This window comes from Arthrobacter sorbitolis, from assembly GCF_054510995.1.
Map to the genome: position 1 here is coordinate 388,692 of NZ_JBTNDM010000002.1, position 223,938 is coordinate 612,629.

Annotated in this window: 218 protein-coding genes and 4 tRNA genes (2 of these 222 running past the window's edge); 135 read left to right on the top strand and 87 right to left on the bottom strand. The window is 69.7% G+C overall.

The genetic code is table 11. The features are described from left to right. The 5 genes in view from ACX80K_RS06470 to ACX80K_RS06490 are tightly spaced (at most 3 nt apart) and all read left to right on the top strand, a layout consistent with a single transcriptional unit that may run on beyond the window. Positions 1–1,093, top strand: the 3' portion of a protein-coding gene (locus ACX80K_RS06470; protein WP_459271045.1) for an ABC transporter substrate-binding protein. Its footprint begins 200 nt before the window's first position; only the last 1,093 of its 1,293 coding nucleotides appear in the window; the start codon falls outside the window, past its left edge; it ends in the stop codon at positions 1,091–1,093. Positions 1,094–1,096: 3 nt separating this feature from the next. After that, positions 1,097–2,086 (top strand): carbohydrate ABC transporter permease, encoded by a 990-nt coding sequence (locus ACX80K_RS06475; protein WP_459271046.1) that lies wholly within the window; start codon positions 1,097–1,099, stop codon positions 2,084–2,086. After that, the gene (locus ACX80K_RS06480; RefSeq protein ID WP_459271047.1) at positions 2,083–2,997 is read left to right on the top strand and encodes a carbohydrate ABC transporter permease; all 915 of its coding nucleotides are present in this window, start codon (positions 2,083–2,085) and stop codon (positions 2,995–2,997) included. Before ACX80K_RS06475 ends, ACX80K_RS06480 begins: the two co-directional genes overlap by 4 nt. Then, entirely contained in the window at positions 2,994–4,460 is a 1,467-nt protein-coding gene (locus ACX80K_RS06485; RefSeq protein WP_459271048.1) for a GH1 family beta-glucosidase, read from the top strand. The genes ACX80K_RS06480 and ACX80K_RS06485 overlap by 4 nt, the downstream gene beginning before the upstream one ends. Further along, entirely contained in the window at positions 4,460–5,539 is a 1,080-nt protein-coding gene (locus ACX80K_RS06490) for a LacI family DNA-binding transcriptional regulator (RefSeq protein ID WP_459271049.1), read from the top strand. The genes ACX80K_RS06485 and ACX80K_RS06490 overlap by 1 nt, the downstream gene beginning before the upstream one ends. On the opposite strand, the gene ACX80K_RS06495 is transcribed toward ACX80K_RS06490, so the two are convergent. Next, complete coding sequence (locus ACX80K_RS06495) at positions 5,470–7,674, bottom strand: S9 family peptidase (protein WP_459271050.1); 2,205 nt, start codon at positions 7,672–7,674, stop codon at positions 5,470–5,472. The genes ACX80K_RS06490 and ACX80K_RS06495 overlap by 70 nt on opposite strands. A 173-nt stretch (positions 7,675–7,847) precedes the next feature. Here ACX80K_RS06495 and ACX80K_RS06500 point away from each other — a divergent pair, with 173 nt between their 5' ends. From ACX80K_RS06500 to paaZ, 4 genes are read left to right on the top strand one after another with little or no spacing between them, the layout of a single operon-like run. Continuing rightward, positions 7,848–9,056, top strand: coding sequence for a thiolase family protein (locus ACX80K_RS06500; protein WP_459271051.1), 1,209 nt, complete (start codon positions 7,848–7,850; stop codon positions 9,054–9,056). Continuing rightward, the gene (locus ACX80K_RS06505; protein ID WP_459271052.1) at positions 9,056–9,802 is read left to right on the top strand and encodes an enoyl-CoA hydratase/isomerase family protein; all 747 of its coding nucleotides are present in this window, start codon (positions 9,056–9,058) and stop codon (positions 9,800–9,802) included. The genes ACX80K_RS06500 and ACX80K_RS06505 overlap by 1 nt, the downstream gene beginning before the upstream one ends. Further along, positions 9,799–10,779, top strand: a complete 981-nt coding sequence (locus ACX80K_RS06510; RefSeq protein ID WP_459271053.1) for a 3-hydroxyacyl-CoA dehydrogenase family protein — start codon at positions 9,799–9,801, stop codon at positions 10,777–10,779. The genes ACX80K_RS06505 and ACX80K_RS06510 overlap by 4 nt, the downstream gene beginning before the upstream one ends. A 43-nt stretch (positions 10,780–10,822) precedes the next feature. Continuing rightward, on the top strand, positions 10,823–12,910 hold the full coding sequence (paaZ, locus tag ACX80K_RS06515) for a phenylacetic acid degradation bifunctional protein PaaZ (protein WP_459271054.1): 2,088 nt from the start codon (positions 10,823–10,825) through the stop codon (positions 12,908–12,910). Between the two features lie 176 nt (positions 12,911–13,086). On the opposite strand, the gene ACX80K_RS06520 is transcribed toward paaZ, so the two are convergent. Together ACX80K_RS06520 and ACX80K_RS06525 are read right to left on the bottom strand one after the other, a co-directional pair. After that, positions 13,087–13,947, bottom strand: coding sequence for a type IV toxin-antitoxin system AbiEi family antitoxin domain-containing protein (locus tag ACX80K_RS06520; RefSeq protein ID WP_459271055.1), 861 nt, complete (start codon positions 13,945–13,947; stop codon positions 13,087–13,089). Positions 13,948–14,154: 207 nt separating this feature from the next. After that, positions 14,155–14,766 carry a TetR family transcriptional regulator gene (locus tag ACX80K_RS06525; RefSeq protein ID WP_459271056.1) on the bottom strand — a complete coding sequence of 204 codons (612 nt, stop codon included), beginning with the start codon at positions 14,764–14,766 and terminating at the stop codon, positions 14,155–14,157. 120 nt (positions 14,767–14,886) lie between these two features. Between ACX80K_RS06525 and paaA the strand changes: the two genes are divergently transcribed. From paaA to ACX80K_RS06555, 6 genes are read left to right on the top strand one after another with little or no spacing between them, the layout of a single operon-like run. Next, positions 14,887–15,873: a 1,2-phenylacetyl-CoA epoxidase subunit PaaA gene (gene paaA, locus ACX80K_RS06530; RefSeq protein ID WP_459271057.1), complete on the top strand. Its 987-nt coding sequence runs from the start codon at positions 14,887–14,889 to the stop codon at positions 15,871–15,873. Continuing rightward, positions 15,874–16,221: a 1,2-phenylacetyl-CoA epoxidase subunit PaaB gene (gene paaB / locus ACX80K_RS06535; RefSeq protein ID WP_459271058.1), complete on the top strand. Its 348-nt coding sequence runs from the start codon at positions 15,874–15,876 to the stop codon at positions 16,219–16,221. After that, the gene (gene paaC, locus ACX80K_RS06540; protein WP_459271059.1) at positions 16,218–17,042 is read left to right on the top strand and encodes a 1,2-phenylacetyl-CoA epoxidase subunit PaaC; all 825 of its coding nucleotides are present in this window, start codon (positions 16,218–16,220) and stop codon (positions 17,040–17,042) included. Before paaB ends, paaC begins: the two co-directional genes overlap by 4 nt. Further along, the gene (gene paaD / locus ACX80K_RS06545; protein WP_459271380.1) at positions 17,042–17,548 is read left to right on the top strand and encodes a 1,2-phenylacetyl-CoA epoxidase subunit PaaD; all 507 of its coding nucleotides are present in this window, start codon (positions 17,042–17,044) and stop codon (positions 17,546–17,548) included. The genes paaC and paaD overlap by 1 nt, the downstream gene beginning before the upstream one ends. Further along, on the top strand, positions 17,548–18,678 hold the full coding sequence (paaE, locus tag ACX80K_RS06550; protein ID WP_459271060.1) for a 1,2-phenylacetyl-CoA epoxidase subunit PaaE: 1,131 nt from the start codon (positions 17,548–17,550) through the stop codon (positions 18,676–18,678). Before paaD ends, paaE begins: the two co-directional genes overlap by 1 nt. Positions 18,679–18,737: 59 nt before the next feature. After that, a complete protein-coding gene (locus ACX80K_RS06555; RefSeq protein WP_459271381.1) occupies positions 18,738–19,517 on the top strand; it encodes an enoyl-CoA hydratase/isomerase family protein in 780 nt (259 codons plus the stop codon). 140 nt (positions 19,518–19,657) lie between these two features. On the opposite strand, the gene ACX80K_RS06560 is transcribed toward ACX80K_RS06555, so the two are convergent. Beyond that, on the bottom strand, positions 19,658–20,101 hold the full coding sequence (locus ACX80K_RS06560; protein WP_104180707.1) for an Lrp/AsnC family transcriptional regulator: 444 nt from the start codon (positions 20,099–20,101) through the stop codon (positions 19,658–19,660). A gap of 241 nt (positions 20,102–20,342) precedes the next feature. Between ACX80K_RS06560 and pdhA the strand changes: the two genes are divergently transcribed. From pdhA to ACX80K_RS06575, 3 genes are read left to right on the top strand one after another with little or no spacing between them, the layout of a single operon-like run. Further along, positions 20,343–21,503: a pyruvate dehydrogenase (acetyl-transferring) E1 component subunit alpha gene (gene pdhA / locus ACX80K_RS06565; RefSeq protein WP_459271382.1), complete on the top strand. Its 1,161-nt coding sequence runs from the start codon at positions 20,343–20,345 to the stop codon at positions 21,501–21,503. Beyond that, positions 21,500–22,576: an alpha-ketoacid dehydrogenase subunit beta gene (locus ACX80K_RS06570; RefSeq protein WP_459271061.1), complete on the top strand. Its 1,077-nt coding sequence runs from the start codon at positions 21,500–21,502 to the stop codon at positions 22,574–22,576. The genes pdhA and ACX80K_RS06570 overlap by 4 nt, the downstream gene beginning before the upstream one ends. Next, positions 22,573–24,207 carry a dihydrolipoamide acetyltransferase family protein gene (locus ACX80K_RS06575; RefSeq protein WP_459271062.1) on the top strand — a complete coding sequence of 545 codons (1,635 nt, stop codon included), beginning with the start codon at positions 22,573–22,575 and terminating at the stop codon, positions 24,205–24,207. Before ACX80K_RS06570 ends, ACX80K_RS06575 begins: the two co-directional genes overlap by 4 nt. A gap of 41 nt (positions 24,208–24,248) precedes the next feature. Here ACX80K_RS06575 and ACX80K_RS06580 read toward each other — a convergent pair whose 3' ends face one another. From ACX80K_RS06580 to ACX80K_RS06590, 3 genes are read right to left on the bottom strand one after another with little or no spacing between them, the layout of a single operon-like run. Next, a complete protein-coding gene (locus tag ACX80K_RS06580) occupies positions 24,249–25,082 on the bottom strand; it encodes an EamA family transporter (protein ID WP_459271383.1) in 834 nt (277 codons plus the stop codon). A 50-nt stretch (positions 25,083–25,132) separates the two neighbouring features. Further along, positions 25,133–25,885, bottom strand: a complete 753-nt coding sequence (locus tag ACX80K_RS06585; protein ID WP_459271063.1) for a B3/B4 domain-containing protein — start codon at positions 25,883–25,885, stop codon at positions 25,133–25,135. Further along, positions 25,878–26,483, bottom strand: a complete 606-nt coding sequence (locus ACX80K_RS06590) for a helix-turn-helix domain-containing protein (RefSeq protein ID WP_459271064.1) — start codon at positions 26,481–26,483, stop codon at positions 25,878–25,880. Before ACX80K_RS06590 ends, ACX80K_RS06585 begins: the two co-directional genes overlap by 8 nt. Positions 26,484–26,654: 171 nt before the next feature. Here ACX80K_RS06590 and ACX80K_RS06595 point away from each other — a divergent pair, with 171 nt between their 5' ends. The 3 genes from ACX80K_RS06595 (at position 26,655) to ACX80K_RS06605 (ending at position 31,021) form a co-directional block, all read left to right on the top strand. Continuing rightward, on the top strand, positions 26,655–27,137 hold the full coding sequence (locus ACX80K_RS06595) for a hypothetical protein (protein WP_459271065.1): 483 nt from the start codon (positions 26,655–26,657) through the stop codon (positions 27,135–27,137). 292 nt (positions 27,138–27,429) lie between these two features. Further along, a complete protein-coding gene (locus ACX80K_RS06600; RefSeq protein ID WP_459271066.1) occupies positions 27,430–28,200 on the top strand; it encodes a CHRD domain-containing protein in 771 nt (256 codons plus the stop codon). Positions 28,201–28,495: 295 nt separating this feature from the next. Continuing rightward, positions 28,496–31,021 (top strand): excinuclease ABC subunit UvrA, encoded by a 2,526-nt coding sequence (locus tag ACX80K_RS06605; RefSeq protein ID WP_459271384.1) that lies wholly within the window; start codon positions 28,496–28,498, stop codon positions 31,019–31,021. 303 nt (positions 31,022–31,324) lie between these two features. Here the strand turns inward: ACX80K_RS06605 and yczR are convergent, their stop codons facing one another. Further along, a complete protein-coding gene (gene yczR, locus ACX80K_RS06610; RefSeq protein ID WP_459271067.1) occupies positions 31,325–32,734 on the bottom strand; it encodes a MocR-like transcription factor YczR in 1,410 nt (469 codons plus the stop codon). 61 nt (positions 32,735–32,795) lie between these two features. Here yczR and yczE point away from each other — a divergent pair, with 61 nt between their 5' ends. Continuing rightward, entirely contained in the window at positions 32,796–33,413 is a 618-nt protein-coding gene (yczE, locus tag ACX80K_RS06615; RefSeq protein WP_459271068.1) for a membrane protein YczE, read from the top strand. A gap of 174 nt (positions 33,414–33,587) precedes the next feature. Then, a complete protein-coding gene (locus ACX80K_RS06620; RefSeq protein ID WP_459271069.1) occupies positions 33,588–34,448 on the top strand; it encodes an MBL fold metallo-hydrolase in 861 nt (286 codons plus the stop codon). Between the two features lie 102 nt (positions 34,449–34,550). Here the strand turns inward: ACX80K_RS06620 and ACX80K_RS06625 are convergent, their stop codons facing one another. Continuing rightward, on the bottom strand, positions 34,551–35,834 hold the full coding sequence (locus tag ACX80K_RS06625; RefSeq protein WP_459271070.1) for an FAD-binding protein: 1,284 nt from the start codon (positions 35,832–35,834) through the stop codon (positions 34,551–34,553). A 142-nt stretch (positions 35,835–35,976) separates the two neighbouring features. Here ACX80K_RS06625 and ACX80K_RS06630 point away from each other — a divergent pair, with 142 nt between their 5' ends. The 3 genes from ACX80K_RS06630 to ACX80K_RS06640 all read left to right on the top strand — a co-directional run bounded on the left by ACX80K_RS06630 (position 35,977) and on the right by ACX80K_RS06640 (position 39,639). Then, positions 35,977–36,993 (top strand): LacI family DNA-binding transcriptional regulator, encoded by a 1,017-nt coding sequence (locus ACX80K_RS06630; RefSeq protein ID WP_459271071.1) that lies wholly within the window; start codon positions 35,977–35,979, stop codon positions 36,991–36,993. Positions 36,994–37,213: 220 nt separating this feature from the next. Next, positions 37,214–38,725 (top strand): arabinosylfuranosidase ArfA, encoded by a 1,512-nt coding sequence (gene arfA / locus ACX80K_RS06635; protein ID WP_459271072.1) that lies wholly within the window; start codon positions 37,214–37,216, stop codon positions 38,723–38,725. Then, the gene (locus tag ACX80K_RS06640) at positions 38,722–39,639 is read left to right on the top strand and encodes an aldose 1-epimerase family protein (RefSeq protein WP_459271073.1); all 918 of its coding nucleotides are present in this window, start codon (positions 38,722–38,724) and stop codon (positions 39,637–39,639) included. The genes arfA and ACX80K_RS06640 overlap by 4 nt, the downstream gene beginning before the upstream one ends. A 194-nt stretch (positions 39,640–39,833) precedes the next feature. On the opposite strand, the gene ACX80K_RS06645 is transcribed toward ACX80K_RS06640, so the two are convergent. After that, entirely contained in the window at positions 39,834–40,436 is a 603-nt protein-coding gene (locus ACX80K_RS06645; protein ID WP_459271074.1) for a nucleoside/nucleotide kinase family protein, read from the bottom strand. A gap of 135 nt (positions 40,437–40,571) precedes the next feature. Between ACX80K_RS06645 and ACX80K_RS06650 the strand changes: the two genes are divergently transcribed. Continuing rightward, positions 40,572–41,015 (top strand): anthrone oxygenase family protein, encoded by a 444-nt coding sequence (locus ACX80K_RS06650; RefSeq protein WP_459271075.1) that lies wholly within the window; start codon positions 40,572–40,574, stop codon positions 41,013–41,015. Positions 41,016–41,101: 86 nt separating this feature from the next. Here the strand turns inward: ACX80K_RS06650 and ACX80K_RS06655 are convergent, their stop codons facing one another. The 3 genes from ACX80K_RS06655 to ACX80K_RS06665 form a co-directional block, all read right to left on the bottom strand. Next, positions 41,102–42,088, bottom strand: a complete 987-nt coding sequence (locus ACX80K_RS06655) for an NAD-dependent epimerase/dehydratase family protein (RefSeq protein WP_459271076.1) — start codon at positions 42,086–42,088, stop codon at positions 41,102–41,104. A gap of 31 nt (positions 42,089–42,119) precedes the next feature. Beyond that, positions 42,120–42,437 carry a hypothetical protein gene (locus ACX80K_RS06660; RefSeq protein ID WP_459271077.1) on the bottom strand — a complete coding sequence of 106 codons (318 nt, stop codon included), beginning with the start codon at positions 42,435–42,437 and terminating at the stop codon, positions 42,120–42,122. Positions 42,438–42,600: 163 nt separating this feature from the next. Then, positions 42,601–43,137 carry a GNAT family N-acetyltransferase gene (locus ACX80K_RS06665; protein WP_459271078.1) on the bottom strand — a complete coding sequence of 179 codons (537 nt, stop codon included), beginning with the start codon at positions 43,135–43,137 and terminating at the stop codon, positions 42,601–42,603. Between the two features lie 145 nt (positions 43,138–43,282). Between ACX80K_RS06665 and ACX80K_RS06670 the strand changes: the two genes are divergently transcribed. Genes ACX80K_RS06670 through crcB form a run of 4 tightly spaced genes read left to right on the top strand, consistent with a single transcriptional unit; the run spans position 43,283 to position 45,311 of the window. Continuing rightward, complete coding sequence (locus tag ACX80K_RS06670) at positions 43,283–43,690, top strand: DUF1801 domain-containing protein (RefSeq protein ID WP_459271079.1); 408 nt, start codon at positions 43,283–43,285, stop codon at positions 43,688–43,690. After that, positions 43,687–44,433 (top strand): dienelactone hydrolase family protein, encoded by a 747-nt coding sequence (locus tag ACX80K_RS06675; protein WP_459271080.1) that lies wholly within the window; start codon positions 43,687–43,689, stop codon positions 44,431–44,433. The genes ACX80K_RS06670 and ACX80K_RS06675 overlap by 4 nt, the downstream gene beginning before the upstream one ends. A 27-nt stretch (positions 44,434–44,460) precedes the next feature. Further along, positions 44,461–44,931, top strand: coding sequence for a fluoride efflux transporter FluC (locus ACX80K_RS06680; RefSeq protein WP_459271081.1), 471 nt, complete (start codon positions 44,461–44,463; stop codon positions 44,929–44,931). Further along, a complete protein-coding gene (gene crcB / locus ACX80K_RS06685; protein ID WP_459271082.1) occupies positions 44,928–45,311 on the top strand; it encodes a fluoride efflux transporter CrcB in 384 nt (127 codons plus the stop codon). The genes ACX80K_RS06680 and crcB overlap by 4 nt, the downstream gene beginning before the upstream one ends. A gap of 82 nt (positions 45,312–45,393) precedes the next feature. Here the strand turns inward: crcB and ACX80K_RS06690 are convergent, their stop codons facing one another. From ACX80K_RS06690 to ACX80K_RS06705, 4 genes are all read right to left on the bottom strand, one after another. Continuing rightward, positions 45,394–47,127, bottom strand: a complete 1,734-nt coding sequence (locus ACX80K_RS06690; RefSeq protein WP_459271083.1) for an HNH endonuclease — start codon at positions 47,125–47,127, stop codon at positions 45,394–45,396. 143 nt (positions 47,128–47,270) lie between these two features. Then, entirely contained in the window at positions 47,271–47,555 is a 285-nt protein-coding gene (locus tag ACX80K_RS06695; protein WP_459271084.1) for a DUF6510 family protein, read from the bottom strand. A gap of 12 nt (positions 47,556–47,567) precedes the next feature. Then, positions 47,568–48,284: an FAD-binding oxidoreductase gene (locus tag ACX80K_RS06700; protein ID WP_459271085.1), complete on the bottom strand. Its 717-nt coding sequence runs from the start codon at positions 48,282–48,284 to the stop codon at positions 47,568–47,570. Beyond that, a complete protein-coding gene (locus tag ACX80K_RS06705; protein ID WP_459271086.1) occupies positions 48,281–48,874 on the bottom strand; it encodes a sulfite oxidase-like oxidoreductase in 594 nt (197 codons plus the stop codon). The genes ACX80K_RS06700 and ACX80K_RS06705 overlap by 4 nt, the downstream gene beginning before the upstream one ends. A gap of 117 nt (positions 48,875–48,991) precedes the next feature. On the opposite strand from ACX80K_RS06705, the gene ACX80K_RS06710 reads away from it, so the two are divergent. After that, positions 48,992–50,224, top strand: a complete 1,233-nt coding sequence (locus ACX80K_RS06710; RefSeq protein WP_459271087.1) for an MFS transporter — start codon at positions 48,992–48,994, stop codon at positions 50,222–50,224. A gap of 110 nt (positions 50,225–50,334) precedes the next feature. Here ACX80K_RS06710 and ACX80K_RS06715 read toward each other — a convergent pair whose 3' ends face one another. The 3 genes from ACX80K_RS06715 to ACX80K_RS06725 all read right to left on the bottom strand — a co-directional run bounded on the left by ACX80K_RS06715 (position 50,335) and on the right by ACX80K_RS06725 (position 53,111). Next, on the bottom strand, positions 50,335–50,928 hold the full coding sequence (locus tag ACX80K_RS06715) for a hypothetical protein (protein ID WP_459271088.1): 594 nt from the start codon (positions 50,926–50,928) through the stop codon (positions 50,335–50,337). Between the two features lie 9 nt (positions 50,929–50,937). Continuing rightward, complete coding sequence (locus ACX80K_RS06720) at positions 50,938–52,086, bottom strand: zinc-dependent alcohol dehydrogenase (protein WP_459271089.1); 1,149 nt, start codon at positions 52,084–52,086, stop codon at positions 50,938–50,940. 107 nt (positions 52,087–52,193) lie between these two features. Continuing rightward, complete coding sequence (locus ACX80K_RS06725; RefSeq protein WP_459271090.1) at positions 52,194–53,111, bottom strand: phosphatase PAP2 family protein; 918 nt, start codon at positions 53,109–53,111, stop codon at positions 52,194–52,196. 115 nt (positions 53,112–53,226) lie between these two features. Here ACX80K_RS06725 and ACX80K_RS06730 point away from each other — a divergent pair, with 115 nt between their 5' ends. The 3 genes from ACX80K_RS06730 (at position 53,227) to menD (ending at position 58,550) form a co-directional block, all read left to right on the top strand. Then, positions 53,227–54,264, top strand: coding sequence for an o-succinylbenzoate synthase (locus ACX80K_RS06730; RefSeq protein WP_459271091.1), 1,038 nt, complete (start codon positions 53,227–53,229; stop codon positions 54,262–54,264). A gap of 137 nt (positions 54,265–54,401) precedes the next feature. Continuing rightward, complete coding sequence (locus ACX80K_RS06735; RefSeq protein WP_459271092.1) at positions 54,402–56,522, top strand: PhoX family protein; 2,121 nt, start codon at positions 54,402–54,404, stop codon at positions 56,520–56,522. A gap of 234 nt (positions 56,523–56,756) precedes the next feature. After that, positions 56,757–58,550: a 2-succinyl-5-enolpyruvyl-6-hydroxy-3-cyclohexene-1-carboxylic-acid synthase gene (menD, locus tag ACX80K_RS06740; protein ID WP_459271093.1), complete on the top strand. Its 1,794-nt coding sequence runs from the start codon at positions 56,757–56,759 to the stop codon at positions 58,548–58,550. 7 nt (positions 58,551–58,557) lie between these two features. On the opposite strand, the gene ACX80K_RS06745 is transcribed toward menD, so the two are convergent. From ACX80K_RS06745 to ACX80K_RS06760, 4 genes are all read right to left on the bottom strand, one after another. Then, complete coding sequence (locus tag ACX80K_RS06745; protein ID WP_459271094.1) at positions 58,558–59,322, bottom strand: amino acid ABC transporter ATP-binding protein; 765 nt, start codon at positions 59,320–59,322, stop codon at positions 58,558–58,560. Positions 59,323–59,327: 5 nt separating this feature from the next. Continuing rightward, on the bottom strand, positions 59,328–60,113 hold the full coding sequence (locus tag ACX80K_RS06750) for an amino acid ABC transporter permease (RefSeq protein ID WP_104180742.1): 786 nt from the start codon (positions 60,111–60,113) through the stop codon (positions 59,328–59,330). Between the two features lie 79 nt (positions 60,114–60,192). Continuing rightward, a complete protein-coding gene (locus ACX80K_RS06755; RefSeq protein WP_459271095.1) occupies positions 60,193–60,960 on the bottom strand; it encodes a transporter substrate-binding domain-containing protein in 768 nt (255 codons plus the stop codon). 136 nt (positions 60,961–61,096) lie between these two features. Beyond that, a complete protein-coding gene (locus ACX80K_RS06760; RefSeq protein WP_459271096.1) occupies positions 61,097–62,434 on the bottom strand; it encodes an isochorismate synthase in 1,338 nt (445 codons plus the stop codon). A gap of 283 nt (positions 62,435–62,717) precedes the next feature. Between ACX80K_RS06760 and ACX80K_RS06765 the strand changes: the two genes are divergently transcribed. The 3 genes from ACX80K_RS06765 to ACX80K_RS06775 are packed head-to-tail and all read left to right on the top strand — an operon-like array spanning position 62,718 to position 65,897. Beyond that, complete coding sequence (locus ACX80K_RS06765; RefSeq protein ID WP_459271097.1) at positions 62,718–63,479, top strand: demethylmenaquinone methyltransferase; 762 nt, start codon at positions 62,718–62,720, stop codon at positions 63,477–63,479. After that, positions 63,480–64,796, top strand: a complete 1,317-nt coding sequence (locus ACX80K_RS06770) for a geranylgeranyl reductase family protein (RefSeq protein WP_459271098.1) — start codon at positions 63,480–63,482, stop codon at positions 64,794–64,796. 9 nt (positions 64,797–64,805) lie between these two features. Then, on the top strand, positions 64,806–65,897 hold the full coding sequence (locus ACX80K_RS06775; RefSeq protein ID WP_459271099.1) for a polyprenyl synthetase family protein: 1,092 nt from the start codon (positions 64,806–64,808) through the stop codon (positions 65,895–65,897). A gap of 132 nt (positions 65,898–66,029) precedes the next feature. Here ACX80K_RS06775 and ACX80K_RS06780 read toward each other — a convergent pair whose 3' ends face one another. The 3 genes from ACX80K_RS06780 to ACX80K_RS06790 form a co-directional block, all read right to left on the bottom strand. After that, positions 66,030–66,506: an HIT family protein gene (locus ACX80K_RS06780; protein ID WP_459271100.1), complete on the bottom strand. Its 477-nt coding sequence runs from the start codon at positions 66,504–66,506 to the stop codon at positions 66,030–66,032. After that, positions 66,506–66,940: a hypothetical protein gene (locus ACX80K_RS06785; RefSeq protein WP_459271101.1), complete on the bottom strand. Its 435-nt coding sequence runs from the start codon at positions 66,938–66,940 to the stop codon at positions 66,506–66,508. Before ACX80K_RS06785 ends, ACX80K_RS06780 begins: the two co-directional genes overlap by 1 nt. A 63-nt stretch (positions 66,941–67,003) precedes the next feature. After that, positions 67,004–67,639: a trimeric intracellular cation channel family protein gene (locus tag ACX80K_RS06790; protein ID WP_459271102.1), complete on the bottom strand. Its 636-nt coding sequence runs from the start codon at positions 67,637–67,639 to the stop codon at positions 67,004–67,006. 125 nt (positions 67,640–67,764) lie between these two features. On the opposite strand from ACX80K_RS06790, the gene ACX80K_RS06795 reads away from it, so the two are divergent. Continuing rightward, positions 67,765–68,733 carry an alpha/beta hydrolase gene (locus ACX80K_RS06795; RefSeq protein ID WP_459271103.1) on the top strand — a complete coding sequence of 323 codons (969 nt, stop codon included), beginning with the start codon at positions 67,765–67,767 and terminating at the stop codon, positions 68,731–68,733. A 57-nt stretch (positions 68,734–68,790) separates the two neighbouring features. Here the strand turns inward: ACX80K_RS06795 and ACX80K_RS06800 are convergent, their stop codons facing one another. The 3 genes from ACX80K_RS06800 to ACX80K_RS06810 are packed head-to-tail and all read right to left on the bottom strand — an operon-like array spanning position 68,791 to position 70,732. Further along, the gene (locus tag ACX80K_RS06800; RefSeq protein ID WP_459271104.1) at positions 68,791–69,246 is read right to left on the bottom strand and encodes an ATP-binding protein; all 456 of its coding nucleotides are present in this window, start codon (positions 69,244–69,246) and stop codon (positions 68,791–68,793) included. After that, complete coding sequence (locus ACX80K_RS06805) at positions 69,239–69,571, bottom strand: STAS domain-containing protein (RefSeq protein ID WP_459271105.1); 333 nt, start codon at positions 69,569–69,571, stop codon at positions 69,239–69,241. Before ACX80K_RS06805 ends, ACX80K_RS06800 begins: the two co-directional genes overlap by 8 nt. Positions 69,572–69,631: 60 nt before the next feature. Then, positions 69,632–70,732, bottom strand: coding sequence for a SpoIIE family protein phosphatase (locus tag ACX80K_RS06810; protein WP_459271106.1), 1,101 nt, complete (start codon positions 70,730–70,732; stop codon positions 69,632–69,634). Between the two features lie 225 nt (positions 70,733–70,957). On the opposite strand from ACX80K_RS06810, the gene ACX80K_RS06815 reads away from it, so the two are divergent. Continuing rightward, a complete protein-coding gene (locus ACX80K_RS06815) occupies positions 70,958–72,637 on the top strand; it encodes a sensor histidine kinase (protein ID WP_459271107.1) in 1,680 nt (559 codons plus the stop codon). A 29-nt stretch (positions 72,638–72,666) separates the two neighbouring features. On the opposite strand, the gene ACX80K_RS06820 is transcribed toward ACX80K_RS06815, so the two are convergent. Next, entirely contained in the window at positions 72,667–73,911 is a 1,245-nt protein-coding gene (locus tag ACX80K_RS06820) for an ATP-binding protein (RefSeq protein ID WP_459271108.1), read from the bottom strand. 134 nt (positions 73,912–74,045) lie between these two features. Beyond that, positions 74,046–75,545, bottom strand: a complete 1,500-nt coding sequence (locus ACX80K_RS06825) for a PucR family transcriptional regulator (protein ID WP_459271109.1) — start codon at positions 75,543–75,545, stop codon at positions 74,046–74,048. A gap of 167 nt (positions 75,546–75,712) precedes the next feature. Here ACX80K_RS06825 and ACX80K_RS06830 point away from each other — a divergent pair, with 167 nt between their 5' ends. Together ACX80K_RS06830 and gabT are read left to right on the top strand one after the other, a co-directional pair. Next, positions 75,713–77,149, top strand: a complete 1,437-nt coding sequence (locus ACX80K_RS06830) for an aminobutyraldehyde dehydrogenase (RefSeq protein ID WP_459271110.1) — start codon at positions 75,713–75,715, stop codon at positions 77,147–77,149. Between the two features lie 25 nt (positions 77,150–77,174). Then, positions 77,175–78,560, top strand: coding sequence for a 4-aminobutyrate--2-oxoglutarate transaminase (gabT, locus tag ACX80K_RS06835; RefSeq protein WP_459271111.1), 1,386 nt, complete (start codon positions 77,175–77,177; stop codon positions 78,558–78,560). A gap of 81 nt (positions 78,561–78,641) precedes the next feature. Here gabT and ACX80K_RS06840 read toward each other — a convergent pair whose 3' ends face one another. After that, positions 78,642–79,244, bottom strand: a complete 603-nt coding sequence (locus tag ACX80K_RS06840) for a GNAT family N-acetyltransferase (RefSeq protein ID WP_459271112.1) — start codon at positions 79,242–79,244, stop codon at positions 78,642–78,644. Positions 79,245–79,476: 232 nt separating this feature from the next. After that, positions 79,477–80,145 (bottom strand): TetR/AcrR family transcriptional regulator, encoded by a 669-nt coding sequence (locus tag ACX80K_RS06845; protein ID WP_459271113.1) that lies wholly within the window; start codon positions 80,143–80,145, stop codon positions 79,477–79,479. 135 nt (positions 80,146–80,280) lie between these two features. Between ACX80K_RS06845 and ACX80K_RS06850 the strand changes: the two genes are divergently transcribed. From ACX80K_RS06850 to ACX80K_RS06875, 6 genes are all read left to right on the top strand, one after another. After that, positions 80,281–81,690: a flavin monoamine oxidase family protein gene (locus ACX80K_RS06850; protein ID WP_459271114.1), complete on the top strand. Its 1,410-nt coding sequence runs from the start codon at positions 80,281–80,283 to the stop codon at positions 81,688–81,690. Further along, positions 81,690–82,583 carry a universal stress protein gene (locus ACX80K_RS06855; protein WP_459271115.1) on the top strand — a complete coding sequence of 298 codons (894 nt, stop codon included), beginning with the start codon at positions 81,690–81,692 and terminating at the stop codon, positions 82,581–82,583. The genes ACX80K_RS06850 and ACX80K_RS06855 overlap by 1 nt, the downstream gene beginning before the upstream one ends. Next, a complete protein-coding gene (locus tag ACX80K_RS06860; RefSeq protein WP_459271116.1) occupies positions 82,580–84,100 on the top strand; it encodes an APC family permease in 1,521 nt (506 codons plus the stop codon). Before ACX80K_RS06855 ends, ACX80K_RS06860 begins: the two co-directional genes overlap by 4 nt. Positions 84,101–84,179: 79 nt before the next feature. After that, positions 84,180–84,716 carry a MarR family winged helix-turn-helix transcriptional regulator gene (locus tag ACX80K_RS06865; protein ID WP_459271117.1) on the top strand — a complete coding sequence of 179 codons (537 nt, stop codon included), beginning with the start codon at positions 84,180–84,182 and terminating at the stop codon, positions 84,714–84,716. Between the two features lie 52 nt (positions 84,717–84,768). Beyond that, positions 84,769–86,331: an APC family permease gene (locus ACX80K_RS06870; protein ID WP_459271118.1), complete on the top strand. Its 1,563-nt coding sequence runs from the start codon at positions 84,769–84,771 to the stop codon at positions 86,329–86,331. After that, positions 86,331–87,551, top strand: a complete 1,221-nt coding sequence (locus ACX80K_RS06875) for a saccharopine dehydrogenase family protein (RefSeq protein ID WP_459271119.1) — start codon at positions 86,331–86,333, stop codon at positions 87,549–87,551. Before ACX80K_RS06870 ends, ACX80K_RS06875 begins: the two co-directional genes overlap by 1 nt. 86 nt (positions 87,552–87,637) lie before the next feature. Here the strand turns inward: ACX80K_RS06875 and rarD are convergent, their stop codons facing one another. Continuing rightward, the gene (rarD, locus tag ACX80K_RS06880) at positions 87,638–88,600 is read right to left on the bottom strand and encodes an EamA family transporter RarD (protein WP_459271120.1); all 963 of its coding nucleotides are present in this window, start codon (positions 88,598–88,600) and stop codon (positions 87,638–87,640) included. 195 nt (positions 88,601–88,795) lie between these two features. Between rarD and ACX80K_RS06885 the strand changes: the two genes are divergently transcribed. From ACX80K_RS06885 to ACX80K_RS06905, 5 genes are all read left to right on the top strand, one after another. Then, positions 88,796–90,217 carry an FAD-dependent oxidoreductase gene (locus tag ACX80K_RS06885; protein ID WP_459271121.1) on the top strand — a complete coding sequence of 474 codons (1,422 nt, stop codon included), beginning with the start codon at positions 88,796–88,798 and terminating at the stop codon, positions 90,215–90,217. Between the two features lie 63 nt (positions 90,218–90,280). Further along, a complete protein-coding gene (locus ACX80K_RS06890; RefSeq protein WP_459271122.1) occupies positions 90,281–91,633 on the top strand; it encodes a GAF domain-containing protein in 1,353 nt (450 codons plus the stop codon). A 202-nt stretch (positions 91,634–91,835) separates the two neighbouring features. Next, complete coding sequence (locus ACX80K_RS06895; RefSeq protein ID WP_459271123.1) at positions 91,836–93,635, top strand: M23 family metallopeptidase; 1,800 nt, start codon at positions 91,836–91,838, stop codon at positions 93,633–93,635. A 180-nt stretch (positions 93,636–93,815) separates the two neighbouring features. Then, the gene (gene exaC / locus ACX80K_RS06900) at positions 93,816–95,339 is read left to right on the top strand and encodes an acetaldehyde dehydrogenase ExaC (RefSeq protein WP_459271124.1); all 1,524 of its coding nucleotides are present in this window, start codon (positions 93,816–93,818) and stop codon (positions 95,337–95,339) included. 8 nt (positions 95,340–95,347) lie between these two features. Continuing rightward, the gene (locus ACX80K_RS06905; RefSeq protein WP_459271125.1) at positions 95,348–95,782 is read left to right on the top strand and encodes a DUF779 domain-containing protein; all 435 of its coding nucleotides are present in this window, start codon (positions 95,348–95,350) and stop codon (positions 95,780–95,782) included. Between the two features lie 43 nt (positions 95,783–95,825). Here ACX80K_RS06905 and ACX80K_RS06910 read toward each other — a convergent pair whose 3' ends face one another. Both ACX80K_RS06910 and ACX80K_RS06915 read right to left on the bottom strand, forming a co-directional pair. Next, positions 95,826–96,161: an ArsR/SmtB family transcription factor gene (locus ACX80K_RS06910; RefSeq protein ID WP_459271385.1), complete on the bottom strand. Its 336-nt coding sequence runs from the start codon at positions 96,159–96,161 to the stop codon at positions 95,826–95,828. Between the two features lie 2 nt (positions 96,162–96,163). Continuing rightward, positions 96,164–97,078, bottom strand: coding sequence for a cation diffusion facilitator family transporter (locus ACX80K_RS06915; protein ID WP_459271126.1), 915 nt, complete (start codon positions 97,076–97,078; stop codon positions 96,164–96,166). A 128-nt stretch (positions 97,079–97,206) separates the two neighbouring features. On the opposite strand from ACX80K_RS06915, the gene ACX80K_RS06920 reads away from it, so the two are divergent. Then, entirely contained in the window at positions 97,207–97,950 is a 744-nt protein-coding gene (locus ACX80K_RS06920; protein WP_459271127.1) for a GAF and ANTAR domain-containing protein, read from the top strand. A gap of 36 nt (positions 97,951–97,986) precedes the next feature. Here ACX80K_RS06920 and ACX80K_RS06925 read toward each other — a convergent pair whose 3' ends face one another. Next, positions 97,987–98,961 (bottom strand): aldo/keto reductase, encoded by a 975-nt coding sequence (locus ACX80K_RS06925; protein WP_459271128.1) that lies wholly within the window; start codon positions 98,959–98,961, stop codon positions 97,987–97,989. A 121-nt stretch (positions 98,962–99,082) separates the two neighbouring features. On the opposite strand from ACX80K_RS06925, the gene ACX80K_RS06930 reads away from it, so the two are divergent. Both ACX80K_RS06930 and ACX80K_RS06935 read left to right on the top strand, forming a co-directional pair. Then, on the top strand, positions 99,083–99,745 hold the full coding sequence (locus tag ACX80K_RS06930) for a TetR/AcrR family transcriptional regulator (protein WP_459271129.1): 663 nt from the start codon (positions 99,083–99,085) through the stop codon (positions 99,743–99,745). A gap of 35 nt (positions 99,746–99,780) precedes the next feature. After that, positions 99,781–102,345 (top strand): MMPL family transporter, encoded by a 2,565-nt coding sequence (locus ACX80K_RS06935; protein WP_459271130.1) that lies wholly within the window; start codon positions 99,781–99,783, stop codon positions 102,343–102,345. A 12-nt stretch (positions 102,346–102,357) separates the two neighbouring features. Here ACX80K_RS06935 and ACX80K_RS06940 read toward each other — a convergent pair whose 3' ends face one another. Both ACX80K_RS06940 and ACX80K_RS06945 read right to left on the bottom strand, forming a co-directional pair. Continuing rightward, the gene (locus ACX80K_RS06940) at positions 102,358–102,894 is read right to left on the bottom strand and encodes an NUDIX domain-containing protein (protein WP_459271131.1); all 537 of its coding nucleotides are present in this window, start codon (positions 102,892–102,894) and stop codon (positions 102,358–102,360) included. Between the two features lie 60 nt (positions 102,895–102,954). Then, a complete protein-coding gene (locus ACX80K_RS06945; RefSeq protein WP_459271132.1) occupies positions 102,955–103,593 on the bottom strand; it encodes a YitT family protein in 639 nt (212 codons plus the stop codon). 187 nt (positions 103,594–103,780) lie between these two features. On the opposite strand from ACX80K_RS06945, the gene ACX80K_RS06950 reads away from it, so the two are divergent. The 4 genes from ACX80K_RS06950 to ACX80K_RS06965 all read left to right on the top strand — a co-directional run bounded on the left by ACX80K_RS06950 (position 103,781) and on the right by ACX80K_RS06965 (position 107,561). Beyond that, positions 103,781–104,422, top strand: coding sequence for an ABC transporter permease (locus ACX80K_RS06950; protein ID WP_459271133.1), 642 nt, complete (start codon positions 103,781–103,783; stop codon positions 104,420–104,422). Further along, a complete protein-coding gene (locus ACX80K_RS06955; protein WP_459271134.1) occupies positions 104,415–105,719 on the top strand; it encodes an ATP-binding cassette domain-containing protein in 1,305 nt (434 codons plus the stop codon). The genes ACX80K_RS06950 and ACX80K_RS06955 overlap by 8 nt, the downstream gene beginning before the upstream one ends. A gap of 64 nt (positions 105,720–105,783) precedes the next feature. After that, on the top strand, positions 105,784–106,551 hold the full coding sequence (locus ACX80K_RS06960; RefSeq protein ID WP_459271386.1) for an ABC transporter permease: 768 nt from the start codon (positions 105,784–105,786) through the stop codon (positions 106,549–106,551). After that, on the top strand, positions 106,548–107,561 hold the full coding sequence (locus ACX80K_RS06965) for a glycine betaine ABC transporter substrate-binding protein (protein WP_459271135.1): 1,014 nt from the start codon (positions 106,548–106,550) through the stop codon (positions 107,559–107,561). Before ACX80K_RS06960 ends, ACX80K_RS06965 begins: the two co-directional genes overlap by 4 nt. On the opposite strand, the gene ACX80K_RS06970 is transcribed toward ACX80K_RS06965, so the two are convergent. The 5 genes from ACX80K_RS06970 to ACX80K_RS06990 all read right to left on the bottom strand — a co-directional run bounded on the left by ACX80K_RS06970 (position 107,548) and on the right by ACX80K_RS06990 (position 112,034). Then, positions 107,548–108,003, bottom strand: coding sequence for a hypothetical protein (locus tag ACX80K_RS06970; RefSeq protein WP_459271136.1), 456 nt, complete (start codon positions 108,001–108,003; stop codon positions 107,548–107,550). The genes ACX80K_RS06965 and ACX80K_RS06970 overlap by 14 nt on opposite strands. Positions 108,004–108,010: 7 nt before the next feature. Continuing rightward, entirely contained in the window at positions 108,011–109,021 is a 1,011-nt protein-coding gene (locus ACX80K_RS06975; protein WP_459271137.1) for an adenosine deaminase, read from the bottom strand. Positions 109,022–109,114: 93 nt separating this feature from the next. Continuing rightward, entirely contained in the window at positions 109,115–109,861 is a 747-nt protein-coding gene (locus ACX80K_RS06980) for an ANTAR domain-containing protein (RefSeq protein WP_459271138.1), read from the bottom strand. A gap of 189 nt (positions 109,862–110,050) precedes the next feature. Continuing rightward, a complete protein-coding gene (locus ACX80K_RS06985; protein ID WP_459271139.1) occupies positions 110,051–111,538 on the bottom strand; it encodes a catalase in 1,488 nt (495 codons plus the stop codon). Between the two features lie 7 nt (positions 111,539–111,545). Then, positions 111,546–112,034 (bottom strand): Fur family transcriptional regulator, encoded by a 489-nt coding sequence (locus ACX80K_RS06990; protein ID WP_459271140.1) that lies wholly within the window; start codon positions 112,032–112,034, stop codon positions 111,546–111,548. Positions 112,035–112,126: 92 nt separating this feature from the next. Here ACX80K_RS06990 and ACX80K_RS06995 point away from each other — a divergent pair, with 92 nt between their 5' ends. From ACX80K_RS06995 to htpX, 4 genes are all read left to right on the top strand, one after another. Beyond that, positions 112,127–112,831 carry an esterase/lipase family protein gene (locus ACX80K_RS06995; protein ID WP_459271141.1) on the top strand — a complete coding sequence of 235 codons (705 nt, stop codon included), beginning with the start codon at positions 112,127–112,129 and terminating at the stop codon, positions 112,829–112,831. A 224-nt stretch (positions 112,832–113,055) separates the two neighbouring features. Beyond that, positions 113,056–113,601: a hypothetical protein gene (locus ACX80K_RS07000; RefSeq protein ID WP_459271142.1), complete on the top strand. Its 546-nt coding sequence runs from the start codon at positions 113,056–113,058 to the stop codon at positions 113,599–113,601. Between the two features lie 50 nt (positions 113,602–113,651). Continuing rightward, positions 113,652–114,938 (top strand): MFS transporter, encoded by a 1,287-nt coding sequence (locus tag ACX80K_RS07005; protein ID WP_459271143.1) that lies wholly within the window; start codon positions 113,652–113,654, stop codon positions 114,936–114,938. Positions 114,939–115,086: 148 nt separating this feature from the next. Continuing rightward, positions 115,087–115,965, top strand: a complete 879-nt coding sequence (gene htpX / locus ACX80K_RS07010; RefSeq protein WP_459271144.1) for a zinc metalloprotease HtpX — start codon at positions 115,087–115,089, stop codon at positions 115,963–115,965. 71 nt (positions 115,966–116,036) lie between these two features. Here the strand turns inward: htpX and ACX80K_RS07015 are convergent, their stop codons facing one another. Beyond that, a complete protein-coding gene (locus tag ACX80K_RS07015; RefSeq protein WP_459271145.1) occupies positions 116,037–116,525 on the bottom strand; it encodes a YajQ family cyclic di-GMP-binding protein in 489 nt (162 codons plus the stop codon). A 162-nt stretch (positions 116,526–116,687) separates the two neighbouring features. On the opposite strand from ACX80K_RS07015, the gene ACX80K_RS07020 reads away from it, so the two are divergent. Both ACX80K_RS07020 and ACX80K_RS07025 read left to right on the top strand, forming a co-directional pair. Then, positions 116,688–117,065: a hypothetical protein gene (locus tag ACX80K_RS07020; RefSeq protein ID WP_459271146.1), complete on the top strand. Its 378-nt coding sequence runs from the start codon at positions 116,688–116,690 to the stop codon at positions 117,063–117,065. An 87-nt stretch (positions 117,066–117,152) separates the two neighbouring features. Further along, positions 117,153–117,234 (top strand) — tRNA-Tyr (locus tag ACX80K_RS07025). Between the two features lie 42 nt (positions 117,235–117,276). On the opposite strand, the gene ACX80K_RS07030 is transcribed toward ACX80K_RS07025, so the two are convergent. The 5 genes from ACX80K_RS07030 to ACX80K_RS07050 all read right to left on the bottom strand — a co-directional run bounded on the left by ACX80K_RS07030 (position 117,277) and on the right by ACX80K_RS07050 (position 124,782). Then, entirely contained in the window at positions 117,277–118,479 is a 1,203-nt protein-coding gene (locus tag ACX80K_RS07030; RefSeq protein ID WP_459271147.1) for an ROK family transcriptional regulator, read from the bottom strand. Positions 118,480–118,562: 83 nt separating this feature from the next. Then, positions 118,563–121,589: an alpha-mannosidase gene (locus tag ACX80K_RS07035; protein ID WP_459271148.1), complete on the bottom strand. Its 3,027-nt coding sequence runs from the start codon at positions 121,587–121,589 to the stop codon at positions 118,563–118,565. A gap of 36 nt (positions 121,590–121,625) precedes the next feature. Beyond that, positions 121,626–122,468, bottom strand: a complete 843-nt coding sequence (locus ACX80K_RS07040) for a carbohydrate ABC transporter permease (RefSeq protein WP_459271149.1) — start codon at positions 122,466–122,468, stop codon at positions 121,626–121,628. Then, the gene (locus ACX80K_RS07045) at positions 122,465–123,418 is read right to left on the bottom strand and encodes a carbohydrate ABC transporter permease (protein ID WP_459271150.1); all 954 of its coding nucleotides are present in this window, start codon (positions 123,416–123,418) and stop codon (positions 122,465–122,467) included. The genes ACX80K_RS07040 and ACX80K_RS07045 overlap by 4 nt, the downstream gene beginning before the upstream one ends. Then, on the bottom strand, positions 123,415–124,782 hold the full coding sequence (locus ACX80K_RS07050; protein ID WP_459271151.1) for an extracellular solute-binding protein: 1,368 nt from the start codon (positions 124,780–124,782) through the stop codon (positions 123,415–123,417). The genes ACX80K_RS07045 and ACX80K_RS07050 overlap by 4 nt, the downstream gene beginning before the upstream one ends. Positions 124,783–125,078: 296 nt before the next feature. On the opposite strand from ACX80K_RS07050, the gene ACX80K_RS07055 reads away from it, so the two are divergent. Further along, positions 125,079–126,044 carry an acyltransferase family protein gene (locus ACX80K_RS07055; protein ID WP_459271387.1) on the top strand — a complete coding sequence of 322 codons (966 nt, stop codon included), beginning with the start codon at positions 125,079–125,081 and terminating at the stop codon, positions 126,042–126,044. Between the two features lie 21 nt (positions 126,045–126,065). On the opposite strand, the gene ACX80K_RS07060 is transcribed toward ACX80K_RS07055, so the two are convergent. Continuing rightward, positions 126,066–126,512: a DUF6314 family protein gene (locus ACX80K_RS07060; RefSeq protein ID WP_459271152.1), complete on the bottom strand. Its 447-nt coding sequence runs from the start codon at positions 126,510–126,512 to the stop codon at positions 126,066–126,068. Positions 126,513–126,601: 89 nt separating this feature from the next. Between ACX80K_RS07060 and ACX80K_RS07065 the strand changes: the two genes are divergently transcribed. Then, a complete protein-coding gene (locus ACX80K_RS07065) occupies positions 126,602–127,042 on the top strand; it encodes a MarR family winged helix-turn-helix transcriptional regulator (RefSeq protein ID WP_459271153.1) in 441 nt (146 codons plus the stop codon). A 106-nt stretch (positions 127,043–127,148) separates the two neighbouring features. Here the strand turns inward: ACX80K_RS07065 and ACX80K_RS07070 are convergent, their stop codons facing one another. Further along, positions 127,149–127,583, bottom strand: a complete 435-nt coding sequence (locus ACX80K_RS07070) for a DUF1810 domain-containing protein (protein ID WP_459271154.1) — start codon at positions 127,581–127,583, stop codon at positions 127,149–127,151. 86 nt (positions 127,584–127,669) lie between these two features. Between ACX80K_RS07070 and trxA the strand changes: the two genes are divergently transcribed. Next, positions 127,670–128,062, top strand: coding sequence for a thioredoxin (gene trxA, locus ACX80K_RS07075; protein WP_459271155.1), 393 nt, complete (start codon positions 127,670–127,672; stop codon positions 128,060–128,062). A 101-nt stretch (positions 128,063–128,163) separates the two neighbouring features. On the opposite strand, the gene ACX80K_RS07080 is transcribed toward trxA, so the two are convergent. Together ACX80K_RS07080 and ACX80K_RS07085 are read right to left on the bottom strand one after the other, a co-directional pair. Next, positions 128,164–128,454, bottom strand: a complete 291-nt coding sequence (locus ACX80K_RS07080; RefSeq protein WP_459271156.1) for a putative quinol monooxygenase — start codon at positions 128,452–128,454, stop codon at positions 128,164–128,166. A gap of 86 nt (positions 128,455–128,540) precedes the next feature. Next, entirely contained in the window at positions 128,541–129,515 is a 975-nt protein-coding gene (locus tag ACX80K_RS07085; RefSeq protein ID WP_459271157.1) for a DNA-3-methyladenine glycosylase family protein, read from the bottom strand. Between the two features lie 126 nt (positions 129,516–129,641). Between ACX80K_RS07085 and ACX80K_RS07090 the strand changes: the two genes are divergently transcribed. After that, a complete protein-coding gene (locus ACX80K_RS07090; protein ID WP_459271158.1) occupies positions 129,642–130,940 on the top strand; it encodes a CapA family protein in 1,299 nt (432 codons plus the stop codon). Here ACX80K_RS07090 and ACX80K_RS07095 read toward each other — a convergent pair. Next, the gene (locus ACX80K_RS07095; RefSeq protein ID WP_459271159.1) at positions 130,937–132,019 is read right to left on the bottom strand and encodes a tartrate dehydrogenase; all 1,083 of its coding nucleotides are present in this window, start codon (positions 132,017–132,019) and stop codon (positions 130,937–130,939) included. The two genes, ACX80K_RS07090 and ACX80K_RS07095, sit on opposite strands and share 4 nt — an antisense overlap. Before the next feature lie 40 nt (positions 132,020–132,059). Next, positions 132,060–133,223: an SLC13 family permease gene (locus ACX80K_RS07100; RefSeq protein ID WP_459271160.1), complete on the bottom strand. Its 1,164-nt coding sequence runs from the start codon at positions 133,221–133,223 to the stop codon at positions 132,060–132,062. 203 nt (positions 133,224–133,426) lie between these two features. On the opposite strand from ACX80K_RS07100, the gene ACX80K_RS07105 reads away from it, so the two are divergent. Further along, positions 133,427–134,803, top strand: a complete 1,377-nt coding sequence (locus ACX80K_RS07105; protein ID WP_459271161.1) for a cystathionine beta-synthase — start codon at positions 133,427–133,429, stop codon at positions 134,801–134,803. A 24-nt stretch (positions 134,804–134,827) separates the two neighbouring features. Next, entirely contained in the window at positions 134,828–135,988 is a 1,161-nt protein-coding gene (locus ACX80K_RS07110; RefSeq protein WP_459271162.1) for a cystathionine gamma-synthase, read from the top strand. Between the two features lie 294 nt (positions 135,989–136,282). On the opposite strand, the gene ACX80K_RS07115 is transcribed toward ACX80K_RS07110, so the two are convergent. From ACX80K_RS07115 to ACX80K_RS07125, 3 genes are all read right to left on the bottom strand, one after another. Next, positions 136,283–137,818: an LTA synthase family protein gene (locus ACX80K_RS07115; protein WP_459271163.1), complete on the bottom strand. Its 1,536-nt coding sequence runs from the start codon at positions 137,816–137,818 to the stop codon at positions 136,283–136,285. Between the two features lie 292 nt (positions 137,819–138,110). Then, positions 138,111–138,536, bottom strand: a complete 426-nt coding sequence (locus ACX80K_RS07120) for a hypothetical protein (protein WP_459271164.1) — start codon at positions 138,534–138,536, stop codon at positions 138,111–138,113. Positions 138,537–138,548: 12 nt separating this feature from the next. Continuing rightward, complete coding sequence (locus tag ACX80K_RS07125; protein ID WP_459271165.1) at positions 138,549–139,754, bottom strand: amidohydrolase; 1,206 nt, start codon at positions 139,752–139,754, stop codon at positions 138,549–138,551. A 145-nt stretch (positions 139,755–139,899) separates the two neighbouring features. Here ACX80K_RS07125 and ACX80K_RS07130 point away from each other — a divergent pair, with 145 nt between their 5' ends. From ACX80K_RS07130 to ACX80K_RS07160, 7 genes are all read left to right on the top strand, one after another. Further along, positions 139,900–141,255 carry a glycosyltransferase 87 family protein gene (locus ACX80K_RS07130; RefSeq protein ID WP_459271166.1) on the top strand — a complete coding sequence of 452 codons (1,356 nt, stop codon included), beginning with the start codon at positions 139,900–139,902 and terminating at the stop codon, positions 141,253–141,255. Positions 141,256–141,260: 5 nt separating this feature from the next. Next, complete coding sequence (locus tag ACX80K_RS07135) at positions 141,261–142,850, top strand: sensor histidine kinase (RefSeq protein WP_459271167.1); 1,590 nt, start codon at positions 141,261–141,263, stop codon at positions 142,848–142,850. Further along, on the top strand, positions 142,847–143,521 hold the full coding sequence (locus ACX80K_RS07140) for a response regulator (RefSeq protein ID WP_459271168.1): 675 nt from the start codon (positions 142,847–142,849) through the stop codon (positions 143,519–143,521). The genes ACX80K_RS07135 and ACX80K_RS07140 overlap by 4 nt, the downstream gene beginning before the upstream one ends. Positions 143,522–143,566: 45 nt before the next feature. Then, positions 143,567–144,220 carry an MOSC domain-containing protein gene (locus ACX80K_RS07145; protein WP_459271169.1) on the top strand — a complete coding sequence of 218 codons (654 nt, stop codon included), beginning with the start codon at positions 143,567–143,569 and terminating at the stop codon, positions 144,218–144,220. Between the two features lie 343 nt (positions 144,221–144,563). Further along, on the top strand, positions 144,564–146,468 hold the full coding sequence (locus tag ACX80K_RS07150; protein WP_459271388.1) for a DEAD/DEAH box helicase: 1,905 nt from the start codon (positions 144,564–144,566) through the stop codon (positions 146,466–146,468). A 126-nt stretch (positions 146,469–146,594) separates the two neighbouring features. Next, positions 146,595–146,666: transfer RNA gene (locus tag ACX80K_RS07155), tRNA-Thr, on the top strand. A gap of 54 nt (positions 146,667–146,720) precedes the next feature. Further along, positions 146,721–146,794, top strand: a tRNA-Met gene (locus tag ACX80K_RS07160). Positions 146,795–146,980: 186 nt separating this feature from the next. On the opposite strand, the gene ACX80K_RS07165 is transcribed toward ACX80K_RS07160, so the two are convergent. The 5 genes from ACX80K_RS07165 to ACX80K_RS07185 form a co-directional block, all read right to left on the bottom strand. Further along, the gene (locus ACX80K_RS07165; RefSeq protein WP_459271170.1) at positions 146,981–147,151 is read right to left on the bottom strand and encodes a hypothetical protein; all 171 of its coding nucleotides are present in this window, start codon (positions 147,149–147,151) and stop codon (positions 146,981–146,983) included. Continuing rightward, entirely contained in the window at positions 147,148–147,612 is a 465-nt protein-coding gene (locus ACX80K_RS07170) for a hypothetical protein (RefSeq protein ID WP_459271171.1), read from the bottom strand. The genes ACX80K_RS07165 and ACX80K_RS07170 overlap by 4 nt, the downstream gene beginning before the upstream one ends. Positions 147,613–147,671: 59 nt before the next feature. Further along, positions 147,672–148,841, bottom strand: coding sequence for an RtcB family protein (locus tag ACX80K_RS07175; protein WP_459271172.1), 1,170 nt, complete (start codon positions 148,839–148,841; stop codon positions 147,672–147,674). 72 nt (positions 148,842–148,913) lie between these two features. Continuing rightward, entirely contained in the window at positions 148,914–149,543 is a 630-nt protein-coding gene (locus ACX80K_RS07180; protein ID WP_459271173.1) for a class I SAM-dependent methyltransferase, read from the bottom strand. Then, entirely contained in the window at positions 149,533–150,630 is a 1,098-nt protein-coding gene (locus tag ACX80K_RS07185) for an NAD(P)/FAD-dependent oxidoreductase (RefSeq protein WP_459271174.1), read from the bottom strand. The genes ACX80K_RS07180 and ACX80K_RS07185 overlap by 11 nt, the downstream gene beginning before the upstream one ends. Positions 150,631–150,721: 91 nt before the next feature. On the opposite strand from ACX80K_RS07185, the gene ACX80K_RS07190 reads away from it, so the two are divergent. The 8 genes from ACX80K_RS07190 (at position 150,722) to ACX80K_RS07225 (ending at position 156,566) form a co-directional block, all read left to right on the top strand. Further along, positions 150,722–151,303 (top strand): helix-turn-helix domain-containing protein, encoded by a 582-nt coding sequence (locus tag ACX80K_RS07190; RefSeq protein WP_459271175.1) that lies wholly within the window; start codon positions 150,722–150,724, stop codon positions 151,301–151,303. A 109-nt stretch (positions 151,304–151,412) separates the two neighbouring features. Then, positions 151,413–151,979, top strand: a complete 567-nt coding sequence (locus ACX80K_RS07195; RefSeq protein WP_459271176.1) for a type 1 glutamine amidotransferase domain-containing protein — start codon at positions 151,413–151,415, stop codon at positions 151,977–151,979. A gap of 106 nt (positions 151,980–152,085) precedes the next feature. Beyond that, complete coding sequence (locus ACX80K_RS07200; protein WP_459271177.1) at positions 152,086–153,135, top strand: ATP-dependent DNA ligase; 1,050 nt, start codon at positions 152,086–152,088, stop codon at positions 153,133–153,135. Between the two features lie 132 nt (positions 153,136–153,267). Continuing rightward, on the top strand, positions 153,268–154,236 hold the full coding sequence (locus ACX80K_RS07205) for a DUF2797 domain-containing protein (protein WP_459271178.1): 969 nt from the start codon (positions 153,268–153,270) through the stop codon (positions 154,234–154,236). 34 nt (positions 154,237–154,270) lie between these two features. Then, the gene (locus ACX80K_RS07210) at positions 154,271–154,501 is read left to right on the top strand and encodes a hypothetical protein (RefSeq protein ID WP_459271179.1); all 231 of its coding nucleotides are present in this window, start codon (positions 154,271–154,273) and stop codon (positions 154,499–154,501) included. 84 nt (positions 154,502–154,585) lie between these two features. Next, a complete protein-coding gene (locus ACX80K_RS07215) occupies positions 154,586–155,035 on the top strand; it encodes an FAS1-like dehydratase domain-containing protein (protein ID WP_459271180.1) in 450 nt (149 codons plus the stop codon). A gap of 2 nt (positions 155,036–155,037) precedes the next feature. Continuing rightward, positions 155,038–155,478, top strand: a complete 441-nt coding sequence (locus ACX80K_RS07220; RefSeq protein WP_459271181.1) for a MaoC family dehydratase — start codon at positions 155,038–155,040, stop codon at positions 155,476–155,478. Beyond that, positions 155,475–156,566: a UDP-N-acetylmuramate dehydrogenase gene (locus ACX80K_RS07225; protein ID WP_459271182.1), complete on the top strand. Its 1,092-nt coding sequence runs from the start codon at positions 155,475–155,477 to the stop codon at positions 156,564–156,566. Before ACX80K_RS07220 ends, ACX80K_RS07225 begins: the two co-directional genes overlap by 4 nt. Before the next feature lie 168 nt (positions 156,567–156,734). Here ACX80K_RS07225 and ACX80K_RS07230 read toward each other — a convergent pair whose 3' ends face one another. The 4 genes from ACX80K_RS07230 to ACX80K_RS07245 all read right to left on the bottom strand — a co-directional run bounded on the left by ACX80K_RS07230 (position 156,735) and on the right by ACX80K_RS07245 (position 160,043). Beyond that, positions 156,735–157,163 carry a hypothetical protein gene (locus ACX80K_RS07230; protein WP_459271183.1) on the bottom strand — a complete coding sequence of 143 codons (429 nt, stop codon included), beginning with the start codon at positions 157,161–157,163 and terminating at the stop codon, positions 156,735–156,737. Positions 157,164–157,463: 300 nt separating this feature from the next. Further along, positions 157,464–157,910 (bottom strand): DUF6194 family protein, encoded by a 447-nt coding sequence (locus tag ACX80K_RS07235; protein ID WP_459271184.1) that lies wholly within the window; start codon positions 157,908–157,910, stop codon positions 157,464–157,466. An 86-nt stretch (positions 157,911–157,996) separates the two neighbouring features. Beyond that, positions 157,997–159,136 carry an aspartate-semialdehyde dehydrogenase gene (asd, locus tag ACX80K_RS07240; protein WP_459271185.1) on the bottom strand — a complete coding sequence of 380 codons (1,140 nt, stop codon included), beginning with the start codon at positions 159,134–159,136 and terminating at the stop codon, positions 157,997–157,999. Between the two features lie 202 nt (positions 159,137–159,338). Further along, entirely contained in the window at positions 159,339–160,043 is a 705-nt protein-coding gene (locus tag ACX80K_RS07245) for a TMEM175 family protein (RefSeq protein WP_459271186.1), read from the bottom strand. A gap of 106 nt (positions 160,044–160,149) precedes the next feature. Here ACX80K_RS07245 and ACX80K_RS07250 point away from each other — a divergent pair, with 106 nt between their 5' ends. Beyond that, on the top strand, positions 160,150–160,941 hold the full coding sequence (locus ACX80K_RS07250) for an LssY C-terminal domain-containing protein (protein WP_459271187.1): 792 nt from the start codon (positions 160,150–160,152) through the stop codon (positions 160,939–160,941). A gap of 136 nt (positions 160,942–161,077) precedes the next feature. On the opposite strand, the gene ACX80K_RS07255 is transcribed toward ACX80K_RS07250, so the two are convergent. Together ACX80K_RS07255 and ACX80K_RS07260 are read right to left on the bottom strand one after the other, a co-directional pair. Beyond that, positions 161,078–161,671: a dihydrofolate reductase gene (locus ACX80K_RS07255; RefSeq protein WP_459271188.1), complete on the bottom strand. Its 594-nt coding sequence runs from the start codon at positions 161,669–161,671 to the stop codon at positions 161,078–161,080. Continuing rightward, positions 161,668–162,447 (bottom strand): thymidylate synthase, encoded by a 780-nt coding sequence (locus ACX80K_RS07260; RefSeq protein WP_459271389.1) that lies wholly within the window; start codon positions 162,445–162,447, stop codon positions 161,668–161,670. Before ACX80K_RS07260 ends, ACX80K_RS07255 begins: the two co-directional genes overlap by 4 nt. A gap of 176 nt (positions 162,448–162,623) precedes the next feature. On the opposite strand from ACX80K_RS07260, the gene ACX80K_RS07265 reads away from it, so the two are divergent. Together ACX80K_RS07265 and ACX80K_RS07270 are read left to right on the top strand one after the other, a co-directional pair. Then, the gene (locus ACX80K_RS07265; RefSeq protein ID WP_459271189.1) at positions 162,624–166,544 is read left to right on the top strand and encodes a Pls/PosA family non-ribosomal peptide synthetase; all 3,921 of its coding nucleotides are present in this window, start codon (positions 162,624–162,626) and stop codon (positions 166,542–166,544) included. Beyond that, positions 166,541–167,950, top strand: coding sequence for a M1 family metallopeptidase (locus ACX80K_RS07270; protein ID WP_459271190.1), 1,410 nt, complete (start codon positions 166,541–166,543; stop codon positions 167,948–167,950). The genes ACX80K_RS07265 and ACX80K_RS07270 overlap by 4 nt, the downstream gene beginning before the upstream one ends. A 7-nt stretch (positions 167,951–167,957) precedes the next feature. Here ACX80K_RS07270 and ACX80K_RS07275 read toward each other — a convergent pair whose 3' ends face one another. The 6 genes from ACX80K_RS07275 to ACX80K_RS07300 all read right to left on the bottom strand — a co-directional run bounded on the left by ACX80K_RS07275 (position 167,958) and on the right by ACX80K_RS07300 (position 174,397). Further along, positions 167,958–168,842 carry a 4'-phosphopantetheinyl transferase family protein gene (locus ACX80K_RS07275; RefSeq protein WP_459271191.1) on the bottom strand — a complete coding sequence of 295 codons (885 nt, stop codon included), beginning with the start codon at positions 168,840–168,842 and terminating at the stop codon, positions 167,958–167,960. A gap of 60 nt (positions 168,843–168,902) precedes the next feature. Continuing rightward, positions 168,903–169,142, bottom strand: coding sequence for a hypothetical protein (locus ACX80K_RS07280; RefSeq protein ID WP_459271192.1), 240 nt, complete (start codon positions 169,140–169,142; stop codon positions 168,903–168,905). 132 nt (positions 169,143–169,274) lie between these two features. After that, positions 169,275–170,234 carry an NUDIX hydrolase gene (locus tag ACX80K_RS07285; protein ID WP_459271193.1) on the bottom strand — a complete coding sequence of 320 codons (960 nt, stop codon included), beginning with the start codon at positions 170,232–170,234 and terminating at the stop codon, positions 169,275–169,277. Further along, entirely contained in the window at positions 170,234–172,453 is a 2,220-nt protein-coding gene (locus ACX80K_RS07290; RefSeq protein ID WP_459271194.1) for an RNA degradosome polyphosphate kinase, read from the bottom strand. Before ACX80K_RS07290 ends, ACX80K_RS07285 begins: the two co-directional genes overlap by 1 nt. Positions 172,454–172,540: 87 nt before the next feature. Then, entirely contained in the window at positions 172,541–173,494 is a 954-nt protein-coding gene (mshD, locus tag ACX80K_RS07295; RefSeq protein WP_459271195.1) for a mycothiol synthase, read from the bottom strand. A gap of 195 nt (positions 173,495–173,689) precedes the next feature. After that, entirely contained in the window at positions 173,690–174,397 is a 708-nt protein-coding gene (locus ACX80K_RS07300) for a winged helix-turn-helix transcriptional regulator (protein ID WP_104180833.1), read from the bottom strand. 197 nt (positions 174,398–174,594) lie between these two features. On the opposite strand from ACX80K_RS07300, the gene ACX80K_RS07305 reads away from it, so the two are divergent. The 4 genes from ACX80K_RS07305 to ACX80K_RS07320 all read left to right on the top strand — a co-directional run bounded on the left by ACX80K_RS07305 (position 174,595) and on the right by ACX80K_RS07320 (position 177,719). Then, positions 174,595–175,332 (top strand): hypothetical protein, encoded by a 738-nt coding sequence (locus ACX80K_RS07305; protein ID WP_459271196.1) that lies wholly within the window; start codon positions 174,595–174,597, stop codon positions 175,330–175,332. Between the two features lie 198 nt (positions 175,333–175,530). Beyond that, complete coding sequence (locus tag ACX80K_RS07310) at positions 175,531–176,130, top strand: heme-binding beta-barrel domain-containing protein (RefSeq protein ID WP_459271197.1); 600 nt, start codon at positions 175,531–175,533, stop codon at positions 176,128–176,130. A gap of 63 nt (positions 176,131–176,193) precedes the next feature. Continuing rightward, entirely contained in the window at positions 176,194–177,282 is a 1,089-nt protein-coding gene (gene ygfZ / locus ACX80K_RS07315) for a CAF17-like 4Fe-4S cluster assembly/insertion protein YgfZ (protein WP_459271198.1), read from the top strand. After that, positions 177,279–177,719, top strand: a complete 441-nt coding sequence (locus ACX80K_RS07320) for an ankyrin repeat domain-containing protein (protein WP_459271199.1) — start codon at positions 177,279–177,281, stop codon at positions 177,717–177,719. The genes ygfZ and ACX80K_RS07320 overlap by 4 nt, the downstream gene beginning before the upstream one ends. A gap of 51 nt (positions 177,720–177,770) precedes the next feature. Here ACX80K_RS07320 and ACX80K_RS07325 read toward each other — a convergent pair whose 3' ends face one another. Continuing rightward, positions 177,771–178,493: a GNAT family N-acetyltransferase gene (locus ACX80K_RS07325; RefSeq protein ID WP_459271200.1), complete on the bottom strand. Its 723-nt coding sequence runs from the start codon at positions 178,491–178,493 to the stop codon at positions 177,771–177,773. A gap of 3 nt (positions 178,494–178,496) precedes the next feature. Then, positions 178,497–179,522, bottom strand: coding sequence for a 6-phosphofructokinase (locus ACX80K_RS07330; protein WP_459271201.1), 1,026 nt, complete (start codon positions 179,520–179,522; stop codon positions 178,497–178,499). A 226-nt stretch (positions 179,523–179,748) separates the two neighbouring features. Between ACX80K_RS07330 and ACX80K_RS07335 the strand changes: the two genes are divergently transcribed. Then, a complete protein-coding gene (locus ACX80K_RS07335) occupies positions 179,749–180,615 on the top strand; it encodes a UbiA family prenyltransferase (protein WP_459271202.1) in 867 nt (288 codons plus the stop codon). Then, entirely contained in the window at positions 180,612–182,060 is a 1,449-nt protein-coding gene (locus tag ACX80K_RS07340; protein WP_459271203.1) for a phytoene desaturase family protein, read from the top strand. Before ACX80K_RS07335 ends, ACX80K_RS07340 begins: the two co-directional genes overlap by 4 nt. A 15-nt stretch (positions 182,061–182,075) precedes the next feature. Here the strand turns inward: ACX80K_RS07340 and ACX80K_RS07345 are convergent, their stop codons facing one another. The 4 genes from ACX80K_RS07345 to ACX80K_RS07360 all read right to left on the bottom strand — a co-directional run bounded on the left by ACX80K_RS07345 (position 182,076) and on the right by ACX80K_RS07360 (position 185,353). Next, positions 182,076–182,882, bottom strand: coding sequence for a carotenoid biosynthesis protein (locus ACX80K_RS07345; RefSeq protein WP_459271204.1), 807 nt, complete (start codon positions 182,880–182,882; stop codon positions 182,076–182,078). An 81-nt stretch (positions 182,883–182,963) separates the two neighbouring features. After that, a complete protein-coding gene (locus ACX80K_RS07350; RefSeq protein ID WP_459271205.1) occupies positions 182,964–183,203 on the bottom strand; it encodes a PspC domain-containing protein in 240 nt (79 codons plus the stop codon). 39 nt (positions 183,204–183,242) lie between these two features. Continuing rightward, a complete protein-coding gene (locus tag ACX80K_RS07355) occupies positions 183,243–183,488 on the bottom strand; it encodes a hypothetical protein (protein ID WP_459271206.1) in 246 nt (81 codons plus the stop codon). Continuing rightward, a complete protein-coding gene (locus tag ACX80K_RS07360; RefSeq protein WP_459271207.1) occupies positions 183,485–185,353 on the bottom strand; it encodes a PspC domain-containing protein in 1,869 nt (622 codons plus the stop codon). The genes ACX80K_RS07355 and ACX80K_RS07360 overlap by 4 nt, the downstream gene beginning before the upstream one ends. 124 nt (positions 185,354–185,477) lie before the next feature. On the opposite strand from ACX80K_RS07360, the gene ACX80K_RS07365 reads away from it, so the two are divergent. Both ACX80K_RS07365 and ACX80K_RS07370 read left to right on the top strand, forming a co-directional pair. After that, on the top strand, positions 185,478–186,896 hold the full coding sequence (locus ACX80K_RS07365; RefSeq protein ID WP_459271208.1) for an ATP-binding protein: 1,419 nt from the start codon (positions 185,478–185,480) through the stop codon (positions 186,894–186,896). 96 nt (positions 186,897–186,992) lie between these two features. Then, positions 186,993–187,673 carry a LuxR C-terminal-related transcriptional regulator gene (locus tag ACX80K_RS07370; protein ID WP_459271209.1) on the top strand — a complete coding sequence of 227 codons (681 nt, stop codon included), beginning with the start codon at positions 186,993–186,995 and terminating at the stop codon, positions 187,671–187,673. A gap of 18 nt (positions 187,674–187,691) precedes the next feature. Here ACX80K_RS07370 and ACX80K_RS07375 read toward each other — a convergent pair whose 3' ends face one another. Next, positions 187,692–188,927: a pyridoxal phosphate-dependent aminotransferase gene (locus ACX80K_RS07375; protein WP_459271210.1), complete on the bottom strand. Its 1,236-nt coding sequence runs from the start codon at positions 188,925–188,927 to the stop codon at positions 187,692–187,694. A 267-nt stretch (positions 188,928–189,194) separates the two neighbouring features. On the opposite strand from ACX80K_RS07375, the gene ACX80K_RS07380 reads away from it, so the two are divergent. The 8 genes from ACX80K_RS07380 (at position 189,195) to rplL (ending at position 194,641) form a co-directional block, all read left to right on the top strand. Further along, positions 189,195–189,267 (top strand) — tRNA-Trp (locus ACX80K_RS07380). Between the two features lie 153 nt (positions 189,268–189,420). Further along, on the top strand, positions 189,421–189,678 hold the full coding sequence (secE, locus tag ACX80K_RS07385; RefSeq protein WP_258062482.1) for a preprotein translocase subunit SecE: 258 nt from the start codon (positions 189,421–189,423) through the stop codon (positions 189,676–189,678). 92 nt (positions 189,679–189,770) lie between these two features. Beyond that, entirely contained in the window at positions 189,771–190,706 is a 936-nt protein-coding gene (gene nusG, locus ACX80K_RS07390; RefSeq protein WP_459271211.1) for a transcription termination/antitermination protein NusG, read from the top strand. A gap of 121 nt (positions 190,707–190,827) precedes the next feature. Continuing rightward, on the top strand, positions 190,828–191,259 hold the full coding sequence (gene rplK / locus ACX80K_RS07395) for a 50S ribosomal protein L11 (RefSeq protein WP_087030133.1): 432 nt from the start codon (positions 190,828–190,830) through the stop codon (positions 191,257–191,259). A gap of 147 nt (positions 191,260–191,406) precedes the next feature. Beyond that, positions 191,407–192,111, top strand: coding sequence for a 50S ribosomal protein L1 (gene rplA / locus ACX80K_RS07400; RefSeq protein WP_459271212.1), 705 nt, complete (start codon positions 191,407–191,409; stop codon positions 192,109–192,111). 103 nt (positions 192,112–192,214) lie between these two features. Next, entirely contained in the window at positions 192,215–193,318 is a 1,104-nt protein-coding gene (locus ACX80K_RS07405; protein WP_459271213.1) for a GNAT family N-acetyltransferase, read from the top strand. Between the two features lie 288 nt (positions 193,319–193,606). Continuing rightward, complete coding sequence (rplJ, locus tag ACX80K_RS07410; RefSeq protein WP_104180851.1) at positions 193,607–194,206, top strand: 50S ribosomal protein L10; 600 nt, start codon at positions 193,607–193,609, stop codon at positions 194,204–194,206. Positions 194,207–194,263: 57 nt separating this feature from the next. Beyond that, positions 194,264–194,641, top strand: coding sequence for a 50S ribosomal protein L7/L12 (gene rplL, locus ACX80K_RS07415; RefSeq protein ID WP_459271214.1), 378 nt, complete (start codon positions 194,264–194,266; stop codon positions 194,639–194,641). Between the two features lie 106 nt (positions 194,642–194,747). Here rplL and ACX80K_RS07420 read toward each other — a convergent pair whose 3' ends face one another. Beyond that, positions 194,748–195,947, bottom strand: coding sequence for an acetyl-CoA C-acetyltransferase (locus ACX80K_RS07420; protein WP_459271215.1), 1,200 nt, complete (start codon positions 195,945–195,947; stop codon positions 194,748–194,750). Between the two features lie 127 nt (positions 195,948–196,074). After that, positions 196,075–196,668, bottom strand: coding sequence for an isopentenyl-diphosphate Delta-isomerase (gene idi, locus ACX80K_RS07425; protein ID WP_459271216.1), 594 nt, complete (start codon positions 196,666–196,668; stop codon positions 196,075–196,077). A gap of 114 nt (positions 196,669–196,782) precedes the next feature. On the opposite strand from idi, the gene ACX80K_RS07430 reads away from it, so the two are divergent. From ACX80K_RS07430 to tuf, 9 genes are all read left to right on the top strand, one after another. After that, complete coding sequence (locus ACX80K_RS07430) at positions 196,783–197,850, top strand: polyprenyl synthetase family protein (protein ID WP_459271217.1); 1,068 nt, start codon at positions 196,783–196,785, stop codon at positions 197,848–197,850. Further along, positions 197,851–198,750 carry a phytoene/squalene synthase family protein gene (locus ACX80K_RS07435; protein WP_459271218.1) on the top strand — a complete coding sequence of 300 codons (900 nt, stop codon included), beginning with the start codon at positions 197,851–197,853 and terminating at the stop codon, positions 198,748–198,750. After that, on the top strand, positions 198,747–200,369 hold the full coding sequence (gene crtI, locus ACX80K_RS07440) for a phytoene desaturase family protein (protein ID WP_459271219.1): 1,623 nt from the start codon (positions 198,747–198,749) through the stop codon (positions 200,367–200,369). The genes ACX80K_RS07435 and crtI overlap by 4 nt, the downstream gene beginning before the upstream one ends. Positions 200,370–200,794: 425 nt before the next feature. Beyond that, on the top strand, positions 200,795–204,304 hold the full coding sequence (rpoB, locus tag ACX80K_RS07445) for a DNA-directed RNA polymerase subunit beta (protein WP_104179317.1): 3,510 nt from the start codon (positions 200,795–200,797) through the stop codon (positions 204,302–204,304). A 174-nt stretch (positions 204,305–204,478) separates the two neighbouring features. Further along, entirely contained in the window at positions 204,479–208,372 is a 3,894-nt protein-coding gene (locus ACX80K_RS07450) for a DNA-directed RNA polymerase subunit beta' (RefSeq protein WP_104179316.1), read from the top strand. A 403-nt stretch (positions 208,373–208,775) separates the two neighbouring features. Then, on the top strand, positions 208,776–209,150 hold the full coding sequence (rpsL, locus tag ACX80K_RS07455) for a 30S ribosomal protein S12 (protein WP_043440593.1): 375 nt from the start codon (positions 208,776–208,778) through the stop codon (positions 209,148–209,150). A gap of 1 nt (position 209,151) precedes the next feature. Next, complete coding sequence (gene rpsG / locus ACX80K_RS07460; RefSeq protein ID WP_043440595.1) at positions 209,152–209,622, top strand: 30S ribosomal protein S7; 471 nt, start codon at positions 209,152–209,154, stop codon at positions 209,620–209,622. An 87-nt stretch (positions 209,623–209,709) separates the two neighbouring features. Continuing rightward, a complete protein-coding gene (gene fusA, locus ACX80K_RS07465; RefSeq protein WP_459271220.1) occupies positions 209,710–211,824 on the top strand; it encodes an elongation factor G in 2,115 nt (704 codons plus the stop codon). Between the two features lie 201 nt (positions 211,825–212,025). Next, entirely contained in the window at positions 212,026–213,216 is a 1,191-nt protein-coding gene (gene tuf / locus ACX80K_RS07470; protein WP_104179314.1) for an elongation factor Tu, read from the top strand. Positions 213,217–213,316: 100 nt separating this feature from the next. Here the strand turns inward: tuf and ACX80K_RS07475 are convergent, their stop codons facing one another. Beyond that, positions 213,317–213,700, bottom strand: a complete 384-nt coding sequence (locus ACX80K_RS07475) for a VOC family protein (protein ID WP_459271221.1) — start codon at positions 213,698–213,700, stop codon at positions 213,317–213,319. A gap of 474 nt (positions 213,701–214,174) precedes the next feature. Between ACX80K_RS07475 and rpsJ the strand changes: the two genes are divergently transcribed. The 20 genes from rpsJ to rplO form a co-directional block, all read left to right on the top strand. Then, the gene (gene rpsJ / locus ACX80K_RS07480) at positions 214,175–214,483 is read left to right on the top strand and encodes a 30S ribosomal protein S10 (RefSeq protein ID WP_026531952.1); all 309 of its coding nucleotides are present in this window, start codon (positions 214,175–214,177) and stop codon (positions 214,481–214,483) included. Between the two features lie 16 nt (positions 214,484–214,499). Then, the gene (gene rplC / locus ACX80K_RS07485) at positions 214,500–215,156 is read left to right on the top strand and encodes a 50S ribosomal protein L3 (RefSeq protein ID WP_459271222.1); all 657 of its coding nucleotides are present in this window, start codon (positions 214,500–214,502) and stop codon (positions 215,154–215,156) included. A gap of 4 nt (positions 215,157–215,160) precedes the next feature. Further along, a complete protein-coding gene (gene rplD / locus ACX80K_RS07490) occupies positions 215,161–215,784 on the top strand; it encodes a 50S ribosomal protein L4 (protein WP_459271223.1) in 624 nt (207 codons plus the stop codon). Beyond that, positions 215,781–216,086: a 50S ribosomal protein L23 gene (gene rplW / locus ACX80K_RS07495; RefSeq protein ID WP_104179310.1), complete on the top strand. Its 306-nt coding sequence runs from the start codon at positions 215,781–215,783 to the stop codon at positions 216,084–216,086. The genes rplD and rplW overlap by 4 nt, the downstream gene beginning before the upstream one ends. Positions 216,087–216,117: 31 nt before the next feature. Beyond that, a complete protein-coding gene (rplB, locus tag ACX80K_RS07500) occupies positions 216,118–216,957 on the top strand; it encodes a 50S ribosomal protein L2 (protein ID WP_104121367.1) in 840 nt (279 codons plus the stop codon). Positions 216,958–216,969: 12 nt separating this feature from the next. Beyond that, positions 216,970–217,251 carry a 30S ribosomal protein S19 gene (gene rpsS / locus ACX80K_RS07505; RefSeq protein ID WP_026549122.1) on the top strand — a complete coding sequence of 94 codons (282 nt, stop codon included), beginning with the start codon at positions 216,970–216,972 and terminating at the stop codon, positions 217,249–217,251. A 30-nt stretch (positions 217,252–217,281) separates the two neighbouring features. After that, positions 217,282–217,647, top strand: coding sequence for a 50S ribosomal protein L22 (gene rplV / locus ACX80K_RS07510; RefSeq protein ID WP_104050957.1), 366 nt, complete (start codon positions 217,282–217,284; stop codon positions 217,645–217,647). Beyond that, positions 217,648–218,493 (top strand): 30S ribosomal protein S3, encoded by an 846-nt coding sequence (gene rpsC / locus ACX80K_RS07515; protein WP_087076893.1) that lies wholly within the window; start codon positions 217,648–217,650, stop codon positions 218,491–218,493. It begins immediately after the preceding gene. Further along, positions 218,494–218,910: a 50S ribosomal protein L16 gene (gene rplP, locus ACX80K_RS07520; protein WP_049829176.1), complete on the top strand. Its 417-nt coding sequence runs from the start codon at positions 218,494–218,496 to the stop codon at positions 218,908–218,910. 2 nt (positions 218,911–218,912) lie between these two features. Then, positions 218,913–219,254, top strand: coding sequence for a 50S ribosomal protein L29 (gene rpmC, locus ACX80K_RS07525; protein ID WP_104118809.1), 342 nt, complete (start codon positions 218,913–218,915; stop codon positions 219,252–219,254). Next, positions 219,251–219,562 carry a 30S ribosomal protein S17 gene (gene rpsQ, locus ACX80K_RS07530; RefSeq protein WP_459271224.1) on the top strand — a complete coding sequence of 104 codons (312 nt, stop codon included), beginning with the start codon at positions 219,251–219,253 and terminating at the stop codon, positions 219,560–219,562. The genes rpmC and rpsQ overlap by 4 nt, the downstream gene beginning before the upstream one ends. A 346-nt stretch (positions 219,563–219,908) precedes the next feature. Continuing rightward, positions 219,909–220,277, top strand: a complete 369-nt coding sequence (gene rplN, locus ACX80K_RS07535) for a 50S ribosomal protein L14 (protein WP_049829173.1) — start codon at positions 219,909–219,911, stop codon at positions 220,275–220,277. A 3-nt stretch (positions 220,278–220,280) separates the two neighbouring features. Then, the gene (gene rplX, locus ACX80K_RS07540; RefSeq protein WP_104179307.1) at positions 220,281–220,655 is read left to right on the top strand and encodes a 50S ribosomal protein L24; all 375 of its coding nucleotides are present in this window, start codon (positions 220,281–220,283) and stop codon (positions 220,653–220,655) included. Then, complete coding sequence (gene rplE, locus ACX80K_RS07545; protein WP_104179306.1) at positions 220,655–221,230, top strand: 50S ribosomal protein L5; 576 nt, start codon at positions 220,655–220,657, stop codon at positions 221,228–221,230. The genes rplX and rplE overlap by 1 nt, the downstream gene beginning before the upstream one ends. Before the next feature lie 87 nt (positions 221,231–221,317). Then, a complete protein-coding gene (rpsH, locus tag ACX80K_RS07550) occupies positions 221,318–221,716 on the top strand; it encodes a 30S ribosomal protein S8 (protein WP_043440638.1) in 399 nt (132 codons plus the stop codon). A gap of 18 nt (positions 221,717–221,734) precedes the next feature. Beyond that, a complete protein-coding gene (rplF, locus tag ACX80K_RS07555; protein WP_104179305.1) occupies positions 221,735–222,271 on the top strand; it encodes a 50S ribosomal protein L6 in 537 nt (178 codons plus the stop codon). Positions 222,272–222,273: 2 nt separating this feature from the next. After that, positions 222,274–222,657, top strand: coding sequence for a 50S ribosomal protein L18 (gene rplR, locus ACX80K_RS07560; protein WP_104179304.1), 384 nt, complete (start codon positions 222,274–222,276; stop codon positions 222,655–222,657). A gap of 29 nt (positions 222,658–222,686) precedes the next feature. Next, a complete protein-coding gene (gene rpsE, locus ACX80K_RS07565; RefSeq protein WP_459271225.1) occupies positions 222,687–223,388 on the top strand; it encodes a 30S ribosomal protein S5 in 702 nt (233 codons plus the stop codon). Continuing rightward, positions 223,388–223,606 carry a 50S ribosomal protein L30 gene (gene rpmD, locus ACX80K_RS07570; protein WP_104050948.1) on the top strand — a complete coding sequence of 73 codons (219 nt, stop codon included), beginning with the start codon at positions 223,388–223,390 and terminating at the stop codon, positions 223,604–223,606. The genes rpsE and rpmD overlap by 1 nt, the downstream gene beginning before the upstream one ends. After that, positions 223,606–223,938 carry the 5' portion of a 50S ribosomal protein L15 gene (rplO, locus tag ACX80K_RS07575; RefSeq protein WP_459271226.1) on the top strand. It continues 165 nt past the right edge of the window, so only the first 333 of its 498 coding nucleotides appear in the window; the start codon lies at positions 223,606–223,608; its stop codon lies off the right edge, out of view. The genes rpmD and rplO overlap by 1 nt, the downstream gene beginning before the upstream one ends.

A 223,938-nucleotide genomic window follows, 5' to 3' on the forward strand; every position in this document is an offset into this window, starting at 1 on the left:
CAACGTCACCATCGAGCACAAGAAGGCCGCCACCTCGAACGAGGCCCGTGACAACCTCACCACGAGGCTCGCCGCCGGTTCCGGTCTCTCGGACATCGAAGGCATCGAGATGGACTGGCTGCCCGAGCTGCTCGAGTACTCCGACCAGTTCGCGGACCTCAGCGACCCCGCTGTCGACGGCCGCTGGCTCGACTGGAAGACCGCTGCCGCCACCACCGAGGACGGACAGCTCATCGGGTACGGAACCGATGCCGGCCCCCAGGCCGTGTGCTACCGCGCCGACCTGTTCGAGAAGGCCGGGCTCCCCAGCGACCGTGAGTCGGTCGCGACGATGCTCGACGGCTCCTGGCAGGACTACTTCGAGGCCGGCAAGGAGTTCGTCGCGGCGAGCGACGGCGTGGCCTGGTTCGACTCCGCCGGAGCCACCTACCAGGGCATGATCAACCAGGTCGAGAACGCCTACGAGGACAGCGACGGCACGGTCATCGCGACCGAGAACACCGAGGTCAAGGACATCTACGAGCAGGTGCTGCAGGCATCCGTCGAGGACGGACTCTCCGCGCACCTCACGCAGTGGGAGGACGACTGGGTGGCCAGCTTCCAGTCCGAGGCGTTCGCGACCAAGCTCTGCCCCGGGTGGATGCTCGGTGTCATCGAGGGCAACGCCGAGGGTGTCGAGGGCTGGGACATCGCCGATGTCTTCCCCGGCGGCGGCGGCAACTGGGGCGGTTCGTACCTGACCATCCCCACCCAGGGCGCCAACCAGGCGGAGGCCAAGAAGCTCGCCGAGTGGCTGACGGCTCCGGAGCAGCAGATCAAGGCGTTCGAGTCGAAGGGCACCTTCCCCAGCCAGGTCGACGCACTGAAGAGCGAGACGCTCCTGAGCCAGTCCAACGCGTTCTTCAACGACGCCCCGACCGGTGAGATCCTCGCCAACCGCGCCAACGCGATCGACGTCCGGCCGTTCAAGGGTCCCAAGTACTTCCCCATCAACGACGCCATGCAGCAGGCCCTGACCCGCGTCGACGTCGACAAGACCGACGACCCCGCCTCCTCCTGGGAGAAGTTCGTCACCGCTGTAGGCGCTCTGTAGCCCATGGCCGTCACGGACCGGGTCCAATCCCCACTCCCCGACACGAAGCAGCGAGCCTTCCGCGACAGGAGCGTGAAGCGGCTGGCCTTCTCCCAGAAGGTATCGAAGTGGGACGTCAAGCTGTCCCCGTATCTCTACATCTCGCCGTTCTTCCTGCTCTTCGCGGTCACGGGCCTGTTCCCCCTGCTGTACACGGCATGGGTCTCGCTCCACAGCTGGAACCTCATCGGCGGCCAGGGCGAGTTCACAGGGCTCGAGAACTACGAGTTCGTCCTCGCGCAGCCGTTCTTCTGGAACGCGGTAGGCAATACGTTCAGCATCTTCCTCCTCTCGTCCATCCCGCAGGTCGTCCTCGCCATCGCCATCGCGGCGGTGCTCGATGCGAACCTCCGGGCCAGGACGTTCTGGAGGATGGGCGTCCTCGTACCGTTCGTGGTGGCCCCCGTGGCCGTCGGGTTGATCTTCAACAACCTCTTCGCTGACCAGGCAGGCCTGTTCAACGAGCTGTTGACGGGAATGGGACTGGACCCGGTCCGCTGGCACTCCGACCCGCTCGCGAGCCATACGGCGATCGCCACCATGGTGAACTTCCGCTGGACGGGGTACAACGCCCTGATCTTCCTGGCCGCCATGCAGGCCGTCCCCAGGGACGTCTACGAGGCGGCGACCATCGACGGTGCAGGCCGGCTCCGCCAGTTCTTCTCGGTGACCGTCCCGATGCTCCGCCCCACCATCATCTTCGTGGTGATCACCGCGACGATCGGGGGCCTCCAGATCTTCGACGAGGCTCGCGTGTTCGACCAGGCGGGACTCGGCGGCGCCGACCGCCAGTGGCAGACGCTCACCATGTACATCTGGGAGCTCGGCTGGGGGCAGCGCAACTTCGGCCGGGCCTCGGCCGTCGCCTGGCTGCTGTTCCTGATCATCGTGATCATCGCCCTGGCCAACTTCCTCATCACCCGCCGTATCGCCACCCAGGGAGGCCGACGATGAGCTCCATCCCCATGATCGAACAGACCGCGGGCAGGGGGGCGGCACGGGCGGCCCAGCGGGGCATCGGCTCCAGGCGCCGCGGTGCGCCCGGCGGCACCATGCGCCGGCCCGGGTTCCTGACCTACGGGTTCCTCGCGGCGGTCCTCCTCGGTTCCGTGTTCCCGCTCTGGTGGTCCTTCCTGGTGGGGAGCCACGACAGCTCCGTCATCAGCAAGGGCGTGCCCCTCGTACCGGGCGGCAACTTCCTGGCCAACGCGGCCGGCGTCCTGGACACCATTCCGTTCTGGAAGGCGCTGGGCAACAGCTTCATCGTCTCCACCGTCACGGCGCTGTCCGTGGTCCTGTTCTCGACCCTCGCCGGGTTCGCCTTCGCCAAGCTCCGCTTCCGGGGCAGCAAGGGCCTCCTGGTGTTCGTCATCGCCACCATGGCCGTCCCCACCCAGCTGGGTGTCGTGCCACTGTTCATCGTCATGTCGAAACTGGGCTGGACCGGCTCGCTGTGGGCCGTGATCGTGCCCGGCGTCGTCACGGCCTTCGGGGTGTTCTGGATGACGCAGTACCTGCGGGACGCGCTGCCGGACGAACTCATCGAGGCCGTCCGCATCGACGGTGCCTCGATGATCCAGGCCTTCTGGCACGTCGGCCTCCCGGCCGCACGGCCTGCCGCGGCGATGCTCGCGCTCTTCACCTTCGTCGCGACGTGGACCAACTTCTTCTGGCCGTTCATCGTGCTGGACCCGTCCAACCCCACCCTCCCGGTGGCGCTGCAGCTCCTCCAGGCCGCGCACTTCGTCGACTATTCGATCGTGCTCGCCGGAGCCGTGCTCTCCACCATCCCCCTGCTGCTACTCTTCGCGGTGGCGGGACGTCAACTCGTATCAGGAATCATGCAAGGAGCAGTCAAAGGATGAGCAGTACCGAGATCACCTTTCCCGAGGGCTTCCTCTGGGGCGCGGCCACGGCGGCGTACCAGATCGAGGGCGGGGCGCAGGAGGGCGGCAGGGGACCGTCCATCTGGGACACGTTCTCCCGGGTCCCGGGAGCGGTGGCGGACGCCCACAACGGCGACGTGGCGTGCGACCACTACCACCGCTCGGCGGAGGACGTGGCGCTCATGAAGAGCCTCAACCTGCAGGCCTACCGCTTCTCGACGTCGTGGTCCCGCTGCATGGCCGACGGGATCACGCCCAACACGGAGGGCATCCGCTTCTACTCGAGGCTCGTGGACCAGCTCATCGAGGCCGGGATCAAGCCGTGGCTCACCCTGTACCACTGGGACCTGCCGCAGGCCCTCGAGGACGCCGGCGGCTGGACCAACCGGGACACCGCCTACCGCTTCGCCGAGTATGCCGCGGTGATGCACGAGGCCCTGGGTGACCGCGTCCGGATCTGGACCACCCTCAACGAGCCCTGGTGTGCGGCGTTCCTCGGCTATGCGGCCGGCGTGCACGCGCCGGGACGGCAGGAGCCGACGGCGGCCCTCGCCGCGGCACACCACCTCCTGCTCGGGCACGGGCTCGCGACGCAGGAGCTGCGCCGCCGGGACGCGGACGCGACCCTCGGCATCACGCTCAACCTCACCGTCCCGGATCCCCTGGATCCCACCAGCGAGGAGGACCGCGACGCCGCCCGCCGCATCGACGGCCAGTTCAACCGCATCTTCCTCGACCCGGTGCTGCGGGGCGCGTACCCGGAGGACGTCCTCCGGGACGTCGAGCACCTCGGGCTGTCCGGGTACATCCGCGAGGGTGACCTCGACATCATCGGCACACCGATCGACGTGCTGGGCGTGAACTACTACCACGGCGAGGCCGTCACGAAGACGCCGTCGGGGGAGTCGGCGCCGCAGGAAGGCCACGCACCGCTCGAGCGCCCCGTCTCCTCGCCCTATGTGGCCGCGCACGGTGTCCGCTCCGTGCCGCGCGGCCTGCCCGTGACCGCCATGGACTGGGAGGTGCAGCCCGACGGCCTCCGCCGCCTGCTCAACCGGCTGCAGGACGAGTACACCGGACCAGCCGGCATCCCGATCTACATCACGGAGAACGGCGCCGCCTACGACGACGTCCCCGACGCCTCCGGCTTCGTGGACGACCAGGACCGGCTCGGCTTCTTCGACGTCCACGTACGGGCCATGAAGGACGCGATCGACGACGGCGTGGACCTCCGCGGCTACCTCGCCTGGTCGCTCATGGACAACTTCGAGTGGGCGTGGGGCTACCACCAGCGTTTCGGCCTGGTGCACGTGGACTACGACACCCAGGAACGCACACCGAAGGCGAGCGCCCTCTGGTACGCGCGGCTGGCCGCCTCCAACACCGTGCCGGCCGCCTCGTCGGCTGACGCCCTGAGGGCGGGTGTCGTATTGTCGGGGTGATGAAGACGTCCCCACCCCGGCCGCTGCGTCAGGCGCCAGTCCGCTCGAGCCCCACCCTCGAGGACCTCGCCGTGGCCGCCGGGGTGTCGCGCTCCACCGCCTCCCGTGCCATCAACGGAGGTGACCGCGTCAGCCCGGAGGCCCAGGCGGCGGTCGACCGGGCCGTCATCGCCCTCGGGTACATCCCCAACCGGGCGGCGCGCAGCCTCGTGACCCGCCGGACGTCCTCGATCGCGCTGGTCATCCCCGAGCCGGACGTGCGAGTCATGATGGATCCCTTCTTCGCCGTCGTCATCACCGGCATCACGGAGGCCCTCCGGGAGACCGACGTGCAGCTGGTGCTGCTGATGTCCAGGACCGACGACGACTCGTCCCGCACCCTGCGCTACCTGCGCGGCGGGCACGTGGACGGGGCGATCGTGGTCTCGCACCACAAGGCCGACTCCTGGGCCAGGTCGCTCGCCGAGACCGGCCTCCCCACCATCTTCATCGGACGCCCGTGGGACACGACCTTCGACGTGACGTATGTGGACACCGACAACGTCGGGGGCGGGCGCCTGGCCGCGCAGCACCTCGCCGGCATCGGCCGGCGCCGCCTCGCGACGGTCGCCGGCCCCGCCGACATGACCGCCGCCGTCGACCGCCTGCGCGGCTGGAAGGCGGGCCTCGCCGAAGCCGGGCTGCCCGAGGGTCCCGTGGTCCACGCCGACTTCACCACCGACGGGGCAGCTGCCGCAGCGCGCCGGCTGCTCGCCGAGGACCCCGACATCGACGGCATCTTCGCGGCGTCGGACCTCATGGCGCTGGGCGTGCTGGAGGCTCTCCACGCAGCCGGCAGAACGGTGCCCGGCGACGTCGCGCTCATGGGCTACGACAACCACGCCGTCGCCGAGACGGCGGCGACGCCGCTCACCACGATCACGCAGCCCATGGTCGAGATGGCCGTGAAGGCGGGGACGATGCTCCTCGAGGAGATCGAGGCCCCGGGCTCGCACCCGGAGCCCGTCATCTACTCCACGGAGCTGGTGGAGCGTGCGAGCACCTCCGTGGCACCCACGGCGTCCGCGGCGAACGCGTAGTCCCAGGCGACGTCGCGCCAGCGGGAGTAGCGTCCGCTCGCACCACCGTGGCCGCCGTCCATCTCAGTCTTGAGGATGATCGGCTCCGTCCCCGTGGCCGTCTCGCGCAGCCGGGCGACCCACTTCGCGGGTTCCACGTACAGCACGCGCGTGTCGTTGTAGCTCGTGACGGCGGCGATCCGCGGGTACGCGACGGGCCGCACGTTCTCGTAGGGGGTGTACTCCTTCATGTAGCGGTACACCGCGGGGTCGGTGATCGGGTTGCCCCACTCCTCCCACTCGAGCGCCGAGAGCGGCAGGTCCGGGTCGAGGATCGTGGTCAGGGCGTCCACGAAGGGCACCTGTGCCACGATCGCCCGGTACTTCTCCGGCGCCAGGTTCGCGACGGCACCCATGAGCAGGCCGCCGGCGGACCCGCCCATCGCGGCGATCCGCGCCGGGTCCACCCAGCCCGAATCGCCGAGGTACGTCGTGGCGTCGACGAAGTCGGTGAAGGTGTTCTTCTTGGCGAGCTTCTTGCCCTGCTCGTACCAGCTGCGGCCCATCTCGCCGCCGCCGCGGATGTGCGCGGTGACGAAGACGATGCCGCGGTCCAGCAGGGAGAGCCGGGCGATCGAGAACCCCGGGTCCATGCTGACCTCGTAGCTGCCGTAGGCATAGACGACGGCAGGGTTGGTGCCGTCCTGGGCCAGGTCCGCCCGGCGGACCACGGACAGCGGGATCAGCGTCCCGTCGGCGGCCGGAGCCCACTGGCGCTCGGCGACGTACTCGGCAGGGTCGTACCCGCCACGCACCTCGGTCTCCTTGCGCAGCTCGAGCGTCCCCTCCTCGAGCACGTAGTCGTAGACCCGCGGCGGCGTGAGGTACGAGGTGTAGGACAGCCGGATGATGGGCGAGTCGAACTCGGCGTTGGCGAGGTTGCTCGTGAAGAGCTTCTCGTCGAAGTCGGGTTCGGCGGGCAACCCCTGGTCGGCCGTACCGAGACCGGCCAGGGGGAGGACCTGGACGCGTTCGATGGTGTCCTTGCGGACGGAGAGCACCAGGTGCGTGCGCGTCACGGCGATGCCGTTGATGCGGACGGCGTCGTCGTGCGGGACGACCGTCGTCCACTCCTGCTCCGCGAGGGGCCGGGAGAACTGGTCCGCCGCCACGAGGCTCACCATGGAATTCTTCGCGTCGCGGTCGTGGGTCAGGAGGTAGTGCGGTGCACCGTCGACGCGAACGGGCTCGGCGTCGTACAGGATGCGTTCGTCCCGGGAGATCAGCAGGGTCAGCCCGGCCTCGGGGTGCTCGAGGTCGAGGACGCGGTACTCGCTGTACTCGGAGCAGCCGATGCTGATGAGGAGTTGTGTGCGGTCGGCCGAGAGCTCGAAGCCCGTCCACATGGCGACGTCGTCCTCCTGGTAGACCAGGACGTCGTCGGCCACGGGCGTGCCGAGGGTGTGCGACCGCACCTGGTAGGGGCGCCACGAATCGTCGACGACGGTGTAGTAGACGCGGCTCCCGTCCGGGGAGAAGGACAGCCCGTAGAAGACGTCGGGGATCTCGTCCGGGAGGAGCTCGCCCGTCACGAGGTCCTTGATGCGCAGCGTGAAGCGTTCGTCGCCGGCGTTGTCCTCGCAGTACGCCAGCAGCGTGCCGTCCTCGGTGACGGACAAGCCGCCGAGGGAGAAGAACGGCTTCCCCTCGGCGAGTTCGTTGCCGTCGAGCATGACCTGCTCGCCCGGCACGGGCTGCCCGGGGACCACCTCGGGCGGCGTCCAGTCGCGAGCGAGGTCGCCCGTGTCCTCAGCGGCCACGCGGCACTGGATGCCGTACTGCTTGCCCTCCTCGGTCCGCGAGTAGTACCACCAGCCCTTCTTGCGGGCGGGGACGGAGAGGTCGGTCTCCTGGGTACGGTCCTTGATCTCGGTGAAGATGGCCTCGCGCAGCGGTTCCTGGTGCCGGGTCACGGCCTCCGTGTACTCGTTCTCGCGTTCGAGGTACCCGATCAGCTCGGGGTCCTCCTTCTCGCGCATCCACTCGTAGGAATCGACGAAGGTGTCGCCGTGATGGGTGCGCTCGGAGGGCACCTTCTTGGCGGGAGCGGGTACAGGGACAGGTACAGGAGAAGCGTCGACGGTCATGGCTCCCATCTTGCCACTGCCACTTCGGGCGCCCGCGGCCGGGGCACGGGCGCGATCGTGCGGCCGCGTCCCGGTTGACCGTGCTGGACGGGCATGCAATTCTGGAGCGGGCCTTTACAGAACGAACGTTCGGTAATTGGCCCGGGCAATGCCCAGGACCTGAGACGACGAGGGAGACGATCATGGCCGAGGCTTTCCTGGTGGGCGGTGTCCGCACACCGGTGGGCCGGTACGGCGGAGCGCTGTCGGGCGTGCGGCCGGACGACCTCGCGGCGCTCGTGCTCGACGCCGTCGTCCAGCGGGCGGGCGTCGACCCGGCGACCGTCGACGAGGTGATCCTCGGCAACGCGAACGGAGCCGGTGAGGAGAACCGGAACGTCGCACGCCTCGCCGCACTGCTCGCAGGCTTCCCAGACAGCGTCCCCGGTATCACCGTCAACCGGCTGTGCGCCTCCGGACTCTCCGCCATCATCATGGCCTCGCACATGGTGAAGGCGGGCGCCGCCGACCTCGTCGTCGCCGGCGGGGTCGAGTCCATGAGCCGTGCGCCCTGGGTCATGGAGAAGCCGGACCGGGCCTTCGCCAAGCCGGGAGCCGTGCTCGACACGTCGATCGGCTGGCGCTTCACCAATCCGAAGCTCGCCGCTCGCGATAAGGCGACCTACTCCATGCCCGAGACGGCCGAGGAGCTCGCCGCACTCGACCGCATCACGCGCGACGACGCCGACGCCTTCGCGCTCCGCTCCCACCGTCGCGCGCTCGAGGCCATCGAGGCCGGCCGTTTCGCCGACGAGATCGTGCCAGTGCAGGTCAACCGCGGCAGGACGTCGTCGTCCGTGGACACCGACGAGGGCCCCCGCGCCGACACCACCCTCGACGTCCTCGCGGGACTCCGCCCCGTCGTCCGGCCGGACGGGATCGTCACGGCCGGCAACTCGAGTTCGCTCAACGACGGCGCGTCCGCCGTGATCGTCGCCTCCGAGGCCGCGATCGCACGGTACGGCCTGACCCCGCGCGCCCGCATCCTCGACGGCGCTTCGGCGGGCGTCCCGCCGGAGATCATGGGCATCGGCCCCGTCCCCGCCACGCACAAGGTCCTCGAGCGCACGGGCCTGACCGTCGCGGACCTCGGCGCCGTCGAACTGAACGAGGCCTTCGCCACCCAGGCGCTCGCCTGCATCCGGCGGCTGGGGCTCGACGACGGGATCGTGAACCGCGACGGCGGCGCGATCGCCCTCGGCCATCCGCTGGGCTCGTCGGGAGCGCGCATCGCCGTGACGCTGCTCGGGCGGATGGAGCGTGAGCTCTCCGGCCCGTCCCGTCGCCTCGGGCTCGCGACCATGTGCGTCGGAGTCGGTCAGGGCACGGCGATGCTGCTCGAGGCCGTCTGATGGCGTCCGCCCTGAGGCTCACCGAGGGCGCCGGCTCGGATGTCCTCGTCGTCGAGCTGCACCGTCCCGAGGTCCGTAATGCGATCGACCGGCAGATGGTCGACGAGCTGCACGCCGTCTGCGCCGACCTCGAGCAGGCGCCCCGCACCCTGATCCTCGCCGGGTCCGGTGGCGTCTTCGCCTCCGGAGCCGACATCGCCGAACTCCGTGAGCGGCGGCGCGACGACGCCCTCGCGGGCATCAACTCGACGCTCTTCGCGCGCATCGCCCGGCTGCCCATGCCCGTCATCGCGGCCCTCGACGGCTACGCGCTCGGCGGTGGCGCGGAACTCGCGTTCGCCGCAGACTTCCGCCTCGGCACGCCCCGGCTGAAGATCGGCAACCCGGAGACGGGCCTCGGCATCCTCCCGGCGGCCGGGGCCACCTGGCGGCTGAAGGAACTGGTGGGGGAGCCGCTCGCGAAGGAGATCCTGCTCGCCGGCCGCATCCTCACCGCGGAGGAGGCCCTGGCCGCCCGGCTCATCACTGCGATCCACGCGCCGGAGGACCTGCTGCAGGCGGCCCACGACCTCGCCGACCGCGTCGCCCGGCAGGACCCCCTCGCCGTGCGGATCACCAAGAGCGTGTTCCATGCACCGCGCGAGGCGCACCCGGTGATCGACCAGCTGGCGCAGGCCGTGCTCTTCGAGTCGGACGCCAAGTTCGACCGCATGCAGCAGTTCCTGGACCGGAAGAAGGACTCATGAGCGCGTTCCCCCGCAGCGAGGGCGCCGAGCGCACAGGTCCGGTGCGCACGGTCTCCGAGCACTCCGAACGCAAGCGCGTCGTCCCCGAGCCCTCCGTGCCCGCGCCCTCCGTGCCCGCGCGCGTAGGCGTCCTCGGCGGCGGCCGGATGGGTGCGGGCATCGCGCACGCGTTCTGCCTGGCCGGGTCCGACGTCGTCGTGGTGGAACGCGACGGCGACGCGGCGGACGCGGGCCTCGGCCGCGTCACGCAGGCCCTTACGCGCAGCGTGGAGCGCGGCACGACGGCGGAACCGCTGGCGGACCTGGCCCGCCGCGTCTCGGTGTCCACGGACCACGCGTCGTTCGCCTCCTGCGGGCTCGTCGTCGAGGCCGTGCCCGAGGACCTCGGGCTCAAGCGGCAGGCACTGCGGGCGGTCGAGGACGTGCTCGCCGGTGACGCGTGGCTCGCGACGAACACCTCCTCCCTCTCGGTCGACGCGCTCGCCGAGGTTCTGCAGCGCCCCGACCGGTTCTGCGGACTCCACTTCTTCAATCCGGTACCGGCGTCGACCCTGATCGAGGTGGTCCTCGGAGCCCGGACGTCCGCGGTCCTGGAGGCGGCCGCGCGGTCCTGGGTCGGCGTACTCGGCAAGACGCCCGTCGTCGTGCAGGACACCCCCGGATTCGCGAGCTCCAGACTCGGCGTGGCCATCGCGCTGGAGGCCATGAGGATGTTCGAGGAGGGCGTCGCGAGCGCGGAGGACATCGACGCGGCGATGGTCCTCGGCTACAGGCACCCCGTAGGGCCGCTGCGCACCACGGACATCGTGGGCCTCGACGTCCGCCTCGGCATCGCGGAGTACCTCGCCTCGACCCTGGGCCCACGGTTCACCCCACCGGCGATCCTGCGCGAGAAGGTGGCCCGCGGCGATCTCGGCCGCAAGAGCGGGCGTGGCTTCTTCGCGTGGGACGACGCCCCGCCGTCGTCCGCTCCCTGACCCCGATACTCATCCCAGCAGCACCAGTGAAAGGCGAGCGGACATGACCACCGCCCCCGAACGAGTACAGATCGACGTCGTCCCCAGCTTCATCGAGGATGCCTGGTGGACGCCGGAGCGGACCGCCGCGGACGGTGACGGGACGGTGGTGCGTGATGCCAGTACCGGCGAGGAGCTCGCCGTCGTCAGCACGGCCGGCATCGACACCGCAGCAGCCGTCCGGTTCGCGCGCACCACGGGCCAGACGGAACTCGGACGCTTCACGTTCCACGAGCGCGCCCTGAAGCTCAAGGAGCTCGCGCAGTACCTGAATGCGCACCGCGAACCCCTGTACGAGCTGTCCGCGAAGACCGGCGCCACGAAGGTCGACTCCATGGTGGACATCGACGGCGGTATCGGCGTGCTCTTCACGTTCGGGTCGAAGGGGCGCCGGGAGCTGCCGAACTCCCACGTGATCGTCGACGGCCCGCCCGAGGTGCTCTCCAAGGACGGCTCCTTCCTCGGCACGCACATCCACACGCGCATCCCCGGCGTCGCCGTGCAGATCAACGCCTTCAACTTCCCGGCGTGGGGCATGCTCGAGAAACTCGCCCCCGCGTTCCTCGCCGGCGTACCGACGATCGTGAAGCCCGCGACGCCCACCGGCTTCCTGACCGCCGCCGTCGTGAAGCTCATCGTCGGCTCCGCGATCCTGCCGACGGGTTCGCTGCAGCTCATCTCCGGCCCGGCCCGCGACGTCCTCGACCACCTCGACTACCGGGACCTCGTGTCCTTCACGGGCTCCGCGTCCACCGCGAACCACCTGAAGTCCCACCCGGCGGTGGCGCGCGGCGGGGTGCGCTTCACCTGCGAGACGGACTCCCTCAACGCCGCCATCCTCGGCCCGGACGCCGTCCCCGGCACCCCGGAGTTCGATGCCTTCGTGAAGTCGCTGGTCACGGAGATGACGGTCAAGGCCGGCCAGAAGTGCACGAGCATCCGCCGGTCCATCGTGCCGGACGCCCTCGTCGACGACGTCGTCCGTGCCGCCGGCGAGCGGATCAACTCGCGGGTCACGCTCGGTGACCCGCGAGCGGAGGGCGTCACGATGGGCGCGCTCGCGTCGCTCGCGCAGCTCGAGGGTGTGCAGGACGCCGTGCGGGAGCTGATCGCCGGCGGCGCATCCGTCGCCTTCGGGTCGCTGGAGGCGCCCGACGTCGTCCTCGCCGACAACACCTCCGGCAAGGCGCCGGAGGGTGCCTTCATGGAGCCCGTGCTGCTCACCTGGAAGGACGTCGAGGCGGGAGCCCTGCACTCGGTGGAGGCCTTCGGCCCGGTCGCGTCCGTCATCGGCTACGACGACCTCCCACACGCCGTCCGCCTCGCTGCCCTCGGTTCGGGTTCCCTGGTCGCCACGGTCTGCACGAACGACCCGGCGGTGGCCCAGGCACTCGTGCTCGGCATCGCGGCGCACCACGGCCGCGTCCTGATCCTCAACCGCGAGGACGCACGGACCTCCACGGGGCACGGCTCACCCGTCCCGCACCTCGTGCACGGCGGGCCCGGGCGTGCGGGCGGCGGCGAGGAACTCGGCGGCATGCGCTCGGTGCTGCACCACATGCAGCGCACGGCGGTGCAGGGCTCCCCGAACATGCTCACGAGCATCACGGGGGAGTGGCACACGGGCGCGGACCGGCGGTTCGACGACGTCCACCCCTTCCGCAAGGACCTCGCCACGCTGCGCATCGGCGATGCCGTCCGCTCGGACCTGCGGCAGGTGACCCTGGAGGACATCAGTGCGTTCGCCGAGACCACGGGGGACACCTTCTACGCGCACACGAACGAGGAGGCCGCAGCGGCGAACCCCTTCTTCCCGGGCATCGTGGCGCACGGTTACCTCCTGCTCTCCTGGGGTGCGGGCCTGTTCGTCGATCCGGAGCCGGGACCCGTGCTCGCGAACTACGGCCTCGAGAACCTGCGCTTCCTCACGCCGGTCGCCGCGGGCGATTCGATCCGCGTGACGCTGACGGCCAAGCGGATCACGCCGCGGGAGACGGACGAGTACGGCGAGGTGGCCTGGGACGCCGTCCTGCACAACCAGGACGACGAGATCGTGGCGACGTACGACGTCCTGACCCTCGTGGAGAAGTAGGGCCGGCTGCGGGGTGAGCGCGGCCGCACTCCGGGGCGTCCGCGGTCCGGCTCCGGGGCGCGGGGGTCTCGGGTGGGATCTCCCACGGGTGGAGGTCACTCGGTGGGGATGGTCGAACATTCCCATCGGGTCCGGGAGCCCGGCGGGATTCCACCCCGCAGCCCCTGGAGGAGGAGTCAGCGGGTGACATGCCGGAGCCCTCGGTCACCGTTCCGTGCGGATGACCTCATCGGTGTGGCCCGCGCGGCGACGGCGGCCCGGACGAGCACGATGAACTGCTCCGGATCACGGACCAGCAGGTCATGCGTGACGCGGAGGATCGGGATGCCACGCGTGGTGAGCAGGTTCCAGCGCCGGCGGTCCTCCTCGAACTCGCGGCGATCGCTGTGGTACGGCCGCCCGTCCGCCTCGATCCCGAGGACCCCGTCGACGAACAGGTCGATCCGACCTACCCCGGGGACGTGTACCTGCGAGGCGACGTGGAACCCCGCCTGGACCAGGTGGTACCGGGCGACGGTCTCGAGGATGGATTCGGCGCGGGCATCGAGCAGCTTCAGGACGGTTCGCAGTGATCCCGATCTCTGTCCTAGCGTGTGCTCCCGGAGGTCCGCGAGCCGGACGCGGCGGAGCACGACGGCGGATTCGACGATGCAGAGGGCGTCCAGTTTCGGGAGGCACCGGCAGCACTGCACGCACACGGCCACCGTCGACAGGGGCAGGGGCGCGCGATGGACGCGCATCCCGTCCCCCGCGATGGGCCGACCGTGATCGGCACTGACATGCAGGAGGCGCGGTTCGCGCAGGACCCACAGGCCGAGTCGCTGCACGGCGCTGATGCAGGCCAGGTCCGTTCCCGCACGGAGGGCGGCGAGCAGGCCGGCGTCCCGCTCCGGCAACGCGTAGATCCCGCGTGCAACCCTGGCGACGCGTCCCTGCTCGAGGGCCCGGGCGAGCATCGTGGAGCTGGCCCCCGCCTCCACGATGCTGCGTGCTCGTGCTGCCCCGCCCAGCCCTGCCAGTATCTCGACGACGTCCATGGCGGGAGCCTGACGCACCCCGGACCGTGAGGAACCGTCGGCGGCCCGTATGTGGACGGGCACCGATCCCAGCGACCTGGGCTGCTGAGTGGGAATGTTCGAACATTCCCATCGGGTCGGGACGGGAAGTGGGATCGAAACGCCGCGAGCAGGAGCTCGGGGCCGAAGGGCGGCGAGGGCGACGCCGCAAGCGCCCCCGCGCAGCGGTTACCGCCGGTGGAGCCCGTCGAACACCATGACGATGACGTCGTCGGCCAGCTTCTCGGCCGTCAGGGGGCCGCCCGGCCGGTACCACTCGACGATCGAGTTGATGGTGCCGAAGATCAGGCGCGTGGTGGTGCGGGGGTCGATGTCGCTGCGGATGGACCCCTCGTGGCGTGCCGCATCCACGAGTGCTGCCACCTCGCGGTCGAAGGTGCGACGGCGTTCCAGCGCCTCGCGCTCGATCTCGGTGTTGCCGCGCAGCCGCAGCAGGAGCGTCACGAAGGGGAGCCGTTCCGTCAGGACGGCGATCGTCCCGCGCAGGACGAACTCCAGGCGCGTGTCGGCGGCGCCGGCAGCAGCCTCGGGCGCAGAGAGCACCGCCTCGAGGCCGCCGAGCGCGTGGTCCAGGGCCAGCCGCAGCAGGTCGCCCTTGGACGGGACGTGGTGGTAGATCGCCGACTTGCTGAGGCCGAGCTCCCCGGCCAGCATCCCCATCGACGTCGCCTCGTAGCCGTGGCGGTTGAAGGCGGTGACCGCGACGGCCAGGACCGACTGCTGGTCGTACCCCGGACGCCCGCGGCGGGTGGGGGGCGGCGTGGGCCCGGCGACAGTCATGCTGTCATTTTTGCACGACCGTTCGGTCGGTTCGCCGTTGACCCTCCCGGGACACGCTCCCTATACTGAACGAACGGTCGGTAAATAAAACCGGCAGCCCAGACGAGCGAGGCAGGCACCATGACGACGACAGCGACGAACCCGGCGGGCCGCGTGGACGACGACGCCGCCGGCGAGAGGCTCTTCGACGAGCTCATCGCCCAGGACTCCCGCATCGAGCCCCGCGACTGGATGCCGGCGGACTACCGCAAGTCGCTGACGCGCCAGATTTCCCAGCACGCCCACTCCGAGATCATCGGCATGCAGCCCGAGGCCAACTGGATCACCCGGGCACCGTCCCTCAAGCGCAAGGCCGTCCTCATGGCCAAGGTGCAGGACGAGGCGGGGCACGGCCTCTACCTGTACTCGGCCGCCGAGACCCTCGGCACGCCGCGCGACCAGATGACCGAGGACCTGATCGCGGGCAAGGCCCGGTACTCGAGCATCTTCAACTACCCCGTGGTGACGTGGGCGGACATCGGGGCGATCGGATGGCTCGTCGACGGAGCGGCGATCTGCAACCAGGTCCCGCTCTGCCGGGCGTCCTACGGACCCTACGGGCGGGCGATGGTCCGCATCTGCAAGGAGGAGTCGTTCCACCAGCGCCAGGGCTTCGAGATCCTGCTCGAACTCGCCAACGGCACTCCCGAGCAGCGTGCCATGGCGCAGGACGCCGTCGACCGCTGGTACGCGCCGTCGCTCATGATGTTCGGGCCGCCGGACGACGAGTCCCCGAACTCGCAGAAGTCGATGGAGTGGAAGATCAAGCGCTTCTCCAACGACGAACTGCGCTCGCGCTTCGTGGGCATGATGGTCGAGCAGATCAAGGTCCTCGGGCTCGAACTGCCCGACAAGGAGGTCCGCTACGACGAGGAGTCCGGGCGCTGGGAGCACGGCCCCCTCGACTGGAACGAGTTCAGGGAAGTCCTCGCCGGCCGGGGCCCGTGCAACGCCCAGCGGATGGAACGGCGCCGGGAGGCCCACGAAGAGGGTGCCTGGGTCCGGGAAGCCGCGGCGGCGTACGCCGCGAAGCAGGCCGCGAAGCGCACGACGGCGGAGGCGGCCTAGATGACCGGCGGATCGACGACAGGCGACGACGGCGCGACGGCACCGTCGCCCGGCCTGCAGGAAGCACGTGCAGCGTGGCCGCTCTGGGAGGTCTTCGTGCGGTCCTCGCGCGGACTGTCCCACGTCCACGCGGGGTCGCTGCATGCGCCCGACGCCGAGATGGCCGTCCGGAACGCGCGTGATCTCTACACGCGGCGCAACGAGGGCGTAAGCCTCTGGGTGGTCCCGGCGGCGTCCATCATCACCAGCGACCCCGATGCGAAGGATGCGTTCTTCGAGTCGCCGCGGGGCAAGGACTACCGGCACGCGACGTACTACACGAAGAGCGAGGGAGTGAAGCACCTGTGAGCGAGGCGAATGCCAGTGCCACCCGCATCACCCCGGGCCATGCGCTGCGGCCCGAGGACATCGCGCTCCTGGAGACCCGGCCGGGCGACGCCGTCGCGCAGTACGCGCTGTGCCTGGGCGACGACGCCCTGATCCTCGCGCAGCGTCTCGGCTGGTGGATCTCCCGTGCGCCGGAGCTCGAGGAGGATGTCGCCCTCGCGAACATCGCCCTCGACCAGATCGGCCATGCCCGGTCCTTCCTCACCTACGCAGGACGTGGCTGGGACAGGACCGAGGACGACCTCGCCTACTTCCGGCGTGAGCCCGAGTTCCGTTCCGTCCACCTCGTCGAGCAGCCGAACGGCGACTTCGCGCGGACGATCGCCCGGCAGCTCATCGTCTCCCTGTACCAGTGGGAGCTGTACTCGCGGCTCGTCGGGTCGACCGACCCGACGCTCGCCGCGATCGCCGCGAAGGCCGTCAAGGAGGTCGACTACCATCGCGACCACAGCATCCAGTGGGTGCTCCGCCTCGCGCTCGGCACCGACGAGTCGCGCCGCCGCATGATCGCCGGCCTGAAGCTCACCTGGCCCTACGTCGACGAACTGTTCGCCGACTACCCGCTCATCGACGGACTCGGCGACGCCGGCGTCCGCCCGAGCTCGCTCCGCGCACCGTTCGACGCGGCTCTCCGGGACGTCCTCGACGAGGCCGGACTCGAGCTGCCGGCAGTGCCCGGAGCCGTCGGCGGCGGACGGCTCGGCCGCCACAGCGAACACCTCGGCTATGTCCTCGCCGAGATGCAGGTTCTCGCCCGTGAGCATCCGGGGGCGTCGTGGTGATGGTCGCCGAGCTGCGCCCCGCAGCGGGGACCGATGCCGCGGTCTGGGACATCGCGGCCACCGTCTGCGACCCGGAGATCCCCGTCCTCACCATCGAGGATCTCGGCATCCTCCGCGACGCCCGCGTCACGGAGTCCGGGCAGGTCCGGGTGACGATCACGCCCACCTACTCGGGATGTCCCGCGATGGACGCCATCCGCGACGACGTCACGGCGGCGCTCCACACCGCAGGGTACGACGACGTCGCCGTCCGCCTCACGCTGTCGCCGGCCTGGACCACCGACTGGCTCAGCGACGACGGCAAAGCCAAGCTGGCGGAGTACGGTATCGCCCCGCCCACGGGCAAGGCTGCCACCGGCCCGGTGCGCCTCGGGCTGAGCGTCAAGTGTCCCCAGTGCTCCTCGCTGGACACGCGCGAGATGACGCGCTTCGGATCCACCTCCTGCAAGGCGCTCTACGTCTGCACCTCCTGCAGGGAACCCTTCGACTACTTCAAGGTGCACTGATGGCCGTCGTCCTCGCCCCCTCGACCAAACGGCGCAGCGCCTTCCACAGCCTCACCGTCCGCGGCGTCCGCCGCCTGACGGAGGACGCCGTCGAGGTCACGCTGGAGGTGCCCGCCGACCTGCAGGACAGGTACGACTACCTCCCCGGGCAGTACGTCGCCCTGCGCACCACCCTGGACATCGACGGCGAGCCCAGGGAGGTGCGGCGCAGCTACTCGATCTGCGCCGATCCGCGCCCCGGCGAGCTGCGGGTCGCCGTCAAGCGCGACCTCGGCGGTGTCTTCTCCACCTGGGCCAACGAGTCCCTGAAGGCCGGCGACGCCCTCGACGTCATGAGCCCGCTCGGGCAGTTCACCCCGCGCACGACGCCGGGACAGCAGGCCGTCTCGTTCGTCGCCGTCGCTGCCGGGTCGGGTATCACGCCGGTGATGTCGATCGCCCGTTCCATGCTCGCGGGCGGCCCCAACGTCCGTTTCGACCTCGTCTACGCCAACCGGGCCGCGATGGACGTCATGTTCCTCGAGGAGCTCGCGGACCTCAAGGACCGCTACCCCTCCCGCTTCGCGGTCCACCACGTCCTGTCCCGCGAACAGCGCATCTCGCCGTTGCTCTCGGGCCGGATCGACGCCGAGAAGCTCGAGCAGCTGCTCGGCACGGTCATCGCGACCGACCGCGTGGACGAATGGTTCCTCTGCGGCCCCTTCGAGCTGGTCCAGCTGTGCCGGGACTTCCTGGCCGCACGGGGCGTGCCGGCGGACTCGGTGCGCTTCGAGCTGTTCACCACCGGCGAGCCCGCCCGCCCCGAAGGGAACATCGGACGGCCCGTGACACCGGATGCCGCCGGCGACAACTACACCATCTCCTTCAACCTCGACGGCCTCCAGGGGTCGGTGCAGAGCCCGACACATGCCCGCGAGTCGATCCTCAACGCCGCGCTCCGGGTGCGCCCCGACGTGCCGTTCGCCTGTGCCGGGGGAGTGTGCGGCACCTGCCGGGCGAAGCTCGTCCAGGGGACCGTCGCCATGGAGGAGAACTACGCCCTGGAACCCGACGAGGTCGCCGCCGGCTACGTCCTGACCTGTCAGGCCCACCCGACCAGCGACGCCGTCGCGGTCGACTACGACGCCTAGGAGCGCACATGCCCGCACAACCGACGTCGTCGCCGGCAAGCAGGGATTCCGCTGCCGGCATGGTCAGGCTGACGATCGCGGACGGCATCGCGGAGGTGGTCCTCGATGCGCCGTACCGGCTCAACGCCGTGGACGAGCAGGCGCTCGCCGACCTCGTTGCCGCCTACAACGCCGCCGCCTCCGGCGTCCGGGAGGGCGCGGTCCGTGCCCTCGTGCTGCGCGGGGAGGGTCGGGCGTTCTGTGCCGGCCGGAACCTCGCCTCCATCGAACCCGGGTCCGACGACGCCTACGGTTTCCTCGACGCGACGCTGACACCGCTGCTGCGGACCATGGCTGACTTCCCGGCCCCCACCTTCGCTGCCGCGCAGGGTGCGTGCCTCGGCGTCGGGCTGGGCCTGCTCCTCGCAACGGACGTCGTCTACGTCGCGGAGGACGCGAAGATCGGCTCGCCCTTCGCCAATCTGGGGCTCGTCCTCGACTCGGGCGGACACTGGCTGTTCACCGAGCGGCTCGGCCCGCACCGTGCGCTCGACCTCATGTACACGGGGGACCTGATGAGCGGGGCCGAGGCCGTCACGGCAGGACTGTTCAGCCGTGCCGTGCCTGCCGCCGGACTGGTCGACTTCACGCGGTCGAAGGCCGCCCGCGCGGCGAGCGGTCCGCTCCAGGCACTCGTCGCCTCGAAGCAGCTCGTCGGCAGGATCCGCGACGAACGCCTCGGACTGTGGGACGCGATCCGCGGGGAGAACGACGTCCAGGGAGTGCTCGGCGCTTCGGGCGACTACCGTGAGGGCCTCGAGGCGTTTCGGGAGAAGCGGGCACCGCGTTTCGGGACCTGACCGTCCGCACCATGGCGGCCGATCGAGCCGCCAGGGTCCTGCCCTCGGGAGGCACGTCGGAATCGTGCCTCCGGGCTGCCGAAGGCGTGCCCGATCAGCGTCCGGGCACGGGGCCGTCCTTCCTGACAGGCGCTGGGCACTCAGCGCGTATCGAGGTCCTCGAAGACGAGGAAGGTCTGGGTGTCCAGGACCCCGGGCATCGACTGCAGCTGGTCGAAGATCACACGCCGCAGTCCGACGTTGTCCTCTGCCCGCACCAGGAGGATCACGTCGAAGTCCCCGCCGACGAGCGCGATGTGATGTACCTCCGGGACGTTCCGGAGCTTCTCGCGGAGCTCCCGCCAGGAGTGCTGCCGCACCTTCAGGGTCACGTAGGCGGACGATCGGAGGCCCGCCTTCGCCGGGTCGATGATCGCCGTGAAACGCGTCAGGACGCCGTCCTCGGTGAGCCGCGCGATGCGCGAATACGCATGGGCGCGGGAGATGTGCACCCGTTCGGCCACGGAGGTGACCGACTGTCGGCCGTCCCTCGTCAGCTCCGCGAGGATCTTCCGGTCGACGTCGTCGAGGGTTCCGTCTGCCACGTGTCCACGCTCCTTCGCGTAATCCAGCTCACACTGTCGATTCGTCCAGAGAATACCGTTGATCGATCGTCTTGATCCAGAATTCCATCAGTTCGTGGATACAAAAGAAGCCCGTTGACCATACTGGATCTACACAGCATCCAGCGTCGGAGCTACCGCTCCCGTTGGAAGAGGCGCCGCTCCTGCGGCCCGTGATGGAGGCGGAATGAGTACGGCAACGAATGAGGGTCGCGGAAGCCTGATGGGCGGAGCACCGGGTGGGACGCCGTCGGCGGCGCACGCCCTGCTTCCCTCGGTGGAGCCCGTGCAACTGGTGGACCCGGACGGGCGATCCCACTCCGATGAGCGCTACCCCCTCCCGGACGGCGGGCGGCTGCTGGGCGCCTACGGCCGCCTGATCACGGGACGCCGGATCAACGACCAGGCAAACGCCCTCGTCCGGCAGGGCCGCCTCGCGGTCTACCCGTCCTCGCACGGGCAGGAGGCATGCCAGGTCGCTGCCGCCGTCGTCCTCGATGAGGAGGACTGGCTGTTCCCCACCTACCGCGATACCGTCGCCGTCATCACGCGCGGTGTCGACCCCCTCGAGGTGCTGACGCTGCTGCGGGGCGACTGGCACGCAGGCTACGACCCGTACGAGCACCGCGTCGCGACGCAGGCCACGCCGCTCGCCACGCAGCTGCTGCACGCCGTGGGCGTCGCCCATGCGGCGAAGTTGCGCGGCGAGCCCACGGTGGTCCTGGCGATGTGCGGTGACGGTGCGACGAGCGAGGGCGACTTCCACGAGGCACTGAACTTCGCCGCCGTGTTCCACGTCCCCGTGGTCTTCTTCGTCCAGAACAACGAGTTCGCGATCTCCGTACCCCTGAAGAACCAGACCGTGGCACCCTCGCTGGCACACAAGGCCATCGGCTACGGCATGCCCGGCGAGCGGGTGGACGGCAACGACCTCGCCGCACTCCTCGCCGTGCTCGGTGCCGCCGTGGACAGGGCGCGCGACGGCGGCGGGCCCTCGCTCATCGAGGCGCACACCTACCGGATGCAGGCGCACACCAACGCCGACGACGCCACGCGCTACCGCTCCGCCGACGACGTCGAGCGCTGGGTACCCAGGGATCCGATCGTGCGGATGCGTGCCTACCTGCGCGCGCTGGATCTGCTGACGGAGGAGGGCGAGCAGAAACTCGCCGACGAAGCGGACGCGGTCGCCGCGGCGATCCGCAAGGGACTCAACACGGAGGTCGAGGTGAACCCGGCAGAGCTCTTCGAGTACGTGTACACGGAAAAGACGTCGCAGCTGCGCGAGCAGGCGGCGTTGCTGCGCGAGGAACTGGCGCGGGATGCGGACGCTGCAGCAGCGTCCGGGACCGCGGGCGATGCGACGGAGGGGAATCAGCGATGACGCAGACCACGGAAGCGCCGGCGCCGGGTATCACCGGACGGCCGGACGCCCGAGCCCTCGCGCCCCGGGCGACGACGTTCGCGAAAGCACTCAATGCAGCCCTCGCTGACGCGATGGAGGCCGACGCCTCCGTCCTGATGTTCGGCGAGGACGTCGGACCCCTGGGCGGGGTCTTCCGCATCACCGACGGCCTGACCGCCCGCTTCGGCGAGGAGCGCTGCTTCGACACGCCGCTCGCGGAGGCCGGCATCGTGGGCATGGCCGTGGGCATGGCGATGAACGGCATGAAGCCCGTCGTCGAGATGCAGTTCGACGCGTTCGCCTACCCGGCCTTCGAGCAGGTGGTCAGCCACGTCGCGAAGATGCCGAACCGTACGAAGGGCAAGGTGCGCCTGCCGATCGTCATCCGCATCCCGTATGCGGGCGGGATCGGCGGTGTCGAGCACCACTGCGACTCGTCCGAGGCCTACTACGCCCACACGCCGGGCCTCACGGTGCTCGCCCCCGCCACGGTCCGCGACGCCTACTTCATGCTGCGCGAGGCCATCGCGTCCCCCGACCCGGTGGTGTTCCTCGAGCCGAAGAAGCTGTACTGGTCCAAGGAGGAGGTGGACCTCGCCGAGCTCCGCAGGACCTTCGACGACGGCCAGGCTCCGCGCCGGATCGGGCGGGCCGTCGTCGCACGCCCGGGCACCGACGCGACCCTCATCAGCTACGGGCCGTCCGTCCCGACGGCGCTCGCCGCGGCTGCAGCGGCGGCCGAGGAGGGGCGCTCGATCGAGGTCATCGACCTCCGATCCATCGTCCCGTTCGACGACGAGACCGTCTGTGCGAGCGTCTGCCGGACGGGGCGTGCCGTCGTCGTCGCGGAAGCTCCCGGCTTCGCGTCGGTGGCCTCCGAGATCGTGGCCCGCGTGCAGGAGCGCTGCTTCCACTCGCTCGCCGCGCCCGTGCTCCGCGTGACCGGCTTCGACATCCCGTACCCGTCACCCAAGCTCGAGCACTTCTACCTGCCGAGCGTCGACCGTATCCTCGACGCCGTCGACAGCCTCCAGTGGGAGGACGGATCGTGAGCGCGCCGACCATCGGTTCGGGCCTGCTCGTCTTCGCCCTGCCCGATCTCGGTGAGGGTCTGACCGAGGCGGAGCTCGTCTCCTGGCTCGTCGCCGAGGGCGATACCGTCGCCGTCGACCAGCCCGTCGCCGAGGTGGAGACCGCCAAGTCCGTCGTCGAGGTTCCGTCGCCCTTCGCCGGCACCGTCGCCGTGCTGCATGGTCGGCCCGGCGAGGTGCTCGACGTCGGAGCGCCGTTCCTGTCGGTCCGGCCGGACGGGGTGGCGGCCCCACCGGCAGCACCTGCAGGCGACGGCGCGTCGATCCCCGCTACTCCGGAGGTGCCGCAGGGGGATCCGGTCCCCTCGGTCGCTGCTGCGGCATCGGCGATGCGCGAGGACGCCGGAGTGCCGACCGCGGCGACGCAGGACGGCGAACCCGTCGCGAGCGAGGGCTCCGGCAACGTCCTGATCGGCTACGGCACGCCCGGCGGGCTCACGGGTGGACGACGGCGTCCGCGCCGTGCAGTCGCGACACGCCTCACGGAGGCGGCGTCCGGCAGCCCGGCGGGAGTACCCGTCGTCCCGAGTCCCACCCCGGCTTCTGCTCCGTCCCCGACTGCGGCGCCTGCTCCTCCTTCCAGCGGTGCCGCGACCGGGGCTGTGTCCACGGGTCCGGCCGGCGCTGCCGCACCCCTGTGCGTCTCGCCGCTCGTGCGCAAGCTGGCCCGCGACCACGGTGTACGTCTCGGCGACCTCCGCGGATCCGGTGAGAAGGGGCTGATCCTCCGCCGTGACGTCGACGAGGCGATCGCCGCCCGCGCCCAGGAGACCTCCGCCGTCGACACTCTCGACATACTCGACACCGTCGACACCGCTGCCCGGTCGGTCCTGCAGACTGCGGGAACGCCGGGGGACGCTCAGGAGCGGGACTCGCGTTCGGGACTTGCGGTCCTCGATCGGACGCCGCTGCGCGGAGTCCGTCGGACGATCGCCGAGGCGATGTCCCGCAGTCGGCGCGAGATCCCCGAAGCGACGGTCTGGGTGGACGTCGACGTGACGGCCCTCATGGATCTGCGGGAGGGCATGAAGCGGAGGACGCCCGACGCCGTCCCCGGCATCCTGTCCTTCGTGGCCCGTTTCGTCGTCGCCGGTCTGGCCCGGTATCCCGAACTCAACAGCAGGATCGTGACACGCGAGGACGGCAGCCAGGAACTCGTGCGTGTCGAGGGCGTCAATCTCGGCATCGCTGCGCAGACGGAGCGCGGCCTCGTCGTACCCAGCGTCCGACGCGCGGACACGATGTCTGCCCGCCGGCTCGATGCCGAGATCCGCCGGCTGGCGGCCCTCGCCCGCGAGGGCAAGGCGACGCCGTCCGACCTGTCCTCGGGAACGTTCACCCTGAACAACTACGGGGTGTTCGGCGTGGACGGCAGCGCGGCGATCATCAACTACCCCGAGTCCGCCATCCTCGGCATGGGGCGGATCATCGACCGTCCGTGGGTGGTCGACGGACAGCTCGCGGTGCGCAAGGTCACCGAGCTGACGCTCGCGTTCGACCACCGCGTCTGCGACGGCGGCACCGCCGGTGGGTTCCTGCGGTTCGTCGCCGACGCGATGGAGAACCCAGGGACCATGCTCGCCGACCTCTAACCGACCAGGGACTCCTCGGAGGGTCGGCCGTCCGGCAGCGCCTACCCGGAGCCGGACGTACCGGCGAGGGGCGCCGCTCGCGACCTGCGGCCGCCCTTCCTCTGGGCTGCTGCACCGGCGATGACCACGAGGAGGATCCCGAGGACCTGGAGGGCGGACGGTTGCTGGTGGAGGACGACCAGCCCGAGCAGGAGACCCAGTGCGGGCTCCAGTGCCATGAGGGTCCCGAAGGCGGCAGCAGTCATCCGCCGTAGCGCCAGCATCTCGAGTGCGAACGGCAGGACGGGCAGCAGGAGGGCCAGGCCCGCGGCAGCGACGAGGACGGGAACGGTCACATGACCGACCGCCTGGGGGATCCCGACGACGGCGGCAGTGAGGGCGGCGACGGGAATGGTCAGGGACAGCGCCGAGATCCCGGTGAAACGGTCACCGATGCGCTGCGTGAGCAGGATGTAGACCGCCCACCCCACCGCGGCGAGCCCCGCGTACACGACGCCCGGCAGGTTCACCTCGCCGTGCCACGGTTCGGTGAGGAGGACGACGCCGCACAGTGCGAGGCCCGGCCAGACGAGCGCGCGCGGGGAGTGGCTGCGGAGTGCGGCGACCGTGAGCGGACCGAGGAATTCGATGGCGACGGCGGTGCCGAGCGGGATGTGCTGGAGCGCCGAGAGGAAGCCGATCGTCACGAGCCCCGTGGTGACACCGAGCCCCAGCAGCACCGGCACATCGGTCCTCCGCACCCGCGAGAGCGGCGGTCGGGCGATGATCAGGAAGATCACGGCTCCCATCGTCAGCCTCAGCCAGGCGGTACCGGCAGCACCGACCTCCCCGATGAGGTCCACCGAGAGCGCCGAGCCCAGCTGAACGGAGACCATCGCGGTCACGGCGAGCGCCCAGGGCGGCACCGCACGCCCTGCCGACGACGTCACGGCGTGCCTCCGCTACCTGCCGACGGATCGCTGTCGCTCCGGAGAAGACGGCGGGCGACGGCGACGTCGGGCCCCAGGCGCAACAGGTGAGCCGTGAGGTCGTCGGCAGCTGCGGCGAGATCGTCGTCGGAGAGGGGTGCGAGGGCGTCGAGGATGAAGAGTGCCGTCGTCGTGGCATCGGTGAGCTGCGTGCGGCGGCCCTGCCGCCAGTTCCAGCGGCGGCACGTCACCCCCGCATCGTCGCACCAGACGACCTCCCCGGGCTCGGGGTGTTCGAGGACGGCCTCCCCGTTGCTCGACGTGTCGAACGGTTCCCGTCCTGTGGCCCGGACGAGGGCGGGTGCCCCGCGGTACTGCGCGAGGTCCTCGCCGCCGAGCGGTACCTGATGCAGCACCGAGACGGCGTTGTAGATGTCGGTCAGTCGGTTCACGCGGGGCAGCCCGGACGGCGCGCGCCGCAGAAGCGCCTCGAGACTGTTGCGTGTGCGGTTCGGCTTGGCGCCGAAGGCCTGATAGGCCCCGCGCCATGCCGCGACGGACGGGACGTCGGTCACCGGTCGGTCGGCGAGCAGCGCTCCTGCCGAAGCCTCGGCCGCCAGCAGCAGGGCCTCGCTCCCCGGATCGCTCGGACCCGGTACGAGCCCGTCGACGGCGAGCAGCAGCGCACGGTAGTCGGGGCGCAGGGCGAAGACGCCCTCGTCCACCCGGGCGGTGGCGAGGACGGCGTCCAGTCGAGCTGTGTCATGCATGGGACATCTCCTTCTGGGGACCGGACCCCGCTGCAGGCTCGAAGACCGCGAGCGTGAACCGGGCTGATGCCGAACCGTGGTTCGCGTAGGAATGCGCTACATCCCCCGAGAACGTCATCGCGTCTCCCTCCGCCAGCGAGGTGGCGTCACCGGCGACGACCACCGTGACCGTGCCGAGCTGCACGTGGAGGAGCTCCTTCGTGCCGGCCGCATGGGCCTCGCTCGTGTGCTGCTCACCGGGTTCCAGGGTCCAGTTCCACAGCTCCACGACGTCCGGCGACTGTGTGCCGGCGACGAGGATCCCCCGACCCCCGAGTGCTCCTGTCCACAGTGCGGCGCCGTCGCCGTTGCGCGTGACCGACACCGACCGGGACTGCGGGGGCTCGACCAGTGCGGGAAGCCCGACGCCGAGGGCATCGCTGATCCTCAGCAGTGTCCCCACGCTCGGGTTCGCAGCTCCCTGCTCCACGTTGACGATCATGCGCCGGCTCACGCCGGCTGCGTCCGCGAGCTGATCCAGCGTCCACCGCCGACCCTGCCGCTCGGACTTCACCCGTTCCCCGATCACCGAGGCAAGCAATGATGCGTTGTCTTCCATAAGTGCATCATAATGCACTTCCAGTGCATCATTTTTACTACCTGCAAACTCACCGGGTATCTCCTGTGCGGAGGCAGGGAGTCGGGTTGCGGTCGGGCAACGGTGGTTCCCCCGGCGCGACGGGTCTGCCTACGGTCGAAGTGGAAATGTCAGCGCTACCGGAGGACCACGATGCATACGAAGCCGACCAGAACCACCAGCCGACCAGGACGCAGGAGGATCACGACGGCGGGGGCGGGCGGGCTCGTCGCAGCGGCGATGCTGGTACTGACGGGCTGTGCCACGGGAGGCGAGGACAACTGGAACTCGACGGCGGTCGGGGACGACAAGAGCGTGGGAGAGGTGGATCTGCGGAGCGTGCTGCTCGTCACCCGCGACGAGGGGGAGCCTGCGCGGATCCTGGGCACCCTCGAGAACAACGGCGACCAGGCCGTCGACATCACGATCAGCGACAGCGATGAGGAGACGACGCTGACCATACCCGCGCAGGGCAGCGTGCCCCTGGACTCCGTCGACACGGTGCTGCGGACGGCCGGGGACGCGCCGGGTGCGCGCACCACCCTGACCGCCACCACCGATGCGGGCGACGTCGACCTCCTCGTGCCCGTCGTCGACGGGACTCTCGACCCGTACCAGCCCTACCTGCCCGGCTGAGCTCCCGCTTGCCCGTCGGGCGGCCGGTGCTCGGAAGGACGCCGGTCTTCTGGAGGGCGTGTCGGGGTGCTCCGAGCGGGAGCTCAGGAATTGTAAAGACACCTGTCCGGAACGGCAACCGCTGTCACGAGCAGCGGGGGCAGGGGGAGGATGGGGAACGAGGAAGCTGCGCCGCGGGATCTTGATCAGGATCTGCTCGCTGGGATGTGGACGTTCGCGACGAAGCGCTCGAGTACCACCTCACGCGGGTTCGGCCCCGGGCCCGTCCTAACCAGTGAAGGATACAGATCTCATGAACAAGATGCGCCTTCTCGCAGTGCCAGCCCTCGCCCTCGGCGCCGTCGCTCTGGCCGGGTCTCCGGCGATGGCCGCCGATGGCAGCTACTCGTCCACCCTCGGCCAGCTCAACGGCACGACGGGCACCGGCACCGTCACCCTCGACGTCGTCGGGGACCAGGCCACGATCAACCTGCAGGTATCCGGCCTCGCCCAGACGTTCCAGGGGGCGCCCTACCCCCACGTCCAGCACATCCATGGCGGAGCGGCCGGCGTCTGCCCGACTCCCGCCAACGACACGAACGCCGACGGCATCATCAGCGTCACCGAGAGCGCCCCCAGTTACGGTGGCATCCTCGCGACGGTCACGACGTCGGGTCCGACGAGCCCTGCCGAGGCGTTGAACCTCCAGCTCGGCGGGCAGGGCGGCAACTACGCCATCCAGCGCACCTTCACCGTCGACGCGGCCACCCTGGCGGAACTGGAAGCGGGCAGGGCGGTCTTCAACGTGCACGGACTGGATCCCGCCACCACCCCGTCGACGCCGGAGGCGTTCAACGCCCCCAGCGATCTGGATCCGGCGCTTCCCCTGGGCGCGACGTCGCCCGCACTCTGCGGGACCCTCGTCAAGTCCCAGATGGGCGCGACGCCGTCCGGTGGAGCCGACACGGGTGCCACTGTGGAGGCCTCCAGCCCGTTCGGCATGATCGCCCTCGGCGGAGGCCTCGTGCTGGCGGCAGCGGCCGGCGGCACGTACGCGGTCCGTCGGAGCCACGCGAAGGCCTGACCGCATCCGTTCCGGGTCCGGCGGTGCGCGGGATCCGGGAGCACGGGAGCACGGGAGCACAGGTCCCGGTAGCAGGTAGCAGGTAGCAGGTAGCCGGGCGTAGGAACCGGTAGCCGGGAGCAAGAACCGGGAGCCGGGACCGGGAGCCGGGACCGGGAGCAGGAACCGGACGGCGACCGTCGGGCGCATCTTCGGGTGTGCGCGGCGGTCGCCGTCCTGTCTCCGGGTGGGACGCCCGCCGCTCGTATCCCCCTCGCGCCCCGGCGACCGTAGGGTGGGGTTGGTGATCGAAGCGATGAACAACGCCCCCCATGACGCGAGCATCCGCGACGGTTTCGTCCGGGTGCGCGGTGCCAGTGAGAACAACCTGCGCGGCGTGGACGTCGACTGTCCCCGCGACGCCGTCGTCGCCTTCACGGGCGTCTCCGGTTCCGGGAAGTCCTCGCTGGCGTTCGGCACCATCTACGCCGAGGCCCAGCGCCGGTACCTCGAATCCGTGGCGCCCTACGCGCGCAGGCTCATCCAGCAGGGCCACACACCCCACGTCGGATCCATCACGGGCCTTCCACCCGCGGTCGCGCTGCAGCAGCGCCGTGGCACGCCGAGCGTACGCTCGACCGTCGGCACCTTGACCACGCTCTCGAACTCGCTCCGGATGCTGTACTCGCGTGCCGGGACATACCCTGCGGATGCTGCAGGGAGGCTCGAATCCGATGCCTTCTCGCCCAACACGGCCGCCGGCGCGTGCCCCCGCTGCCACGGACTCGGCGTGGCCCGCGACGTCACGGAACAGACACTCGTTCCGGACCCGACCCTGACGATCCGCGAAGGTGCGATCGCCGCCTGGCCCGGTGCCTGGCAGGGCAAGAACCTCCGCGATGTCGTCAGCGAGCTGGGCCACGACATCGACGTCCCGTGGCGTGAGCTCCCTGAGGAGGCGCGGATGTGGCTCCTGTTCACCGAGGAGCAGCCCGTCGTCCAGGTCACGCCGCAGCGGGACCGCGTGGCCAAGCCCTACAAGGGCCGGTTCTGGAGCGCGAAGAGCTACGTGATGCACACGCTCAACGACTCGCAGAGCCAGCAGATGCGCGACCGGGTACTGCCGTTCGTGGAATCCGGACCCTGCGGATCGTGCGGTGGCAGCGGGCTGCGGCCCAAAGCACTCGCCGTGACGTTCGGCGGGCTCTCCATAGCGGAGACGAACGCGCTGCCGCTCGAGGACCTGACGGCACACCTGGCACCTGCGGCAGCGCTCGAGCACCCCACCGCGGCGCACAGGTCCTCCAGCTCGGGCGAGGGCACCGAGGTCTCCGTCACCATCAGCAAGGATCTCGTCCAGCGGCTCGCCGTCCTGGTGGATTTGGGACTGGGATATCTCAGCCTCAGCCGGGCGACGCCCACCCTCTCGCCCGGGGAGATGCAGCGCCTGCGGATCGCCACGCAGCTCCGCTCAGGCCTGTTCGGCGTGGTCTACGTACTCGACGAACCGTCCGCGGGGCTGCATCCGGCCGATGTCGAGCCACTTCTGGCCGTCCTCGAAGCACTCAAGGACGCAGGGAACTCCGTTTTCGTGGTGGAGCACAACATGGACGTCGTCCGGCGGTCGGACTGGATCGTCGACGTCGGTCCTGCCGCGGGGGAGGGTGGCGGCACCATCGTCTACAGCGGTCCCGCCGAAGGGCTCGCCGACGTCCGCGGGTCGGCGACCGCCCCCTTCCTCGCCCGGAATGCACCGGCAGGAGCCGGGCGGGCCGACCCGCGGGAGCCGGCCGGATGGCTGCGGCTCGAGGGCATCCACCGCCACAATCTGCAGGGGCTCGACGCCGACTTCCCGGTGGGGGTCCTGACCGCCGTGACGGGTGTCTCCGGCTCGGGCAAGTCGACGCTGGTGGGCAAGGTGCTCGCCGAGGCCGTGGGTGCACAGGTGCGCGACGAGACGCCGGATGACGGCGAAGCGGGCGACGACGGCGATGCCTCCGCCACCGTCGTCGGGCGCCTCCGCGGGCTCGAGGACATCGACCGCCTGGTCAGCGTCGACCAGAAGCCGATCGGACGGACGCCGCGTTCGAACCTCGCCACCTACACGGGGCTCTTCGATGCGGTGCGGAAGGCCTTCGCGGCGACCCCCGCGGCGACGGCTGAGGGCTTCGGAGCGGGCCGGTTCTCCTTCAACGTGCAGGGCGGCCGGTGCGAGACGTGCCAGGGCGAGGGCTTCGTATCCGTGGAACTCCTGTTCCTGCCCGGGAGCTACGGACCCTGCCCCGCATGCCACGGCGCGCGCTACAACGAGGAGACACTCACGGTCACGCTCAGGGGGCGCACCATCGCCGACGTCCTCCGGATGACCGTCGACGACGCCGCGCTGTTCTTCGCGGATCTCCCCGGGGTCGCCCGTTCCCTCGCGACGCTCCGCGAGGTAGGGCTGGGCTACCTGCGGCTGGGCCAGCCGGCCACCGAACTGTCGGGAGGCGAGGCGCAGCGCATCAAACTCGCGACAGAACTGCAGCGCGCCCGCCGCGGACACACCCTCTACCTGCTCGACGAGCCGACCACCGGCCTGCACCCCGCGGACGTCGTCCTGCTCCTCGCCCAGTTGCGCAAGCTCGTGGAGGCCGGCAACACGGTGATCGTCGTCGAGCACACCATGGCGGTCGTCGCGGCGGCAGACTGGGTGATCGATCTCGGGCCCGGCGGTGGTTCGGCGGGCGGGAGCATCGTCGCGACGGGCACCCCGCAGGACGTCGCAGCGCTCGACGACGGCACGAGTGTCACGTCCCGTTACCTCGCAGCCCATCTTCAGGGCGGCCGCCCGGCGGCGTGACGATGTCCGGAGGGAGACCTGACGGCGACTCGGGCGGTCCCCCTCGGGGCCGATCCAGGGTCGGATCGGCGGCTCCGGACCAGCAGCGCTGGACGAGCGGGTTGGACGGGCGGGTTGGACGAGAGGTGATGCACCAGCGGGTTCGGGTCAGCGGGTTGGACGAGATGGGCTGGACCAGCGGGTTCGGGTCAGCGGGTTGGACGAGAGGTGATGCACCAGCGGGTTCGGGTCAGCGGGTCCTTCCCGTGGACCTGCGCCGCGGGGCTGCACCGCCGGGCTGCACCGCCGGGCTGCACCGCCGGGCTACACGAGCGCCGGCGCGAAGTCGCTGCGGCCGGGTGCCCGTTGGTCGAGGGACCGCCACGCGGACGCGAGGATCCCGACAGCGAGGCGCGTGTCCTCGAGGGGATAGCTGAACGGGACCCGCAGGAAGCGCTCGAACACGCCGTCCATCCCGAAGCGCGGGCCGGCGCCCAGCAGCAGGCCTCGGTCCCGGGCCGCGAGGGCCAGCTGGGAGCTCACCGGTGCGCCGAGATTCACCCAGGTGCAGAGGCCGCCCGCGACGTGCGGGACCTCCCACCCCGGCAGTGCCTCCTGGAGGAGGTCCTCGAGCTGGCCCCGCCCCGCCGCCAGCTGCCTCGCGCGGAACCGCAGCAGCTCGTCGTAGCTGTCGAGCAGCTCGAGGGCGATGAGCTGCTCGAGGATGGGTGTCCCGAGGTCCTGGGCGTACCGGGACTGGACGAGCCTGTGGATCAGGCCCTCGTCCGCCCGGATCCAGCCGATCCGCAGCCCGCCCCACACCGTCTTGCCCATCGAACCGATCAGGACCGCCGGTCCGAAGGCCGCAAGGGGTGGCTGGGCGTCACCGTCGATCCTCAGTTCGGCCATCGTCTCGTCCGCAACGACGACGGTGCCCTGCCGCCCTGCCGCAGCCATCAGCCGCGCACGCTGGCCCACCGGCATGACGGCGCCGGTCGGGTTGTGGAAGTCCGGCATGACGTAGGCCAGTGCGGGGCGTCCGCGCCGGAGGGCCTGCTCGAGGCCGTCGTCGTCCCAGCCCTGTGCGGCGTCGACGGACACGGGCAGCAGACGGCGGCCGGCCGAGTGGAGGGCCTCGTAGGCGTGCGGGTAGCTCGGTGCCTCGACGAGTGCGGTGCCGCCGGGGCTCAGGAGCAACCGTGCCAGGAGTGAAATCGCGTGCTGGGCGCCGAGGGTGACCATGATCTGACCGGATGTCGTGGGCACGCCGCGCGCCGAGTACCTGTCGGCGAGGGCCTGCCGCAAGCGGGGGAGACCGAGCGGGTCGTAGCCGTTGCCGTTCAGGTAGGCCGGCAGCTCACGGGCCGCCTTCGCAGCAGCCTCACCCACCTGGGGTGCTGCGGGCAGGGCGGCCTTGCTGAGGTCGAGGACGACGCCGTCCCCGTCGTCGAGGGTCGGCATGCCCCGTCCCGGCATGGCGACGACGCTGCCCGAGCCGCGTGTGCTCTCCAGATAACCCGCCGACCTCAGGCGGGCGTACGCGGCGGCGACCATGGTCCTGCTGACGCCGAGCTGCGCCGCGAGCTCACGTTCGGCGGGGAGGCGGGTACCCAGCGGGATCCGCCCGTCGAGGGTGAGCAGCCTGATGCGGTCCGCCAGGGCTCCGTAGGCGGGCCCCGACGTGCGCCAGGCGCCGAGCTCCAGGGCGAGACGACGGGCAGGAAGAACGATCATGAAGCCACGATGACACAATTGGCATCTTGAAGTAAGTCCAATCAGCCGATCTACTGGAGGTATGACCTTCCTCGGTGCCCGGCGCGGCCTCCAGCTCCTGATCGGCCTCTTCCTCTACGGGTTCTCGCTCGCGATGATGATCCGCGCGACGCTCGGTGTGTCGCCGTGGGATGTCCTCAGTCAGGGCGGTTCGCTGCAGACCGGCATCCCGTTCGGCTTCATGACCAACATCATCGGACTGATCGTCCTGCTGCTCTGGATACCGCTCCGGCAGCGGCCGGGGATCGGTACCGTGCTCAACGTCCTCCTGGTGGGACCGAGTGCGGAGGTGGGGCTGGCGATCCTGAACGAGCCGGCGCCGCTGTGGGCGCGGATCCTGCTGTTCACGGGAGGGCTCGTGCTGCTCGCGGTCGCCAGCGGGCTCTACATCGGCGCCCGTCTCGGCCCGGGCCCGCGCGACGGCCTCATGACCGGTATCCATGCCCGGTCCGGTCTGCCGATCTGGCTCGTGCGGACAGCGATCGAGGGGACCGTCCTGCTGCTCGGCTGGCTGCTGGGCGGAACGGTCGGCCTCGGTACCGTGGCCTTCGCGCTCCTCATCGGCCCCCTGATCAACCTCGCGCTGCCGATCTTCCGGGTGCCCGAGCGTCCCCGCCCGACACCGGTCGTCGTCGCCTGACCGGAGGCCGGTCCGGGCAGGACGACGACGAACACGCTCGTCCCGTCCGGCGGGGGAACCCGGACCGGGCGACGGACCTCGACGCCCGCCGGCCCGCAGCCACGCGCCGCGAGCGGCCCGGATCCGGTCCGGGCCGACCTAGACTGGAACCCCTGCCGCCAGCGAGAGGAACCCATGACCACCGACGTCCCCAGTGCCGAGATCCGCAGCCCCTGGCGCGAGCTCGGGCCGGGCATCTACGTGCTGCGGACCGGGTCCCGGCTGAACGTCGGACTGGTCGTCGGCACGGAGAAGGCCCTGGTCGTGGACACCGGAGCCGGTCCCGTCGGTGCCGCCGAGGTGTACTCCCACGTCCGTGACGTCACCGGGCTCCCGCTGATCGTCGTCAACACGCACGCCCACGCCGACCACTTCTTCGGGAACAGCTACTTCGCCGCACAGCGTGTCGAGGAGTTCTGGGCGACGTCGCGGTGCAGTGCTGTCCAGGCCGAGAACGGCGAGGAACAGCGGTCCCTGGTCGCCGCCGTCGAGCCCGCCATGGCAGCGGGCGACGGCGCGCACGCGAGCATCCTCCCCGCCAATCGGCTGGTGGAGGGCAAGCCGGTGGACCTCGACCTCGGCGGTATGTCGGTGACCCTGTTCCACCTCGGCCAGGGCCACACCGATCACGACCTCCTGGTCGGTGCAGGCAACGTCCTCTTCACCGGGGACCTCGTGGAGGAGGGCGCCGATCCGGTCTTCGAGGACTCGTTCCCCACCGACTGGGTGCGGACGCTCGGCAAGATGGTGGCACTCGAGGACCTGTACGACGTCTTCGTGCCCGGCCACGGCCGGCCGGTCGGGGTCGAGGAGGTCATCACGCAGATGAACAAGATGCGCAGCGCCGTCCGGGTCACCCGGACGGCGATGGACGAGGCCTCCATGGACGTGACGAAAGCCATCCCGATCCTGCCGTACGGTCCGGAGCAGTCGCGGGCATTGCTGATCCGCCTGCGCACTCTCGCGCACTGGAAATGGCTGAACCGCAAGCACTAGCACGTGTTCCGGCGCCCACCGTGTGATGTCGGTCGGTCCACCGCTGGCGTCGCGCCGGCTGCCGCCTTCCTGCCCCTGACGACGATCGCCGACTGGTCCAACTCAGGCGCGTCCGGCGGACTCCCCGAAGACGACCCGGTCGAGGAAGGCGTTGCGGAACTTGCCCTCGGGATCCATGCGCGCGGCAAGCGACCGGAAATCCTCGAAACGGGGGTAGAGCGGCGCAAGCTGCGAGGCGTCCGCTGCGAACAGCTTGCCCCAGTGCGGACGGGCGGCGAACGGTGCCAGGGCGGACTCGAGCTCCGGCAGGAGGATCTCGACCTCGGTCTGCAGGGGCTTCCACGTGAAGTGGAGTCCGATGCCGTCGCGCCCGTAGTTGTTGCTGAGCCACAGCTCGTCGGCCGCCATCGAACGCACCTCGGACACCTGGAGCAGGGGCGAGATGCGGGGAGCGAGGTCCCGCATGGCGTTGATCGCCGCGACGGCATGCTCCCGGCCCACGAGGTACTCGGTCTGCAGTTCGTCGCCATTGCTGGGGGTGAAGGCGAGACGGAAGTGCGCCAGGCGGTCCGACCACGGCCCCGGGACGCCGAGCTGCTGCGTGCAGTGATCCGCGGCGACCCCCGGGACCGGATGGTAGGCGCGGTCCGCCGGCGTCCCGCCGTAGAACTCACCCGGGACGGTGACGCCACTGTCGGTGCGGCTCTTGAGCCAGGCCTGGACGATGGTGTCGCCCGACCAGTCGGTGAACAGGCTGACGCTGTAGGCGGAGGAGGTCGCGGCGTCGTAGTCCGCCAGGACCGCGTCCCACGGCACGTCCGTGAAGACATCCTGGCGCACGTCGAAGGACGGCTCGATGCGCAGAGTCACACGATGGACGACGCCGAGTGCGCCGAGGCCCACCACCATGCCGTCGAAGTCGTCGTCGCCCTTCCTCACCGTGAGCACATCACCCGACGCGGTGACGATCTCCAGCCCGACGACGGCGGTGGCAAGGTTCCCGTTCGTGTTCCCCGAGCCGTGGGTGGCCGTCGCGATGGCACCGCCGACCGAGATGTGGGGGAGAGACGCCAGGTTGTGCAGGGCGAAGCCGCTGCGCTGCAGGTGTGCTGCGAGGACCCCGTACCGGACACCCGCGCTCACGGTGACGGTGAGTGCGGCCTCGTCGATGTCGACGCCGGGATCGAGGACGTCGAGCGAGATGAGCGTCTCCGGGCTGTCGGCGATGTCGTTGAACGAATGCCGCGAACCGAGCGCGCCGGCCCGCGTGGCTCCGGCCACGGCGCGCTGGAGGTCGGCGAGCGACGTCGGGTGTTCGATGGTCCGCGCGCGGTACTCGTAGTTGCCCGCCCAGTTGAGCCGGTCCCGTACCTGTTCCTCGATCATGGTGGTCCTTGTCTGGCCGGAGTCGCGGCAGGAAAGCTGCTGCAGCAATCCATCCGATGGCATGCCAGCTCATCCTACAACGTTGTAGACTCACCTCACGCGTGACGTACCGGGCATCACGGGAGGACCCTAGGGGGGCGGCATGGCGGCCACACTCAAGGACGTCGCGCTGGCGGCAGGTGTGTCCATCAAGACCGTCTCGAACGTCATCAACGACTACGAGCACATCCGTGCCGAGACGAAACAGCGGGTCATGGCAGCCATCTCGGAACTCGGCTACAGCCCCAATCTCTCCGCCCGGAGCCTGCGCTCGGGCAGGACCGGCGTGATCGGCCTCGCCGTCCCCGAACTGTCGCTGAGCTACTTCGCGGAACTGGCCGACTCGATCATCAAGGCTGCCGGGCGGCGAGGACTCAAGGTCCTGATCGAGCAGACCGGCGGTGATCGCGATCGCGAACTGGAGATCCTCTCGAGTCCCCGGCTCCAGATGACCGACGGCCTGCTGTTCAGCCCGCTCGGTATGTCCAACGAGGACGCCCATCACCTCAACGTGAACTTCCCGCTCGTCCTGCTGGGGGAGCGCATCTTCGGCGGGCCCACCGACCATGTGACCATGAGCAACGTCGAGTCCGCGCGGGCGGCGACAACGCACCTGCTGTCCAAGGGCCGGCGTCGCATCGCGGTCGTCGGGGGACATCAGGGCGAGGTCATCGGTTCGGCGGGGCTTCGGCTGCGCGGCTACCGGCAGGCGCTCGACGAGGCGGGTATCCCCTTCGATCCCGCCCTGGTGGCTCATACGACCCTCTGGCACCGGGCCAACGGTGCCACTTCCATGCGCGAGCTGCTCGGGTCCGGGGTGGCATTCGACGCCGTGTTCGGCATGAACGACACCCTGGCCCTCGGTGCCATGCGCGTGCTCCAGGAGGCGGGCCGGAAGATCCCGGACGACGTCGCCGTCATCGGCTTCGACGATCTCGACGAGGGCAGGTACTCGTTGCCCACGCTGTCCACCATCGATCCGGGCCGGACCGAGATCGCCGACACCGCCGTGCTCGTCCTCCAGGAGCGCATCTCCGGGCGGAGGGCCGACCTGCCACCGCAAGAGTTCGAGACGCGCTTCCAGGTGATCGAACGCGAGTCCTCGGCGCTGCCGGCATGACGCTCCCGTGGTCCGAGAACCTCTTTCCGATCGCTTGACACCGATGCCGGTCACCGACATGCTTCGTCTACCTTCAACGATGTAAACCGCGGGATCGGGACCTTGCCGGGAAAATCCTATCCCGCGGAAGCACCGGCAGGACGGGTCGGTACCGTGCGCTTTCGAGCAGCGCCCCCGCCCCTCGTCGCCGCCGGACAGGATCCGCAGAGAGAGTAGCCCCATGCAGACTGCACGACTCACGCTCGACCCCCACTTCACGGTCGGCCGGATCAACCGCAACATCTTCGGCGGTTTCGTCGAGCACCTCGGCCGCCACGTCTACGACGGCATCCACGAGCCCGGTCATGCCACGGCCGACGACGACGGTTTCCGCAGGGACGTGATCGACCTCGTCCGGGAGCTGGGTGTCTCGACCATCCGCTATCCCGGGGGCAACTTCGTGTCCGGCTTCCGGTGGGAGGACAGTGTCGGTCCCCGCGAGCAGCGTCCCAGGCGGCTGGATCTCGCCTGGCACTCGACCGAGACCAACCAGGTGGGCCTGCACGAGTTCGCCTCGTGGCTCGGGAAGGTCGGCAGTGACCTCATGCTCGCGGTGAACCTCGGGACGCGCGGGACTTCCGAGGCCCTCGATCTGCTCGAGTACTCGAACCTCCCGAAGGGCACGGCCCTCGCCGAGGCCCGCATGGCCAATGGCCGCCCCGATCCCTTCGGCGTGAAGATCTGGTGCCTCGGCAACGAGATGGACGGCTGGTGGCAGCTCGGCCACCGTTCGGCGGACGACTACGGCAAGCTCGCGGCCCGGACGGCGAAGGCCATGCGCCAGCTCGACCCGTCCATCGAGCTCGTGGTGTGCGGTTCCTCCAGCGCCCACATGCCGACCTTCGGCGAATGGGAGCGCGTGGTCCTGTCGCACACCTACGACGACGTCGACTACATCTCCTGCCATGCCTACTACGAGGAGAAGGACGGCGATCTCGCCTCGTTCCTCGCCTCCGCCGTCGACATGGACCACTTCATCGAGTCCGTCGTCGCGACGGCCGACCATGTGAAGGCCGTCCGCGGGAGCTCGAAGACCATCAACATCTCGTTCGACGAGTGGAACGTCTGGTACCTCAGCCGTTTCGAGGACGTCGAGAAGATCCAGGGCCTCGACAACTGGCCCGAGGCCCCGCGCCTGCTCGAGGACCACTACTCGGTGGCGGATGCCGTCGTCGTCGGGAACCTCCTGATCTCGCTGCTCAGGCATGCCGATCGCGTCACGTCGGCCTCGCTCGCGCAGCTCGTCAACGTCATCGCGCCGATCATGACGGAGCCGGGCGGACCTGCATGGCGCCAGACCACGTTCTTCCCCTTCGCCCTCACCTCCGCGCTCGCCCGGGGTTCGGTGCTCGAGCTCAGGCTCGACGTCGGGACCTACGCGACCAGTCGGTACGGTGTCGTCCCGCTCGTCGACGCAGTCGCCACGCACGACGACGCCACAGGAGTCACCGCGGTGTTCCTCGTCAACCGCTCCCGGACCGAGGAGATGACGGTGACCATCGACGTGGCAGCACTCGACGGCTTCGACCGGGTGGATGCGCAGTCGCTGTACGATACGGACGTGTATGCCAAGAACACCCTTGAGGAGCCCGAGCGCGTGACGATGAAGCCCAACACCTCCGCGATGCTGGACGGGGGCGTCGTCACCATCACGCTTCCCGCCGTGTCCTGGACCGCCGTCAGCCTCGCATGAACCAGTCGGATCCTTCTGAATACAGGATCGAGGGTGGCGGCTACACGGCGGTGGTCCTCGGTCTCGGTGCCGCAGTCCGCGAACTCACGTACGAGGGACGCGCGCTCGTCGTGGGATTCGGTGCCGACGAGGAGATGCCCAACTTCCGGGGCGCCTTCGTGGCACCGTGGCCCAACCGCGTCGAGGACGGCCGCTACTCGTTCGACGGCGTGGCCTACGAACTGCCCGTCAACGAACCCGAGCGTGGAACGGCTCTGCACGGGCTCGTCTTCGACATCCCCTGGACCCTCGTGGACCGCACCGCCTCCGCCGTGACCCTGGCCTGCACCATCGCACCGACCGACGCCTACCCGTTCGAACTGGCCCTCGAGGTCCGGTTCGGTGTCGGCGACGAGGGCTTCAGGACTGATGTGGCGGCGGTCAACACCGGGACCCGGCGTGCACCCTACGGCGTCTGCCCCCACCCGTACCTCGTGGGCGGATCCTCGCCCCTGGACGAGTGGGTGCTCGAACTTCCCGCTTCGACGGTCCTGACCGTCACCCCCGATCGCCTGTTGCCCGTGGCGAAGAAGCCCGTAGCCGGGACGCCCTTCGACTTCCGGTCCGCACATCCCCTCGCGGACGTGCAGATCGATCACGCGTTCACGGACCTCGCCCGGGACGCCTCGGGCAGGGCTGTCGTCCGCGTCACCGATCCAGCACACGGGACCGGGACCACGATGAGCTGGGACGAGAGCTGCCCGTGGGTGCAGATCCACACGGCCGATCTTCCGCACAAGCTCGAGGACACGCGCCTCGGGCTTGCCGTCGAACCCATGACCTGCCCGCCCGGAGCGTTCATCACGGGCGAGGACCTCGTGGTGCTCGAGCCCGGTGCCACGCATCGCACCGGTTGGACGATCGCAGCCCTCTGAGGGGGGACGGCTTGGGGCCACGGTCCCGGATACCACGGACTTCCGGGACGCCGAGGTCTACCGGGATGTCGCTGATCGCCGGGGGGTGCGTGAGCCGCCGGGTCGGAGGTTCCGTAGCCGCCGGGCCAGAGGTGGGTGAGCCGCCGGGTCGGGGGTGCGTGAGCCGCCGTCTCGGAGGCTCCGCAACCGCAGGGTCAGAGGTACGTGAGCTGCCGGTCGCCTGCGGGAACGTCGTTCCAGCCGCTCAGGGAGAGCAGGTCGGCGGTGATCGACTCTCGCGGGCCGGCCGCCTGCACGATACGGAACGTCGGGTAGGCCGGAAGGCGCTGGTACGCCGACTGCAGTGCCTCGAGCCCGGACGAGGTTTCGTGGTCCGAGGCGCGCCGGTTCACCCGTTCGAGGGCGACGTCGACCGGCAGTTCGAAGTGGGCGACGACGTCGGGGGCCGGCAGGACGCGCTGCAGCCACGGCAGGACGACGCCGCGCGGGAGCCCGCGTGCCTCGCGCAGCGCGAACTGGCAGTCGAGTCCGCGATCGAGGATGGCGACGCCGTCGAACCGGAACAGGCGTACCTCGTTCAGGAGGACATTGGCCACACGGGTCACGGTTTCCAGGAGGTCCAGCAGCCTCGGTCCGGGTGCCCAGCCCAGTGCGTGCCACCAGCCGGACATGGTCCGCCGCCCGGCCGGGTTCTTCAGCACGAGAGCGGTGCCGCCCCTCTCGGTGATCGCGCGAGCGAGATCATGGGTTGCCGTGCTCTTGCCGGAGCCGTCGATGCCGGTCAGGAGGATGCGCACGGGGTGAGCCTTTCGAGGAGGTGTATCTCTTTCCAACGGGACGCGCCCGTATCCCGTTCCCGGGCGGCGCAGCGGCAGCAGTTCACGCAGCGGTAGTCTCTGGTCGGGTACACCGCTGCCGAGGGGGACGAAGCCATGCCTGACACGATCATCACTGCGGCCGCCGCAGGCTGCCTCATGGCCGCGGGTGTCTATTTCGCCTTCGCCGTGATGGTGATGCCTGCCCTGCTACCGGACGCGCGGACCGGGATGGCGGTCATGCGAGCAGTAAACCGCCGGGCCGTGCGCCCGCCCTTCATGATCCTCTTCGTCGGGACGACCGTCCTCTGCCTCGTGGTGCTGGTGCTCGGCATCGTCGGACGCGACCTCCTCGCAGGGTTGGGTGCTGCGGGTTATCTGGCGAGTGTGGCGATCACCATCGTCGGCAACGTCCCCCTGAACGACGCACTCGACCGAGCAACGGTCGACGACGACGGCTCATGGGCGGCCTTCCGCGGTCCGTGGTCGCGGCTGAACCTGGTCCGGGCACTGGTGTCGGCGCTCGGTGGTGTCCTCCTGCTGGGATGTCTGCTGACCTGATCTGACGTGGCCTGCGGCGTGCTGCGCAGCGTTCGTCGGTCCGTGGTCGTGGCTGGACCTGGAGAACGAGCCGGGCAGCCGTGTCGTCAGTGCGCGGGAAGGGTCGCCAGGAGTTCCAGCTCTTCAGCGCGGGTGAGCCCTGCCCTGCGGTCCCGCTCGAGCCCGCGAGCACGTTCGTCGTCGAGCGTGTCCTCGAGTGTGTCCCGGACATCCCTGAGTGTGCCGCCCGCTGCCCGGAAGGCCGCATTGCTGCGTCGGCAGAACCCCGTGAAATCCTCGGGCAGCCAGAGGGGCAGCGACCTCGGCCCGGCCCAGTACGCCACGCCCTGGTCGGCCAGCCACTCCGGTGTCGCCTCTGCCAGCCCGCCCGTATGCCCTGCAACCGATCGCGCCCCGGCCAGGACGTCACCGAATGCATGGACATCACCGACGGCGTTGACAGCCCCGACCGTTCCCCCCAGGCCCGCCCTGATGATCCAGGCGGTGAGATCGCGTACATCGATGACCTGCACGTACCGGTCGGCGAGGGTCGGTACGAGGACGTCCCCGTCGCCGGCGAGGGCGCAGCGCGAGACCCAGTAACCGAAGCGGTCGCTGCCGTCGCCGGGCCCGCCGATCAGGCCGGCACGGACGGTCAGGAGGCGGTCCGCGAGCACGGCGGCAGAGGCCTGCTCGCAGAGCACTTTGGCCCGTGCGTAGTCGTCTGCTGCTCCATCCGTCGCCACGTCCACCAGCGCCGCGTCCTCGGCCGCGCCGGGCTCGTCGTTGGAGGCGTACACGGAGCACGAGGAGATGAGCGTCCAGTGCCCTGCCCGTGCTGCGAGGGCTTCGAGCGCACCGGCGACATGGTCGATGTTCCAGGAGATCTCGACGACCTCGTCCCAGTCGATGCCGCTGACGTCGTCGTACGCGCCGGGCTCCGAACGGTCGACGGCGACGAAACCGGCACCGTGCGGAGGAGGCCCGGCGCTGCCCCGGGCGAGGCAGGTGACGTCATGACCACCCGCGACGAACCGGGTGGCCAGTTTCCGGCCGAGCCAGGCGGTGCCACCGAGGATCAGGATGCGACTCATGCACCCACTCAACAGGAAGGAGCCGGTCCTGTCACCGCTCGCGCTGCCGGGGACTGTCCGACGTCTCCGGAGTGCGCGATGATGCGACCACGCGTGCCGCGAGCAGTCGAGCCTCGCGCAGCCGTTCCGGGGAGCAGGAGCCCACGGGAGGCATCGAGAACTCGGCCGTCCCGCCGTCGTCGGAGTGCCAGGTGTGGGTGTCCCCGCCGCGATGGAAGCACGGAAGCGCGAGCACGACGCCGCCGACGGCGATCAGGAGGAGGGGGAAGCCCCGGGCGCCGGCGAACAGGCCGAGGATCCCGAGGGAGATGCTGAGCATGCCGATTGGTACAAGGAGTCTTGTGGTCATCACACGTCCGTCGTCGTTGACTGATTGTGGTGGCACCGATAGTACTCCCGGCAAGCCGGTATGCCCCGCCCGGCCGTGTCAGGTCGAGGGGCTGTCGCCGGTCCAGCGGAGGAGTACCCGCCGCCCGCACCGCCGCGATGTACGCGGACCGGAGGGCGACCGGTCAGGTCAGGATGCGCTGGAACAGCAGATGGTCCTGCCAGGAGCCGGCGATGCGAAGGTACGACGGGGCCGTACCGATGAGCGTGAAGCCGGCCCGGTCCAGCACCGCCCTCGAAGGGATGTTCCCCGGTAGCACCGACGCCTGGACGCGGTGCAGCTCCACCTCGTCCCGCGCGTACCGCAGCGCTGCCCCGACGGCGGCCGAGCACACGCCACGGCCCTGGAGGCGGGAGTCCACCCAGTAGCCGATGTGCGCGTTGAGGAAGGGTCCGCGGACGATGCCCGTGAGGGTGATGGTGCCGACGATACGATCCTCCGACGTCAGGACCCATGGGACGTCGGTGCCCGCTGCGAGGCCTTCGAGGCTGCCGGCGATCCGGTCCGCCTGGCCCGCAGGGGTGAAGAAGGCGTCGTCGCGCGACGGCTCCCAGGGCTCCAGATGCCGCCGGTTCTCCCGGTAGGCCTGCGCAAGCGCGTCCGGATCGGCTGCGGTGAGCAGCCGCATGCCGACTCGGGACGGCAGGGTGGGAGGCGACACCGGGCAACAGTAGCGGACGTGCGCTGCAGGGATTCGGCCGACACGGGGAGGGGCGTATCCGCCCGGGGCTGAGACGCCCCCGCCTTCCGTGCCGACGGTGTACACCGCCCTTCCGAACGTCCTCATCCGCTGGCACACTGTCCCCATGGCAGGAGTGCCGGACACCCGGGTCGACGACTACATCGCAGCGTTGCCGTCGTGGCAGCAGGACGTCTGCCGCACGGTGCGTCGCCTCGTGCACGAGGCGGATCCCGAGGTGCAGGAAACGATCAAGCGCACCCGGCAGCCCTACTTCGTCCTCGAGGGCAACGTCTGCGCGTTGCTCGCCACGAAGGACCACGTCAACGTCTTCCTCTACGACGGCGGACTGGCCCCCGATCCGCAGGGCATCATCACGGGCGGTACCTCCAACTCCACGGGACGCACGGTCGCGCTGTACGAGGACGGGCCGTTCGACGAGGACGCACTGCGCGAGATCTTAAGGGCGATCATCGCCGACAACCGGGCAGGTGGTTGGCGCAGCATCAAGAAGCGTGCAAGCCTAGGCGGATGAGCCAGGTCGAGGACATCGCCATGCCTACGGGCACCCTCTCCGCCTACGTGGCACGTCCGGAGGGACCGGTGAAGGGCGGCCTCGTCCTCGTCCACGAGGTGTGGGGACTCGTCGGTCACACACGGGACGTCGCGGATCGTTTCGCGCGGGAAGGCTATGTCGTCGTCGCCCCGGACCTGCTCACCGACCAGGGCATCACCGAGGAGAACACCGCCGGCATCGGAGAGGCCATCGCCGGCCCGGACGAAGCGGCGCGCAACGAGGCACAGCCGAAACTCCGGGCGCTCCTCGCGCCCTTGCGGAATCCCGAGTTCGGGGCGCTCACCACACAGCGGGTGCGGGCGTGCTTCGACGTCCTGTACGACGACGCCGAGGTCGCCGGGCGCGTGGGCATCACCGGATTCTGTTTCGGCGGGACCTACAGTTTCTCTCTCGCCGTCCACGAGCCGCGCCTGATGGCATGCGTACCCTTCTACGGTCATGCCTCGTTCTCCGACGAGGAACTGGCCCGGATCCAGGCACCCGTCCTCGCCTTCTACGGCCAGGACGACGGCGCGCTCATCACGGCGTTGCCGGCGCTCGAGGCAGCGATGGGTGCGGCGGGTGTCGACTTCACGCCCAAGGTCTACCCGGCGGCCGGCCATGCCTTCTTCAACGACTCCAATCGCTTCGCGTATCGGCCCGGGCCCGCTGATGACGCATGGAACCTGACCCTGGAGTTCCTCGCGCGGCATGTCGCCTGACACCGCCTGATGTCACCTGATGTGCCGATGCGTAGGGGTCTGCCGTCCGCTGGTGGGCCCCCTCACCGACGGCCCGCCGACCTCCTCCTGGTCTTCGTCGGTGGCATGGCGGGCACCCTTGCCCGCTTCGGACTCGCCGGAGCACTCCCGGTCCCGGCGGGGCTACCGCTCGGGATCTTCCTGATCAACATCACGGGTGCCTTCGCCCTCGGATTGCTGCTCGAGGCTCTTGCGCAGCGCGGCCCCGACGAGGGGCGTCGTCGGGCGGTGCGCCTGCTCCTGGGTACGGGTTTCCTCGGTGGATTCACCACGTACAGTGCGCTCGCCGTCGACTCCGCACTCCTGCTCGGCGCGGGCCGGGCAGTGGAGGGACTCGCATACCTTGCCGTGTCAGTGCTCGTGGGACTGGTGGCAACGGGAGCCGGCATCGCCGTCGGAGCTCGTCGTCGCCGGTGTCCGGGAGCCGGACCGGCAGCACCGTCGGGAGCCGTGCCATGAGCATCTCCTTCGTCCTGGTCCTCGGCATCGCCGGCGGGCTGGGGGCGGTTGCGCGTTTCATGCTCGACGGTGTCATCGCGGCGCCCGTGCGGGGGACGATCCCCCTCGGCACGATGACCGTCAACATCAGCGGGTCCTTCCTGCTCGGACTCCTGACCGGACTGGTCCTTGCCTCGGCGCTCCCGTCGTCGTGGCTGTTCGTCGGTGGCACGGGTTTCCTCGGCGGATACACGACCTTCAGTACGGCGAGCAGCGAGACGGTACGACTGATCCAGGCGGGTCGGACCGGAGCGGCACTTCTGTCGGGGGTCGGAACAGCCGTGGTGGCTCTGGTGGCGGCAGGTCTCGGCCTGTCGATCGGGTCGCTCGTCGCGGGATAGGCCGGTCCTCAACGCCGGCAGGAAGATCGCACAGCGGTACCGCTGATCGTACTGTCGGACCGACGAACAGCGTTTCCCGGCTTCAGGACGAACGCTCGTTACCCCTGTCGAACGCCGTCCACCCCTCTGTCCTCCTGACCAGGAGTGCACTATCCGCCTCGTCGGACACGGGCTGCCGGTGGGTAGGGGCGAGATCGACGGCATCGTCGAGTTCGCTCCGAACCGCGGACCCTGCCTGCCAGTACAGGTTTCTTCGCGGGGAGGCGGTCCGTCTCCGATGGACGGGCGGAGTGAACCAGGGGACGCCACCCCGGGATTCGACGGTCCACGTGTCCTGATGGATGACGTGGTGGTGCCGTGAGCAGAGCAGCACGCCGTTGTCGATGCTGGTCGAACCACCACGGGACCACGGTGTGAGGTGGTGGGCCTCGCACCAGGCGGCCGGGACGGAACAGTCGGGGAACGCGCACCCCTTGTCCCTGGCCACGAGCGCACGTCGCAGATGTGGCGGAAACAATCGCTGGGCGCGCCCCACGTCGAGCACCTGACCCCTGCCGCCCAGGACCAGCGGAATAAGGTCGGCATCACAGGCGATCCTCCGGATGTCCCGGGCACCGACCTGCTCGGAAAAGACGGCATCGCCGGCCCGCTCGGTCTCGCCGATCAGGTCCCTGTAGTCGATGGTCACCATCACCTGCGGACGATGCCCACCGGTCGCCGGTAGTCCGTTCGTCGACAGGGCGATCCTGCAGGCCGAGACAAGGCCCTCGAGGAGTTGTCGTGCTCGCGTCGGGCGACCGTCGACCGGGGCGCCCGACCCGGTGTCGCCCGGGGGGCGGCCGGGCATGCATCCCGGAGCTCCGATCCGCGTCGCCTCACCTGCCGTGGGTCGTTCCTCGGTCGCCGGATCTCCGGCTGCCGTGCCCAATGCCGGATGGTCCGGGGTCCCGGGAGTTGCCGGATCCGTCGGTCCCCGTGCTGCGTCGTCTTCCGGAGGGTCGGCGTGCGCTGAGGATCCCCGCGGATCGACAGCTGCGTTCATGACCGTTGCGAGCTGTTCGAACTGCTCGTCCGTGGCACCGATCTCGAGGAAGTGCAATCCGTGGTGTCGTCCCTTGAGGAAGACACCCTGACGTGCCCGGAGCACCTTGTCCGTGGGCTCCTGCCCGTCCTGGTCGAGGACCCCCTCCCAGCGGCGTGCAAGGACGCGGAGGATGTCCTCGTCGGTCTCGATCGCCTGCCTCGTGAGGTGGTGTTCCATGGTCTCGAGCTGGTCCCGCGTCGCGAAGGACTGCACGCGCTCGAGGGCGTGCGCGACGACGGTGGCTGCTCGCCCGCTGACGACGAAGGAGCCCACGGCTTCGCCCAGTACCTCCAGGCGGGCAGGGGCGCGATTCCCGGTCGGCGACAGGCTCGGCAGCACGACCGCAGCCAGGGTGAGACGGCGCCTCGCCTCGGTGCGACTGATACCCAGCGCCTCCCTCAGGAAATCGGCGCAGTTCCTGAAGCCGTGACCGGCCTCGGTCGATGGGTCCGTCCCGGGACCCGGCACCTCGCCCGTGGTGCCGGACGCCACAGGGGCGCCACCGGCTTCGGAGGCGAGCCCGTGGTGATCGGCGATGCGGGCGGCGAGGACCTGCAGGTGATCGACGACCTTCGACACCTGCTCCACCTCGAGGACGAACTGGAGGGCATCCTGCCGTGACAGCAGGTGGTGGTACTGGACCAGGCCGTGTGCACAGTCGCCGAGGAGGGCGCGAGCCTCGTCCAGGGAGGATCCCGACGGGGAGGGGCGCTTGATCGGTGTGACGGCCATGACGTGATTCTATCGAACACGCGTTCTATTAATCGCGAGAGGCGAGCCATTGTGGAGGGGTAGTGGCGGATGGGATATCCACAGGGGGACCGCCATCGAGGTCGGTCCTCGGTCCCGGGGCCGCGGGTCCGCCTGCACGGGGATCAGGGCTTGTCGATGACCAGGTGGCGTACGCCGTCGAGGGTGAGGACCTGGCGGTCGCCCTGATCCGTGAGGCAGAGCAGCACGGCGGTGCAGGTGGGGCACCGCAGCACCATGCCGGGCGCCTTCGTGTAGAGCAGTGCAGCCGCGAGCGGGCCCGAGGAACCGCAGCCCGCGCACCTGCACTCCGCGCTCGTCAGGTCGGAGACGAACTGGTCGAGCGCACCGGCGAGGGCGTTGCCGTCGAGGTGGTCCTGGTCGAGGGGATGCTGCTCGGTGCTGTCCATCGCGGTCCTTCCCTATCCTCCGTACCGCTCCGTGCGGATGCGGCCGGGGTCGTGCCCGTCGTCGACGAGCCATGCGGCAACGGCCTCGACGAAGCCCGTCGAGCCGCAGATGTAGACGGCCGGATCGTCCTCCGGCGGGAAGCAGGACGCCGTGACGGCCTCGTGGGTCAGGCGGCCCACCGGCCGGCCGTCGGGGGCCTCCCGGGAGTAGGCGATGTCGATCACGACCTGCGGATCCTCCTGCCCGATCACATCGAGCTCACCCCGGTAGAACACATGCTCGGGGCTGCGCACCGAATACAGCAGCCGAGCGGGGACGACCGATCGGGCCTCGGAATGCGAGCGGAGCATGGCCATGAGGGGCACGACGCCCGAGCCGCCGGCGATCAGCTGGAGCGGACCGGCCCGATCGGGCGACCACGTGAACCAGCCACCGACCGGACCGCGGACCTCCAGCTGGTCACCCACGGCCAGGACGTCGACGAGGAAGGCGGAGACCTCGCCGTCGTCGAGCTCCTCGACCGTCAGCTCCAGCTCGCGCGGTGGCACCCACGCCGCCACGGAGTACGAGCGCACGGCCTGGTAGCCGTCGTCGGCGGTGAGCCGCAGGTCCACGTGCTGCCCGGGGACGCCGGCGACCACGTCCGGGAAGCGGAGCCTCAGGGTCCGCGCCCGGGTGGTCTCGGCGCGGACGGCACTGACCTCGGCGACCTGCCACGACCGCCTCACCAGTAGCGTTCCTCGCGCCACGGGTCCCCGTACATGTTGTAGCCGTTGGTCTCCCAGAAGCCGGGCAGGTCCTGGTCCATCAGGCGGATCCCGTTCACCCACTTCGCGCTCTTCCAGAAGTACAGATGCGGCACCAGCAACCTGGCCGGCCCGCCGTGCGCGGACTGCAGCGGTTCGCCGTCGAACTCGAAGACGATCCAGGCCTTGCCGTCGAGGAGGTCGTCGAGTGGGACGTTGGTCGTGTAACCGCCGTAGGAGTGCACCATCGTGTACTCGGCCTCGGACTCCACGTCCTCGAACAGGGTGTCGAGGGAGACCCCACGCCAGCTGGTGCCCACCTTCGACCAGTGCGTCACACAGTGGATGTCGGTCGTGACGTCCTCCTGCGGAAGTGCCTGCATCTGCTCCCACGACCACTGGTGCGTCCCGCCCGGGCCCGCCACGATCTGGAAGGACCAGTCACGGAGGAGGACCTGGGGGGTGGGGCCCGCCGACATCACGGGGAAACTGCCGGTGAGGTACTGGCCCGGCGGGAGATCCGCGTCCCGGTTCTGCCGCCTGCCGGTGAAGCCTGAGGTTGGTACAGCCATGCGGTACTCCCGCCAGAGTAGGGCGCGCCGGGTCGATGGTACGAAAACGTAGTGCAACGACCGCATGCTGTCCAGAGCGGGACGGCGGCAGCCCACCCCGCGGACTAGGGTTGAAGAGTGCCCAAGGAAACCTTCGATCTACGTGCGATCGCGGTGGGCGCCTATGGTCCGTCGCTGCTGTACGGAGTAGCGACCGGGGCCATCCTGCCCGTCATCGCCCTGACGGCCCGCGACCTGGGTGCCGACGTGGCGACTGCAGCCCTGGTCATCACGCTGTCCGGTATCGGCTCGCTCGTCACCAACGTCCCCGCGACCCTGATCGCCACGCGCTTCGGCGAGAGGAAGGCGCTCGTCGGCGCCGCGCTCTGGTGTGCCGCGGCGATGTTCCTGGCACTCGCCGCCCCCAGCCTGCCGGTGTTCGCCGCAGCGGTCTTCATGGTGGGCATGGCAGGGGCGGTGTTCGGCCTTGCGCGCCAGAGCTACCTGACCGAGGCGGTACCCCCGCGCTTCAGGGCCCGGGCGCTGTCCACGCTCGGCGGTGTCACGCGCATCGGCGTGTTCGTGGGTCCCTTCGCCGCAGCCCTCGCCATGAGCGCACTCGGGCTCGACGGCGCGTACTGGGTGGGAGGTGTCGCGAGCGTGGCCGCAGCCGCCCTCAGCTGGCGCGTCCCCGAGCTCGAGGCCCCCGGCCGGACCGCGCCCGGGCCCCAGACCTCCCTGGCAGGCGCTCCGATCCTGGCGCCGACGGTGCGTTCCGTCATGCGCAGTCACGCCCGCATCTTCGTCACCCTGGGTATCGGGGTGCTGCTCATCGCTGCGGTCCGTGCGACCCGGCAGGCGGTCCTGCCCCTGTGGGCAGAGGACATCGGGCTGGACGCCTCGTCCACCGCCCTGATCTACGGACTGTCCGGGGCCATCGACATGCTGATCTTCTACCCCTCCGGCAAGATCATGGACATCAAGGGCCGTCGCTGGATCGCGGTGCCGTGCATGCTCATCATGGGCACCGCCCTCGCGCTGCTGCCCCTCACCAGCGACGCGGTGGGACTGCTCCTGGTCGCGCTGCTCATCGGCTTCGGCAACGGCATCGGATCGGGCATCGTCATGACGCTCGGTGCGGACCTGTCGCCGTCACCGGGTCGCCCCCAGTTCCTCGGGATCTGGCGCCTGCTCACCGATACGGGAAACATGGCAGGGCCCGCGCTGCTCGCCCTCGTGACGGCGCTGGCCACACTCTCGGCGGGCATCTGGGCGACGGCGGCGCTCGGCTTCCTCGGTGCGGCGGTCCTCTGGTACTGGGTACCGCGTGCGGCCCCCGGATCGGCCGAAGCGGCAGTGACACACGGCTGAGCCTGCACGGGGCAGCGCTGCAGGGCCCCGGGACGTGTGAAGCGCGCGACGGCGGCGCGTACCTCTCATGCCCATCCCGGGCCGACAGAGCCCGGAGGCCGTCCCCGTCCTCAGCGCTTTCCGCGACGGACGACGGCGCGGACTCCCAGGACCGCTCCCGCCGCCGCGACGACCCACGGTCCTCCCACGACGATCGGGTCGATCCACTGGTGGTTGACGTCGACACGCTTCTTGCCGAAGCGCGACGCGATGCCGTGCCTCCGCCCCTCGGACAGCACGCCCGTCTCGGTGATGGGGTTGTCGGGGCGGAACGTCGCGAACGAGGCCGCGTGTGCACCCCATGCATCCACGCGGTCGCCGAGCAGCAGCAACAGCCAATGGGCCGCACGACCCTCGCCGTAGCGGTAGGCATAGCGCCGGATGCCGCCCGAGACACCATGGAGCGGGGAACTCGTCCCGAAGACGGGCGGAAGCTGCCCGTGCTCGATCGATCGTTCGCGACCCTCCCGGTCCGGCTGCTCGTCGGGGTAGTCCCAGTGCGCCCCGGTGCTCCCGGGATCGTAGATCTCGCGCGGGTACGACGGACGGTCCTTCGGGTCGAGGTCCACGCCCCAGCCCGGGATCCGGGCCCGGAGAGCCTCGGCGGTGGGGATGTCCTTCGGTTTGTTCGCGACGTAGGGCGTCGAAGGCCCGGATGCTGCCATGGTGGTCTCCTAGCTGGGGTTCGCGATGATGAGCGGCTTGATGCAGTTGTCGAGCTTCGCCGAGAAGATGTGGTATCCCTCTGCGATGTCCGCGAGGGGGATGCGGTGCGTCACGATGTCGTTCGGCTTCAGGTAGCCGTTCTGGATGTGCTCGAAGAGGCGTGGCCACTGCCGCTTCACCGGGGTCTGGTTCATGCGGAGCGTCAGTCCCTTGTTGAGTGCATCGCCGAACTTGACCGCACTGAAGATCGGACCGTAGGCGCCGACGACGGACACCGTCCCGCCCTTCCGCACCGAGTCGATGGCCCAGTTCAGGGCGACGGGCGAGCCACCCTGGAGCTTGAGCTTGGTGCCCGTGACCTGCTGGATGAAGTTGCCGTCCGCCTCCGCACCGACGGCGTCGATCACCACGTCCGCACCGAGGTAGTCGGTGGTCTTCTTCATCTCGACGATGATGTCGTCGTATTCCGCGAAGTTGAAGGTCTCCGCCTGGGCGAAGGTGCGTGCCTTCTCGAGCCGGTACTCGAGGTGGTCGATGACGATGACCCGGCCGGCCCCCATGAGCCAGGAGGATTTCGCGGCGTAGAGACCCACGGGGCCGGCACCGAACACCACGACGGTGTCGCCCTCGACGATGTCGCCGAGCTGGGCACCGAAGTATCCGGTGGCCAGGGCGTCGGTGAGCAGGACCGCGTCCTCGCTGTCCATCCAGTCCGGGATGATGGTGGGCCCGACGTCGGCGAACGGGACGCGCACGAACTCGGCCTGGCCGCCGTCGTACCCGCCCGTGGTGTGGGAGTAGCCGTAGATGCCACCCACCGCGGTGGCGTTGGGATTGACGTTGTGGCAGTTCGAGAACAGGCCGCGGGCGCAGAAGTAGCAGGACCCGCAGTAGACGTTGAAGGGCACCATCACGCGGTCGCCTCGCTCGAGGTTCTGCACCGAGGGTCCCACCTCCTCGACGACGCCGATGAACTCGTGCCCGAAGGTGTGGCCGATCCGGGTGTCAGGCATCATGCCGTGGTAGAGGTGCAGGTCCGAGCCGCAGATCGCGGCGGTGGTCACCCTGATGATGGCGTCGTTCGGATGCTCGATCCTGGGCATCGGCTTCTCCTCGACCCGGATCTTGTAGGGTCCGCGGTACACCATGGCTTTCATCGGTCGCCTCTTTCCGTCGCTGGTCCGGCCAGCGTCGCACCGTCGCGGCAGTGCTTCAACGGGCGGCGGATATGCGTAAAAGGGCGTGCGGAGCAGGCCGGGGGGTGTTACGGACGCCGTGCCCGGGAGGCCGTCCTGCCGGCCTGCGCCGCGAAGAGCCAGCCCGCCGACGCGGAGAGGGTGAAACCGACGCCGATGATCCAGGTGAGTCCCCACCAGAAGAACAGGGGGATGCTCGCGGTCCCGGGCAGGGGTGCGGGTCCGAGGGCGTGCACGGACACGTAGAGCACGGCCGACACGGCGAGTCCGCCGAGTCCTGCGATCCAGCACAGCAGCAGCCAGCCGCGTGACGACGCCCAGTGCGCGCCGAAGCCCTCCCAGTTGTTCCAGTGGTCGCCCGTCCTCATGACGACGAGGCCGCCGAGGAGCGTCCACGTACCGACCACGAGGAGGGCGGCGACGACGTCGGCGGGACGGTGCCAGAGGTTGAGGAACGTGGCGGCCCCGGCGAGCACCGAGTAGGCGCCACCCAGGGCCGCCGCGACGGGACGCCACCGGGGGGTCATGATGACGAAGACCGCCGCGGCGGCCGAGGCCGCGAGGGTCGTATGCCCCGAGGGTAATGAATTGAAGTCGAGCGTCGCGACCCCGCGGTCGGGCCGGTCGAAGACCACGTTCTTGAGGACCTGGGTGGTCAGGTTGGACGCCAGGACGACCGCGACGGCGACCGCCGCCGCACCGTACCGTCTTCGGCGCACGATGACGAAGAGGATGGCCGCTGCCGCGACGACCACGGAGATCATGGGCAGTGTGTCGAGGAACCCCAGGAACGGCAGCTGGGTGTCGGGCGCCGCCACTCCGGCCTCGCGCCACGCGGACTCGTCCGCGAACTGGCCCGTGGTGGTGCGGACGAACGCCCAGTAGGTCCAGCCCAGCGCCACGGCGCAGGCGACGGCGGCCAGGACGAACAGCAGCGGCGAGCGTGCAGCCCGGTCCGGTCCGGTGGAGGTTCGTTGTGACGACATCGCCTCCATGGTTCCACACGATCCTCCGCGTTCCCTCCCCGTCCTGTGCTCCCCGTCCTGTGCTCCCCGTCCTGCGCTCCCCGTGACCGCCGCGAGGCTCACGTAGCCTGAGGTCGTGCATGAGCTCCAGCCTTCCCGTCCGTCGCTGCCCCTGCCCTCCCTCGAGGAGCTGACCGCCTCCGCGCGCGTGGTCTCGGTGCCCATGCGCGTCCGGTTCCGCGGCGTCCTCGTCCGCGAGGCGCTCCTGGTCCGCGGGCCGGCAGGGTGGGGCGAGTTCTGCCCCTTCCTCGAGTACGACGACGCGGAGTCCGCACCCTGGCTCGCGTCCGCCGTCGAGGCCGCCTGGCACGGGTTCCCGGAGCCCGTCCGGCCATCGATCCCTGTCAACGCCACGGTCCCGGCCGTCGGCCCGGCCGCCGTCGAGGACGTCCTGTCCCGCTTCGGGGCAGTGGGCGCCGTCAAGGTCAAGGTCGCGGAGAAGGGGCAGGAACTGGCGGACGACGTCGCACGGGTCGCGGAGGTGCGGCGGCTCCTGCCCGCTGCCGGGATCAAGATCGACGCCAACGGCGGCTGGACGGAGCGGGAGGCCCTCGACGCCCTCGACGCCCTGAGCCGCTTCGGCCTGCAGTACGTGGAGCAGCCGGTCGCGGACATCGCCGGGCTGCGCGCGGTGCGGTTCGAACTGCGCCGCAGGGGGGAGGGGGTCCTCGTCGCCGCCGACGAGAGTGTGCGTCGCCAGGAGGATCCGCTGCGGGTGGCACGCGAGGACGCCGCCGACCTCCTCGTCATCAAGGCCCCGCCGCTCGGCGGTGTGCGGAGGGCCCTCGACATCATCGGCGCCGCGGGGCTCCCTGCCGTGGTGAGCTCGGCCCTGGACACGTCCGTCGGGATCCGCGCGGGCGTGGCCCTTGCCGCCGCCCTGCCCGAGCTGCCCTATGCCTGCGGGCTCGCCACGGTGTCGCTCATGGCGGGCGACGTCACCGAGGACTCCCTCGTGCCCGAGGACGGACAGCTCCCGGTGCGCGACGTCGTCGTCGCGGAGGACAGGCTGGACCGCTTCGCCGCCGGCCCGGACCGGACGCGGTGGTGGCTCGAGCGCCTCGGCCGCACCCACGCCGTCCTCGTCGCGTCCCGGCCGGATGCTCCCGCGTAGGCCGGCAGCCCGCTCGGGGCCCGGTCCTGTTCCGGCGCCGTTCACACGGCGTTCACCGGGCGGCCCCCCGACTGTTCAGGTGCCCTCGACAGGGTAAGGACGAACGCCCGTTCATCCTGTTGAGAGGTACCACCCCCATGACTGAAACCACGCGCCGCCTGCTGCCCATGCTCGGCCACACCAAGGGGAAGCGCAGCGCCGTCACCTGTGCACTGAAGTGTGACAACGCGTGCTCCGACGCCGTCTGCAACACGTCGAGCAACAACTACTTCCGGGACATCGTCTCGCGCGAATTCTCACGCCGCAGTGCCCTCGGCGCGGGCGCCGCAGGCGCACTGACGCTCCTCGTCACCTCCCGGACGGGTGCCGGCTCCGCCCACGCAGCCCCCGGCGGCGCCGCCCGGGCGAACGCACTGGCTTTCGACGCCATCGCACCGGTGGACGCGCTGGTCGACGACATGACCGTGCCGCAGGGCTACGGCTGGAAGCCCGTCATCCGCTGGGGCGACCCGCTGTTCCGTACGTCGCCGGCCTTCGACGCGGACAAGCAGACCGCCGCGGCGCAGGCGCTGCAGTTCGGGTACAACTGCGACTACACGGACGTCCTCGAGATCGCCGGGAGCAAGGGCCGCCGCGCGGTGCTGTTCGCCAACCACGAGTACACGAACGAGAACATCATGGTGCCCCCGACCACGCCGGCGGCCGAGGTCCGCGGCATCGGGAAGGCGGCCCATGGACTGTCCGTCGTGGAGCTCGAGCGCAAGAACAAGAACAAGCCGTGGTCCTACGTCCAGGGTGCCCCGCTGAACCGCCGCTACCTGACCACCACGGCGTACGAGGTGACCGGCCCCGCCGCCGGGTCCGATCTGCTGAAGACCAAGGACGACCCCGCCGGACGCACCATCCTCGGGACCCTCGGCAACTGTGCCGGCGGCACCACGCCGTGGGGCACGATCCTCTCCGGTGAGGAGAACTTCAACGGCTACTTCGTGGCAGCGGGCACCAGCGACGGTGACCGCCGCTACGGCATCACCAGCAAGCCGACGGCGCGCGGCTGGGAGATCGACGAGCCACGCTGGGACACCCGCAACGCGGGCTACGAGAACGAGAAGCACCGCTTCGGCTACATCGTCGAGGTCGATCCGTTCGACCCCACCTCCACGCCGAAGAAGCACTCGGCGCTCGGCCGCTTCAAGCACGAGGGCGCCAACGTGACCGTCGCCGCCGACGGACGGGTCGTCGCCTACATGGGCGACGACGAGCGTTTCGACTACCTGTACAAGTTCGTGTCGAAGAACAAGGTCCAGCCGGGCACGAGCCCTGCGGCGCGCAGGGCCAACATGACGCTGCTCAGCGAGGGCTCGCTGTACGTGGCACGCTTCCAGGGCAATTCCGTGGCCGAGATCAACGGCAGCGGCACCCTCCCGTCGGACGGCGCGTTCGACGGCGTCGGCGAGTGGCTGCCGCTGCTCATGGACAACACGTCGGTGGTCGCCGGCATGACGGCGGCAGAGGTCTCGGTCCTCACGCGGCTCGCCGCGGACAAGATGGGCGCCACGAAGATGGACCGCTGCGAGGACGTCGAGCCGAACCCCCGGACGGGCAAGGTGTACGTGGCCTGCACCAACAACACGAACCGCGGCGTCGGCACCAATGCCGTCGCCGACGAGGCCAACCCGCGCACCGCGAACCGTGACGGACACGTCGTCGAGCTCACCGAAGCGGGCGGCAATGCGACGGGTACCCGGTTCACCTGGAATCTGCTGCTCGTCTGCGGCGATCCGGCACGCAACCCCTCCACCTACTTCGCCGGCTACCCGAAGGACAAGGTCTCCCCGATCTCCTGCCCCGACAACGTGGCCTTCGACTCGGCGGGCAACCTCTGGATCTCGACGGACGGCCAGCCGAGCACGGTGGGCTTCGCCGACGGCCTGTTCAAGGTGGGACTCGAGGGCGCCGAGCGCGGCCGCGTGCAGCAGTTCCTCGCCGTCCCGCGCGAGGCCGAGACCTGCGGTCCGGTCATCCACGACCAGGACGGCAGCGTCTTCGTCGCGGTGCAGCACCCGGGCGAGGAGGGCAGTTGGGCCGCGCAGTCCTCGCTGTTCCCCGACTACGTACCGCTCGGCGGCCGCCCCGCTCCCGGCGAATCCGTCGTGCCGCGCCCGTCGGTCGTCCAGGTCTACAAGGCGTCCGAGGGGCGCCGCGACGAGGACCACACGGGCCGCGGGCGCGCACGGCAGGGCACGCCGCGCCGCTAGGCGATCCCGCCGACCGCGATGGCGTAGGACCACCGACGCCGGACACCGGATGCACCCCCGCCTCTCAGGCCGGGGTGCATCCGTGTCCGGTGGGAAGGTCCGGTGGGAAGGTCCGGTGGGAAGGTCCGGTCGGAAGGTCGGTCGGAAGGTCGGGTCGGAAGGTCCGGTCGGAGGGTCCGGTCGGAAGCGTCGGCACGGGTCGGGTCGGAAGGGCAGGGGTGGAAGGATGGAACGGTGACCGATCCCGCGCCCCGCCCAGCGACCGACCCCGAGCCCGCACCGGCGACGCGTCCCGCACCCCTCGACTCCGCGACCTCGGCCGCCGTCGCCGTCCGGTCCCTCGTGGCGGGCGGAGTGGTGGACGTCGTCGTCGCGCCCGGATCCCGCAGCGCACCACTCGCCTATGCGCTCGCCGAGGCCGAGGCTGCAGGACTCGTGAGGCTGCACGTGCGGATCGACGAACGGTCCGGTGCGTTCACCGCGCTGGGCCTCGCGCTGGGCGCCAGGCGTCCGGCCGCCGTGGTGACGACGTCGGGCACCGCGGTGGGTGAGCTCCTGCCGGCCGTGATGGAGGCGAACCATGCGGCGGTGCCGCTCGTGGTGGTCTCCGCCGACCGGCCCGCCGAGCTGCGCGGTACCGGCGCCAACCAGACCACGGTGCAGCCGGACCTCTTCGGCGTGCATGTGCGCTCCGGCGTCGACATCCCGGCCGGGGACGACCCGGGACGGCTCGTGGGGGAGGCCCTCCATGCCGCCGTCGGCATGCCCTCCGGGGGTGTGCCGACGCGGCCGCCCGGCCCGGTGCACCTCAATCTCGCCTTCCGCGATCCCCTCGTGCCCGAAGCCTCCGGCGACGACCGGCGCAGGACCCCGCTGGACGACGGGCGGTCTGCGACTCCCGGGCTCCCGGCGCGGAGCGACAGCGCCGAGGCAGGCGGACCGGCCGGCCTCGCCGATTCCCCCGGTCCGGCGGCAGGTGGGCCGGACCGCACCGGCGGCGCCACCGTCGTCGTCGCCGGGCACGGCGCCGGAGAGCTCGCCGCCGTCTTCGCCGCACACCTCGACCTCCCGCTCCTCGCCGAGCCGTCGTCGAACTCACGCTTCGGCAGCAGCGGCATCGCAGCGTACCGGCTGCTGCTCGAGCACTTCGGACCGGCCATCACGCGCGTCGTCACCTTCGGGCGTCCCACCTTGTCCCGTCCGGTCACCGCGTTGCTCGCCAGGGCCGACGTCGAGCACGCCCTGTACCTACCCGAGCCCGTCGCCTGGTTCGAGGAGGGCCGGCGCCCCGAGCGCATCATCGACAACCTGCCCGAGCTGCTCGACTTCGCGGGGCGCGGCGGGGACGGCTGGCTGCGGTCCTGGCGGCAGGCGGGCGCGACGGCGGAGGCGGCGATCCAGTCGCTCCTCGCCGACGAGGAGCACCTCACGGGTCTGCACGTGGCCGATGCCGTCTGGGAGCACACGGACGGCAACCTGGTGCTCGGCTCCTCCAACCCCATCCGTGACGCGGACCTCGTCGCGACCACCGACTGGCATCCCCTGGAGGTCTTCGCCAACCGGGGGCTCGCGGGGATCGACGGCACCGTCTCGACGGCCACGGGGGTGGCGCTCGCCGGGGGTATCCCCACGCGGGCCCTGATGGGGGACCTCACGTTCCTGCACGACGTGGGCGGCCTGCTCCTCGGCACCGGCGAACCCCGGCCCGATCTGCAGATCGTGGTCCTCAACGACGGCGGCGGGGGGATCTTCGGGCTGCTCGAGCACGGCGCGGAGTCGACGACGGCCCGCTACGGTGCCGCCGTCGAACGCCTCTTCGGCACCCCGCACACCGTGGACATCGCGGCGCTCGCCGCCGCCCACGGACTGCCCTACGAGCGGGCGACGACCCTCGACGAGCTGGATACGGCGATGGAGCGGCCCATCACGGGCCGCTCCATCCTCGAGGTCCGGGCGGACCGCACGACGCTCCGGGACCTGCACGCCCGGATCCGCCGGGCGGTGGCGGACGCGGTCGTCCGGTCCTGACGGGAGGTCAGAGCACCTTCGAGAGGAACAGCTTCGTCCGCTCGTGCTGGGGGTTCCCGAGGACGTCCTCGGGCTTGCCCTGCTCCACCACGACGCCGCCGTCCATGAAGACCACGCGGTCGCCGACCTCGCGGGCGAAGCCCATCTCGTGCGTGACGACCATCATGGTCATGCCCTCCCGGGCCAACTGCTTCATGACCTCGAGCACGTCGCCGACGAGCTCCGGGTCGAGGGCACTCGTGGGCTCGTCGAACAGCATCATGTCGGGGTCCATCGACAGGGCGCGGGCGATCGCGACGCGCTGCTGCTGACCGCCGGAGAGCTGCGCGGGGAAGGCGTCGGCCTTCTCGGCGAGCCCCACCTTCTCGAGGTTGCGGCGCGCGATCTCCGTGGCCTCGGTCTTGCCGCGCTTCTTGGCGCGCTGCTGCGCGAGCGTCAGGTTCTTCAGCACGGTGAGGTGCGGGAAGAGGTTGAACTGCTGGAAGACCATGCCGATGCGCGTGCGCACGCCGTCGAGGTCCGTCTCGCTGTCCGTGATGTCGACGCCCTCCACCATGACCGTTCCGCTGGTGGGTTCCTCGAGGCGGTTGACGCAGCGGAGCAGCGTGGACTTGCCGGAGCCGGACGGCCCGATGACGCACACCACCTCGCCCCCGTCCACATGGAAGTCGATGCCCTTCAGCACCTCGTTGCTGCCGAAGTTCTTGCAGAGCTCCCGGACCTCGATCGCGGGGACTGTCGTCGAACGTGCACCCGATGCTGCGTGGGCCACCGGAATCACCGGCCTCTCTTGTTGTGTCGTTCGAGCTTCGCCACCAGCTGGGTGAGCGGGAGGGTGATCACGAGATACAGCAGTGCTGCCACCACGAGCGGCGTGGAGTTCGCCTGGCTGGTGAGGGCGTCCCGTGCGAACGTGGTCAGCTCGCGGTCGCCGATGGCCATGCCCGCGATGAACAGGAGCGAGGTGTCCTTGATCAGGATGACGAGCTCGTTGGTCAGCGGCGGCGTGATGATCCGGAACGCCTGGGGGAGGACGACGGTCAGCATGGTCCACGCGGAGTTCATGCCGAGCGAGCGTGCGGCCTCGACCTGGCCCTTCGGCACCGCCTCGATGCCGGCCCGGATGGTCTCGGCGATGTAGGCGGCCGAGACGACGATGAGGCCGATCAGGCCCGCACCCGCGTTGCCGCCCGGCGGGCGCCAGCCGAAGGCGATGGGGACCGCGTACGCGAACCCGAAGATCACCAGCAGCGCGGGGAGTCCGCGGAACAACTCGATGTACGCGGTGGCGAGCCAGCGGTACGGGAGCACCGGCGAGAGCTTCATGAGTGCGAGCAGGAGGCCGAGGAGCATGCCGCCGACGAACGCGATGGCCGTGTACACGATGGTGTTCTTCGCGGCGATCGTGACGATCTCCGGGAAGGCCGCGGCGGCGACCTCGGGGTCCAGGAAGCTGGACTGGATCCTGCCCCAGTCGGCGGCGAGGATGATGAACAGGACGACGGCGGCGAACACCGCGTAGAGGACGCCCTGGATGAGGCGTCTGCGTGTCGATCGTTTCACGCGGGGGAACTACCTTCCTTCGGGTGGCACCCGCGCGGCCGGGCGTCGGAGGGACGGCGGCCGCGCGGGTCGGGTGGGGCTACTCCGCGAAGTAGGAGTCATAGATTTCCTGGTACTTGCCGTTGTCGCGGATGGCCGCGAGCTGCTCGTTCACGGCGGTGACCAGCGCCTCGCTGCCGTCCTTGGCCATGATGAAGCCGTACTTCTCGTCCGTCGGGTACTCCTCGGCGATGGTGAAGGCACCGTCCTCGGTGTGGCCGATGTTCACGGGCAGGTCCTGCAGCAGGGCGTCGACGTTGCCGGCCTGGACGGCCGCGTACATCTCGGCGTCCGAGGGGAACTGGATCAGCTCGGCGTCCGGCGCGTTCTCCTCCGCGTAGGTCTCACCGGTGGTGCCCTGCTGGACGCCCACCTTCTTGCCCGCGAGGTCGTCGATCGACGCGATGTCGGAGTCGGCGGGGACCAGGAGGGACTGCAGCGAGTCGTAGTAGGGGTCCGAGAACGCGAGGTTCGCCTGGCGCTCCTCCGTGATGGTGACGGCGCTCGCGCCGATGTCGCACTGGCGGGCAGCGAGGACGGCGCCACTCTGCAGCCCGTTGAACTCGACGTCCTGCACGGCGAGCTCGAGGTCCATGCCCGACGCGATCTCCTTCATGAGGTCCATGTCGAAGCCGGTGTACTCCCCGTTCTCCTCGAACTCGAAGGGCGGGTAGGGGATGTCGGAGCAGACGGTCAGGGACCCCTCGGACACGAGGTCTAGGCCACCGGCCTCACCGGAGGCGGCGTCGTCGGAGCCTCCGCCGCACGCGCTCAACGCGAGGGCGCCGGCGGCCATGGCGGCCAGCATTGCTGATTTCTTGGAAAGCATGGGTACCTCACTAGGGCGGACGAAGTGCATGTGAAAAAGGTCCTGCTGATTCTATCGACGAATGCGAGATGTCCGTCATGGGCAACGGGCAGTGCCGGTGACCGTGATCACCGCCTCAGCGCGACAGGCCGAGCGCCTCGATCATGGGCCGGAACTTGCTCCAGGTCTCCGCGAGCTCCGCCTCGGGCTGTGAACCCTCGACGATCCCGCAACCCGCGTACAGCCGGATCCGCGTGGGTGTCTCGACGACGGCGCCACGCAGGGCGATGCCCCACTCGCCGTTGCCCCCGGCGTCGATCCAGCCCACCGGACCCGCGTACGGGCCGCGCTGGAGGTGCTCGAGTTTTCGGATGAGCGCCCCGGCCACCGTCGTCGGCGTGCCGCACACAGCGGCCGTCGGGTGGAGCGCCTGGACCAGGGCCAGTGACGTCGGCACCTGGCCGCCGTCGTCCACCACGAGCTGCGCCATCACGTCGGAGGCGAGATGCCATACGTTGGGCAGCTGCAGGACGAAGGGTTCGCTGTGCGAGGTCATCGAGCTCGTGAACGGCCCGAGTGTCTCGGTGAGCGAGTCGATGGCGATCTGGTGCTCGTGGAGCTGCTTCTCGGACCCCGCCAGGACGCGCTCGGCATAGTCGGGGTCACCCGCGGGGGCATTGGCCCGGTCCAGTGTCCCGGCCAGGACGCGGGCGCGGGCCGTGTTGTCCTCGACCTTGATGAGCATCTCGGGCGTCGAGCCGATCAGGCCGTCGACGGCGTAGGTCCAGCAGTCCTCGTACCGGACGGCGAGCTCGCGCAGCACCTGCGCCGTGGCCACGGGTGAGTCGAGGTGCGCGACGACGTCGCGGGCCAGCACGAGCTTGCTGAGCTCTCCCGCGCGCACGTGCTTCACGCCCTCGGCGACGGCGATCTCGTACTGGTCCCCGGTGAGCACACCGGGGCCGAGGTGGTCGCCAGGACTGGGGGAGCGGTCGGCGTCGGGCTCCGTGAGGTAGGCCGCGAGGGCCGCCTCCGCCGCCTCCGCGGTGAGCTCCGCCTCGGCGTCGTCGGTGATGTAGGTGAGCCAGCCCGTCCCCTCGCTGCAGCCGACCACCACCTCGGGGACGATCAGGCGCGACTCGTGGGCGGAGGTCTTCGAGAAGGCGAACGAGCCGAAGGCGATCAGTCCCGACCCCGGGACGGAGAGTTCGTCGAGCACTTCCGCGCCTGCGAGCTCGCGGCGCCACCACTCCTGAGCGCGCGTGAAGCGGTCCGGCCCGGTGACGGTGAAGCGTGCCGTCTCCCCGTAGGCGACGAGTCCGCCACCGCGGCGGAGCCACGTGTGGGCGTCGTTGCGGACGACGTACCCGAGGAGGCCGGACCGGGAATCCATGGTGCGCGCCACCGTGATGCTGCGGAGGCCTCGGGAGTGTCCGGGCGCAGGCGTCAGCGCGGTGAGGGACGGTGTGCTCATGATGCTTCAAGCGTACTCCGCGGCGCCCTGCGGGACCGGCGCCGCACAGCGCGGTCGATCCGGGGTCTGTACGGGGCCGGATGTGAGGTTCGTACGGCGCCGGTACGGTGCGGGTCCGGAGTGGGCGTCGCGGGAGCGCAACCGGCCGGAAGGGCTTCGTCCAGTGGCGGATTCATGGCGGATCAGGAGCGGATCAGTGGCGAATGAGAGGCGGACGGCTGACGGATCGGTGACGGATCGGTGGAGGATTAGGCGTTGTGTCGTTGTTTGAGACAATGGCGAGGTGAATCGTGCATCGCTGGAGAAGCGTCCCGACGAAGTGGCAGCCATGTTCGACGACGTGGCGCCCCGGTACGACGTCGTCAACGACGTCCTGTCGATGGGTCAGACCCGCCGCTGGCGGCGCATCGTCGTGGACGCCGTCGGCGCTGAACCGGGCCGGCGCGTGCTGGATCTCGCTGCCGGTACCGGCACCTCGAGCGAGCCCTACGCGGATGCGGGGATCGACGTCGTCGCCTGCGACTTCTCGCTCGGCATGCTGAAGGTCGGCAAGCGCAGGCGCCCGGACATCGCGTTCGTGGCCGGAGACGCCACGAACCTGCCCTTCGCGGACAACTCCTTCGACGCCTCGACCATCTCCTTCGGGCTCCGCAACGTCAACGAGCCGAAGAAGGCGCTCGCCGAGATGCTGCGCGTCACCCGACCGGGCGGGCGGCTCGTCATCGCCGAGTTCTCGCAGCCCACCGTGGCGCTCTGGCGCACCACCTACACCGAGTACCTGATGCGGGCGCTTCCGGCGATCGCCCGGAAGGTCAGCTCGAATCCGGACGCCTACGTGTACCTCGCCGAGTCGATCCGCGCGTGGCCGAACCAGGACGAGCTCGCGGCCTGGCTCGCCGAGGCCGGCTGGAGAGACGTCGAGTACCGGAACCTGAACGGTGGCATCGTCGCCGTCCACCGCGCCACCAAGGCCCCGGCCGCACCCGGCGAGGAGCCGCTCCGGCCGGGGCAGGTCCGCCTGCGCCGCACGTCGGCGGCAGCGTAGATGACCGTCCTGATCGTGGGCGCCGGGCCGGCGGGTTCCACCGCGGCCTACTACCTCGCGAGCGCGGGCATCGAGGTCACGGTGCTCGAGAAGACGCATTTCCCCCGCGAGAAGGTGTGCGGCGACGGACTGACGCCCCGCGCGACCCGCGAACTCCAGCTCCTCGGGCTCCCGCACGACGAGAGCGAGGGGTGGCGCCGCAACAGGGGACTGCGCCTGATCGCAGGGAAGCGCACCGTGGAGGTGCCCTGGCCCGAGCTCAGCGACTTCCCCGACTACGGGCTGGTCCGCACGCGCCTCGGCTTCGACGAAGCCCTCGCGCAGCACGCCCGTTCCGCCGGCGCCACCATCCTCGAGGGTCACTCCGTGACGACCGCCCTGCGCGACGGTGCAGGCCGCGTCACCGGGGTCACGGCCAACCTGCTCGACGCCGACGGACGCAAGACGGGCGAGACGCGCTCCTTCACCGCCGACGTCGTCCTCGCCGCGGACGGCAACTCGACGCGCACCGCCGTGAGCCTCGGACTGCAGAAGCGCGACGACCGCCCCCTCGGCGTGGCCGTCCGCACGTACTTCACGAGCCCGCGCACCGACGACGACTGGATGGAGGGGTGGCTCGAGCTCCCGGACGCCACGGGCCGGCCGCTGCCCGGCTACGGCTGGGTCTTCGGCGTCGGCGACGGCACGTCGAACGTGGGCCTCGGCATCCTCAACTCGTCGGCGGAGTTCGGCAAGCTGGACTACAAGCAGGTCCTCAAGGACTGGACCGCGGGCATGCCCTCCGAGTGGGGTTTCACGCCCGAGAACCAGGTCGGCGAGATCAGGGGTGCCGCGCTCCCCATGGGCTTCAACCGGACGCCGCACTACAGCCCCGGCCTGTTGCTGCTCGGCGATGCCGGCGGCATGGTGTCCCCGTTCAACGGCGAGGGCATCTCCTACGCGATGGAGTCCGCGCGGTACGCCGCAGAGTTCATCGAGCGGGCACAGGGCGTGGGCTCGCCGCTCGGGCGTGACCAGGTGATGTCCGGCTACGCACCCCATGTCCGTGCGCAGTGGGGGAGCCACTTCACGCTCGGGCGGGTCTTCGCGCAGCTGATCGGCAAGCCCGCCGTCATGTCGCTGGCACTCCGTACCGGCATGCCGGTACCGGTGCTGATGCGGTTCGTCGTCAGGATGCTCGCCAACCTGACGGACACGGGCGGGCGCGGCTTCGAGGACCGCGTCATCCACCTGCTGGAGTCGCTGGTGCCGCCCACCTCCAACCAGCCGTCCCTGACCGGCTATCTGCGGGCGCAAAGCGCTTCCCCACGTGGTTAGGCTTAGACGGTGACACAATCCTTCAACCCCGGGTGGACCAGCGTGGGCCACGCCAGCGCGCTGGACACCGCGGACATCCCGGACGACGGCGCGCTGCGCCTTCCTCCCGGCTTCGCCCTCATCGCCGAGGACCCGGACCTGGGGCCGTCCGTCTCGTCGTGCCTCGCGGAGGTCGAGAAGCAGCTCCGCGGCGCCATCGCCCACTCGGATCCCCTGGCCGATGCCACCAGCCGGCACCTCGTGGAGGCCGGCGGGAAGCGCATCCGCCCCCTCCTGACGATCCTCGCGTCCCACCTCGGCAACCCGACCCGTGCCGAGGTGGTGCAGGCAGCCGTCGTCGTCGAACTGACGCACCTCGCCACGCTGTACCACGACGACGTGATGGACTCCGCCCCGTACCGCCGCGGCGCCCCGACGGCGCACGAGGTCTGGGGCAACTCCGTGGCCATCCTGACCGGTGACCTCATCTTCGCGCGGGCGTCGATCCTCGTCTCCGAGCTCGGTGGCGAGGCCCTCGGCATCCAGGCGCGCACCTTCGAGCGCCTGTGCCTCGGGCAGTTGCACGAGACCGTGGGTCCGCGCGAGGGCCAGGACGACCTCGAGCACTACCTCTCGGTCATCGCGGACAAGACCGGATCCCTCGTGGCCGCCTCCGGGCAGCTCGGGGCGCTCTTCGCGGACACCCCGCGGGAGGTCGTCGACGTCATGGTCTCGTACGGCGAGAAGGTCGGCGTCGCCTTCCAGCTCGCCGACGACGTCATCGACGTGACGGGCCTCAAGGTGAAGTCGGGCAAATCGCCGGGGACCGATCTCCGGGAGGGTGTCCCCACCCTGCCGGTCATCCTCCTGCGCCGCGCCGCCGCGGCGGGGGACCGGTCCGCGGCCGACGTCGTCGCGCTCGTGGACGGCGATCTCTCCAGCGACGAGGCCCTCGCCGAGGCGGTGGCCGCCGTGCGTGCGCACCCGCAGACGCAGGAGGCGTGGGCCGTCGCGCAGCAGTGGGCGGACGATGCCGTGGCCGCCCTCGATCCCCTGCCGGACAGCGTCGTGAAGCGTGCTCTGGCCAGCTTCGCGCAGGCAGTGGTCAGCAGGGACGTCTAGCCCCTGGCGGCTTCCCGTCGTCGTTCCGGGGTTTCCGGCCGGGACACGACAGCAGGCGGCGTGTCCCGGTCCGCCACGCGCCCGGCCGGGTGAGGACCGGGAACGACGACGGCTCCAGGTCGGGACGGGCGGCTACCGCGCCGGGAGGAACGCCCTGAGCTCGTCGGCCTTCCGTGCCCTGACCGCCGGGTCCACGACAGGTCGCTTCGGCGTGAAGTAGAACCCGTCGTCGTGCCAGCGGGGCAGGACGTGCTGGTGGTAGTGCCAGACGTGCTGGCTGCCGGCGGGCTCGTTGTGCTGCCGCGTCGAGACGCCGTCAGGGGTCCAGGCGAGCTTGATCGCGACGGCGATGTCGCGGGTGAGGGTCATGATGCGCGCAGCGACGTCGTCGGGCAGTTCGTACAGCAGTTCGACGTGCTCGCGCGGGGTGATCAGGACGTGGCCGGGGTGCGGCTCGAACCCGTGCGAGGCGATGAACGCCAGCACCAGGTCGTCGGAGTAGACGACGTCCCCCGGGCGGCAGAGGTTCCTCGGGTTGTCGAAGTCCCCGCGCGCCAGATCGCAGAACGGGCACCGGTAGCCCTCGGGTGCGTGGTGGACGAACTCCATCAGTTGTCCTCGTCCTCGTCGTCCTCCTCGAAGACCCACTCGAAGAGGTCGAGCACGTACTCGCTGAAGGTCCCCTCCTCGCTCTGCCACTCGCCGCGGGCGTTGTTGCGCCGCCACACGATCGGGTCGGGGACGTCGAGCTGGTCGGCCCTCATGCCCCAGGTGAACTGCTCGTCCTCGTCCTCGAGGAAGAGCAGGTAGCCGTCCTCGATCTCGAGCTCGTCCGGATCCCAGAAGAAGTGGAACGCCTCCATGATGTCCTCGGTGGCGCCCACCGCACGGTAGAACTCGCGCAGTGCCAGCGGCAGGCCGAAGTCCTTGCCCTCGAGCATGTCGGCGAGTTCGTCCTCGGACAGGCCGTCCTCCTCGACCCACTCGTCCTCGAAGTAGGAGGGCACCAGGGCGCGGAATTTGTCGGCGAACAGCTCAGTCACAAGTACTCCAGGAGAAGTGGTGGGGGATGCTCCCATCCTAGCCCGCCGCGTCCTCCACGCAGGCTACTTCCGGGTGTCCGCTGTCCTCGCCGCGAGCGGGGCGTGCCAGCCGTACCGCCACGCGAGGACGCGCAGGGAGAACACGAGCGACGCCGCGACGGTACCCGTGACGAGCGTGAAGGACTCCGTCAGGTACAGCACGGTGACGATGGTGGCGCCCAGCATCGCGGGGAGCGCGTAGATGTCCCGCGGGTCGAAGAGCTGCGGGATCTCGTTGGCGACGACGTCGCGCAGCAGCCCGCCGCCGACGGCCGTGGTCACGCCCAGCAGGATGGCGGACACCGGGTGCAGGCCCACGTCGAGCGCCTTCACGGTGCCGGTGATGCAGAACAGGGCGAGCCCGGCGGCGTCGAAGAGGACCAGCACCCGCTTGACCCGCTCCACACCGGAGAAGACGAAGAACACCACCACCGTGGCGAGCAGCGGGGGCAGCAGGTACACCGGTTCGGTGAAGGCCGCCGGAGGGACGTCGATGATGAGGTCCCTCGCCACGCCTCCTCCGAGCGACGCGAGGGAGGCGAGGAGGAGGGACCCGACGAGGTCGAACCCCTTGCGTGCCGCCAGGAGCGACCCGGAGACGGCGAAGAAGAACACGCCGAGGAGGTCGGCGGCGAGGGCGATGTGTGAGGCTGTATCCATGTCTTCCTTCGGCGGACCGGCGCTGCAGCGGACGGGTGCCCGCCCGCGGTGCGGCGGGCGGCACCGGGCCCTGACCAGCATGACAGAGGCAGTGAGGACGGCGCGCCCGGCGCTAGGCTGGCCCCATGACGAGCGGACACGCAGCAGGCACGGGAATCGTGGAACCGAGTGCGCAGGACGGCTCCCGGGCGATGCGCCTGGCGTCCCGGCTGATCGGCCTCCTGCCGACGAAGAGGAATCTCAGCGGGACGGACTGGGTGGACGCGAAGTACCCGGACCGCACGTATCCGTCGGTGGCTGCCATCCCGTGGACGTTCAAGCAGACGCACACCATCCAGGAGAAGCGGATCGACGGCGTCCGCACCGTCACGGTGCGTCCCCTGCTCGGGGCGACGCGCTCGCACATCATCTACACGCACGGCGGTATCTACATCAACGAGCTCGGCCGGCCGCACTGGTGGATCATCGCCGAGCTGACGAAGCGCACGGGCGCGGCCGTCACCGTGCCCCTCTACCGCCTGGCGCCCGAGAGCACCTACCGGGAGGCGTTCCCCTACCTGGTCTCGGTCTACCGGGACGTCCTGAGGACGGCCGAGCCGGAGGACGTCACAATGATGGGCGACTCCGCAGGCGGAGCACTCGCCCTTGCGCAGCCCTGGGCCTTCCGTGATGCCGGGCTGCCGGCACCGGGCCGCGTCATCGCCTTCTCACCGTGGCTCGACGTCACGGCCACCAACCCCGAGATCCCGAAGTACGACGCCGTGGACCCCATGCTCTCCGTGCCCGGCGGAGTGCAGGCGGGCCTGTGGTGGTCGGGCGGCGACGACCCGAGGACGCCCCTGGTCAGTCCTGCCTGTGCTCCCGAGGACATGCTGGCGACCGTGCCGGTCACACGCATCTACCAGGGCACACGGGACGTGTGCATGGCGGACGCGGTGCTCTTCCGGGATCGGGCGGTCGCGGCGGGCGCGGACGTCACCCTGAAGGTGTACCCCGGCGGGTTCCACGTGTTCCCCGCGTTCCCCCGCCTGCCGGAGTCCCGGGAGGTCTACGCGGACATCGCAGCGTTCCTCGGGCGTCCCGCCCTGCCCTAGCCCGGCCCCGCGGCCCGGTATGCCCGACGACGCTCCGGCCACGCCGCTGGGTTCCGGTCAGGCGCCGGAGTCCCGGGACAGGACCCAGATATTGGTGTCGCCCTCGCGTTCCACCGTCACCGTGGTGACGAGCGCGCGGATCATGAAGAGGCCCCGACCGGATTCGTCCTCGCGGGGCAGCGTGCCGTCCTCGGGGAACACCTCGGCGGGCGGCGGGTCCAGGTCGGGCACGGGGTCCATCGGTTCGGCGCCGATCTCGCTGATGACGGCACGCAACCGCCCGGGGGAGACGGTGAGCTCGACGCCGAGGAGCAGGGTGGCCCCCTCGGCAGGGACACCGTGCTGCACCACGTTGCTCGCGGCCTCGATCACGGCCGTGGCGAACGCCATCTGGTCGAGCTCCGGCACGAAGGCGGCGTCGTTCCAGAGCTGGTCGAGGATGCCGTGGAGGTCCTCGATGGCCTGCTCCGTGGCCGGCTCCTCGAGGGTGCGACGCGCCAGGACGTCACTCACCGGCGAAGGCTTCCTCGGGCGTGCGGTGCGGAGTCAGGACGCGGTGCATGCTGGTGAGCTCCAGCACCATGGTGACCTGCGGCTGGGCGGCGGCGATGCGGAGGTCCCCGCCGGACTGCCGTGCCAACTTGAGGCAGCCGATGAGGGCCCCGAGGCCGGACGAGTCCATGAAGCTGGTGCCCGCGAGATTCACCACGATCCGCTTCCCGCCCGCACTCACGACGTCACTGACGACTTCCCTCAGCCTGGGCGCAGCGACCATGTTGAGGCGACCCGTGGCTGACACCTCCGTGTAGCGTCCCTTGTCCTCCGTGCTGAATTCCATGTGCATCTCCTCTTCGGATGGCTCTCCGTGGTAGCGGATCGGTGGCGCCGGGCCACGGGGTCAGATCGGGAAGCGCCTGAGCAGGACGACCGTCACGTCGTCGGCGACCTCGGGCACGTCGGCAAGGGCCAGCAGCGCGGCACAGGCGACGTCGGCACTGCCCGTGGCGGTCACCACCCCCGCCACGGCCTCCGTGAACTGCGCGACCGTCTCGTAGATGTCCATCAGGCCGTCGCTCACGATGGCCAGGGAGTCGCCCGGCTGGAGGATCACCGTGCCCGCGGACCAGGTCTGGTCGGGCCATGCCCCGACCGGCGGTCCGGCCGACGGGAGCCTCGTGACGCCGCCGTCCGCGGCGACGTGCAACGCGAGTCCGTGCCCGGCGTCGACATAGCTCACGGTGCCCGTCGCTGCGTCGAGGCGTCCGTGGAACAGCGTGACGAAGGAGTCGTTCTGGTCGAGGTCGGCCTCGGTGGCGCGCGCCGCGGTGGCGAAGGCCGTCTCGATGCTCGGCTGTGCCGCGACGGATCGCATGGTCGCCCGGACCGTCGCCGCGATGAGCGCGGCGCCCATGCCCTTGCCCATCGCATCGGCCACGGTCAGGTGCAGCCCGTCCCGTGTTCCGTACCAGTCGTAGAAGTCCCCGCCCACGCTCCGGGACGGCCGGAAGCGGCCTGCGAGCTCGTAGTCCTGGAGGGTGAGCTGGTCGCGGGGCAGGAGGTTCTGCTGCACCTCGGCGGCGCGCAGCCGGTCATCGGCATTGACGACGTCCGCCTCCGCCTGGCGGCTCTGGCGGCGGAAGAGGGACTTGATGCGCGCCACGAGCTCGCGCGGGCTGAACGGCTTGCTGATGTAGTCGTCCGCACCGGTCTCGAGGCCGGTCAGGCGCTCGATCTCGTCGGTGCGCGCCGTGATCATGAGGATGTAGGCGTCGGAGAAGGTGCGCACCTCGCGGCACACCTCGACGCCGTCGCCGTCGGGGAGGTTGAGGTCCAGGGTGATGAGGTCCGCGCCGGCGCGGGCCCTCTCCAGGCCCTCGCGCGCCGTGGCGGCCTCGGAGACCTCGAAGCCCTCCCGCTTCAGGACTTGGACGAGCAGGCCCCGGATGTCGACGTCGTCCTCGACAACCAGCGCGCGGCGAACCTGGGGAGCGACAGTCATGGTGCTCATTAAACGCTACGCGGGACGATCTTCAGGACGCGCGACGCAGCACGCCCGTAATCACCGATCCATTGCGTCGAACTTGATGCGATCTTGAGGCTCGCACCACTGTTCCGCACCCGAAAGCGAAGGACTGCCGCGCTATCCTGTGGCTGGCGGGCCACGGCGCGCCGCCCGTCAAGCAGCGGCGGAAGAACTCGACGACGGACAGGGAAACGGCCGCAGATGGACAAGGTGCTCTCCTACCTGACGCTCGACAGGGGGCAGTTCCACGAGCTGACCCTGCGGGCGCGCGTCATCCTCAGCCAGCTCCCCCTGTCCCTCACGGTGCTGCTGATCCTCGTGGGCGGCGTCCTGTTCCACCGCGACCTCTTCGGGAGCCAGTCCTTCCTCGTCGGAGTAGGACTGCAGGCGTTGCTGCTGCTGGTGTGCGTGGTCGTGCCCTGGGACCGCCTCCCGCACGCGAGCTTCCTGGTCATCCCGCTGCTCGACTTCATCCCCATCGGACTCATGCGCTACGGCGCGGGAACCGTCATCACCGGTGTCGGGCTCCTCGCCGTGTTCCCCGTGATCTGGCTGGCTGCCTCGGGGCTCTTCCCGCGGGCCGCGCTCGCGGCGGGGTTCCTCGGATCTCTCGGCGTCGTCTGGGCGCCCGTCTTCGTGACCGACGCCGAGGTCTCCTCCCAGTCGCTCACGCAGTCCTTCCTGCTCCCGTTCATCATGCTCGCGATCGGCGTGACCATCCGGGTCATGACCGCGAGCATGATGGCCCAGCAGGCGGTGGTCGAGGAGAAGGACCGCGCTCTCGAGGTGCTCCTCGAGGAGAGTGCACGCCGCGAACGGCTGCTGGACACCGTGGTCAACAGCGTCGACGTCGGCCTGGTCGCTCTCGACGACGCCGGGCGGCCGGTCCTGACCAACCGCAAGCTCGAGAAGCTCCGTACGCTCACCGGCGGTGCCGGCGACACCGCCGAGGAGGACCTGCGCATCTACCAGCAGGACGGCGAGACGGTGATGCCCGCGACCCGGCGCCCCACGCGGCGCGCCGCCGAGGGGCAGGTCTTCTCCGATTACCTGCTGTGGTGGGGTGAGCGGCCCGGCCAGCGGGTGCTCTCGACCTCGTCGCGCGTGATGACCAACCAGGCCGGCACGCGTGAGGGATCCGTCGTGACGTTCAACGACGTCACCGAGCTCGTCGCCGCCCTCAATGCGAAGGACGAGTTCGTGGCGACGGTGTCCCATGAGCTGCGGACTCCCCTTACCGCGATCCGCGGCTACCTCGAACTGCTGACGAGCATCCCCGACCTCGAGCCGGAGGTCGCCTCCGGTCTCGAGGTGGTGTCGCGCAACTCGGAGCGCCTCCACAAGCTCGTGGTGGACCTGCTGTCCGCGGCGGAGGGTCCGCCCGAGATCACGCCGGCCCCCACCGACTTCTCCGGCCTCGTCAGCCGGCGGATCGCAACGGCCGAGGAGGGCAACAGCAACCCGCTGGTGCGCTTCGAGGACCTCACCGACCCCGGCCTGGTGGCACTCTGTGATGCGTCCCGCATCACCCAGGTGCTCGACAACCTGCTCTCGAACGCCGTCAAGTACTCGCCGGACGGCGGCCGGGTGATCGTCCGTGCCGCCGAGGTGGACGGCGAGGTGGAGTGCAGCGTGACCGACGAGGGCAGCGGCATGTCGCCCGAGGAGTTGAAGGGCGTGTTCTCGAAGTTCTTCCGCACCTCGGGGGCCCGCAACGCCGCCATCCCGGGCGTGGGCCTCGGGCTCGCGATCGCCCAGGGCATCGTGCAGCGGCACGGCGGCACCATCACCTGCCGCAGCGTCGAGGGCGAAGGGTCGGTGTTCACGTTCCGGTTGCCGCTCGCGCACATCGACCAGGGCCGGCCCCTGCAGGCCCAGTAGGCCGGGCTCCGGAGGGCCGGAGCGGGCGCTCAGGCCGTCGGCCCCAGGTCCACAGTCACCGTGGTCCCGCCGCCCGGCGTCCCCGTCACGCTGATCGACCCGTCATGGGCGGAGGCGATCCGGGCGCACGTCGCGAGGCCGATCCCGTTGCCCGCCGGATCCCCGTCGCGATGCAGGCGGACGAGGGGTTCGAGCACCCGCTGCCGGTCGGCCGGATCGATGCCCTTGCCGTGGTCGATGACGCGCAGCACCTGCGTCTCGCCGACGCTCCCGACGACCTCGATGCGGGGAGGGCTGCCGGGCGTCGAGTACTTGATGGCATTGCAGACGAGGTTCTGCAGGAGGGCGGTGACCTGTGCCCGGTCCACGCACAGCTGCACGTCCTGGACCGTGATGACGGCGTGGGCGGCGCTGCTGAGCGGGAGGATGTCCTGCAGCACGGCGTTCATCATCGTGTCGAGACGGACGGCACGGCGGGTGATCGACCCGCCGATCCGCGAGAACTCGAGGACGTCCTCCACCGTGGCCAGCATGCGGCTGGCGCTGCCCCGGATGATGCTGAAGTAGCGTGCTGCGGGCCCGGAGGATTCGACGTCGTCGTCCTGCTCGCTGAGCTCGGCATACCCGAGGATCGCGGTGAGGGGGTTCTTCAGGTCGTGGCTGACGCGGGCCGCGAACCCGGCGAGATCCTCGTTGCTGCGCCGTACCACCTCGAGTGCCTCGATCAGCTGCCGCGTCTTGAACTGCAGCTCGAGGACCTCCACCACCTGCCGGGCGAGGATCTCGAGGGCCTCCTGCTGGTCGGCGTCGAAGTCGAGCACCTCGGGGGAGAAGACGCAGAGGGACCCGAGGGCGTGGCCCCCCTGCGTGACGAGCGGCACCGACGCGTAGGACCGGACATGGGCGATGCCGCCGTTGACGAAGGGGTTGTCGGCGAAGCGCGGGTCACGCGACGCGTCCGCGAGCGCCGTGATCGAGCCGGAGGTGAAGACCTTCGAGCACATGGAGTCGTCCCGCGAGCACACCGCCGGATCCACCCCGGCAGCGGCGATCTGGTGCTGCTGGTCCGCCGTGATGATGTTGATGACACCCGCGTGCATCCCGCTCACGCGCACGGCGAGCTTGACCAGGTTGAGGAGCTCCGGGGGCGTCTCGTAGTCGAGCCTGTCCACCGGCATGCCGCCGGCCTCGCCGTAGGGCAGCCGGTAGTCCTGGAGGACCGCCTGACGGGCGAGCTCCTGCAGTTCCAACCCGTCGACATGGAGCAGTGACATGGAGACCCCCGAAGGACGATGAGACCGGTGCGTGAGGATCCAACTATCGCATGCACCGGACCGCGGGCGTGATGACTGCTCCTCGCACCTGTTCCCCGCGTGGGATGGGTGGCAGGCCGCCCCGCCCGACGGCGTCAACCGAGGGCACGGATCCGCAGGGCGAGGTAGAGGTGCACGCGGTCGGCGGTCACGGCGGGATCGTAGCCCGTGAGCGTGACGACCTGCTGCATCCGGTACCGGACGGTGTTCCGGTGGAGCCCGAGCGCGGCGGCGACGGCGGCCACCGATCCGTCGAGGTCGAGGTAACGCTGCAGGGTCGCGAGTAGCCCCGCGCCGTGCGCCTGGTCGAAGGTCTCGAGCGGGCTCAGTGTCTCGGCGGCGAGATCGGCGAGGGGCACGTCGGCGCTGGTCATGAGGAGCGACGTGAGGCTCAGGCGGTCCGCGATGTTGAGTGCCTGGCCGCGCTGCAGGGCCTCGCGGGCCTCGAAGTAGCTCCAGCGCAGCCCGTTGGGCTGGGCGTACGTGCCGCCGACGCCGATCCGTGCCGTCAGGCCGGCGCCGTGCAGGTAGCGGCCGAGGTCGGCCGGATCGGGGGTGGCAGGGGTGGGGAGGACCAGGACGAGGCGTTCGTCGACGAGGCCCGCCGGCACGCCGTCCCAGCCGTCGGGCAGGGGCAGGGTGCGGAGCGCCCGCCGCTGGCCCGAGGCGACGTCGACGATCAGCACGCCGTGCCGCAGCGCGGTGTCGATGCCGGCACCCGCGAGCCTCGCCGCGGCTTCCGCTCCCGCGAGCGTGCCGCGCACCACGTCCTCGAGCAGCTGGCCCACCGCGTTCCGCGTGCCCGTCCGGTTCCGGGCCTGGTTGGTGAGCTCGACCGAGATGAGGTTCTGCGCGTACTCCACGACCGCGGTGCGGGAGTACGGCTCCGCGACGGCGAGCGTGCAGCGGTCCTTCAGGCCCGTGGCGATCGGGAGGCGGTGCCAGGTCACCGGGGCCGCGGGGTCGGCCGCGGCGGGGGTGCCGGCGGCATCCGGCGTGGCCGATCCCCCGGGGAGGCCCGCGACACTCGGAGGGCGCCGTCGCCGGCCAGGACCGGAGGCGCCCGCGATGCGCGCTCCGTACTGGAACAGGGCGACGTCCGTGCGGAGCATGCGGGCGAGCTCGCCGAGCAGGGCACCGAGGCCGCCGGACCCGAGCAGGGCCGAGGCCAGGACCGCGTGCCCCTCCAGGAGTTCCTCCAGGCCCGCGAACCGGTCGGCGGACAGGGCATCGGCCACCTTCTTCCCGATCGCGATGAAGGGGACCTCATAGGGCACGCGGAAGGCGGGGAGCCCGACGTCGTCGGCCTCCGCGAGCACGGCAGCAGGGATCCGCTGGTGGGTGAGGCCCACCCCGAATCCGATGGCGAGCGCTCCCGCCTCGTGCGCGCGCCGGACGAACGCCCGCTGGGCGGCCCCGGTCTTGAGTCGCACGCCCGTGGTCAGGACCACCTCCGCACCGTTGAGGAACGGGCGTGGATCCTCCAGTTCGGTCACCGCGACCCATTCGATGGGATGCGGCGGAGCCTCGGCACGGCCCTCAGCGACGAGCCCGAGCGCCGCGTCGGAGAGGAGATCGGGAAGGGTGATGGCCATGCCGCCATTCTAGATGTCCACTGTGCTCCTGCACCGCCTCATGGAGCGAGCGCTGTGCAGGTATCCGTGGCAGCAGTTCCGCCCCGCCCGGTACCGTTCTCTCGATACCCGCGGCCCGGATGCGTCCGGGCTCCGCGCGGACACGACCTCTCGAAAGGCACTGCACCGTGGCTGAGACCCTTCAGAACTACATCGACGGGGCGTTCGTGACGCCCGCCGGCGCTCGCAATCAGCTCCTGGACATCGTCAACCCGACCAACGGTGAGGTGGTCGCGCAGTCGCCCGTGTCCTCACCCGCGGACGTCGACGACGCCATGCGGGCGGCCGCACGCGCCTTCACCACGTGGAAGCGGACCACGCCGAGCCAGCGCCAGCTCATGCTGCTCAGGCTCGCGGACGCCGTCGAGGGCGCGAGCGACGAGCTCGTCGAGGCACAGCACCGCAACACGGGCCAGGTCCGCGAGATGATCGCCGCCGAGGAGGTGGCCGTGGGCGCCGACCAGCTGCGGTTCTTCGCCGGGGCGGCACGCATCCTCGAGGGCAAGTCCGCGGGCGAGTACCTCGAGGGCCACACCTCGTACGTGCGCAGGGAGCCCATCGGCGTCGTCGCCCAGGTGGCGCCGTGGAACTACCCCTTCCTCATGGCGATCTGGAAGATCGGGCCCGCACTCGCCGCCGGCAATACCGTGGTCCTGAAGCCCAGCGACACCACGCCCGAATCGACCCTCGTGCTGGCGCGGCTCACGCAGGGCATCCTGCCCGACGGCGTCCTGAACGTGGTGCTGGGCACCGGCGAGACCGGGGCCGCCATGATCGAGCACCCCGTCCCGGGCCTCGTGTCCATCACGGGTTCCGTCCGCGCGGGCATCGCCGTCGCCACGAGCGCGGCGAAGGGCCTCAAGCGAGCCCACCTCGAGCTCGGCGGCAAGGCGCCGGCCGTCGTCTTCGCGGACGCCGACCTCAGGCGGAGCGCCGCCGCGATCGCCGAGTTCGCCTTCTTCAACGCCGGCCAGGACTGCACGGCCATCACGCGCGTGCTCGTGCAGGAGGGGGCGCACGACGAGTTCGTCGCGGCGATGGTCGAGCACACCGCCACGCTGAAGACCGGCAGTGCCGACGACTCCGAGAACTACTTCGGCCCGCTCAACAACATCAACCACTTCAACGCGGTCAACGCCGTCATCGATGCGCTCCCCGCACACTGCAGCATCGCGACCGGCGGCAGGCGGGCGGGCGACAAGGGCTACTTCTTCGAGCCGACGATCATCACGGGCGCCCACCAGGACGACCCGGTGGTGCAGCAGGAGACGTTCGGGCCGATCGTCACGGTGCAGACCTTCACCACGGAGGAGGAAGCCGTGGAGCTCGCCAACGGCGTGGACTACGCCCTCGCCTCCAGCGTCTGGACCACGGATCACGGGACGGCCATGCGGGTCTCGCGCGATCTCGACTTCGGCGCGGTCTGGATCAACACGCACATCATGCTCACGGCCGAGATGCCTCACGGCGGCTTCAAGAACTCCGGCTACGGCAAGGACCTCTCCATGTACGGCGTGGAGGATTACACCAGGATCAAGCACGTCATGAGCGTGCTGGACGCGTAGCCGTCCCCCGAGACAAGGAACCCAGATGACCACCTTCGCAACAACCCCCGGCACTGCCGCGCCGCGTTTCAGGCTCGAGCAGAAGCGCCGCATCACCGGGGACTTCCCCGGCCCCCGGTCCACCGAGCTGGCCGCGCGCCGCGCCGCCGTCGTCGCCAAGGGTGTCGCCTCCGGCGTGCCGGTCTACGTGGCGGACGCCGACGGCGGCATCATCCACGACGTCGACGGCAACTCCTTCATCGACCTCGGCGCCGGCATCGCCGTGACGAGCGTCGGTGCGTCCGACCCGGCGGTCGTGGGCGCCGTCAAGGAGCAGGTGGAGCACTTCACGCACACGTGCTTCATGGTCACGCCCTACGAGGGCTACATCGCCGTCGCCGAGCAGCTCGCGGAGCTCACCCCGGGCGACTTCGAGAAGCGGACCGTCCTGTTCAACTCGGGCGCGGAAGCGGTGGAGAACGCCGTGAAGGTCGCCCGCCTCGCGACCGGCCGGGACGCCGTCGTCGCCTTCGACCACGCCTACCATGGCCGGACCAACCTGACGATGGCGCTCACGGCCAAGTCCATGCCCTACAAGACGAACTTCGGTCCGTTCGCACCGGAGATCTACCGCGTGCCCATGAGCTACCCCTTCCGTGAGGAGAACCCGGCCATCACGGGTCCCGAGGCGGCGCAGCGTGCGATCACCATGATCGAGAAGCAGCTCGGTGCCGAGTCGGTCGCCGCGATCATCATCGAACCCGTGCAGGGCGAGGGCGGCTTCATCGTGCCCGCCGAGGGGTTCCTCCCGGCGCTCTCCGCATGGGCCACCGCCAACGGCGTCGTGTTCATCGCCGACGAGGTGCAGTCCGGCTTCTGCCGCACGGGGGAGTGGTTCGCCGTGAACCACGAGGGTGTCGTCCCGGACATCATCACCATGGCCAAGGGCATCGCCGGTGGCATGCCGCTCTCGGCCATCACGGGCCGGGCGGACCTGCTCGACGCCGTCCATGCCGGCGGACTCGGCGGTACGTACGGCGGCAACCCGGTGGCCTGCGCAGCGGCCCTCGCCGCGATCGGGACCATGAAGGAGCAGGACCTCGCCGGACGGGCCCGCCACATCGAGGAGCAGGTCACGGAGCGCTTCGCGGCCCTCCAGGCCGACCTGGGGGAGCGCGGCATCATCGGCGAGCTCCGCGGGCGGGGCGCCATGCTGGCGATCGAGTTCGTGGAGCCGGGCAGCAAGGCACCGAACGCCGCCAGCACGAAGGCCATCGCCGCCCAGTGCCTGCGCGAGGGCGTCATCATCCTGACGTGCGGCACCTACGGCAACGTGATCCGCCTGCTGCCGCCGCTCGTCATCACCGACGAGCTGCTGGCCGACGGTCTCGACGTGCTCGAGCGCGCGATCCGCGCCGTCGACGCCGGCTGACCCGGACGACCAGCACGACCAGCACGAGGAAGGCCCCGCAGCGCTGCTGCGGGGCCTTCGTCGTGCTGGGGTGTACGGGGGTCAGCCGACCGGGATGAGGGCCCGGAACTGCGGGTTCTCGGCCAGGAAGGCCTGGGCGTGCCGGCAGTAGGGGATAGGGGCGAGGCGACGCTTGTGGGCGCTCAGCAGGGCCTCGCGGATGAGAACGGGCTCCAGGCCCGAGCGGCCGTAGGTGGGCCCGACGACGGTCTCGAGCAGGCGGATCCGGCCGGCCCGCATGTCGTACTTCACATAGCCGACCATGACGCCGTCGTGGAACAGCTCGAAGCGCGAGCTGACGGTGTTGTCGCGGAACTTCTCGCGGAGCCTGGCGCTCTCCGTCTGCTCGGCGGCGCGCGCGTCGCGGCCCTCGAGGGCATCGGCCACGGCCTCGTAGTCCTCCCGTACGCCGAACGGCGGGAAGTCGACGTCGAGGATGCGGTAGAGCTGGTTGCACAGGATGCGGAGTTCACGCGTGCTGACGGCGGAGAGGTCCGTCGGGACCTCCGGCGTCTCAGGGGCCGCGGGTCCCGGGACGCCGGCAGAGTCGGCGAAATCCCTGTCCTGCAGGTCGGACGAATTGCTCCAGCTGGCACGCTCGGCGTGCTGGGGAACGGTGCCGGGGGAAAGGGGTGCAACAGTCATGGTGACCTCGAAAATGGATGATTCGATGGGGCCACTGCTTGACCGCTCTCCGAAGGTAGCAGATCGCTCGCGGCCCGTAAAGCTAGACCATCTAGCAATCAGCAGGCTCATGGCCCTGTCGGGTCACGAACCACCGCGCGGCGACGCCGTGGTCGGAGCCTCGCTGCCCGGACCTGCTCCACCCCACGTCGGACGACCTCCGATCCCGGTGCCGGCTCGCGGTCGCCGCGGATCAGGACGGGGCTGCCAACTGCTGGCGGAGCCCCGCGATCATGCCGTCCAGGCCTGTCCGGAAGGCCGCATCGGCCGCGCTCTCGGTGCCGGCGGCGGCTGCGGCGCTTCGCACGGCGGCGGTGAAGACGGGGAACGTGTCGGCCAGGGCTCCCGAGTCGAAGATGTCACCGGGGGCGGTGACGTCGAGCGCCGAGCCGTAGATGAAGGATTCCAGCGCGACGATCGCCGGCACGATGCGGTCCTCGGGCCAGCCCGCCCGCTGGAACCCCCGCGCGACCTCCTCGTACATGCGGAGGGTCTCGGGAGCGTCGGTGACGGGCATCACCGCGATGACCGGGACGAGCGGGGCGTGCCGGGCGAAGACCTCGCGGTAGGACCAGGCCCACCGCCGGACCGCCTCGTCCCAGGGCCGGTCGGCGAAGGCGTCGAACTCGACCATGGTCATGACGTGGTCCTGCACCCAGCCGAGCACCTCCTGCTTCGACTCCGCATGGTTGTAGAGCGCGGACGGGGCCACCCGGAGCCGTCGCGCCACGGCCGACATCGTGAGCCCCTCGTAGCCCTCGCTCTCGATGAGGTCGAGTGCCGCGCCGGTGATGCTGTCCCTGGACAGGAGGCTGCGGGGAGGACGCCCGGCACGCCGCGGAGCCGGCGTTGCTGCGGTCATGGAACCTGCCTCCTGTTGCGGTGCCCTCAACTCTACGGTCGCTCCCTTCCCTCAGGGGTCGCCCGTGGCTATAGTAGGGCAAAATAATGAATGACATTCATTTTGTGGCCCGCATCATGCGGCCGGGAGGATCCCATGGACATCATCGAGCGCGACGTCGTCATCATCGGAGCAGGCCCCTCGGGCCTGACCGCAGCACGCGAGCTGACGAGGGCCGGCCATACGGTCGCCGTCGTCGAGGCCCGGGACCGCGTGGGCGGGCGCACCCACACGGACGTGGTCGACGGCGCCGTCCTCGAAGTGGGGGGCCAGTGGGTGTCTCCCGACCAGACCGCGCTGATCGGGCTGCTCGACGAACTCGGCATCGACACGTTCCCGCGGTACCGGGAAGGCGACTCCGTCTACATCGGTCCCGACGACCGGCCGATCCGGTACTCCGGGGAGATGTTCCCCGTCAGCGACTACACGCGCGAGGAGATGACGCGGCTCATCGACATCCTCGACCGGCTCGTGGCGGAGGCGGGCCCCGAGGCGCCGTGGAACCACCCGGACGCCCGCGCCCTGGACACCATCTCCTTCCACCACTGGCTGCGGCGGCAGTCCGACGACGAGGAGGCCTGCGACAACATCGGGCTCTTCATCGCCGGCGGGATGCTGACCAAGCCCGCCCACTCCTTCTCCGCCCTGCAGGCGATCCTCATGGCCGCGACCGCTGGCTCCTTCTCCCACCTCGTGGACGAGGACTTCATCCTGGACCGGCGCGTGGTCGGCGGCATGCAGTCCGTCTCCGAACGCATGGCCGCCGAGCTGGGGGAGGACGTGATCCTCTCCAGCCCGGTGCGGACGCTCCGCTGGAGCGGCATGGACGGGCAGGACGGCGCCGAGGGCGTCACGGTCGTCTCGGACACGACGACGGTGAACGCGCGGTACGCGGTCGTCGCCGTCCCGCCGAACCTCTACTCGCGGATCAGCTACGAGCCCCCGCTGCCGCGCCGCCAGCACCAGATGCACCAGCACCAGTCGCTCGGGCTCGTGATCAAGGTGCACGCCGTGTACACCACGCCGTTCTGGCGCGAGGAGGGGCTCTCCGGGACCGGCTTCAGCGCAGGGTCGATCGTCCAGGAGGTCTACGACAACACCAACTACGAGGACCCGCGCGGCACCCTGGTGGGGTTCGTCTCCGACGAGAAGGCGGACGCGATGTTCGAGCTCCCGCCGCACGAGCGCCGCGAGCGCATCCTCGGCTCGATCGCGGGCTTCCTCGGCCCGCAGGCCCTCGACCCCGAGGTGTACTACGAATCGGACTGGGCGTCGGAGGAGTGGACCCGCGGCGCCTATGCCTCCAGCTACGACCTCGGCGGCCTGCACCGGTACGGCCGCGACCAGCGCACGCCGGTCGGACCCATCTACTGGTCGTGCTCGGACATCGCGGCCGAGGGCTACCAGCACGTGGACGGTGCCATCCGGATGGGGCAGCGCACCGCCGCGGCCGTCCACCTCGCGCTGGCCTCCGGGCTGCAGTCCACCGGCACCGGGAGGGCCTGATGCGCTACATCGTCGGCTACACCGCTGACGAGCGCGGGCACGACGCCGTCTGCCTCGCCGTCGCCCTCGCCCGGCGCCAGGACGCGGACCTCGACCTCGTCCTCGTGACGCCCGAGCACTCCCTCTACGCGGGCACCTACCCGCCGGACAAGGGCTTCGACAGCCTGCTCTCCGAACAGATGCGGGAGTGGATGGACGAGGGGCTCGCCCTCGTGCCCGACGACGTCCGGGCACGAGGCGTCGTGATCCGGGCCGAATCGAACGCGGAGGGCCTCATCCGGGCGGCCGAGGACACCGAGGCGTCCCTGATCGTCATCGGGGCCAGCTCGCGTGGCCTCGCCGGCCGGTTCAGCGTGGGCAACGTGGCCCGCAGCCTGCTCCACGCCTCACCCGTCCCCGTGGCGCTCGCGCCGAGGGCCTACCGCCGCACCGACCCCGTCACGCGCCTCACCTGCGCGGTGGGCCGGCGCGCCGGGGCCGACGCCGTCATCTCCGTGGCCGTGTCCTCCGCCCACCGCCGCGGCCTGCCGCTGCGCCTCGTCTCCCTCATCGCGCTCGACGCCGGCCAGCCGGACCCGGGCGGAGCGGAGGACGACGCGAACCGGCGGCTCGCCGAGGCGGCGTCGTCGCTGGCCGCGGGCGGGCGCGTGAGCGTCGAGACGGCGCGGGGTGCGTCCATCGAGGAAGCCATCGAGTCCATGGCCTGGGACGAGGGGGAGGTGCTGCTGGTCGGTTCCAGCCGCCTCGCGCAGCACGCACGGATCTTCCTCGGATCCACGGCCGCCAAGATCCTGCGTACGCTGACCATCCCCATGGTCGTCGTCCCGCGTACGTACGCAACGCCCGATACCACTTCCGGACCGGGCGCCTTACCCACGGAGGCGGACGCATGAGTATCGACGAGACAACGCAAAGGGGATCAGGACTCAGCAGCAAGGGCCTCGATTCGGGGACCGTCGGCCTGCTGGGCGCCGTCGTCATCGGGGTGTCCTGCGTGGCCCCCGCCTACACCCTGACGGCGGCCCTCGGTCCCACTGTCGCAGAGGTGGGGGTGAACCTGCCGGCCATCTTCCTGATCGGCTTCATCCCCATGCTGCTCGTGGCCCTCGGCTACCGCGAACTGAACAGCGCGATGCCGGACTCCGGGACGTCCTTCACCTGGGCCACGCGGGCGTTCGGCCCGTGGATCGGCTGGATGGGCGGCTGGGGTCTCATCGCCGCGACCGTGATCGTGCTGTCCAACCTCGCCGCCGTCGCGGTCGACTTCTTCTACCTCCTGATCTCGCAGGTGCTCGGCGATCCCGCGATCGCCGAGCTGACGCTCGACCTGCCGGTGAACATCGCGACGACGCTCGTGTTCATCGCCCTCGCGTGCTACATCTCCTACCGGGGCATGCAGGCCACCAAGACCGTGCAGTACGTGCTCGTCACCTTCCAGCTCGTGGTCCTCGCCTGGTTCGCCATCGCGGCCTTCATCCATGTCGGCAACGGCACCGCCTTCGACGCCACCAGCATCAGTGCCGACTGGTTCAACCCCTTCGCGGTCGGCTCGTTCTCCGCCTTCGCCGCCGGTGTCTCGCTCTCGATCTTCATCTACTGGGGATGGGACGTGACGCTCACGATGAACGAGGAGACCACCGACCCGGAGAAGACCCCGGGCCGCGCGGGAGCGCTGACCGTCGTGGTGATCGTGGTCATCTACCTCACGGTGGCGCTCGCTACCCTCGCCTACGCCGGGGTGGGCGACGGCGAACTCGGCGCAGGCAACCCGGACAACCAGGAGAGCATCTTCGCGACTCTCGCCGGCCCCGTCATGGGTCCCTTCGCCATCCTGATGTCGATGGCGGTGCTGAGTTCCTCTGCCGCGTCCCTGCAGTCGACGTTCGTCTCGCCCGCCCGCACGCTGCTCGCCATGGGCCACTACAAGGCACTGCCGAAGGGCTACGGACGCATCAGCCCGCAGCACAAGTCACCGAGCTACGCGACGGTGGCCGCGGCCGTCGCCGCCGCAGGGTTCTACGTCTTCACGCGCCTGGTGTCGGAGAACGCCCTGTGGGACACCATCACGGCGCTCGGCCTGATGATCTGCTTCTACTACGGCATCACCGCGCTGGCGTGCGTCTGGTACTTCAGGGCCCAGGCCTTCGCGAGCGCGCGGAACGTCTTCTTCAAGTTCCTGGCGCCGCTGCTCGGCGGCGTGATCCTGCTGGTCATGTTCTTCAAGACGGCCGTCGACTCGATGGACCCCGAGTACGGGTCCGGGTCGGAGCTCTTCGGGATCGGCATGGTGTTCATCCTCGGGATCGGCGTGATCCTGCTCGGTGCGGTGCTCATGCTCGTGTGGTCGCGCATCAACCCGGCGTTCTTCCGCCAGGAGGTCCTGACCCGAGGCGCAGCGCCGCGCGACTAGCGGTCCGCGCCGGGTGTCATGAAGAGAAATGCGGCGCAGGACCGGCCCTGGTGCGCCTCGACCCGCCTAGCATTCGAGCATGGAGGGACCCGCCAGGCAGGCGACCGGCACCACGCGACGAGCCGCACTCGACGACGTCGAGCAGGAAGCTGCCCTGATCTGCCGCAGCGAGCAACGGGTGTGCCGTGCGGTCGCCCGCACGATCGACCCGGCGATGGAACCCGCCGCCTACAGCGTCCTCGCGGCCGCCCGGATGCTGGGCCCCTGCCGGGTGACCGACCTCGCCGTGACGCTGGGTATGGGCACCCCCTGGGTGAGCGGCCACGTGGCGGCGCTGCAGCGGCTCGGCCTCGTGGAGCGTGGAGCGGCGGGTGGCGACGAACGTTCGCGCCCCGTGGTCCTCACGGCGGAGGGGGCCCGCCGTATCGACGACGCCCGGCAGCGCAGGAGGCGCTCCTTCCGGAGGCGACTCGAGGCATGGGACGCGGCCGACGTCGTCGAACTCGTGGGCCTGCTCTCCCGGTTCAACGCGGCGTACCTCACGGCGCAGCTGCCGGACGCGCCTGTTCCCGGCGGTGGGGCCGAGGGGCTACCGGGAGGACGGGCCGGTCAGTAGAGTGACGCCAGACCTCCTGCGGTGGCGGTGGTCCTTCCAGAATCGGGGCAGCATGAGCCAGTTCCCTCTCGACAGCCGGCCCCCGGGGGAGCCGACGGACCGCTCCGGCAAGGGCCTCGCGACGGGTGCCTTGGGGCTGTGGGAGTCGACGGTGATCGGACTGGCCTCGACCGCGCCGGTGTACTCCCTCGTGGCGACCCTCGGCTTCGTCGTCCTCGCCGTCGGGGCCCAGGCCCCCATCGCCTTCATCCTCGCGTTCATCCCCATGGTGTTCATCGCCTTCGCCTACCGGGAGCTCAACGAGGCGGTACCCGACTGCGGGACCTCCTTCACGTGGGCGACCAAGGCCTTCGGGCCCTGGGCGGGATGGATGGCCGGATGGGGTGTCGCCGTCGCGGGCATCATCGTGCTAGCGAACCTCGCGCAGGTCGGCGGCACGTATCTCTGGCTGCTCGTCGGCGACGGTTCCCTCGCCGAGGATCCGCTGCTGGTCACGGTCACCGGTGTCGTCTTCATCGCGCTCATGACGGTGGTCAGCTACCGCGGCGTGGAGATCGGCGCGAAGCTGCAGAACGTCCTCCTGGGCGTGCAGTACGCCGCGCTGGTGCTCTTCGTGGTCCTCGCCCTCACGGGTGTGGCAGGCGGGACCGTCGCGACCGCCACGCCGCCGTCCTGGGACTGGTTCAACCCGTTCGCGTTCGAGAGCGTCGAGGGATTCACCGAGGCGATCCTCCTGGCCCTGTTCGTGTACTGGGGCTGGGACGCGTGCCTCGCCCTGAACGAGGAGACCAGGGACGCCCGGCGCATCCCCGGCCGTGCGGCGCTGCTGTCGACCGTCCTGCTCCTGGTGACCTACGTGGGTGTGACCGTCGCGGCCATGATGTACGCGGGCGTCGGGGAGGAGGGCATCGGGCTGGGCAACGAGGCGAACTCGGAGGACGTCTTCCTCGCCCTCAAGGACGCCGTCCTCGGGCCCTGGTCGTGGCTGCTCGTCGTGGCCGTCCTGGTCTCGGCCGTCTCCTCCACGCAGACCACCATCCTGCCCACGGCACGCGGCACGCTGTCCATGGCCGTGTACGGGGCCCTGCCCGCACGCTTCGGCGTGGTGCACCCCCGCTTCAGGACACCCTCGTTCTCCACACTCGTCATGGGCATCGCGGCGATCGCCTACTACGTGGTCATGACGATCATCAGCGAGAACATCCTCGCCGACTCGATCCTCTCCCTCGCCCTGGCCATCGCCTTCTACTACGCGATCACCGGCTATGCGTGCGTCTGGTACTTCCGACGCGAGCTGTTCACGTCGCGCCACAACGTCGTCTTCCGCTTCCTCCTGCCCCTGATCGGCGCCGTGCTGCTCACCGCGGCCTTCGTCCGGTCGGCGATCGACATGGCCGACGTCGAGTACGGCTACAGCGTGCTGTTCGGCGTCGGCGGCACCTTCGTCACAGGCATCGGCTCGCTGGCCCTCGGCCTCGTCCTCGCGGTCGCCTGGCGGAGCAGGCCCGGATCCCGGCCCTTCTTCCTGGGGCGGAGCCTGAACGAGGACACGCCGGTGCTGGTACCCGACGCACCCGACGTCCACCGGCGCTCGATCGACGGCGGGCTCTCCTGATGCGGATCCTGATCATCGGCGCCGGCGGCGTGGGCTCCGCTGCGGCCCGCATCGCCGTACGCCGCACCTTCTTCGAGCAACTGGTGGTCGCCGACTACGACGTCGCACGTCCGCAGGCGCTGGTCGCCGAACTCCGGGATCCCCGCCTCGTGGCGGCGTCGGTGGACGCGTCCTCGGCCGAGGCGGTGGCCGGCCTGATCCGGGAGCACGGGGCCACCCACGTCCTCAACGCGGTGGACCCGCGGTTCGTGATGCCCATCTTCGACGGATGCCTCGCCGCCGGCGCCACCTACCTCGACATGGCGATGAGCCTTTCCGTGAAGCATCCGGACCAGCCGTACGAGAAGACGGGGGTTCTGCTCGGACAGGAGCAGTTCGACGCCGCAGCGCAGTGGGAAGCGGCAGGCAGGCTCGCGCTGGTGGGGATCGGCGTGGAGCCCGGGCTCTCGGACGTGTTCGCGCGGTACGCGGAGGACGAGCTGTTCTCGTCGATCGACGAACTCGGCGTCCGCGACGGTGCGAACCTCACGGTCGAGGGCTACGACTTCGCACCCTCGTTCTCGATCTGGACGACCATCGAGGAGTGCCTGAATCCGCCCGTGATCTTCGAGCGGGACCGCGGGTGGTTCACCACCGAGCCGTTCAGCGAGCCCGAGGTCTTCCACTTCCCCGAAGGCATCGGAGCCGTCGAGTGCGTGAACGTGGAGCACGAGGAGGTCGTCCTCATGCCCCGGTGGACGAAGGCGCGCAGGGTGACGTTCAAGTACGGGCTGGGGGAGGAGTTCATCGGGGTCCTGCGCACCCTGCACAAGCTGGGGCTCGACTCGACCGAGCCGCTCGAGGTCAAGGGCGTCAGCGTCTCACCCCGCGACGTCGTCGCGGCGGCCCTGCCCGACCCCGCCACGCTCGGCGACCGGATGCGCGGGAAGACCTGCGCGGGCCTGCTCGTCACGGGGCTCGGGAAGGACGGCGCGCCCCGGACCGTGTACCTCTACCACGTCGTCGACAACGAGTGGACGATGGCCGAGTACAACTCCCAGGCCGTGGTGTGGCAGACCGCCGTCAATCCCGTGATCGCCCTGGAGCTGCTCGCCGCGGGACGGTGGACGGGGCGCGGGGTGCTCGGACCGGAGGCCTTCGACGCGCGGCCCTTCCTCGACCTCCTGGCAGCCGACGCCCCCGCCGGCTACGGTTCGCCCTGGGGCCTGGAGGAGCGCTGAAGGCTCCGTGGACGGCACCTCCTGACTCGTCGCAGCTGCGGCTCCGTACGCGTCCGCGCCGGGGGCGCGCCGTTCGCGGATCGGGGCTAGGCCGTGGCGGACACCGGCTCGGTCGGTTTCGCGAGCCGTGGCTGGCGGCGCACGCTCCGCAGCATGTCGACCGTCAGGAGGATCAGCGCCACCCAGACGAGGCTGAACCCGATCCACCGCTCGAACGGCATGTCCTCACCGAGCACCAGCAGTGCGAGGAGGAACTGGAGCACGGGCGCGAGGTACTGCAGGAGCCCGATCGTCGTCAGGGGGAGGCGGCGGGCAGCGGCACCGAAGAAGATGAGCGGTACGGCCGTGATGACGCCCGAGGCGGCCATGATCCAGAAGTGTCCCGCCCCCTCGGTCAGGAGGGTCGCCTCGCCGGTCGAGCCGAGCCACAGCATGACCGCTGCCGCGATGGGCGTCAGCACCAGCGTCTCGATGCTCAGGCTGGACACGGCGTCCACGCGGGACCCCACCTTCTTCTTCGCGAACCCGTACAGGCCGAAGGAGAACGCGAGCGTCAGGGCGATCCACGGCACGGCGCCGTAGCCCACGGCGAGCACGACCACCGCGAGGACGCCGATGCCGATCGCGGTCCACTGCAGGGGCCGCAGCTTCTCGCGCAGCACGATCACGCCGAGCAGGACGGACACGATGGGATTGATGAAGTAGCCCAGCGCGGCCTCGATGGCCTGGCCGGAGGTCACGCCGTAGGTGTAGACGAGCCAGTTGACGGCGATCAGCAGCGCCGCGATCGTGAGGGTCCCGACGATCTGCGGGGTGCGCAGGGCCGTGAGTACCGGACGCCAGGACCGCAGGGCGGTCAGCAGGAGGGCGCAGAAGATGAGGGACCACAGGACGCGGTTGGCCACGATCTCGACCGGACCGGCCGGGGCGAGCACGAGGAAGTACAGCGGCAACAGGCCCCACAGTCCGTAGGCCCCGATACCGAAGAGGACGCCGACGGAGTTCTCGCTCCGGGCCGGACGACTGACCTTTGCGTCTGATGCACTCACGAGGTCGTGAACCGGGCCGGGCGAACGTTTATTCCCGCGGTCCGGTTCCCCTCGGCCCACCGCTCGCCGGCGGAGGAGATCCCCGCCACTGTTTTACACCGCGCCGCCCGGCGGCATTTAGAATAGGGAAATGTGCGCTTATCGGTGCGCGACGGTATCCACCAGGATCATCTCCATCGGGAAGAAGGCTCATCAGTGTCTACCTCAGCTGCGGCTCGACCGCTGCGGGTCGCGATCATCGGCGCCGGTCCGGCAGGCGTCTACGCCGCCGACATCCTGACGAAGTCGAACGAGGTGCAGGGCGGGGACTTCGCCGTCAGCATCGACCTGTTCGACCAGTACCCGGCGCCCTACGGTCTCATCCGCTACGGCGTCGCACCTGACCATCCGCGGATCAAGGGGATCGTCAACGCCCTGCACAAGGTGCTCGACCGCGGGGACATCCGCTTCCTCGGCAACATCAACTACGGCCGGGACCTCACGCTCTCCGACTTCCGCCGCTTCTACGACGCGGTGATCTTCGCGACGGGCGCCATCCGCGATGCCGACCTGGACATCCCGGGCGTCGAGCTCGACGGTTCCTTCGGTGGCGCCGACTTCGTCTCCTGGTACGACGGCCACCCCGACGTCAGCCGCGACTGGCCGCTGGAGGCCAGGGAGATCGCCGTGATCGGCAACGGCAACGTGGCCCTCGACGTCGCGAGGATCCTCTCGAAGCACGCCGACGACCTGCTGTCGACGGAGATCCCGGACAACGTCTACCAGGGGCTGAAGGCGTCCCCCGTCACCGACGTCCACGTCTTCGGGCGCCGCGGACCCGCCCAGGTGAAGTTCACGCCCCTGGAACTGCGCGAGCTGTCCCACTCGCGGGACGTGGACATCGTCCTGTACCCGGAGGACTTCGATTTCGATGCGGGGTCCGAGGAGCAGATCGCGACGAACAACCAGACGAAGACGATGGTGAAGACGCTCACCAACTGGCTCGTCGAGGACGAGCCGACGGGCGCGTCCCGCCGCCTGCACCTCCACTTCCTGCACTCGCCCGTCGAGATCCACGATTCCCCCGAGACCCCCGGCAAGGTCGCGGGCATGAAGTTCGAGCGCACCGAGCTCACCGGCGACGGCAACGTGCGTGGCACGGGGGAGATCATCGACTACCCGGTCCAGGCCGTGTACCGCGCCATCGGCTACTTCGGCTCGGAACTGCCCGAGGTCGGGTTCGACGGCAAGCGCGGCGTCATCCCCAACGAGGGTGGCCGCGTGATCGACCAGGAGGGTCAGCCCGTACCGGGCATCTATGCCACCGGGTGGATCAAGCGCGGGCCCGTGGGCCTGATCGGCCACACCAAGGGCGATGCACTGGAGACCATCGGATTCCTCCTCGAGGACCGGCTCAACCTCCCGCCCGCCGAGGACCCGTCGGAGGACGCCATCATCGGTCTCCTCGAGGAGCGCGGTGTCCGCTACACGACGTGGGACGGCTGGCTGAAGCTGGACGCGCACGAACTGAAGCTCGGGGCGAACTTCGTGAACACGTCCGGTAACGCGGAACTCGTGCGGGAGCGTGTGAAGCTCGTACCCCGCGAGGACATGGTTGCCATTTCTCGCGGCGAGTAGTCCCGCTACACTGTGACCTGTCCCACGCTGCCACGCGGGGACAGGTCACGAAGCGGAGTGCCGATGACGTCGTCCCGTTCCATCCCTCTAGCGGAGCTGTCCTCCGTCGCGTTGCAGCGTGAGGCCCTCGCCGCCCATGAGGCCCTGGACCGGGGCGCGGGCGTCGACGGCAGGCTGCGTGGCATCGTCCGCGACTCCTGGCTCAGGTCCCTGGCCTTCCTCCCGAGCCCGTCGACGGCGGGCGCCAGGCTGTTCTGTTCCGAGGAGGAACTCGAGGCGTACCGCCAGGGGCACCCGCTCGCGGCGATCATGCCGGTGATCGACCGGCTGCTCGTCCAGCCGAGCCTCGAAGCCGGGATGCTCGTCGCCGTCGGCGACGAGAACGGCAGGCTCCTGTGGGTCGACGGCGATCGCGAACTGCGCCGCCGGGCCGAGGGGATGCTGTTCGTCCCCGGAGCCGACTGGTCGGAGGCGACCGTCGGGACCAGTGCGCCGGGCACGGCCCTGGCCCTCGAGCGCAGCGTGCAGATCGCGGGAGCCGAGCATTTCAGTCCCCAGGTGCATCCGTGGAGCTGCACCGCAGTGCCCCTGCACGACCCGGACTCCGGGACCGTCCTGGGCGTCATCGACATCACGGGGACGGCCGACGCGGTGGGGACCCACACACTGTCCCTCGTGGAGGCGGCGGTGGCTGCCGCGGAGGCGCAGCTGAGCATCCACCGCCTCCAGGGCCGTCTGCCGAGGGCGAAGCGGGCCCGGCCGGCACGCGTACCGGCTGCCCTCTACCGGAACAGCCTGCAGATCCTGGGGACCGACCATGGTGTGGTGCATGCCGGGGGAGCGTCCCTCGAGCTCAGCCTCCGCCATGCCGAACTGCTGACGCTCCTGGCCCTGCACCCGGAAGGCCTCACCGCGGACCAGCTCGGCACCATGGCGTACCCCGAGGACGCCTCGGGGACGACGGTCCGGGCGGAGATGCTGCGGCTCCGCAAGGTCCTGGCCGAGCACGGCAAGGCGATCGTGCCGCAGTCCCGGCCGTACCGCCTGCCGGGAGAGCTGGTCGTCGACGCGGTCCAGGTGCTGAACTACCTGCATCGCGGGGCGCACCGCATGGCGCTGGCCATCTACCGGGGTCCTGTCCTGCCACGCTCGCAGGCCCCGGCCATCACGCGCCTGCGCAGCGAGGTATCAACCCTGCTGCGGGATGCCGTCCTGACCGACGGCGCACCGGAGACGGTCCTGGAGTACCTGGCGCTCCCGGAGGCGGAGTACGACGTCGAGGCATGGCAGCTCGCGCTGCGGGTCCTGCCCGGGCGTTCACCGCGGCGTGCTGTCGTCGTCGCACATACGGAGTGGCTCGAGGCGGAACTAGGAGTCCCGCCGTCGCTACTCACAGGTTTTCCCAAGTTCCGTTAGTAATTGTGGGCATCAGTCGCAGGAAGGCCCGGGATCGGGCTAACGTTGGGCCCGGTGGCTGGGCACCCGATGGACATGTCGGTCCGTCGGTCGAACGCACTATCCGCACAGCATCCACAAGGGGAATTCCGTGACACAGCCTGTACAGCTCCCGGGTACGGCAAGGGCGCAGAGACGGAGTGGCCGTACCTCCCGCACGAAGATGAACGCCAGCCTGGCGATGGTCGTCTGCTTCGTAGGCTTCCAGGGCGTCGTCCCGCAGTCATGGGAGACCGCAGCCGCCTTGTCCCCTGAGGGGGTAGCCGGCTCCGGAGTGGCTGCGTCGGACGGCATCCGTCCCACGGGCGACGTGGGCTCATCCCTGCTGATGCCACGGGGCGTTCCCGATGCGCTCGACCCGCTCGATCCCGGCACGGACCGCCCCGGCGACGCGCCGAAGCCCGCGGTCGATGCCGCGGCAGGCGAACCGACTATGGCTGCGGCGGGCCTTTTCCCCCGCCCGCGGTCCGGAGACCTCTTCGCACCCCTCGAAGGGCTGAGCCCGAGCTCCGCCTTCGGCTTCCGCACGAGCCCCATCACCGGTGAGGCCGGCGAGTTCCACACGGGCCAGGACTATTCCGCCCCCTGCGGCACGCCGGTCTATGCCGCCGACGCCGGTACGGTGCGGGCCGTCGGCTGGCACCAGTGGGGTGGCGGCAACCGGGTCGAGGTGGACCACGGCAACGGCCTCATCACGAGCTACAACCACCTCCGCGGCATCACGGTAGGCGAGGGCGACATCGTCAGGGGCGGCGACGCGATAGCGGAGGTCGGCACCACGGGTTCCTCGACCGGTTGCCACCTGCACTTCGAGACCATCCTCAACGGGGAGCATGTCGATCCGCTGCGCTGGAAGCTCATCGCATCCCAGCACAATGCCCGGAAGGGCGAGTTCAAGGACTACTCTCCCGCGGGTCATGGCGCCGCCGACCTCCCTGTCTGGGCGCAGTCGTCCACCCGTTCCGACCAGCCGGCTCCGATGACCGACGCCCTGCCTCAGGCCTCCGGCGCCTCGGGAAACACAGCCGCCGTAAGCCAGGACCAAGGCCACGGCCACGTTCAGAACGTGACACCGCCGGTGACACCGCCGGTGGTGCCGACTGTGCCGAAGGTGCCCGACGTGAAGGTTCCGGAGGCGACGCCGGGTGGCAAGGCGCCGGGTGCGAAGGTTCCCGAGGCGACGCCGGGTGGTAAGGCGCCGGGTGCGAAGGTTCCCGAGGCGACGCCGGGTGGTAAGGCGCCGGGTGCGAAGGTTCCCGAGGCGACGCCGGGTGGTAAGGCGCCGGGTGCGAAGGTTCCAGACACTGCTCCGCCTGCTGGAACGACGCCGCCCGTCGAGACGACGCCGCCTGCCGGTACGACCCCGGTTCCGACGCCGCCCGCGGATACGACGCCGGTTCCGACCCCGGTTCCGACGCCGCCCGCGGTTACGACGCCGGTTCCGACGCCGCCCGCGAATACGACGCCGGTTCCGACCCCGGTTCCGACGCCGCCCGCGAATACGACGCCGGTTCCGACCCCGGTTCCGACGCCGCCCGCGAATACGACCCCGGTTCCGACCCCGGTTCCGACGCCGCCCGCGAATACGACCCCGGTTCCGACCCCGGTTCCGACGCCGCCCGCGAATATGACCCCGGGCACGACCGATCCTGAGCTCCCCTGCGACGCCGATCCGTCGACTCCCGAACTCGACGAGCCCACACCCGGCACCGAGCCTGCACCCGGCACCGAGCCTGCACCCGGCACCGAGCCCGCACCGGCCATCGAGCCCGCGCCGGGTACGGAGCCCGCGCCGGGTACAGATCCCGCGGCTCCCGCCTACCCGGCATGTGACGATTCCGAGACGCCCGAGCCGGGAACCGATCCCGCTTCAGCAGCAGTTCCGGGACAGGGGGATCCCGCGACGCCCGCTCCGGCACAGCCTGCCGTCGCTGCGGTCGTACCCACCCAGGAACAGGGCTAGTTGCAGCGTTCCTCCCCGGGTCCTCCTGACGCCCTCGTCACGGAAGATCCTGGCCGGGCCGTGCTGGATCGATGCATGGCCGATGCATGGCCGATGCAACGTCGATGCAACGTTCGGCCTCCTAGGGTGGGCTCCAGGGACGACGACGTCCTGCACACCCGGAGTTCAAGGAGTCGGACAATGACTGTTTACGCCCAGCCTGGCCAGGATGGATCCAAGGTCAGTTTCAAGCCACGGTACGAGAACTGGATCGGCGGCGAGTGGGTTCCTCCCATCAAGGGCCAGTACTTCGAGAACATCTCCCCCGTGACGGGCAAGCCCTTCTGCGAAGTGGCACGCGGCACCGCCGAGGACATCGAGCTGGCCCTCGACGCGGCCCACAAGGCCGCTCCGGCCTGGGGGAAGACGTCGGTCGCGGAGCGGGCCCTCGTGCTGAACCGCATCGCGGACCGCATGGAGCAGAACCTCGAGATGCTCGCGGTCGCGGACACCTGGGACAACGGGAAGCCCATCCGGGAGACCCTCGCCGCCGACCTCCCCCTCGCGATCGACCACTTCCGCTATTTCGCGAGCGCCATCCGTGCGCAGGAGGGCCACCTGTCCCAGCTGGATGACGACATGACGGCATACCACTACCACGAGCCGCTCGGCGTCGTCGGGCAGATCATCCCGTGGAACTTCCCGATCCTCATGGCCACCTGGAAGCTCGCCCCGGCGATCGCCGCAGGCAACGCCGTCGTGCTGAAGCCTGCGGAGCAGACGCCGTCGTCGATCCTCGTGCTCATGGAGCTGATCAGCGACATCCTCCCGGCCGGCGTCATCAACGTCGTGAACGGTTTCGGGGTGGAGGCCGGCAAGCCGCTGGCCTCGAGCAAGCGGATCCGCAAGATCGCGTTCACCGGTGAGACGACCACCGGCCGGCTGATCAGCCAGTACGCGAGCCAGAACCTGATCCCCGTCACCCTCGAACTCGGTGGCAAGAGCCCGAACATCTTCTTCTCGGACGTCGCGGAGAGCAACGACTCGTTCTACGACAAGGCCCTCGAGGGCTTCGCTCTCTTCGCGCTGAACCAGGGCGAGGTCTGCACGTGTCCCTCGCGCGCCCTCGTCCAGGGATCCATCTACGATTCGTTCATGTCCGACGCGATCGCCCGCGTGGAGAAGATGGTGCAGGGCAACCCGCTGGACACCGACACGCAGGTGGGCGCCCAGGCCTCGAACGACCAGCTGGAGAAGATCCTCTCCTACATGGACATCGGGCGGCAGGAGGGGGCGAAGGTCCTCATCGGCGGCGAGCGGAACATGCTCGACGGCGACCTCGCCGAGGGCTACTACGTGAAGCCCACGGTGTTCGAGGGGACCAACAACATGCGGGTCTTCCAGGAGGAGATCTTCGGTCCGGTGGTGTCGGTCACGCGCTTCGACGACTACGCCGAGGCCCTGGAGATCGCCAACGACACCCTGTACGGGCTCGGCGCCGGCGTGTGGTCGAGGAACGGCAACATCGCCTACCGTGCCGGACGCGAGATCCAGGCCGGCCGGGTCTGGGTGAACAACTATCACGCGTACCCTGCGGGAGCAGCGTTCGGCGGGTACAAGTCCTCGGGTATCGGCCGTGAGAACCATGCCATGATGCTCGACCACTACCAGCAGACCAAGAACCTGCTGGTCAGCTACTCGGAATCCAAGCTCGGGTTCTTCTAGGAGGCACCATGACCGTCGAAGCCTCGGTGACCATCCCGGGGGAGACCTTCTCCCGCGTGGCTCTCACCGACAGCGCCGTCGACCTGCTGGACAAGCTGTGGTTGATCCACGGGCCGCTGATGTTCCACCAGTCCGGCGGATGCTGCGACGGCTCGTCACCGATGTGCTATCCGGCAGGCGAGTTCATCACCGCGGAGGCCGACGTGCTGCTCGGTGTCCTCGACATCTCGCGCGGCACGGAGGGACGCGCCGACGCGGGCGTTCCGGGAGGGGCCGGCGGCGACGGCCCGCGGCTCATCGACTTCTGGATGTCGCGGGAGCAGTTCGAGTACTGGCGCCACACGCACCTGACGGTCGACGTGGTGCCGGGCCGGGGGAGCGGCTTCTCGGTGGAGGCGCCGGAGGGGAAGAGGTTCCTGATCCGTTCCCGTCTGATGGACTAGGTACATCCGGAAGGGGTCGGCGCCGTCGCGTCGGCCCCTTCCGTCATGAGGTCTCCGCGACGGGATGCCCGTCCGGTCCGAGGTGCGCGGGATCCACCGCGAGGACGATTCCGAGGAGATCGGTCAGCGCGTGGCCGAGCTTCGGGTCCACGAGCTCGTAGCGCGAGCGCCGGCCCTCGGGCACCGACACCACCAGGCCGCACCCGCGCAGGCAGGAGAGGTGGTTGGACAGGCTCTGGCGGCTCACGCCGAGCAGCCCGGCGAGGTCGCTGGGATAGGCCGGAGCGTCCCGCAGGGCCACCAGGATACGCACGCGTGTCGGATCGGACAGCGCGGTGCCCACCCGCTGCAGCACGGAGGTCGAGGTCAGGGTCTGCAGCATCAGTGGCTCAACTCCCTCTCGTGGGGCACGTGGTCGAGGGGCTCGATCTGGAAGGTGCAGTGGTCGATGCTCACGTCGAAGTGCCCCGCGACGCATTCCTGGAGCTGGTCGAGGACGACATGCGCCGACCCGTCGCGGTAGCAGTCGTCGTCGACGACGATGTGGGCGGTGAGGACGGGCAGCCCGGTGGCGATCTGCGTGATGTGGAGGTCGTGGACGTCGCGTACCAGCGGCAGCCGCGCGATGTGGGCGCGTACCTCCTCGAGGTCGATCCCCGCGGGGGTGGACTCGAGCAGCACGTCGATCGTCTCGCGCAGCAGCTTCAGGGTCCGCGGGATGATCAGGGCGCCGATGAGGAGGGCCACCACGGCGTCGGCGCGCATCCAGCCCGTCAGCGTGATGACGACGGCGGCGACGATCACGGCCACGGACCCGAGGGCGTCGTTGAGCACCTCCAGGAAGGCCGCCCTCAGGTTGAAGCTCGCGGCGCGGTGACGGGCGAGGAGCGCCAGGGCGGCCAGATTGCCAGCGAGGCCGATGACGCCGAACACGATCATCTCCGGGGCAGCGACGTCCTCCGGGGTGATCAGGCGGCGCACACCCTCCACGAGGACGTAGGCTCCGACGGCGAGCAGGAAGGCGGCCTGCAGCAGGGCGGCGATCACCTCCGCCCGGCGGAACCCCCAGGAGCGGCGCGCGGTGGCGGGCCGGACCGAGAGCGTCGCGGCGCCGAGCGCCATGGCCAGGCCTGCCGCGTCGGTCAGCACATGGACGGAGTCGAAGAGCAGGGCGAGGCTGCCCGTCCACAGCGCCCCGACGATCTGGAGCACGAAGACGGCGAGCGTGATGGCGAGAGCGCCTGCCAGCGGTCCGCGTCGGGCCGCGCCCGGTGACGCGTGGTGGTGGGATCCCATGATCCGATAGTACAGCGGTGCGTGAACCTTAGGTGCTGACCGGGGTCGCTGGTATTGTGGCCGTCTCTGACCGACCGGACGGCGCGTCAAGTCCGGAAGGCCATGCTGCTTCAGGCAGGAAGGCCGCCATGGCCGCGGAGGACAGGCACCACCTCGACGACAGCTGGATCGCACCGCAGGACGATATCGCCTTGAGGCTGAGTGACCTCGCGCGGTCCCTGCAGCGGGAGAACTCCGAGGACGCCGTCCTCGAGCGTCTGGTGCGTACCGCGGTCATCCTGGTACCCGGCGCGGACGAGGCCTCGATCACCCTCGTGACCGGCCGCCACAGGGTGCAGTCCCGGGCTCCGTCCGGCGATCTCGCCCGGATCCTCGACGAGCTCCAGGAGCGCACGGGGGAGGGGCCGTGCATGAGCGCCGTCTACGAGGAGCGGACCGTCAGTGTCCCGGACATGCGCACCGAGCGACGCTGGCCGAGGTTCTCGGCGAAGGCCGCGGAGGCCGGCGCCGGCAGCATGCTCGCCTTCCAGCTGTTCGTCGAGGGGGACAACCTCGGGGCGATGAACCTCGTGGGCCGTTCGGCCCATGCCTTCACGGAGGAGTCCGACTACGTGGGCTCGCTGGTCGCGTCCCATGCAGCCGTCGCGTTCGCCGATGCGCAGAAGCTCCACCAGTTCAAGGACGCCGTCGCCACGCGTGACCTGATCGGTCAGGCGAAGGGGATCCTGATGGAGAGGTACGGCATCACGGCCGGTCAGGCGTTCATCATGCTCGTGCAGGTGTCCACGAAGACGAACGCGAAACTCCTGGTGGTCGCCGAGGAACTGGCCACCACGGGCAGTCTTCCGGTACCTACCCGCGGGAAGGGCTGACGGGACCAGCGCTCCCCGGTCAGGCAGGCTGTCGGGTCACCGGTTCACACCCGACATGTCCTCGTAGCGGTCTCCCTGCGGCGTGGCGACGGCGTCCAGCCGCGCGAGCTGCTCCTGCGAGAGCTCGAGGGCGTCCGCTGCCACGTTCTCCTCCAGGTACCGCACCTGCTTGGTGCCCGGGATCGGGGCGATGTCCGTCCCCTGGGCGAGGAGCCACGCGAGCGCGACCTGGCCCGGCGTCGCGTCGAGCTGCCGCGCGACGTCGTCGACCTGCTCGACGATCCGGATGTTGGCCTGCAGGTTCTCCCCTGCGAAGCGCGGGTTCCTGCGGCGGAAATCCGACTCGTCGAGCTGGTCGACGGAGCGGATGGTCCCCGTCAGGAAGCCGCGGCCGAGCGGCGAGTAGGGGACGAAGCCGATCCCGAGTTCGCGTACGAGCGGCAGGATCTCCTGCTCCGGGTCCCTGCTCCACAGCGAGTACTCCGTCTGCAGTGCCGTGACCGGGTGGACGGCGTGGGCCCTGCGGATCGTCGCGGGTGCCGCCTCGGACAGGCCGATGTGCCGGATCTTGCCCTCCTGCACGAGCTGCGCCAGGGCTCCCATGGTGTCCTCGACGGGCACCGAGGGGTCCATCCGGTGCTGGTAGTAGAGGTCGATGTGGTCGGTCCCCAGCCGCTGCAGCGATCCCTCCACCGAGAGCCGCACGTTCTCCGGGCTTCCGTCGAGCCCCATGGCGTCGCCTGCCGTGTGGCGGATGGTGCCGAACTTCGTGGCCAGCACGACGTCGTCACGCCTGTCCCGGAAGGCCCGGCCGAGCAGTTCCTCGTTGGCGTACGGGCCGTACATCTCGGCGGTGTCGAAGAAGGTGACGCCGAGGTCGAGCGCACGGTGGAGGGTGGCGGTCGAGCCGGCGTCGTCCTTGCCGCTGCCGGTGTAGAACGCGGACATGCCCATACAGCCGAGGCCGAGCCGGGAGACATCGAGACTTGAGCCGAGGGTGATGGTCTTCATGGGAGCCGCCTTTCGTCGGGGGAGTTCGGTGCCCCGGCCAGAGTACGCCGCACCGGAGGCTCACGGGCAGTGCATCCGACCTTCGTTGCACGGTGTGCAATATTTCGCCTACTCTGGGACGGTGCTGGAGACGACCGAGAACGCGGAGCCCGTGGGGCGCCGCGAGCAGAACAAGATCGACACGCGGCGCGCCATCGCGGACGCCGCCTTCGACCTCGCGCTCTCCGTGGGGCCGGGCTCGTTCACCGTGGACCAGATCGCGGAGCGGGCGGGCGTCTCGCGCCGTACGTTCTTCAACTACTTCCACAGCGCCGAGGACGCCCTGACGGTCCGCACCGACGGGTTCCTCGAACTGGCCCTCGAGGTCTTCGGCCGGATGCCCCACGACGAACCCCTGTTCGACTCCATCGTCCGGGCCTTCACCGAGACCACGCGGATGGAGGGCCTCTCCCAGCACGGTGCGCTGTTCCGCATGGCGGACACGAATCCGGACCTCCTGCGGGCGCAGCTGCACTCGTGGGAGCGCGCGGAGGCGCGGATCGTCGCGGGCCTGCGCGGAAGGCTCGGCGCCGACGCGTCCGAGCTGTACCTCGCGGCCCTGGTCGGCAGCGTGCTCTCGTGCACCAAGGCCGCCATGCGCGACTGGGCGGCGAACACGTCCCAGTCCGCCGGCGACTCCGGGCTCCAGCTCGAGGGGCGGATCCTCTCGGCCCTGACCATGCTCCGCGACGGCTTCTCCGACCCCGCCGCCGAACCCGACGCCGCGGCGCTACCCGGCGCCTGACCCCCTCGTCCACTTCCTTCCCGCTAGGACTCTCCATGGCTTTCCTGCTCTACCGTCTCGGCTCCTTCGCCTTCCGGCGGCGGTGGTGGGTGGTCTCCGCCTGGCTCGCGATCATGCTCGCCGTCGGCGGCGCCGCCGTCGCCTTCTCCGGCACCCTCACCAACAACTTCACCATCCCGGGCACCGAGTCGCAGCGCATCTCCGACCGTCTGCGGGAGGAACTCCCCGAGGCCGTCGGTGGCACGGGCACCGTGGTCTTCACCACAGACGACGGCGCCGCCTTCTCGGCCACGCAGCGCGAGGGTGTGGAGTCGGCACTCGCCGCCATCACCGCGCTCGACGGCGTGCGGGGCGTCGTCGACCCGTTCGACGTCGCCGACCAGGTGGCGTCCGGGGCGTCGGAGCTCGACGCGGGACGCGCCGAACTCGAGGCGAGCGAGCAGCAGCTGAGCGCCGGTGAGCAGCAGCTCGAGCAGGGCCAGGCCCAGCTCGACGCGCAGCGTGCGCAGTTCGACCAGGCCCGCGCGCAGCTCCCCCCGGCACAGGCCGCAGCCACCGAGCAGCAGCTCACGCAGGGCCAGGCGCAACTCGACGCGAGCCGCACCCAGCTCGAAGCCGGCCGCGAGCAGTTCGAGGCGGGCAGCACCGAGCTCGACCTCGCCGAACGGCAGCTCGACGCCGGCTCCGGCGTGCGCCTGCTCTCCGAGGACGGCACCACCGCGGTGGCCAGCGTCCAGTTCGAGCAGCAGATCAACGGTGTCTCACCCGAACTGCGCGAGGCCGTGCAGGAGGAGGCCGCAGGTGCCGAAGCCGCGGGCGTGACCGTGGACTACAGCAAGGAGATCGTCGAGGACGTCTCCGGGATCGTCGGCGCCACGGAGGCCATCGGCCTCGCCGTCGCCGCCGTCGTGCTCATCCTCATGCTCGGCACCCTCATCGCCGCCGGTTTGCCGCTCCTCATGGCCATCATCGGCGTGGGCGTGGGTGTCGGCATCACCTTCGCCCTCTCGGGCCTCGTCGAGATGAACAGCATCTCGCCCGTCCTCGCCCTGATGCTCGGCCTCGCCGTCGGCATCGACTACTCGCTGTTCATCGTGAACCGGCACCGTACCCAGCTGCTCCACGGCATGGAGATGCAGGAGTCCATCGCCCGTGCGACCGGTACCGCCGGCAACGCCGTCCTGTTCGCCGGCATCACGGTGATCGTGGCCCTGGCCGCGCTCGCGGTGCCCGGACTGCCGTTCCTGACCGTCATGGGCCTGTCCGCCGCCGGCACCGTCGCGGTGTCGGTGCTCGTGGCGCTGACACTCACGCCGGCCCTGCTCGCCCTGATGGGGCGGCGGGTCATCTCCCGGCGTCGGTGGGCGAAGGCCTCCGGCCACAAGCACTCGGCCGCCGCCTCCGTCGACAGCGACACGGGTGCCTCCCTCGCGGACGAGCGCGCGGCGAAGGGTGCCGGGTGGGGCGGCTTCGTCACCCGGAAGCCCGTCCTCACGGTCCTCGCCGGTGTCGTCCTGCTCGGGATCATCGCCGTCCCGGCAGCGCAGCTGCGCGTCGGACTGCCCGACGGCGGCACCGAGCCCGCCGATTCCACGGCGTTCCAGGCGTACAGCGCGATCGGCGAGAAGTTCGGCGCCGGCACCAACGGCCCCCTCATCGTCGTCGGGTCCCTGCCCGAGACGGCGGACGAGGCGGAACGCACGGCGTTGCAGCTCGACGTGAACGACCTGCTGCGTGAGATGCCGGACGTCGCCGCCTCGGTCCCCGCGACCGTGAGCGAGGACGGACGGACGGCCATCTTCCAGGTCGTCCCCGAGGAGGGACCGGCCAGCGAGACCACCGAGAACCTCGTACGGGACCTCCGCGCGGCCACCGACGACGTGGAGGAACAGACGGGCGTCGCCGTCGCCGTCACCGGCCAGACCGCGGCGAACATCGACGTCTCGGCCAAGCTGATGGAGGCGCTGCCGCTCTACCTCGGCATCGTCGTCGGGCTGTCGCTGATCCTGCTGCTGCTCGTGTTCCGCTCCATCCTGGTACCCATCATCGCCACGGCAGGCTTCCTGCTGTCGCTGCTGGCGAGCTTCGGGGCGACCGTCGCCATCTACCAGTGGGGTTGGCTGGGCGACATCTTTGGGGTCACGAACCCCGGGCCGATCCTGAGCTTCCTGCCGATCATCCTGATCGGCGTGCTGTTCGGCCTCGCGATGGACTACCAGATGTTCCTGGTGTCCGGTATGCGGGAGGCCCACGTCCACGGCGACGACCCGAAGGCAGCGGTGCGGATCGGCTTCAGCCACGGCGCGCGCGTGGTCACGGCCGCGGCGATCATCATGGTGTCGGTCTTCGCGGGCTTCGTGTTCTCGCACCTGGCCATGGTGCGCCCCATCGGGTTCGGGCTCGCGTTCGGTGTGCTGCTCGATGCCTTCGTGGTGCGCATGACGCTGGTCCCGGCGGCGATGTACCTGCTGGGTCGCCACGCCTGGTGGCTGCCCGCCTGGCTCGGGCGGATCCTCCCGGATGTCGACGTCGAGGGCGCGAGACTCCAGCGCGACGAGCGGGACGAGGAGGAGAAGGAACCGGTTCCGGTCGCGGTGTGAGTCCGCCGGGCCTCAGCGCAGCAGGTGCACGCAGCTGAAGTGGTGGTTGGTCCCTGCGGCCCGGGCCCGTGACAGCGGAACGAAGGAGCACCGGAAGAGGAGACCGGCGTCCGAGCCGGGCTCGGGGCGCGCGGCGCCGCCCGTGACGGTGTGGTCCCAGGACGCCCGTCGATCGTCGGTCGCCGCCGAGAAGAAGACCGTGACCGTGCCAGGACCGGCCGGAGCGGGCAGATGGGCGACGCCGACCGCCGTCAGGGGGCCGGCGAGGAGGAGCCCCGTTTCCTCCAGGACCTCCCGCCGGGCAGCGGCGTCGAGCGTCTCGCCAGCCTCGACGCCGCCGCCGGGGACCTGCGTCCCGGCCTCGGGGTGGTGGACGTGGTCGACGACGAGGACCTCGCGTCCGGCGCCCCGTCCCCGCAGCAGGTAGGTCGCTGCGCGGACACGGAGGGCCGGTACCGCGGCATCGGGCGCCGGATCGGGCGCCGGATCGGGTGCCATCGCTCGCTTCGGCGCCCGGCCTGCCGCCCGTTCCCGCGCTGCGTCGTCCATCGCCTCACCGTAGCCGCTCCCCATGTCCCTCGGGCCGGGCCGGGCCACTCAGGGACCCGGTCAGGCGCCGAAATAGCGCCCCGGCCGGTGGTTGAGGGCCAGGACGAGATTCAGCAGCACGGCGCCTACGGCGGACAGCAGGACGCTCGCGGGTGCGACGACGGCGAAGGCGGCGAGGACGACGGCCGTGTCCAGCGCCATCTGCACGTAGCCGGCGCGCCAGCCGAGGCGCTCCTGCAGGATGAGGGCGAGGATGTTGAACCCGCCGAGGCTCGCCTTGTGCCGGAACAGGATCAGCAGTCCGACGCCGGCCAGCAGGTTCCCGCCGAGCGCCGCGTAGAGCGGGTCGAGGGTCAGGTTCCCGATTGCCAGCGGGTGGAGGTTCGACAGCCCCGAGACGAGCGCGACGGCCGTGATGGTGCGCAGCGTGAAGTCCCAGCCCTTCTTCCAGACCGCCAGGGCGAAGAAGGGTATGTTCACGGCGAAGAACAGGACGCCGAAGGGGAGCCCGCCCACATAGCCCAGGAGCAGGGCGAGGCCGGCCGTGCCACCGGTGACGGCGCCGCTCGTCTTCAGCAGGAACAGGCCGAGGGACACCGTGAAGGTGCCCGTGACGATTCCCAGGACGTCCTCCAGGGCTGAATGCCGGACGATGCCGTCCTCGGCGTCGAAGTCCGGGCCGGGCGCTGAGGTGTCCATGGCCGCAAGCTACCACCGGCCTGCCCGGCCCGATGCACGGATACGGGCCCTTGTGGGGGAAACCACAGTTGCCCGCTCACCGCGATCCTCCGGTACCGTTGAACCATCAGCCTGCTTAGGGTCGCGCTCGGCGCGCCCTGGACGGCTCTACAGGGGATGCGGCGCCGCCGCGACGGGGAGGTGGACGATGATCGAATACGTGGGCAGCAGGTTCGATCAGATCCTGTATGCCAGCTGGCAGCACTTCTCGCTCGTGGTCCAGTGCCTCCTCATCGCGACCATCCTCGCCGTCGTCGTCGCCGCGCTCGTGTACCGCAGCCCCGCCCTCACCTCCCTGGCGAACAGCGTCTCCGCGATCGGCCTGACCATCCCGTCCTTCGCCCTCATCGGCCTCCTGATCGCCCCGTTCGGCTTCGGCGTCGTGCCGGCCGTCATCGTGGTGGTCTTCTTCGCCGTCCTGCCGATCCTGCGCAATGCCGTCGTCGGCCTGACCAATGTCGACCGCTCGATCGTCGAGTCCGCACGAGGGGTCGGGCTGAGCCGGTTCCAGACCTTCCGCCGGATCGAACTCCCCATGGCCTGGCCGGTCATCCTGGCGGGCGTGCGCGTCTCCGCGCAGATGGTCATGGGCATCGCCGCCATCACCGCGTACGTCCTCGGGCCGGGCCTCGGTGGGTTCATCTTCACGGGGCTCGCACGGCTCGGTGGGGCGAACGCCCTCGAATCGGTCGCCACCGGCATCATCGCCGTCATCATCCTGGCCCTGCTGCTCGATCTCCTTCTGGTCGGCCTCGGCCGGCTCACAATCCCGCGAGGTATCCGTGTCTGAGAAAATCCCCGCCGCTCCTGCGGCACCAGCAAGTGCGGGCCCGACGGGCGAGGTCACCGGCGCCGGCATCCTGCTGGACAAGGTCAGCAAGCGATATCCCGGGCAGGCGAAGGCCGCGGTCGACGGCCTCACCATGGAGATCCCCGCCGGCAAGATCGTCATGCTGGTCGGCCCGTCGGGCTGCGGCAAGACGACGACCCTGAAGATGATCAACCGCCTCATCGAGCCCACCGAGGGCCGGATCGTGCTCGACGGCGACGACGTCACGGGCATCAACGGCGACACCCTGCGGCGGCGGATCGGCTACGTCATCCAGGCCGGTGGCCTGTTCCCCCACATGACCGTCGCGACCAACATCGCGATCGTCCCGAAGATGCTCGGCTGGAGCAAGGAACGCGTCGCGTCGCGCGTCGACGAACTCCTGGAACTGGTCTCGCTGGACCCGGCGCAGTACCGCGACAGGTTCCCCCGCGAGCTCTCCGGCGGGCAGCAGCAGCGCGTCGGCGTCGCCCGTGCGCTGGCAGCGGACCCACCCGTGCTCCTCATGGACGAGCCCTTCGGTGCCGTCGACCCGATCACCCGCGTGCGCCTCCAGGACGAGCTCATCAGCATCCAGAAGGAGCTGCAGAAGACGATCGTCTGCGTCACCCACGACTTCGACGAGGCGGTGAAGCTCGGGGACTGGATCGCGATCTTCACCGAGGGGGCGCAGCTCGTGCAGTACGACACACCCGAACGGATCCTCGCCGAGCCCGCCAACGAGTTCGTGGAGAACTTCATCGGCGCCGGTGCCGGCCTGAAGCAACTGACCCTGACGCGCGTCAACGAGGTCTCCCTGCAGTCCGCCGTCACCGCTTCGCCGGGTGATCTCGCATCCGACGTCCTCGCGCGTCTGGACGAGGCGGGCGACGACCACGCCGTCATCATCGACGACCGCAACAGGCCGCGGCAGTGGCTGTCGCGGCGGCAGCTCGCCCGGCTCGAGCGGATCACGGGCGAGCGGGATCCGCGCCTCCCCGTCATCGGGGAGCGCGCCACCCTGAACGACGCACTCGACATCATGCTCGTGTCGAGTGTCGGGGCGGCGCTCGTCACCGGCGGCCGTGACAGCTTCCGCGGCGTCGTCGACGTCGAGACGATCATGGTGGCGATGAGCGAGGCGCATGCGCGTGCCCGCACCTCCCACGCGGAAGGCAGGCCGGTGGGGATCAACACCGGTGCGCTGACCGCGCTCGATCGGGCCGACGGCGGCTCCGCGCCGCTCCGGCCCGCGACCACGGGTGCCGACGGTGAGTGAGGCCCCGGGAAGCGCGCCCACCGGGAGCGCGGGGCAGGGGACGGCGACGTCGGCCGGTACCGCCATCGTCCCGCGCGGCACGGTGGACCCGCTGACGGCCAGCACCGGCCGGGGCTGGCGCCCGCTGCTGCTGCAGCTCGCAGGCATCCTCGTCGCCGGCGCACTGTTGGCCGCATGGCTCATCACGGCCGAACTGACCGAGACGGAACAGATCACGCTCAATCCGACGTCCCTCCTCGGCTACGCAGGTGAACACCTGGCGCTGACGCTGTTGTCGGCGGTGATCGTGCTCGTCATCGCGGTGCCGCTCGGCATCCTCCTGACGCGTGCGCCCTTCCGCAGGCTGGCCGGGCCCGTCCTCGCCGTCGTGAACATCGGCCAGTCGGCGCCCGCGATCGGGCTCGTCGTCCTGCTCGCCGCGTGGCTCGGTTTCGGCTTCCGCGCGGCCGTGACGGCGCTCGTGCTCTACGCCCTCCTGCCGGTCCTCCGGAACACCATGGTGGGCATCGGACAGGTGGACAGCCGGCTCGTCGAGGCCGGCCGCGGGATGGGCATGAGCGCCGGCGCGGTCCTCTTCCGGGTCGAGTTGCCCCTCGCTGTCCCGATCATGCTCGCGGGGATCCGGACCGCGCTGGTGCTGCTCGTCGGCACCGCGGCGCTCTCCACCTTCATCAACGGCGGCGGGCTCGGGATCCTCATCACCACCGGTGTGAACCTGAATCTCCCCCGCGTGCTCATCGCCGGCGCGGTGATCGTCGCGCTCCTGGCCCTGCTCGTGGACTGGGTGGGGCGCGTCGTCGAACTCCTGGCCCGGCCGAAGGGACTCGCATGAGCCGCTCCAGCATCACCCGGCGCCACGGGACGCGCCGTCCCGCCGCCCTGGCCGGCGCCGCCGTCGTGGGCCTCCTGCTCGCGGGGTGCGGGCTGCAGCCCGCCACGTCGTACGTCCCCGCCTCCGGTCCGGGGACCATCCAGCCGATCGAGGGGGCCGAGGGCGCTCCGCTGACCGTGACGTCCAAGAACTTCACGGAGCAGCTGATCCTGGGGAAGATCTCCGTCCTGGCCGCCCAGTCGGCCGGGTTCGACGTGACGGACCTGACCAACGCGCCCGGTTCGCAACCCGCCCGCGACCTCATCCTCTCGGGCGAGGCCGACGTGACGTGGGAGTACACCGGCACGGCCTGGCTCGCCTTCCTGGGCGAGGAGGCCGGGATCCCGGACCAGCGCGAACAGTGGACGGCGGTCCGCGACGCGGACGTGGCCAACGGCCTCGTCTGGGGCGAACCCGCGCCGCTGAACAACACCTACGCCATGGCTGTCCGGACCGAGGCGGTCCCGGAGCTCGGCGGCATCACCACCATGTCGGGCCTGGCGCAGCTGCCGCCGGAGCAGAGGACATTCTGCGTCGAGGCCGAGTTCAACTCACGTGCCGACGGGATGACCCCCATGCTGGAGCACTACGGGCTGGAACGCGGTGCTGCGACAGGCGTACCCGACGAGAACATCGGCATCTACGACACGGGTGCCATCTACGGGGCGACGGACACCGGAGCCTGCAACTTCGGCGAGGTGTTCGCGACCGACGGGCGTATCGACGCCCTGGGCCTGACCATCCTCGAGGACGACCTCGGGTTCTTCCCCGCGTACAACGCCGCTCCCGTGTATTTCGGCGAGACGCTCGAGGAGTTCCCGGAACTCCAGGACGTGTTCGCCTCGATCGCCCCGTCGCTCACCGACGAGGCCCTCCGCACCCTGAACCTGCGCGTCGACGTGGAGGGCGAGGAGCCCGCCGACGTCGCCTTCGACTTCATGGTGGACAACGGCTTCATCACGAGGCCCTAGACGACGCGTGCCGGCGCGTCTGTGCGGGCACGGAGGAGAGCCAGGCGCGGGCCTCCCCGCTGTCCATGAAGTAGCGGGTCCGGCTGCGGGACTGCGCGATGAAGGCGGCGAGGACCCGATCGACGGGGTCGTGTCCCGTCAGCGCGATGGGTCCCCGATGGCGGTAGGCGATGAGCAGGTGCCGCGCCGACGGGGTGATGTGCCGGATCTGGTGGAGATGGACGAGCATCGGCGCGCTGTGCCAGTCCGGGAAGTGCGTGATCGTGTTCGCGAGGACGTCGAGTTCGGCGGGGCCGACCCCGATGCCCGGCCGCCAGAGGACCTCCAGGAGCCCCGCGTCGTGGAGGATCGTGAAGTCGTGCTGGATCGTGGACCCGTCCAGTGTGTCCCCCTTCGTCGGACCCCGCCCGTATGTCTGCCTGCAGTCTTGCACTGCGGGCACGCCGGTCCTAGCCCGCGGGCGAGGAGTGTCCGGCGCTGCGCCAGGACTCGACCTCCGCGAGCAGCTCCGTCCGCCGGTCCCCGTCGAGGAAGGCGGACCGGACCGAGTTCGCGGCCAGCTGCGCGCGGTCGTCGATGCTCAGTCCGAACGCGTCGACCAGGGCCGCCACGTTGTCGTCCAAATAGCCGCCGAAGTAGGCGGGATCGTCCGAATGGACGGAGACGTTGAGACCCCGGGCGAGCATCTCCGGCAGCGGGTGGTCGGTGATCGCAGGGACGGCGCGGAGGCGCACGTTGGAGAGCGGACACACCGTCAGCGGCACGCGGTCGGCGAGGAGCCGCTCGACGAGTGCCTCGTCCTCCAGGCAGCGGATGCCATGGTCCAGCCGGTCGACACGCAGGACGTCGAGGGCCTCCCACACGTACTCGGGCGGCCCCTCCTCGCCCGCGTGCGCGATGCACCGGAGGCCTTCGGCCCGGGCGAGGTCGTACACCTCCGCGAAGAGCGACGGCGGGTACCCCACCTCCGCGGAATCGAGGCCGATCCCGACGATCGGGGCCTCCATCGCGAGGAGGTCGCGCAGGACCGCCAGCGCCTCCGCGGCGGGCCGGTCCCGCAGGAAGGCGGCGATGAGGGACGTGCTGACGCCGAAGTTGGCCTCGCTCGTGGACAGGGCGGTTGCCACACCGCCGACACACGTTGCGAGGGGGATCCCGCGGGCGAGGTGCGCCTGCGGATCCATCATGATCTCGGCATGCCGGACGCCCGCCTGCGCGGCACGGCGGAGGTATGCCCGGGTCATGTCCGTGAAGTCCTGCTCGGTGCGCAGCACGTCCATGTTCGAGTAGTACAGGTCGAGGAAGGACTGCAGGTCCGTGAACGCGTACCGGGCCGCGAGGTCCGCCGCGTCGGCGTAGGGCAGGGTGATCCCGTTGCGGTCGGCGAGAGCGAAGATGAATTCGGGCTCGAGGGTCCCCTCGATGTGCAGGTGCAGTTCGGCGCAGGGTGGTGGCGGCATCGTCCCAGCCTAGGAGGGCGAGGGGTCCGCTGCACGCCCGAGGCGTCGCATCACGCTGGAACCGTCCCCGGCCGTCGGTGACAGCGGGGGCCGCTACCGCTTCCCGAGGAGGTCCCCGCTGCTGATGAGGTGCTCGGCGACGCTCGCGAGTTTGGTGTTGGTCCGCTGGCTTGCCAGGGACAGCACGATGAAGGCCTGTGCACCGGTGATCTTGTGGCGTTCCATGAGGATCCCCTTGGCCTGGCCGATGAGGTCCCTGGAATCGATCGCCTCGTTGAGCTGCCGGGACTTCTCGGCCTCGGCGAAGGCGACGGCGGCGTGGGAGGCGACCAGGAGGCCGATGTTCTCCGACTCGTCGGTGAACGCGCCGGTTTCGTGGGAATAGAGGTTCAGGGCCCCGAAATCGTCGCCCTGGACCCAGATCTGGATGGACAGCATCCCCCGTGCACCCGCCTCGGTGGCGCGCCGGGCGAAGAGGGGCCAGCGCTGCTCGGCTTCCATGTCCGGGACGCGGATGGTCCGGTGCTCGTACGCGGCTTCCAGGCAGGGGCCCTCGCCGGTCTCCATCTGCAGCGCGTCGATCCGCTCGGGGAGGTTCCCGGAGGGCGCACGGGAACCGACGTTCTTGCGGCCCAGGACCACGCTGACGGAACCTTCATCGGCCCCCGGCACCAGTTCCAGCGCCGCGTGGACGAAACCGGCGAGGATCGCGTCCCCATCCGGTTCCTGCTGCAGCGACCGGGCGAGGTCCGCCAGTTCCGTCGCGAGGTCCCGATCGCGCTCGATCCCACCATGATGCGAGGAGGGCATCCCCCGGGCCACAATCGGCTGGTCGGTCAACGGTCGTCCCTTCGGGTCGGTGTGCAGCCGCGAACGTCCGGAGCACAGGATTGGTTTCCGGTGCCCATTCTGGCAGACCCCGGCGCGCCCGGACTAACGGCCGTCCCCGGGCCCGCTCACGCGGTGGCAGGACGCAGGAAGGGCGGACCCTCGCGGATCCGCCCTTCCCTGGTCCTGCCGGTGTCCGCCCTAGTAGAGGGCGGCTTCCGACTCGGTCGCAGGCGTGACGCCGTGCCCGAGATTTGCGGCCAGCTTCGCACCGAGCTCGGCATCGACATTGGCCCAGTACTGGACGGCCCGCGCCCGGATCTCGTCGCTCTGCACGCCACCGACGGCGCCCGTGATGGTCTCGAGGAAGCGCGCACGCTGCGCGTCGTCGAACACCTCGCGGTACAGCGTGCCGGCCTGGCCGAAGTCGTCGTCCTCGGCATGCAGCGAGTGCGCCGCGTACACGAGGTCGCCGTCGTTCTCCCAGCCGCCGTGGGCGCCGTACTGCGCGGGATCGGCGGCGGGGCCGCCGACAGAGTTCGGTGCGTAGACCGGGGTGGTGGCCGCGTTGAAGTGGTAGCGCGCCGCGCCGTCCTTCGAGTAGTTGCGCACCTCGTTCTTCGGCATGTTCACGGGCAGCTGTGCGTGGTTGGTACCCACGCGGTAGCGGTGCGCGTCCGCGTAGGAGAAGATGCGCGCCTGCAGCATGCGGTCCGGGCTCGCCGCGATGCCGGGCACGAAGTTCGACGGCGCGAACGTGGCCTGCTCGATCTGCGCGAAGTAGTTCTCCGGGTTGCGGTTCAGCGTGAGCCGGCCGACCGGGATCAGCGGGTAGTCGCCCTGCGGCCACACCTTGGTGAGGTCGAACGGGTTGAAGCGGTACGTCTTCGCGTCGTCGTAGGGCATGATCTGGACCTTGAGGTCCCAGCTCGGGTGGTTGCCCCTGGCGATGTTCTCCGACAGGTCGCGGAGGTGGTGGTCGGCGTCCGAACCGGCGAGCGCCTCGGCCTCGTCGACCGTCAGCACCTCGTGGCCCTGGTTCGACTTGAAGTGGTACTTGACCCAGAACTTCTCGTCGGACTCGTTGATCCACAGGTAGGTGTGCGATCCGTACCCGTTCATGGTCCGCCACGAGTTCGGCAGGCCGCGGTCGCCCATCAGCCACGTCACCTGGTGCGCGGACTCGGGGCTGAGGGTCCAGAAGTCCCACTGCATGTCGGCGTCGCGCAGGTTGGTGCCGGGCAGGCGCTTCTGCGAGTGGATGAAGTCGGGGAACTTGATGCCGTCGCGGATGAAGAACACCGGGGTGTTGTTGCCCACGAGGTCGTAGTTGCCCTCGGAGGTGTAGAACTTGAGGGCGAAGCCGCGGGGGTCGCGCCAGGTGTCGGGGGAGCCCTGCTCGCCCGCGACGGAGGAGAACCGCAGGAGGGTCTCCGTCGTCGTGCCCGGCTGGAAGAGCGCTGCACGCGTGTACATGCTGACGTCCTCGGTGGTCTCGAAGACGCCGAAGGCCCCGCCGCCCTTGGCGTGCACCACGCGCTCGGGGACGCGCTCGCGGTTGAACTGCGCGAGCTTCTCGATGAGGTAGTGATCGGTCAGCGGGATGGCCCCGTCGCGGCCGAGGGCGGACGAGTTGCTGTCATCGATGACGGGGGCGCCGGACTGCGTGGTGCTGAAGTTCGCGGACATAGTGCTCCTATTCCTGGGATTCGGATGGTGGGTGGCTGGGGGCTGCCGAGCGGCAGTCGTCGCAGAGGCCCTGGTACAGGACCTCCGCGATCCGGATGGTCATACGGGAGGCGCCGGGCGACCACTCGGGGGTCAGGCAGGGCGCGTGCCCCACGGCGCAGTCCACGTCCTCGATCCGTCCGCATCCCGTGCAGATCGCGTGGTGGTGGTTGTCGCCCACCCGCGTCTCGTAGCGTGCGGGGGAGTGCGGCGTCTCGATGCGGCGCAGCAGGCCGATGTCCGTGAGGTCGGCGAGGATCACGTAGACGGACTGGACCGTGATGTGCGGGAGGTCGGCACGGACGGCGATGGCGGCGTCGTCGGCGGTGGCGTGCGGTGATCGCTCGACGGCGGCGAGGACGGCGAGGCGCTGGCGCGTCACGCGGCGGTCGGCGGAGTGCAGTGCGGCGGACCACCGGGCCTCCGGGGCCCCGGGTGTCGCGCTCGTCTGCATCATGGCGCCAGTCAAGCAGTAATTCTGAGGAACTCATAATAAGGCCGTGCTAACTTGCGCCCCACGCGGCGCGTGCGGTCGGTACCGTGGAAAGGGTGGATCTCATCGAGCGGGGCCGGGCCTGGGTGCTGGACTACGCGTACGTCGGTTTCTGGCAGGTGCACGGCTTCCTCTTCCGGGTGGACCCCGCGCAGTACCTCACGCCCGCCGCCGGGGCGCCGGAGGGCAAGGCACCCGTACTCCTGATCCCCGGGATCTACGAGACCTGGCAGTTCATGCGGCCCATCGCGGACCACCTGCACCGCGCGGGCCACCCCGTCCATGTGGTGCAGAAGCTCGGCTACAACCGCGGCACGGTGGAAGCCATGGCCCAGCTCGCCGCGGGCTACCTCGAGGAGCACGACCTCACGGACGTCGTGGTCGTCGCGCACAGCAAGGGGGGCCTGATCGGCAAGTTCCTCATGACCATGTCCAGCGTCGCCCCGCGGATCTCCCGCCTCGTGGCCGTGAACACCCCGTTCTCCGGGTCCATCTACGCCGAGTTCTTCCTCCTGCCGAGCATCAGGGCGTTCTCACCGCACAACCCGACGCTGCGGCGCCTCCGCGCCGACATCGAGTCCAATCGGCGCATCACCTCCATCTACGGCCGGTTCGACCCCCACATCCCCGGCGGCAGCTTCGTCGAGGGAGCCCGGAACGTCCAGCTGGGGACGATGGGCCACTTCCGGCCGATCGCCGACACCCGCGTGCTGGAGGAGATCGACCGTGCCATCGGTGCCGGGGAGCGCGACGCCGCCTGAGCGGGGCGGGTCCCGCGCGGTCGGTCGCCCCGCGTCCGGACCTTTCGTAGGGGTCTTCTCCTGCCGGACCCCGGGTGGCCTGCTCCGGCTGGCCGGCGCTCACGAGGTAGTCGGCGGCCGGCAGCTCCCTGGGCGGCCGGTTCCACCCGGCAGGTCGCAGCGCACCACTTTTCCGCGGACGCTCGGCGCTTGCAGGTCGAGGAGCCGGGCGGCAGGGTTGGGGGATGGGCGAGGCGGACGGGCGGATGCCGCCGTCGGGGGTGCGGATCACGGACCTCGGCGCGCCGCCCGTCGGGGAGACGGTGACGCGCTCCGTCCCCGGACCGCGTCGAAGCCCGATCCTCGCCGTCGTCGCCCTCGTGGCACTGGCAGGTGCCGCGTACAGTGCCACCCTTCCCTCCGGGACCGCGCCGGCGGGGGTCGTGCCGCCCGCACACGCGCCGGCGGTCCCCGAGCCCGCCCTCGACGCGGACGAGCCCCTCGAGGTGTGTGCCGTGCATCCCGGGGCATGTCCGTCGCCTCCACGTGGTGACACTGCCGGGGACGCGCCCGCACCGGCCGACGGTGTCCTGGGCAGCACGGGATCCATGATCGTGTGCGATCCCCGGACGGGCGCCTGCGAGCCGTTCCGGGAGGACACCGGCGACGACGCCGCCGGGGACGCCGACGACGGGACGGCGGGATACGCCTACCGCGTGGTGCCGCCCGGCCAGCTGGAGCTCCTGGGGGTGCGGCACCCGGACGGCGCGGTGGTTCCGGACGGTCGATGACGGCGCACATTCGTTGCCGGAGCGAATTACTTCCGCGCTAGACTTCTCGCGTGCCACGACTCCTCGCCGACATCACCCCGCTGAGGGAGTCACCGGCCTTCCGCAGGCTGTACGTCGGGACGGCGCTCTCGGCCATGGGTACGCAGCTCACGATCGTCGCGGTCAGCCTGCAGGTCTATTCGCTCACCCAGTCGACCCTCAGCGTCGGCCTGCTCAGCCTCTTCGCGCTCGTACCCCTGGTGGTGGCGGGACTGTACGGCGGCGCGATCGCCGACGCGCAGGACCGCCGCACCGTCGCGCTGTACTCGGGGGTCGCGCTGTGGGCCACCACCATGGCGATCGCGGCGCAGGCGTGGATCGGCGTCGACAGCGTCTGGCTGCTCTACGTCCTGATCGCCGTCCAGTCGGGGGCCGCGGGCATCAACCAGCCCACGCGGAGCTCGATCATCCCGCGGCTCGTCCGGCCGGAACTGCTGCCGGCGGCGAACGCCCTCAGCATGATCACCTTCGGCCTGGCGTTCACGGTGGGCCCGCTGCTCGCAGGGCTCCTCGTGGCGCACGTGGGCTACGCCTGGACCTACACGATCGACGTCGTGACCTTCACCTTCGCGCTGTGGGCGGTGTTCAGGCTCCCGTCCCTGCCACCCGAGGGGCCCACGCGCCGGGCCGGGCTCGCCACGGTGCTCGAGGGGTTCCGGTTCCTCGGGACGCGGCCGAACATCCGGATGACCTTCGTCGTCGACCTAATCGCCATGATCACGTCCCAGCCGCGCGCACTGCTGCCCGCTGTCGGCGCGGTGCTCATCGGCGGCGGTGAACTGACCGTCGGCATCCTGCTCGCCGCGAGCGCCTTCGGCTCGGTGCTGGCGGGGCTGTTCTCGGGGCCGCTGGGCCGCGTCCACAAACAGGGCCAGGCGGTGGTGTGGTCCATCGTCGGCTGGGGTGCCTCCGTGGCGGGGTTCGGGCTGGTCGTCGTCATGGCGGGGGCGTCCTCCCTCCCGACGCCGGGCGAGGGCGAGTTCTCCGCCTGGCTGCTGCCCGCGGCTCTCTGCCTCGTGCTGGCGGGCATCGCCGACTCGATCAGCAGTGTCTTCCGCAACACCATCCTGCAGTCCGCCACCCCGGACGCGATGCGCGGTCGGCTGCAGGGCGTGTTCATCGTCGTCGTCGCGGGTGGACCCCGGCTCGGGGACATGGTGGCCGGCGGACAGGCCGCCTGGCTCGGCGAGGGGTGGACGGCCGTCGCCGGAGGGCTCGCATGCATCCTGGTCGTCCTCGCCGTCGCCCGCCGGCAGCCGCGCTTCCTCGCGTACGACTCCCGCCGACCCCAGCCCTGAGCCCCACCGTCACCCCCGCCCTGACCCTGGCCCGGCCGTCCCGGGCCGGTCGGCCCCCGGACCACCGCCGTACGATGAGGGGAACGGGCCCCTCCGACCCTCCGTTGTACTGACGGGCCCACCGGCCCCCACCAGCAAGGAGTTCGCAGTGCACAACCATTTCAACGGTGCCAAGACGGCGTTGTTGTTCGGTGCCCCCATGGGCATCTTCCTCGTGTTCGGTGCCGTCATCGCGGGAGCCACCGGCAGTTCGGCGTTCATCTGGCTGTTCGCCCTGCTCGGCGTCGGGTCCATCGCCTACAGCTACTGGAACAGCGACAAGATCGCGATCCGCAGCATGCGCGCCGTCGAGGTGACGGAACAGCAGGCGCCGGCGATGTACCGGATCGTCAGGGAGCTCAGCGCACGGGCCGGCAAGCCCATGCCCCGGCTCTACGTCTCGCCGACCATGGCCCCCAACGCCTTCGCCACGGGCCGCAACCCGGAGAACTCCGCCGTCTGCTGCACGCAGGGCATCCTGCAGCTGCTGAACGAGCGCGAGCTGCGCGGCGTCCTCGGGCACGAGCTCATGCACGTCTACAACCGGGACATCCTCACCGGGTCCATCGCGGCAGCCGTCGCCGGCGTGATCACGTCGGTGGCGCAGATGTTCGCGTTCGCCGGCATGATGGGCGGCAACAGGAACCAGGGCGGCAATCCCATCGCGGCGCTGCTGCTCGCCTTCCTCGCCCCCCTGGCCGCCGGACTCGTGCAGACCGCGATCGGCCGCACCCGCGAGTTCGACGCCGACGAGGACGGCGCGGCCCTGACGGACGACCCGCTGGCCCTCGCATCGGCGCTCCGCAAGCTGGAGAGCGGAACCCAGCGGGCGCCGCTCCCGCAGGACCAGCGCCTCGTGAACACCTCGCACCTCATGATCGCGAACCCGTTCAAGGGCGGCGGCGTGAGCCGCCTGTTCGCGACCCACCCGCCCATGGACCAGCGCATCGCGCGCCTCGAGGGCATGGCAGGGCGTCCGCGCGGCTGAACCGCCCGGACGACGACGGCGGTCCCACCGGGTGGGGCCGCCGTCGTCCATGCCGTGCTGGTCTGTGCGCGTCAGCGCATGTTCACGAACTGCAGGTCCGCCTCGTCGAAGTTCTTGAGCAGCGCCATGGTGGCCTGCAGGTCGTCCCGGGACTTGGAACTGACGCGCAGCTCGTCGCCCTGGATCTGGGACTTCACGCCCTTGGGGGCCTCGTCACGGATGAGCTTGTTGATCTTCTTCGCGAGGTCCTGGGCGATGCCCTCCTTGATGGAGGTCTCGAGGCGGAACTCCTTGCCCGAGGGGTAGGGCTCGCCGGTGTCCAAAGACTTCAGGGAGATGCCGCGCTTGATCATCTTCGACTGCAGGACGTCGAGCACGGCCAGGACGCGCTCCTCGGAGTTCGCCTTCATGAGGATGCTCTCGCCGCTGAAATCCACCTCGGCGCCGACCCCCTTGAAGTCGTACCGCTGGGCGATCTCCTTCTGCGCCTGGTTCAGCGCATTGGCGACCTCCTGCTTGTCCACTTTGCTTACGACGTCGAACGTGGATTCGCTCGCCACGGTGCCTCCTCGGGATGGTTGGGTGTCTTGGTCCAAGAATATCCGCAACCACCGCGCGGCCGCGCGGCCGCTTCACAGGCGAAGCTCAGGAAGCGCAGGGGATGCGCACACGCTCCGATGGCACGGTGGGGATCATCCACCGCACCTCGAGGAGCCAGCACCATGTCCGAGACGCCACGCCGCCGCTACCAGATCCGTCTCCGGAAGGCCGTGGCCGGGTCCTTCCTCGCAGCAGCCACCGCGGCCACCCTGACGGGATTCACCGCCGCTCCGGCGCTCGCCGTACCGCCACGCGTCCTGACGGCGAGCGCGGACACGGCGGACCACGAGGCGAGCGACATCATCCTCGGGCTCGACGCGGCCTCCTCGGTGACCGTCGCGTCGCCGATCGCCGTCACGACCCTCGCGCCGTCGTCCGAGGATCGGCTCGCGGGGGTGCGCGCCGACCTCGACCGGGCCGTGCTGCTGCGGATGGTCACCTCCGACCAGGCCGACGGTTTCTACGCGCAGATCGAGCGCCGGGTGGCCGCGGGCCTCTAGGGCCGGGCCGATTCGTCACCGGGGCGGTTTGTCTGTAAAGTTGTCTTGCCCGCGCTTGCTGCGGGCTGTCTTCCTGTGAAGACGTTCGGCAGATTACCCGAGCGGCCAAAGGGGGCTGACTGTAAATCAGCTGGCAACGCCTACGGGGGTTCGAATCCCTCATCTGCCACAGCAAGGAAGGGCCCGCTCCATCGGAGCGGGCCCTTCGCCGTCAATGCCCGAGCAGCAGGCGCCGCGTGTCGGGCGAGATTGCCTTGTCGAAGACGGTGCAAGCCGCGCCGACCGCCCCCACGTCCGTGCCGAAGGCCGTACCCTCCACCCGGATGTCGGCGGTGTGCGGGGCGACCGTCAGGCCGCGCAGGGTCCGCGGCACGAGGTCGAGGTAGGCCTCGGCGAGCACCGGCCAGTACGGTCCGCCGAAGACGACGCGGTCCACGTCGAGGGCGTTGGTCAGCACGGAGACGGCTTTCGCCACACGCCTCGCCGAGCGGTCGATGATCGCCCGCGCCGCCGCGTCGCCGTCGCGTGCCTTCGCGCAGAGCTGGAGGAACGCCTCCTCCACCGCCCCCGGGTCCGCCGCGTTCACGCGATGCGGCTGCACCCCGGCGCTGACCGCCTCCTCGACGAGGTTCCGGGGCATGCAGGTCACCGCGACGCACCCGCGCAGCCCGCAGAAGCAGTCGGGCCCGGCAGGGTCGACGACGATATGGCCGACCTCTCCCGCGTTCTGGCTGGTGCCCCTGAGCACGGTGCCGCTCGAGACGAGACCCATGCCGATGCCCGTGCCCAGGTACACGAAGATGAAGTTCTCGGGCGATTCGCTGTGGCTGCCCCAGATCTCCGCCACGGCCGTCGCCGCCACGTCCTTCTCGAGCACCACGGGGAAGCCGGTCGCGGCGCTCAGGGAGTCACGGAGCGGTACCCGGTGCCAGCCGAGCAGGTGCGGCGGATCGACGACGATCCCACGCACGGCGTCGATGGGCCCCGGCGACGCGACGCCGACACCCAGGACGCGCTCCGGATCGACGCCGGCTTCCGCGAGCAGCGCCGTCACGGCCTCGCCCATCTCGGTGATGACGACGCCGGCGTCCGGGGTGAGCGGTGTGCGCCGCGTCGAGTGGGCCACCACCTGGCCGCTGAGATCGAGGATCACGAACGTGATCACGGCCGGATCCAGGTGCACGCCGATGGCGAACCTCGCCGACGGGTTGAGCCTCAGGACCGTGCGCGGCTTGCCCCTGCCGTTCTGCACCTTCCCCGACTCGATGACGAGCTCCTGCTCGAGGAGGCGCCGCGCGATGTTGGACAGCGTCTGCGCGGACAGTCCCGAGATCGTCGCCAGCTCCACGCGGCTCAGTCCCGCGGAGGATCGCCGGATGGCGTCGAGCACGACGGTCTGGTTGAAATCGCCCATGCGGGGGAGGTTGGTACCCCGGCGGGTGGCCGGTCCCGGTGCAGCACTCAGCGTACGACCTCCGTGTCGATGGGGACGGCTCGTCAGCCGGTGACAGCAAATCTTAGCGTGACGAGTTGGAACGGTCGGAGGTCGAGGTGCACGGTGTCCCCGTCGCGACGGCGGATGGCCGCATCCTCCAGCGGCCGCTCGAGCAGATCCGTCTCCACCGCGGAGGCGTGGTCGAAGGCGGCCCGGAGCGTGCCCCGCGACCGGCTCCCGTGCGCTTCGTACAGCCTCACGACGACGTCGCCCGAACCGTCCTCGGCCAGCTTCACGGCTTCGACCACGTGCGCCGGGTTGTCGAGCCGCACGAGTGGCTCGACCGCCGTCCGCGCCACCTCCGGGACGGTTCGCGGCGGCACGTTCAGCCGGTACCCCTCGGCGACGGCGTCGGGGATGCCCGCCCCGAGCACGACGGACACCTCCATGCGATGGGTGCCCTGATCCGCAGCGGGGTCCGGGAACACCGGTGCACGGAGCAGGGAGAGCCGGACGGTGGTCGCGGTCGTGCGGCCCGCGCTGGTGCGGGTGGTGTCGTGTCCGTAGGTGGAGTCGTTGGCGACGGCCACGCCGTAGCCGGGCTCGCCGACGTGCACCCACCGGTGGGCCACCGTCTCGAAGCGCGCCGTGTCCCACGACGTGTTCGCGTGCGTGGGCCGGTGGATGTGCCCGAACTGGATCTCCGACGTCGCGCGCTCGGCATGGACGTCGAGGGGGAACGCCAGTTTCAGCAGCTTCTTCTGCTCGTGCCAGTCCACCTCGGTGCTGATCTGCAGCCTCGGAGCGGACGCGTCGAGGGCCAGGTGCTGCACGACGCGCGAGGCGTTGAAGGACCGTTCGATCCGCAACGCCTGCCCGGCCGGACCGTCCACGACGGACAGCACTGCTCCCTCGACGAGATCGGTCGTGTTCCGGCGGTAGTGCTCGTCGATGTCCCAGGCGTCCCACTGCGTCGGGGTGTCACGGTGCAGCTGCAGGAGGTTGGCGGCGGACCCTGCCGGCACGAGCTCCCGTTCCGCGGCCTTGTCCCACAGCGAGCGGATGAGACCTGTGGCATCGACCTCGACCCTGGCGGCCCCGTTCTCGAGGAGGAAGCCGTCCCCGGCCCGCGTGACGGTCCGCACGGTCGCCGGGACCTCCGCGCCCGCGGCGAGGGCTTCGACGCCGTCGACGGCGAACGGCGAGGCGTTGAGGACGGCGGTCTCCCGTCCCCGACCCAGCAGGGCGCGGGCAGCGGCCTCGATGACGGCGCCGAGGCGCACCGCCACCTCCGCGTAGTTGCGCTCGGCCTCCTGGTGCACCCAGGCGATGGACGTCCCCGGCAGGATGTCGTGGAACTGCTGCAGCAGTACCGTCTCCCAGACCGCCTGCAGTTCCTCCGCCGGATAGAGGGCTCCCGTCCGGACGGTCGCCGTCGACGCCCAGAGCTCGGCCTCGCGCAGCAGGTGCTCCGACCGCCGGTTGCCGCGCTTCGTGCGCGCCTGGGAGGTGTAGGTGCCGCGGTGGAACTCGAGGTACATCTCGCCCGACCACACCGGAGGCTCCCCGTACTCGGCCTCCGCCGCCTCGAAGAACGTGCGGGGGCCGGAGAGTTCGACGGTGGGCGATCCTTCCAGCGACCGGGTGCGACGCGCGGCCGCGATCATCTCGCGGGTCGGCCCGCCGCCGCCGTCGCCGTGGCCGAAGGGGACGAGCGACATCGTGCCCTGGCCCTTCTCCGCGTACTGCCGTTCGGCACGGGCCAGCTCCTCGGCGCGGAGGTCGGAGTTGTAGGTGTCGACGGGCGGGAAGTGGGTGAAGATGCGGGATCCGTCGATGCCCTCCCACCGGAAGGTGTGGTGGGGCATCGTGTTGGTCTCGTTCCAGGAGATCTTCTGCGTCAGGAACCACCGGGCACCGGCCGCGGCCATGATCTGGGGGAGGGCCGCGGAGTACCCGAAGGAGTCGGGCAGCCAGACCTCCTCGCACTCGACCCCGAACTCGCGGAGGAAGAAGTTCTTCCCGAGGACGAACTGCCGGGCGAGGGCCTCCCCGCCGGGGAGGTTCGTGTCCGACTCGACCCACATACCGCCCACGGGCACGAAGTTCCCGGACGCCACCTTCTCCCGCACGCGCTCGAACAGCTCCGGGTACGACTGCTTGAGCCAGGCGTACTGCTGGGCCGAGGACGCCGCGAAGACGAAGTCGGGGTTCTCGTCGATGAGGTCGCACACGTTGGAGAACGTCCGGGCCACCTTCCGCACGGTCTCGCGGGTGGGCCAGAGCCAGGCGGAGTCGATGTGCGCGTGCCCGACGGCATGCAGGTGGTGGGCGCTCGCCGACGCGGGTCGTGAGAGGACGGGTTCGAGGATGGACCGCCCGAGCGCGGCCGTGCCCGAGACGTCGTCGGGATCCATCCCGTCGACCAGGCGGTCGAGCGCGTGGAGGACCTCTGCGCGCCGCTGCGAGGACGACGGGAGCTGTCCCACCAGCCCCAGGAGCGCGTCCACGTCCTGCTGCAGTTCCCAGACCGGCAGATCGAGGAGTCCCACCTCGATCTGCGCGAGCCGGTACAGGCGCGCGTCCCCCGCCGTCGCCTTGTCGCCGTAGGGGGTGGGGACGAACAGGAAGGACTGCGCGACGTTCGGGTTCGCGGCCGCCTCGATGTAGACGTCCACCTCGCCGCCGGGGCCGGCGTCGAGCCCGACCCCCCGGTTCAGGGGCTCGACGGCCTTGATGATCCTGCCGGACGGCGCGTACACCGTCCCCTCGGCCTGGAAACCAGGCTGTTCGCCGGTGAACCCGAGGTCGACGACGAGCTCGACCCGGACCTCCTCCTCGTCCGCCCACGCCGCGGGGACCTTCCCCTCGGCGTGGAACCACACCGTGCCCCAGGGGCGCCCCCACATCATGCCGTGCTCGGCGGGCAGGAACTGTTGCCCGACGGCGTCGGCGAAGGGTACGGGCTCGTCGGGCACCTCCCAGCAGGTCAGTGCGAGTGGCGCCGTGCTGCGGTACAGCGCCGGTACGAGGCGTTCGCCGCGGAACCGTCGGATGCGGGCTTCGACGAGGGTGGAGTCGTAGTGCATGGATCTGCCTTTCGGGCGAGGGCCGATGGGTGGGGTTCAGCCCTTGAGGGCCCCGGCGGTCGCGAAGGACCCGCCGATGCCCTTGGTGACGAGGACGTAGAGGACGATCACGGGGAGCGAGTACAGCAGCGAGAACGCGGCGAGCTGTCCGTACGCGACGCTGCCGTACTGGCCGAAGAAGTTGAACACCGTGACCGCCGCCGGTTGCTTGTGGCTGGAGAGCAGGAGGATGAACGGGATGAAGAAGTTCCCCCACGCCTGGATGAAGACGAAGATGAACACCACGGCCAGCCCGGGACGCATGAGCGGGACGACGACGGTGCGGAGTGCCGTCATCGCACTCGCGCCGTCGATCCAGGCCGCCTCCTCGAGGCTCACCGGGACGGAGTCCATGAAGTTCTTGGTCATCCAGATCGCCATGGGCAGCGACGTCGCGGCCATGAAGAGTGCGACGGCGGGCACGCTGTCGAGCTGACCCAGCCGCACGAACATGCTGTAGACGGGCACCATCATCGCCGTGATCGGCAGGCCCGTGCCGAACAGCACGCCGTACAGGAAGGGCTTGTTGTACCGGGCCTGGTAGCGCGAGAGCGGGTACGCGGCGAGTACTGCCGCGAGGACGGTGATGACGGCGCAGCCCGCGGACAGCAGGAAGCTGTTCCACAGGGGCCACAGCGTCTGCCCGGGCGTCAGCACGGCCGTGAAGTTGGCGAACGAGAACTGCTCGGGCAGGGCGAGGGAGGCGCTCGCCCCCGTGTCGAGGGACGCCAGGACCAGCCACGCGAGCGGCAGCAGGAACAGGGCGGCCACCGCGAGCAGCACGGCGGAGGCGACCCCCCGTGACACCGTCCGTCGGGGTGAGGCTATCGAGGTACTCATGTGGCGTCTCCCGGCTTGAGGACACGGATGTAGAGGAAGGAGAACACCGCACCGATGAGCAGCATCACCGTGGCGATGGCAGTGCCGTAGCCGATCTTGCCCAGCCCGAAGGCCTCCGCGTAGGCGAAGAGGGGAAGGGTGCTGCTGCGCTGGTTCGGGCCGCCGCTCGTCATGACGAAGATGAGGGTGAACACCGAGAGCGTCTGGAGGGTGATCAGCATCAGGTTGGTGGAGATGCTGTTCCGGATCATCGGGATGGTGACGAAGATCAGGCGCTTCCAGCCACCGGCTCCGTCGATCACCGCGGCCTCCGTGATCTCCGGCGCCACGTCGTTCAGGGCGGCCTCGTAGATCATCATCGAGAAGGCGGTGCCCCGCCAGATGTTCGCCAGGATCACGGCGGCGAGAGGGTAGGCGAAGAGCCACTCGACCGGCTCCAGGCCCACGAACCCCGTCAGGGCGTTCAGGGTGCCGTCACTGCTGAAAAACGCGTAGCAGGCGAAGGCCGCCACGATCTCCGGCAGCACCCAGGCGGTGACCACGGTGGTCGCCACGACGGACCGGACGATCTTCGGGGCCGTGGCGGTGAGCAGCGCGAGTCCGAGGCCGAGGAAGTTCTGGCCGATCACCGCGGAGACGAGGAGGAAGACGACCGTCAGCCATACCGCGTTCGGGAAGTCCGGATCGGCCAGCAGCGCGGTGTAGTTGTCCAGGCCGACGAAGCGCGGTTCGGAGGCCGCCCTGCCGGAGAGCGCGGCGTTCGTGAACGAGCCCCAGATGGACCAGAGCACGGGGCCGAGCATGAACAGCAGCAGGAGGACGACGGCGGGCACCAGGGGGATGGCGCGCCGGACGGACCGCCCCCGGGGAACGGGCCGACCGGAGGGGGGGCCGGGCCGCACCGTGGGCGGCCGGCCCTCCCGCACTGGTCGTGCCGGCGTGGTGGTCATCCCCGGGAGACGTTGTCTTCGCCGACCAGGGACGTCACGGCCTCGTCATAGGCCGCCGCCGCCTCGTCCACGGACTGTTCACCCGTCATGACCGCTTCCATCGCCTGCTGAATGTTGCCGGAGATCTCCGCGTAGTCGGAGGTCGTGGGGCGGTAGTGGGTGACTTCCACCAGGTCGCTGAAGAAGCCGCTGACCGGGCTCGATTCGGTGAAGGCCGGGTCCTCGGCGACGTCGCTGCGCACCGGGACCTGGGACGCGTTGACGTTGTAGGACAGGCTGTTGTCCTTGTTCAGTGCGGTACTGATGAAGTCGAACGCGGCGTCCGGGTTCCCGCTGCCGGACCCGACGGCGAGCGTCCAGCCTCCGGACATGCTCGTGGCACCGGGTTCCTGCCCGTTCTGCGTGGGCATGGGGGCCACACCCATGACGTCCGACCATTCCGGCCAGGGGGCAGGGCCGTCCTCGAGCCAGCTCCCGGCGATCCAGGAGCCGTCGATCGAGGCTCCCACCTTGTTGGTCGGGTAGCCCTCACCGTTGAGTTGCTGGTAGTAGTTCGAGTCGAGCGCCGTGGCGACCTCCGGTCCCAGGCCCCCGACGTAGACGTCCGAGACGAACTGCAGTGAGTCCTTGAAGCCCTGGGACCCGACGATCCACTTGCCCTGATCCGTGTCGTACAGGGTGTCCTCGGTGCCGTAGAGCAGCATCTCGAAGCCCTGCATCGACGCGGCCTCACCCATGCCCGTGCCCGAGTAGATGTTGAAGGGGATGGCGTCGGGGATGGCGGCCTTCACCTTCGCCGCGGCGTCGAGGATGTCCTGCCAGTCCTTCGGCTCCCACGGAACCGGCAGGCCGGCCTGTTCGAAGACGACCTTGTTGTACCAGAGCGCCCGCGTGTCGGTGCCCATCGGGACCGCGTACGTCTGGCCGTCCGAGCCGAGCCCGGCCTGCTTCGCGCTGTCGATGAACCCCGAGTCCCAGTCCTCCCACTCCGCGAGGTACTCGTCGAGTGCCAGGAGGTAGCCGGCCTCGGCGTCGGGGCGAACCCTGAAGCTGTCCTCGTAGAACACGTCCGGCGCGGTGTCCGGGGAGCGCTGCATGAGGGCCAGCTTCGTCGCGTAGTCGTTCTCCTCCGCCTGGATGGGCTCCAGCTCGACGGTCACGTCGGGGTTCGCGGCCTCGAAGTCCTCCTTGGCCTGCTTCATGAGGGAATCGACCTGCGTATAGGTGGCGGTGGTCTGGTAGGCCACGGTGATGGATCCGTCGCCGGCGCTGTCCCCTCCGCCGCTGCCCTCGGGCGCACAGCCGGTGGCGCCGAGGATCAGGAGGGGGATGGTGGGCACTGCCCAGAGGGTGGACCTTCGCATGGTGCTCCTTTGCTCCATTTCGTACCCACCACCTCTGCGATGCCGGACTTCCTCGTTCGGCGATCGGTCGGTGGGGGTGGCGACCTCGGGTCTGAACAAGTCGCCGTCGGATAAGTAAACCGAATGGACTAATTCATGTCAACGGTTCAGGGGCACCTCGTGCCGTCGTCAACTCCTTCCTCCGCCGCCCATCCGGGCAGGGGCGCCCACCGAAGTACCGCTACGCATGCTTACAGTGGGATCTCGACGCCGGGGAGGCCACCATCAGCGGTACTGCAGGCACACGGATCGGCTGGCTGGACAGCCTGCGCGGTGTCGCCATCCTCCTCGTCGTCGTGCTGCACGCGGGGGAGGCCCTGCGCGTCGCCGTCGGCCCCACGCCCGGACTCGACCAGGTCAACCTCTTCCTCGAGCCGTTCCGGATGCCCGTGCTGATGTTCCTCTCGGGGATCCTGCTGCCGCGGTCGGTCGCCAAGTCCGGACGCGAGTACTTCGCCGGCAAGATCTCCATGGTGGCCTGGCCCTACCTGCTGTGGTCGGTCATCATCCTCGCGGCGAGTGGGGACATCGGCCTGCGCCGGCTGGCCGAGATCGCCTACCTCTCGCCGACCTACCTCTGGTACCTGTGGTTCATCCTCGTCTTCTACGCTCTGGCCTACCCGCTGCGGCGTGTCCCGCCCCTGGTCGTCGCCGGGGCGGCTCTGGCCCTCTGCCTCGTCCTGCCGGACGCCGGCCGCCCCGGGACCATGGCGTTCCTCGCAGCCTTCTTCTTCTTCGGTGCCTGGTGTGCCCGTTCTGCGGGGACGGTGGAGCGTGCCATCGGCCGGCCCTGGGTGCTGGCACTGGCGGCGGCCGCGGCGGTCACCGTGGGGGTCCTCAACGTGGCCGGCCGGGACGTGCTGTACCGGGGAGAGTTCGTCTGGGGCGTGGTGGGCGCGCTCGGCGTCGTCTGCTGGATCTTCCCGCGGCTCGGCGTGAATCGCGTGACGGCGGCCCTCGAGTTCGTGGGACGCTACTCCATCGTCTTCTACGTGGTGCACCTCGGGCCCATCATGGTCACCCTCGCCCTCGCCGATGCCGCCGGGCTGGCCGGGACCTGGTTGCTGCCGGTGCTCCTGGTGGTGGGGGTGGGTGTTCCGCTCGGACTCGCCTGGGTGTACTCCACCCGGGAGCACGCGTCGGTCGACCTGCTGTTCGAGTTGCCGGCCCTCAAGCGGCGCCCCGTGGTGGCGGCGCCGGCCGCCCGCAGGTCGGAAGCCTGAGCGGGCACCCCCGGATCCGCCTCAGATCCGCGTGAGGACCGTCGTCAGCAGGTGGTCCTTGGCGGGACCCGTGACGTCCCAGGAGTAGTCGATCACGTCGGCCGACGTGACCGTGAACTCCACGCGGTAGGTGTCCGGGGAGCAGTCGTGCTCGTCGCGGGCCGCACCGGAGCGGAGGTCGAGGTGGCACAGCACCCGTCCGTCGGGAAAGGTGACGACCAGCCCCGCGTCCGAGGCGTCGATGCGGTACGAGCGGGAGGCCGGGCCCTGGAAGGAGGCCCAGCGGACCGTGCCCTCCTCGTCCCAGCGGAGGCCACCGTCGTCGGACGTGAAGGTGGTGATCCCCGTGAACGTACCCGTCGTGCCGTCCCGACGGTCGAGGAGTCGGCGCCGGGTGGACCACGTCCCGGCGAGGAAGGCCAGCGGGTCCGGTACGGGGACGCCGCCGTGCTCTGCCGCCTCCTGCATCGGTGCCCTCCCGTCGGTCCACCCCACGCTAACCCGGGCCTATCGCGCACCTTGCCTTCGACACACCACAAATGTTAGGCTACCTAACTATGAGCCCCTCCACGACGGACACCCGGCTGCTCGCCCTCGCGCAGTCCTTCCGCACCACGCTGCGCCACGTCGTCTACCTCAGCCGTTCCATGGACGGCGACGGGGAGCTCACCACCATGCAGATGAGCACGCTGAGCATGGCCGCCGAGGAGCCCCTGCGCGTGAGCCGCGTCGCCGCGAACCTCGGTATCCGGGTGCCCTCGGCCACCGAGCAGATCATCAAGCTCGAACAGGCCGGCCTCGTCATCCGCAGGTCGGACCCCACCGACTCGCGTGCCGTCCTCGTGGACCTCACCGACGCCGGCCGCGACGCCTGGACGGTGGCCGGCATGCGCCGCAACGAGCGCGTGGCGGCCCTGCTCGCCAGGCTCGACGACGACGAGAGGGCGACGCTCGCCGCCGCCCTGCCGGTCATCGAGAAACTGACCTCCACCGCCTGAGGCACGGCCGCCGGAGACCGCTCCCGCAGCACAGCATCCGATCCACCCGGGGGATCATCCACATCCCCACGCACGCCGCGCAGGCCCGGGAGCGGGCGCGACGGCGTCACCCCGCCAGGATCGACGTCGTCGCCTCGTCCTCGGCTCCGGCGTAGTACCGGTCCAGCAGCGCCTTGAACCACGGCTCCTGGGGGCCGGCCGCGTTGAAGAGGGTCAGGGAGGACTGCAGCTTCCGGGCGTCGATCCCGCCGAGCACCGCCACCGGATCGTTGCCCTCGAGGTTCAGGAGCGCGTGGACACCCTCCATCAGCCGGGGTCCGAGCACGGGATGCGACAGGTACGCACGGGCCTCGTCGAGCGAGCTGATGGCATACCGCACCGACGTCGGGCTGCTGCCGAGCCCGGCGATCTGGGGGAAGACGAACCACATCCAGTGACCGGTCTTGCGGCCGCGCTGCAGCTCCGCGAGGGCCTGCGTGTAGGTGCCGTGGGCATCCTGTGCCTCCACGAATCGCGCCAGGTCATAGGGGTCGTCGGTCACTCGTGCCTCCGGGGTCGGTCGTCGTGATTCTTCATCGGTAGCGAACAGGCCTGACAAGCGCATGCGCGGGTCGCTAGCGTTGAAGGATGTCGACAATCAATATCACCGAGGCAAGCTTCCCGGAAACCATCGAGGGCAACGACATCGTGTTCGTTGACTTCTGGGCGGACTGGTGTGGCCCGTGCAAGCAGTTCGCGCCGGTGTACGACGCCGTGTCGCAGCAGCACGACGACGTCACCTTCGCGAAGGTCGACACCGAGGCCGAGCAGTCGCTCGCCGCCGCCGCGGGGATCACCTCCATCCCGACGCTCATGGCGTTCCGCGACAAGGTCCTCGTCTTCTCCCAGCCCGGAGCGCTCAATGCGACCCAGTTCGGCGAGCTCGTCGAGGCCGTGAAGAGCCTGGACATGAAGGCCGTCCACGAGCAGATCGCCCAGCAGGGCGCGGAGGGCAGCGCCCCCGCCGCCGACGCGCAGTAGGCACCCCGAAGGCGACGAGAGCCCCGCACGCGAGTGCGGGGCTCTCGTCGTCGGGACCTGCGGTCCGCCGGACGGCACGGTCGGCCGGGTGATGCGGCCTGTCAGGCGGCCTGGTCGGAGCGGACCATGTCCACCGGCCGTGCGAGCAGTGCGCTGAGTGATTCGCCGAGGTCCTGGACGGCGGGGCCGCCCAGGTGCTTGTCGAGCAGTTCGGTGGACTCCCACTGCTCGGTCAGGACGATGCGGTCCTCCTGCGCCTCGGTGATCCCGTAGCGGATGCAGCCGGGCTCCTGCACCACCTGTTCGATGGCGATGTCCAGGGCGAGCTTCACGCGGAAGAACTCGCCGTCGAGCGGGGTGAACACAGCGGTGACGTCTACGGGTCGGGTCATCCTCCCACCCTAGCGGCGTGCCCACCGTCCGCCGCATCGCCGTCGCCCCGCCGCAGCCCTTGTGCCGGATCGGGTCCACGCCGCGCCTAGCGGTGGCGGTGGTCCTCGGGGGACAGGCGGGGGCCGTACGCCTGCTTGCGGAAACCGCTCGCGTACAAGGTCCTGACCACGCGCTGGCGCTGGCCCTTCCACGGCGCGAGGAGTTCGATCATCCCGGCGTCGTCGGTACGCCGTCCCGTGAGCGCCGCGCCCACGTACGCCGCGAGGTGGTAGTCGCCCACCGAGATCGAGTCGGGGCAGCCATGCGTCCGCTGCACGACCTCAGCCACGGTCCAGACGCCGATGCCCGGGACCGACCGCAGGCCCGTCCGGACGGCGTCCCCACCGGGCTGGGAGCCGAGCCGCTCGAGGCCGCTCGCCACGAGGGCGGCCTTGAGGATGGTCGTCGAGCGTTTCGCATCCACCCCGGCCTTGTGCCAGTCCCAGGAGGGGACGCGGCGCCACTGCTCGGCGGTCGGGGGGAGGCGGAGGCCCGCTGGTGCGAGACCCCCTGCATCCGGGGCGGGATCGCCGTAGCGGGTCAGCAGGTAGCGCCAGGAACGCTTCGCCTCGAGGTTCGTGACCTTCTGCTCGAGGATCGCCCGCACGATCGTGTCGAGCATGCGCCCCGATGCCGGCAGGCGCAGTCCGGGGTTGAGGTACCTCCCCTTGCGGGCGAGCTCCGGGAGTGTCGCCGTGAACGCGGCGCTGTCGAACGCGCTCCAGTCGTCCCCGGCGCCGAGCAGGCGCGGAACCGATCCGAGCGCCAGGGCCGCACCCGGTCCCCATGCCGTCGCCTGGATCCTGCAGTCGTTCAGGGAGCCGCGCTGCCGCAGGGCCAGCGTGACGGGCCCGTCGGCGGTGCGGTACGCGAGCCAGTGGTCCGGTCCCCGGACGATGAAGGAGGGGTCGTGTGCCCCGCACTGCAGGGTGCCGACCGTCCCCGCCAGGTTGTACGGGCCGTCGGGGAGCCACTCCGCGGCCTCCGCACCCGACGGCACGACGGCGGGGGCACTTGTCATGCATCCATGGTGTCACGGTGCGCGCAACGTCCCGGCCTCCGACGGCGTGTCCTGCCGTCCGATCCACGCGGCAGTGGCGCGGGAGTAGCATCGGGCATCCGGTGGAATCGTCATGAGGACCAGCAGATGGACGCGGCGCGTAGGGATGGGGTGGCGGGCATCGTCATGCCCGCGGTCCGGGGGCCGCGGCGTCGCTCGTCGGGCACGGTCGGACGCCTCGTCGTCCTCCTGGTGTCCGTCCTGCTGTGCGGCGGGTGCACGGGCGATGGATCCGAGGACGTCGCGGGCACCCCGGCGGAGGCACCGGCGGCTCCGGACCGAGCACCGACGCCGACTCCGCCGCCGTCGTCCTCCCCGGAGTCGTTCCCGACGTCGGGGGCCTGCGAGGACTGCGCCAGTGTCGTGGTCACGGGAGACCTCCTGGTGCATCCGCAATTGTGGGAACAGGCCGCGGCGGATGCGGCGGTGACGGGGGCGCTTCCCCTCGACTTCGAACCCCTGCTCGCGGGCCAGCGCCCCTACCTCTCGGCCGCCACGCTGGGGATCTGCCACCTCGAGACGCCCGTGGCCGACGCGGCAGGACCCTTCGCGGGGTACCCGCAGTTCAACGTCCCCCCGCAGATCATCGGCGCCGCCGTGGATGTCGGGTACGACGCATGCACCACCGCGAGCAACCACTCACTGGACTGGGGCCCGGAGGGTGTGGAGCGGACGCTGGCCACCCTGGACGCGGAGGGCCTCGAGCACACGGGTTCCTATGCCACCGCCGAGGACGCGAAGGAGATCCTGATCCTCGAAGCCCCCGAGGCGAGCGTCGCGGTCATCGAGGCGACCTACGGCCTGAACGGGGCCGTACCGGATCAGCCCTGGCGGGTGGACCTGCTCGACGCACCCGCGATGATCGCGAAGGCCCGGGCCGCCAGGGCGCACGGAGCGGACATCGTGATCGCGGCAGTGCACGCAGGTGACGAGTACGCTTCGGTCCCGAACGCGCAGCAGACGGAGATCGCGCACGCGCTCGCCGACAGCGGCGAGGTGGACTTCATCTACGGCCACCACACCCATTCCGTCCTGCCCATCGAGAGGTACAACGGCGTCTGGATCGTCCATGGCCTGGGGAACGGGGTCACCGAACTGTCACCGGTCTACGACGTCAACAACGAGGGACTGTTGGTCCGGGCCCGCTTCAGCCGCGACGACGCAGGCGCCTGGTCGGTGTCCGGGCTCGACTGGGTGCCGTCCGTGATCGTCGCCGGGCCCTACCGCTGGTGTTCCCTCGCCCCCGACCGGCCCGCCGGCGCGTGCTCGTCGCCCGGGCAGGAGGCAGCCGTCCGGGAGCGCACGCGCACGGTGGTCGAATCCCTCGGCGCGGACGATGCGGGGGCCCGCCAGTGGGACCTCTCAGCCGAGGGGGAGGGCGGCTAGGAGGCCGCCGTGATGGTGGACGCGATCGTCCCGCCGAGGGACGACGTCGTCCCCGTCCCCCCGAGATCGCGCGTGAGCGCGTCGCCGCCGGTCGCGAGCACCGACTCGACGGCGGTGAGGATCCCGGCCGCCGCGTCCACCTCGCCGAGGTGCTCCAGCATCATCGAGGCGCTCCAGATCTGGCCCACCGGATTGGCGATGCCCTGGCCCGCGATGTCCGGTGCGGAGCCGTGGACCGGCTCGAACAGGCTGGGGAACGTGCGGTCCGGGTTGATGTTGCCGCTGGGTGCGACGCCGATCGTCCCGGTGCAGGCGGGGCCGAGGTCGGAGAGGATGTCCCCGAAGAGGTTGCTCGCGACGACCACGTCGAACCAGTCGGGGTGGAGGACGAAGTTCGCGCAGAGGATGTCGATGTGGAACTTGTCGACGCGGACGCCGTCGTAGTTCGCCGCCATCGCCTCCACCCGCTCGTCCCAGTAGGGCATGGTGATCGAGATGCCGTTGCTCTTCGTCGCCGAGGTCAGGTGCTTCTTGTCCCTCTTCTGCGCGAGGTCGAACGCGTACCGGAGGATGCGGTCCACGCCCGTGCGCGTCATGACGGTGTCCTGGATGACCGTCTCGCGGTCCGTGCCCTCGAACATCCTGCCGCCCACGCTGGAGTACTCGCCCTCGGTGTTCTCGCGGACCACGTAGAAGTCGACGTCGCCGGGCTCCCGGCCCGCCAGGGGGCTGGTGATGCCCGGCAGCAGCCTCACCGGGCGCAGGTTGACGTACTGGTCGAAGTGGCGCCGGAACTGCAGCAGGCTGCCCCACAGGGACACGTGGTCGGGGACGACGTCGGGCCAGCCCACGGCGCCGAAGAAGATCGCGTCGAAGCCCCGCAGTTCCTCGAACCAGCCGTCCGGGAGCATCTGCCCGTGCTGCAGGTAGTAGTCGGCGCTGGCGTAGTCGAACTCGACGGCGTCGATCGTGAACCCGTACGTGTCGGCTGCCGCCCGGAGGGACCGCAGCCCCTCCGGCATGACCTCCTTGCCGATGCCGTCGCCGGCGATGACCGCGATCCGGTAGGTGTTCGTCATGGCGGGGTCTCCTCGTCGGCAGGCGGCGTACCGTCCCAGCCTAGGCTCCCGACCCCAGGACCCACAGCACGACGACGGCGGCCGGGAGCATCACCGCGGTGACCAGCAGCCCGGCCACGGCGAACGGCACCCACCGGATCGTGATGCCGAGTGACCGGAGCCGCTCGGCCCAGAGCAGCGTGGCGAGCGAGCCCCAGGGTGTGACGAGGGGGGCGAGGTTCACCCCGATGAGCAGGGCCGCCAGGCGGAGCGGCGATCCCGCGGCGGGCTCCAGGGCGAGGTAGGCGGGGAGGTTGTTGACGGCGTTGGCCCCGGCAGCACCGACGGCGGCGAGCCGCAGCAGGTCGGTCAACCCCTCCCCCTGTCCGGCGACAGGGGCCAGGAAGGCGTCGAGGCCCTGCGCGTGCGCGGCCGTGACGAGCACGAAGAGGCTGAGCGCGAGGACGAGCGGGTTGACGGGGATCAGCCGGACGGTGAGCGCGTCCCGCTGCCGGACCGCGAACAGGACGACCAGGACGGCAGCGGCAGCGCTCGCGCTCAGGGCGACCGGTATGCCGCTGACCAGGGCGGGAAGCAGGAGTGCGAGCACCGCGTAGCCGCAGCGCAGCAGCACCCGGTCCCCGGCTCCGCGGGGCGGCGCGGGGGAGAAGGTGCCGGACAGTTGCCTCCGGAAGATGAGGAACAGGACGGCGCACGGCACGACGACGCCGATGGCCGCCGGTCCGTACACGAGCCCCGCGAAGGCGGCCGGACTGTACCCGAGGCGCTCCTGCACCAGCAGGTTCGTCAGGTTGGACACCGGCAGGAGCAGCGACGCCGTGTTCGCGAGCCAGACGATCGTCACGGCGAACGGCAGCGGCGGCAGCCCAGCCCGGCGCGCGAGGAGCACCACGAGCGGGGTGAGCAGGACCGCCGTCGTATCCAGGGAGAAGAAGACGGTGCAGGTCACCGCGAGGAGGACGGTGACGAGCCACAGGGTCAGGACACGACCGCGGGCGAGGCGTGCCGAGGCCGAGATGACGCGTTCGAAGACCCCCGCGGAGAACAGGAGATCCGTGACGACGGTCATTGCGATCACGAAGAGCAGGATCGGCCAGATGCGTGTCCACAGCTCCGTGAGGTCCGGGCCGGGAAGCACACCGCCGAGGACGCAGAGCGCCGCGAGGGCCGGCAGGACCGCGCGCAGGGCAGTTCGACGGGTCAAGGGCGCTCTCCGTTCCGCGGGAAAGTATCGCACGGCCGCCGGGGTGTCCCCGGTGTCGCGCGCGTTCCCGGCGGCTCGGGCGGCTCACGCGTCCCGGCTCGGTGGCGTTCCGGGTGCGCCGTCTCGCGTCGCCAGGTCCTCCCGCGTCCCGCGGCGTCACGGCGGCGCGGAGGTTGGCGGCGCAAGCCGGTAGCGTTGTAGCCATGAAGTATGCGAATTCCATCGTTGACCTGATCGGCAACACCCCGCTGGTCAAGCTCAACTCCGTCACCGACGGCATCAAGGCCACAGTCCTCGCGAAGGTCGAGTACCTCAACCCGGGCGGATCGGTGAAGGACCGCATCGCGGCGAAGATCATCGACGCCGCCGAGGCGGAGGGCAGGATCAAGCCCGGCGGCACCATCGTCGAACCGACGTCCGGCAACACCGGCGTCGGGCTCGCCCTCGTCGCCCAGCAGCGCGGCTACAAGTGCGTCTTCGTGGTGCCAGACAAGGTGGGGGAGGACAAGCGGAACGTCCTGAAGGCGTACGGGGCGGAGGTCGTGGTGACGCCGACCGCCGTCGCGCCCGACAGTCCCCAGTCCTACTACGGTGTCTCCGACCGACTGGTCCGCGAGATCCCCGGCGCCTACAAGCCCGACCAGTTCTCCAACCCCAACGGGCCGCTGAGCCACTACGAGACCACCGGCCCCGAGATCTGGGACGACACCGACGGCACGGTCACGCACTTCGTCACGGGCGTGGGCACCGGCGGCACCATCACCGGCACCGGACGGTACCTCAAGGAGGTCTCCGCCGACCGCGAGGGCGGCCCTGTGCGGATCATCGGCGCCGACCCGGACGGCTCCATCTACTCGGGTGGCACCGGCCGCCCGTACTTCGTCGAGGGCGTCGGCGAGGACATGTGGCCCGACTCCTACGACCCCGCCGTCCCCGACGAGATCCACGCCGTCACCGACGCCGAGAGCTTCGAGATGACCCGGCGCCTCGCCCGCGAGGAGGGCCTGCTGGTCGGCGGATCGTGCGGCATGGCCGTCGTCGCTGCGCTACGGATCGCGAAGGACCTCACCGAGGACGACGTCGTGGTGGTCCTCCTGCCCGACGGCGGCCGCGGCTACCTCGGCAAGATCTTCAACGACGACTGGATGAGGTCCTACGGCTTCCTGGACGGCGGCGAGGACACGAGCGTCGGTGAGGTGCTGCGGACCAAGAGCGGATCGATGCCGGACCTCGTCCACACCCACCCCTCGGACACCGTCCGCGACGTCATCTCGATCATGGACGAGTACGGCGTCTCCAGCATCCCCGTGCTGTCGCAGGAACCCCCCGTGAAGATGGGCGAGGTGCTGGGATCGGTCGACGAGCGGTCGCTCACCGCGAAGGTCTTCCACGGCGAGGCGAAGCTCACGGACCAGATCTCGGAGCACATGGACGCGAGGCTGCCCATCATCGGTTCGCTCGAATCCATCGGGACGGCACGCGAGCGACTCCAGGACAGCGACACGCTGATGGTGACGTTCGTCGGGTCTCCGGTGGGAATTCTCACGCGCCACGACTTGCTGACATACATGAGCAAGTAACCACCCACGGATTCCAGGAGCATCGTGACCCACTCCGCCCAGGGCTTCAACACCCGAGCAGTCCACGCCGGACAGACCCCCGATCCCACCACGGGAGCGGTGATCCCCGCGCTGTATCAGACCACCACGTTCGCGCAGGACGGTATCGGCAAGCTGCGCAACGGCTACGAGTACGGCCGCGGCGGCAACCCCACCCGCGACTCGCTGCAGGTGCAGATCGCAGCGCTCGAGGGCGGGCGGCACGCCTTCAGCTTCTCCTCCGGCCTCGCCGCCGAGGATGCCCTGATCCGTGCCGCCCTCCGGCCCGGTGACCACATCGTGCTCGGCAACGACGCGTACGGCGGCACCTACCGCCTGATCGACCGGGTCCTGTCCGCGTGGGGCATCACCAACTCGGCCGTCGACATGGCGGACCCGGACGCCGTGAGGGCCGCCATCGTCGCGAACAACACGAAGATGGTGTGGGTCGAGACGCCGTCGAACCCGATGATGAAGATCACCGACATCGCCGCGACGGCGCAGCTCGCGCACGACGCCGGGGCCCTCCTCGTCGTCGACAACACCTTCGCGTCGCCCTACCTGCAGCAGCCGCTCACGTTCGGGGCGGACGTCGTCGTGCATTCGACGACCAAGTACATCGGCGGACACTCGGACGCCAGCGGTGGCGCCGTCGTCGTGGACGACGACGAGCTCGCCGAGAAGATCGGCTTCGTGCAGTTCGCCGTCGGCGCGGTCTCCGCACCGATGGAGGCCTGGCTCACCACGCGCGGCCTCAAGACCCTCGGGGTCCGCATGGACCGCCATTCCTCGAACGCGACGGCGATCGCCCGCTGGCTGCAGCAGCAGGACGAGGTGGAGCGTGTCTTCTACCCCGGCCTGCCCGAGCATCCCGGCCACGACCTCGCCGCCGCGCAGATGAAGGATTTCGGCGGCATGATCTCCGTGACCTTCAAGGGTGGGGCGGAGGCCGCGAGGAAGGTCGCGGAGTCGACGCACGTCTTCCTGCTCGCGGAGTCCCTCGGCGGCATCGAGTCGCTGATGAACTACCCGTCCGACATGACGCATGCCTCGGTCAAGGGCACCGAGCTGGCGGTCCCGGAGAACCTGATCCGCCTGTCCGTGGGCATCGAGGACATCGAGGACCTGATCGGCGACCTCGAGCAGGCCCTCTCGGCCCTGCGCTAGCACCGGACGACGGAAGGCTCCTCCCCTCGGGAGGGGCCTTCCGCATGCCTCGGGGGGGTCCGGCCTGGTGCCGCCGCGGCGGGTGTCCAGACCCGGGGCAACGCCCCCGCGGACCTGTGCCGCCGCACCGCGTGTGCGCCCGACCTGTGCCGGCGCACCGGGTGTGCGCCCGACGTAGGCTCCGGTTCCGCTCGGGCCTCGCTTTCGGGGCAGAGGGCAGAGGGCAGAGGGCAGCGGACAGCCGGTCGAGGTCAGGCCCGGCAGCGGTCTCGGCCGTGCAGGGAGCGCACGGCCCTACGGGGCGGTGTCCTCGCCGGCCCAGGCCTCGCTGTAGAACTGGGGGGAATTCGAGTTCAGCAGTTCGGCATAATCGTCCTGCCCCAGCGCCTGCGCCGAACTCTCCGGGATCTCCGCAGCGAAGGCGGAGACGCCCAGCCCGGCCTCACGGTTCGCCAGTGTCAGGCCCGCGGCCTCCAGGATCGTCGGATACATGTTCAGCTGGTCCACGCCCGGGCGCAGCGTGCTGTTCGTGTCCGTGCCCGGGACCCAGATCCGATTGAAGATGGTGCGGTTGTCGTGGTCGTCCAGTTGCTCGTGGAAGGCGTCACCGGCGCTCATGTGCTTGAGGTGGTCACCCATGATCACCACGGCGGTGTCCTCGAGGTAGCCCTTCTCCTCCATGTGGTCCACGAATCCGGCCACCTGCGTCATGGAGCAGGCGAAGACGGAGGTCACCTCGTTCTGCGTATCGACGTCGCAGTAGTCGAAGACGTGCACCGGCTCATGGGTGTCCAGCGTCAGCATGGAGAGGTTGAACGGCTGTCCGGTCCGCTCCGCCTCGGCGTGCAGCGTGTCGATCTCGTCCTTCGCGTAGGCCATGAGGCGTTCGTCGCTCAGGCCCCAGTCGCTGCGGAAGTTCTCCGTCGGTTCGCCGGCAGCGCGCCAGTCGGCGAGGTCCTTCATCTCTGCGTACCCATGGGTGCTGAGGAAGCTGTCCTTCCCTGCGAAGGAGGCATTCGCGCCACCGAGGAAGACGCTCCTGTATCCGTGCTCGTCCAGGACGTCGCCCAGGCAGGTGGACCCGCCGAGGTAGGTGTCGACGTCGCCGTCGAGCTCGTCGTCGGTGCCGCTGCTCGAGGAGGTGCCCTTGCCCTTCAGCGGGACTCCGCACTGGGTCGAGGTGAGACCGGCCATGGTCCAGCCGCCACCCTTGTACTGCTGGAGATCGTCCACGCTCTGCCAGCCGTCCGCGGCCTTCGTGGCCTCCTTCAGCGGAACGAATGCGTCCTTCTCGAAGAGCTGGTCGTCCGCGAGGGTGGCCTCGCCGGACTCGAGGTAGATGAGCACCAGGTTGCGCTTGTGGTCGTCGTCGGTGACGGTGGGCTCCACGTGGAAGTTGCCCAGGTCGTACTCGGAGTTCGCAGCCTTGATGTAGTCCCCGACGCCCACCGCCGTACCGAAGGCCGTGGTACCGCCGACGACCACGGTCGCGACAAGCGCGGTGGAGACGGTACGCATGATCCACTGCTTGCGCCGCGTGCGCCCGTCATCGCCGGCGAGGCGGCGCTTGCGGCGCCGGAAGTACTGCCACGAGGCGATGCCGGCGGTGAGGAGCGGAGGAACGACGCCGACCGCCAGGATGCCGATCCAGACGATCGCTCCGCCTCCGCCGTCCGTCTCCACCGACATGAGGTTGAGGAGCATCTGGCCGACGGAGATCTCGCCCCAGTAGAAACGGATGCCGACGGCGGCGATGAGCGACGCGAGCCCCGCCCAGATGAGCACGTACATCAGGACGTAGCCCAAGACGACGCCGACCCGTCGGGTCACGTGACGAATCCGGCCTGACATGGCAACACCTCGCGTTCGAGGTGTCCGCGTCTTCGCCGAACACCCTTGACATACGACCCGGTCCCGGGACTCTAGAAGCCTAGTGCCGCAACATTACCCGTTCAAGCATGGTTCACCTGGCAGACACTCTCCGTTCATCGCAGCAGGACGTGTACCCTGACCGCCGTTCGGCAGGGCGGCGATCCTCTGTGGGCGGCCGCGCCGGGTGCTCAGGTCCGGGGGGAAGGAGCCGCGGGTGTGGGCGGCCGCGCCGGGTGCGCAGGTGCGGAAGCTAGCGGGAACCCGGCAACCGGAACCGCTTCTTCGCCTTCGGCTGCGTCAGCTGGAAGTAGTCGCTGCTCTGCGGCAGCCACATGAGCAGGACGGCGAGCAGCATCGCGCCCGCGATCAGGGACAGTCCGGGCGTCCCGCGGACGACGATGGGCACGCCCACGATGATCCCGACGGTGGTCAGCACCTCCCGCGCGCCCCGCCTGCCCCGCCGGAGCGGGAGCAGGAGGAGCAGCTGCAGGACGGCGAGTGCCCCGAAGAGCGCACCGAGTCCGATGAAGCCGGCCCGCTCGAGATCCTGCACCGCAGCCGATGTGATGAAGGTCGCCGACGCGACGAGCAGCAGCACGGCGATGACGAGCCACAGGATGATCGCCGCGCGCAGCGTGAAGGGTCGGGGCGGCAGGCTGTTCGTGCGGGGTTTCATCGGGCGGTCGGCCTAGCCCCGGGGAGCGACGGTGGCGCTGGAGGTCTGGGTGTCGTAGGAGTAGACCTCCGTACCGCCGATCCACACCTGCAGTGCGCGCTGCATGACGTCGAGCGGGTCACCGCTCCACAGCACCAGGTCCGCGTCCTTGCCGACGGCGAGCGAGCCGAGACGGTCCGCGAGCCCGAGGACCTTCGCCGGGTTGATGGTGATGGAGCGCAGCGCCGTCTCGCGGTCCAGGCCCTCCTTGATCGCGAACGTGGCCTGGTGCACGAGGAAGTTGATCGGGATGACGGGGTGGTCGGTGATGATCGAGATCTCCACACCTGCCCGGGCGAGCTTGCCGGGGTTGGCGATGGAGCGGCCGCGCAGCTCCACCTTGGACTTGGTGGTGAAGAGCGGCCCGATCAGGACCGGGGTGCCACGTTCCGCGAGGACGTCCCCGAGCAGGTGCGCCTCGGTGCCGTGGTCGAGCACGAGGTCGTACCCGAACTCGTCGGCGAGGCGGAGGGCTGTCGCGATGTCGTCCGCGCGGTGCGCGTGCTGGCGCCAGGGGATCTCCCGGCGCAGGACCATGGCGAGGGCCTCGAGATGCGGGTCGCGCGCGTTCTCGTCCGCCTTGCCCATGTAGTTCTGCGCCTTCATGAACGCCTCGCGGATGACGAGCGCGGTGCCGAGGCGGGTGGACGGCATCTTGCCCTTGCCGCCGTACACGCGTTTGGGGTTCTCCCCGAGTGCAGATTTCAGGCCGCTGGGGGAGCGCAGCACCATCTCCTCGAGGTACCGGCCGTGCGTATGCAGCGCGACGGCGAGGCCACCGATGGGGTTGCCGGATCCGGGGTTCACGTTGACCGTGGTCACGCCGCCCGCGAGGGCGTCGTCGAACCCGGGATCGTACGGGTTGATGGCGTCGATCGCCCGGACGCCGGCCGTGTTCGGTTCGGTCATCTCGTTGGTGTCGTCGCCGGCCGCGCCCTCGCCCTCCTCGTGCGTGCCGAGGTGGACGTGCGCGTCGACGAAGCCCGGGAGCAGCCACTTGCCACCCGCGTCGATGACCGTCGCGCCGTCGGGCACCTCGACCGATGCGCCGAGGGCCGTGATGCGGCCGTCCTCGACGACGACGGTGCCGTCGAAGGGCTCGCCGTCGATCGGAACGACGTGCGCGTTCGTGATGGCGGTGATGGAAGCGGGAGGGGTGTTTCCGCTGGGGGATGACATCGGTGCACGGGCCTTTCGAAGGAGAGCGGGGTGATTTCCAACATACCCGCACGCGGGCGACACCCCGGGGCCGTGCCTACACTGGATGAGCGGTTCCCGGGCCCCTCGCGTCCGGCACACGGACCACGCCCTTCGGAAGGAAAGCATGAGCCAGCGCACCAGCCCGGCGGTGGTCCGCGCGCCGGCCCTCGTCGCCTCGGTGGTCGTAGCCGCGGCACTGGCCCTCTGGGCGTTCACGTGGGCCGACTTCATCGGCCTCGACTTCCGGGTCTACCGCATGGGCGGACAATCCGTGGTCGACGGCGACGGTTCCCTCTACACGCGGTCCTTCGGTGAGGGCAAGGGCTCGCTCCTGTTCACCTATCCGCCGTTCGCGGCCCTGGCCTTCACCGTCCTGACACTCGTGAGTGCGGAGACCGGGGCTCTTCTCTTCGTGGGCCTGTCGGTGCTCATCGCTGCCGCGACGTCCCTGCTCGCCACGAGGTACCTCGGGGGGTTCCGGAGCCTGCGCGGCGTGGTCATGCACCCGACGGCGCTGCCCCTCGCCGTCGCGGGGACGGGCCTGGTCTGCCTGCTCGGCCCGTGGCGCGAGACGATGGCGTTCTCGCAGGTCAACATCCTGCTCTTCGCGATGATCGCGGCGGACCTGCTCTCGGGACCGCACCGCCGGATGCCGACCGGCCTGCTCACGGGCATCGCCGCCGGCGTGAAGCTGACGCCCCTGGTCTTCGGCCTGTACTTCCTCGTGCGCGGCGAGTGGAGGCAGCTGTTCACCATGGCAGCGGGTTTCTTCGGGACCATCGCGCTCGGGTTCCTCCTCCTGCCGGCGGAATCGACGACGTACTGGCTGCAGATGCTCCGCGACACCGGACGGATCGGCGGCGAAGGCTATGTGGACAACCTGTCGGTCCGTGGGGCCATCCTCCACTTCCTCGGTCCTGACTTCCCCTCCACCGTCCCGTGGCTCGTCGTCTCCCTCCTGCTCGTCGCCGCTGCGTCCTATGTCATCCGGGCATCCGCACGCCGGGGGGACCGCTTCCTGCCGATCGCCATGACGTCGCTCCTCATGCTCCTCATCTCGCCCATCTCGTGGTCCCACCACTGGGTCTGGATCGTCGTCGTCCTGGCGGTCCTCGCCGGCCAGGCCGCGGGGCTGCCCACCGGCCTGCGGGCCTACCGGAGGACGGCCGCCGTCCTCTTCGTGGTCACCCTCCTGGTCTTCATCTACTCGCCGAAGACGATCGGCCTCCTGTTCGGTGCCGAGGACCTCAACGCGCAGCTGACCACCGGGTGGCTCATGGCCTCCAGCGCCGGCGTGTTCTGCGCGCTCGCCGTCACGGTCTTCTGGGTCCTCCTGTCACGGACCCTGCAGCGGGCCGGGGGTGCCGCGGGCGGGCAGGCGCGAGAGCCCGACCGCGCGGCGGGCCGGGCAGGGAATCCCCGGGCCGGAGCGACAGCAGGCCTCCTGCCCCACGCCGTCCCCGACGCCCGCGACCGCTGACCGCCGTGTCCCGGCGCACCCTCGCGGCTCCTGTCAGCCGTCCGCGCGTCGTCGTGGGCTGTGCGGTCGCGCTGGTCCTGCCACCGCTGCTCGAGGCCGCCGTCTTCACGGTGGGGAACTCGCTGCTCGCCGTGGACGTCCTCTTCCAGCTCGCCGGCGTGATCGCCGTCGCGCTGATCGGAGGGCTCTGGCCCGCCCTGCTGGCCGCCCTGTGGAGCAGCATCATCCTGAACTACACCTCGACGGAGCCGTTCGGGTCCCTCGAGATCTCGGATCCCGAGAACGTGATCACGGTCCTGATCTTCATCGCCGTCGCGGTCACGGTGTCGCTCGTCGTCGGGCTCTCGGCCCGGAGGTCGCGCGAGGCGGTCCTCGCACAGCAGGAGGCCGCGCTGCTCGGCGAGCTGGCGCGCGGAGTGCTCGCCGAGGAGGACACGCTGCAGGGTTTCCTGCGGCACGTCCAGGTCCAGTTCGACGTCGAGGCGGTGGCCCTGTTCGGGCCCGCCGTGGCGGGGGCCGGTGCCGCGGCGGGGGAGCCCCCGGCCGGTGCGGCAGGCCGTGAGCGCAAGGCCCTCGCCGTCCGCGCCCGACCGCTCCCGGACGATGTTCCCGGTCCGCGGGATGCGGCGGGCCCTCGACGGGCGCCCCAGGCGGCACGCCAGGGTTCGGCAGGGCCGCAGGGAAGCCGGGCGGCGGCCACGGACGGCTGGACGGCGGAGCGCGCGACCCTGGTGGAGCCGGTCGACGGCGACTTCTCCCTCGCGCTGTACGGGCGCCAGCTCTCGGCGCGCGAGCGCGGCCTGCTGACCGCGTTCTCCGGCCAGCTGCGGTCCATGCTCCAACGGCAGGAACTGCTGGCGAGCACCCGGACCAACCGCCGGCTCGTGGAGGGCAACGTCATGCGCACGGCGATCCTGCGCTCGGTGTCCCACGACCTCCGCACGCCGCTGGCGGGCATCAAGCTTGCGGTGAGCAGCCTCCGGCAGTCCGAGGTCAGCTTCTCCCCGGAGGACGAGGAGGAACTGCTGAAGACCATCGAGGACTACTCCGACCGGCTCGACGCGCTCGTGAACAACCTCCTCGACATGTCGCGCATCACCGGCGACGCAGTGAACGCCCATGTGCGGCCGCTGAAGTGGATCGACGTCGTCGGGCCCGCCCTCGCCGATGTGGGCGAGGACCGGGTGCGCGTCGTCATCCCGCCCAACCTGCCCGCGATCGAGGCGGATCCGGGTCTGCTGGAGCGCGTGCTCGCGAACATCGTGGAGAACGCGGTGAAGTACGCACCCGACGCGCCGATCGAGGTCACCGCGTCCATCGGCGGCACCGGCAGGGCCCTCATCAACGGGTTCCCGGCGAGCGAGCTGCGCGTGATCGACCACGGCCACGGGGTGTCCCGGGACGACGTCGACGCCATGTTCCGCCCGTTCCAGCGCCTCGACGACGCACCGTCGGGCGCGGGCGTGGGCCTCGGCCTCGCCGTGGCCAAGGGCTTCACCGAGGTGATGGGCGGGGTACTCGACGCGGAGCAGACGCCGGGCGGCGGGCTGACCCTCGTGATCCGCCTGCCCATCTCCACGGGAGCCGGCCGGTGACCCGGGTCCTGGTGGTCGACGACGAACCGCAGCTCCTCCGGGCGCTCGAGATCAATCTCCGCGCCTACGGCTACCAGTGCGTGACGGCGGTCGACGGCGAGACGGCGCTCGCCGCCGCGTCGGAGCACCACCCGGATATCATCGTGCTGGACCTCGGCCTGCCGGACCTCGACGGCGTGGAGGTCATCCGCCGCATCCGCGGCTGGTCGCAGGTGCACATCATCGTGCTGTCGGCCCGCCACGGGTCGCAGGACAAGGTCGATGCGCTCGATGCCGGAGCGGACGACTACGTGACGAAGCCCTTCGGCCTCGACGAACTGCTGGCGAGGCTCCGTGCCGCCGCCCGGCGGGCCGCCACCGACGTCGAGGTGCCGGTCATCACGACCCCCGACTTCACCCTCGACGCCGGTGCGCGGCGCGTGGTGAAGGAGGGGAAGGACGTCCGCCTCACGCCGACGGAGTGGAAGATCGTCGACCGGCTGATCGCGCATCCGGGGCGGCTCGTCTCGCAGCAGCAGCTGCTGCTCGACGTGTGGGGGCCCGCCTACGCGAAGGACGTGCAGTACCTCCGCGTGTACATGGCGCAGCTGCGCAAGAAGCTCGAACGGGATCCGGGCGCGCCCCGCTACTTCGTGACCGAGAGCGGGATGGGCTACCGCTTCGAGCCGTGACTGCGCGAGGCCGGGAGGAGGACGGCCCCGCATAGGATGGTCGCCATGACCACTGGCACCCTCCTCGCCGTCTGTCGCGTGCACGCACTCCTGCCCACGAGGGACTCCACGGGCGTGACCGCGATCGACAAGCGCCCGGTCGACGGGCCGGTGAACGTGCACCCGCTGGGGCTCACCGGCGACGTGCAGGCCAGCCGCAAGCACCATGGCGGCCCCACGAAGGCCCTCTACGCCTACTCCCAGGACGACGCCGACTTCTGGGCCCGTGGGCTCGGCCGGGATGTCCCGCCGGGACTCTTCGGCGAGAACCTGCGCGTGGCCGGTGTGGACGCGTCGAACGCGGTGATCGGCGAGCGTTGGGCCATCGGCGACCAGGTGGTGCTCGAGACGACCATGCCGCGTACGCCGTGTGTGAACTTCGCCCGCTACCTGGGGGAGCGGTCCTGGGTCCGGCGTTTCGCCGAGGCCAACCGCGTCGGCACGTACCTCAGCGTCGTGACGAAGGGCAGCATCGCGGCGGGCGATGCCGTCAGGCTCCTCAGTGTCCCCGACCACGGCATCACCGCCGCGCAGGTCTACGCAGGACTCGACGAGGGGCAGGCGCAGCGGCTGCTGGACGCCGCGGCGGCCGGACAACCCCTCGCCCCGCAGGTGCGGAAGGCCGCGCTGCAGGGACTCAGGGTCGCCTTCCCGGCCTGACGTGCCGAAGGTCACGCGCCCGCCGTCGTCCCCGATGCCTGCAGGGGGCCGGGCGTGCCGTAGACTAGGAACATCCCCCACACCGGTATTCCCTTTATTTCCGCCCCTCGGGGCCGGATTGGTTGTGTTGGGGCTCGGAGCACAGACTCGCGAGCAGATTCATCAGGGAGCGCCGGCTAGAAGAAAAGTCACACATCACTGCTGAGAGAGCAGAGAGCAGCTGTGACAGGAAGTCCTGCCGCGGGATTGAAACAGTGCCGGATTTCTACGTTCATTCGGCCCTGCGGTCTCCCGCCAGGCCGTCCGGCACCTACCTGGAGGATTTTTCCCCGTGCCTGAAAACCTGCCCGAGAACATCACCGACACCACATCCGACGTCGAGAAGACCGCAGCGGTACCCGCGGTCGAGTCCGACGACGTCGACGAGATCCGCTTCACCGACCTCAATCTCGACGGGCGCGTCCTGTCGGCACTGAACGATCTCGGCTATGAGAAGCCCTCCGCCATCCAGGCCGCCACCATCCCCGCCCTGCTCGAGGGCCGCGACGTCGTCGGCCTGGCACAGACCGGTACCGGCAAGACTGCAGCGTTCGCCGTTCCTGCGCTGTCGAAGATGGCCGAACTCGCCGACATCAACGGCGGACCCAGCAAGAACACGCAGGTCCTGGTGCTCGCACCGACCCGTGAGCTCGCGCTGCAGGTAGCGGAGGCCTTCACGTCGTACGCCAAACACATGGAGGGCTTCACCGTTCTCCCGGTGTACGGCGGATCCCCCTACGGCCCGCAGCTCAACGGTCTCCGCCGTGGCGCGCAGGTCGTCGTCGGCACCCCTGGCCGCGTGATCGACCACATCGAGAAGGGTTCGCTGGATCTCTCCAACCTCGAGTACGTGGTGCTCGACGAGGCCGACGAGATGCTGCGCATGGGCTTCGCCGAGGATGTCGAGAAGATCCTCTCATCGACGCCCGCGGAGAAGCAGGTCGCCCTGTTCTCGGCGACCATGCCCCCGGCTATCCGCCGTATCGCGAAGAAGTACCTGAACGATCCCGCGGAGATCTCGGTCAAGGGTAAGACGACGACGGGCACCAACACCCGCCAGCGCTTCCTGCAGGTCATGGGTCCGCACAAGCTGGACGCCATGACCCGCATCCTCGAGGTCGAGGACTACGACGGCATCATCGCGTTCGTCCGGACCAAGCTGGCAACCGAAGACCTGGCGGACAAGTTGCGTTCACGGGGCTTCTCGGCTGCAGCCATCAACGGCGACATCCCCCAGCAGCAGCGCGAGCGCACCGTCGAGGGCCTGCGTGACGGCAAGATCGACATCCTCGTCGCCACGGACGTCGCCGCCCGTGGCCTGGACGTGGACCGCATCTCGCTCGTCGTGAACTACGACATCCCGAACGACACCGAGTCCTACGTGCACCGCATCGGCCGTACCGGCCGCGCGGGCCGCTCGGGCGACGCGATCCTCTTCATCACCCCGCGTGAGAAGTACCTGCTCCGTTCGATCGAGAAGGCCACGCGCCAGCCCGTCGAGCAGATGCAGCTGCCCTCCACGGCCACGATCAACGAGCTCCGCCTCGGCAAGTTCGCGGAGAAGATCACGCAGACGCTGGCCACCGAGGATGTCTCCCTGTTCCGCGACCTCATCGCGAACTACGAGCGTGAGCACGACGTCCCCGCCGCGGAGATCGCCGCCGCACTCGCCGTCATGGCGCAGGGCGGCCAGCCGATCCTCGTGCAGGACATCCCCGTCGCTCCCGCCGGCCAGCGTGAGCGTGCCGACGGACGCAAGGACGCCTTCGGGTCACGTGGCCCGACGCGTACGCTCACCGAGGGCAACGCCACCTACCGCATCGCGGTGGGACGTCGCCAGCGCGTGATGCCGGGGTCCATCGTCGGTGCGATCGCCAATGAGGGAGGCCTGTCCTCGGCGCAGATCGGGGGCATCGACATCCGTGCGGATCACAGCCTCGTGGAGCTCCCCGCGGACCTGTCGAAGGACCAGCTCCGTGCCCTGTCCAAAACGCGCATCGGCGGCGAGCTCATCCACCTCGAGCTCGACAAGGGCCGCAAGCCTGCGGCCGGCCGCGGCGCCGGCGAGTTCAAGAAGCCCTTCAAGAAGGACTTCCCGAAGCGCGACGGCGACACCCGCTTCTCCGGTGAGGACAGCCGCAAGCCCCGCCAGGGCAAGGGTGCCGGAGCCGGATCGGGACGCTCGAACGTCCAGTCCGAGCAGTGGTAGGACCTAGCTAGCCGACCCCGTCGGACCCGTGCCTGCACGGGTCCGACGCGGAATCCGGGATCCGTCCGACAGGGCGGCTGTCGATTTCGCACCAGCGGCAGGGTGCTGGTAAAGTTTCTTGCTGTTGCCCCCCTAGCTCAGTGGTAGAGCGCGTTCTTGGTAAGAACGAGGTCACCGGATCGATTCCGGTGGGGGGCTCATGAATGAGGGGCCCGTGACGATCGGATGATCGGTGCGGGCAGCCTCATTTAGGGCGGTGTAGCTCAGCTGGTTAGAGCGCACGACTCATAATCGTGAGGTCGTGGGATCGAGTCCCACCACCGCTACAGGCAAGGCCCTGGAGCCCAAGTTCCGGGGCCTTCACTGTGTCCGGGGCCGGGCGTCCTGGAACCGGTCGTGCCGAGCTCGGTCGTCCGGGACTCGTCACCCCGTGCTGTTCGTCCCGGGGGTGGGGTCGGGAACGGCGAAGCCCGGCAGGCGTGCCTGCCGGTCTCCAACGGGATGTCGGGCCGTCAGCGATTCCCCTTCGCCGTGTCCTTCACGGACTGGGGTGTGTCCCGGCCGAGCTGCTGGTCGAGGGCCACGCGGAGCCGTGCCTTCGCTGCCGTGACGCGGGGGGTGTCGGCTGGTCGCCGGACACCCTGTGCGGCAGGCGCTCCCGGTGTCCGGACTGTGTCGGTCATCGCTCCTCCTCCGGTTGCTCGCCCTCGTCCCATTGTCCGGCACCGCCCTCGGGCAGTCCAGTGCCCTGGTCGTCAGGGTTGACCACGGGATTGCCCACCCAGATCGCGTCGAGGATCAGCCGGTCCTCCTCGGTCGCGAGTTCGCTGTAGGAGAGCTGCAGCAGCGCCTCCACGCCGGCCTCCTGCCGGATCGGGTCGAGGGAGGTGGCGGCGTCGATGGCCCACTGGGTGCGGCGCCACCACTCCGCGCGGTCGTCCGCGCGCCTCCTCTGCTCGAGCGCTGCCCGGTCCGCCGTCGCCCGCTGTCTCAATGTGGCGAAGGCCGACACGGTGGCGAGGGCCGCCGCCAGGAGGACGGCGAAGGGTGCCAGGGCGCCGACGATCTCCCACCACCGGGGATCGGACGCCGCGATCTCGACGACGACCGGCTCGGGGGTCTGCAGGGCGGCCAGGACGGACATGGCGTCAGCGTAGCCGCCGCCACTCCCGCTCCCGGCGGTGCACCCTGCCGTCCCGCCGGTCAGTCGCCCTTGACGTTGATGATCTGACGGAGCGTATGGCGGATCCCCACGAGGTCCTGTGCGTCCTGCATGACGACGTCGATGTCCTTGTACGCAGCGGGGATCTCGTCGAGGAACGCAGCGGTATCCCTGAATTCGATGCCGTGCATCGCTGTCCGGAGCTGGTCCTGCGTGAACCTCTTGCGGGCGGCGTTGCGGGAGTACTCGCGGCCGGCCCCATGGGGCGCCGAGTTCAGGGACTCCCTGTCGCCCTTGCCCGTGACCACGTAGGAGCGGGTCCCCATGGAGCCCGGGATGAGTCCGGGACGGCCGGGGTCCGCGGCGATGGCACCCTTGCGGGAGAGCCAGACGTCCTTGCCGTAGTGCGTCTCGCGCTGGGTGTAGTTGTGGTGGCAGTTGATGCGTTCGAGCTCCTGCACCGGGCCGTCCACCCAGTCCGTGAACTGCCGCACCACGCGGTCCATCATCTCCTCGCGGTTGAGGAGGGCGAACCTCTGTGCCCACAGGAGTTCGCTGATGTAGCGGTCGAACTCGGGCGTCCCTTCCTCGAGGTACGCGAGGTCCTGGTGCGGAAGGCCGATGGACCGCCGGGCGCAGTAGTCCTGCGCCGCACGGATGTGGCGCTGGGCGATCCGGTTCCCGATGCCCCGCGAGCCCGAGTGCAGGAACAGCCAGACGGCGTCCTCCTCGTCGAGGGAGACCTCGATGAAGTGGTTGCCCGAGCCGAGCGTACCGAGCTGCAACCGCCAGTGCTTCACGTAGCTCGCCGGGTCGAAACCGGCGGAGCGGGCGTCCTGCTCGAGGGAGTCGACGCGGGTCTGGGCGGACGCTCCCACTCGCTTGTTGTTGTTCCCCGCGGAGAGGGGGACGGCCCGTTCGATGGACTCCCGCAGGACGCGGCGGTCGAGCCGGGCGACGTCCCGGGCCGTGTGGCCCGTCCGGACGGCCACCATCCCGCAGCCGATGTCCACCCCGACCGCGGCGGGGACGATCGCGCCGAGGGTCGGCAGGACCGACCCGACGGCGCAGCCCAGGCCCAGGTGGGCATCGGGCATCGAGGCGAAGTGCGGGAACACGAACGGCATGGAGCTCGTCATCCGGTTCTGCGCCAGCGTCACGTCGTCGATGACGCTGGCGAAGTTGACGTACTTCTCGGTGATCCATTGCATCCGTCGAGGCTATCGAGGACCCGGGTGGCAGCGCACGTGGTGCGGGCTCCCGCCCGGATCCTTGCGCGGGCCTCAGCGGATACGCACCGCGTGCAGCACGGCGTCGCTGATCCTCACGTCGCGGCCGTCCGATGTCCGCTCGACCCGCGGACGTGATTCGCACACCCGGACGTCCCAGGCGTCGTCGAGCAGTCCGGCGATCTCCTGCGGCGTGAAGAAGAGATCGGCCTGGTGCGGCCGTCCCACCCCGGAGTGCAGGTCCGAGGGATCGTGGGCGACGATCAGGAGGCTGCCGCCCACGCCGACGAGCGTCGAGAGGGAACGGAAGACCTGCGAGCGCTCCGGTTCGGGCAGGTGCATGAACTGGATGGAGACGAGGTCGAGGTCGGAGGGGAGGTCCGGCGCGGCCAGGAGGTCCACCTGGCGCCACGTGAGCCGCTCGGCGATCGACGGATCCAGCTCGTCCGCATGCAGGCGGGCGCGGGAGAGGGCGACCTCGGAGACGTCGATGCCGAGGACGTCCCATCCGCGGGACGCGAGCCAGGCGGCGTCGGCACCCTCACCACACCCGACGTCGAGCGCCCTGCCCGGGCGGAGAGCCTCCGCGACGTCGACGAGCTGCCTGTTCGGGCTGCCGCTCCAGATGCGTGCGCGCTGCCGGTAGCGGTCGTCCCAGAACTCCTGCGTGTACTCAACCAGCACGGCGAACCCCTTCCTGCAGATCGGAACCGACGGGCGCGGAGGCACCCGTGACCGGCCCATCATTCAACCCGTGGCGGCGGGTGCCAAGGACGCGTTCGGACACTTCGGCCTCCCGCGGGGCCGCGAAGGCCCCCCGATACCCGTCCACGGCCCATGCCGTCTCCTCCTCCACGAGGTCGGCGTTGATCGCCGCACCTGCCATCGTGCCCTCGGCGGCCGCCACGACGACCTGCGCGGCGAGGTTGGAGACGTTTCCCGCGAGGTAGACGCCCGGTGCCGCCGTCGAGCCCATCGGGCCACCGACGAGGGAGTGTCCCATGCCGGACGGGTGCTCCTGCGCCGGGAGGCCGAGCGGCGCGAGCAGGGCGCCGCGGGCCTCCATGCGGGTCCCGACGGCGAGTGCCTGCAGCCCGAAGCTCGTGCCGCCCCGCACGGTGACCCCGGTCAGGGTGCCGTCGGAGGCGTCGACCGAGAGCACTGCACCGTCGACCACGCGGACGGACCGCGCAGCCAGGCGGTCCCATTCCTCGTCGGTCGGCACCACCATGTCGTTGAGGAACAGCGTGATGTCGTCCGACCACTGCCGGAACAGGAGCGTCTGATGCACGGAGAGGGGGCCGGTGCCGAGCACGCCGATCCGGCGGCCGCGGATCTCGTAGCCGTGGCAGTAGGGGCAGTGCACGACGCCGTCGCCCCACTGCTCCCGCAGGCCGGGGATGTCGGGCAGTCCGTCGGTGAGGCCGGTGGCGACGAGTACCCGGCGGCCGAACATGCTCCGGCCGTCGGCGAGCTCCACGTCGAAGCCTCCGCTGCTGCGCCGGACGGTGACGGCCCCGGCGTCCAGCACGGACGCTCCGAAGGACTCCGCCTCCGTGCGGCCGGCGTCGAGCAGCGCACGGGGGCTCATGCCCTCGCGGGTCAGGAAGCCGTGGACCGCCCGAGCGGGCGCGTTGCGCGGTCGGCCGTCGTCGATGACGACGACGGACCGGAGCGCACGGCCCAGCGTGACGGCGGCGCTCAGGCCCGCGGCTCCGCCGCCGATGACGACGACGTCGTAGCGGTTCTTTCCAGGTCGGCTGGTTGCCATGGTGGGATCCCTTCTCATGTGCTGATGGATCCAGCATCCGCAGGATCAGCCAAGGTGGCAATCTTTGTTGCCGATATGGCAAACTGGTGGCATGACAGACCTCGACGCCGTCCTCGATGCGGTCGGACCGCGCCTGCGGGCCCTGCGTACCCAGCGCAACCTGACCCTCGGTGAGGTGTCCGCCGCGTCCGGCATCTCCGTGAGCACGCTGTCGCGGCTCGAGTCGGGCGGGCGGCGGCCGAACCTGGAGATCCTGCTGCCCATCGCACGGCTGTACGGAGTGCCGCTCGACGACCTCGTCGGAGCACCGCCCACCGGCGACCCGCGTGTCCATCTGCGCCCCATCACGCACCACGGGATGACGGCCATTCCGCTGACCCGGCGGCCCGGCGGCGTGCAGGCCTACAAGATGGTGCTTGCCGGGAACGCGCGCGGCACGGAGCCCGATCCCCAGGTGCACGAGGGCTACGAATGGCTGTACATCCTCGACGGGTCTCTGCGGCTCGTGCTGGGTGACAACGACTTCACGCTCGGCCCCGGCGAGGCCGCCGAATTCGACACGCGGACACCCCACTGGTTCGCGAGCGCGGACGGGAAGCCCGTCGAGCTCATCAGCCTGTTCGGGCAGCAGGGCGAGCGCATGCACGTGCGGGCCAGGCCGAAGCGGCCCTGATCGGCCCCTGCAGGAGGCGGGTGCGGCACTTACTCAGCTTGCTTATCGTTTGGTCGGTTCCTAGGCTGGACAGCGTATGACACGCACGCTCTACGCAAGGGAGAACAGCATGTCCGAACACGACATCTCAGGCAAGAAGGTCGCCTTCCTGCTGACGGACGGGGTCGAGCAGATCGAACTCACGAGCCCCTGGAACGCCGTCAAGGAGGCGGGCGGCATCCCCACGCTCGTCTCGCCGAAGACGGGGGCGCTCCAGGGCTTCGACGGCATGGACAAGGGCGAGACGTTCGAGGTGGACCTTGCGGTCGCGGAGGCATCGGCTGACGACTACGACGCGCTCGTGCTGCCGGGCGGTGTGGTGAATGCCGACTTCCTGCGGGTCGACAAGGACGCACAGGCGTTCACGCGGGCGTTCTTCGAGCAGCACAAGCCCGTGGCGTCCATCTGCCACGGACCCTGGCTGCTCATCGAGGCCGGCGTGGTCGGCGGACGCGACCTGACCTCCTACCACACGCTGGCCACGGACCTGAAGAACGCCGGTGCCAACTGGAGCGACGAGGAGGTGGTGGTGGACCAGGGCCTGGTGACGAGCCGCCATCCCGGCGATCTCGCGGCCTTCAACGACAAGCTCCTCGAGGAGATCGCGGAAGGACCCCACGAGGGCCAGACCGCATAGCCGAGGGTCGGGTGCGGCGGCCCGGTCGGTCCCGCAGCCGCCGCATCAGCCCTCACGCAGGTTCCGTGTCTGGCCGGGCGCATGCTCCGTGCGGCAGGATCAGGGTATGACCGACCTGCCCTTCCCCATCCAGCCGATGCTCGCCAAAGCCGTAGGCGCCGTCCCCGAGCCCGACAGTGATCCGGGTGGCCTCGTGTACGAGCCGAAGTGGGACGGCTTCCGGGCGATCGTGAGGATCGAGGACGGCACGTGCGAGATCGGCAGCCGTGGTTCCAAGATGCTGACACGCTACTTCCCGGAGCTCGTGGAGGCCCTGCTCGGGAACCTGCCCGGACGGTGCGTCGTGGACGGGGAGATCGTGGTCCGTCAGGGAGAGCCCGGCGCGGAACGGCTGGACTGGGACGCCCTGTCCCAGCGTATCCACCCCGCCGAGAGCCGTGTGCGCCTCCTCGCCGGGCAGACGCCGTCGTCGTTCGTGGCGTTCGACCTCCTCGCCCTCGGGGAGGACGATTTGACCGCCGTCCCCTTCGGTGAGCGGCGCGAAGCCCTGGAGTCGATCGGCGCGTCCTTCTCCGCACCAGTCCACCTGTCGCAGGTCACGCACGACGTCGACCTGGCGCGGCGCTGGCTCGTCGAGTTCGAGGGAGCGGGCCTGGACGGCGTCGTCGCGAAGCCGCTCGCCGCGGCGTACGAGCCCAACAAGCGACGGATGCTCAAGGTCAAACACCATCGCAGCGCCGACACCGTGGTGCTCGGATACCGGGTGCACAAGTCCGGGCAGGGTGTCGGTTCGCTGCTGCTCGGTCTGTACGGCGACGACGGCGAGCTACGCAACGTCGGGGGCATCTCCGCGTTCTCCGACAAGCGACGGCTGGAACTGGTGGAGGAGCTCGACGGCGACGTGATGCGGAACGACGACGGCGGAGCCGAGCTGGGTGAGACCGAGCGCAGCCGCTTCGCTTCGGCGAGGGATGTGTCCTACATCCGGCTGCACCCGCGGCGCGTGGTCGAGGTGCGGTACGACCAGATGGAGGGCGACCGTTTCCGTCACACCGTCCAGTTCGAGCGGTGGCGGCCGGACCGCGAGGCACGCTCCTGCACGTTCGAGCAGCTTGACCTCCCGGCGGCGTACGACCTCAGCAGGGTGCTCGCCTGACGCCCGACCCGATCGTGGGGTGCGCGGGTGATCCCCACGTCCGATGGGGAGGGCGTCCGCCGGACCCGTCGCCCGACGACCGCCTTCCCCTCCCGAGCCGATAGTGGGGGTGCGCGACCTTAGGCTGACCGGGTGAGCTCCGTCTACCTCTGCAGTGGTGTGACCTGGCACGGTACCGGGCCGGTCCTGTCTCTGCGCGAGGTCCCGGCCGTCCTCGTCGATGGCCCGGCTTCCTCCGGTGGCTCCGATGGCTCCGGTGGCGAGCAGGGCCTGCGCGACGTGGCCCTCACGTCCGGCACGAGGCTGGCGTTCGAGGTGACCGGGTCGGGCCGCTACTGCCTGGGATTCCACCGGGTGCACGGCCGGGACGACCGCACCTGGGTGCCCTGTGCCGACCTGGCTCGGGCCGATCGGGGCACGCAGTGCGCGCGGTGCCTCGCCCAGGACGACGTCCGCTTCATGCACGACATCCATCGCTCCGGAATAGCACCGGCGGGACTCAAACGCTACCTCGACCAGCCGCACTGGCTGTATGTCGCGACCTTCGCCGACGGTTCGACCAAGGTCGGGACGGCATCGCATCCCAGGAAGAACGCCCGCCTCGTGGAGCAGGGTGCGGTGGTGGCGCAGTTCGTGGCGCTCGCCGACGACGGTCGGGTGGTACGGATCCTCGAGGACGAGGTGACCCGGAGCGTGGGGCTGCAGCAGGGCGTGCGGTCCGCGGTGAAGGCCGCGTCCCTGTGTGCGCCGCTGCCCGTTGCACGGCTCGAGCACCTGAACGACGGGTTCGCACTGGCGGCCAGGGGGCTGCTTCAGGGCGGCGTCGACGTCGAAGGCTTCGAGGTGGTGCACGAGGAGTTCGAGCCCCCGTCCCCATGGCTCGCGATGCTCTCCCGCAGCGGTCTGCAGCCCTACCCCGAGCCCCTGGACCGTGGGCGGCACGGGTTCGGCGTGGTCGAGGTCGTCGGGCCCTCCGGAGTGGTCTCGATCGACGGGTCCGATCTCCTCTTCGTCGCCGACCTCGCACAGCTCAAGGGCAGGCGAGTCCGGTTCGGCGACTTCAGCACGCCGGTCCCTGCCGTCCAGGAAGCCCTGTTCTGAGCGACTGCCCGGCACTCGGCAGTAGAATCGGATCATGCTGAATACGCCCTGGGAGACCGGCTCGGACCTGTACCGCAAGCTGGTGGTCTCGGCACTCGTGATCACGGCGATCGGCATCCTCATCGCGGTCCTCGGAGCCGCCACGGACCAGTATGGGCTCGTCGTCACGGGTATCCCGGTCATGGTGGCCGGCATGGTCTGCCACCTGGCGGGCATGGTGGTCCGCTCGCGTGACGTGCGTCGCCGCATGAAGGACCAGCGCTGACGCTGTACCGGCCGACGGCCACCGTCGTCGTACCCCACCCTCGTATCGCAGGCACTGCAGTACGCCGCTTCCATCGGAGGATCCATGACCATCAATCCCGACCTGCAGGGGCGCAGCTACCCCGTGGGAGAGACCTACTCCGTGGGGCGCGAAGCCATCCGTGACTTCGCGCGGGCCGTGAAGGCCACCCACCCGGCCCACTACGACGTCGAGGCCGCTGCGGCTCTCGGTCACGCCGACCTCGTGGCACCGCCAACGTTCGCCATCATCGTGGCCCAGCGTGCCGACGCCCAGCTCATCGGCGACCCGAGCGCCGGCATCGACTTCACCCGCGTGGTGCATGCGGATCAGCGCTTCGTCCACCACCGGCCCATCGTCGCCGGCGACCAGCTGGTCGCGGCACTGCATGTGGACCAGGTGCGGGCCATGGGCGGGGGGGCGATGATCACCACGCGGGCCGAGATCACGACCATCGACGGAGAGCCGACGGCGACGACGACGTCGTCGCTCCTCGTGCGCGGAGAGGAGCAGTAGCCATGGCAGTATCACTCGCCGCCCTCGAGGTGGGGCAGCAGATCGGCTTCACCTCCATCGACATCACCCGGCAGGACCTCGTGCGGTACGCCGGGGCATCGGGGGATCTCAACCCCATCCACTGGAACCAGGCCTTCGCCGAGGGAGTCGGACTCCCCGGTGTCATCGCACACGGCATGTTCACGATGGGTGCCGCCGTGCAGCTCGTGACCGACTGGATCGGTGACCCGACCGCCGTCGTCGACTACCAGACGCGCTTCACGAAGCCCGTCATCGTGGAGGACACCACCGCCCAGCCCGGCGAGGCGGGTGCGGTCATCGAGGTGACCGGCGTCGTGGGCGCGCTCGATGCGGATGCGTCCACCGCCCGCATCGATCTCACCGTGACCTCTGCGGGGCAGAAGGTCCTCGTGAAGGCACAGGCCGTGGTGAAACTGCCATGACGGTGCCGGTGACCGGGATGCGGCTCGCTGACCTCACGACCGCAGGTGTCGGAGGCCCTGCCCGGACGCTCGTCGAGGCCTCCACCGAGCAGGAGATCGTCGAGGCGGTGCGTGCGGCGGACACCGCGGGCGAGCCGCTGCTCATTCTCAGCGGAGGCTCCAACCTCCTGATCGGCGACGACGGGTTCGACGGCACGGTGGTGCACATCACCTCGACGGGCTTCACGGTCAACGACGACGACGCGACCTGCGGCGGAGTCATGGTCAACGTCCAGGCCGGCCACGACTGGGACGACCTGGTCCGCTACACCGTGATGCACGCGTTCTCGGGACTCGAGGCGCTCTCGGGCATCCCGGGCTCCACCGGGGCGACGCCCGTGCAGAACGTCGGGGCCTACGGTGCCGACGTGTCACAGACCATCGCCACCGTGCGGACGTACGACCGCGAGACCGACAGCATCAAGAGCTTCACCAACTTCGAGCTGAAGTTCGGTTACCGCGACTCCCTCCTGAAGCGCAGCACGGTGAACGGTTCACCCCGCTATGTCGTGTTGTCGGTCGAGTTCCAGCTCGGACTGGGGCGCCTGAGCAAACCCGTGCGGTACGCGGAACTCGCCCGTTCGCTCCGTGTCGAGGTCGGAGCCCGTGCCTACGCCAACGACGTGCGGCGTGAGGTGCTGAAGCTCCGACGGGGCAAGGGCATGGTGCTCGACGCCCCGGACGCGGACACCCGGAGCACCGGCTCGTTCTTCACGAACCCCATCGTCGGCAAGGACGTGGCCGACACCCTGCCGGCGGACGCCCCCAGGTACCCGGCTGGCAGCGACGGCCGGGTGAAGCTCAGCGCGGCCTGGCTGATCGAGCAGGCAGGGTTCTCCAAGGGCTTCGGGCTGACCGACGACGACGGCCATGCGGCGGCGGGAGGGCGTGCGTCCCTCTCGACGAAGCACACACTCGCCGTCACGAACCGCGGAGGCGCCTCCACGTCGGATCTCCTGGCCGTGGCGCGGCTGGTGCGCGACGGCGTCGAGAAGGCCTTCGGGATCCGTCTGGAGCCGGAGCCGCTGCTCATCAACTGCACGCTCTAGCTTCCCTCGGCGGATCGCAGTGCCGCTGCGCAGGTTCATCCGGTCTGCTCCTCGGGGATCCGCCGGTTGGCTGGACGCGCCGCAGCGAGGACGCGCTGAGGGCTCCTCCCCTCTGCAACTCCTGTCGGACTGCGGTGGGGGTCATGGGCGCCCGGGTGCGTCCGCGTGTCACAGGGCGGGTGAGCGGCGTGCCTGTTCCGCCGCGGCACGCGTCAGGACGACGTCGTCCCAGCTGTCCTCGCGGTGCACGAGCTGCCGTGAACAGAGCCACTGCGCGAGGCGTGATGCCACGCTGATCTGGGCGAGCCGATCGTGGAAGTCGGGGAGGAGTTGGGGGAGGGCGAGGAAATCGGGCAGGGCGTGCAGTAGTTCCCGTGCACCCATGACCTGCACGTAGGGGGTCTCCGTACCGAACTGTCGCTCCAGTGCGAGCAACTCCTGCTCGTCGTCCGTCAGGCGGGCCGCTGCGACGTGCTCGAGGTAGTCGCGGAGGTGACCCTGCACGCGTTCGTACCGGAGCAGGGTCTCCGGGTGCCGCGTATGACCGCTCGTAGCGAAGAAGCGCCGGAGGATGGTGTCTGCGTTCACGGGGTCCATGCGCTCATCCTGCCCGTGCCCGCCGACCTTTTGGGTGGGTGGGTCCCGGCCCGGAAGGCAGCGGAGGCAGGCACTGCAGTGTTCCCGCCCGATGTGGATAAGTGGGCGATCACTCCTCCTCCACATGCGCTGCCCGAGCTCGGGAATAGTACACACGTTCGATGAGATCAGCTACGGCTATCGCACCGATGGAGGAATGCACGGAGACCGATGTCTCCCTGCATTCCGTGCTCGCCGCTCTGCAGCAGGTCGCCGACGGCATCGTCAGTCGCGACGTCTACTGGCGCCGCCCCGCCGGGTTCAGACGCGTCGCTCGGCCCGTCGTCGTGCGTCCTCATGGGCATCGCGCAGCAGATCCAGCACTGCCGCCTGCGTGCGACCACCCGGGTTCACGATCGCGATCCAACCGAGACGACCGTACACGGGGTGCGGGAGGATCGTGTCGACCTCGCTGAAATCGCGGTCGGCGGCGCTGTCACCGATGAGCTGCCGGGCCCTCGTCGACCCGACGTGGATGTTCAGTCGCCACCGCCCTTCTGCATCCAGGTCCGACCGGGTGTCGTCGGGGTAGTCCTTCGTGACGATCGTCGCGTAGGGCTGGGTGTTCCGGGGCACGGTCCCGTCGGCGGAGTAGTAGAAGAAGTGGTCACCCCAGGCGATCTGCGGCGCATCGTCGCCTTCGCGGGGTGCCAGCTCCAGCACCCCGTCGTACCGCCTGATCTCCTCGAGGATCTCTGCCATGCCCATGGTCCTATTGTCGCCGTCGTCCCCGCGAAAGGGGGACCGCCGCCGGCGTGGGCGCCCGGAACCAGCAGGACGCACGACGACACGGCCTAGAGGTTGCCGGTGGCGATCATCAGCATCCGGCGGAGCGGTTCGGCAGCACCCCACAGCAACTGGTCGCCCACGGTGAAGGCGCTGATGTACTCGGGGCCCATCTCCAGCTTGCGGATGCGCCCCACCGGGACCTCCAGCGAGCCCGTGGCAGCGACGGGAGTGAGCCCCGCAAGGGTATCCACCTTCGTGTTCGGGATGACGCGTACCCATTCGTTGTCGGCAGCAAGAATCGATTCGATCTCACTGACCGGCAGATCCTGGGTCAACTTCAGGGTCAGTGCCTGGGAGTGCGAGCGCATGGCACCCACACGGACGCACAGGCCGTCGAAGGGGATGCGGGTGTCGGTGCCCAGGATCTTGTTGGTCTCCGCGCCTGCCTTCCATTCCTCCTTCGACTGGCCGTTGCCGAGGTCGCTGTCGATCCATGGGATGACGGAGCCTGCCAGGGGGACGCCGAACTGGGAGGCCTCGAGGCTCGCGTGCCGCTGCTTGGCGAGGATCGCCCGGTCGATATCCAGGATGGCGGAGGCCGGATCGTCGAGGTTCATCGCAACGGTCCCGTGAAGAGCGCCGAACTGGTTGAGGAGTTCACGCATGTGGCGCGCTCCACCACCTGATGCCGCCTGGTAGGTCATCGAGGTACCCCACTCGACCAGTCCGTTGCGGAAGAGCCCGCCCAGCCCCATGAGCATGCAGGAGACCGTGCAGTTGCCGCCGATGAAGTCGCGGACACCGTTGGCGAGGCCCTCGTCGATGGCCGAACGGTTGACGGGATCGAGGACTATCACGCTGTCCTGCTCCATGCGCAGGGTCGACGCGGCGTCGAGCCACAGGCCCGACCATCCGGCGTCGCGCAGCTTGGGGTACACCTCGGCGGTGTAGTCACCGCCCTGGGCGGTCACGATGATCGGCAGCTTCGCGAGGATCTCGACGTCGTACGCGTCCTGCAGGGTGCCCGCGCCCTCGGCGAACGACGGAGCTGCACCCCCGGCCGCCGAGGTCGAGAAGAACACGGGGTTGATGCGGGCGAAATCGCCCTCGTCCTGGAGCCGCTGCATGAGGACCGAGCCGACCATGCCACGCCAGCCCACGAATCCGACGGACGGCAGGGCTGAACTCTGGGGTGCTGAAGTCATGCAGTCCAGTTTAGGCGGTGGGTACTGGCAGCCGCCGCTTTGTGACCGGGACCTCGGTCACTCTCGGAACACTGCCCGGCGGGATCGGGAGGGCAGTCCTGCCGCCGGCGGTCCGCCCGCACCTCGATGCTCAGCGGGAGAGGAGGACCGATGGGTGCACACGACCGTCCTGGAAGTCCGACGGACGACGGCGGATCAGCCCTCACGCCTTCTTGCCGAGGCTGTCGCCGCGTGCGGGAAGCGGCCCGTGGAACATGCGACGCACGACGATGCCGGCCGGGACGATCAGCAGCCACAGGTACATGGCGATGTGGGGCACGAGGAAGGCCACCGGGATGCTCGCCGCGAACACGAGCGGTACGGGGAGCAGCGCTCGCAGGACGTAGAGGTAGAGGGCCCGGTCCACAGCGGGCGCCATGAGTCCCGCTCGCCACGCATATGCCCAGACCAGGTTCAGCATGGAATAGACGCCTGCGACCACCGTCGCGTACACCACGACCGGCCAGGGCGACGACGTCCCGCCGTACTCGCTGAGCACGTTGGTCGGCAGGGGAAGGAGAGCCACGAAGAAGAGCAGCAGCAGATTCAGGACCTGCAGCCGGAAGTCGTAGCGGACGATGACACTGAACTTCCGGTGATGGTTCAGCCACGCGCTGCCGATGACGGCGAAGCTGAGTGCGAAGGAGAAGAAGTGCGGCAACTGCTGCACGAGGGCAGCACCGACCTGGTCCGCCGGCAGACCGTCGGGAACCTCCAGATCGAGGACGAGGAGCGTCATCGCGATGGCGAACACCGCGTCGCTGAAGAACACGGTCCGGTCTGTCGAGGCTCCTCGGGTGAGCACCGACGTGTAGCGGGTCCTCAAGTCCTTCCGATCCGCTGGTTCGGCGTCCTCGGCGTGCAGCACGGTCCGAGCCTAGCTGCTCGTCCGGACCTAGGATAGGCGGATGAACGAGGCGCCGAGCGCACGGTCAGGCGACAGGTCAGGCCCATCCGGAAGGCTTGCGAGCACCGTGGTGCTCCTTGGCCAGCGCACCATGTTCCTCGCCGTGGTGGTCCTCTCCGGCTGGGCGATCTACGCGCTGTTCCTGGAGGAGGTGGACGACGGCGACCGCCAGCCCTGGGTGTTCGTGATCATCTGGGCCCTGGCCGCCTACGTGCTGGTGCCGCGGATCAACAGGCTCCTGACGCGGATCTACGTCCCCGACTATTTCATCGGTCGGACCCGCACCGCCGACGGACTCCTCGGCGACCCGATCAACGTGGCCGTCATCGGCACCGCCGAGGATCTTCGGTCCGCCATGCTGTCCGCCGGATGGACGGAGGCCGATCCCCTGGATCTCCGGAGCGGCTGGCGGATCACCACGGCGTCGGTCCTCCGCCGGAGTTACCCGTCGGCCCCGGTCAGTCCGCTGTTCGTGTTCGGCAGGAAGCAGGATCTCGCCTTCGAACAGGAGGTCTCCGGCAATCCTGCTCAACGGCACCACGTGCGTTTCTGGTCGTGCCCGCCGGGCTGGGTCCTTCCGGGCGGGTTCGACGTCGACCTGGTCGGGGCCGCGACCTTCGACCGCAGCGTCGGGCTCTCGCTGTTCACCTTCCAGGTGACCCACCGGATCGCCGAACGGACCGACGACGAACGGGACTGGGTCGTCGAAAGCCTGGGCAAGAGGGCCGGCGTGCACGTCGTGCGTCACTTCTCGACCGGCTATCACACCCGCAACGGCGGGGGAGACGCCATCGAGACGGACGGTGACCTGCCCATCCTGACCCTGACGGCCGAGCCGGTGCGCCAACCGGACAGGTAGGCGATACCTCGGCGCCGATCACGACCGGTGCCTGCGACCCGGGAGCTCGGCGCTGACTCCGCCGCGGGGACGCACCGGGCGGTTGACCGCTCCGGGGGACGAGTCAGGCAGCCGAGCGCGACCCCGGTTCCCGCCCTCAGGCGTCCTCCGACGATCCTGCGGCCTCCTGGGCCGCCCTGGTCCACAGGCTGATGCGGTACCGGGCTCCGTCGGACGATTCCAGCCAGCCCGACTTCGGCGTCAGTGCCGCCAAGGCCCACTCCGTGCCCAGCGGCGGCGCGACGGTGTCACCCTCGGCCGTCGATTCGACGACCGTGACGAGGGCCGCGTTGGCCCGCTCCAGGGCGTCCGCGTAGACCCGACCGCCACCGATCACCCAGATCTCCTCGGCACCCGGGCTGGTCCGTGCGACCTCGAACGCGGCCTCGAGCGAATCGACGACGACGGCACCCGGAAGGTCCGCAGCCGACGTGGAGATGACGATGTTCGTGCGGTCCGGCAGGGGCCGCGACCTCGGGGGGAACGACTCCCAGGTCCGGCGACCCATGATGACGGGATGTCCCGTCGTCGTGGCCTTGAAGTGCGCCAGGTCCTCGGGCACGTGCCAGGGGATGCCGCCGTCCCTGCCGATCACCCCGTTCTCGGTCTGTGCCCAGATGAGGCCGATCACGGGCCCGGATCCGACGGCGTCGGACACGCTGAGGGAGCGGGCCGAGGGTGCCTCGCTCATACCGCCACCTGTGCCTTGATCGTGGGGTGGTGCCGGTAGTCGACCACGTCGAAGTCCTCCAGGGTGTAGTCGAAGATGCTCGCGGGCTTCCGCTTCAGCTCGATCCGCGGGTACGGGTACGGGTCGCGGGACAACTGTTCGGCGACCTGCTCCACATGGTTGTCGTAGACATGGACGTCCCCGCCGGTCCAGATGAACTCCCCGGGCTCGAGCCCGGTCTGCTGCGCCACCATGAGGGTCAGCAGTGCATAGGACGCGATGTTGAAGGGCACCCCGAGGAACGTGTCCGCCGACCGCTGGTAGAGCTGGCAGGAGAGCCGTCCCGGACCGCCGTCGACACCCGGGGTCACATAGAACTGGAAGAACACGTGGCAGGGAGGCAACGCCATGTTGTGGAGCTCGGAGACGTTCCACGCCGAGACGAGGTGACGTCGCGAATCCGGATCGGTCTTCAGGGCCTCGACCACCCGGGCGATCTGGTCGATGTGGCCGCCGTCGGGCGTGGGCCAGGAGCGCCACTGGACGCCGTAGACCGGGCCCAGCTCGCCGTCGTCGTCCGCCCATTCGTTCCAGATGGAGACGCCCCGCTCCTGGAGCCAGCGGACGTTGGAATCACCGCGGAGGAACCAGAGCAGCTCCAGCGCCACCGACTTGAAATGCACACGCTTGGTGGTGACGAGCGGGAACGAGTCGCGAAGATCGAAGCGGAGCTGCCGGCCGAAGACGCTGCGGGTGCCGGTGCCCGTCCTGTCGCTCTTCGCCGCGCCGTTCGCCATCACGTCGCGCAGCAGGTCCTCGTACGGGGTGGGGATGGGAGTGCTCACCCAGCCAGTCTAGGACGAACGCACCCTCCCGGCCTGCGGCCGTCCCCCCGGTAGACTTCGCCGGAGCCCGTGTACGAACGGCCGGCGCAGGTCACCTGCCGTTCACATTCCACCGGAAGAATCCCACCGTGACCACACCCCCGCCCGAGACCGGGACCGCTCCGTCCTCCACGCAGTTCGCAGCATCCGGGCTCGCGCCGACGCCCCGCACGCTCCTCGACATCCTGCGCGCCACGGCCGCGGAGCATCCCAGCGCATCGGCGCTCGACGACGGCACCACCGCGCTCAGCTATGCGGAGCTGGTCACGGCCGCCGAGCAGTTCGCCGCATCCCTGCGCGATGCCGGCGTGGGCCGCGGCGACACGGTCGGGGTACGCCTGCCCTCGGGCACCAACGAGCTCTACATCGCGATCCTCGGCGTCCTCACGGCCGGTGCTGCCTACGTCCCGGTCGACGCCGACGATCCGGACGAGCGCGCCCGGGTCGTGTTCTCGGAGTCGCGTGCCGCCGTCGTCGTCGGCCACAGGCTGTCCCTGACCACCGGGACGGGGGGACGCCGGGGCGGTACCGGTGATCCGACACCCGACGACGACGCGTGGATCATCTTCACGTCCGGCTCGACCGGGACGCCGAAGGGTGTCGCAGTGAGCCACCGCTCGGCTGCTGCCTTCGTCGACGCGGAGGCACGCCTGTTCCTGCAGGCAGACCCCATCGGACCCGCCGACCGCGTACTGGCCGGCCTCTCGGTGGCGTTCGACGCCTCCTGCGAGGAGATGTGGCTGGCCTGGCGGCACGGCGCGTGCCTCGTCCCGGCCCCCCGCGCGCTCGTCCGCACCGGCGTCGACCTCGGTCCATGGCTGATCGCGCGCGGGATCACGATCGTGTCCACGGTGCCCACCCTCGCCGCTCTGTGGCCTGCCGATTCCCTCGAGAACGTCCGCCTCCTCATCTTCGGCGGGGAGGCCTGCCCCCCGGAGCTCGCGCAGCGCCTCGCCGTGCACGACCGCGAGGTCTGGAACACCTACGGACCGACCGAGGCGACCGTCGTCGCCTGTGCCGCACGCCTCGGGGGTGAGGGACCGGTGCGGATCGGCCTGCCCCTGGACGGCTGGGACCTCGCCGTCGTCGATGACACCGGCACACCGGTGGCGGAGGGCAGCATCGGCGAGCTCATCATCGGGGGAGTGGGCCTGGCCCGCTACCTGGACGCCGCGAAGGACGCCGAGAAGTATGCGCCGATGCCCACGCTGGGGTGGGAGCGGGCCTATCGTTCGGGTGACCTCGTGCAGCTCGACGCCGCCGGGCTCGTCTTCATGGGGAGGGCGGACGACCAGGTGAAACTCGGCGGCAGACGCATCGAACTCGGCGAGGTGGATGCCGCCCTGCAGGCGCTGCCCGGCATCTCCGGCGCCGCTGCTGCCGTGCGGACGACGCCGTCGGGCAATCAGCTCCTGGTGGGCTATCTCGTACCCGCCGAGGGCGATCCCGATCTCCCGGCGCTGCGTGCCCTCCTCGCCGGGAGCCTCCCGGCCGCACTCGTCCCGCTGCTGGCCGTCACCGACGCACTGCCCACCAAGACCAGCGGCAAGGTGGACCGGAACGCCCTGCCCTGGCCCCTGGCCGACGTCGGCGATCCCGGCACGCCGGGCAACCTGGAGGACCTCGACCCGCGCGTGCAGTGGATCGCCGACCAGTGGGCCGCCGTGCTCGGGACGGTACCGGCCGACGAGGACGCGGACTTCTTCCTGCACGGCGGCGGCTCCCTGGCCGCAGCCCGGCTCGTGTCGATGATCCGGGCACGCTACCCGATCATCACCGTCGCCGACATCTACGCGCATCCGAGACTCGGCGCCCTCGCGACCTTCGCCGCAGGAACGGGCGACGGCGGTGAACAGCCGGCGACGCCGGGACGGACCGTGCGGCACACCGCGCGCAGGTCGCAGGTCTTCCAGACCCTGATGGGCGTCCCCCTGCAGTTCCTGGCAGGGATGCGGTGGCTCACCTACGCGATGATCGCGAGCAACGTGCTCGGGGGACTCGGAGTGCTCACCGCCGCACCGACGGTGTCCTGGTGGTGCGTGCTGGCCTCGTGGACCGTCTTCGTCAGTCCCGTCGGCCGCATGGGGCTGTCGGTCCTCGCCGCCCGCGTCCTCCTGGGCGGCGTGGCACCGGGGGTGTACCCGCGCTCCGGCAGGGTGCACCTGAGGCTCTGGCTCGCGGAGCAGATCTCGGACAGCGTCGGGGCGGTCGGCCTCGCGAGCGCACCCTGGGTGCCGGTCTACGCGCGGGCGCTCGGAGCGAGCATCGGGCCCGACGTCGACCTCCACTCCGTCCCGCCCGTCACCGGGCTGCTCACGCTGGAGGCCGGAGCCTCCGTGGAGCCGGAGGTGGACCTCTCGGGCTGGTGGATCGACGGCGACCGCGTGCACATCGGGGGCATCGTCGTCGGCGCCGGAGCCGTGATCGGCGCGCGCAGCACGCTCATGCCGGGGGCGAGGATCGGCGCGGGAGCCGAGGTCGCTCCCGGATCGGCCGTACAGGGCACCGTCAAGCCGGGCCAGCTCTTCTCGGGCTCGCCCGCCACACGGGCCGGGAAGGCCCAACAGGACTGGCCTGCAGCCCCGCCCGCACGCTCCACCTCGCATGCTCGCCTGTCCTTCCTGGCGTTCGCCGCCGCGTCCGGGGGGCTCGCACTCATCCCGTACCTGGCCGCCGTCGTCGCCGCCCTGCCCGTCGTCTCCGCCCTGCGTGGGGCGCCGTCGCTCTCGGCCGCCTGGCCGACCCTCGGAGGCCCCGTCGTCCTCGCGGCGATCCTCTGGTTCGTCGTCAACGCCGTCCTCGTCCTCGTGACGGTCCGGCTGCTGGGCACCGGCCTGACGGAGGGCCACTACCCGGCGCGCAGCCGCATCGGCTGGCAGATCTGGGCCACGGAACGGACCCTCGACATGGCACGCGATCTCCTGTTCCCCCTGTATGCGAGCCTGTTCACCCCCGTGTGGCTCCGCCTCCTCGGGGCCCGCGTCGGCCGCAACGTCGAGGCCTCCACCGTGCTGCTCATCCCGAAGATGACCACCATCGGCGAGGGCGCCTTCCTGGCGGACGACACCATGGTGGCCTCCTACGAACTGGGCGGCGGATACCTGCGGATCGCCCCGGCGAAGATCGGACGCCGGGCCTTCCTCGGCAACTCGGGCATGACGTCGGCGGGCCGGCGCGTGCCGAAGAACTCGCTCGTCGCCGTGCTGTCGGCCACGCCCGCGAAGGCCAAGGCCGGCAGTTCCTGGCTGGGCAGTCCGCCGTCGCGCCTGCGCCGGCTCGCCGTCACCGGCGACCAGAGCCGCACCTTCCAGCCACCCCGCCGCCTCAAGGTGGCCCGTGCCTTCTGGGAGGTCTGCCGTATCGTGCCGGTCGTCCTCACCGTGCTGATCGCCGCATCGTCCCTCGTGATCTTCGACGCGCTCGCCCGGTGGGGCGGTTACCTCCCCGCGGCGCTGCTGAGCGGCCTCGTCTTCATGGTGCTCGGTGCCGTCGCGGCCGGCAGTTCGGTCGCCGCGAAGTGGCTGCTCGTGGGCCGCATCCCGGCGGGGGAGCACCCGCTGTGGAGCTCGTTCATCTGGCGCAACGAGGTCGTGGACACCTTCATCGAGAGCGTGAGCGCGCCCTGGTTCGCCCGCGCGGCCAGCGGCACCCCCGCCCTGGTGTGGTGGCTCCGTGCCCTCGGTTCGAAGATCGGCTCCGGCGTCTGGTGCGAGAGCTACTGGTTGCCCGAGGCGGACCTCGTCACCCTCGGATCCGGGTCCACGGTCAACCGCGGATGCGTCGTGCAGACGCATCTCTTCCATGACAGGATCATGAGCATGGACACCGTGGAGCTCGCCGCAGGCGCAACGCTCGGCCCCCACAGCGTGATCCTGCCCGCAGCCGAGATCGCCGCCGGCGCGACGGTGGGGCCGGCGTCGCTCGTGATGCGCGGTGAGACCGTCCCCGCGGGGACCTACTGGATGGGGAACCCGGTCAGCTTCTGGTCCGGTCCGGGAAACCGTGCGTGAGCAGTAGCCCCGGGAGCGCTGCGCCGGACCCGTACACCCCGGCCAACGGCAGCACCTCCTACCGCGTCGGGCACTACGACCTCAGCCTCGACTACAAGCTCGCCAGCAACCGCCTGGCCGGCCGCGCCGTCCTCACACTGACCGCGCACCGGGAACTGCACCAGGTCGACCTCGACCTCAGCGGGCTGCGCACCACCAAGGTCACCTCTGACACCGTCCGTATCCGGTCCTTCAAGGACCGCGCCGGCAAGCTCGTGATCGGCTTCCGTGACCCGGTGCCGCCCGATGCCGAATTCCGGCTCGACATCCGCTACGAGGGCAACCCGGCACCCCTCTCCGGCATCTGGGGCGAGGTCGGGTGGGAGGAACTGACCGACGGGGTCCTCGTGGCGGGACAGCCCACGGGAGCGCCGTCCTGGTTCCCCTGCAACGACCACCCGTCGCAGAAGGCGGCCTACCGGTTCACCGTGACCACCGATGCCGGGTACCGCGCGATCTGCAACGGCGTGCTCGTGTCGCGGATCGACAGGTCCAGCCGGACCACGTGGGTGTACGAGCAGGCGGAGCCCATGGCCACGTACCTCGCGACCGTCCAGATCGGCCGCTACGACCTCGTGGCCCTGAACAACCCGGCACGGCCCGCCGTCGCCCTCCCCTCCCGTGCCGCAGCACTCCGTGAACCGGGTAGCCCGGTCCCTCAGTACGCCGCCGTGCCGCTGTCCCTCATGCCCGCGGCCCGGGTGGCGCTGGCGCGGCATCATCAGATGATGACGGCGTTCGAACACCGGTTCGGGCCCTACCCCTACCCCCAGTACCTCGTGGTGGTCACCGACGACGACCTGGAGATCCCCCTCGAGGCGCAGACGCTCTCGATCATCGGGCGCAACCACCTGGACCAGGGCTGGGACGCGCAGCGGCTGATCGCCCACGAACTCGCGCACCAGTGGTTCGGCAACGCCGTCACCGCAGCGCGCTGGCAGGACATCTGGCTGCACGAGGGTTTCGCCTGCTACGCCGAATGGATCTGGTCCGAGGCCAGCGGTTCGACGATGGCGGCCACCCATGCGCGGTCCACGCACCAGCGCCTCGGCAGGGAACCCCAGGACCTGCTGCTGGGAGACCCCGGCGCCGGCGACATGTTCGACGACCGCGTCTACAAGCGAGGCGCCCTCACGCTGCATGCGCTGCGGACCGCGGCCGGCGACGACGCCTTCTTCGGGCTGCTGCAGGCCTGGTCCGCCGAACACCGCTTCGGCACGGCCACCACGCACGATTTCATCGCGCTCGCGGTGCGCCTGCTCCCGGACATCGACGCGGAGGGCCTGCTGACGGCCTGGCTGTTCTCCGAGCAGCTGCCGGCCCTCCGGTCGGACGGCGTGGCCCAACAGCTCTTCGGGAGCCGGTAGGTCCGGTTCACCCCGCGACGGCGACGGCCGCCACGAGGCCCAGCGGCTCGAGCGCGGCGCCGTCGACAACCTGCAGATCGGTGATCCTGCCGTCCCGCAGCACGTCGACCGCGTCCGGATCACGCTGCGCGAAACCGGTACCCAGCGCCTTGACGAGGGCCTCCTTGCGGGTCCACAGGCGAGCCCGGGCTACGCGGCGGTCGGCGAGCGGGAGGAGCCCGACGGCGCGTCGCTCACCGGAGGTGAGGGCCACGTCGTCGAACCCGTCGAAGTCCACCTCCGACGCCGCAGCGAGGTCGACGCCGAGCGCCCTGGCTCCGAGGGGAGCGGCGCCGGGCCGCGGTGGGCCGGTGGGGTCACCAGCGGGTGCGCGGGGGTCAGCCGGGTCGACGCCGGACGCCGGGGTGCGGACAGGATCGGTGCCGGGTGCGGCCGAACCCGTGGAGGCGTCCCCGCGCAGGTCGAGCGCTCCGAGCAGGGCGAAGCCGCCGGCCCGGGACAGGCTGAGCGCCAGGGGCACCCGTTCGCCGTCCAGCAGGTAGGACGGTCGTCCGTGATCGGGCCGGACCGCCAGTCCGCAGCGCGGACACGTCGAGACCGAGACGAGCCGGTCGGCCCGCACCCCGAGCAGATCGGCCGCGAGGAGGCGCAGGAGGTACCGGCCCGCGGCGAAGGACCGTGACGCGGCGAGATCACCGGCACGTGCCGCCCGCGCGCGTTCGACGTCGTCGAGGAGGGGGAGTATCTCGCCGACGGACGGGAGATCCGAGCCCGGGCCGATCGCCCGCAGGCGGAGCGAGACCCCCGGCATGACGGTCCGGGGAGGGGGTGTCCCGGCAGCCGTGATGGATGCGCCGGCAGGTGTGCCGGGCACGTCGGGGAAGGATGTCATGCCCTCATCGTCCCCGACGACGTGGGCCCGTGCGACGGACCGCGCCGGGGGGAGGAGGTCCTAGTGGCGGCCGCCGAACAGTTCGGCACACACGTCGTCCCGCAGGACGAACGGCCGGGGACGGTCGCTGTCCGCATGCCGTCCGTACACGTAGTAGCCGCGGCCCTCGCCGGGCCCGCCGGCGGCACGATCGATGGCGTGCAGGAGCCTCGGCGTCAGCGGTCCCGTGGGCCCGATCCTGTGGATCTGCTCGATCTCGTGCGGCGCGAGCGCCCGCACGAGGCCCTTCACATCGGCCATGGGTGCGTTCCTGTCGTCGGTGCCGGTCCCTGCGTGAGGGTCCGACACTAGGCACCCGGGGTGAACACCTCGTGAACGCAGGTCGTATCGGTGCTGACTCCACGTGAACTGATCGTCGCCGGTGGCTGCGGGTCAGTCGTCGTAGGCGCGGAACTGCTCCACCGAGACGATGCGCCCCTGGTTCGAGGTGCTCACCTGGCAGATCACTGCTTCACCCGGCGCGAGGTACGGGTCCTCGACGGGCAGGAGGTCCTGCAGCTCGTCCGTCATGTGGTGTCCGAGGACCGAGAAGACGAGGGGCAGCACGGGACGGTGCGTGCAGATGACCACGGGTCGGCGCTTGTCGAGGACCCGCTCGACGGCGGCCCTGGTGCGCCCCGGCCTGCGCGCGGCGTCCCGCTCCGTGAGGGCGTCGACGAGCTTCAGCTTCGCACTGCGCTGGTTCACGTAGGGGGAGATGGTCTGCACGCACCGCTCCCACGGGCTGCTCACCACCCGCTCGGGATTCCACGCCTGCAGGAGTCGGCTCACCGCGATGGCCTGCCGCCGGCCGGTCGCGGCGAGGGGCCGGTCGCCCTCCGCCCGGCTCCACGAGGATCGGGGCTTCGCCTTCGCGTGCCGCACCACGATCAGGGGCCACGTCTGCAGGTCCTTCGCGGCGTGCGCCGCGACGAGGGCGTCCAGCGGTTCGACGTCGGACGGGTTGCTCAGCATGTCCCGCGCCTTCTCCGGCGACACCCACTGCGCCCGGTCCACCTCCTTGCCGTCCGGCGTGGGGCGCAGCCGGTCGGTCCTGGCCGCCCAGTACAGGACGACCTTCTCGCCCGAGGACACCGGGTAGGTGATGGTCGCGAGCGGGATGCCGAGCTTGACGCTGAGGCCCACCTCCTCGAAGGTCTCGCGGATGGCGCACTCCGGCGTCGTCTCCCCCGGATCCAGCTTGCCCTTCGGCCACGACCAGTCCCGGTAGCGGGGCCGATGGATGATCAGGACCTCGAGCTGGCCCTTCTCGAGACGCCAGCAGAGCGTCCCGGCCGCGAGGATCTCACCGCCCTGGGGCGCGGCGGTGATGTCTTCCGTCGGTGCGGTCATCAGCGGCGTGACACCGCTCGCTGCCGGGCGCGCGATGCGAGCAGCCAGGACTGGATGTCCTCGAGGGGGGCGCCGTCGTCGTCCTTGTGGTGGCGCGTCCAGCAGCCCGTCTCGTCCAGGTGCCAGCTGGACACTTCGGGGTTCATGTAACGGTCCATGAGGCTCATCAGGTAGGAGATGTCCTCCGGTGCGCTGAGCTGCACGAGGGCCTCGACGCGACGGTCCAGGTTGCGGTGCATCATGTCCGCCGATCCGATGAACACCGCCGGCTCGCCGCCGTTCGCGAAGGCGAAGACACGCGAGTGTTCCAGGAAGCGGCCCAGGACCGAACGGACCGTCACGTTCTCGCTCAGGCCGGGGACGCCCGGCCGGACCGAGCAGATACCGCGGACGATCACGTCCACCTTCACCCCGGCCTGGGACGCACGGTAGAGCGAGTCGATGATCGCCTCGTCCACCATGGAGTTGACCTTGATGATCACCCGTGCGGCACGGCCGGCCTGCTTGTTGGCGATCTCCCGTTCGATCCGGTCGATCAGGCCCGAGCGGACGGAGCGCGGAGCGACGAGCAGGCGCTTGAACGTCGACTTCGGGGCGTACCCGGAGAGCTGGTTGAACAGGCGGGAGAGGTCCTGCCCCACCTGCTCGTTGGCCGTGAGCAGGCCGAGGTCCTCGTAGTACCGGGCGGTACGCGGATGGTAGTTGCCCGTGCCGATGTGGCAGTAGCGGCGCAGGCCGTCGATCTCCTGCCGGACGACGAGGGAGAGCTTGCAGTGCGTCTTCAGGCCCACGATGCCGTAGACGACGTGCACGCCGGCCTGCTCGAGCTTCCGGGCCCAGGAGATGTTGGCCTGCTCGTCGAAGCGGGCCTTGATCTCGACGAGCGCCAGCACCTGCTTGCCCGCCTCGGCGGCGTCGATGAGGGCGTCGACGATGGGGGAGTCGCCCGAGGTCCGGTAGAGCGTCTGCTTGATCGCCTGGACCTTGGGGTCGCCGGCCGCCTGCTCGAGGAACGCCTGGACCGAGGTGGAGAAGGAGTCGTACGGGTGGTGCAGCAGGATGTCCCTGCGGCGCATGGCCGCGAAAACGTTCGCGGCCTTCGAGGTCTCGCTCTCGTTGAGGTGGCGGCTCGTGTGCGGCACGTGCTTCGGGTAGTGCAGGTCGCCGCGGTCGATCCCGGCGATCACGCTCAGACCCCGCAGGTCGAGGGGAGCGGGGAGGGTGTAGACCTCGTCCTCCTCGACACCGAGTTCGCGGGACAGGAGCGCCCGGATGCTCGGGTTGATGTCCGTGGTCACCTCGAGGCGCACGGGCGGGCCGAACCGGCGGCGCAGGAGCTCCTTCTCGAGGGCCTGGAGGAGGTTCTCGGCGTCGTCCTCCTCGACCTCGAGGTCCTCGTTGCGCGTGACGCGGAACAGGTGGTGCTCGAGGACCTCCATGCCCGGGAACAGCTGGTCGAGGTGGACGGCGATCACCTCCTCGAGCGGGATGAAGCGTGCGATGCGCCCCGCGACGTTGCCTGCACGCGGACCGTCGACGGACATGAGGCGCGGCAGCTGATCGGGCACCTTGACGCGTGCGAAGAGCTCCTTGTCGCTGACCGGGTTGCGGACCACGACGGCGAGGTTGAGGGACAGCCCCGAGATGTAGGGGAAGGGGTGCGCCGGATCGACGGCGAGCGGCGTGAGGATCGGGAAGACCTTCTCGGCGAACATCTTGTGCAGCTCCGCGCGCGCGGTCTCGTCGAGCTCCTCCCAGGTGGTGAGGTGGATCTGCTCCCGGGCGAGCGCGGGCCGGATGTGCTCGGCGAACGCGGCGGCATGGCGCTGCTGCAGCTGGTAGCCGTCGTTCATGATCTTCTCGAGCTGCTCGATCGGGCTGAGTCCCGCTGCGGAGGGCACCGCGAGGCCTGTGGCGATGCGCCGCTTCAGGCCTGCGACGCGCACCATGAAGAACTCGTCGAGGTTGGACGCGAAGATGGAGAGGAAGCTGACGCGCTCGAGGAGGAACAGGTCGGGATCCTCCGCCAGTTCGAGGACGCGCGCGTTGAAGTCGAGCCAGCTGATCTCGCGGTCCAGGAAGCGGTCGGGGCGGATGTCGCCGGTGGGCAAGAGACTCGGAGCGAAGTCCGGGATGTCGATACGGTCCTGCGTCGCCCGGGCCGGAGCCGTCTCGGAAGATCCGTACAGTGACGCGCTCCGGCGTCGTGTCTCATCCATTGCGTCTCCTGCAGCGTGGGTGGGCATGGGCTCGTGTCCCCGCCCGACAGGCCGGGACACGCCTCGGAAACAACCTTACAAGGTGGCTTACGCCGACTTGCCCGCGTACATGACGTCGACGTCCCAGCGCGTGAAGCCGAGTTTCCGGTACAGGGCGACGGCCGCCGCGTTGTCCGCGTCGACGTACAGCATGATGGCCTGCAGGCCCTTGCCGTGCAGGTGGTCGATGCCGGCGATGGTCAGGGCCTTGCCGAGGCCCATGCCTTGGGCCTCCGGCGTCACGCCCACGACGTACACCTCGCCCATGGGGGGATGCGCACCGACAGCCGGGTGCACCTTCGTCCAGTGGAAGCCGAGCAGGGCGCCGTCCTCCTCCCGCACGGCGAGCAGGAAGCCGTCGGCGTCGAACCATTCCTCGTCCATGCGCGCCTCGAGGTCGGCACGCGTGGTGGCGCCCTGCTCCGGGTGGTGGGCGAACGCGGCGGCGTTGGCCGCGAGCCACGCCTCCTCGTCCTGGCCCCGGACGAACGACCGCAGCGTGACGCCGTCCGGCAGCCGGACCTCGGGGACGGTCTCCTCGGCCGCCGCGCGCGTCAGGCGCATCCGCCACAGCTCGCGCACCGGCGCGAACCCGAAACGCACGGCGAGGTCCGCGGCGGCGGAATGGTTGCCGTGGGACCAGCCGCGGAGATCGCCGATCCCCTCGGCCAGGACGGCCTCGATGAGGGCGGTACCCACACCCTCTCCACGGCAGTCGGGACCGACCACGAGTTCGAGTACTGATCCCTCCGGACTCCCGGAGATCACGGCAACCCCTGCGAGCCCGTCCTGCTGCCCCGCATCGCGTGCCGTGAGGACGAACAGCCGATCGCCGGCGTCCTGCGCACGCAGGGTCAGGAGGGTCTGCTCGGACAGGGGCGGGTTGCCGTCCGCCTCCGCCGCTGCCGACGCCAGGCGGCGGATGTCGCCGAGCACGGCCGGCTCGGGGGCGCCCGCGATCCGCTCGACGGACCAGGTGGGGACAGGCTGCGCGGCGGTCATGCGCCCAGCCTAGCCCCGCCCGCCACGGCGTTTGGCGCCGGGCCTCCCGTGCGCTAGTCTGGAACCCGCTCGAGGGGGATGCGCCAGTGGGGCGCCCGCGATACGTTCGACCCGTATGTCCTCCACCAGGGTTCCGTCAGGAACGACGAAGAAGCCCCTTCCACCCGTGGGAGGGGCTTCTTCGTGCCCTGGCGCTCAGGCGTCCTGGTTGACGGAGTTCCGGTCCTCCGGCAGGCGGGTGAGGGTGAAGCGGTAGCCGACGTTCCGCACCGTCCCGATCAGCTGCTCGTGGTCGGACCCGAGCTTCGCGCGGAGGCGCCGCACGTGCACGTCCACGGTGCGCGTGCCTCCGTAGTAGTCGTAGCCCCACACCTCGTGCAGGAGCTGGTCACGCGTGAAGACGCGGCCCGGATGCTGCGCGAGGTACTTCAGCAGCTCGAACTCCTTGTACGTGAGGTTCAACGGCTCCCCGCCCACCCGTGCGGTGTAGCTGGCCTCGTCGATCACCACGCCCGACGCGTGGATCTCGGTGCTCGTCTCCTCGCTGGCCGCCGCGGACCGCGCGATGACGAGCCGCAACCGCGCCTCCACCTCCGCCGGACCGGCCGAATCGAGGACGACGTCGTCCGCGAGCCAGTTCGCCGCCACCGCCGCCATGCCGCCTTCGGTGAGGACGAGGACGAGGGGGGCACTGAGGCCCGTGGCCTTGAGGAGCTGGGTGAGGGAGCGGGCGCCGACGAGGTCCTTCCGCGCGTCCACCAGTACGACGTCGCACGGCTCGGTCTCGAGCAGGGCCGTGGGCTCCGCCGCGAGGATGTGCACCTTGTGGTTCAGGAGCTCGAGGGCCGGCAGGATCTCGACGGACGAGCCGGTGGTATTGGTCAGCATCAGGATGTGCGGCATGTGTCCTCCACGGGTCGGGAACGCGCATCATCGGGCGGTGGCGCCTTCGTTCCGGACCGGGAGTCGAGGGCGGTAAAGATTTGACCAAGTATAGCCGCCGCGCTGTGAGGCGGCCCACGCGCCCCTACGCCCTCCTTCCGTAGGTTTTCGTGCCTCTGGGCGCGTAGGGCAGTATTGCTGGGGTGAAGAGGACGAGCGTGGCTGCAGCGGCCGGAGCGGCGGCGCTGGCGACCGGGGCGATCGTCGCGTCCTCCTACGTCTCCCTCCTCGCCGTCGCGATCGCCGCCGGGGCCGCCTGTGTCCTGGCCGCCATCGGGTGGCCTCACGTCCTGCGCGTACCTGCGAAGAAGAGCCAGTCGGCGGCGATCGGGCTGAGCGCCCTGGTCGCGGTCGTCCTCACGGCGACCACCCCCGGCCCGGCCTTTCTCACCTGGTTCCCCGCGTCCGTGGCCCTCGGTGTCGGCGCCGTCTTCATGATCCAGCTCCTCCGCGGTACCGGGCAGAGCCTCCGGCTGGAATCGACGCTCGGCGCGAGTTCCGGAGTGGTCGTCATCGGCATGGGGGCGGGATGGGTCGCTGCCGAGCGCCTGGCGGCGAACGCCGCGGACTCGGGGATGATGCTCGTGACGGGGGTCAGCGTCCTCATCGCGATCGCCGTGTGCCTCCTGCCCTTCCCCGACCGCCTCGTGGCGCCCGCCGCCGTCGTCCTCGCCGCACTCGCCGGTCCGCTCGGGGCACTGCTCCTCACCGACGTGCCGGCCCTGGCGGCGGCCTCGGTGGGACTCGCCTGCGGCGTCGTGATCGCCGGCACCCGCCGGCTGCTCGTCGGCCGGGACACGCCGCTGACGGTCGTCGCGGCGATCTCCGCCGGCGTCGCCCCGGTGCTCGCGATCGGCGCCGTCGTGTACTTCCTGGACAAGCTGTTCCTCTCCTGACCATTCCTCCCCGGGCGGGAGGCGCCTGTCGGGCACCGTCCGGACCGGGCGCTAGGATGGAAGCATGTCCATCCTTGCTCTCGAAATCTTCTTCATCTCGCTGCTGGTCGTCGCCGGTCTCGGCATGGCAGGTTTCGCAGCCCTCGTCATCACGCGCCTGTACAAGGGCCAGAAGTAGCCGACCGACCGGGAGACCCCATGTCGATTGACCTGCCCACCGATCTCACGCCCGAGCTCGTCCCCCTGTCGTGGCTCCTCGGCACCTGGGAGGGGACCGGGATGCTCGGAGAGGGCACCGCCGACTCCGAACGCTTCTCGCAGAAGGTCACGTTCTCGCAGAACGGCCTCCCCTACCTGCAGTACAGTGCCGAGTCCTGGCTCATCGACGAACAGGGGTCCCAGCTGCGGCCGCTTTCCGTGGAGACCGGCTTCTGGGCCCTCGACCGCAAGCTCAACGACGCCGACGTCGGCCCCGGACTGAGCCCCGCCGACATCGTCCCGGCCCTCAAGACGGCCGACGAGGTCGAGCAGTTCCGCAACGACGCCGGCGGCTTCGACATCACCGCGACGGTCGTCCACCCCGGCGGCATCGCCGAGCTCTACTACGGCAGCATCAAGGGCCCGCAGATCCAGCTCAGCACCGACCTCGTGATGCGCGGCCAGCATTCCAAGGAGTACACCGCGGCCACGCGCCTGTTCGGCCTCGTCGAGGGCAACCTCTACTGGCGCTGGGACGTCGCCGCCGACGGGAACTCCCTCGAGGCCCATGCCTCCGCCATCCTCAAGAAAGTCTCCTGAGCGCCCTGCCGCGCTCCCACCCAGCACCGCGGAATAGTCCCGCCTGGAAGGCGTTATACCGTCATGACCTCCCGCAGCCCCTTCCTCAGCCGATCCGGTGCCGTCGAGGGCGGCGGAGCCGATGCCGCCGTGGCATCCCACTACGGTGACCCCTTCCGTGAGCAGCGCCTCCTCGCCGACGGGGAGGCCGTCGTCGACCTCTCCCATCGGGGGGTGGTGACGGTCTCCGGGCCCGACCGCCTCAGCTGGCTGAACACGCTCTCCTCCCAGCTGCTCCTCGGCCTGCAGCCCGGGCAGAGCTCCGAGACCCTGCTCCTCACCGTGCAGGGCCGCATCGAGCACTCGGCGCACGTCGTGGACGACGGCGCCACCACCTGGCTCGTCACGGAGGGTGGCGAGGCCGCCCCGCTGGCCGCGTTCCTCGAGCGCATGAAGTTCATGCTCCGGGTCGAGGTCACCGATGCCACCGGCACCTGGGCCGTCCTCGGTGCCACCCGGGCGCTGCCGGAGCTGGGCGACGGCGTCGTCGTGTGGGAGGACCCGTGGCCGACCATCCGCGCCGGCGGCTACGCCTACTCGACCGTCGACGACGGGCACCCCGGACGCGAGCGGCCCTGGTACGAGTTCCTCGTGCCACGCGACGGGCTCGAGGCCGCCGTCGCCTCGACGGGTCTCGAGCTCGCCGGCTCGCTCGCGGCGGAGGCCCTGCGCATCGCCGCATGGCGGCCGAGGCCCGGCCTCGAGACGGACGAGAAGACTCTTCCGCACGAGCTCGACCTCCTCCGCACGGCCGTGCATCTCGCGAAGGGCTGCTACAAGGGCCAGGAGACGATCGCCCGCGTGCACAACCTCGGGCATCCGCCCCGCCGGCTCACCTTCCTGCATCTCGACGGGAGCCAGCACACCCTCCCGGCACCGGGCAGCCCCGTGATCGTCGAGGGCCGCACCGTGGGCAGGGTGACCTCCGTGGGCCACCACTACGAGATGGGGCCGATCGCCCTCGCCATCCTCAAGCGCTCCGTCGACGCCTCGGTCGACCTCCTCGTGCAGGACGGGGAGGAGCGGTACGCCGCCGGTCAGGAGGTCATCGTCGCGCCGGACGCGGGGCAGGTCGTCGGGCGCACCACGGGCTTCCTGAAAGCGCCACGATGAGCGCGCGGGACGATGCCGGCCAGCAGCCGGGCACGGGGGGCAGGGACGAGCACGACGACGGCGCCGCGGCCGCGATAGCCCTCGCGCATGCCCTGTTCGACGCCGCTCGGCAGGGCGATGCCGCCACCCTCGCGCGGTACCTCGATGCCGGTGTGCCGTTCACCCTGACGAACACCGCCGGGGACAGCCTGCTCATGCTCGCCGCGTACAACGGACACCCCGCCGTCGTCCGCGATCTCCTGGCACGCGGAGCCGATGCCGACCAGGCGAACGACCGCGGACAGACACCCCTCGCGGGCGCGGTCTTCAAGGGCCACCAGGCCGTCGCGCGGCTCCTCGTCGAGGCGGGTGCCGATCCGGAGGCCGGGACGCCGTCGGCCCGTGCCGCCGCCGGGCTGTTCGGCCGGGCCGAGCTCCTGGAACTGTTCGGCCGGTAGGTTCCCGGCGCGGAGCACCGCGTCCCGACCGGTCGGCGGGAGGGCTCCACCTCACCGGGGTTCGAGGGCCACCGATGTCTGGGTCCCCGCGAACACGAAGCCCGCCCGGCGTGCCGTCCGCTGCGACGCCGTGTTGTCCGTCCGTGCCCGCCACTGGGGCACGAGACCCGCGGCCATGGCCTCCTCGACCGCGACGGCCGCCACCCGCCCCGCATAGCCCTTCCGGCGTTCCTCCGGCGGCGTGATGGCGGCGACGTGCGCCAGGATGCCCTCCCAGATGTCGTAGCCCGCACCCGCCAGGGGCGTCGGCTGCGCGTCGTCGGTGCCGCCGGTGCCGTCCACCAGCACGAAGGGGTGTTCCGCCCCTGCGAGGTCCGCCTCGGCGACGTCGTCGGGTGGGCACCTGCGCTCGAGCTCGCGGACGAGCGCGGCCTCGCTGGAGACGACGGCGGGCGGCCCGTCGAACCGCGGCAGCGCATCGCAGAAGTACAGCTGGGCCTCGCCGAGCGCTCGTCCTCCATGGTCCCGGGTGAGTGCGAGCAGCGTCGAGGCGCTCCGCAGTTCCGGCCCGGAGAGGCTGCGCCCGGCCTCGACGGCCCAGGCCGGCCCCTTGAGGACCTCCCGCCCGAACAGGGTCACGAAGGTCAGCCGGGAGGCGTCGTCGTCCGCGCGGTACAGGCGCTCCGAGCCGCCCGCGAGTGCGCCGTCGTCGAGCCCGAGCAGCCGTGACCAGGCGAGCTGGATGATCGAGACGGTGCCCGGATCAAGGTCCATCGATCAGCCGAAGAGGATGGCGGCTTCGTCGTAGCGGTGCTGCGGCACCCGCTTGAGGTTCCCGAGCGCGGCCTCGAAGCCGACGTGCGCGATCTCCGTGCCGTTGAGGGACACCATGGTGCCCCACAGTTCGTCCGTCACCGAGTCCACCGCCGCCATGCCGAGGCGCGTGGCGAGCACGCGGTCGAACGACGTCGGGACGCCGCCGCGCTGGATGTGGCCGAGGATCGTCGCACGCGTCTCGATGCCCGTGCGGGCCTCGAGCTCGGGGGCGAGCTGGTCGGCGATGCCGCCGAGGCGGGGGCGGCCGAAGGTGTCGAGCCCGCGCTCCGAGTGCGCCTGCTCCATGTGCGAGGGGACGAAGCCCTCGGCGACGACGACGAGGGGGGCGCGCCCTCGGGCGTTGGCGGTCGCGACCCAGTCGGCGATCTGCTCGATGCTGGTCTGCTGTTCGGGGATCAGGATGGCATGGGCGCCGGACGCCATCCCCGCATGGAGGGCGATCCAGCCGACGTGGCGGCCCATCACCTCGGCGATCATGCAGCGGCTGTGGGACTCGCCCGTGGTGCGCAGCCGGTCGATGGCCTCGGTGGCGATCTGCACCGCGGTGTCGAAACCGAAGGTGAAGTCGGTGGCGTCGAGGTCGTTGTCGACGGTCTTGGGGACACCGACGATGTTGAGGCCGAGGTCGGTCAGCCGCTTGGCGGCGGCCAGCGTCCCCTCACCGCCGATCGCGATGATCGCGTCGATGCCGAGCCGCTCCAGGTTCTCCCGGATGGCGTCGGCCCCGCCGTTGCCCTCGAAGGGGTTGGTGCGCGAGGTCCCGAGGATGGTGCCGCCCTGCTTGGAGATGCCCCTCACCGCGTGCCGGGGGAGGTCGATGACGTTGCCCTCGACAACGCCGCGCCACCCGTCACGGAAGCCGACGAACTCCTGCCCGTGCACCTTGATGCCCTTCAGCACGGCGCCGCGGATGACGGCGTTCAGCCCGGGGCAGTCGCCGCCGCTGGTGAGGATTCCGATCTTCATATGGCGTGGGGTTCCTTAGACGAGGAGGTGGATGGTCCATCGGGAGCACGCCGTCGGGCCCGCCTATGATTCTAGACACACAACATGGCGGCACCCGACTGCGTCACACCGGCCCTGCCGCGGGCGGAACAGGCAGCCGCCGCGCCGTAGGCTGGGACCAACCGGCGCAGAACGGGCCCGAACCCCGTGGGTTGCGCCACCACGCCGTCCGAGGAGGACACCCGCAGTGCCCGAAGCAGGATTTGCGCCAGCGGCGCTGCGCATGGTCCACATCTCCCGTCCGGTCCTCTGGATCAACACGCTGGGCACCGGCGTCGTCGGCATGTGGCTCACGGGGACGTTCTGGCAGGCGGAGGCCCTCGCGCTGCTGGTCTGGCTCACGCTGCCGTTCAACCTGCTCATCTACGGCGTCAACGACATCTTCGACCAGGACACCGATGCCCTCAACCCGCGCAAGGGCTCGCTCGAGGGCGCCCGCATCAGGGCGTCCGAGGTCCGCGCCATCTGGCTCGCCGTCGTCGTCACGAACGTGCCCTTCCTCGCATGGTTCACGCTGACCCTGCCGCCGGCGGCCCTCGCCTGGATCGCGCTCTACGCCCTCGTCTTCGTCTTCTACTCGGCTCCGCCCCTGCGCTTCAAGGCGCGGCCGTTCGTCGATTCCATCAGCAACGCCGCGTACGCCTTCCCGCTCGTCCTCGTGCCGTACGCGCTGGGTGACGCCCCGGTGTGGGCCGCCGCGCTCGGCCTCATGGCCTGGAGTGCCGCCAAGCACACGTACGACGCCGTCCAGGACATCGACGAGGACAGGGGAGCGGGCATCACGACGACGGCGGTGCGGCTCGGGGTCCGCGGCGTGGTGGCCTGGAGCGGCGCATGGTGGGCCGTCTCGACCGTGTGCTTCGCGCTCGTGAACATCCCCGTCGCCGTCGTGAATGCCCTGATCGCCGGCTGGCTCCTGTGGGCCCTCCACCGCGACCCGCGCCCCGAGACGGGTCACCGGCTCTACCGCTATTCGATCGCGTTCCCGTACGTCGCCGGAACCGTCGCGGGCGTCCAGCTCGTGGTCGCCCTGACGCTCGGACTGTACCGGTGAGCCGCGTCGTCGTCGTCGGAGGCGGGATCGGCGGCCTCACCGCCGCCGCGCTGCTCGGACGCGCGGGGCACGGCGTGACGCTCCTGGAAGCCTCCGACTCCGTGGGCGGCAAGAGCCGCCGCATCGAGGTCGCCGGGCAGCGCATGGACACGGGGCCGTCGCTCCTCACCTTCCCGTCCGTGTGGCGGGAACTCCTGGAGCTGCTCGACGCCGTCGGACCCGCGGGGCCCGTCCCCTCCGGATCCTTCCCCGGATCTTCGGCCGCCATCGCGGACCTCCGACTCGAGCGGCTCGCCGAGGTCGGCACCTACTACTACCGCGGCGAGGAGTGCCCGCTGCCCGTCCCGGCGGGGCATCCGTGGCACGCTGCCTGGGTGCGCTTCGCGGCCGAGCACGGCGTCCTCGGCGGCGACGTGTCGAGCCTGCTGACCACGGGACCGCTCGACAAGGCGTCCTACCCCGCGCTGTCGCGGCTGGGCAGGCTGTACGGGCGCAGGCTCACCACCCGCAGCTACCTCGAGAGCCTGCCGTGGCTGCCCGACGGCCTGCGGGAGGTCATCGCGATCCATACCCTCAACGCGGGCGTCAGCCCCACCCGTACACCGGCCCTGTACGCGAGCATGCCGGCCATCATGGCGCAGGACGGCGTATGGATCCCGGAGGGCGGCGTCTACGAGCTGGTGCTGGCCCTGGAACGGCTCGCCGTCGACGCCGGCGTCGAGATCCACATGGGCGAGCCCGTCCAGCGCATCGGACGGCGGCGGGTCCGGACGGCGGCGGGTACCTACCCGGCCGACGCCGTCGTCAGCGCCGTCGACGCCCACCGCCTCGGCGGACTCCTCGCCGGCCGCGCGCCCAGGACCCCGCGGAAGCTCACCTGCTCCGCCGTCGGCGTCTACGCGGTGCTCGCCCGCCCGTTGCCCGAGGGCACGAGCCGGCACGGCGTGATCATGCCGGACGACCCGGCGGCGCTGTACGCGAGCCTGGAGGCCGGCGAGGAACCGGAACAGACCATGGCGTTCGCCAACTACTACCCGGCGCACGGGGTGTACCCGAACGCGTCGGCGACCCTCGCGCTGCTCCTCACCGCGCCGGCCAACGGGAGGACGTACTCGCTCGGGGACCCGTTCGTGCGGCGGGAACTCGCCAGGACGACCCGCGTCCTGGGGCTCCCCGAGCCGATCGAGGAGTACTTCGGCAGCTACGAAATCCTCGATCCCGGCTATTTCGGCGAGCGCGGTTCCGCCGGCGGGGCCCTGTACGGAGCGGTGCGTCCCGCGTGGATGAGCGGGCCGTTCCACGTGCCGCCCTACTCGGATCCCGTGCGCCCCTGGCTGTGGCGCGTGGGGGCCTCGGTGCATCCGGGTGGAGGGCTGCCGGCGGTCCTCGGCGGCGCGATGATGTCCACGCAGAAGCTGCTGGCCCGGCTGGCTTCCGGCACCTGACGTTCGTCCGGTCCGTCAGGGGAGCGGCGCCGCCTCCACGGAGTCCTTCGTCGTGCCGGGAGCGTCCGCGGTCCGGGCGAGCTGCAGGCGGCGGCGGACGAGCACCACGATCAGCGCGGCGGCCAGCACGGCGGGGAACACGAGCCCCGAGAAGACGCACACCCCGAGCCACAGGAACATCGAGACCAGCAGGCTGTCGACGAGCCCCGGCCGCAGCGGTACCTCGGTGAGCCGGCGGCCTCCGATCCATGCCATCAGTGCCGAGGCGACGATCCCGGAGACGAGCCACCCGGCGTAGTTCGAGAGCGGCACACCGTAGTAGGGGCCGCCGTCCGGCCAGATCCAGAAGCCGAGCGCCGCTGCCCCCGGATCCAGCACCCCGTCGATCACGACCAGCAGGAGCCCGCCGAGGACGATCCGCCGCAGCAGGCTCCCCGATCCGGACACCACGGCGACCGCGCCGATGACCAGGGGCACGTAGGAGAGCGGCAGCAGGTACGGGACGAGGCCGAGGATCGTGGGCCCCAGCGGATCGCCGTAGTAGAACTCGCCATAGGGATAGCCCGTGGCCACCCCGAATCCCTCGATCAGGTAGCCGAAGACGGACACGGCCGCGAGTGCCGCGGCCCCTCGTGCGGCACCGAACTGCCGCACGAGGGCGATGAAGGCCGGCAGCGCGATCAGCAGGTTGAAGCCGTACGACGCGTAGCTGGCGCCCTCGACGTCGGGGAACCGCACCACGAAGTAGCCGGAGACGAAGAGGAAGGCGCAGGACGCGATCAGCAGTCGGGGGAAGATGCGGGCGGGGGTGGTCTTCGGCACGCTCTCCATCCTCGCAGGTCGGACAGCGGAAGGGGCATCCGCGGTGTGCGCGGATGCCCCTTCCGTGGGCGGCTCGGGTCCCTAGCGGCTCAGGGCCTTCTCGAGGACGATGCTGCCGTCGGTCGCCGGCAGCAGCAGCCACAGCACCAGGTAGAGCGGGAGGCCGATGAACGGGAGGAGGAAGCTGAGCAGCATCGCGATGCGTACGTAGCTCACGCGCCAGCCGTACTGGCGTGCGATGCCGGCTGCGATACCGCCGAAGATCCCGCCGGGGGCCCGCTTGACGGGGGAGGAGCGGAGGATCCGGTAGAAGGACTGCATGGTGTGCCTTTCGGTTCAGGGCCGGGAGGTGCGCTGTGGTCAGTAGGTCGAAAGACCGTCGTCGTGGTCCTCGGGAGTCGGTCGCGTCCGTAGTGACAGGATGCCACCTGCCACCAGGGACAGCCCGACCCCGACCAGCAGGCCGAGGGCCACGATCACCGGGTCGATGGTCAGCGAGACGAACTGGCCGACGAGGATCAGGACGGCGACGGCGAGGAGCACGGCCCCCCAGACGATGGTGACGACGCGCGCTCGGCGCTTCGGTCGGGTCAGTGAGGTACTCACGGGGTGTCTCCTGCGGGGGTGGGTGAGCTGGGAGTGGGCGAGGTGTCGGCGCCCGGCGCCGTGACGATGGTGACGTCGCTCAGTGCGCCCCGTACGTCGAGGATGAGCGCGGGCCCGGTCGCATCGGGATTCAGTTCGTCGCTGCTCAGTTGCAGGACCCCGCCGTCGCCGTCGAACTGTGGCGACGGTGTACCGAGGGCCGGCGCGGCACCCTGGGCGTCGGCGCTGCCGAGCGCCATCCGGGTGCGCACCTCGACCGGCACGTCCGCGGGGACGATCACCGTCACGTCGCTCACCAGCGAGTTGACCGGCACGACGACGTCGCGCGCGGGTCGTGGCAGGTCGGCGAGGTCGATCGTGGTCTGGGCTGCCAGGACGCTGTACCCGTCGGAGGCCGCCTGCAGGGATGCGGGGACGGTTCTCGACTCCTGGGCGACGATCCAGGCCCCTCCCACCACGGTGAACGAGGCGACGAGTGCTCCGACGGTCGCGAGCGCCGCCGTCAGCCCGACCAGTCCCGAGGTCCGTCCTCGCACTCCGAGGGCGACGACCCCGAGAGCGAGGACGATGGCGGCCGTCGCGAATGCCACGACGGCGGCATTGGTGATGTCGAGGACGCCCGTGTAGTCGAAGGCGAGGACGACGGCGGCGACCGTCACCGCTCCGCCCACGAGGAGCGCGGTCGCGGACCCTGACGGACGGGGTGCACGGTGGTCGGGGGTGCGTCCCGTGCGGGACGGAGCCCCGGTGGCGGGGACCCCCGGGCCCGGGTAGACGGAGGTGTCGGACCAGCCCTGGTACGGCTGGTAGGGCTCGTACGTCTGCGGGGAGGCATGGATGGCCTGCGTGGGTGCGCCGGGCCGGTAGGGCAGGGGGACGGTCCGGTCGGTGTCGTCGTCCTGGGCTCCCGTCCGGTCGCGGCCGCCACCTGCCGCGTCGTCCGGGGCGTCGTTTCCGGCGTCGTCTCCGGCGTCGTCTCCGATGGGCGAGGAGCCGGATGGTCCCGTGGGGCTTCCGCTGCTCTCGCTGCCTCCGACGGCCGCGGAGTCTGCGGCCCCGGAGAAGCTCGTATCGAAGTCCGGGGATCCGCTGGTGTCGGTGGAACCGCCGGCGTCCGTGACATCAGTGGGACCGTCCGGGCCGGTGGATCCGGTAGGACCGGTCGAGCCCCCGAAACCTGCGGGACCGGATCCGCCGAACGGTGGCGGGCCGGCAGGACCCGACGAGCCCGGACCGGACGAGCCCGGACCGGACGAGCCCGGACCGAAGGAGCCCGGACCGAAGGAGCCCGGACCGAAGGAGCCCGGACCCGACGGGGGAACCGGACCACTGGCCGGACCACCGCCGGAGCCGGAGGGGCCACCGCCCGGCATCTCCGGACGGGTCCCGCCGTCGCTGGAGCGGTTGACGATCCAGTACACGAAGAGGACGACGGCTCCGATCCAGAACACGGTCCAGAAGAGACCGCCGCCACCGTGGAAGGGGACGTTGGGGCCCCACAGGCCGACCGTCACCAGGGCGACCGCTCCGGTCAGGCCGGACGTCCAGGACCCGCGGCCGGCCTGCTCGAGGTGGATGCGCCCGTCGGGCTCCGGGAGCAGGGCCCAGGCGAGTCCGTAGAGCAGCACCCCGATGCCTCCGAAGACCGCCAGGACCACGATGATCCCGCGGACGAGGGCGAGGTCCAGACCGGTACGGCGGGCCACGCCACCGGCGACTCCGCCGATCCAGCGGTCGGATGCCCGGGTGACGTCCAGGCCGCGGATCCACCGGTAGAACGGCGACGAGGCGGGGTGCCCTAAGGGATTCGGAGCGGCCGGTTCTTGCTGCCAGGACGGCCCGCCTGGGTTCGGTGCTGAGGTCATGCCTCCATGCTTCCTCCGGATGGCGTGCGGGGGAATCGGGGCCGACCCTGATTGAACCCTGAGAGCGCCCTGATTCTCCTCCGGGAGAGTCCCCGGGGCGGCTCCCGTGTGTTGTGATGTTGCTATGAGACCCCCGCTGCTGCGCAGATCCGACGGCGTGATCGCCGGCGTCTGCGCCGGGCTCGCGCTGCACCTGGGTATCGCCCGGTCCTGGGTCCGCGTGGGCATGGCCCTCCTGACCCTCGCCTCGGGTGCCGGCATCGTGCTCTATGCGTGGTTGTGGATCTTCGTCCCCACCGCGGCCGACAAGGCCGCGGAGGCGGAGCGGAGGAGTGGACCCGCAGCCTTCATGGAGGGCGTCGGAACTGCCGGACCTGCGTCCCGTGCCGCGTCCGGCACCGGGGGAACCGGGGGCATCGGGAGCTTCGACAGTCCCCGTGGCGTCGGCGGCTCGGGCGGCGGCGCGGGCGGCGTCGGCGCATCATCGTCCCACGTCCCCCTCCCTGGCGGCGCGGGCATGGCGGATGCGGTGACGGCGGGCTTCTTCGATGCGGACTCGTGGCGTGACCGCACGATGAGCGCGGGCCGGCGGGAGATCCTGTTCGGTACGGCACTGCTGCTCGCGGCGGCCGTGCTCGTGGTGCAGATGCTCGGTGTCCAGGTCAACTGGGGCTTCCTCCTCCCGATCGCCGTCGTGGCGACGGGTGCAGCCCTGGCCTGGGCCCAGCTGGACGAGGTGCGGCGTGCCCGGGTCATGAACCGTGCGGGCGCCGGTCGGGTCGGCGGGACCCTGCGGCTGCTGGCGGGCATCGTGCTGGTGGTGGCCGGCGTCCTCGTCGCCCTGTCCAGCAGCGGCTCGTGGACGCTGACGGTGGCCACGCTCGTCGCGGTGCTCGCCGTCCTCGCCGGCGTCGGGCTGGTCCTCGCACCCTGGGGCCTGAAGTTCTGGCGCGACCTCGAGAGGGAGCGGGCGGGCCGGGTCCGGGAGACGGAGCGCGCGGAGATCGCGGCCCACCTCCACGACTCCGTCCTGCAGACCCTCGCGCTCATCCAGAACCGGGCCGACTCCGAGACCGACGTGCTGCGCCTGGCGCGGGCGCAGGAACGCGAACTGCGGTCATGGCTGTTCGCCGATCCAACCCGTGATCCGGGCAGCCTCGCCGAGCGTCTCCGCGCGATGGCGGGAGAGATCGAGGACCTCTACGGCCACCCGGTCGCCGTCGTCGCGGTGGGGGACGCCGCCCTCGGGCCCGCGGAGGACGCTCTGGCGCAGGCCGCACGCGAAGCGATGCTGAACGCCGCCAAGCACGCAGGAGTCGCGGTGTCCGTCTACCTGGAGGCCGGCCCCGACGCCGTCGAGGTCTTCGTCCGGGACCGCGGATCCGGGTTCGATCCGGAGGCCGTACCGTCGGACCGCCTCGGGATCCGCGAATCGATCCACAGCAGGATGGCGCGGCACGGCGGGTCGTCGGACCTGCGCAGCGACGCGGACGGCACGGAGGTGCGGCTGCGGCTGCCCACCGCGGTCCGGCGGGAGGCGTAGGCCGGGCATCCGCCGAACGAACGAACAACCGACGCACAGCTGACAACCACCGAACGAACGAGAAGGCCCGGCAGGACGGCCGGGGGAGGAGTATCGATGGACGGCGACACCCCGCTGACGGACGCGGCGGTCCCCGGGACGGTCTCCGTGGTCATCGTCGACGACCACGGCATCTTCCGCTCGGGACTCCGTGCGGCACTCGGCCCCGTCATCCGTGTGCTCGGAGAGGCGGCCACGGTGGAGGAGGCGGAAGCGGTCATCGCGGCCACGGCTCCCGACGTCGTCCTCCTCGACGTACACCTGCCGGGCGGCCGCGGAGGCGGTGGCGCGGAAGTCCTCCACCGGTGCGCCAAGCGCGGCACCAGCTCCCGGTTCCTGGCCCTCAGCGTCTCGGACTCCGCCGAGGACGTCGTCGCCGTCATCCGCGCAGGCGCTCGCGGCTACGTCACCAAGACCATCTCAGGCCCCGAGATCACCGACGCCGTGCAGCGCATCGCCTCGGGCGACGCGGTGTTCTCCCCGCGCCTGGCCGGGTTCGTCCTCGACGCGTTCGGCACGGCGTCCGTCGCCGTCGACGACGAGCTGGACCGCCTCTCGGCCCGCGAACTGGAGGTCATGCGACTCATCGCCCGCGGATACAGCTACAAGGAGACGGCGAAGGAACTCTTCATCTCCGTCAAGACCGTGGAGACGCACGTCTCCGCGGTCCTGCGGAAGCTGCAGCTGTCGTCGCGCCACGAACTCACGCGCTGGGCCACGGAGCGCAGACTGCTCTGAAGCCGCGGGCCGCAGGGGCTACCGCGCGGAGCCGAGGAACTCCTGGAGGCGTGCGACACCTGTCGCGAGGTCCTCGTCGCCGAGGGCGTAGGACAGCCGCAGGAAGCCGCTGGGACCGAACGCCTCACCGGGCACGACGGCCACCTCCACCTTCTCGAGGATCAGCGCGGCGAGCTCGGCGGACGTCGCCGGTGCCACTCCGTCGAAGCTGCGGCCGAGCAGGGCCCGCACATCGGCGTACGCGTAGAAGGCACCGTGCGGCGTGGGGCATTCGACGCCCTCGATCTCGTTCAGGGCCGACACCATGGCCCGACGGCGGCGGTCGAACGCCACCTTCATCTCGTCGACGGCCGTCAACGGGCCCGAGACCGCCGCGAGGGCCGCCATCTGGGGCACGTTGGACACGTTCGACGTCGCGTGCGACTGCAGGTTCGTCGCGGCCTTGACGAGGTCCTTCGGGCCGATCATCCAGCCCACACGCCAGCCCGTCATCGCGTAGGTCTTCGCCACGCCGTTGAGGACGACCATCTTGTCGCCGACCGACGGCGCCGCGGTCGCGATCGACGTGAAGGGCACGCCGTCGTAGGTCAGGTGCTCGTAGATCTCGTCCGTCACGACCCAGAGCCCACGCGCAGCCGCCCATTCGCCGATCTCACGGACGGCGTCGGGCCCGTACACCGCCCCGGTGGGGTTCGACGGCGAGACGAACAGCAGCACCTTCGTGCGCGGCGTCAGCGCGGCCTCGAGCTGGTCCACGGTCGCGAGGTAGCCCTGGTCCGGGCCGGCGAACACCTCGACGGGAACGCCTCCCGCGAGGCGGATGGCCTCGGGGTACGTGGTCCAGAACGGTGTCGGCACGAGGACCTCGTCGCCGGGATCGAGGAGGCCCGCGAAGGACTCGTAGACGGCCTGCTTGCCGCCGTTCGTCACGAGCACCTGGGCCGGGTCCACGGCGTAGCCGGAGTCGCGCAGGGTCTTCTCGGCGATGGCCTGCCTGAGCTCGGGGAGGCCCCCGGCCGGGGAGTAGCGGTGGAACCTCGGCTGGCGTGCAGCAGCGATCGCCGCCTCGACGATGTAGTCCGGCGTCGGGAAGTCCGGCTCGCCCGCACCGAACCCGATGACCGGCCGTCCGGCCGCCTTCAGGGCCTTGGCCTTCGCGTCGACGGCCAGCGTCGCCGACTCCGCGATGGAGGAGATCCGCCGCGAGATCCGGGGGAGTGCTGCGCGGAGTGAGTCGTCGGTCGTCGCGTTCATCGGGTCCCGTTCCGTGAGGGTCTTTTGTCAGCTTCCAGCTTAGGCGCTGGCGCCCGTGCGTCCCCGATCGGACGAACGACGGCGCCCCACCGCACCATCCGGCACGGGGGCCGACCCTCGGAACCGCCGCCCGGACACCGCTCCGGGTACCCGGTTCGACGTTCTGCCGGTGAATGCGTAGACTTGATCCTCGGTGTTGAAACACCATGATGGATCGTGCCCTCGACGGGCCCGTCCGGAGTGGAAGCAGTACGTGTTCAAAGCCGAAGGGTAGTGGCGCAATTGGTAGCGCAGCGGTCTCCAAAACCGCAGGTTGCAGGTTCGAGTCCTGTCTGCCCTGCGCGTGGCCTTCGCGGAAAGCTCGCGAAGGCACGGCAGAAACAGATCACGAAGCCCCGGCGCAGGCACAGGCCCCGCGCGGCGGTAAATATGGTCAGCTGGGGGCGCCATTGGTGGTCCGGCTGGAACACCACACAGATTGATGAGGTTGACGGTGACCGATACGGCTGCGAGCAGCTCCAAGGGAAGCCCCGCCGAGAAGAAGGCCCCCCGACGCGGGATCTTCGGACGCATCATGCTGTTCGTCCGCCAGGTCTTCGCGGAACTCGGGAAGGTCGTCACGCCCACCCGCCGGGAACTGGTCAGGTTCACCATCACCGTGCTCGCCTTCGTGATCATCATGATGCTCCTCGTGACAGCCCTGGACCTCCTGTTCGGGGCCGGCGCAGTCTGGGTGTTCGGCGACAGCTGATCCCGACCGCAGGAATGCACGCCCCGGGACGGCCGTTGTCGTGTCGGGTTGAGTACAGGCAAGCAAGACAACTTTCGAAAGCAGGCGGCTAGGTGTCCGAGCAAGAACTCGAACGGCAGATCACTCCCGAAGATGGTCTGGAGAACGAGGAGTACGCCGCGGAGGCGGATGCCTCCGACGTCGACGTGCCTGCTGAGGACTCCGGTGCCACCTCCACAGACCTCGCGGACGGCCTGCTCGCGGACGACACCGAGACGGACGCGACCGAAGCCGACGAGACCGGGACCACCGGTCCCGACGACGCCGGGACCGATGCGGCCGACGCCGACATCGAAGCCACCGCCACGGACGCCGTCGACGAGGCCGTCGGTGCCATCGACGAGGCCTCGGGCTCGGAGGACGACGACGCCCCCGCCGAGGAGGTCCCCGATCCCGTCGCCGACTTCAAGGCCAAGCTCCGCCGCCAGGAGGGTGATTGGTACGTCATCCACTCCTACGCCGGCTACGAGAACCGCGTGAAGGCGAACCTCGAGACCCGCATCCAGACCCTGGACATGGAGGATTTCATCTTCGAGATCCAGGTGCCCATGGAGGAGGTCGTCGAGATCAAGAACACCACGCGGAAGATCGTCAACCGCGTGCGTATCCCCGGTTACGTGCTGGTGCGCATGGACCTCACCGACGAGTCCTGGGGTGCGGTCCGCCATACCCCCGGCGTCACCGGTTTCGTGGGTAACGCCCACAACCCGGTGCCCCTGAGCCTGTCCGAGGTGTTCTCCATGCTGGAGCACACGATCGTGCACACCGACGCAGAGTCGGGCAAGCCGGTGCAGCCGCAGTTCACCCCGGCCACCGTCAACTTCGAGGTCGGCGAGTCCGTAACCGTCAACGAGGGGCCCTTCGAGACCCTCCCGGCGACCATCTCGGAGATCAAGCACGAGTCGCAGCAGCTCGTCGTGCTCGTGTCGATCTTCGAGCGCGAGACCCCGGTCACGCTCTCGTACAGCCAGGTCACCAAGATCCAGTAAAGCTTCGGTGCTTCCCGGCTTGCTTGGCCGGAAGTACCGTCAGGTCGTCACGCCAGGACGGCCACCACCCCGCAGGACGCTCCTGTCCGGCGGGAACGCAATGCAAGAGAAGGACCCTTTCATGGCCCCCAAGAAAAAGGTCACCGGCCTCATCAAGCTGCAGATCAACGCAGGCGCCGCCAACCCGGCTCCTCCTATCGGTCCCGCACTTGGCCAGCACGGTGTCAACATCATGGAATTCTGCAAGGCGTACAACGCCGCCACGGAATCCCAGCGCGGAAACGTCATCCCCGTGGAGATCACGGTGTACGAGGACCGCTCGTTCACCTTCATCACGAAGACCCCTCCGGCAGCCGAGCTCATCAAGAAGGCCGCCGGCGTCGCCAAGGGTTCGGGCACGCCCCACACGGTGAAGGTCGCGAAGCTGACCAACGCCCAGGTCGAAGAGATCGCGACCATGAAGATGGAAGACCTCAACGCCAACGACGTGCAGGCAGCAGCGAAGATCATCGCCGGCACCGCCCGCTCCATGGGCATCACGGTCGAGGGCTGACAGCCCCCACCACCCGCCCGTGTCCGGCACCTCCGGACGGGGCACACCACCATTTCACAGCACGACGGCGCCGCAACCGCGGGGCAGCCGTGAGTGGCAGGGCCCAGCGCGGTCCGATGACCACGACTGCATAAGGAGAACAAGCAGATGGCACAGCGCAGCAAAGCATACAAGGGAGCTGCCGCGAAGATCGAGGCGGACAAGCAGTACACCCCCCTCGAAGCGGTAGTCCTCGCCAAGGAGACCAACCCCTCGACGTTCGACGCCACGATGGAGGTGTCCTTCCGTCTCGGAGTGGACCCCCGCAAGGCGGACCAGATGGTCCGTGGCACCGTGAATCTCCCCCACGGCACCGGCAAGACCGCTCGTGTCCTGGTCTTCGCGACCGGTGACAAGGCAGAAGCGGCCATCGCGGCCGGCGCCGACTTCGTCGGCTCGGACGACATGATCGAGAAGGTCTCCGGCGGATGGACCGATTTCGACGCAGCGGTGGCTACCCCTGACCTCATGGGCAAGGTGGGACGCCTCGGCAAGATCCTGGGCCCCCGCAACCTGATGCCGAACCCGAAGACCGGCACGGTCACGGCCGACGTCGCGAAGGCCGTCACCGACATCAAGGGTGGCAAGATCGACTTCCGCGTCGACAAGCACTCGAACCTCCACTTCATCATCGGCAAGGTCTCCTTCGACGAGCAGAAGCTGGGCGAGAACTACGCCGCCGCACTCGAGGAGATCCTCCGCCTGAAGCCGTCGGCTTCGAAGGGCCGTTACATCCAGAAGGCCACGGTCTCCACGACCTTCGGTCCCGGCATCCCCGTCGACCCGAACGTCACCAAGGTCTACACCGTCTAGGTAGGCCTGTCGGAGGAGCCCCGCGGCACGCGCCGCGGGGCTTTTCCGTGTCCGGCAGCATCAGTGATTGAGTAATCCCAATCACTATGGCTATGCTGAGCCGATGGACATGACCATCGAGCGGCTCCCCATCCCCGCGACCCCGGACGCGGCGGGCGGGATCGACTTCGCACGGAGCGCCGCCGTCAGCAACGAGGTGGAGCGCGCCCTGTGGGGGCACGACGACTTCCGGCTGGAGGTGGAGGAACGCCTCACCCTGATGCAGTCCACGCCGGATCGCGAGCGGGTGCTCGGCGTGGCGCGGGTCGCTGGTGAGATCGTGGCCAATGCCCGGCTCAGCATCCCGCAGCGCGACAATGTGCGGACGGCGTATCTCCAGATCGAGGTACTGCCGGCCCACCGGCGGCGGGGGACGGCCACCGCCCTGCTCGCCTTCGCCCAGCAGCAGGCCGCAGCACGGGGCCGGACGGTCCTGATGTCCTGGTCCGACGCTCCCGTGGACGGTGCGGAGACGGCCGGGCCGGTGCTCGTACCCCCGACGGGCGCCGGCAGCTTCCCGGCCGACGACGCCTCCTCGGTCCTCGCCCTGCGCTCCGGGTTCCAGCTCGTCCAGGTGGACCGCCAGAGCGTCCTCGATCTCACAGGGCTCCGGCAGGCGGAGGGCGCACCGGGTGGCCTCGAGGTGCAGGAGTCCGAGGCCGCTGGCGTGGGGTCGGGGCAGTACGGGCTCGTCGGGTGGACGGACCGGTGTCCTGACGGTCTCGTGGCGGATTACGCGCTCCTGAGGCAGCGGATGAGCACGGACCCTCCCCTCGGCGGGTTCGCGCAGGAGGAGGAGTCGTGGGACGCAGGGCGCATCCGGCGGGAGGAGGCGACGGCGCTCGAGGGCGGCGCCTCGACCCTCGTCCGCGCCGTGCAGCACAGGGCGAGCGGGAAGCTCGTGGGGCACACCATCCTCGAGCGCTTCGGGTCGAGGCCGGCCGTGGTGTACCAGGAGGACACCCTCGTGCTGGAGGAGCACCGCGGGCACAGGCTCGGCATGTGGCTGAAGACGGCCAACCTCCGCCGCGCGCTCGGGGAGTGGCCCGATGCCCGGCGCGTCTACACGTGGAACGCGGAGGAGAACTCCTTCATGCTTGCCGTGAACGTGGCACTCGGCTTCCGGCCGACCGGACGGACGGCAGGGTGGCAGAAGATCCTCGCCTGACGAGGTGCGCTGACCGGCCGACGGCGATTTGGCCGGCCCGCGCACGTCGCGTAGGCTAGGGGAACCAAAGACCGTCGGTCGATCCACCTCCACTTGCCTGCAGTGCACCCGTGTGCTGCTCGGAAGAAGGACTCGGATCCGAAAGTTCCCGTCAGGGACGGCCTACGCAGGTGATACGAAGCTCCTCTCCGCCGGCCACGTGCCCGTGTCGAGCAAAGCCCCGTGCATCTGCGCGGGGCGTTTTTCATTGGAGCTGGAAAGCCGGCGCATATCCCCGGAAGGAGGGTTATGGCAACGCCAACCAAGGTTTCTGCAGTGGACGAGATCACCACCGATTTCAAGGACTCCACCGCCGCTGTCCTGACCGAATACCGCGGGCTCACTGTTGCTCAGCTCAAGGACCTGCGTCGTGCCCTCGGCAACGACAACAAGTTCTCGGTCGTCAAGAACACCCTGACGGGTATCGCGGCGAAGGAGGCGGGCATCGATGCGTTCGACGGCCAGCTGTCCGGACCCACCGCGATCGCCTTCATCAAGGGTGACGCCGTTGCTGCGGCCAAGAGCCTCACGGATTTCGCGAAAGCCAACCCGAAGCTCGTCATCAAGACCGGAATCTTCGAGGGCAAGGCCCTCAATGCTTCCGAGGTCATCGCCCTGGCGGCCCTCGAGTCGCGTGAGCTCCAGCTCGCCCGTGTCGCCGGTGTCCTCAAGGCACCGATGTCCGCCCTGGCACGCACCGTCGACGCACTGCGCGTCAAGCTCGAGGAGGAAAGCGGCGCTGCACCTGCAGCCGACGCCGATGCTCCTGCTGCCGAGGAAGCCGCTGCCCCCGCAGAAGCTCCGACCGAGGCTCCCGCCGAGGAAGCCGCAGCACCCGAAGCGAACTAGTTTCCCTTCGATCCACACACTCCGGTGCCCTGCACCACTAAAGGAAGGACGCCTCCCATGGCGAAGCTCAGCAACGAAGAGCTCATTGAAGCTTTCAAGGAACTGTCCATCATCGAGCTCTCGGACTTCGTGAAGCTGTTCGAAGAGACCTTTGATGTCACCGCTGCTGCAGTCGCAGTCGCAGGCCCCGCCGGTGGCGGCGCCGAAGCAGTCGAAGAGGAGCAGACCGCGTTCGACGTCGTCCTCGAGGCTGCAGGCGACAAGAAGATCGCAGTGATCAAGGAAGTCCGCTCGCTCACCTCGCTGGGCCTCAAGGAAGCCAAGGACGTTGTCGACAGCGCCCCCAAGGCCGTCCTCGAAGGCGTCACCAAGGAAGCAGCAGAGAAGGCCAAGGAGGCCCTCGAGGCCGCCGGCGCCACCGTCACCCTCAAGTAACACCGCTGCACCCGCGGCCGGCATGTGCCGGCACCGCCGCAGTACGGAAAGAGCCCCGCTTCTCGCGAAGCGGGGCTCTTTCCTGTTCTCTGCCGTTCGTCGCGCGTCAGCGCCAGAGGAGGAGGGCCTCGCCCTGGCCTCCACCGCCGCACAGGCTCACGGCGGACTTCCCGCTCCCACGCCGGGCGAGCTCCATGGCGGCATGGAGGGCCAGCCGGGCACCCGAGGCGCCGATCGGGTGACCGAGCGCGATCGCTCCGCCATGGATGTTGCACTTCTCGAGGGGGTAGTCGAGATCCTTGAGCGACTGGACGGCGACGGATCCGAACGCCTCGTTGATCTCGATGAAATCGAGCTCCCCGGCCGTCCAGCCGGCCCGGTCGAGAGCCTGCCGGATGGCGGCCGAGGGCTGGGAGTGGAGGGTGTTGTCCGGTCCTGCGACCTGCCCGGGCCGCCCGACGACGGCCAGGACGGTGAGTCCCGCCTCCTCGGCATAGGACCGCGTGGTGACGACGAGCGCCGCCGCGCCGTCGGACAGGGGGGACGAGTTGCCGGCCGTGATGGCGCCGTCGGGATTGAACGCCGGGCGCAGCTTCGCCAGCGACTCGACGGTCGTCGTCGGGCGGATGCCTTCATCGGCGGTGAGGACGACGTCGTCGCCCTTCCGCTGCCGCACCGACACGGGGACGATCTCCTCGCCGAGGACACCGCCCTCGGTGGCGGCAGCGGCTCGCCTGTGCGAGGCCGCAGCGACCTCGTCCTGTTCGGCGCGGGGGATCTCGAGGCGCACGTTCCCGCGCTCCGTCGAAGCACCCATGGATTCGTCGTCGAAGGCATCGGTCAGGCCGTCGTGCGCGACCGAGTCGAGGGCCTGCAGGGACCCGTAGGTCCAGCCCTGGCGGGAGCCCGGCAGCAGGTGGGGTCCACGAGTCATCGACTCCTGGCCGCCGGCGACGACCACGCGGGCCTCGCCGCTGCGGATCAGGCGGGCGGCGTCGATCACGGCCGTCAGGCCCGAGAGGCAGACCTTGTTCAGGGTGACGGCGGGGACGTTCCAGGGGATGCCGGCCTTGACGGCCGACTGCCTCGCCGGGTTCTGGCCGCAGCCCGCCTGCACCACATGGCCCATGATCACGGCGTCGACCGCCGCCGCGTCGACGCCCGCGCGTTCCAGGGCACCGGTGATCGCGAGTGCTCCGAGCTCGACGGCCGTGAAGGAGGCGAGCTGTCCGTTGAGGCGTCCGAGGGGTGTCCGGGCGCCGCCGACGAGGACGACGTCGTCGGGGGTTGGCGTGGGTGTCGCCATGGCGAAACTCTCTTTCGTCGTTGAAATGGTGCCGCTACCAGATTAGGGCTTGCCGCAGTCCATCGCCGCCGCATCCCGGCAGGTTCAGGCGGGTCCGGGGGGGGGCGGCGGGTCCGGGGGCGGCGGGTCAGGCGGGTCGGCGCGGGCCCGGCCCCTCGGCGCCTCGCGGGTAGAGCAGGGGGAGCTGCAGCGTGAGCCAGGGGCTGAACGCCCACGGCGTCGCGGTGACGGCGCGGACCAGCTGGGCGGCATCCACCCACTGGAAGTCCATGACCTCCTCGGCCAGCGGTGCGACGGCGCTCCCCGCGACGGCCGTGTAGACGGGGCAGACCTCGTTCTCGACGATGCCCGAGGCGTCGACCGCGCGGTACCGGAAGTCCGGCAGCGCGGGCCGGAGGTCCCTGACCGTGAAGCCGAGCTCCTGTGCGGCGCGGCGGTCGACGGCGTCCTCGAAGGTCTCCCCGGGGGCCGGGTGGCCGCAGAAGGAGTTCGTCCAGACGCCGGGCCAGGCCTTCTTGGACAGCGCACGGCGCGTCACGAGGATGCGCCCACGGTCGTCGAAGACGTGCGTGGAGAAGGCGAGGTGCAGGGGGGTGTCGGGCGTGTGGACGGTCGATTTCTCGTGCGTCCCCACGGCAGTGCCGTCCTCGGCGAGCAGCACGACGAGCTCGGCCTCCGTGCCCGCCGCGTCCTGCCGCATGGTTCCTGCTTCGCTCGCCATCGTGGCACCCTTTTTCCCGGGGACCGGCCGGCGGGTCCGCCGCGGCCGGGCAGCCGATCCGGCCGCCTGCACCCCATTTCGTCAGGGGCGCCCTATCCGTTGTTTACTTTACCTATGGATATGGACACCCTGCTGGTCGAGCCCGCCGGGCTCGAACAGGTCGAGGGTGCCCTCGCGCGATTCTTCGAGGAGTCCAAGGTGCGGGCGGCGAAGGTCGGCCCCGGGTACCACGCCCTGTGGGAGACCCTCGAGCGCTGCACGGCCGGTGGCAAGAGATTCCGTCCCCGCATGGTCATGTCCGCCTACCAGATGCTCGGCGGCCGGGACGTCGGCAATGCCGCCGAGCTCGGGGCGGCCTTCGAACTGCTCCACACGGCCCTGATCGTGCACGACGACGTGATCGACCGGGACTTCGTCCGGCGCGGCATCCCCAACGTCTCGGGCCACTACCGCAGCGTCGCCGAGCGTGCGGGCATGTCCCCGGACGGCGCGCGGCACGTCGGGCTGTCGGCGGGCGTGATCGCCGGGGACCTCGCCCTGTCCAACGCCTACCGCCTGCTCGAACGCGTCGAGGCGCCGGCCGCCACACGCCGCCGGCTCGGGCAGATCCTCGACGAGGCGGTCTTCGCCTCGGCGGCGGGGGAGTTCCTCGACATCGAGTCCTCGCTCGATCCAGCGATGCCTCCCCTCGAGGACATCGTCCGGATGGCCCGCCTCAAGACGTCCGTCTACTCCTTCGAGGGGCCGCTGCAGGCAGGCGCCGTCCTCGCGGGCGCCGACGAGGAGGTCATCGTGCGACTCGGGGAGTTCGGGCGCGACGCCGGTATCGCGTACCAGATCGCCGACGACCTCCTGGGGGTCTTCGGCAACGAGACACGCACCGGGAAGACCAACTGGGGGGACCTGCGCGAAGGCAAGCGCACGGCCCTGATGTCCTATGTCGCAGCGCGTCCCGAGTGGAACAGCATCTCCTCGCTCGTCGGCAGTCCCGGCATGTCCGCGGCGGACGCCGACTACGTCCGCCGCATCCTCGTCGACAGCGGCGCGCGGGACTACTCCGCGGACCTGGCAGCGGACTACGCGTCCCGGGCGCGCACCCACCTCGAGTCCGGGGCGGTACCGCCCGCGCTGCGGACGGCCCTCGAGCCCGTGGTGACGGCCGTCGTGGACCGGGTGCGCTGAGTGGGTGTTCAGGACTCGCTCGCCCGCTACGACGCGGCCGCCTTCAGGACGTCCGCCGAGGTGATCCGCTGCTACTCGACCTCCTTCGGGATGGCCGCGCGGACGCTCGACCGCACCACGAGGACCTCCATCGAGGCGGTCTACGCGCTCGTCCGTGTCGCCGACGAGATCGTCGACGGCGCCGCGGCGGGAGCGGGCGTCCCACCTGCCGGCGTGGAGCGGCTCCTCGACGAACTCGAACGCGAGACCGAGCAGGCGATGGCCACGGGCTACAGCGCCAACCTCGTGGTGCACGCCTTCGCCGTCACGGCGAGGACCACGGGGATCGGCACGGACCTCACGCGGCCGTTCTTCGCCTCCATGCGCGCGGACATCACGCAGCGCGAACACACCCAGGAGTCCTTCGACCTGTACGTCTACGGGTCCGCGGAGGTCGTCGGGCTGATGTGCCTGCGGGCCTTCCTCGTGGGACGGCCCGTCACCCCGGAGGAGGACGCCGTCCTCGTGGACGGCGCGCGGCACCTCGGGGCCGCCTTCCAGAAGATCAACTTCCTGCGGGACCTCGCGGAGGACTTCTCGACCCTCGGGCGCAGCTACTTCCCGGGCGTCCGGCCCGGGAGCTTCAGCGAGGCGGACAAGATCCGGTTGCTGGACGACATCGACGAGGACCTGCGGATCTCCGCCGCCGCGCTCCCGGGCCTGCCCGCGGCCCCGCGCCGCGCCGTCGCCCTCGCGCAGGGGCTCTTCACCGAACTCGCGGTGAGGCTCCGGCGCACCCCTGCCGACGAACTCCTCCGGGCGCGGATCCGGGTCCCCAACCCGGTGAAGCTCCGCATCATGGCACAAGCCTTCACCGGTCGCGCGATACCGGAAGCCACCGCGCAGGAGAGGACGGCATGACCGCACAGCAGAGCGAGCGCCCCCGGGTGGGCGGACAGGACGTCGTCGTCATCGGCGGCGGGATCGGCGGGCTGGCGACGTCGGCCCTGCTGGCGCAGGAGGGCCACCGCGTGACCCTGCTGGAGAAGCGCGAGGAGGTCGGCGGGCGTGCAGGGTCCTGGGAGCAGGACGGCTTCCGCTTCGACACCGGCCCCTCCTGGTACCTGATGCCCGAGGTCATCGATCACTTCTTCAGGCTGATGGGGACGAGCGCCGCCGAGCAGCTCGACCTCGTGAGGCTCGACCCCGGCTACCGCGTCGTCTTCGAGGACGGCTTCGACACCGTCGACGTCCCCGCGGACCGCGAGGCCGTCACCAAACTCTTCGAGTCCCTCGAGGCCGGCGCGGGAGAGCGCCTCTCGCAGTACCTCGACTCCGCCGAGGACGCCTACGAGATCGCCAAGAAGCGCTTCCTGTACTCGACCTTCGAATCGTTCCTGCCGTTCCTGCGGCCCGACGTCCTCCGGCGCCTCCCGCGCATCGGCTCGCTGCTCGTGCGACCCCTGCAGTCCTTCGTGGAGAAGCGGTTCGCCGACCCCCGGATCCGGCAGATCCTCGGCTACCCGGCCGTCTTCCTCGGCAGCTCGCCCTTCGAGGCGCCGAGCATGTACCACCTCATGAGCCACCTCGACCTCGACGACGGCGTGCTCTACCCGATGGGCGGGTTCACCACCCTCATCGAGGCCATGCGCCGCGTGGCCGTGGGCGCCGGCGTCGAGATCCGCACGGGCGCCGACGTCGTCTCGATCGACACGGCCCCCCGCACGCCCGGGCGGTCGCCGCTCGACCGCCGTGCGGCGGGCGTGCGCGCCGTCACCTACCGGGCGGGCGGCACGACGACGTCGGTCGACGCCGACATCGTCGTCTCGGGTGCCGATCTCCACCACACGGAGACCACGCTGCTGCCGACCGCGCTGCAGACCTACCCGGAGAAGTACTGGGAGAAGCGGGTTCCCGGGCCGAGCGCGCTCCTGCTGTACCTGGGCGTCCGGGGCGGGCTGCCGCAGCTCGAGCACCACACGCTGCTGTTCACCACCGACTGGCGCGACAACTTCGGGCGGATCTTCGGCAGGGAGACCTCGGTGCCGTCGCCGGCGTCGCTCTACGTCTGCCGTCCGAGCGCCACCGACCGCTCCGTCGCGCCGGACGGCCACGAGAACGTCTTCGTGCTCGTGCCCATCCCGGCCGACGTGACCATCGGCAGGGGCGGGGTCGACCGCGGGGGAGACGCGCGCGTCGAGGACCTCGCGGACGCGGTCATCGGGCAGATCTCGACGTGGGCCGGCATCCCCGACCTGGCCGAGCGCATCGTCGTACGGCGCAGCTACGGTCCGCAGGACTTCGCGGACGACCTCAACGCGTGGCGGGGCACGTCCCTCGGGCCCGCCCACATCCTCAAGCAGAGCGCGTTCTTCCGTGGCTCGAACCGGAGCGCGAAGGTCGAGAACCTGTTCTACGCGGGGAGCTCGACGGTCCCCGGGATCGGCATCCCGATGTGCCTGATCAGCGCCGAACTGGTCGTGAAGCGGTTGCGCGGAGACACGAGCACCGGTCCGCTGCCGGAGCCTGCAACGGGGTAGGCGGCGGGGCGGCAGTCGGGATAGGCGGCGGGGCGGCAGTCGGAATGGCCGGCGGGGTGGCCGGTGGCGTGGATCCAGTGCCCATCCGCCGTCACCCGACGCCGGCTGCCACGCGTTCGCGGGCCCGGTTCCCGCGGCCGAGGGCGCGGCGGGCTTGACGCACACGGGGGAGAGGGGCTATTGGACATCGCGCCGCTGATCCCGTAATGTAGGTCTTTGCGTCTTCCCTCTAATCGTGGTTGTTTTCAAAAGCGGTAGCCTTCATATAGCGGTGGGCTTTGCTCTGCTCTCGTCGTTTAACCTGGCCCCGCGGTCGGGAGGCGTGTGAGCAGACCCGGTGAGCACTGAGATCCCCGCAGCATCCTGCGGTGGCGGTGCTGAGGCGAAAGCGCTGACAAGCCTGACGGTCTGTGGAAGGATCCCTCTTGGTCGCCCCGAGCACCTCTAATAATGCAACCGCTACCAGCCAGGTCGACGCCGACGGCGCCGCCCCCCGGCTCTCATTCGCAAAGATTCACGAACCGCTTGACGTTCCCAACCTCCTCGCCCTGCAGACGGACAGCTTCGACTGGCTCGTCGGCAACGAGCGCTGGAAGGCGCGTGTCGAGGAAGCGCTGGAAAAGGGACTGCAGGGTGTGGCCACGACCTCCGGTCTGGCCGACATCTTCGAGGAGATCTCCCCGATCGAGGACTTCCAGGGCACCATGTCCCTGAGCTTCTCCGAGCCCGAGTTCGCGGACCCCAAGTACACCATGGCCGAGTGCAAGGATCGCGACGCGACCTACTCCGCCCCGCTGTACGTCAAGGCCGAGTTCATGAACAACAACACGGGCGAGATCAAGCAGCAGACCGTGTTCATGGGTGACTTCCCCCTCATGACGGACAAGGGCACCTTCGTCATCAACGGCACCGAGCGTGTCGTCGTGTCGCAGCTGGTCCGTTCGCCCGGCGCCTACTTCGAGCGCACCGCCGACAAGACCAGTGACAAGGACATCTTCAGCGCGAAGATCATCCCGTCGCGCGGCGCCTGGTTCGAGCTCGAGATCGACAAGCGCGACCAGGTCGGCGTGCGCCTCGACCGCAAGCGCAAGCAGTCCGTCACGGTGCTGCTCAAGGCCCTCGGCTGGACCGAAGGCCAGATCCTGGAGGAGTTCGGCCAGTACGACTCCATCCGCGCCACCATGGAGAAGGACGCGACGGAGACCCGCGAGGACGCCCTCCTCGACATCTACCGCAAGCTGCGACCGGGCGAGCCCCCCACGGTCGAGGCCGCCCAGACCCTCCTGGACAACCTGTACTTCAACCCGAAGCGCTACGACCTCGCGAAGGTCGGCCGCTACAAGATCAACCGCAAGCTCGGCATCGACAAGGACCTCACGGACTCCGACGCCTCGGTGCTGAACATCGACGACATCGTCGCGATGATCAAGTTCCTGGTCGCCCTGCACGCCGGTGACAAGACCCTCGGCGGCAAGCGCGACGGCGGCGACGTCGAACTCCGCGTCGAGGTCGACGACATCGACCACTTCGGCAACCGCCGCATCCGCGCCGTCGGCGAGCTCATCGAGAACCAGGTCCGCACGGGCCTGTCCCGGATGGAGCGCGTCGTCCGCGAGCGGATGACCACGCAGGACGTCGAGGCGATCACGCCGCAGACCCTGATCAACATCCGCCCCGTCGTCGCCGCGATCAAGGAGTTCTTCGGAACCTCCCAGCTGTCGCAGTTCATGGACCAGAACAACCCGCTCGCCGGACTGACGCACAAGCGTCGCCTGTCCGCGCTGGGCCCGGGTGGCCTGTCCCGTGACCGTGCCGGCATGGAGGTCCGTGACGTCCACCCGTCGCACTACGGCCGCATGTGCCCCATCGAGACCCCTGAAGGCCCGAACATCGGCCTCATCGGTTCGCTCGCCTCGTACGGCCGCATCAACGCGTTCGGCTTCATCGAGACCCCGTACCGCAAGGTCATCGAGGGCCTGGTCACCGACCAGATCGACTACCTCACCGCCGACGACGAGGTGGAGCGTCTCATCGCCCAGGCGAACGCGCCCCTCAACGCCGACAACACGTTCACCGAGGACATGGTCCTCGTCCGGACGCGTGGTGGTTCCGGCGAGCCCGTGCTCGTCGTGCCCGACGAGGTCGAGTACATGGACGTCTCCCCGCGCCAGATGGTGTCCGTCGCGACCGCGATGATCCCGTTCCTTGAGCACGACGACGCCAACCGCGCCCTCATGGGTGCGAACATGCAGCGCCAGGCCGTGCCCCTGCTCCGTTCCGAGCGTCCCCTCGTGGGCACCGGCATGGAGAAGAACGCCGCCGTCGACGCCGGCGACGCCGTCACCGCGACGAAGGCGGGCGTCGTCAACGAGGTGTCGGCCGACCTGGTCAACATCCTCAACGACGACGGCACCGAGACGAACTACCCGATCATGAAGTTCGCCCGCTCGAACCAGGGCAACGCGTACAACCAGCGCGTCCTGGTCTCCGAGGGCGACCGCGTCGAGTACAACACGATCATCGCCGACGGTCCCTCCACGGACCAGGGCGAGCTCGCGCTCGGCAAGAACATGCTCGTGGCGTTCATGTCCTGGGAGGGTCACAACTTCGAGGACGCGATCATCCTCTCGCAGCGCATCGTCTCCGACGACGTCCTGACGTCGATCCACATCGAGGAGCACGAGGTCGATGCCCGCGACACCAAGCTCGGTGCCGAGGAGATCACGCGTGACATCCCGAACGTGTCCGAGGAGGTCCTCGGCGCGCTCGACGAGCGCGGCATCATCCACATCGGTGCCGAGGTCGAGGCCGGCGACATTCTCGTCGGTCGCGTCACCCCCAAGGGCGAGACGGAACTGACCCCCGAGGAGCGCCTGCTGCGCGCCATCTTCGGTGAGAAGAGCCGCGAAGTCCGCGACACCTCGCTGAAGGTCCCCCACGGCGAGTCGGGAACCGTCATCGGCGTGCGCATCTTCGATCGCGACAACGACGACGAGCTGCCCCCGGGCGTCAACCAGCTGGTCCGCGTGTACGTGGCGCAGAAGCGCAAGATCACGGACGGCGACAAGCTGGCGGGCCGCCACGGCAACAAGGGCGTCATCTCCAAGATCCTCCCGATCGAGGACATGCCGTTCCTGGAGGACGGCACGCCCGTCGACATCGTCCTGAACCCGCTCGGCGTCCCCGGACGCATGAACGTGGGCCAGGTCCTCGAGATCCACCTCGGCTGGGCGGCCAAGCAGGGCTGGAAGATCGACGGCGAGCCCGAGTGGCTCAAGAACCTCCCGAACCTTCCCCGGGAGATCGCCACCACCACCGTCGCCACCCCCGTGTTCGACGGCGCGACCGAGGACGAGATCGTCGGTCTGCTCGGCTCCACGAACGTGACCCGTGACGGAGAGCGCCTCATCGGCGAGTCCGGCAAGGCGCGCCTGTTCGACGGCCGCTCCGGCGAGCCGTTCCCGGATCCGATCTCCGTCGGCTACATGTACATCCTGAAGCTCCACCACCTGGTGGACGACAAGATCCACGCGCGTTCCACCGGTCCGTACTCGATGATCACGCAGCAGCCGCTGGGTGGTAAGGCGCAGTTCGGCGGCCAGCGCTTCGGTGAGATGGAGGTGTGGGCCCTCGAGGCCTACGGTGCGGCGTACACGCTGCAGGAACTCCTGACCATCAAGTCGGACGACATCCACGGACGCGTCAAGGTGTACGAGGCCATCGTCAAGGGCGAGAACATCCCCGAGCCGGGTGTTCCCGAGTCCTTCAAGGTCCTCATCAAGGAAATGCAGTCGCTCTGCCTCAACGTGGAGGTCCTCTCCACCGACGGCACGACGATCGAGATGCGTGACTCGGATGAAGAAGTCTTCCGGGCCGCGGAGGAACTGGGCATCGACCTTTCACGGGCCGAGCCGAGTTCTGTCGAAGAGGTTTAGGTTCCACGGCGCCGGACCGGCGTTCGAACGGGGTCAACGAAATTTCTGCGGCCGCGGGCGGCCTTGAAATATTGAAGGCCCCTTCCTCGAACACCGGTCCGGCGTGCACCTAGGTCTTCGCCGCACCCCACGAGACTTCAAGAATTTAGAGAACAAAGAGAGAACAGGGACCATATGTCCAGCGAATCCTCCTTCGGCCTCATGCGAATCGGCCTTGCCACCGCGGACGAAATCCGCGGCTGGTCTTACGGCGAGGTCAAGAAGCCGGAAACCATCAACTACCGCACGCTCAAGCCCGAGAAGGACGGCCTCTTCTGCGAGAAGATCTTCGGCCCCTCGCGGGATTGGGAGTGCTACTGCGGCAAGTACAAGCGCGTGCGCTTCAAGGGCATCATCTGCGAGCGCTGCGGCGTCGAGGTCACGCGTGCCAAGGTGCGCCGTGAGCGCATGGGCCACATCGAGCTCGCCGCTCCCGTCACGCACATCTGGTACTTCAAGGGCGTCCCCTCGCGCCTCGGCTACCTCCTCGACCTTGCCCCCAAGGACCTCGAGAAGGTCATCTACTTCGCCGCCTACATGATCACGTCGGTCGACGAGGAGAACCGCCACGCCGAACTGCCGAACCTCCAGGCCGAGCACGACCTCGAGAAGAAGCAGATGACGGATCAGCGCGACTCCGACATCGCCACCATCGCCAAGGACCTCGAGGACGAGCTCGCCCGCCTCGAGGGCGAAGGCGCGAAGGCTGCCGACAAGAAGAAGGCCCGCGACTCGGCGGACCGCCAGATGGCGAACGTCCGCAAGCGCGCGGACGCCGACATCGAGCGCCTCGTGCAGGTCTGGGACCGCTTCAAGAGCCTCAAGGTCGCCGACCTCGAGGGTGACGAAGGCCTGTACCGCGAACTGCGCGACCGCTACGGACTGTACTTCGAGGGCTCCATGGGAGCCGAGGCGATCAAGAAGCGCCTCGAGAACTTCGACATGCCCGCCGAGGCCGAGCTGCTGCGCGACATCATCCAGAACGGCAAGGGCCAGCGGAAGACGCGCGCCCTGAAGCGTCTCAAGGTGGTCAACGCGTTCCTGACGACGACGAACAGCCCCCTGGGCATGGTCCTCGACGCCGTACCCGTGATCCCGCCGGAACTGCGCCCGATGGTCCAGCTCGACGGCGGCCGTTTCGCGACGTCCGACCTCAACGACCTGTACCGCCGCGTCATCAACCGGAACAACCGCCTCAAGCGCCTGCTCGATCTCGGGGCTCCCGAGATCATCGTGAACAACGAGAAGCGCATGCTGCAGGAAGCGGTCGACTCCCTGTTCGACAACGGCCGTCGCGGCCGTCCGGTCACCGGACCGGGCAACCGTCCCCTGAAGTCCCTCTCGGACATGCTGAAGGGCAAGCAGGGTCGTTTCCGCCAGAACCTCCTCGGCAAGCGCGTCGACTACTCGGGCCGTTCGGTCATCGTCGTCGGCCCGCAGCTGAAGCTGCACCAGTGTGGTCTGCCCAAGCAGATGGCCCTGGAGCTCTTCAAGCCGTTCGTCATGAAGCGCCTGGTGGACCTCAACCATGCGCAGAACATCAAGAGCGCCAAGCGCATGGTCGAGCGCTACCGCCCCCAGGTGTGGGACGTGCTCGAGGAGATCATCACCGAGCACCCCGTGCTGCTGAACCGTGCACCCACCCTGCACCGTCTCGGCATCCAGGCGTTCGAGCCGCAGCTCGTGGAAGGCAAGGCACTCCAGCTCCACCCGCTGGTCTGTGGTGCGTTCAACGCCGACTTCGACGGTGACCAGATGGCAGTGCACCTGCCGCTGAGCCCGGAGGCCCAGGCCGAGGCGCGCATCCTGATGCTCTCCTCGAACAACATCCTGAAGCCCTCGGACGGCCGTCCCGTGACCCTGCCGTCGCAGGACATGATCATCGGCCTGCACCACCTCACGACCAAGCGTGAGGGCAGTGCCGGCGAGGGCCGCGTCTTCACCAGCATGGCCGAGGCGATCATGGCGTTCGACATGGGCTCGCTCCACCTCAACTCGGTGGTCCGGATCCGCGTCGACAACTTCGTCCCCAGTGCCGACATCGCCGCTCCCGAGGGATGGGAGCCCGGTACGCCGGCGCTGATCGAGACGTCGCTCGGACAGGTCCTGTTCAACGAGACGCTTCCCCTGGACTACCCGTGGGTGGAGAAGGTCGCCGACAAGGGCCAGCTCTCGACGATCGTCAACGATCTCGCGGAGCGGTACCCGAAGGTGGTCACGGCGGCGACGCTGGACAACCTGAAGGATGCCGGCTTCTACTGGGCCACGCGCTCAGGCGTCACCGTCGCGATCTCGGACATCTCCGCGCCGATCAACAAGGCCGGCATCATGGAGGGCTACGAGACCCAGGCCGCCAAGGTCCAGTCGCAGTTCGACAAGGGCCTCATCGCCGACGAGGAGCGCCGCCAGGAGCTCATCGACATCTGGAACAAGGCGACCAACGAGGTCGCCGCGTCCATGCGTGCCGCGATGCCGAAGGACAACACCATCAACCGCATGGTGTCCTCCGGTGCCCGTGGCAACTGGCTGCAGGTCCGCCAGATCGCCGGTATCCGTGGCCTCGTGGCCAACCCGAAGGGCGAGATCATCCCTCGTCCGATCAAGTCCTCGTACCGCGAGGGCCTGTCGGTCCTGGAGTACTTCATCGCGACGCACGGTGCCCGTAAGGGCCTCGCCGACACCGCCCTGCGGACGGCCAACTCGGGTTACCTGACCCGCCGACTGGTCGACGTATCGCAGGACGTCATCGTCCGCGAGGACGACTGCGGCACGGAGCGTGGCCTGAAGGTCACCATCGCCGTACCGAACGCCGACGGCGAGCTGGTCCTGCACGAGGAGGTCGAGAACTCGGCCTACGCACGCACGCTGGCGTCCGACGTCGTCGATTCCAAGGGCGCGGTGCTCGCGGCTGCGGGCTCCGACGTCGGAGACGTGGTCATCGGTGAGCTGTTCGCAGCGGGTATCGCGGAGATCAAGGTCCGCTCGGTCCTCACGTGCGAGTCCAGCGTCGGCACATGTGCGCTCTGCTACGGACGGTCCCTCGCGACCGGCAAGACCGTGGACATCGGAGAGGCCGTCGGCATCATCGCCGCGCAGTCGATCGGTGAGCCCGGCACGCAGCTGACCATGCGTACCTTCCACACGGGCGGTGTGGCCTCTGCGGAGGACATCACCCAGGGTCTGCCCCGTATCCAGGAGCTCTTCGAGGCGCGTACCCCCAAGGGTGTTGCCCCGATCTCCGAGGTCGCGGGCCGCGTCACCATCGAGGATGCCGAGAAGCAGCTCCGCCTGGTGGTCACGCCCGACGACGGCTCCGAGGAGATCGCGTACCCGGTCCTGCGCCGTGCACGCCTCCTGGTCACCGACGGCGAGCACGTCGAGGTCGGGCAGCAGCTCGTCTTCGGCGCGGTCGACCCGAAGCAGATCCTGCGTATCCTCGGCCCCCGCAAGGCCCAGGAGTTCCTGGTCGACGAGGTGCAGCGTGTGTACCGCAGCCAGGGTGTGGGCATCCACGACAAGCACGTCGAGGTCATCGTCCGCCAGATGCTGCGTCGCGTCACCGTGATCGAGTCCGGCGAGTCGGACCTGCTCCCCGGTGAGCTCGCGGAGCGTCGCCGCTTCGAGGACGAGAACCGTCGCGTGGTGTCCGAGGGCAAGAAGCCGGCTTCAGGCCGTCCCGAGCTCATGGGCATCACCAAGGCGTCGCTCGCCACCGAGTCGTGGCTGTCGGCCGCTTCCTTCCAGGAGACCACGCGTGTCCTCACGCAGGCCGCCATGGAAGGCAAGAGCGATCCGCTGCTCGGCCTCAAGGAGAACGTGATCATCGGCAAGCTCATCCCGGCCGGTACCGGCCTGGACCGCTACACGAAGGTCACGGTCGAGCCCACCGAGGAAGCCAAGGCGAACCTCTTCACCGGTCCGAGCGCGTTCAGCGACTTCGACTACGCCGGGGTCGAGGGCGGCCTGAGCCCCGAGTTCCACGCCATCCCGCTGGACGACTACGACATGGGCAACAGCGACTTCCGCTAGGAGATCCTGCCTCCCGCGGGTCCGCCGGCCGATGCCGGTGCGACCCGCGGTCGGAAGGCCCCGGACCGATCCAGGTCCGGGGCCTTTCCCGTCCCCGCCCGGGGCGCCCTACCACACGGGGGAGTGCCGCCCGGGCCGTCACACGATCTCTGGTAGACTGGGGACCAATTGTTTGTGTGGCAGTGGATTGGCGTTGCGAAACGTATCTCCGTGTTGTACGTAGGTTGTACAACGAATGCCACATTTTCGCACGCCTACAGTCGTTCTGCGGCAGCTTGTCAGTTGGTGGTGCGCCAAACGACTGATCATCCCGACCTCTGGACGGTGCGGCCCTGCGAAGCCGCCGCGACCGCGGAGTAGGGCGACAGGAATCTCATTCTCGGACATTACGGAGAACACGAAAGTGCCTACGATTAACCAGCTGGTCCGCAAGGGCCGGACACCTAAGGTCTCGAAGACCAAGGCGCCCGCACTGAAGGGCAGCCCCATGAAGCGCGGCGTTTGCACCCGCGTCTACACCACCACCCCGAAGAAGCCGAACTCGGCTCTCCGCAAGGTCGCCCGCGTGCGCCTGAACGGTGGCATCGAAGTGACCGCCTACATCCCCGGTGTCGGCCACAACCTCCAGGAACACTCCATCGTGCTCGTCCGCGGTGGCCGTGTGAAGGACCTCCCCGGTGTCCGCTACAAGATCGTCCGCGGCGCACTGGATACCCAGGGCGTGAAGAACCGCAAGCAGGCTCGCAGCCGCTACGGCGCAAAGATGGAGAAGAAGTAATATGCCTCGTAAGGGCCCGGCCCCGAAGCGGCCGCTCGTTGTAGATCCCGTCTACGGTTCACCCCTGGTCACGCAGCTGATCAACAAGGTGCTCGTCGACGGCAAGAAGTCCACCGCTGAGCGCATCGTGTACGGCGCCCTCGAGGGTGCACGTGCCAAGTCGGGTGGCGACCCCGTCGCAGCCCTCAAGAAGGCCATGGACAACGTCAAGCCGACCCTCGAGGTGCGCTCGCGCCGTGTCGGTGGAGCGACCTACCAGGTCCCCGTCGAGGTCAAGCCCGGTCGTTCGACCGCCCTGGCCCTCCGCTGGCTCGTCGGCTACTCGAAGGCCCGCCGCGAGAAGACGATGACCGAGCGCCTGCAGAACGAGATCCTCGATGCCTCCAACGGCCTCGGTGCCGCAGTGAAGCGCCGCGAGGACACCCACAAGATGGCCGAGTCCAACAAGGCCTTCGCACACTACCGCTGGTAGCAGAGCTGCCGGGCCGGGCCGTCACCCACCAGGGGCGGCCCTGCCCGCAGGCCAGCAGAACTCCATTCTCGTCATAAGGGAGACACCGTGGCACAGGACGTGCTTACCGACCTCAACAAGGTCCGCAACATCGGCATCATGGCCCACATCGATGCCGGCAAGACCACTACTACCGAGCGCATCCTGTTCTACACGGGTGTCAACCACAAGATCGGCGAGACGCACGACGGTGCCTCCACCACCGACTGGATGGAACAGGAGAAGGAGCGCGGCATCACCATCACGTCTGCCGCCGTGACCTGCTTCTGGGAGAACAACCAGATCAACATCATCGACACCCCCGGGCACGTCGATTTCACCGTCGAGGTGGAGCGTTCGCTCCGCGTCCTCGACGGCGCCGTCGCCGTGTTCGACGGCAAGGAGGGCGTCGAGCCCCAGTCGGAGACCGTCTGGCGCCAGGCCGACAAGTACGAGGTGCCCCGCATCTGCTTCGTCAACAAGATGGACAAGCTGGGCGCCGACTTCTACTTCACCGTCGACACCATCATCAGCCGGCTGGGCGCCAAGCCCCTCGTGCTGCAGCTCCCCATCGGTGCCGAGAACGACTTCATCGGCGTCGTCGACCTGCTCCACATGCGTGCACTCGTCTGGCCCGGTGACTCCAAGGGCGACGTGACCATGGGTGCCAAGTACGAGGTCCAGGAGATCCCCGCGGATCTCCAGGAGAAGGCGGAGGAGTACCGGGCGACGCTCGTCGAGACCGTCGCCGAGTCCTCCGACGAGCTCATGGGCAAGTACCTCGAGGGCGAGGAGATCTCCATCGAGGAGCTGAAGGCCGGCATCCGCAAGATGACGATCAACTCCGAGCTCTACCCGATCCTCTGCGGTTCCGCGTTCAAGAACCGCGGTGTGCAGCCGATGCTCGACGCCGTCATCGACTACCTGCCCTCCCCCCTCGACGTGCCCCCGATGATCGGTCACGATCCCCGGGACGAAGAGGTCGAGCTGACGCGCAAGCCCAGCACCGAGGAGCCGTTCTCGGCCCTCGCGTTCAAGGTCGCCACGCACCCGTTCTTCGGGCAGCTGACGTTCATCCGCGTGTACTCCGGGCACGTGACCGCCGGCACGCAGCTGGTGAACTCCACGAAGAGCAAGAAGGAGCGCATCGGGAAGCTGTTCCAGATGCACGCCAACAAGGAGATCCCCGTGGAGGAGGCCTCTGCAGGCCACATCTACGCGGCGATCGGCCTGAAGGACACCACCACGGGTGACACCCTGTCCGACTCGGCGAACCAGATCGTGCTCGAGTCCATGAGCTTCCCCGCTCCGGTGATCTCGGTCGCGATCGAGCCGAAGACCAAGGGCGACCAGGAGAAGCTGTCCACGGCGATCCAGAAGCTCTCGGCCGAGGACCCCACGTTCCAGGTCTCCCTCAACGAGGACACCGGACAGACGATCATCGCCGGCATGGGCGAGCTCCACCTGGACATCCTGGTGGACCGCATGCGCCGCGAGTTCCGCGTTGAGGCGAACGTCGGCAAGCCGCAGGTAGCCTACCGCGAGACCATCAGGAGCAAGGTCGCCAAGCACGACTACACCCACAAGAAGCAGACGGGTGGCTCCGGCCAGTTCGCGAAGATCCAGATCGCGATCGAGCCGATGGAGGTCGAGGACGGTGTCCTGTACGCCTTCGACAACAAGGTGACCGGTGGCCGCGTGCCCCGCGAGTACATCCCGAGTGTCGACGCCGGCATCCAGGACGCGCTCAACGACGGCGTGCTCGCCGGCTACCCCGTGGTCGGCATCAAGGCCACGCTGCTCGACGGCGCCTACCACGACGTCGACTCCTCGGAGATGGCGTTCAAGATCGCCGGACGCATGGCGTTCAAGGAAGCCGCCCGGATGGCGAAGCCCGTCCTGCTCGAGCCGCTGATGGAGGTCGAGGTCCGCACCCCTGAGGAATACATGGGTGAAGTGATCGGTGACCTGAACTCACGTCGTGGCCAGATGCAGTCGATGGAGGACGCCAGCGGTGTGAAGGTCATCACCGCGCACGTCCCGCTGTCGGGGATGTTCGGGTACATCGGTGACCTGCGGTCGAAGACCCAGGGCCGCGCCGTGTACTCGATGAAGTTCGACAGCTACTCGGAGGTCCCGAAGGCAGTGGCCGACGAGATCATCCAGAAGACCCGCGGCGAGTAGGTCTCCCCGGAAACGGGATACCGGGGGAGGGGCCGGCCTGTCCGAGGGCAGGCCGGCCCGCCCCCCAGCAGGTGGACCGCACGGTCCGGCTGCGATCAGCAATTTCATCAAAACCAAAAGCCCCCAGTAGACTTGCATGAGTTTCAGCTGCGAAAAGCGCGGCTGGGAAGCAGATCTTCTCAAACGTTCTAGGAGGAACCCGTGGCGAAGGCAAAGTTCGAGCGGACTAAGCCGCACGTTAACATCGGCACCATCGGTCACGTTGACCATGGAAAGACCACGTTGACGGCTGCCATTTCCAAGGTGCTGTACGACAAGTACCCCACACTCAACGAGCAGCGTGATTTCGCGTCGATCGACTCGGCTCCCGAGGAGAAGCAGCGCGGCATCACCATCAACATCTCGCACGTCGAGTACCAGACCGAGAAGCGCCACTACGCACACGTAGACGCTCCCGGCCACGCCGACTACATCAAGAACATGATCACCGGTGCGGCGCAGATGGACGGCGCCATCCTCGTCGTGGCAGCGACCGACGGCCCGATGGCCCAGACCCGCGAGCACGTCCTGCTCGCCCGCCAGGTCGGCGTCCCCTACCTGCTGGTCGCGCTCAACAAGTCCGACATGGTCGACGACGAGGAACTCCTCGATCTCGTCGAGATGGAGGTCCGCGAGCTGCTCAGCGCGCAGGGCTTCGACGGTGACGACGCTCCTGTCGTCCGCGTCTCGGGCCTGAAGGCTCTCGAAGGCGACGCCGAGTGGGTCAAGTCCGTCGAGGACCTCATGGACGCCGTGGACAACAACGTCCCCGACCCCATCCGCGACAAGGACAAGCCGTTCCTCATGCCCGTCGAGGACGTCTTCACGATCACCGGTCGTGGCACCGTCGTGACGGGTCGCGCCGAGCGTGGAACCCTCGCCATCAACTCCGAGGTCGAGATCGTCGGTATCCGTCCGGTCCAGAAGACCACGGTCACCGGTATCGAGATGTTCCACAAGCAGCTCGACGAGGCCTGGGCCGGCGAGAACTGTGGCCTGCTGCTCCGCGGCATCAAGCGCGAGGACGTAGAGCGTGGCCAGGTCATCGTGAAGCCGGGTTCGATCACCCCTCACACCGACTTCGAGGCCAACGTCTACATCCTGGCCAAGGACGAGGGCGGGCGTCACAACCCGTTCTACTCGAACTACCGCCCGCAGTTCTACTTCCGCACCACGGACGTGACCGGCGTCATCACCCTCCCCGAGGGCACCGAGATGGTCATGCCGGGCGACAACACCGAGATGACCGTTGCGCTCATCCAGCCCATCGCCATGGAAGAGGGCCTCGGCTTCGCGATCCGCGAAGGCGGCCGCACCGTCGGTTCGGGACGTGTCACCAAGATCCTGAAGTAGTCCTCGCGACTGTTCGAGAGATCGTCAGAAGGGCCCCGTTGCTTCGGCAGCGGGGCCCTTCCGCGTCGGTGGGTCCGGCCGGCGGCACCGTGCATCCGATTCAGGTGACGAGCTGGTGGAGGCAGAGGATATTCCCCTCCGAGTCGGCGAACCAGGCGGCCCGCATCCGGTCGTCCTCCGCGACGTGGTCCACGGTCCTCAGGCCGGGGAGGTCGTAGTCCTCGAAAGTGACGCCGTTCCGCTCGAGGGAGGTCATCTCCGCCGCGAGGTCCTCGACCTCGAAGCTGAGCTCGGTGTTGCCGGACGGGCTGCTGTCCGGCTTCAGCATGAGCTCGATGCCGTTGTGTCCGTCCTCGCTGAAGAAAAGGCTCCCTTCGTGCGAGGCGTCGCCGGCCCGGAGGCCGAGGGTGTTCGCGTAGAAACGTCCGGCTCGATCGAGGTCCCGCACGGGCAGGATGGTCGTGGCCCTGTTGGCGCTGATCATGACGGTTCTCCTTCGTGGTGGTAGGGCCAACAGCCTAAGCCTCCGGCGGCCGGTTTGACCGTCGCCGGCAAGGATCGGGTACTGCAGATCACGCCCGTGGGCTCCGACCCGGTTCGCAATCGCGCAGGGGATCTGCGACACTAGATAAGTTGTTCAAGTGCCTACGCGCGCGGTCTGAGACTTCATCCCGGTCGGGATAATGCCCGATGCAGGGATCAGGTCCGCCGGAATGCGTGGCCCAAATATGATCCACCCCGTCCGGCGAGACCGGAATCAGCGGAGCGTGCGTGTCCACACTGTGTTGCTAGCTCGACACAGCACGACACGCCCGAGCGCGGGGGTCGGAGCCCTGGCAGGGTGAGGAACCCGGATCCGTCCGGATTCAGCCTGACCAGGAAGCGCCGTACAACGGGCGCAGGAAATGTACGAACGTACCGGAACTGCTTCGGCAGTGTGAGAGAGAGTCGAGACGCCATGGCGGGACAGAAGATCCGCATCCGGCTGAAGTCATATGACCACGAGGTCATCGATGTTTCAGCACGGAAGATCGTTGAGACGGTGACGCGCGCAGGCGCAACGGTAGTGGGCCCCGTGCCCCTGCCCACGGAGAAGAACGTATTCGTTGTCATCCGGTCCCCGCACAAGTACAAGGACAGCCGTGAGCACTTCGAAATGCGTACTCACAAGCGTCTGATCGACATCATTGATCCCACGCCCAAGGCCGTCGATTCGCTGATGCGTCTCGATCTGCCCGCGGACGTGAACATCGAAATCAAGCTGTAGGGGAGGGCGGATACTCATGTCTACTTCACTTACGCGTCAGGTCAAGGGACTGCTGGGCATCAAGCTCGGCATGACCCAGGTCTGGGACGAGAACAACATCCTCATCCCCGTCACGGTCGTCCAGGCCGATTCGAACGTCATCACGCAGCTCCTCAGCGCGGACAAGGACGGCTACACGGCCGTCCAGATCGGCTTCGGCCAGATCGATCCCCGCAAGGTCACCAAGCCGCTCGCCGGCCACTTCGAGAAGGCGGGCGTTACGCCCCGCCGTCACGTCGTCGAGCTGCGCACGTCCGACGCCGACACCTACTCGCTCGGCCAGGAACTCTCCGTCGAGATGTTCGAAGCCGGCCAGACGGTCGACGTCATCGGCACCACCAAGGGCAAGGGCTTCGCCGGCGTCATGAAGCGCCACGGTTTCCACGGTGTCGGCGCCTCGCACGGCGCCCACAAGAACCACCGCAAGCCCGGCTCCATCGGTGGAGCATCCACCCCCAGCCGCGTCTTCCGTGGAATGAAAATGGCAGGCCGCATGGGTGCCGTTCGTCAGACCACGCTGAACCTCCGGGTTCACGCTGTCGACGCCGAGAAGTCGCTGCTGCTGATCAAGGGTGCCGTCCCCGGCGCCCGCGGCCAGGTCGTCCTCGTGCGCACCGCCGTGAAGGGAGCATAGCCACATGGCTGCCAATCCAGTACAGGTCGATCTCCCCGCGGAGATCTTCGACGCACAGACCAACGTGCCGCTGCTGCACCAGGTCGTCGTCGCCCAGCTCGCTGCCGCCCGCCAGGGTACGCACAAGACGAAGACCCGCGCCGAGGTCAGTGGCGCAGGCCGCAAGCCGTTCAAGCAGAAGGGAACCGGTCGTGCCCGCCAGGGTTCGATCCGCGCCCCCCACATGACCGGCGGTGGCGTCGTCCACGGGCCCACACCCCGCGACTACAGCCAGCGCACCCCCAAGAAGATGAAGGCCGCCGCCCTGCGCGGAGCCCTCTCGGACCGGGCACGCAACGGCCGCATCCACGTCCTCGAGTCCCTGGTCGCCGGCAGCAAGCCGTCGACCAAGGGTGCCATCGAGACCCTGCGCGCGATCTCCGAGCGGCCCCGCCTGCTCGTCGTGATCGAGCGTGCCAACGACGTCGCCGCACTGTCCGTGCGCAACGTCCCCGAGGTGCACGTCCTCTATGTCGACCAGCTCAACACGTACGACGTGCTGGTGTCCGACGACGTGATCTTCACCAAGGCCGCCTACGACCAGTTCGTCGGCTCGGCTGATGTCATCTCCGAGGAGGAGGCCAAGTGAGCGGCACCATCGCAAAGGACCCGCGCGACGTCGTCATTGCACCCGTCGTCTCGGAGAAGAGCTACGGCCTGATCGACGAAGGCAAGTACACCTTCCTGGTCGACCCCCGCTCGAACAAGGAAGAAATCAAACTGGCGGTCGAGAAGATCTTCTCCGTGAAGGTCGACTCCATCAACACCATCAACCGGGTCGGTAAGCGCAAGCGCACCAAGTTCGGTTGGGGCCAGCGCAAGGGCACCAAGCGTGCCATCGTGTCCCTCAAAGAGGGCACGATCGACATCTTCGGCGGTCCGCTCTCCTAGAGCGGAGACCACTTTAACGAGGAATTGAGTTATGGGAATCCGTAAATACAAGCCGACAACCCCGGGCCGTCGTGGCTCGAGCGTTGCCGACTTCGCTGAAATCACACGGTCGACACCGGAGAAGTCGTTGGTCCGTCCCCTTCCCAAGAAGGGTGGACGTAACAACACCGGTAAGATCACGACCCGCCACAAGGGCGGTGGACACAAGCGTCAGTACCGTCTGATCGACTTCCGCCGCCACGACAAGGACGGCGTCGACGCCCGCGTCGCGGAGATCGAGTACGACCCGAACCGCACCGCGCGCATCGCCCTCCTGCACTACGTCGATGGCACCAAGCGCTACATCATCGCGCCGAACAAGCTCAAGCAGGGCGACTTCGTCGAGGCCGGCGCCGGGGCGGACATCAAGCCCGGCAACAACCTGCCGCTGCGCAACATCCCCGTCGGTACCGTCATCCACGCCGTCGAGCTCCGCCCAGGCGGCGGCGCGAAGATGGCCCGCTCCGCCGGTGCATCGGTCCAGCTCGTCGCCAAGGAAGGCCGCTTCGCCCAGCTGCGACTGCCCTCCGGTGAGATCCGCAACGTCGACGTCCGCTGCCGCGCGACGGTCGGCGAGGTCGGCAACGCCGAGCAGTCGAACATCAACTGGGGCAAGGCCGGTCGTAACCGCTGGAAGGGCATCCGCCCGACCGTCCGTGGTGTGGCCATGAACCCGGTCGATCACCCGCACGGTGGTGGCGAGGGCAAGACCTCCGGTGGACGTCACCCGGTCAACCCCAACGGTAAGGCCGAAGGCCGTACGCGTCGCCCCAACAAAGAGAGCGACTCACTCATCGTGCGTCGCCGTCGTTCCGGCAAGAACAAGCGATAGGAGCCTGGAGACATGCCACGCAGCCTGAAGAAAGGCCCCTTCGTCGATCAGCACCTTTACGTAAAGGTCGCTCGCGAGAACGAATCGGGCACGAAGAACGTCATCAAGACGTGGTCCCGCCGCTCCATGATCGTTCCCGACATGCTCGGGCACACGATCGCGGTGCACGACGGACGCAAGCACATCCCGGTGTTCGTCACCGAGTCGATGGTCGGGCACAAGCTCGGCGAATTCGCTCCCACGCGGACTTTCCGCGGCCATGTTAAGGACGACCGCAAGGGCAAGCGCCGCTAGGCGCTGCTCTTCGACGAGAGAAGGAAAGCAATGGAAGCCAAGGCTATTGCGCGGCACATCCGCGTAACGCCCATGAAGGCCCGGCGCGTCGTCAACCTTGTTCGTGGGAAGCAGGCGAGCGAGGCCCTGGCCATTCTGAAGTTTGCCCCACAGGTTGCTTCGGAGCCGGTATTCAAGGTGGTCCAGTCAGCGATGGCCAACGCACGCGTCCTCGCGGACCGTGACGGCGTCGCGTTCGACGAGGACAACCTCATCATCAGCGAAGCATTCGTCGATGAAGGCCCCACGATGAAGCGGTTCCGTCCGCGTGCCCAGGGCCGCGCGTTCCGCATCAACAAGCGGACCAGCCACATCACGGTTGTCGTCGCTACCCCTCAGAAAGTGGAGGTCCGCTAAGTGGGACAGAAAGTAAACCCGCACGGGTTCCGACTCGGCATCACCACTGACCACCGGTCGCACTGGTTCGCCGACAGCAACAAGCCGGGCCAGCGCTACCGTGACTTCGTCCGCGAAGACATCAAGATCCGCCAGCTGATGTCGACCGGCATGGACCGCGCCGGCATCGCCAAGGTCGAGATCGAGCGCACCCGCGACCGTGTCCGCGTGGACATCCACACGGCACGTCCGGGCATCGTCATCGGTCGCCGCGGAGCAGAAGCGGACCGCATCCGCGGCGAGCTCGAGAAGCTCACGGGCAAGCAGGTGCAGCTGAACATCCTCGAGGTCAAGAACCCCGAGATCGAGGCCCAGCTCGTCGCCCAGGGCATCGCCGAGCAGCTCTCCTCCCGCGTGGCGTTCCGCCGTGCGATGAAGAAGGCCATGCAGTCCGCACAGCGCGCCGGCGCCAAGGGCATCCGTGTCCAGTGCTCCGGTCGCCTGGGTGGCGCCGAGATGAGCCGTTCGGAGTTCTACCGCGAGGGACGCGTTCCCCTGCACACGCTCCGCGCCAACATCGACTACGGCTTCTTCGAAGCGAAGACCACCTTCGGCCGCATCGGCGTGAAGGTCTGGATCTACAAGGGTGACGTCACGGCCAAGGAACTCGCAGCCCAGGCTGCAGCAGCTCCTTCCCGCGGCCGCGGTGGAGACCGTCCGGGCCGTGGCCCTGCCGGCGCCGACCGTGGTGGCGACCGTGGAGGCGACCGCCGTCGTCGTGCACCCGAGCGCTCCGAGGGCCAGGGTGCCCCGGCACCCGCCGAGACCGCCGCAGCTCCCGCTGCGACTGAAGGAGGACAGGCTTAAATGCTTATCCCACGTCGCGTCAAATTCCGTAAGCAGCACCACCCGGGTCGTTCCGGGGCTGCGACCGGCGGTACCGAGGTCAGCTTCGGCGAGTGGGGTATCCAGGCTCTGAGCCCGGCATACGTCACCAACCGCCAGATCGAGTCCGCTCGTATCGCCATGACCCGCCACATCAAGCGTGGCGGCAAGGTCTGGATCAACATCTATCCGGACCGCCCGTTGACCAAGAAGCCCGCCGAGACCCGCATGGGTTCCGGTAAGGGTTCGCCCGAGTGGTGGGTGGCCAACGTCAAGCCGGGACGGGTTCTGTTCGAACTGTCCGGCGTTTCCGAAGAGGTAGCCCGCGAAGCCCTGCGCCTCGCGATCCACAAGCTGCCGTTGAAGGCACGCATCGTGCGTCGTGAGGGTGGTGAATAGTTATGGCTCTGGGTTCAAAGGAACTGGCAACAGACCAGCTGGACGGCTTCGATAAGGACCGCCTGGTGGAAGAACTGCGCAAGGCCAAGGAGGAGCTGTTCAACCTCCGATTCCAGTCGGCCACCGGTCAGCTGGAAAGCCACGGACGTCTTCGTTCGGTCAAGCGTGACATCGCCCGCATCTACACGGTGCTGCGCGAGCGTGAACTGGGCATCCGCCCCGAGGTCGTAGCTCCCGTCGAGGAAGCGAAGCCCGAGAAGGCGGAGAAGCCCAAGAAAGCCAAGAAGGCCTCCAAGGACGAACCGTCCGTGGACACCGAGGCTTCTGAGGAGGACGCCAAATGAGTGAGCAGCAGAGCGAGACGACCGTAGGAACCGAGAAGGCCGTCCATGACGCCAACTCGCGCGGCTACCGCAAGGTACGCCGTGGCTACGTCGTGTCCGACAAGATGGAGAAGACGATCGTCGTCGAGGTCGAGGACCGCGTGAAGCACGCCCTGTACGGCAAGGTGCTTCGCCGCAGCTCCAAGGTCAAGGCGCACGACGAGCAGAACGCCGCCGGCGTCGGCGACATGGTCCTGATCAGCGAGACCCGCCCGCTCTCCGCTACCAAGCGGTGGCGCCTGGTGGAGATCGTCGAGAAGGCCAAGTAGGACCCGAGCAGTGACGGGACCGGTTCGACCGGTCCCACCCGAGGTGCCCCGGACGCGATTTCGTGTCCGGGGCATTCTCGCGATACCATGAGAATCTTGTCTGTCTGGTGGGCTGGCGCATGCCCTCTCGAGGTTCTCCTCGCCGGGTCCCTTCCCAGGGTTTCCTTCACACCGGGCAAATAGGCAAAAGCCCGATAATCTTGTTCACCACGAATCCACTGTGCAGGAGATCCACGCACAGCCGCGCGCCCAGGCGTGCACGTGCTGAGTACCAGTATTACGGGGCCAACCCATATCCGTTCCGCAAGGCTCGACGAGAGAACCGGCGCGACGACAGGAGTAATAAGTGATTCAGCAGGAGTCGCGGCTAAAGGTCGCCGACAACACGGGGGCCAAGGAAATCTTGACCATCCGCGTTCTCGGAGGATCCGGGCGCCGCTACGCAGGCATCGGCGACGTCATCGTCGCCACCGTGAAGGACGCGATCCCCGGCGGCAACGTCAAGAAGGGCGACGTCGTCAAGGCGGTCATCGTCCGCACCAAGAAGGAACGCCGCCGCGCGGACGGTTCCTACATCAAGTTCGACGAGAACGCAGCAGTGATCCTGAAGAACGACGGCGACCCCCGCGGTACCCGTATCTTCGGCCCTGTCGGTCGCGAGCTCCGCGACAAGCGTTTCATGAAGATCATCTCGCTGGCGCCGGAGGTGCTGTAGTCCATGGCACAGAAGATTAAGCTCAAGATCAAGAAGGGTGACCTCGTCCAGGTCATCACCGGAGCCAAGCAGGAACGCGGCGGAGACCGCGGCAAGCAGGGCAAGGTACTGAAGGTGTTCCCGGACACCAACCGCGTGCTCGTGGAGGGCATCAACCGGATCACGAAGCACACCAAGGTCGGGCAGTCGCAGCGCGGCACCAAGACCGGTGGCATCGAGGTCCTCGAGGCCCCCGTGCACATCAGCAACGTCGCGGTCGTCGATCCCGAGACCAAGAAGCCGACCCGCGTCGGATACCGCACCGAGACCGTCGAGCGCGACGGTCGCGAGCGGGTCGTCCGCATCCGCGTGGCCAAGTCATCAGGGAAGGATCTGTAATGACTGTCGAAACCGCAGAAACCCGGGTTCTTCCCCGCCTCAAGGCGCGCTACGCGTCCGAGATCAAGGCCGCCCTGCAGGAAGAGTTCAGCTACGCGAACGTCAACCAGGTCCCGCGCCTGGTCAAGGTCGTCGTGAACATGGGTGTGGGTGACGCCGCCAAGGACTCCAAGCTCATCGACGGCGCCGTCAAGGACCTCACCGCGATCACGGGCCAGAAGCCCCAGGTCACGAAGGCCCGCAAGTCCATCGCGCAGTTCAAGCTCCGTGAAGGGATGCCCATCGGCGCCCACGCGACCCTGCGTGGCGACCGCATGTGGGAGTTCACCGACCGTCTGGTCTCCCTCGCCCTGCCCCGTATCCGCGACTTCCGCGGCCTCAACGGCAAGCAGTTCGACGGCAACGGCAACTACACCTTCGGCCTCACGGAGCAGTCCATGTTCCACGAGATCGACCAGGACCGTATCGACCGGGTACGTGGCATGGACATCACCGTCGTCACGACCGCCAGGACCGACGCCGAGGGCCGCGCGCTCCTCAAGGCGCTCGGCTTCCCGTTCAAATCCGAAGATTAATCTAACTACGTCTCAGGTCCTCCCCAGCCGGCGCGTCCCGCGCCGACCGGGGAACGGAAACCGTTTCGAGGAAGGGCAAGAGCCCACATGACAATGACAGATCCTGTCGCAGACATGCTCACGCGTCTGCGCAACGCAAACTCGGCTTACCACGACTCCGTGTCCATGCCGTACAGCAAGCTGAAGGCCCGCGTCGCGGACATCCTGAAGGCCGAGGGCTACATCGCCGGCTGGAAGGAAGAGGAAGCGGAGGTCGGCAAGAAGCTGACCATCGACCTCAAGTTCGGACCGGACCGCCAGCGTTCCATCGCCGGCATCCGCCGTATCTCCAAGCCGGGCCTGCGTGTGTACGCGAAGTCCACGAACCTCCCCCACGTGCTCGGCGGACTCGGCATCGCCATCCTGTCCACGTCCTCCGGTCTGCTCACCGACCGCCAGGCATCCAAGAAGGGTGTGGGTGGGGAAGTCCTCGCCTACGTCTGGTAACGGGAAAGGGAAAGAAAAATGTCACGTATTGGACGTCTCCCCATCACCGTTCCCGCCGGTGTCGAGGTCAGTGTCAACGGTAGCGAGGTCTCCGTCAAGGGATCGAAGGGCGAGCTGAGCCACATGGTTCCCAGCCCCATCGAGGTCTCCCTGGACGAGGGTACGCTCACCGTCTCGCGCCCCAACGACGAGCGCGAATCGCGTTCGCTGCACGGCCTCACCCGCACGCTGATCTCCAACATGATCGTCGGAGTCACCGAGGGCTACAAGAAGAACCTCGAGATCGTGGGCACGGGTTACCGTGTCCAGGCCAAGGGCAGCGACCTCGAGTTCGCACTGGGCTACAGCCACCCGGTCGCCGTCAAGGCTCCCGAGGGCATCACCCTGACCGTCGACAGCCCCACCAAGCTCTCGGTCGCAGGCATCAACAAGCAGCAGGTCGGCGAGGTCGCTGCAACCATCCGCAAGCTGCGCAAGCCCGACCCGTACAAGGGCAAGGGCATCCGCTACGCAGGCGAGATCATCCGCCGCAAGGTCGGAAAGGCTGGTAAGTAACCATGGGTCTGAGCATCAACAAGAAGCGCAGCTCGAAGAGCAAGTCCGCCTCGCGTGGACGCCGCCACCTCCGGGTACGCAAGCGCGTCTCGGGCACGGCCGTCCGTCCCCGCCTGGTCGTCAACCGTTCGGCCCGCCACGTCTTCGTGCAGGTCGTCGACGACACCAGGGGCGTGACCGTGGCATCAGCCTCCACCCTCGAAGCGGACCTCCGTGCATTCGACGGTGACAAGACCGCCAAGGCCAAGCGCGTCGGCGAACTCGTCGCCGAGCGTGCCATGGCTGTCGGCGTCGAAGCGGTCGTCTTCGACCGCGGCGGCAACAAGTACCACGGTCGCGTTGCCGCAATCGCAGACGGCGCACGTGAAGGTGGGCTGGCACTGTGACCGAGGAGAACAAGGCAAAGGAAGCCCCATTGAACACGGCTACAGAGCAGCCCGCGGCCGACGCTCCGGCTGCAGGCACGACGGACACCGCTTCGGCTGACGCGAACCGCCGCGGAGGCAACTCCCGCGGTGGCGAGCGCGGCGGGAACTCCCGCGGCGGACGCGACGGCAACTCCCGTGGCGGGCGCGACGGCGGACGGAATGACGACAAGGACAAGTTCATCGAACGCGTCGTCACCATCAACCGCGTCGCCAAGGTCGTCAAGGGCGGCCGCCGCTTCAGCTTCACCGCCCTCGTGGTGGTAGGCGACGGCAACGGCATGGTCGGCGTCGGCTACGGCAAGGCGAAGGAAGTCCCCTCCGCCATCCAGAAGGCCGTCGAGGAAGCCAAGAAGACGATGTTCCGCGTCCCGCGCATCGGTGGCACCGTCCCGCACCTGGTGCAGGGCGAGGCAGCAGCCGGCGTCGTCCTCCTGCGTCCCGCCTCCCCGGGTACCGGCGTCATCGCCGGCGGCCCGGTCCGTGCGGTCCTGGAATGCGTCGGCATCCACGACGTCCTGTCCAAGTCGCTCGGTTCCGCGAACGCCATCAACATCGTCCACGCGACCGTTGATGCGCTGAAGCGCCTCGAAGAGCCCCAGGCAGTCGCGGCCCGCCGTGGCCTGCCGCTGGACGAGGTCGCATCCCACCAGATGCTGCGCGCAATCGCAGCCCAGAAGGCAGGTGCGTGATGACCGCGATCACCCCGAAGCGCGTGCGAGTGAGCACCGCGAAGCTGGAGATCACCCAGATCAAGTCCGCCATCGGCGGCAAGCAGAACCAGCGCGACACGCTGCGGTCGCTCGGCCTCAAGCGGATCGGCCACACCGTGGTCCGTGAAGCGGACGCCGTCACCGTGGGCATGATCAACACGGTTCCGCACCTCTTGAAGGTCGAGGAGGCCAACTAATGGCAGAGAACGACATCGCGGCTCCGGCCGCAACCGAGGCCAGGGTCGAGCGCGTCCACGCGCTCAAGGTCCACCACCTCCGCCCCGCACCGGGTGCCAAGACGGGGAAGACCCGTGTCGGCCGTGGTGAGGGTTCGAAGGGTAAGACCGCAGGCCGTGGTACCAAGGGAACTGCAGCCCGCTACCAGGTGAAGGCGGGATTCGCCGGCGGCCAGCTGCCGCTGCACATGCGCCTTCCCAAGCTGCGCGGCTTCAAGAACCCGTTCCGCGTCGAGTTCCAGGTCGTGAACCTCGACAAGCTGTCCGAGCTCTACCCCGCGGGCGGCGACGTC

Excerpts from the sequence above, each read along its gene's own strand:
- ACX80K_RS06475 (WP_459271046.1), top strand. The coding sequence starts at position 1,097 with ATGGCCGTCACGGACCGGGTCCAATCCCCACTCCCCGACACGAAGCAG.
- ACX80K_RS06480 (WP_459271047.1), top strand. The coding sequence starts at position 2,083 with ATGAGCTCCATCCCCATGATCGAACAGACCGCGGGCAGGGGGGCGGCA.
- ACX80K_RS06485 (WP_459271048.1), top strand. The coding sequence starts at position 2,994 with ATGAGCAGTACCGAGATCACCTTTCCCGAGGGCTTCCTCTGGGGCGCG.
- ACX80K_RS06490 (WP_459271049.1), top strand. The coding sequence starts at position 4,460 with ATGAAGACGTCCCCACCCCGGCCGCTGCGTCAGGCGCCAGTCCGCTCG.
- ACX80K_RS06495 (WP_459271050.1), bottom strand. The coding sequence starts at position 7,674 with ATGGGAGCCATGACCGTCGACGCTTCTCCTGTACCTGTCCCTGTACCC.
- ACX80K_RS06500 (WP_459271051.1), top strand. The coding sequence starts at position 7,848 with ATGGCCGAGGCTTTCCTGGTGGGCGGTGTCCGCACACCGGTGGGCCGG.
- ACX80K_RS06505 (WP_459271052.1), top strand. The coding sequence starts at position 9,056 with ATGGCGTCCGCCCTGAGGCTCACCGAGGGCGCCGGCTCGGATGTCCTC.
- ACX80K_RS06510 (WP_459271053.1), top strand. The coding sequence starts at position 9,799 with ATGAGCGCGTTCCCCCGCAGCGAGGGCGCCGAGCGCACAGGTCCGGTG.
- paaZ (WP_459271054.1), top strand. The coding sequence starts at position 10,823 with ATGACCACCGCCCCCGAACGAGTACAGATCGACGTCGTCCCCAGCTTC.
- ACX80K_RS06520 (WP_459271055.1), bottom strand. The coding sequence starts at position 13,947 with ATGGACGTCGTCGAGATACTGGCAGGGCTGGGCGGGGCAGCACGAGCA.
- ACX80K_RS06525 (WP_459271056.1), bottom strand. The coding sequence starts at position 14,766 with ATGACTGTCGCCGGGCCCACGCCGCCCCCCACCCGCCGCGGGCGTCCG.
- paaA (WP_459271057.1), top strand. The coding sequence starts at position 14,887 with ATGACGACGACAGCGACGAACCCGGCGGGCCGCGTGGACGACGACGCC.
- paaB (WP_459271058.1), top strand. The coding sequence starts at position 15,874 with ATGACCGGCGGATCGACGACAGGCGACGACGGCGCGACGGCACCGTCG.
- paaD (WP_459271380.1), top strand. The coding sequence starts at position 17,042 with ATGGTCGCCGAGCTGCGCCCCGCAGCGGGGACCGATGCCGCGGTCTGG.
- paaE (WP_459271060.1), top strand. The coding sequence starts at position 17,548 with ATGGCCGTCGTCCTCGCCCCCTCGACCAAACGGCGCAGCGCCTTCCAC.
- ACX80K_RS06555 (WP_459271381.1), top strand. The coding sequence starts at position 18,738 with ATGGTCAGGCTGACGATCGCGGACGGCATCGCGGAGGTGGTCCTCGAT.
- pdhA (WP_459271382.1), top strand. The coding sequence starts at position 20,343 with ATGGGCGGAGCACCGGGTGGGACGCCGTCGGCGGCGCACGCCCTGCTT.
- ACX80K_RS06570 (WP_459271061.1), top strand. The coding sequence starts at position 21,500 with ATGACGCAGACCACGGAAGCGCCGGCGCCGGGTATCACCGGACGGCCG.
- ACX80K_RS06580 (WP_459271383.1), bottom strand. The coding sequence starts at position 25,082 with ATGGTCTCCGTTCAGCTGGGCTCGGCGCTCTCGGTGGACCTCATCGGG.
- ACX80K_RS06585 (WP_459271063.1), bottom strand. The coding sequence starts at position 25,885 with ATGCATGACACAGCTCGACTGGACGCCGTCCTCGCCACCGCCCGGGTG.
- ACX80K_RS06590 (WP_459271064.1), bottom strand. The coding sequence starts at position 26,483 with ATGGAAGACAACGCATCATTGCTTGCCTCGGTGATCGGGGAACGGGTG.
- ACX80K_RS06595 (WP_459271065.1), top strand. The coding sequence starts at position 26,655 with ATGCATACGAAGCCGACCAGAACCACCAGCCGACCAGGACGCAGGAGG.
- ACX80K_RS06600 (WP_459271066.1), top strand. The coding sequence starts at position 27,430 with ATGAACAAGATGCGCCTTCTCGCAGTGCCAGCCCTCGCCCTCGGCGCC.
- ACX80K_RS06605 (WP_459271384.1), top strand. The coding sequence starts at position 28,496 with ATGAACAACGCCCCCCATGACGCGAGCATCCGCGACGGTTTCGTCCGG.
- yczR (WP_459271067.1), bottom strand. The coding sequence starts at position 32,734 with ATGATCGTTCTTCCTGCCCGTCGTCTCGCCCTGGAGCTCGGCGCCTGG.
- yczE (WP_459271068.1), top strand. The coding sequence starts at position 32,796 with ATGACCTTCCTCGGTGCCCGGCGCGGCCTCCAGCTCCTGATCGGCCTC.
- ACX80K_RS06620 (WP_459271069.1), top strand. The coding sequence starts at position 33,588 with ATGACCACCGACGTCCCCAGTGCCGAGATCCGCAGCCCCTGGCGCGAG.
- ACX80K_RS06625 (WP_459271070.1), bottom strand. The coding sequence starts at position 35,834 with ATGATCGAGGAACAGGTACGGGACCGGCTCAACTGGGCGGGCAACTAC.
- ACX80K_RS06630 (WP_459271071.1), top strand. The coding sequence starts at position 35,977 with ATGGCGGCCACACTCAAGGACGTCGCGCTGGCGGCAGGTGTGTCCATC.
- arfA (WP_459271072.1), top strand. The coding sequence starts at position 37,214 with ATGCAGACTGCACGACTCACGCTCGACCCCCACTTCACGGTCGGCCGG.
- ACX80K_RS06640 (WP_459271073.1), top strand. The coding sequence starts at position 38,722 with ATGAACCAGTCGGATCCTTCTGAATACAGGATCGAGGGTGGCGGCTAC.
- ACX80K_RS06650 (WP_459271075.1), top strand. The coding sequence starts at position 40,572 with ATGCCTGACACGATCATCACTGCGGCCGCCGCAGGCTGCCTCATGGCC.
- ACX80K_RS06655 (WP_459271076.1), bottom strand. The coding sequence starts at position 42,088 with ATGAGTCGCATCCTGATCCTCGGTGGCACCGCCTGGCTCGGCCGGAAA.
- ACX80K_RS06660 (WP_459271077.1), bottom strand. The coding sequence starts at position 42,437 with ATGACCACAAGACTCCTTGTACCAATCGGCATGCTCAGCATCTCCCTC.
- ACX80K_RS06670 (WP_459271079.1), top strand. The coding sequence starts at position 43,283 with ATGGCAGGAGTGCCGGACACCCGGGTCGACGACTACATCGCAGCGTTG.
- ACX80K_RS06675 (WP_459271080.1), top strand. The coding sequence starts at position 43,687 with ATGAGCCAGGTCGAGGACATCGCCATGCCTACGGGCACCCTCTCCGCC.
- ACX80K_RS06680 (WP_459271081.1), top strand. The coding sequence starts at position 44,461 with ATGCGTAGGGGTCTGCCGTCCGCTGGTGGGCCCCCTCACCGACGGCCC.
- crcB (WP_459271082.1), top strand. The coding sequence starts at position 44,928 with ATGAGCATCTCCTTCGTCCTGGTCCTCGGCATCGCCGGCGGGCTGGGG.
- ACX80K_RS06690 (WP_459271083.1), bottom strand. The coding sequence starts at position 47,127 with ATGGCCGTCACACCGATCAAGCGCCCCTCCCCGTCGGGATCCTCCCTG.
- ACX80K_RS06695 (WP_459271084.1), bottom strand. The coding sequence starts at position 47,555 with ATGGACAGCACCGAGCAGCATCCCCTCGACCAGGACCACCTCGACGGC.
- ACX80K_RS06705 (WP_459271086.1), bottom strand. The coding sequence starts at position 48,874 with ATGGCTGTACCAACCTCAGGCTTCACCGGCAGGCGGCAGAACCGGGAC.
- ACX80K_RS06715 (WP_459271088.1), bottom strand. The coding sequence starts at position 50,928 with ATGGCAGCATCCGGGCCTTCGACGCCCTACGTCGCGAACAAACCGAAG.
- ACX80K_RS06720 (WP_459271089.1), bottom strand. The coding sequence starts at position 52,086 with ATGAAAGCCATGGTGTACCGCGGACCCTACAAGATCCGGGTCGAGGAG.
- ACX80K_RS06725 (WP_459271090.1), bottom strand. The coding sequence starts at position 53,111 with ATGTCGTCACAACGAACCTCCACCGGACCGGACCGGGCTGCACGCTCG.
- ACX80K_RS06735 (WP_459271092.1), top strand. The coding sequence starts at position 54,402 with ATGACTGAAACCACGCGCCGCCTGCTGCCCATGCTCGGCCACACCAAG.
- ACX80K_RS06755 (WP_459271095.1), bottom strand. The coding sequence starts at position 60,960 with ATGCTGGCCGCCATGGCCGCCGGCGCCCTCGCGTTGAGCGCGTGCGGC.
- ACX80K_RS06760 (WP_459271096.1), bottom strand. The coding sequence starts at position 62,434 with ATGAGCACACCGTCCCTCACCGCGCTGACGCCTGCGCCCGGACACTCC.
- ACX80K_RS06770 (WP_459271098.1), top strand. The coding sequence starts at position 63,480 with ATGACCGTCCTGATCGTGGGCGCCGGGCCGGCGGGTTCCACCGCGGCC.
- ACX80K_RS06780 (WP_459271100.1), bottom strand. The coding sequence starts at position 66,506 with ATGGAGTTCGTCCACCACGCACCCGAGGGCTACCGGTGCCCGTTCTGC.
- ACX80K_RS06790 (WP_459271102.1), bottom strand. The coding sequence starts at position 67,639 with ATGGATACAGCCTCACACATCGCCCTCGCCGCCGACCTCCTCGGCGTG.
- ACX80K_RS06795 (WP_459271103.1), top strand. The coding sequence starts at position 67,765 with ATGACGAGCGGACACGCAGCAGGCACGGGAATCGTGGAACCGAGTGCG.
- ACX80K_RS06805 (WP_459271105.1), bottom strand. The coding sequence starts at position 69,571 with ATGGAATTCAGCACGGAGGACAAGGGACGCTACACGGAGGTGTCAGCC.
- ACX80K_RS06810 (WP_459271106.1), bottom strand. The coding sequence starts at position 70,732 with ATGACTGTCGCTCCCCAGGTTCGCCGCGCGCTGGTTGTCGAGGACGAC.
- ACX80K_RS06815 (WP_459271107.1), top strand. The coding sequence starts at position 70,958 with ATGGACAAGGTGCTCTCCTACCTGACGCTCGACAGGGGGCAGTTCCAC.
- ACX80K_RS06820 (WP_459271108.1), bottom strand. The coding sequence starts at position 73,911 with ATGTCACTGCTCCATGTCGACGGGTTGGAACTGCAGGAGCTCGCCCGT.
- ACX80K_RS06825 (WP_459271109.1), bottom strand. The coding sequence starts at position 75,545 with ATGGCCATCACCCTTCCCGATCTCCTCTCCGACGCGGCGCTCGGGCTC.
- gabT (WP_459271111.1), top strand. The coding sequence starts at position 77,175 with ATGACCACCTTCGCAACAACCCCCGGCACTGCCGCGCCGCGTTTCAGG.
- ACX80K_RS06840 (WP_459271112.1), bottom strand. The coding sequence starts at position 79,244 with ATGACTGTTGCACCCCTTTCCCCCGGCACCGTTCCCCAGCACGCCGAG.
- ACX80K_RS06845 (WP_459271113.1), bottom strand. The coding sequence starts at position 80,145 with ATGACCGCAGCAACGCCGGCTCCGCGGCGTGCCGGGCGTCCTCCCCGC.
- ACX80K_RS06850 (WP_459271114.1), top strand. The coding sequence starts at position 80,281 with ATGGACATCATCGAGCGCGACGTCGTCATCATCGGAGCAGGCCCCTCG.
- ACX80K_RS06855 (WP_459271115.1), top strand. The coding sequence starts at position 81,690 with ATGCGCTACATCGTCGGCTACACCGCTGACGAGCGCGGGCACGACGCC.
- ACX80K_RS06860 (WP_459271116.1), top strand. The coding sequence starts at position 82,580 with ATGAGTATCGACGAGACAACGCAAAGGGGATCAGGACTCAGCAGCAAG.
- ACX80K_RS06865 (WP_459271117.1), top strand. The coding sequence starts at position 84,180 with ATGGAGGGACCCGCCAGGCAGGCGACCGGCACCACGCGACGAGCCGCA.
- ACX80K_RS06870 (WP_459271118.1), top strand. The coding sequence starts at position 84,769 with ATGAGCCAGTTCCCTCTCGACAGCCGGCCCCCGGGGGAGCCGACGGAC.
- ACX80K_RS06875 (WP_459271119.1), top strand. The coding sequence starts at position 86,331 with ATGCGGATCCTGATCATCGGCGCCGGCGGCGTGGGCTCCGCTGCGGCC.
- ACX80K_RS06890 (WP_459271122.1), top strand. The coding sequence starts at position 90,281 with ATGACGTCGTCCCGTTCCATCCCTCTAGCGGAGCTGTCCTCCGTCGCG.
- ACX80K_RS06895 (WP_459271123.1), top strand. The coding sequence starts at position 91,836 with ATGAACGCCAGCCTGGCGATGGTCGTCTGCTTCGTAGGCTTCCAGGGC.
- exaC (WP_459271124.1), top strand. The coding sequence starts at position 93,816 with ATGACTGTTTACGCCCAGCCTGGCCAGGATGGATCCAAGGTCAGTTTC.
- ACX80K_RS06905 (WP_459271125.1), top strand. The coding sequence starts at position 95,348 with ATGACCGTCGAAGCCTCGGTGACCATCCCGGGGGAGACCTTCTCCCGC.
- ACX80K_RS06915 (WP_459271126.1), bottom strand. The coding sequence starts at position 97,078 with ATGGGATCCCACCACCACGCGTCACCGGGCGCGGCCCGACGCGGACCG.
- ACX80K_RS06920 (WP_459271127.1), top strand. The coding sequence starts at position 97,207 with ATGGCCGCGGAGGACAGGCACCACCTCGACGACAGCTGGATCGCACCG.
- ACX80K_RS06925 (WP_459271128.1), bottom strand. The coding sequence starts at position 98,961 with ATGAAGACCATCACCCTCGGCTCAAGTCTCGATGTCTCCCGGCTCGGC.
- ACX80K_RS06935 (WP_459271130.1), top strand. The coding sequence starts at position 99,781 with ATGGCTTTCCTGCTCTACCGTCTCGGCTCCTTCGCCTTCCGGCGGCGG.
- ACX80K_RS06940 (WP_459271131.1), bottom strand. The coding sequence starts at position 102,894 with ATGGACGACGCAGCGCGGGAACGGGCGGCAGGCCGGGCGCCGAAGCGA.
- ACX80K_RS06945 (WP_459271132.1), bottom strand. The coding sequence starts at position 103,593 with ATGGACACCTCAGCGCCCGGCCCGGACTTCGACGCCGAGGACGGCATC.
- ACX80K_RS06950 (WP_459271133.1), top strand. The coding sequence starts at position 103,781 with ATGATCGAATACGTGGGCAGCAGGTTCGATCAGATCCTGTATGCCAGC.
- ACX80K_RS06965 (WP_459271135.1), top strand. The coding sequence starts at position 106,548 with ATGAGCCGCTCCAGCATCACCCGGCGCCACGGGACGCGCCGTCCCGCC.
- ACX80K_RS06975 (WP_459271137.1), bottom strand. The coding sequence starts at position 109,021 with ATGCCGCCACCACCCTGCGCCGAACTGCACCTGCACATCGAGGGGACC.
- ACX80K_RS06985 (WP_459271139.1), bottom strand. The coding sequence starts at position 111,538 with ATGTCCGCGAACTTCAGCACCACGCAGTCCGGCGCCCCCGTCATCGAT.
- ACX80K_RS06990 (WP_459271140.1), bottom strand. The coding sequence starts at position 112,034 with ATGATGCAGACGAGCGCGACACCCGGGGCCCCGGAGGCCCGGTGGTCC.
- ACX80K_RS07000 (WP_459271142.1), top strand. The coding sequence starts at position 113,056 with ATGGGCGAGGCGGACGGGCGGATGCCGCCGTCGGGGGTGCGGATCACG.
- ACX80K_RS07020 (WP_459271146.1), top strand. The coding sequence starts at position 116,688 with ATGTCCGAGACGCCACGCCGCCGCTACCAGATCCGTCTCCGGAAGGCC.
- ACX80K_RS07030 (WP_459271147.1), bottom strand. The coding sequence starts at position 118,479 with ATGGGCGATTTCAACCAGACCGTCGTGCTCGACGCCATCCGGCGATCC.
- ACX80K_RS07035 (WP_459271148.1), bottom strand. The coding sequence starts at position 121,589 with ATGCACTACGACTCCACCCTCGTCGAAGCCCGCATCCGACGGTTCCGC.
- ACX80K_RS07040 (WP_459271149.1), bottom strand. The coding sequence starts at position 122,468 with ATGAGTACCTCGATAGCCTCACCCCGACGGACGGTGTCACGGGGGGTC.
- ACX80K_RS07045 (WP_459271150.1), bottom strand. The coding sequence starts at position 123,418 with ATGACCACCACGCCGGCACGACCAGTGCGGGAGGGCCGGCCGCCCACG.
- ACX80K_RS07050 (WP_459271151.1), bottom strand. The coding sequence starts at position 124,782 with ATGCGAAGGTCCACCCTCTGGGCAGTGCCCACCATCCCCCTCCTGATC.
- ACX80K_RS07060 (WP_459271152.1), bottom strand. The coding sequence starts at position 126,512 with ATGCAGGAGGCGGCAGAGCACGGCGGCGTCCCCGTACCGGACCCGCTG.
- ACX80K_RS07065 (WP_459271153.1), top strand. The coding sequence starts at position 126,602 with ATGAGCCCCTCCACGACGGACACCCGGCTGCTCGCCCTCGCGCAGTCC.
- trxA (WP_459271155.1), top strand. The coding sequence starts at position 127,670 with ATGTCGACAATCAATATCACCGAGGCAAGCTTCCCGGAAACCATCGAG.
- ACX80K_RS07080 (WP_459271156.1), bottom strand. The coding sequence starts at position 128,454 with ATGACCCGACCCGTAGACGTCACCGCTGTGTTCACCCCGCTCGACGGC.
- ACX80K_RS07085 (WP_459271157.1), bottom strand. The coding sequence starts at position 129,515 with ATGACAAGTGCCCCCGCCGTCGTGCCGTCGGGTGCGGAGGCCGCGGAG.
- ACX80K_RS07090 (WP_459271158.1), top strand. The coding sequence starts at position 129,642 with ATGGACGCGGCGCGTAGGGATGGGGTGGCGGGCATCGTCATGCCCGCG.
- ACX80K_RS07095 (WP_459271159.1), bottom strand. The coding sequence starts at position 132,019 with ATGACGAACACCTACCGGATCGCGGTCATCGCCGGCGACGGCATCGGC.
- ACX80K_RS07105 (WP_459271161.1), top strand. The coding sequence starts at position 133,427 with ATGAAGTATGCGAATTCCATCGTTGACCTGATCGGCAACACCCCGCTG.
- ACX80K_RS07120 (WP_459271164.1), bottom strand. The coding sequence starts at position 138,536 with ATGAAACCCCGCACGAACAGCCTGCCGCCCCGACCCTTCACGCTGCGC.
- ACX80K_RS07125 (WP_459271165.1), bottom strand. The coding sequence starts at position 139,754 with ATGTCATCCCCCAGCGGAAACACCCCTCCCGCTTCCATCACCGCCATC.
- ACX80K_RS07130 (WP_459271166.1), top strand. The coding sequence starts at position 139,900 with ATGAGCCAGCGCACCAGCCCGGCGGTGGTCCGCGCGCCGGCCCTCGTC.
- ACX80K_RS07145 (WP_459271169.1), top strand. The coding sequence starts at position 143,567 with ATGACCACTGGCACCCTCCTCGCCGTCTGTCGCGTGCACGCACTCCTG.
- ACX80K_RS07165 (WP_459271170.1), bottom strand. The coding sequence starts at position 147,151 with ATGACCGACACAGTCCGGACACCGGGAGCGCCTGCCGCACAGGGTGTC.
- ACX80K_RS07170 (WP_459271171.1), bottom strand. The coding sequence starts at position 147,612 with ATGTCCGTCCTGGCCGCCCTGCAGACCCCCGAGCCGGTCGTCGTCGAG.
- ACX80K_RS07175 (WP_459271172.1), bottom strand. The coding sequence starts at position 148,841 with ATGCAATGGATCACCGAGAAGTACGTCAACTTCGCCAGCGTCATCGAC.
- ACX80K_RS07185 (WP_459271174.1), bottom strand. The coding sequence starts at position 150,630 with ATGGCAACCAGCCGACCTGGAAAGAACCGCTACGACGTCGTCGTCATC.
- ACX80K_RS07190 (WP_459271175.1), top strand. The coding sequence starts at position 150,722 with ATGACAGACCTCGACGCCGTCCTCGATGCGGTCGGACCGCGCCTGCGG.
- ACX80K_RS07195 (WP_459271176.1), top strand. The coding sequence starts at position 151,413 with ATGTCCGAACACGACATCTCAGGCAAGAAGGTCGCCTTCCTGCTGACG.
- ACX80K_RS07200 (WP_459271177.1), top strand. The coding sequence starts at position 152,086 with ATGACCGACCTGCCCTTCCCCATCCAGCCGATGCTCGCCAAAGCCGTA.
- ACX80K_RS07210 (WP_459271179.1), top strand. The coding sequence starts at position 154,271 with ATGCTGAATACGCCCTGGGAGACCGGCTCGGACCTGTACCGCAAGCTG.
- ACX80K_RS07215 (WP_459271180.1), top strand. The coding sequence starts at position 154,586 with ATGACCATCAATCCCGACCTGCAGGGGCGCAGCTACCCCGTGGGAGAG.
- ACX80K_RS07220 (WP_459271181.1), top strand. The coding sequence starts at position 155,038 with ATGGCAGTATCACTCGCCGCCCTCGAGGTGGGGCAGCAGATCGGCTTC.
- ACX80K_RS07225 (WP_459271182.1), top strand. The coding sequence starts at position 155,475 with ATGACGGTGCCGGTGACCGGGATGCGGCTCGCTGACCTCACGACCGCA.
- ACX80K_RS07230 (WP_459271183.1), bottom strand. The coding sequence starts at position 157,163 with ATGGACCCCGTGAACGCAGACACCATCCTCCGGCGCTTCTTCGCTACG.
- ACX80K_RS07235 (WP_459271184.1), bottom strand. The coding sequence starts at position 157,910 with ATGGGCATGGCAGAGATCCTCGAGGAGATCAGGCGGTACGACGGGGTG.
- asd (WP_459271185.1), bottom strand. The coding sequence starts at position 159,136 with ATGACTTCAGCACCCCAGAGTTCAGCCCTGCCGTCCGTCGGATTCGTG.
- ACX80K_RS07255 (WP_459271188.1), bottom strand. The coding sequence starts at position 161,671 with ATGAGCGAGGCACCCTCGGCCCGCTCCCTCAGCGTGTCCGACGCCGTC.
- ACX80K_RS07260 (WP_459271389.1), bottom strand. The coding sequence starts at position 162,447 with ATGGCGAACGGCGCGGCGAAGAGCGACAGGACGGGCACCGGCACCCGC.
- ACX80K_RS07275 (WP_459271191.1), bottom strand. The coding sequence starts at position 168,842 with ATGACATCCTTCCCCGACGTGCCCGGCACACCTGCCGGCGCATCCATC.
- ACX80K_RS07280 (WP_459271192.1), bottom strand. The coding sequence starts at position 169,142 with ATGGCCGATGTGAAGGGCCTCGTGCGGGCGCTCGCGCCGCACGAGATC.
- ACX80K_RS07285 (WP_459271193.1), bottom strand. The coding sequence starts at position 170,234 with ATGACCGCACCGACGGAAGACATCACCGCCGCGCCCCAGGGCGGTGAG.
- ACX80K_RS07290 (WP_459271194.1), bottom strand. The coding sequence starts at position 172,453 with ATGGATGAGACACGACGCCGGAGCGCGTCACTGTACGGATCTTCCGAG.
- mshD (WP_459271195.1), bottom strand. The coding sequence starts at position 173,494 with ATGACCGCCGCGCAGCCTGTCCCCACCTGGTCCGTCGAGCGGATCGCG.
- ACX80K_RS07300 (WP_104180833.1), bottom strand. The coding sequence starts at position 174,397 with ATGCCGCACATCCTGATGCTGACCAATACCACCGGCTCGTCCGTCGAG.
- ACX80K_RS07310 (WP_459271197.1), top strand. The coding sequence starts at position 175,531 with ATGTCGATTGACCTGCCCACCGATCTCACGCCCGAGCTCGTCCCCCTG.
- ygfZ (WP_459271198.1), top strand. The coding sequence starts at position 176,194 with ATGACCTCCCGCAGCCCCTTCCTCAGCCGATCCGGTGCCGTCGAGGGC.
- ACX80K_RS07320 (WP_459271199.1), top strand. The coding sequence starts at position 177,279 with ATGAGCGCGCGGGACGATGCCGGCCAGCAGCCGGGCACGGGGGGCAGG.
- ACX80K_RS07325 (WP_459271200.1), bottom strand. The coding sequence starts at position 178,493 with ATGGACCTTGATCCGGGCACCGTCTCGATCATCCAGCTCGCCTGGTCA.
- ACX80K_RS07330 (WP_459271201.1), bottom strand. The coding sequence starts at position 179,522 with ATGAAGATCGGAATCCTCACCAGCGGCGGCGACTGCCCCGGGCTGAAC.
- ACX80K_RS07350 (WP_459271205.1), bottom strand. The coding sequence starts at position 183,203 with ATGCAGTCCTTCTACCGGATCCTCCGCTCCTCCCCCGTCAAGCGGGCC.
- ACX80K_RS07360 (WP_459271207.1), bottom strand. The coding sequence starts at position 185,353 with ATGACCTCAGCACCGAACCCAGGCGGGCCGTCCTGGCAGCAAGAACCG.
- ACX80K_RS07365 (WP_459271208.1), top strand. The coding sequence starts at position 185,478 with ATGAGACCCCCGCTGCTGCGCAGATCCGACGGCGTGATCGCCGGCGTC.
- ACX80K_RS07370 (WP_459271209.1), top strand. The coding sequence starts at position 186,993 with ATGGACGGCGACACCCCGCTGACGGACGCGGCGGTCCCCGGGACGGTC.
- ACX80K_RS07375 (WP_459271210.1), bottom strand. The coding sequence starts at position 188,927 with ATGAACGCGACGACCGACGACTCACTCCGCGCAGCACTCCCCCGGATC.
- rplK (WP_087030133.1), top strand. The coding sequence starts at position 190,828 with ATGGCCCCCAAGAAAAAGGTCACCGGCCTCATCAAGCTGCAGATCAAC.
- rplA (WP_459271212.1), top strand. The coding sequence starts at position 191,407 with ATGGCACAGCGCAGCAAAGCATACAAGGGAGCTGCCGCGAAGATCGAG.
- ACX80K_RS07405 (WP_459271213.1), top strand. The coding sequence starts at position 192,215 with ATGGACATGACCATCGAGCGGCTCCCCATCCCCGCGACCCCGGACGCG.
- rplJ (WP_104180851.1), top strand. The coding sequence starts at position 193,607 with ATGGCAACGCCAACCAAGGTTTCTGCAGTGGACGAGATCACCACCGAT.
- rplL (WP_459271214.1), top strand. The coding sequence starts at position 194,264 with ATGGCGAAGCTCAGCAACGAAGAGCTCATTGAAGCTTTCAAGGAACTG.
- ACX80K_RS07420 (WP_459271215.1), bottom strand. The coding sequence starts at position 195,947 with ATGGCGACACCCACGCCAACCCCCGACGACGTCGTCCTCGTCGGCGGC.
- idi (WP_459271216.1), bottom strand. The coding sequence starts at position 196,668 with ATGGCGAGCGAAGCAGGAACCATGCGGCAGGACGCGGCGGGCACGGAG.
- ACX80K_RS07430 (WP_459271217.1), top strand. The coding sequence starts at position 196,783 with ATGGATATGGACACCCTGCTGGTCGAGCCCGCCGGGCTCGAACAGGTC.
- crtI (WP_459271219.1), top strand. The coding sequence starts at position 198,747 with ATGACCGCACAGCAGAGCGAGCGCCCCCGGGTGGGCGGACAGGACGTC.
- ACX80K_RS07450 (WP_104179316.1), top strand. The coding sequence starts at position 204,479 with ATGTCCAGCGAATCCTCCTTCGGCCTCATGCGAATCGGCCTTGCCACC.
- rpsG (WP_043440595.1), top strand. The coding sequence starts at position 209,152 with ATGCCTCGTAAGGGCCCGGCCCCGAAGCGGCCGCTCGTTGTAGATCCC.
- ACX80K_RS07475 (WP_459271221.1), bottom strand. The coding sequence starts at position 213,700 with ATGATCAGCGCCAACAGGGCCACGACCATCCTGCCCGTGCGGGACCTC.
- rpsJ (WP_026531952.1), top strand. The coding sequence starts at position 214,175 with ATGGCGGGACAGAAGATCCGCATCCGGCTGAAGTCATATGACCACGAG.
- rplC (WP_459271222.1), top strand. The coding sequence starts at position 214,500 with ATGTCTACTTCACTTACGCGTCAGGTCAAGGGACTGCTGGGCATCAAG.
- rplD (WP_459271223.1), top strand. The coding sequence starts at position 215,161 with ATGGCTGCCAATCCAGTACAGGTCGATCTCCCCGCGGAGATCTTCGAC.
- rplB (WP_104121367.1), top strand. The coding sequence starts at position 216,118 with ATGGGAATCCGTAAATACAAGCCGACAACCCCGGGCCGTCGTGGCTCG.
- rpsS (WP_026549122.1), top strand. The coding sequence starts at position 216,970 with ATGCCACGCAGCCTGAAGAAAGGCCCCTTCGTCGATCAGCACCTTTAC.
- rplV (WP_104050957.1), top strand. The coding sequence starts at position 217,282 with ATGGAAGCCAAGGCTATTGCGCGGCACATCCGCGTAACGCCCATGAAG.
- rplP (WP_049829176.1), top strand. The coding sequence starts at position 218,494 with ATGCTTATCCCACGTCGCGTCAAATTCCGTAAGCAGCACCACCCGGGT.
- rpmC (WP_104118809.1), top strand. The coding sequence starts at position 218,913 with ATGGCTCTGGGTTCAAAGGAACTGGCAACAGACCAGCTGGACGGCTTC.
- rpsQ (WP_459271224.1), top strand. The coding sequence starts at position 219,251 with ATGAGTGAGCAGCAGAGCGAGACGACCGTAGGAACCGAGAAGGCCGTC.
- rplX (WP_104179307.1), top strand. The coding sequence starts at position 220,281 with ATGGCACAGAAGATTAAGCTCAAGATCAAGAAGGGTGACCTCGTCCAG.
- rplE (WP_104179306.1), top strand. The coding sequence starts at position 220,655 with ATGACTGTCGAAACCGCAGAAACCCGGGTTCTTCCCCGCCTCAAGGCG.
- rpsH (WP_043440638.1), top strand. The coding sequence starts at position 221,318 with ATGACAATGACAGATCCTGTCGCAGACATGCTCACGCGTCTGCGCAAC.
- rplF (WP_104179305.1), top strand. The coding sequence starts at position 221,735 with ATGTCACGTATTGGACGTCTCCCCATCACCGTTCCCGCCGGTGTCGAG.
- rplR (WP_104179304.1), top strand. The coding sequence starts at position 222,274 with ATGGGTCTGAGCATCAACAAGAAGCGCAGCTCGAAGAGCAAGTCCGCC.
- rpmD (WP_104050948.1), top strand. The coding sequence starts at position 223,388 with ATGACCGCGATCACCCCGAAGCGCGTGCGAGTGAGCACCGCGAAGCTG.